The organism is Acidovorax sp. 99, assembly GCF_003096455.1.
Classification (GTDB): domain Bacteria; phylum Pseudomonadota; class Gammaproteobacteria; order Burkholderiales; family Burkholderiaceae_C; genus Acidovorax; species Acidovorax delafieldii.
The window spans coordinates 3,197,474-3,427,291 of the sequence record NZ_QEKU01000001.1 but is presented as its reverse complement, the minus strand read 5'-3'; the positions used below and the strand labels follow the sequence as shown (position 1 = coordinate 3,427,291).

At 66.1% G+C, this 229,818-nt stretch carries 199 protein-coding genes and 2 tRNA genes (2 of these 201 only partly in view); 106 read left to right on the top strand and 95 right to left on the bottom strand.

The window, feature by feature from the left end:
• From trxB to rpmG, 3 genes are all read left to right on the top strand, one after another.
• Nucleotides 1-194 carry the 3' end of a thioredoxin-disulfide reductase gene (trxB, locus tag C8C95_RS15960; protein ID WP_056061042.1) on the top strand. Its footprint begins 760 nt before the window's first position, so the window shows 194 of its 954 coding nt (coding positions 761-954); its start codon lies beyond the left edge, outside the window; its stop codon occupies nt 192-194.
• Between the two features lie 181 nt (nt 195-375).
• Nucleotides 376-609: a 50S ribosomal protein L28 gene (rpmB, locus tag C8C95_RS15955; RefSeq protein WP_010463481.1), complete on the top strand. Its 234-nt coding sequence runs from the start codon at nt 376-378 to the stop codon at nt 607-609.
• A gap of 11 nt (nt 610-620) precedes the next feature.
• Entirely contained in the window at nt 621-791 is a 171-nt protein-coding gene (gene rpmG / locus C8C95_RS15950; protein WP_008904999.1) for a 50S ribosomal protein L33, read from the top strand.
• Between the two features lie 251 nt (nt 792-1,042).
• Here rpmG and C8C95_RS15945 read toward each other — a convergent pair whose 3' ends face one another.
• The 3 genes from C8C95_RS15945 to C8C95_RS15935 form a co-directional block, all read right to left on the bottom strand.
• Entirely contained in the window at nt 1,043-2,257 is a 1,215-nt protein-coding gene (locus tag C8C95_RS15945) for a fatty acid desaturase (RefSeq protein ID WP_116749213.1), read from the bottom strand.
• Nucleotides 2,258-2,397: 140 nt separating this feature from the next.
• On the bottom strand, nt 2,398-3,672 hold the full coding sequence (locus C8C95_RS15940; RefSeq protein WP_116749212.1) for an RsmB/NOP family class I SAM-dependent RNA methyltransferase: 1,275 nt from the start codon (nt 3,670-3,672) through the stop codon (nt 2,398-2,400).
• A gap of 104 nt (nt 3,673-3,776) precedes the next feature.
• Nucleotides 3,777-5,630: a M48 family metallopeptidase gene (locus C8C95_RS15935; protein ID WP_116749211.1), complete on the bottom strand. Its 1,854-nt coding sequence runs from the start codon at nt 5,628-5,630 to the stop codon at nt 3,777-3,779.
• 66 nt (nt 5,631-5,696) lie between these two features.
• Between C8C95_RS15935 and C8C95_RS15930 the strand changes: the two genes are divergently transcribed.
• Entirely contained in the window at nt 5,697-5,951 is a 255-nt protein-coding gene (locus tag C8C95_RS15930; RefSeq protein WP_056747477.1) for a DUF1653 domain-containing protein, read from the top strand.
• Between the two features lie 3 nt (nt 5,952-5,954).
• Here the strand turns inward: C8C95_RS15930 and C8C95_RS15925 are convergent, their stop codons facing one another.
• Entirely contained in the window at nt 5,955-7,025 is a 1,071-nt protein-coding gene (locus tag C8C95_RS15925; RefSeq protein WP_116750312.1) for an ATP-binding protein, read from the bottom strand.
• Between the two features lie 41 nt (nt 7,026-7,066).
• Complete coding sequence (locus tag C8C95_RS15920) at nt 7,067-7,795, bottom strand: response regulator transcription factor (protein ID WP_056061026.1); 729 nt, start codon at nt 7,793-7,795, stop codon at nt 7,067-7,069.
• A 240-nt stretch (nt 7,796-8,035) separates the two neighbouring features.
• Between C8C95_RS15920 and xopAW the strand changes: the two genes are divergently transcribed.
• Nucleotides 8,036-9,043: a XopAW family type III secretion system calcium-binding effector gene (gene xopAW, locus C8C95_RS15915; RefSeq protein ID WP_116749210.1), complete on the top strand. Its 1,008-nt coding sequence runs from the start codon at nt 8,036-8,038 to the stop codon at nt 9,041-9,043.
• A 269-nt stretch (nt 9,044-9,312) separates the two neighbouring features.
• Here xopAW and purN read toward each other — a convergent pair whose 3' ends face one another.
• Nucleotides 9,313-9,894 carry a phosphoribosylglycinamide formyltransferase gene (gene purN / locus C8C95_RS15910; protein WP_116749209.1) on the bottom strand — a complete coding sequence of 194 codons (582 nt, stop codon included), beginning with the start codon at nt 9,892-9,894 and terminating at the stop codon, nt 9,313-9,315.
• A 283-nt stretch (nt 9,895-10,177) separates the two neighbouring features.
• Between purN and C8C95_RS15905 the strand changes: the two genes are divergently transcribed.
• The 5 genes from C8C95_RS15905 (at nt 10,178) to C8C95_RS15885 (ending at nt 16,169) form a co-directional block, all read left to right on the top strand.
• On the top strand, nt 10,178-10,879 hold the full coding sequence (locus C8C95_RS15905) for a YceH family protein (RefSeq protein ID WP_116749208.1): 702 nt from the start codon (nt 10,178-10,180) through the stop codon (nt 10,877-10,879).
• Between the two features lie 47 nt (nt 10,880-10,926).
• The gene (locus C8C95_RS15900) at nt 10,927-12,108 is read left to right on the top strand and encodes an acyl-CoA dehydrogenase family protein (RefSeq protein WP_015013079.1); all 1,182 of its coding nucleotides are present in this window, start codon (nt 10,927-10,929) and stop codon (nt 12,106-12,108) included.
• Nucleotides 12,109-12,132: 24 nt separating this feature from the next.
• A complete protein-coding gene (locus C8C95_RS15895; protein WP_116749207.1) occupies nt 12,133-13,248 on the top strand; it encodes an acyl-CoA dehydrogenase family protein in 1,116 nt (371 codons plus the stop codon).
• 88 nt (nt 13,249-13,336) lie between these two features.
• Entirely contained in the window at nt 13,337-14,731 is a 1,395-nt protein-coding gene (locus tag C8C95_RS15890; protein ID WP_207780608.1) for an alpha/beta fold hydrolase, read from the top strand.
• A gap of 127 nt (nt 14,732-14,858) precedes the next feature.
• Nucleotides 14,859-16,169 (top strand): tetratricopeptide repeat protein, encoded by a 1,311-nt coding sequence (locus C8C95_RS15885; RefSeq protein WP_116749206.1) that lies wholly within the window; start codon nt 14,859-14,861, stop codon nt 16,167-16,169.
• A gap of 106 nt (nt 16,170-16,275) precedes the next feature.
• On the opposite strand, the gene C8C95_RS15880 is transcribed toward C8C95_RS15885, so the two are convergent.
• Nucleotides 16,276-16,833 (bottom strand): HNH endonuclease, encoded by a 558-nt coding sequence (locus C8C95_RS15880; protein WP_116749205.1) that lies wholly within the window; start codon nt 16,831-16,833, stop codon nt 16,276-16,278.
• Nucleotides 16,834-17,000: 167 nt separating this feature from the next.
• Here C8C95_RS15880 and C8C95_RS15875 point away from each other — a divergent pair, with 167 nt between their 5' ends.
• The 4 genes from C8C95_RS15875 (at nt 17,001) to C8C95_RS15860 (ending at nt 23,440) form a co-directional block, all read left to right on the top strand.
• Nucleotides 17,001-18,053, top strand: a complete 1,053-nt coding sequence (locus C8C95_RS15875; RefSeq protein WP_116749204.1) for a bifunctional riboflavin kinase/FAD synthetase — start codon at nt 17,001-17,003, stop codon at nt 18,051-18,053.
• Nucleotides 18,054-18,166: 113 nt separating this feature from the next.
• Nucleotides 18,167-21,052, top strand: coding sequence for an isoleucine--tRNA ligase (gene ileS / locus C8C95_RS15870; protein ID WP_116749203.1), 2,886 nt, complete (start codon nt 18,167-18,169; stop codon nt 21,050-21,052).
• A complete protein-coding gene (gene lspA / locus C8C95_RS15865) occupies nt 21,052-21,555 on the top strand; it encodes a signal peptidase II (protein ID WP_056060982.1) in 504 nt (167 codons plus the stop codon). The genes ileS and lspA overlap by 1 nt, the downstream gene beginning before the upstream one ends.
• A 229-nt stretch (nt 21,556-21,784) precedes the next feature.
• Nucleotides 21,785-23,440 carry a Na/Pi cotransporter family protein gene (locus tag C8C95_RS15860; RefSeq protein WP_056747467.1) on the top strand — a complete coding sequence of 552 codons (1,656 nt, stop codon included), beginning with the start codon at nt 21,785-21,787 and terminating at the stop codon, nt 23,438-23,440.
• A 68-nt stretch (nt 23,441-23,508) separates the two neighbouring features.
• Here C8C95_RS15860 and C8C95_RS15855 read toward each other — a convergent pair whose 3' ends face one another.
• Nucleotides 23,509-24,489 carry a bile acid:sodium symporter family protein gene (locus C8C95_RS15855; RefSeq protein ID WP_056062101.1) on the bottom strand — a complete coding sequence of 327 codons (981 nt, stop codon included), beginning with the start codon at nt 24,487-24,489 and terminating at the stop codon, nt 23,509-23,511.
• A 131-nt stretch (nt 24,490-24,620) separates the two neighbouring features.
• On the opposite strand from C8C95_RS15855, the gene C8C95_RS15850 reads away from it, so the two are divergent.
• On the top strand, nt 24,621-25,544 hold the full coding sequence (locus C8C95_RS15850) for a LysR family transcriptional regulator (protein WP_116749202.1): 924 nt from the start codon (nt 24,621-24,623) through the stop codon (nt 25,542-25,544).
• Nucleotides 25,545-25,624: 80 nt separating this feature from the next.
• On the opposite strand, the gene C8C95_RS15845 is transcribed toward C8C95_RS15850, so the two are convergent.
• Nucleotides 25,625-26,557 carry a LysR family transcriptional regulator gene (locus C8C95_RS15845; protein ID WP_116749201.1) on the bottom strand — a complete coding sequence of 311 codons (933 nt, stop codon included), beginning with the start codon at nt 26,555-26,557 and terminating at the stop codon, nt 25,625-25,627.
• Nucleotides 26,558-26,654: 97 nt separating this feature from the next.
• Here C8C95_RS15845 and C8C95_RS15840 point away from each other — a divergent pair, with 97 nt between their 5' ends.
• On the top strand, nt 26,655-27,749 hold the full coding sequence (locus C8C95_RS15840; protein WP_116749200.1) for an SDR family oxidoreductase: 1,095 nt from the start codon (nt 26,655-26,657) through the stop codon (nt 27,747-27,749).
• Here the strand turns inward: C8C95_RS15840 and C8C95_RS15835 are convergent.
• Both C8C95_RS15835 and C8C95_RS15830 read right to left on the bottom strand, forming a co-directional pair.
• Nucleotides 27,703-28,536: a DUF4743 domain-containing protein gene (locus C8C95_RS15835; protein ID WP_116749199.1), complete on the bottom strand. Its 834-nt coding sequence runs from the start codon at nt 28,534-28,536 to the stop codon at nt 27,703-27,705. The two genes, C8C95_RS15840 and C8C95_RS15835, sit on opposite strands and share 47 nt — an antisense overlap.
• A complete protein-coding gene (locus C8C95_RS15830) occupies nt 28,533-29,516 on the bottom strand; it encodes a quinone oxidoreductase (RefSeq protein ID WP_116749198.1) in 984 nt (327 codons plus the stop codon). Before C8C95_RS15830 ends, C8C95_RS15835 begins: the two co-directional genes overlap by 4 nt.
• A gap of 162 nt (nt 29,517-29,678) precedes the next feature.
• Between C8C95_RS15830 and C8C95_RS15825 the strand changes: the two genes are divergently transcribed.
• Complete coding sequence (locus C8C95_RS15825; protein WP_116749197.1) at nt 29,679-30,578, top strand: DMT family transporter; 900 nt, start codon at nt 29,679-29,681, stop codon at nt 30,576-30,578.
• Between the two features lie 97 nt (nt 30,579-30,675).
• Here the strand turns inward: C8C95_RS15825 and C8C95_RS15820 are convergent, their stop codons facing one another.
• From C8C95_RS15820 to C8C95_RS15810, 3 genes are all read right to left on the bottom strand, one after another.
• Complete coding sequence (locus C8C95_RS15820; RefSeq protein WP_116750310.1) at nt 30,676-33,345, bottom strand: EAL domain-containing protein; 2,670 nt, start codon at nt 33,343-33,345, stop codon at nt 30,676-30,678.
• Entirely contained in the window at nt 33,342-34,457 is a 1,116-nt protein-coding gene (locus C8C95_RS15815) for a TRAP transporter substrate-binding protein (protein ID WP_116749196.1), read from the bottom strand. Before C8C95_RS15815 ends, C8C95_RS15820 begins: the two co-directional genes overlap by 4 nt.
• 153 nt (nt 34,458-34,610) lie before the next feature.
• Nucleotides 34,611-35,441 carry an SDR family oxidoreductase gene (locus C8C95_RS15810; RefSeq protein ID WP_116749195.1) on the bottom strand — a complete coding sequence of 277 codons (831 nt, stop codon included), beginning with the start codon at nt 35,439-35,441 and terminating at the stop codon, nt 34,611-34,613.
• 65 nt (nt 35,442-35,506) lie between these two features.
• Between C8C95_RS15810 and C8C95_RS15805 the strand changes: the two genes are divergently transcribed.
• Both C8C95_RS15805 and C8C95_RS15800 read left to right on the top strand, forming a co-directional pair.
• A complete protein-coding gene (locus C8C95_RS15805; protein ID WP_116750309.1) occupies nt 35,507-36,133 on the top strand; it encodes an SH3 domain-containing protein in 627 nt (208 codons plus the stop codon).
• 12 nt (nt 36,134-36,145) lie between these two features.
• A complete protein-coding gene (locus C8C95_RS15800; RefSeq protein ID WP_099729581.1) occupies nt 36,146-37,186 on the top strand; it encodes a M48 family metalloprotease in 1,041 nt (346 codons plus the stop codon).
• Nucleotides 37,187-37,242: 56 nt separating this feature from the next.
• Here C8C95_RS15800 and C8C95_RS15795 read toward each other — a convergent pair whose 3' ends face one another.
• From C8C95_RS15795 to C8C95_RS15760, 8 genes are all read right to left on the bottom strand, one after another.
• On the bottom strand, nt 37,243-38,142 hold the full coding sequence (locus C8C95_RS15795; RefSeq protein ID WP_056060951.1) for a DMT family transporter: 900 nt from the start codon (nt 38,140-38,142) through the stop codon (nt 37,243-37,245).
• Nucleotides 38,143-38,332: 190 nt separating this feature from the next.
• Complete coding sequence (locus C8C95_RS15790; RefSeq protein ID WP_056060948.1) at nt 38,333-39,631, bottom strand: DUF3422 domain-containing protein; 1,299 nt, start codon at nt 39,629-39,631, stop codon at nt 38,333-38,335.
• 118 nt (nt 39,632-39,749) lie between these two features.
• A complete protein-coding gene (locus C8C95_RS15785; RefSeq protein ID WP_056060945.1) occupies nt 39,750-41,261 on the bottom strand; it encodes a tripartite tricarboxylate transporter permease in 1,512 nt (503 codons plus the stop codon).
• A gap of 15 nt (nt 41,262-41,276) precedes the next feature.
• Nucleotides 41,277-41,765: a tripartite tricarboxylate transporter TctB family protein gene (locus C8C95_RS15780; protein ID WP_056060942.1), complete on the bottom strand. Its 489-nt coding sequence runs from the start codon at nt 41,763-41,765 to the stop codon at nt 41,277-41,279.
• Between the two features lie 196 nt (nt 41,766-41,961).
• A complete protein-coding gene (locus tag C8C95_RS15775) occupies nt 41,962-43,755 on the bottom strand; it encodes a GspE/PulE family protein (protein WP_056060938.1) in 1,794 nt (597 codons plus the stop codon).
• Nucleotides 43,756-43,768: 13 nt separating this feature from the next.
• Nucleotides 43,769-44,533, bottom strand: a complete 765-nt coding sequence (locus tag C8C95_RS15770) for a spermidine synthase (RefSeq protein WP_116749194.1) — start codon at nt 44,531-44,533, stop codon at nt 43,769-43,771.
• The gene (locus C8C95_RS15765; RefSeq protein WP_116749193.1) at nt 44,534-45,163 is read right to left on the bottom strand and encodes a DNA-deoxyinosine glycosylase; all 630 of its coding nucleotides are present in this window, start codon (nt 45,161-45,163) and stop codon (nt 44,534-44,536) included.
• Nucleotides 45,164-45,305: 142 nt separating this feature from the next.
• Nucleotides 45,306-46,136 carry a TatD family hydrolase gene (locus C8C95_RS15760; protein ID WP_116750308.1) on the bottom strand — a complete coding sequence of 277 codons (831 nt, stop codon included), beginning with the start codon at nt 46,134-46,136 and terminating at the stop codon, nt 45,306-45,308.
• Between the two features lie 147 nt (nt 46,137-46,283).
• Between C8C95_RS15760 and C8C95_RS15755 the strand changes: the two genes are divergently transcribed.
• The 4 genes from C8C95_RS15755 to C8C95_RS15740 all read left to right on the top strand — a co-directional run bounded on the left by C8C95_RS15755 (nt 46,284) and on the right by C8C95_RS15740 (nt 50,473).
• Complete coding sequence (locus C8C95_RS15755) at nt 46,284-47,231, top strand: trypsin-like peptidase domain-containing protein (RefSeq protein WP_116749192.1); 948 nt, start codon at nt 46,284-46,286, stop codon at nt 47,229-47,231.
• 53 nt (nt 47,232-47,284) lie between these two features.
• Complete coding sequence (locus C8C95_RS15750) at nt 47,285-48,301, top strand: MoxR family ATPase (protein WP_116749191.1); 1,017 nt, start codon at nt 47,285-47,287, stop codon at nt 48,299-48,301.
• 11 nt (nt 48,302-48,312) lie between these two features.
• Complete coding sequence (locus C8C95_RS15745; protein WP_116749190.1) at nt 48,313-49,359, top strand: DUF58 domain-containing protein; 1,047 nt, start codon at nt 48,313-48,315, stop codon at nt 49,357-49,359.
• 67 nt (nt 49,360-49,426) lie between these two features.
• On the top strand, nt 49,427-50,473 hold the full coding sequence (locus tag C8C95_RS15740; RefSeq protein ID WP_116749189.1) for a VWA domain-containing protein: 1,047 nt from the start codon (nt 49,427-49,429) through the stop codon (nt 50,471-50,473).
• Nucleotides 50,474-51,329: 856 nt separating this feature from the next.
• Here C8C95_RS15740 and lolD read toward each other — a convergent pair.
• Complete coding sequence (gene lolD / locus C8C95_RS15730) at nt 51,330-52,016, bottom strand: lipoprotein-releasing ABC transporter ATP-binding protein LolD (protein WP_116749188.1); 687 nt, start codon at nt 52,014-52,016, stop codon at nt 51,330-51,332.
• A 152-nt stretch (nt 52,017-52,168) separates the two neighbouring features.
• Nucleotides 52,169-53,422, bottom strand: a complete 1,254-nt coding sequence (locus C8C95_RS15720) for a lipoprotein-releasing ABC transporter permease subunit (RefSeq protein WP_056646585.1) — start codon at nt 53,420-53,422, stop codon at nt 52,169-52,171.
• Between the two features lie 346 nt (nt 53,423-53,768).
• Between C8C95_RS15720 and C8C95_RS15715 the strand changes: the two genes are divergently transcribed.
• On the top strand, nt 53,769-54,731 hold the full coding sequence (locus C8C95_RS15715; RefSeq protein WP_116749187.1) for a phosphoglycerate mutase: 963 nt from the start codon (nt 53,769-53,771) through the stop codon (nt 54,729-54,731).
• Nucleotides 54,728-56,452, top strand: coding sequence for a single-stranded-DNA-specific exonuclease RecJ (gene recJ / locus C8C95_RS15710; protein WP_116749186.1), 1,725 nt, complete (start codon nt 54,728-54,730; stop codon nt 56,450-56,452). Before C8C95_RS15715 ends, recJ begins: the two co-directional genes overlap by 4 nt.
• A gap of 78 nt (nt 56,453-56,530) precedes the next feature.
• On the opposite strand, the gene C8C95_RS24010 is transcribed toward recJ, so the two are convergent.
• From C8C95_RS24010 to C8C95_RS15685, 3 genes are all read right to left on the bottom strand, one after another.
• Nucleotides 56,531-56,959: a 4-oxalocrotonate tautomerase family protein gene (locus C8C95_RS24010; protein WP_279323236.1), complete on the bottom strand. Its 429-nt coding sequence runs from the start codon at nt 56,957-56,959 to the stop codon at nt 56,531-56,533.
• Nucleotides 56,960-57,087: 128 nt separating this feature from the next.
• Nucleotides 57,088-58,860: a methyl-accepting chemotaxis protein gene (locus C8C95_RS15690; protein ID WP_116749185.1), complete on the bottom strand. Its 1,773-nt coding sequence runs from the start codon at nt 58,858-58,860 to the stop codon at nt 57,088-57,090.
• A 323-nt stretch (nt 58,861-59,183) separates the two neighbouring features.
• Nucleotides 59,184-60,965 carry a methyl-accepting chemotaxis protein gene (locus tag C8C95_RS15685; RefSeq protein ID WP_116749184.1) on the bottom strand — a complete coding sequence of 594 codons (1,782 nt, stop codon included), beginning with the start codon at nt 60,963-60,965 and terminating at the stop codon, nt 59,184-59,186.
• Nucleotides 60,966-61,148: 183 nt separating this feature from the next.
• On the opposite strand from C8C95_RS15685, the gene C8C95_RS15680 reads away from it, so the two are divergent.
• Both C8C95_RS15680 and C8C95_RS15675 read left to right on the top strand, forming a co-directional pair.
• Nucleotides 61,149-62,006, top strand: a complete 858-nt coding sequence (locus C8C95_RS15680) for a 3',5'-nucleoside bisphosphate phosphatase (protein WP_060984573.1) — start codon at nt 61,149-61,151, stop codon at nt 62,004-62,006.
• A 97-nt stretch (nt 62,007-62,103) separates the two neighbouring features.
• The gene (locus C8C95_RS15675) at nt 62,104-62,739 is read left to right on the top strand and encodes an L-threonylcarbamoyladenylate synthase (RefSeq protein ID WP_056060901.1); all 636 of its coding nucleotides are present in this window, start codon (nt 62,104-62,106) and stop codon (nt 62,737-62,739) included.
• 128 nt (nt 62,740-62,867) lie between these two features.
• On the opposite strand, the gene C8C95_RS15670 is transcribed toward C8C95_RS15675, so the two are convergent.
• On the bottom strand, nt 62,868-64,016 hold the full coding sequence (locus C8C95_RS15670) for a methyl-accepting chemotaxis protein (RefSeq protein WP_116749183.1): 1,149 nt from the start codon (nt 64,014-64,016) through the stop codon (nt 62,868-62,870).
• 255 nt (nt 64,017-64,271) lie between these two features.
• Between C8C95_RS15670 and C8C95_RS15665 the strand changes: the two genes are divergently transcribed.
• Together C8C95_RS15665 and C8C95_RS15660 are read left to right on the top strand one after the other, a co-directional pair.
• Nucleotides 64,272-64,940, top strand: coding sequence for a site-2 protease family protein (locus C8C95_RS15665; RefSeq protein ID WP_099729566.1), 669 nt, complete (start codon nt 64,272-64,274; stop codon nt 64,938-64,940).
• Nucleotides 64,941-65,003: 63 nt separating this feature from the next.
• Nucleotides 65,004-66,305: a tryptophan--tRNA ligase gene (locus tag C8C95_RS15660; protein ID WP_116749182.1), complete on the top strand. Its 1,302-nt coding sequence runs from the start codon at nt 65,004-65,006 to the stop codon at nt 66,303-66,305.
• A gap of 202 nt (nt 66,306-66,507) precedes the next feature.
• On the opposite strand, the gene C8C95_RS15655 is transcribed toward C8C95_RS15660, so the two are convergent.
• Together C8C95_RS15655 and C8C95_RS15650 are read right to left on the bottom strand one after the other, a co-directional pair.
• Complete coding sequence (locus C8C95_RS15655) at nt 66,508-69,924, bottom strand: FecR domain-containing protein (protein ID WP_116749181.1); 3,417 nt, start codon at nt 69,922-69,924, stop codon at nt 66,508-66,510.
• A gap of 35 nt (nt 69,925-69,959) precedes the next feature.
• Entirely contained in the window at nt 69,960-71,954 is a 1,995-nt protein-coding gene (locus C8C95_RS15650; RefSeq protein ID WP_165836548.1) for a CHASE2 domain-containing protein, read from the bottom strand.
• 179 nt (nt 71,955-72,133) lie between these two features.
• On the opposite strand from C8C95_RS15650, the gene C8C95_RS15645 reads away from it, so the two are divergent.
• From C8C95_RS15645 to C8C95_RS15625, 5 genes are all read left to right on the top strand, one after another.
• Nucleotides 72,134-72,394 carry a hypothetical protein gene (locus tag C8C95_RS15645; protein WP_015013035.1) on the top strand — a complete coding sequence of 87 codons (261 nt, stop codon included), beginning with the start codon at nt 72,134-72,136 and terminating at the stop codon, nt 72,392-72,394.
• A gap of 140 nt (nt 72,395-72,534) precedes the next feature.
• Entirely contained in the window at nt 72,535-73,449 is a 915-nt protein-coding gene (locus C8C95_RS15640; RefSeq protein WP_243415779.1) for a formylglycine-generating enzyme family protein, read from the top strand.
• 118 nt (nt 73,450-73,567) lie between these two features.
• Entirely contained in the window at nt 73,568-74,266 is a 699-nt protein-coding gene (locus C8C95_RS15635; protein ID WP_116749178.1) for a response regulator transcription factor, read from the top strand.
• A gap of 74 nt (nt 74,267-74,340) precedes the next feature.
• Nucleotides 74,341-76,083 carry a FecR domain-containing protein gene (locus tag C8C95_RS15630; protein ID WP_116749177.1) on the top strand — a complete coding sequence of 581 codons (1,743 nt, stop codon included), beginning with the start codon at nt 74,341-74,343 and terminating at the stop codon, nt 76,081-76,083.
• A 103-nt stretch (nt 76,084-76,186) separates the two neighbouring features.
• Nucleotides 76,187-78,523, top strand: a complete 2,337-nt coding sequence (locus C8C95_RS15625; RefSeq protein ID WP_116749176.1) for a CHASE2 domain-containing protein — start codon at nt 76,187-76,189, stop codon at nt 78,521-78,523.
• Here the strand turns inward: C8C95_RS15625 and mnmH are convergent, their stop codons facing one another.
• The 5 genes from mnmH to C8C95_RS15600 form a co-directional block, all read right to left on the bottom strand.
• The gene (gene mnmH / locus C8C95_RS15620) at nt 78,524-79,630 is read right to left on the bottom strand and encodes a tRNA 2-selenouridine(34) synthase MnmH (RefSeq protein ID WP_116749175.1); all 1,107 of its coding nucleotides are present in this window, start codon (nt 79,628-79,630) and stop codon (nt 78,524-78,526) included. It abuts the gene before it with no gap.
• The gene (gene selD / locus C8C95_RS15615; protein ID WP_116749174.1) at nt 79,630-80,682 is read right to left on the bottom strand and encodes a selenide, water dikinase SelD; all 1,053 of its coding nucleotides are present in this window, start codon (nt 80,680-80,682) and stop codon (nt 79,630-79,632) included. The genes mnmH and selD overlap by 1 nt, the downstream gene beginning before the upstream one ends.
• A gap of 252 nt (nt 80,683-80,934) precedes the next feature.
• A tRNA-Ser gene (locus C8C95_RS15610) sits at nt 80,935-81,024 on the bottom strand.
• 33 nt (nt 81,025-81,057) lie between these two features.
• Nucleotides 81,058-82,374 (bottom strand): serine--tRNA ligase, encoded by a 1,317-nt coding sequence (serS, locus tag C8C95_RS15605; protein WP_116749173.1) that lies wholly within the window; start codon nt 82,372-82,374, stop codon nt 81,058-81,060.
• A 32-nt stretch (nt 82,375-82,406) separates the two neighbouring features.
• Complete coding sequence (locus C8C95_RS15600) at nt 82,407-83,348, bottom strand: threonine/serine dehydratase (protein ID WP_116749172.1); 942 nt, start codon at nt 83,346-83,348, stop codon at nt 82,407-82,409.
• 166 nt (nt 83,349-83,514) lie between these two features.
• On the opposite strand from C8C95_RS15600, the gene C8C95_RS15595 reads away from it, so the two are divergent.
• On the top strand, nt 83,515-84,243 hold the full coding sequence (locus C8C95_RS15595; RefSeq protein ID WP_116749171.1) for a CBS domain-containing protein: 729 nt from the start codon (nt 83,515-83,517) through the stop codon (nt 84,241-84,243).
• 129 nt (nt 84,244-84,372) lie between these two features.
• Here the strand turns inward: C8C95_RS15595 and ispH are convergent, their stop codons facing one another.
• Together ispH and C8C95_RS15585 are read right to left on the bottom strand one after the other, a co-directional pair.
• A complete protein-coding gene (gene ispH / locus C8C95_RS15590; RefSeq protein ID WP_056060858.1) occupies nt 84,373-85,368 on the bottom strand; it encodes a 4-hydroxy-3-methylbut-2-enyl diphosphate reductase in 996 nt (331 codons plus the stop codon).
• On the bottom strand, nt 85,368-85,832 hold the full coding sequence (locus C8C95_RS15585) for an FKBP-type peptidyl-prolyl cis-trans isomerase (RefSeq protein WP_116749170.1): 465 nt from the start codon (nt 85,830-85,832) through the stop codon (nt 85,368-85,370). The genes ispH and C8C95_RS15585 overlap by 1 nt, the downstream gene beginning before the upstream one ends.
• A 97-nt stretch (nt 85,833-85,929) precedes the next feature.
• Between C8C95_RS15585 and radC the strand changes: the two genes are divergently transcribed.
• Together radC and C8C95_RS15575 are read left to right on the top strand one after the other, a co-directional pair.
• Entirely contained in the window at nt 85,930-86,643 is a 714-nt protein-coding gene (radC, locus tag C8C95_RS15580; protein ID WP_056641656.1) for a DNA repair protein RadC, read from the top strand.
• Between the two features lie 152 nt (nt 86,644-86,795).
• The gene (locus C8C95_RS15575) at nt 86,796-87,575 is read left to right on the top strand and encodes a Smr/MutS family protein (protein WP_243415778.1); all 780 of its coding nucleotides are present in this window, start codon (nt 86,796-86,798) and stop codon (nt 87,573-87,575) included.
• Between the two features lie 138 nt (nt 87,576-87,713).
• Here C8C95_RS15575 and C8C95_RS15570 read toward each other — a convergent pair whose 3' ends face one another.
• From C8C95_RS15570 to C8C95_RS15535, 8 genes are all read right to left on the bottom strand, one after another.
• Nucleotides 87,714-89,780: a bifunctional 2',3'-cyclic-nucleotide 2'-phosphodiesterase/3'-nucleotidase gene (locus tag C8C95_RS15570; protein ID WP_116749168.1), complete on the bottom strand. Its 2,067-nt coding sequence runs from the start codon at nt 89,778-89,780 to the stop codon at nt 87,714-87,716.
• A gap of 120 nt (nt 89,781-89,900) precedes the next feature.
• Nucleotides 89,901-90,167 (bottom strand): hypothetical protein, encoded by a 267-nt coding sequence (locus C8C95_RS15565; protein ID WP_116749167.1) that lies wholly within the window; start codon nt 90,165-90,167, stop codon nt 89,901-89,903.
• Between the two features lie 29 nt (nt 90,168-90,196).
• Nucleotides 90,197-90,670, bottom strand: a complete 474-nt coding sequence (locus C8C95_RS15560; protein WP_116750307.1) for a RidA family protein — start codon at nt 90,668-90,670, stop codon at nt 90,197-90,199.
• A gap of 41 nt (nt 90,671-90,711) precedes the next feature.
• Nucleotides 90,712-91,803, bottom strand: a complete 1,092-nt coding sequence (locus C8C95_RS15555; RefSeq protein ID WP_116749166.1) for a M48 family metalloprotease — start codon at nt 91,801-91,803, stop codon at nt 90,712-90,714.
• Nucleotides 91,804-91,822: 19 nt separating this feature from the next.
• Entirely contained in the window at nt 91,823-92,416 is a 594-nt protein-coding gene (locus C8C95_RS15550) for a LemA family protein (RefSeq protein ID WP_015012900.1), read from the bottom strand.
• 113 nt (nt 92,417-92,529) lie between these two features.
• A complete protein-coding gene (locus C8C95_RS15545) occupies nt 92,530-92,952 on the bottom strand; it encodes a group II truncated hemoglobin (protein ID WP_110959517.1) in 423 nt (140 codons plus the stop codon).
• 125 nt (nt 92,953-93,077) lie between these two features.
• Nucleotides 93,078-95,267: a cyclic nucleotide-binding domain-containing protein gene (locus tag C8C95_RS15540; RefSeq protein WP_116749165.1), complete on the bottom strand. Its 2,190-nt coding sequence runs from the start codon at nt 95,265-95,267 to the stop codon at nt 93,078-93,080.
• Nucleotides 95,268-95,301: 34 nt separating this feature from the next.
• On the bottom strand, nt 95,302-96,186 hold the full coding sequence (locus C8C95_RS15535; RefSeq protein WP_116749164.1) for a neutral zinc metallopeptidase: 885 nt from the start codon (nt 96,184-96,186) through the stop codon (nt 95,302-95,304).
• Nucleotides 96,187-96,298: 112 nt separating this feature from the next.
• Between C8C95_RS15535 and pcp the strand changes: the two genes are divergently transcribed.
• The 3 genes from pcp to C8C95_RS15520 all read left to right on the top strand — a co-directional run bounded on the left by pcp (nt 96,299) and on the right by C8C95_RS15520 (nt 99,769).
• A complete protein-coding gene (pcp, locus tag C8C95_RS15530; protein ID WP_116749163.1) occupies nt 96,299-96,961 on the top strand; it encodes a pyroglutamyl-peptidase I in 663 nt (220 codons plus the stop codon).
• 121 nt (nt 96,962-97,082) lie between these two features.
• Nucleotides 97,083-98,072 carry a delta(1)-pyrroline-2-carboxylate reductase family protein gene (locus tag C8C95_RS15525; protein WP_116749162.1) on the top strand — a complete coding sequence of 330 codons (990 nt, stop codon included), beginning with the start codon at nt 97,083-97,085 and terminating at the stop codon, nt 98,070-98,072.
• The gene (locus C8C95_RS15520; protein ID WP_116750306.1) at nt 98,069-99,769 is read left to right on the top strand and encodes a sensor domain-containing diguanylate cyclase; all 1,701 of its coding nucleotides are present in this window, start codon (nt 98,069-98,071) and stop codon (nt 99,767-99,769) included. The genes C8C95_RS15525 and C8C95_RS15520 overlap by 4 nt, the downstream gene beginning before the upstream one ends.
• Here the strand turns inward: C8C95_RS15520 and C8C95_RS15515 are convergent.
• The 12 genes from C8C95_RS15515 to C8C95_RS15460 all read right to left on the bottom strand — a co-directional run bounded on the left by C8C95_RS15515 (nt 99,721) and on the right by C8C95_RS15460 (nt 113,481).
• Nucleotides 99,721-100,197 carry a hypothetical protein gene (locus C8C95_RS15515; RefSeq protein ID WP_207780607.1) on the bottom strand — a complete coding sequence of 159 codons (477 nt, stop codon included), beginning with the start codon at nt 100,195-100,197 and terminating at the stop codon, nt 99,721-99,723. The two genes, C8C95_RS15520 and C8C95_RS15515, sit on opposite strands and share 49 nt — an antisense overlap.
• 136 nt (nt 100,198-100,333) lie before the next feature.
• On the bottom strand, nt 100,334-100,906 hold the full coding sequence (gene dcd, locus C8C95_RS15510; protein WP_015012892.1) for a dCTP deaminase: 573 nt from the start codon (nt 100,904-100,906) through the stop codon (nt 100,334-100,336).
• Between the two features lie 80 nt (nt 100,907-100,986).
• Nucleotides 100,987-102,285 (bottom strand): guanine deaminase, encoded by a 1,299-nt coding sequence (gene guaD / locus C8C95_RS15505; RefSeq protein WP_116749161.1) that lies wholly within the window; start codon nt 102,283-102,285, stop codon nt 100,987-100,989.
• Nucleotides 102,286-102,397: 112 nt separating this feature from the next.
• Nucleotides 102,398-103,498 carry a BMP family ABC transporter substrate-binding protein gene (locus C8C95_RS15500; RefSeq protein WP_116749160.1) on the bottom strand — a complete coding sequence of 367 codons (1,101 nt, stop codon included), beginning with the start codon at nt 103,496-103,498 and terminating at the stop codon, nt 102,398-102,400.
• Nucleotides 103,499-103,675: 177 nt separating this feature from the next.
• Nucleotides 103,676-105,250, bottom strand: a complete 1,575-nt coding sequence (locus C8C95_RS15495) for a methyl-accepting chemotaxis protein (RefSeq protein WP_116749159.1) — start codon at nt 105,248-105,250, stop codon at nt 103,676-103,678.
• A 216-nt stretch (nt 105,251-105,466) separates the two neighbouring features.
• Nucleotides 105,467-106,519, bottom strand: a complete 1,053-nt coding sequence (locus C8C95_RS15490) for an adenosine deaminase (RefSeq protein WP_116749158.1) — start codon at nt 106,517-106,519, stop codon at nt 105,467-105,469.
• On the bottom strand, nt 106,519-107,502 hold the full coding sequence (locus tag C8C95_RS15485; protein ID WP_116749157.1) for an aromatic ring-hydroxylating dioxygenase subunit alpha: 984 nt from the start codon (nt 107,500-107,502) through the stop codon (nt 106,519-106,521). Before C8C95_RS15485 ends, C8C95_RS15490 begins: the two co-directional genes overlap by 1 nt.
• A gap of 118 nt (nt 107,503-107,620) precedes the next feature.
• On the bottom strand, nt 107,621-108,787 hold the full coding sequence (locus C8C95_RS15480) for a BMP family ABC transporter substrate-binding protein (protein WP_056060802.1): 1,167 nt from the start codon (nt 108,785-108,787) through the stop codon (nt 107,621-107,623).
• A 109-nt stretch (nt 108,788-108,896) separates the two neighbouring features.
• On the bottom strand, nt 108,897-109,817 hold the full coding sequence (locus C8C95_RS15475; protein ID WP_056060799.1) for an ABC transporter permease: 921 nt from the start codon (nt 109,815-109,817) through the stop codon (nt 108,897-108,899).
• On the bottom strand, nt 109,817-110,890 hold the full coding sequence (locus tag C8C95_RS15470) for an ABC transporter permease (protein ID WP_116749156.1): 1,074 nt from the start codon (nt 110,888-110,890) through the stop codon (nt 109,817-109,819). The genes C8C95_RS15475 and C8C95_RS15470 overlap by 1 nt, the downstream gene beginning before the upstream one ends.
• On the bottom strand, nt 110,883-112,469 hold the full coding sequence (locus C8C95_RS15465) for an ABC transporter ATP-binding protein (RefSeq protein ID WP_116749155.1): 1,587 nt from the start codon (nt 112,467-112,469) through the stop codon (nt 110,883-110,885). The genes C8C95_RS15470 and C8C95_RS15465 overlap by 8 nt, the downstream gene beginning before the upstream one ends.
• 79 nt (nt 112,470-112,548) lie before the next feature.
• Nucleotides 112,549-113,481, bottom strand: coding sequence for a LysR family transcriptional regulator (locus C8C95_RS15460; protein ID WP_116749154.1), 933 nt, complete (start codon nt 113,479-113,481; stop codon nt 112,549-112,551).
• A 104-nt stretch (nt 113,482-113,585) separates the two neighbouring features.
• Between C8C95_RS15460 and xdhA the strand changes: the two genes are divergently transcribed.
• Together xdhA and xdhB are read left to right on the top strand one after the other, a co-directional pair.
• Nucleotides 113,586-115,097: a xanthine dehydrogenase small subunit gene (gene xdhA, locus C8C95_RS15455; RefSeq protein ID WP_116749153.1), complete on the top strand. Its 1,512-nt coding sequence runs from the start codon at nt 113,586-113,588 to the stop codon at nt 115,095-115,097.
• Nucleotides 115,094-117,442 (top strand): xanthine dehydrogenase molybdopterin binding subunit, encoded by a 2,349-nt coding sequence (gene xdhB / locus C8C95_RS15450; protein ID WP_116749152.1) that lies wholly within the window; start codon nt 115,094-115,096, stop codon nt 117,440-117,442. Before xdhA ends, xdhB begins: the two co-directional genes overlap by 4 nt.
• Before the next feature lie 848 nt (nt 117,443-118,290).
• Here the strand turns inward: xdhB and C8C95_RS15445 are convergent.
• Together C8C95_RS15445 and C8C95_RS15440 are read right to left on the bottom strand one after the other, a co-directional pair.
• The gene (locus C8C95_RS15445) at nt 118,291-120,417 is read right to left on the bottom strand and encodes a diguanylate cyclase (RefSeq protein WP_116749151.1); all 2,127 of its coding nucleotides are present in this window, start codon (nt 120,415-120,417) and stop codon (nt 118,291-118,293) included.
• 390 nt (nt 120,418-120,807) lie between these two features.
• The gene (locus tag C8C95_RS15440) at nt 120,808-121,431 is read right to left on the bottom strand and encodes a Crp/Fnr family transcriptional regulator (protein WP_056060781.1); all 624 of its coding nucleotides are present in this window, start codon (nt 121,429-121,431) and stop codon (nt 120,808-120,810) included.
• A 292-nt stretch (nt 121,432-121,723) separates the two neighbouring features.
• Between C8C95_RS15440 and C8C95_RS15435 the strand changes: the two genes are divergently transcribed.
• Nucleotides 121,724-122,764 carry a porin gene (locus C8C95_RS15435; RefSeq protein WP_116749150.1) on the top strand — a complete coding sequence of 347 codons (1,041 nt, stop codon included), beginning with the start codon at nt 121,724-121,726 and terminating at the stop codon, nt 122,762-122,764.
• 73 nt (nt 122,765-122,837) lie between these two features.
• Here the strand turns inward: C8C95_RS15435 and C8C95_RS15430 are convergent, their stop codons facing one another.
• A complete protein-coding gene (locus C8C95_RS15430) occupies nt 122,838-124,193 on the bottom strand; it encodes a glycerate kinase (RefSeq protein WP_116750305.1) in 1,356 nt (451 codons plus the stop codon).
• A 101-nt stretch (nt 124,194-124,294) separates the two neighbouring features.
• Here C8C95_RS15430 and C8C95_RS15425 point away from each other — a divergent pair, with 101 nt between their 5' ends.
• Both C8C95_RS15425 and C8C95_RS15420 read left to right on the top strand, forming a co-directional pair.
• Nucleotides 124,295-126,172 (top strand): phosphodiesterase, encoded by a 1,878-nt coding sequence (locus C8C95_RS15425; RefSeq protein ID WP_243415704.1) that lies wholly within the window; start codon nt 124,295-124,297, stop codon nt 126,170-126,172.
• A 249-nt stretch (nt 126,173-126,421) separates the two neighbouring features.
• Entirely contained in the window at nt 126,422-127,378 is a 957-nt protein-coding gene (locus C8C95_RS15420) for a hypothetical protein (protein ID WP_133246240.1), read from the top strand.
• 74 nt (nt 127,379-127,452) lie between these two features.
• Here C8C95_RS15420 and C8C95_RS15415 read toward each other — a convergent pair whose 3' ends face one another.
• The gene (locus C8C95_RS15415) at nt 127,453-128,697 is read right to left on the bottom strand and encodes a urate hydroxylase PuuD (RefSeq protein WP_116749147.1); all 1,245 of its coding nucleotides are present in this window, start codon (nt 128,695-128,697) and stop codon (nt 127,453-127,455) included.
• A gap of 467 nt (nt 128,698-129,164) precedes the next feature.
• Nucleotides 129,165-129,992: a xanthine dehydrogenase accessory protein XdhC gene (xdhC, locus tag C8C95_RS15405; protein ID WP_116749146.1), complete on the bottom strand. Its 828-nt coding sequence runs from the start codon at nt 129,990-129,992 to the stop codon at nt 129,165-129,167.
• Between the two features lie 218 nt (nt 129,993-130,210).
• On the opposite strand from xdhC, the gene C8C95_RS15400 reads away from it, so the two are divergent.
• Nucleotides 130,211-130,696 carry a hypothetical protein gene (locus tag C8C95_RS15400; protein WP_116750304.1) on the top strand — a complete coding sequence of 162 codons (486 nt, stop codon included), beginning with the start codon at nt 130,211-130,213 and terminating at the stop codon, nt 130,694-130,696.
• Between the two features lie 49 nt (nt 130,697-130,745).
• Here the strand turns inward: C8C95_RS15400 and uraH are convergent, their stop codons facing one another.
• Entirely contained in the window at nt 130,746-131,096 is a 351-nt protein-coding gene (gene uraH, locus C8C95_RS15395) for a hydroxyisourate hydrolase (RefSeq protein ID WP_015012870.1), read from the bottom strand.
• A 108-nt stretch (nt 131,097-131,204) separates the two neighbouring features.
• Here uraH and C8C95_RS15390 point away from each other — a divergent pair, with 108 nt between their 5' ends.
• The 24 genes from C8C95_RS15390 to C8C95_RS15275 all read left to right on the top strand — a co-directional run bounded on the left by C8C95_RS15390 (nt 131,205) and on the right by C8C95_RS15275 (nt 159,240).
• Nucleotides 131,205-131,873: a GntR family transcriptional regulator gene (locus C8C95_RS15390; RefSeq protein ID WP_015012869.1), complete on the top strand. Its 669-nt coding sequence runs from the start codon at nt 131,205-131,207 to the stop codon at nt 131,871-131,873.
• 14 nt (nt 131,874-131,887) lie between these two features.
• A complete protein-coding gene (gene puuE, locus C8C95_RS15385; RefSeq protein ID WP_116749145.1) occupies nt 131,888-132,868 on the top strand; it encodes an allantoinase PuuE in 981 nt (326 codons plus the stop codon).
• Nucleotides 132,869-132,873: 5 nt separating this feature from the next.
• Nucleotides 132,874-134,652, top strand: a complete 1,779-nt coding sequence (gene uraD / locus C8C95_RS15380; protein ID WP_116750303.1) for a 2-oxo-4-hydroxy-4-carboxy-5-ureidoimidazoline decarboxylase — start codon at nt 132,874-132,876, stop codon at nt 134,650-134,652.
• Nucleotides 134,649-135,884, top strand: coding sequence for an ArgE/DapE family deacylase (locus C8C95_RS15375; protein ID WP_015012866.1), 1,236 nt, complete (start codon nt 134,649-134,651; stop codon nt 135,882-135,884). Before uraD ends, C8C95_RS15375 begins: the two co-directional genes overlap by 4 nt.
• Nucleotides 135,885-136,052: 168 nt before the next feature.
• A complete protein-coding gene (ggt, locus tag C8C95_RS15370) occupies nt 136,053-137,840 on the top strand; it encodes a gamma-glutamyltransferase (protein ID WP_116749144.1) in 1,788 nt (595 codons plus the stop codon).
• A gap of 192 nt (nt 137,841-138,032) precedes the next feature.
• Nucleotides 138,033-139,313 (top strand): C4-dicarboxylate transporter DctA, encoded by a 1,281-nt coding sequence (locus C8C95_RS15365; protein ID WP_116749143.1) that lies wholly within the window; start codon nt 138,033-138,035, stop codon nt 139,311-139,313.
• A gap of 38 nt (nt 139,314-139,351) precedes the next feature.
• Nucleotides 139,352-140,056 carry a GntR family transcriptional regulator gene (locus tag C8C95_RS15360; protein WP_015012863.1) on the top strand — a complete coding sequence of 235 codons (705 nt, stop codon included), beginning with the start codon at nt 139,352-139,354 and terminating at the stop codon, nt 140,054-140,056.
• Between the two features lie 196 nt (nt 140,057-140,252).
• On the top strand, nt 140,253-141,740 hold the full coding sequence (locus tag C8C95_RS15355) for a nucleobase:cation symporter-2 family protein (protein WP_015012862.1): 1,488 nt from the start codon (nt 140,253-140,255) through the stop codon (nt 141,738-141,740).
• A 178-nt stretch (nt 141,741-141,918) separates the two neighbouring features.
• Complete coding sequence (locus C8C95_RS15350; RefSeq protein ID WP_056747727.1) at nt 141,919-144,225, top strand: NADP-dependent malic enzyme; 2,307 nt, start codon at nt 141,919-141,921, stop codon at nt 144,223-144,225.
• 294 nt (nt 144,226-144,519) lie between these two features.
• Nucleotides 144,520-145,551 carry an ABC transporter substrate-binding protein gene (locus tag C8C95_RS15345; protein WP_116749142.1) on the top strand — a complete coding sequence of 344 codons (1,032 nt, stop codon included), beginning with the start codon at nt 144,520-144,522 and terminating at the stop codon, nt 145,549-145,551.
• Nucleotides 145,552-145,623: 72 nt separating this feature from the next.
• Nucleotides 145,624-146,448: an ABC transporter ATP-binding protein gene (locus tag C8C95_RS15340; RefSeq protein WP_116749141.1), complete on the top strand. Its 825-nt coding sequence runs from the start codon at nt 145,624-145,626 to the stop codon at nt 146,446-146,448.
• Between the two features lie 19 nt (nt 146,449-146,467).
• Nucleotides 146,468-147,235, top strand: a complete 768-nt coding sequence (locus C8C95_RS15335; protein ID WP_056060732.1) for an ABC transporter permease — start codon at nt 146,468-146,470, stop codon at nt 147,233-147,235.
• On the top strand, nt 147,228-147,716 hold the full coding sequence (locus C8C95_RS15330) for a nucleoside deaminase (RefSeq protein ID WP_243415703.1): 489 nt from the start codon (nt 147,228-147,230) through the stop codon (nt 147,714-147,716). Before C8C95_RS15335 ends, C8C95_RS15330 begins: the two co-directional genes overlap by 8 nt.
• Nucleotides 147,717-147,846: 130 nt before the next feature.
• Nucleotides 147,847-148,890, top strand: a complete 1,044-nt coding sequence (locus C8C95_RS15325; protein ID WP_116749139.1) for a patatin-like phospholipase family protein — start codon at nt 147,847-147,849, stop codon at nt 148,888-148,890.
• A gap of 117 nt (nt 148,891-149,007) precedes the next feature.
• Nucleotides 149,008-149,787 (top strand): FadR/GntR family transcriptional regulator, encoded by a 780-nt coding sequence (locus tag C8C95_RS15320; RefSeq protein WP_116749138.1) that lies wholly within the window; start codon nt 149,008-149,010, stop codon nt 149,785-149,787.
• Between the two features lie 374 nt (nt 149,788-150,161).
• Nucleotides 150,162-151,529 (top strand): GntP family transporter, encoded by a 1,368-nt coding sequence (locus C8C95_RS15315; RefSeq protein ID WP_116749137.1) that lies wholly within the window; start codon nt 150,162-150,164, stop codon nt 151,527-151,529.
• Nucleotides 151,530-151,566: 37 nt separating this feature from the next.
• On the top strand, nt 151,567-152,490 hold the full coding sequence (gene ltnD / locus C8C95_RS15310) for an L-threonate dehydrogenase (protein WP_116749136.1): 924 nt from the start codon (nt 151,567-151,569) through the stop codon (nt 152,488-152,490).
• Nucleotides 152,487-153,764, top strand: coding sequence for a 3-oxo-tetronate kinase (gene otnK, locus C8C95_RS15305; RefSeq protein WP_116749135.1), 1,278 nt, complete (start codon nt 152,487-152,489; stop codon nt 153,762-153,764). The genes ltnD and otnK overlap by 4 nt, the downstream gene beginning before the upstream one ends.
• A 17-nt stretch (nt 153,765-153,781) precedes the next feature.
• Complete coding sequence (locus C8C95_RS15300) at nt 153,782-154,477, top strand: aldolase (RefSeq protein WP_116750302.1); 696 nt, start codon at nt 153,782-153,784, stop codon at nt 154,475-154,477.
• A gap of 56 nt (nt 154,478-154,533) precedes the next feature.
• The gene (locus C8C95_RS15295) at nt 154,534-155,601 is read left to right on the top strand and encodes an alpha/beta fold hydrolase (RefSeq protein ID WP_116749134.1); all 1,068 of its coding nucleotides are present in this window, start codon (nt 154,534-154,536) and stop codon (nt 155,599-155,601) included.
• Between the two features lie 24 nt (nt 155,602-155,625).
• Nucleotides 155,626-156,423, top strand: a complete 798-nt coding sequence (gene otnI / locus C8C95_RS15290) for a 2-oxo-tetronate isomerase (protein WP_116749133.1) — start codon at nt 155,626-155,628, stop codon at nt 156,421-156,423.
• Nucleotides 156,424-156,786: 363 nt separating this feature from the next.
• Nucleotides 156,787-157,815, top strand: coding sequence for an ABC transporter substrate-binding protein (locus tag C8C95_RS15285; protein ID WP_116749132.1), 1,029 nt, complete (start codon nt 156,787-156,789; stop codon nt 157,813-157,815).
• A gap of 13 nt (nt 157,816-157,828) precedes the next feature.
• On the top strand, nt 157,829-158,827 hold the full coding sequence (locus C8C95_RS15280) for a 2-oxoglutarate and iron-dependent oxygenase domain-containing protein (protein WP_116749131.1): 999 nt from the start codon (nt 157,829-157,831) through the stop codon (nt 158,825-158,827).
• Nucleotides 158,824-159,240: a VOC family protein gene (locus tag C8C95_RS15275; RefSeq protein ID WP_116749130.1), complete on the top strand. Its 417-nt coding sequence runs from the start codon at nt 158,824-158,826 to the stop codon at nt 159,238-159,240. Before C8C95_RS15280 ends, C8C95_RS15275 begins: the two co-directional genes overlap by 4 nt.
• A gap of 95 nt (nt 159,241-159,335) precedes the next feature.
• On the opposite strand, the gene C8C95_RS15270 is transcribed toward C8C95_RS15275, so the two are convergent.
• Complete coding sequence (locus C8C95_RS15270; RefSeq protein WP_116749129.1) at nt 159,336-160,331, bottom strand: 2-oxoglutarate and iron-dependent oxygenase domain-containing protein; 996 nt, start codon at nt 160,329-160,331, stop codon at nt 159,336-159,338.
• Between the two features lie 438 nt (nt 160,332-160,769).
• Between C8C95_RS15270 and C8C95_RS15265 the strand changes: the two genes are divergently transcribed.
• The 12 genes from C8C95_RS15265 (at nt 160,770) to C8C95_RS15210 (ending at nt 171,180) form a co-directional block, all read left to right on the top strand.
• Complete coding sequence (locus C8C95_RS15265) at nt 160,770-161,297, top strand: nucleoside deaminase (protein WP_043566080.1); 528 nt, start codon at nt 160,770-160,772, stop codon at nt 161,295-161,297.
• A gap of 65 nt (nt 161,298-161,362) precedes the next feature.
• Nucleotides 161,363-162,019: a TetR/AcrR family transcriptional regulator gene (locus C8C95_RS15260; RefSeq protein WP_116750301.1), complete on the top strand. Its 657-nt coding sequence runs from the start codon at nt 161,363-161,365 to the stop codon at nt 162,017-162,019.
• Nucleotides 162,020-162,208: 189 nt separating this feature from the next.
• A complete protein-coding gene (locus C8C95_RS15255) occupies nt 162,209-162,511 on the top strand; it encodes a 2Fe-2S iron-sulfur cluster binding domain-containing protein (RefSeq protein WP_116749128.1) in 303 nt (100 codons plus the stop codon).
• Between the two features lie 32 nt (nt 162,512-162,543).
• A complete protein-coding gene (locus tag C8C95_RS15250) occupies nt 162,544-163,131 on the top strand; it encodes an NAD(P)H-dependent oxidoreductase (protein WP_056060691.1) in 588 nt (195 codons plus the stop codon).
• A gap of 23 nt (nt 163,132-163,154) precedes the next feature.
• Nucleotides 163,155-164,474 carry an amidohydrolase family protein gene (locus C8C95_RS15245; RefSeq protein ID WP_116749127.1) on the top strand — a complete coding sequence of 440 codons (1,320 nt, stop codon included), beginning with the start codon at nt 163,155-163,157 and terminating at the stop codon, nt 164,472-164,474.
• Nucleotides 164,471-164,947 (top strand): RidA family protein, encoded by a 477-nt coding sequence (locus C8C95_RS15240; RefSeq protein ID WP_116749126.1) that lies wholly within the window; start codon nt 164,471-164,473, stop codon nt 164,945-164,947. Before C8C95_RS15245 ends, C8C95_RS15240 begins: the two co-directional genes overlap by 4 nt.
• Nucleotides 164,948-164,976: 29 nt before the next feature.
• The gene (locus C8C95_RS15235) at nt 164,977-165,840 is read left to right on the top strand and encodes a creatininase family protein (RefSeq protein WP_116749125.1); all 864 of its coding nucleotides are present in this window, start codon (nt 164,977-164,979) and stop codon (nt 165,838-165,840) included.
• Nucleotides 165,841-165,926: 86 nt separating this feature from the next.
• Nucleotides 165,927-166,931, top strand: a complete 1,005-nt coding sequence (locus tag C8C95_RS15230) for an ABC transporter substrate-binding protein (protein ID WP_116749124.1) — start codon at nt 165,927-165,929, stop codon at nt 166,929-166,931.
• A 112-nt stretch (nt 166,932-167,043) separates the two neighbouring features.
• Nucleotides 167,044-167,844 (top strand): ABC transporter ATP-binding protein, encoded by an 801-nt coding sequence (locus C8C95_RS15225; protein ID WP_116749123.1) that lies wholly within the window; start codon nt 167,044-167,046, stop codon nt 167,842-167,844.
• 131 nt (nt 167,845-167,975) lie between these two features.
• On the top strand, nt 167,976-168,761 hold the full coding sequence (locus C8C95_RS15220) for an ABC transporter permease (RefSeq protein ID WP_116750300.1): 786 nt from the start codon (nt 167,976-167,978) through the stop codon (nt 168,759-168,761).
• A 101-nt stretch (nt 168,762-168,862) separates the two neighbouring features.
• A complete protein-coding gene (locus C8C95_RS15215) occupies nt 168,863-170,251 on the top strand; it encodes an FAD-binding oxidoreductase (RefSeq protein WP_116749122.1) in 1,389 nt (462 codons plus the stop codon).
• Nucleotides 170,252-170,343: 92 nt separating this feature from the next.
• Nucleotides 170,344-171,180 carry an urease accessory protein UreD gene (locus tag C8C95_RS15210; RefSeq protein WP_116749121.1) on the top strand — a complete coding sequence of 279 codons (837 nt, stop codon included), beginning with the start codon at nt 170,344-170,346 and terminating at the stop codon, nt 171,178-171,180.
• Nucleotides 171,181-171,209: 29 nt separating this feature from the next.
• Here the strand turns inward: C8C95_RS15210 and C8C95_RS15205 are convergent, their stop codons facing one another.
• Nucleotides 171,210-171,722 carry a GAF domain-containing protein gene (locus tag C8C95_RS15205; RefSeq protein ID WP_116749120.1) on the bottom strand — a complete coding sequence of 171 codons (513 nt, stop codon included), beginning with the start codon at nt 171,720-171,722 and terminating at the stop codon, nt 171,210-171,212.
• An 83-nt stretch (nt 171,723-171,805) separates the two neighbouring features.
• Nucleotides 171,806-173,032 carry an alanine transaminase gene (gene alaC / locus C8C95_RS15200; protein ID WP_116749119.1) on the bottom strand — a complete coding sequence of 409 codons (1,227 nt, stop codon included), beginning with the start codon at nt 173,030-173,032 and terminating at the stop codon, nt 171,806-171,808.
• A gap of 174 nt (nt 173,033-173,206) precedes the next feature.
• On the opposite strand from alaC, the gene C8C95_RS15195 reads away from it, so the two are divergent.
• A complete protein-coding gene (locus C8C95_RS15195; RefSeq protein ID WP_116749118.1) occupies nt 173,207-173,953 on the top strand; it encodes a haloacid dehalogenase type II in 747 nt (248 codons plus the stop codon).
• 38 nt (nt 173,954-173,991) lie between these two features.
• On the opposite strand, the gene C8C95_RS15190 is transcribed toward C8C95_RS15195, so the two are convergent.
• From C8C95_RS15190 to C8C95_RS15180, 3 genes are all read right to left on the bottom strand, one after another.
• A complete protein-coding gene (locus C8C95_RS15190; protein WP_060984123.1) occupies nt 173,992-175,074 on the bottom strand; it encodes an adenylate/guanylate cyclase domain-containing protein in 1,083 nt (360 codons plus the stop codon).
• 310 nt (nt 175,075-175,384) lie between these two features.
• Entirely contained in the window at nt 175,385-176,173 is a 789-nt protein-coding gene (locus C8C95_RS15185; protein WP_243415702.1) for a metallophosphoesterase, read from the bottom strand.
• A 43-nt stretch (nt 176,174-176,216) separates the two neighbouring features.
• A complete protein-coding gene (locus C8C95_RS15180) occupies nt 176,217-177,287 on the bottom strand; it encodes a diacylglycerol kinase family protein (RefSeq protein WP_116749117.1) in 1,071 nt (356 codons plus the stop codon).
• Between the two features lie 312 nt (nt 177,288-177,599).
• Between C8C95_RS15180 and C8C95_RS15175 the strand changes: the two genes are divergently transcribed.
• The gene (locus C8C95_RS15175; RefSeq protein ID WP_116749116.1) at nt 177,600-178,451 is read left to right on the top strand and encodes a phosphatase PAP2 family protein; all 852 of its coding nucleotides are present in this window, start codon (nt 177,600-177,602) and stop codon (nt 178,449-178,451) included.
• 22 nt (nt 178,452-178,473) lie between these two features.
• On the opposite strand, the gene C8C95_RS15170 is transcribed toward C8C95_RS15175, so the two are convergent.
• The 3 genes from C8C95_RS15170 to C8C95_RS15160 are packed head-to-tail and all read right to left on the bottom strand — an operon-like array spanning nt 178,474 to nt 182,393.
• Nucleotides 178,474-180,375 carry a CocE/NonD family hydrolase gene (locus tag C8C95_RS15170; protein ID WP_243415701.1) on the bottom strand — a complete coding sequence of 634 codons (1,902 nt, stop codon included), beginning with the start codon at nt 180,373-180,375 and terminating at the stop codon, nt 178,474-178,476.
• Between the two features lie 13 nt (nt 180,376-180,388).
• The gene (locus tag C8C95_RS15165) at nt 180,389-181,390 is read right to left on the bottom strand and encodes a tripartite tricarboxylate transporter substrate binding protein (RefSeq protein WP_243415700.1); all 1,002 of its coding nucleotides are present in this window, start codon (nt 181,388-181,390) and stop codon (nt 180,389-180,391) included.
• The gene (locus C8C95_RS15160; RefSeq protein WP_116749114.1) at nt 181,380-182,393 is read right to left on the bottom strand and encodes a porin; all 1,014 of its coding nucleotides are present in this window, start codon (nt 182,391-182,393) and stop codon (nt 181,380-181,382) included. The genes C8C95_RS15165 and C8C95_RS15160 overlap by 11 nt, the downstream gene beginning before the upstream one ends.
• Nucleotides 182,394-182,592: 199 nt before the next feature.
• On the opposite strand from C8C95_RS15160, the gene C8C95_RS15155 reads away from it, so the two are divergent.
• On the top strand, nt 182,593-183,498 hold the full coding sequence (locus C8C95_RS15155) for a LysR family transcriptional regulator (RefSeq protein WP_116749113.1): 906 nt from the start codon (nt 182,593-182,595) through the stop codon (nt 183,496-183,498).
• Between the two features lie 135 nt (nt 183,499-183,633).
• On the opposite strand, the gene urtE is transcribed toward C8C95_RS15155, so the two are convergent.
• The 5 genes from urtE to urtA all read right to left on the bottom strand — a co-directional run bounded on the left by urtE (nt 183,634) and on the right by urtA (nt 189,430).
• Nucleotides 183,634-184,326, bottom strand: a complete 693-nt coding sequence (gene urtE, locus C8C95_RS15150) for an urea ABC transporter ATP-binding subunit UrtE (RefSeq protein WP_116749112.1) — start codon at nt 184,324-184,326, stop codon at nt 183,634-183,636.
• 76 nt (nt 184,327-184,402) lie between these two features.
• Nucleotides 184,403-185,278 (bottom strand): urea ABC transporter ATP-binding protein UrtD, encoded by an 876-nt coding sequence (gene urtD, locus C8C95_RS15145; RefSeq protein WP_116749111.1) that lies wholly within the window; start codon nt 185,276-185,278, stop codon nt 184,403-184,405.
• Nucleotides 185,275-186,414, bottom strand: coding sequence for an urea ABC transporter permease subunit UrtC (gene urtC, locus C8C95_RS15140; protein WP_116749110.1), 1,140 nt, complete (start codon nt 186,412-186,414; stop codon nt 185,275-185,277). The genes urtD and urtC overlap by 4 nt, the downstream gene beginning before the upstream one ends.
• A gap of 20 nt (nt 186,415-186,434) precedes the next feature.
• A complete protein-coding gene (gene urtB / locus C8C95_RS15135; protein WP_116749109.1) occupies nt 186,435-188,015 on the bottom strand; it encodes an urea ABC transporter permease subunit UrtB in 1,581 nt (526 codons plus the stop codon).
• A 152-nt stretch (nt 188,016-188,167) separates the two neighbouring features.
• Nucleotides 188,168-189,430, bottom strand: coding sequence for an urea ABC transporter substrate-binding protein (gene urtA / locus C8C95_RS15130; RefSeq protein WP_056641426.1), 1,263 nt, complete (start codon nt 189,428-189,430; stop codon nt 188,168-188,170).
• Between the two features lie 415 nt (nt 189,431-189,845).
• Between urtA and C8C95_RS15125 the strand changes: the two genes are divergently transcribed.
• On the top strand, nt 189,846-191,030 hold the full coding sequence (locus C8C95_RS15125) for an MFS transporter (RefSeq protein WP_056060622.1): 1,185 nt from the start codon (nt 189,846-189,848) through the stop codon (nt 191,028-191,030).
• Here the strand turns inward: C8C95_RS15125 and C8C95_RS15120 are convergent.
• Nucleotides 191,027-191,365, bottom strand: coding sequence for a darcynin family protein (locus C8C95_RS15120; protein ID WP_056060620.1), 339 nt, complete (start codon nt 191,363-191,365; stop codon nt 191,027-191,029). The two genes, C8C95_RS15125 and C8C95_RS15120, sit on opposite strands and share 4 nt — an antisense overlap.
• A gap of 54 nt (nt 191,366-191,419) precedes the next feature.
• Nucleotides 191,420-192,196, bottom strand: a complete 777-nt coding sequence (locus C8C95_RS15115) for an SDR family NAD(P)-dependent oxidoreductase (RefSeq protein ID WP_165836547.1) — start codon at nt 192,194-192,196, stop codon at nt 191,420-191,422.
• A gap of 125 nt (nt 192,197-192,321) precedes the next feature.
• Here C8C95_RS15115 and C8C95_RS15110 point away from each other — a divergent pair, with 125 nt between their 5' ends.
• The 3 genes from C8C95_RS15110 to C8C95_RS15100 all read left to right on the top strand — a co-directional run bounded on the left by C8C95_RS15110 (nt 192,322) and on the right by C8C95_RS15100 (nt 195,794).
• Nucleotides 192,322-192,921 (top strand): Crp/Fnr family transcriptional regulator, encoded by a 600-nt coding sequence (locus C8C95_RS15110; protein WP_116749107.1) that lies wholly within the window; start codon nt 192,322-192,324, stop codon nt 192,919-192,921.
• Nucleotides 192,922-193,041: 120 nt separating this feature from the next.
• Nucleotides 193,042-195,312 (top strand): xanthine dehydrogenase family protein molybdopterin-binding subunit, encoded by a 2,271-nt coding sequence (locus C8C95_RS15105; RefSeq protein ID WP_116750297.1) that lies wholly within the window; start codon nt 193,042-193,044, stop codon nt 195,310-195,312.
• A gap of 20 nt (nt 195,313-195,332) precedes the next feature.
• On the top strand, nt 195,333-195,794 hold the full coding sequence (locus tag C8C95_RS15100) for a (2Fe-2S)-binding protein (RefSeq protein WP_099729404.1): 462 nt from the start codon (nt 195,333-195,335) through the stop codon (nt 195,792-195,794).
• Here the strand turns inward: C8C95_RS15100 and C8C95_RS15095 are convergent.
• Together C8C95_RS15095 and C8C95_RS15090 are read right to left on the bottom strand one after the other, a co-directional pair.
• Complete coding sequence (locus C8C95_RS15095; RefSeq protein ID WP_225580894.1) at nt 195,785-196,840, bottom strand: sensor domain-containing diguanylate cyclase; 1,056 nt, start codon at nt 196,838-196,840, stop codon at nt 195,785-195,787. The genes C8C95_RS15100 and C8C95_RS15095 overlap by 10 nt on opposite strands.
• Before the next feature lie 57 nt (nt 196,841-196,897).
• Nucleotides 196,898-198,082 carry a DUF917 family protein gene (locus C8C95_RS15090; RefSeq protein ID WP_116749106.1) on the bottom strand — a complete coding sequence of 395 codons (1,185 nt, stop codon included), beginning with the start codon at nt 198,080-198,082 and terminating at the stop codon, nt 196,898-196,900.
• Between the two features lie 167 nt (nt 198,083-198,249).
• Here C8C95_RS15090 and C8C95_RS15085 point away from each other — a divergent pair, with 167 nt between their 5' ends.
• Together C8C95_RS15085 and C8C95_RS15080 are read left to right on the top strand one after the other, a co-directional pair.
• Nucleotides 198,250-198,936 (top strand): DUF3334 family protein, encoded by a 687-nt coding sequence (locus C8C95_RS15085; protein WP_056062049.1) that lies wholly within the window; start codon nt 198,250-198,252, stop codon nt 198,934-198,936.
• A gap of 204 nt (nt 198,937-199,140) precedes the next feature.
• Nucleotides 199,141-199,467 carry a plasmid stabilization protein gene (locus C8C95_RS15080; protein ID WP_116749105.1) on the top strand — a complete coding sequence of 109 codons (327 nt, stop codon included), beginning with the start codon at nt 199,141-199,143 and terminating at the stop codon, nt 199,465-199,467.
• Nucleotides 199,468-199,491: 24 nt separating this feature from the next.
• Here the strand turns inward: C8C95_RS15080 and mgtA are convergent, their stop codons facing one another.
• The 4 genes from mgtA to C8C95_RS15060 all read right to left on the bottom strand — a co-directional run bounded on the left by mgtA (nt 199,492) and on the right by C8C95_RS15060 (nt 207,855).
• On the bottom strand, nt 199,492-202,218 hold the full coding sequence (mgtA, locus tag C8C95_RS15075) for a magnesium-translocating P-type ATPase (protein ID WP_116749104.1): 2,727 nt from the start codon (nt 202,216-202,218) through the stop codon (nt 199,492-199,494).
• 284 nt (nt 202,219-202,502) lie between these two features.
• On the bottom strand, nt 202,503-202,748 hold the full coding sequence (locus C8C95_RS15070) for a hypothetical protein (RefSeq protein WP_116749103.1): 246 nt from the start codon (nt 202,746-202,748) through the stop codon (nt 202,503-202,505).
• 398 nt (nt 202,749-203,146) lie between these two features.
• On the bottom strand, nt 203,147-204,217 hold the full coding sequence (locus C8C95_RS15065; RefSeq protein WP_116749102.1) for a response regulator: 1,071 nt from the start codon (nt 204,215-204,217) through the stop codon (nt 203,147-203,149).
• Nucleotides 204,217-207,855 (bottom strand): ATP-binding protein, encoded by a 3,639-nt coding sequence (locus C8C95_RS15060; RefSeq protein WP_116749101.1) that lies wholly within the window; start codon nt 207,853-207,855, stop codon nt 204,217-204,219. Before C8C95_RS15060 ends, C8C95_RS15065 begins: the two co-directional genes overlap by 1 nt.
• Before the next feature lie 225 nt (nt 207,856-208,080).
• Here C8C95_RS15060 and C8C95_RS15055 point away from each other — a divergent pair, with 225 nt between their 5' ends.
• From C8C95_RS15055 to C8C95_RS15015, 9 genes are all read left to right on the top strand, one after another.
• A complete protein-coding gene (locus C8C95_RS15055; protein ID WP_015012806.1) occupies nt 208,081-208,383 on the top strand; it encodes an urease subunit gamma in 303 nt (100 codons plus the stop codon).
• Nucleotides 208,384-208,425: 42 nt separating this feature from the next.
• A complete protein-coding gene (locus C8C95_RS15050; RefSeq protein WP_116749100.1) occupies nt 208,426-209,040 on the top strand; it encodes a HupE/UreJ family protein in 615 nt (204 codons plus the stop codon).
• Nucleotides 209,041-209,101: 61 nt separating this feature from the next.
• Entirely contained in the window at nt 209,102-209,407 is a 306-nt protein-coding gene (locus C8C95_RS15045; protein ID WP_116749099.1) for an urease subunit beta, read from the top strand.
• A gap of 93 nt (nt 209,408-209,500) precedes the next feature.
• Entirely contained in the window at nt 209,501-211,219 is a 1,719-nt protein-coding gene (ureC, locus tag C8C95_RS15040) for an urease subunit alpha (RefSeq protein ID WP_116749098.1), read from the top strand.
• Nucleotides 211,220-211,230: 11 nt separating this feature from the next.
• Nucleotides 211,231-211,710: a GNAT family N-acetyltransferase gene (locus C8C95_RS15035; RefSeq protein WP_116749097.1), complete on the top strand. Its 480-nt coding sequence runs from the start codon at nt 211,231-211,233 to the stop codon at nt 211,708-211,710.
• Between the two features lie 75 nt (nt 211,711-211,785).
• Nucleotides 211,786-212,451: an urease accessory protein UreE gene (gene ureE / locus C8C95_RS15030; RefSeq protein ID WP_116749096.1), complete on the top strand. Its 666-nt coding sequence runs from the start codon at nt 211,786-211,788 to the stop codon at nt 212,449-212,451.
• 10 nt (nt 212,452-212,461) lie between these two features.
• Nucleotides 212,462-213,172: an urease accessory UreF family protein gene (locus tag C8C95_RS15025; protein WP_116749095.1), complete on the top strand. Its 711-nt coding sequence runs from the start codon at nt 212,462-212,464 to the stop codon at nt 213,170-213,172.
• Nucleotides 213,169-213,849: an urease accessory protein UreG gene (gene ureG / locus C8C95_RS15020; protein WP_056060569.1), complete on the top strand. Its 681-nt coding sequence runs from the start codon at nt 213,169-213,171 to the stop codon at nt 213,847-213,849. Before C8C95_RS15025 ends, ureG begins: the two co-directional genes overlap by 4 nt.
• A gap of 19 nt (nt 213,850-213,868) precedes the next feature.
• Nucleotides 213,869-213,956, top strand: a tRNA-Ser gene (locus C8C95_RS15015).
• A gap of 229 nt (nt 213,957-214,185) precedes the next feature.
• On the opposite strand, the gene C8C95_RS15010 is transcribed toward C8C95_RS15015, so the two are convergent.
• Both C8C95_RS15010 and C8C95_RS15005 read right to left on the bottom strand, forming a co-directional pair.
• On the bottom strand, nt 214,186-215,292 hold the full coding sequence (locus C8C95_RS15010; protein ID WP_243415699.1) for a serine hydrolase domain-containing protein: 1,107 nt from the start codon (nt 215,290-215,292) through the stop codon (nt 214,186-214,188).
• Nucleotides 215,293-215,357: 65 nt separating this feature from the next.
• Nucleotides 215,358-216,395 (bottom strand): dienelactone hydrolase family protein, encoded by a 1,038-nt coding sequence (locus C8C95_RS15005; protein WP_116749093.1) that lies wholly within the window; start codon nt 216,393-216,395, stop codon nt 215,358-215,360.
• 499 nt (nt 216,396-216,894) lie between these two features.
• Between C8C95_RS15005 and C8C95_RS15000 the strand changes: the two genes are divergently transcribed.
• Entirely contained in the window at nt 216,895-217,494 is a 600-nt protein-coding gene (locus C8C95_RS15000; RefSeq protein WP_243415698.1) for a hypothetical protein, read from the top strand.
• Between the two features lie 52 nt (nt 217,495-217,546).
• Here the strand turns inward: C8C95_RS15000 and C8C95_RS23720 are convergent, their stop codons facing one another.
• Both C8C95_RS23720 and C8C95_RS14995 read right to left on the bottom strand, forming a co-directional pair.
• A complete protein-coding gene (locus tag C8C95_RS23720; RefSeq protein WP_165836546.1) occupies nt 217,547-217,720 on the bottom strand; it encodes a hypothetical protein in 174 nt (57 codons plus the stop codon).
• A 376-nt stretch (nt 217,721-218,096) separates the two neighbouring features.
• Nucleotides 218,097-219,848 (bottom strand): sensor domain-containing diguanylate cyclase, encoded by a 1,752-nt coding sequence (locus C8C95_RS14995; RefSeq protein ID WP_116749092.1) that lies wholly within the window; start codon nt 219,846-219,848, stop codon nt 218,097-218,099.
• A gap of 337 nt (nt 219,849-220,185) precedes the next feature.
• On the opposite strand from C8C95_RS14995, the gene C8C95_RS14990 reads away from it, so the two are divergent.
• The gene (locus tag C8C95_RS14990) at nt 220,186-220,521 is read left to right on the top strand and encodes an I78 family peptidase inhibitor (protein WP_108497684.1); all 336 of its coding nucleotides are present in this window, start codon (nt 220,186-220,188) and stop codon (nt 220,519-220,521) included.
• Between the two features lie 82 nt (nt 220,522-220,603).
• On the opposite strand, the gene hemW is transcribed toward C8C95_RS14990, so the two are convergent.
• The 5 genes from hemW to C8C95_RS14965 form a co-directional block, all read right to left on the bottom strand.
• The gene (hemW, locus tag C8C95_RS14985; protein WP_116749091.1) at nt 220,604-221,851 is read right to left on the bottom strand and encodes a radical SAM family heme chaperone HemW; all 1,248 of its coding nucleotides are present in this window, start codon (nt 221,849-221,851) and stop codon (nt 220,604-220,606) included.
• A 13-nt stretch (nt 221,852-221,864) separates the two neighbouring features.
• Nucleotides 221,865-222,464 carry an RdgB/HAM1 family non-canonical purine NTP pyrophosphatase gene (rdgB, locus tag C8C95_RS14980; RefSeq protein WP_116749090.1) on the bottom strand — a complete coding sequence of 200 codons (600 nt, stop codon included), beginning with the start codon at nt 222,462-222,464 and terminating at the stop codon, nt 221,865-221,867.
• A gap of 49 nt (nt 222,465-222,513) precedes the next feature.
• Nucleotides 222,514-223,248 (bottom strand): ribonuclease PH, encoded by a 735-nt coding sequence (rph, locus tag C8C95_RS14975; protein ID WP_108497687.1) that lies wholly within the window; start codon nt 223,246-223,248, stop codon nt 222,514-222,516.
• Between the two features lie 125 nt (nt 223,249-223,373).
• On the bottom strand, nt 223,374-224,276 hold the full coding sequence (locus tag C8C95_RS14970; protein ID WP_056747320.1) for a PP2C family serine/threonine-protein phosphatase: 903 nt from the start codon (nt 224,274-224,276) through the stop codon (nt 223,374-223,376).
• Between the two features lie 82 nt (nt 224,277-224,358).
• Nucleotides 224,359-225,375, bottom strand: coding sequence for a serine/threonine-protein kinase (locus C8C95_RS14965; RefSeq protein ID WP_015012787.1), 1,017 nt, complete (start codon nt 225,373-225,375; stop codon nt 224,359-224,361).
• Nucleotides 225,376-225,465: 90 nt separating this feature from the next.
• Here C8C95_RS14965 and C8C95_RS14960 point away from each other — a divergent pair, with 90 nt between their 5' ends.
• The 4 genes from C8C95_RS14960 to C8C95_RS14945 all read left to right on the top strand — a co-directional run bounded on the left by C8C95_RS14960 (nt 225,466) and on the right by C8C95_RS14945 (nt 229,622).
• On the top strand, nt 225,466-226,368 hold the full coding sequence (locus C8C95_RS14960; protein ID WP_116749089.1) for a YicC/YloC family endoribonuclease: 903 nt from the start codon (nt 225,466-225,468) through the stop codon (nt 226,366-226,368).
• A gap of 36 nt (nt 226,369-226,404) precedes the next feature.
• On the top strand, nt 226,405-227,025 hold the full coding sequence (gene gmk / locus C8C95_RS14955; protein ID WP_056060545.1) for a guanylate kinase: 621 nt from the start codon (nt 226,405-226,407) through the stop codon (nt 227,023-227,025).
• A gap of 16 nt (nt 227,026-227,041) precedes the next feature.
• Entirely contained in the window at nt 227,042-227,245 is a 204-nt protein-coding gene (gene rpoZ / locus C8C95_RS14950) for a DNA-directed RNA polymerase subunit omega (RefSeq protein WP_005794722.1), read from the top strand.
• A 97-nt stretch (nt 227,246-227,342) separates the two neighbouring features.
• Nucleotides 227,343-229,622 (top strand): bifunctional (p)ppGpp synthetase/guanosine-3',5'-bis(diphosphate) 3'-pyrophosphohydrolase, encoded by a 2,280-nt coding sequence (locus C8C95_RS14945; protein ID WP_116749088.1) that lies wholly within the window; start codon nt 227,343-227,345, stop codon nt 229,620-229,622.
• Between the two features lie 71 nt (nt 229,623-229,693).
• Here C8C95_RS14945 and greB read toward each other — a convergent pair whose 3' ends face one another.
• Nucleotides 229,694-229,818: the final stretch of a transcription elongation factor GreB gene (gene greB / locus C8C95_RS14940; protein ID WP_116749087.1), read on the bottom strand. Its footprint extends 442 nt past the window's final position; only the last 125 of its 567 coding nucleotides appear in the window; the start codon falls outside the window, past its right edge — the gene reads right to left on this strand; its stop codon occupies nt 229,694-229,696.

The following is a 229,818-nucleotide window of genomic DNA, read 5'->3' as shown; positions in this document are numbered from 1 at the left end:
GCCAGTTGGAGATGGAAAACGGATACATCATCACCCAGGGTGGGCTCAAGGGTTTTGCCACACAGACCAGCGTGCCCGGCGTGTTTGCCGCAGGCGACGTGCAGGACCATGTGTACCGTCAGGCCATCACCAGCGCGGGCACCGGCTGCATGGCTGCGCTGGACGCCCAGCGCTTCCTCGAACAAGAGTCTTGATGAAAAAATGAGCTGCAGGTTATAATCTGCGGCTTTGCTGAATTCGGCCCGTTTTTGCGGCACCTGAAACCAAGCAAATCGGGTTACCGCCACCCTTTCTGGCGAGGTGAGGCCGCAAGCCAACCTGGGCACACAGCCCAGGGCTCAGCGAACGGCCGTTAATCAGTATCGGAGTGTCCTCATGGCACGCGTCTGCGACGTAACGGGCAAGAAGCCCATGACGGGGAACAATGTTTCCCACGCCAACAACAAAACCAAGCGCCGGTTCCTGCCGAACCTGCAATACCGCCGTTTCTGGGTCGAGACCGAAAACCGTTGGGTGCGCCTGCGTGTTTCGAGCGCTGCCCTGCGTTTGATCGACAAGAACGGTATCGACTCGGTGCTCGCAGACCTGCGTGCCCGTGGCCAGGCTTAAGGAGTAGCACCATGGCAAGCAAAGGCGGACGCGACAAGATCAAGCTGGAATCCACTGCGGGTACCGGTCACTTCTACACCACGACCAAGAACAAGAAGACCATGCCCGAGAAGATGCTGATCATGAAATTTGATCCCAAGGCTCGCAAGCATGTGGAATACAAGGAAATGAAGCTGAAGTAATTCAGTCTCTTTCTTGTCATCCCAAAGGCCGCCCGGCATTCAGCCCGGCGGCTTTTTTCATGGCTGCAATCCATGCAGCCCGATGACTACAGCACCGCCTCCCGCCATCGACGACTTGTTCCCCACCAACTGCGAGAGCCAGCAGGCCCACAGCCAACAAAAAACCGCTGAGGGCACAAAGCCCTGCAGCGGTTTATGGGGAGGTGCGCCGGGGTCAGTGGTCCGACCGACAGCGCCACCAAGGCATTACATCAGGCCCGTGCAGCGCGCAGACTGATGGAGAACTCGCGCAGAGTGGCAATACCGCTCTCCTCGGCGCGGCGGCACCAGGCCTGCAAGTCGGCAGTGAGTTGCTCACGGGATTGCGACGTGTTGAGCCACAGCTGACGCAGTTCTTCGCGCATGGTCACCATCTTGTCCAGGGCCGGATGCGCAGCGCGGGCCTGAGCCAGCTGGGGCAAGGCCCCCGCCGGCACCTTCTCGGCATCGCGATGCAGCCAGCGCTTGGCAGCCTTGAGCACCGATACATCGGCCTGACGGGCCTGCAGCGCGGCAATCTCATCCTTGCACGCCTTGCGCACACCGCGCGCATAGCCCGCCATCACTTCATAGCGGTTGGCGATCAAGGCCTCCAGCGTCTTTTCATCAGCCACCGGCTTGACATCGCCCAGTTGCAACTTGGGTGGCACCTTCTTCACGGTAGCCCAGCCGATTTTCTTCATGAGGCTGATGTACACCCAGCCAATGTCAAATTCATACGGCTTGACCGAGAACTTGGCCGACGTGGGGTAGGTGTGGTGGTTGTTGTGCAGCTCTTCGCCGCCAATGATGATGCCCCAGGGCGACAGGTTGGTGCTGGCGTCCTGCGCCTCAAAGTTGCGGTAGCCCCAGTAGTGGCCCACACCATTGACCACCCCTGCTGCCCAGAACGGAATCCAGAGCATCTGCACCGCCCACACCGCGGCGCCCAGGGCGCCGAACAGGGCCAGGTTCAGAATGAGCATGAGGCCCACGCCTTGCCAGCCGTAGCGGGTGTACACATTGCGCTCCATCCAGTCATCGGGGGTGCCGTGGCCGAACTTCGTGATGGTTTCCATGTTCTTGGACTCGGCGCGGTACAGCTCGGCGCCGCGCCACATCACCGTGTCCAGCCCGCGGGTCTGGGGGCTGTGGGGGTCATCCACAGTTTCACACTTGGCGTGGTGCTTGCGGTGGATGGCCACCCATTCCTTGGTCACCATGCCGGTACCAATCCACAGCCAGAAGCGGAAGAAATGCGAGGGGATGGCATGCAGGTCCAGCGCGCGGTGTGCCTGCGCGCGGTGCAGGAAGATCGTGACCGCAGCGATGGTGATGTGGGTCGTGGCAAGGGTGTACAACACGATCTGCCACCAGGACAGGTTCCACAACCCATTTCCCAGCCAGTCAATGGCGGCGTTCAGTACAGCCCAGTCGGGTAACAGCATATTCACAAAAACCTTACTACAGAGAACCCGCTCACCAACGAAACAGGTCACTAATTTTAGATGGCCCGTTTCTGAACGGATCAGGGGAATCCACAGTATTTACGCTGGTTTAGGGTGTTTAGAGCCCTACCTCCAGCGTTTCAGTCCTTTTTGGCCCAGATGGCGGCAAAAAACCCGTCGGTCTGATGCAGATGGGGCCATAAGCGCAAATAATCACTGCCCGATGCACCCCCGCTGCACAAACCCTTAGCCCCCTCGACCTTGAGCTGCTCCAGCAGTTCACGAGCATCCAGCAGCTGGAAGTCGGGGTGTGTTGCGCTGAAGGCCTCGGCAATGGCCTCGTTTTCTTGCGGCAGGATGCTGCAGGTGGCGTACACCAGACGGCCGCCCGGCTTGAGCAGGCGGGCTGCACTGTCCAGGATGGCCGTCTGCTTGGCCACCAGCTCCTCGATGGCCTTGGGCGACTGGCGCCATTTGAGGTCGGGGTTGCGCCGCAGGGTGCCTAGACCCGAGCAAGGCGCGTCCACGAGGACGCGGTCGATCTTGCCCGCCAGGCGCTTGACGCGGTCATCACGCTCGTGGGCGATGGCGGCGGGGTGCACGTTCGACAGGCCGCTGCGGGCCAGGCGCGGTTTGAGCGCATCCAGGCGGTGAGCTGACACGTCAAAAGCGTACAGCCGCCCAGTGCTGCGCATGCTCGCGCCAATGGCCAGCGTCTTGCCCCCAGCGCCAGCGCAGAAGTCCACCACCATCTCGCCACGCTTGGCGTCGAGCAGCAGGGCAAGCAGCTGTGAGCCCTCGTCCTGCACCTCGATGGCGCCCCGCGTGAAGGCATCGAGCTTGGTCAGCGCGGGCTTGTCATCAATGCGCAAGCCCCAGGGTGAATACGGTGTGGGATGCGCCTTGATGCCAGCTTTGGCCAGCTCCTTTTGCACATCGGCGCGCTTGTCCTTGAGGGCATTGACGCGCAAATCCAGGGGGGCGCTCTGGGCCAGACTTTCCACCAGCGGCCAGAAGCCATCGCCCAGCTGGTCCTTCAGGGGCTTGACCATCCATTCGGGCAGGTTGTGACGATGGCGCTCCATCAGGTCATCGACCGTGACCGCATCACACTGGTCCAGCCAGTTTTTCTCCTGGTCGGTCAACGCACTCTTGAGGAAATCGCGCGGGCCATAGAAACCCAGGATGGCCAGGCGGCGCTCCTTGGGACCCGAGCCTGACGGGGCCATGTGGTCAAACAGGAGCTTCTTGCGCAGAACGGTGTAAACCGTTTCAGCCAGCGTGGCGCGCTCGCGCGGCCCCAGGCCCCGGTTGTCGCGGAAGAAACGCGACACCACCGCGTCGGCGGGGTGTTCAAACGTGAGGGTGAGCCTGACCAGTTCGGTGCAGGCGTCGAGAAGAACTTTGGGATGCATCCTGCGATTGTCCCATTCCCGGCCAACCTGGCGACCTCGCCCCCACCCGTCCAACGCGGGAGCCAAACCTCAACGGCCAAGCCACTCCATGCACGGCCAAGTCGTCAGCGGCTGTAGATCGGTTCGAACGCCGAGCGCTCGATCTGCTGCAGGGTCGGCGACTCACCCGCCCACAGCACCAGCGCGGGGCCTGGCAGGCTCAGGTTGCGCTCCAGCGCGCGGCACAGGTGGTAGCGGCTTTCATCGTCCATGCCCGGCAGCTCGACAAACACCAGGTAGGCCCGGCGCTGGGGGTACTCGCGCAGGTTCTTGCGCACCAGCCAGCAGCGGGCCAGAGGAGCGCAGCGGGCCAGCTCGGACTGCAGTTCGGCCAGCTCGAACGAGCTGAGGTCATGCCGCACGATCTGGCTGAAGAACGAGGTGCCCGACAGCTCTTCCCAGGCCCGCTCTTCGGATTCTTGCGCGCGCTCCAGCCGCTTGCGCCATTGCTTGAAAGCGGCCGCATCGTGGTCCAGCCCCAGGCGTGGAGTCTCCAGTTCGGCCAATGCCGTGCGCGCAGCCCAGTAACGGTCGCTGCTGCCGGTTTCCCACAGGCGGTGCAGCAGCTGCAGCTTGCCCTCCCGATCCTCCTCTGCCAGGCAGGGCACCAGCCCGCGCAACGCGGCAGGGTATTCGGGGCTGCGCTGCAGCGCCAGCTCGTACAGGGCGCGGACATCGGCATGCGGGTCCAGATGGCGCTTCAGGCGGGCCAGCTCCACAAGGTCCGCAGCGCTGCTCTGTGCCGTGGATGCACCCAGGGCCTCGGCGCGTGCGCGCACGCGCCCCAGCCAGGCGTGGTGCTGCTTCCATTCGCTGGCGTTGTCGCGGCACCATTGCTTGTCGAAATGGGCCACCCAGCGTTTGGCATCCGGGCCTAGCAGGGCCAGCGCGTTGCCGCGCGACCATTCCGGCAGGGTGGGCGTGGCGTCCAGTGCCTCGATGCGGTCGCGCAGGCTGGGGTGGGTGTCGTCCAGATTGCTCAGACGCTTGAGCGCCTGGCGCAGGGCATCGTTGGCAAAGGCGGCATCGGGGGCCTTGGCCAGGGCACGGCGCATGCTGCGATAAGGGCCTACCGGCAACGGGTTACCCGCCGCTGCACACCAGTGGTTGCCCCAGAACTCCGCCTGCAGCCAGGCGCCCCGGATCTCGATCTCGGCCAAGGCCGCAGCAGTCACGTCGCGGCCCAGTAGCTTGCCGGCGATGCGGTCGGCCTCGTATTCATCCTGGCGGGCCAGTGCAAAGGTCTTGGCCGAAAACCGTGGAAAGTACCAGCGCATGAACAGCTGCGTGGCGGCAGCCACCGGCCCTTCATCGTCGGCCAGGCTGTGGTTCAGGCGCATCCACGACAGGCGGGTGCGGTAGATCCAAGCCGCAAAGCGGCCATGGTCGCCCCGCAGGTGGCCATACTCGTGCGCCAGCACCGCCAGGAATCGCGGCCGGTCAAGTGCCATCAACAGGGGCAGGCCAATGCTCAGGTGATTGACGGCGCCGCCCAGCAGCCCAAAACGCGGCAGTTGCTGGATGCTGGCATTGAACTCGTCGGTCAGCGTGACCTTGTGGATGGGGGGGCCCTTGATCTTGCGGCGGATGCGCGCCAGCGCTTCAAACAGGTCGGGGGCATCCAGTGCTGTGATCTCCACGCCCTGGGGCTCATCAAACCGCACCCACAGCGCACGCAGGCTCACCCACAGCAGACCTCCGGCACCCAGCAGGGCCCACAGCATCGCGAAACGAAAGCGCCCCTGCAGCAACTGGGGCACCACCCACAGCAAAATACCCACGGCCAGTGCCATACACCCCAGCACCCATGCATAACCCAGGGCGGCAAACGCAGCCACACTGCGGCGGTATGCGCTACTGTTCTCGGCGCTGGCATGTTCGCTCATGCGCACCATGTGCACAAAATCTGCCTGATCCACGGGCGTCCCTCACTCTGGTTGATTTTTTTCAGCCGCCATCCTAACCATTCACGCCACCGCAACACCATGACCGACGACGACCTGCCAGAGCTCATCCGCACACCACCCGGCCTGTACCGCCACTACAAGGGCATGCTCTATGAAGTGATCGACACCGTGCGCCACAGCGAGACGCTGGAGCCCATGACGCTGTACCGCGCGCTGTATGGCCAGCGCGGCCTGTGGGTGCGGCCGGCCGCCATGTTTGAGGAGCAAGTGCTCATTGATGGCGTGCTGCGCCCCCGGTTTGAAAAATGGGAGGGCGAAGCTCCCGCCGCCTGAGCCCTACTGATATCCGGCGACAGCGCGCGGAAACACTGCGGCCACCACCAGCCCACCGCCCGGTGCATTGCGCAGCGCCAGTCGGCCACCGTGGCGCCGCACGATGTCGCTGGCGATGGTGAGCCCCAGCCCCACCCCGCCGCTCTGGCGATTGCGCGAGGCCTCCACACGGTAGAAGGGCTCCAAGACCCGGTCCAGCTCCTCGGGCGGCAAGCCCGGGCCGTGGTCACGCACCTCAATGGTCAGGGCGTCTGCCACATCGTGCAGCGTGACCTCGGCGCTGCCGCCGTAGCGCACGGCATTGCCCACCAGGTTGTCCAGACAACGCCGCATTGCCACGGCCTGCACACGCAAGGGGGCAGCCTGCCCCACCACGGTGACGGCGTGGCCCATCGCCACCTGGTCGTCCGCCATGCTGTCCACCAGGGCCTGCACATCCAGATGCACCCAAGCCTCCTCACCCGCCACGCCACGCAGGTAATCCAGCGTGGAGGCAATCATGGCGTCCATTTCGGCAATGTCGCGCCGAAACAGCTGCTGCGCCTGGGCGTCGCCCAGGCTTTCGGTGCGCAGCCGCAGCCGCGTCAGGGGCGTGCGCAAATCGTGCGACACGGCCGCCACAAAGCGGTCGCGCTCGGCCAGTTGCTGGCGGATGCGCGCCTGCATCTGGTTGAACACACGGCTGGCGTCGCGGCATTCCAGCGTGCCGTCCTCGGGCAACGGGGTGCGGTGGATGTCGCGCCCCAGCTCCTGTGCGGCCGTAGCCAGCCGGCGCATGGGGCGCGACAGCCAGCGCGCAGCCCACCAAGCTGCAGCCACCAATGCGGCCAGACGCACACTGATGTCCAGCAACAGGCCCAGCTGCAGCGACGGTGGTGCGTTCCACAAGCCCGGTGCGGGCCCTGGCGGCGGCAATGGGCGCCCATCGGCCGCCAATGCGTGCGGCGGCGGGCCGGGCGGGTGGCCTGGATGGGCAGGGCGCAGTTCGAACATCAGCGTCAGCGCCAGCACATGGCTCACGATGACGGCGGCGATGAGCAGCAGGGCGAGCCGACCGAACAGGGTGTCAGGCATGCAGCGCTGGACTGCAGCGCGCAGCTGCGATTGCGTGGGCGTCAGTGGGGCCACCCTACCTGCCCTTGCAGCGACTGCACGTTGAACAGATACCCGGCACCGCGCACGGTGCGGATCATGGAAGGCGACCGCGGATCGTCCGCAAGCTTGCTGCGCAGGCGTGACACCAGCAGGTCGATGCTTCGCTCGAATGCATCCATGGCCCGGCCGCGGGCCTGCTCCATGAGCTGGTCGCGGCTGAAAACGCGGCGCGGCATGCGCAAAAAGGTGCACAGCAAACGGAACTCGGCATTCGACAAGGGCACTACCATGCCCCCGGGCGATACCAGATGCCGCTCCAGGCTGTGCAGCGTCCAGCCATCAAACCGCACCACTTCATCAGGCCCTTGCCGCACAGGTGCCTCGGCGCCGCGCGTGCGGCGCAGCACGGTCTGGATGCGGGCTACCAGCTCACGCGGCTCGAAGGGTTTGCCCATGTAATCGTCCGCGCCCATCTCCAGCCCCAGCACGCAGTCATACGGGTTGGCGCGCGCAGTGAGCATGATGATGGGCACCCGCGAGCGCTCACGCAGCTCCCTTGCCAGCGTGATCCCGTCGGTGCCGGGCAGCATCACATCCAGCACCACCAGGCCGATGGGCTGGGCGGCCATCTGGGCGCGCATCGTCTGCGCGTCACAGGCCGCGTGGGCGGCATAGCCAAAGCGGGTCAGGTAGTCGGTGAGGAGTGTGGTGATCTCGACATCGTCGTCCACCACCAGGATGTGTTGCATGGGCAGGCACAGGCACAAAAGAACGCACCAAGTTTAGGGAGGCTGCGCACCCTGCTCGGGGCAATCTGGCGGGCCTTTGCCCCCCTGTTCATGCCTTGCATCTGCCCTTTGTATCGGCCTTGGTACAAAGCGGACAAACCCTGGAGACACGCGCACCCAAGAATGGGATCGGGCCATGGCTGAGGGCTTCCGCAGTGGAGGGCCCGGCACCGGTCCACCTTTGGAACGAAAGGAACAACGATGACGACCATCAGTAGCGTCAGCAGTGCCTGGTCCAGTGCGAGCGTGCAGCGGGCATCGCGCCCGGGGCCTTCGCCGGAGCGGCTGCTGTCCAAGATCGATACCGACGGTAGCGGCGGCGTGAGCGACACCGAATTGCAGGGCCTGCTGGACAACGTGGCGAAGAAGACCGGCGCCAGCAGCCAGACCAGCGCGGCCGACCTGGTGAAGCAATACGACGCCAACGGCGACGGCAGCCTGAACGCCGGCGAGCTGGGCAAGACTCTGCAAAGCGTGCTGCCACCGCCCCCCTCCACCATGGCATTTGCCCAGTCGCGCGGTGGCGAAAGCAGCAGTTCGGCCACCAGCGCCACCGGCCAGGCGGGCGACGACCTGTTTGGCAAAGTGGACAGCGACGGCGATGGCGCCGTGAGCAAGACCGAGCTGCAGGCCCTGCTGGAGGCCATGTCCGGCGGCACCGCCAGCCAGACCGGCGTGAGCAGCGACGACGTGTTCGGCCAGCTGGATACCGATGGTGATGGCAGCCTGACGCAGGCCGAGTTCGATGCGGGTCGCCCCTCAGGCCCCGGCGCGGGTGCCGATGGCATGCAGGCCATGGGCGGCATGCCAGCACCTCCGGGTGGTCCGGGTGGTCCGAGGGGTGCAGGTGGCGCTGGCGCCGCATCCGACAGCAGCTCGGCGACCAGCTACGACCCCCTGGACACCAACGAGGATGGCAAGGTCTCCGCCGCCGAGCGCTTGGCGGGCGGAACCAGCACAGCCGAGCAGGACGCCATCACCGCGCTGTTCAACGCCATCGACACCGACGGCGATGCCAGCATCAGCGCCAGCGAGTCAAAGGCGTTCATCGACCAACTGACCAGCCAGGTCCAGTCCAGCACCAGCACAGAGTCCACCGGCCGCAACGACCTGGCGCGGCTGGCCGACTTTGCCCGGCAGCAGTACGAACGCGCCGCCAGCGACTGGCGCACGGCATCGAACACCAGCAGTCTGAGCGCCGTGGCCTGACAAGGTGTGAAAGACCCGGTGGCGCACTCCGGGCACCCCTGGTTTCTGGCCGCACAGTGCGATTCGCCCGTCAGTTGACGAGCTGTGCGAGCCAGAAACCGGCCCCGGGGCTGGTGGGTGGGTCCTGGGACACGAAACCTGATCCAAATCGGCCAGATGCGCTAGTGCATCATGCCTTGATAGCTATAAATTTAGTAGCATTGACCCTGTCAACGTGGGAGCGGTGGGCACCCCACGCGCCCGGCCTACCTCGCCCCGACCTCACCCCCCTACAGGGAGCGCACCAGCGCCCGCACGGCGCGGGGGTAGATCACATGCTCCTGGGTCAGCACCCGGGCGGCCAGCGTCTCGGCGGTGTCGCCCGGCAGCACCGGCACCACGGCCTGGTCCAGGATGGGGCCCACGTCCAGCTCGGCCGTCACCCGGTGCACCGTCACGCCCGCAAACTTGCAGCCCGCGTCGATGGCGCGCTGGTGCGTGTGCAGCCCGGTAAAGGCCGGCAACAGCGAAGGGTGGATATTGATGAGCCGCCCGGCGTAGTGCGCCACAAACCCTGGCGTCAGGATGCGCATGAACCCCGCCAGCACCACCAGGGCAGGCTGGTGGCGGTCGATGGTGGCCGCCAGCTCGGCATCAAAAGCCTCGCGGCTGGCAAACGCCTTGTGGTCCAGCGCCTCGGCGGCGATGCCCTGCTCGCGCGCAAACACCAGCCCGGCGGCCTCCGGTTTGTTGCTGATGACGGCCGCCACGCGGGCGCCGTAGCGCTGCTCCCAGCGCTCCTGCTGTGCCGTGCGGACGATGGTGGCCATGTTGGAGCCGCTGCCAGAGATCAGAATGACGATGTTCTTCATAAATTGCCACGGATTATCTAGGAGGCTGTCGAGCATGGGGTTCGCTCTGCGCCACCGCCTGGGGGTGCCAGGCAAGGCGCGGGTGAGGCCGTGTGGCCCAGCCACACAACGAACCCGCAACGCAGCATGGCGGCCCCAGGTGGCGGCCCGAAGGGTTGTGCGACATAGCACGCAGGCGGCGTTGCCCATGCTCGCTGCACAGCCAGTGCTGCTTGCGCTGGGCGCCTAGCCTGCATACTCTGTCGCACAACGCAGCGCCAACCCCAAGCCCGACAGCCTCCTCATGCCCTTCGACCCCACCACCCGTCCCCTGACACCCAACGAAGCCCGCGTGCTCGCCACTCTGATGGAAAAGGCGCGCACCGTGCCCGACAGCTACCCCATGTCGCTCAACGGCCTGGTCACCGGCTGCAACCAGAAAACCAGCCGCGACCCGGTGATGAACCTGAGTGACGCCGAGGCGCAGGAGGCACTGGATTCACTCAAGCTGCTGACGCTGGCGTTTGAGAGCAGCGGCAACCGCACCACACGCTGGGAGCACAACTTTCAGCGTGGCGTGGGCGTGCCCGAGCAGTCGGCCGTGCTGCTGGGCTTACTGATGTTGCGCGGCCCGCAGACGGCGGGCGAGCTGCGCATCAACGCCGAGCGCTGGTACCGGTTTGCGGACATTTCGTCGGTCGAAGCCTTTCTGGACGAGTTGCAGGAGCGCAGTGCCGAAAAGGGTGGCCCGCTGGTCGTGCAGCTGCCCCGCGCTCCCGGCGCGCGCGAGCAACGCTGGGCGCATTTGATGTGCGGGCCGGTGGACACCACCGCCAGCCATGCGCCCGCAGGCAGTGCGGGCGTCAGCCCATCGCCCGCACTGCAGGCCCGTGTGGACGCCCTGGAGGCCGAAGTGGCAAGCCTGCGCAACACCGTGCAGCGCCTGTGCGCCGAGCTGGGCATTTCCCCTGAGTTCAGTCCAATGTCGCCACCCGGACAGGAATAAAACGAACGACCGTGCTACAAATGCAGTATCACTAGGAGACGCACCGCATGGATCTCGCATTTACCCCCGAAGAACAGGCGTTTCGCGAAGAGATTCGCGCCTGGGTTCACGCCAACCTGCCCAAGGAAATTTCGCACAAGGTGCACAACGCCCTGCGCCTGACCCGCGAAGACATGCAGGGCTGGGCCAAGATCCTGGGAAAAAAGGGCTGGCTGGGCTTTGGCTGGCCCAAGGAGTTCGGCGGCCCCGGCTGGACAGCCGTGCAAAAGCACCTGTTTGAAGAGGAATGCGCCCTGGCGGGCGCGCCACGCATCGTGCCGTTCGGCCCGGTGATGGTGGCCCCGGTGATCATGGCGTTTGGCAATGCCGAGCAGCAAAAGCGCTTCTTGCCCGGCATCGCCAGCGGCGAAGTCTGGTGGAGTCAGGGTTACAGCGAACCCGGTTCGGGCTCGGACCTGGCCAGCGTCAAGACCCGCGCCGAGCGCGTGGGCGACAAGTACATCGTCAACGGCCAAAAGACCTGGACCACGCTGGGCCAGCATGGCGACTGGATGTTCAACCTGGTGCGCACCAGCACCGAGGGCAAGCCCCAGACCGGCATCTCCTTCCTGCTGGTGGACATGAAGTCCAAGGGCGTCACCGTGCGCCCCATCAAGCTGCTGGACGGCGAGTGCGAAGTGAACGAAGTGTTCTTCGACAACGTCGAAGTGCCCGCCGAGAACCTGATCGGTGAAGAGAACAAGGGCTGGACCTACGCCAAGCACCTGCTGAGCCACGAGCGCACCAACATCGCCGACGTGAACCGCAGCAAGCGCGAGCTGGAGCGCCTCAAGCGCATCGCCAAGACCGAAGGCGTGTGGGACGACCTGCGCTTCCGCGACCAGATCGCCCTGCTCGAAGTCGACATCGTGGCACTCGAAATGCTGGTGCTGCGCGTACTGTCTGCCGAGAAGTCCGGCAAGAACTCGCTCGACATCGCGGGCCTGCTCAAGATCAAGGGCAGCGAGATCCAGCAGCGCTACGCCGAGCTAATGATGCTGGCCGCAGGCCCCTTTGCCATGCCCTTCATCGAAGAGGCCATGGAGGCCGGCTGGCAGGGCAACTTCCCCGGCGGCGTCACCGCCAACGCACCGCTGGCATCCACCTACTTCAACCTGCGCAAGACCACCATCTATGGTGGCTCCAACGAAGTGCAGCGCAACATCGTGGCTCAGACCGTCCTCGGCTGATCTCAAGTTCCAGGAGACAAGAACATGGATTTCGATTTTTCTGACGACCAGGAACAACTGCGCGACGCCGTGCGCAAGTGGGTGGACAAGGGCTACACCTTTGAGCGCCGCCGCGCGGCCGTGGCTGCGGGCGGCTTTGACCGCGCCGCCTGGGGCGAGCTGGCCGAGCTGGGCCTGACCGCCCTGACGGTGCCCGAAGCGCACGACGGCATGGGCCAGGGCGCCATCGACGCGATGGTGGTGGCCGAGGAACTGGGCCGTGGCATTGTGCTGGAGCCCATCGCCCAAGCCTTCATCGCCAGCAGCGTGCTGTCGCACTACGCACCCGCCGAAGTGCAAAGTGCCTGGCTGCCCCGCGTGGCCAGCGGCGAAGCCCTGGTGGTGCTGGCCCAGCAGGAGCGCAAGGCGCGCTACCGCCTGGATGTTTGCGAAGCAAAAGCAGCTAAAGCGCAATCAGGATATACGGTAACAGCTATCAAAAGCGTAGTACCTGCGGGTGACAAGGCGGACGCCTTCATCGTGCCCGCACAACTGGACGGCAAGATCGCCCTCTTCCTCGTCGAACGCACTGCGAGCGGCGTGACCACGCAAGGCTACGTCACGCAAGACGGCAGCCGCGCCGCCGAAGTGCACCTGGCCAACGCCCCCGCCACGCTCATCACCACCGACGGCCTGGCCGCGCTGGAGCTGGCCGTGGACACCGGCATCGCCGCCGCCTGCGCCGAAGCCGTGGGCGTGATGGACAAAACCGTGGCCATCACAGTCGAGTACATGAACCAGCGCAAGCAGTTCGGCGTGTTCATTTCCAGCTTCCAGGCGCTGCGCCACCGTGTGGCCGACATGAAGATGCAGCTGGAGCTGGCCCGCTCGATGAGCTACTACGCCAGCCTCAAGCTCGGCGCCCCTGCGGAAGAACGCCGCGCCGCCATGGCCCGCGCCAAGGTGCAGCTGGGCCAGTCGATGCGCTTTGTGGGTCAGCAGGCCGTGCAATTGCACGGTGGCATCGGCGTGACGGACGAATACATCGTGAGCCACTACTTCAAGAAGCTCACGCAGCTGGAAGTGACTTTTGGCGACACGCTGCACCATCTGGGCGAAGTGTCCGCCCGCATGCAAGACACGGCGGGCGTGTTTGCCTGATGTGACCTGACGCAGGCGCGTAACACCCGCAAACGATGCTCGTGGATTCCCCAGTCCACGGGCATTTTTTCTTTTTGGAGACTCCCCCATGAATCACGCATTCCTGTTGCCACGCCGATCCCTCTTGCTGGCAGCCGCTGCGGCCGCCGGCCTGGCGCTGGCAGGCTGCGCCACCCAGAGCCCCAGCCTGGCAGAAGCACCGCCCATCGTCTTTGTGCATGGCAACGGCGACACCGCCGCGCTGTGGCAGACCACCGTCTGGCGGTTCGAGTCCAACGGCTGGCCCCGCGAGCGACTGCACGCCATCGACGTGCCCTACCCCCTGTCGCGCGATGAGGACGCCAAGCCCCAGCCGGGCCGCACCTCGGCCGCAGAGCACATGGCCTACCTCAAGGCCGAAGTGGACAAGGTGCTCAAAGCCACAGGCGCCCGCCAGGTCGTGCTGGTCGGCAACTCGCGCGGCGGCAATGCCATCCGCAACTACATCTACAACGGGGGCGGCGACAAGACGGTGAGCCACGCGATCCTAGGCGGCACACCCAACCACGGCGTGTGGGCGATACCAGGGTTCCGAGAAGGCAACGAGTTCTCGGGCACAGGCCCCTTCCTCAAAGCGCTGAATGCCCCCAAGAACGCTGCGGGCGACGAAGTGAGCGGCCCGGTGAAATGGCTGACCATCCGCTCGGACAACAACGACAAGTTCGCCCAGCCCGACGGTCTGTGGATCGGCCAGAAAGGCACGCCCACCAACGTGACCGCCACCGGCCCCGAACTCAAGGGTGCCACCAACGTGGTGATTCCACGCATCGACCACCGCGAGACTTCGTACTCCCCCGTTGCGTTTGAAGCCACCTATCGCTTCATCACCGGCAAGGCCCCCGCACGCACCGAGATCGCCGCGGAGAAATCCGTAGTGATCAACGGCAAAGTCACGGGCCTGGGGGTGGACTCTGCCGACCCCAAGACCGGCAACTTCAGCAACAACCTGCCCCTTGCGGGGGCCCAGCTGGAGGTGTACGCCACCGACTCCGCCACTGGTGCACGCACGGGCAACCCGCTGCTGCGAAAGACAGTGGGTGCTGATGGCCAATGGGGTCCGTTGGTGGTTGCACCCGGCGCACCCATCGAGTTCGTAATCACCGCGCCTGGATATGCCACCACCCACATCTACCGCAGCGGCTTTCCGCGCAGTAGTGACCTCATCCATCTGCGCGCAGAACGCATGGCCGATGCCGACAAGGGCGCCGAGAGCGTTGTGACCTTGACCCGCCCGCGCGGCTACCTGGACCCGGCGCGCGACAAGATGCTGCTGGATGGTGCAGTGCCTGCGGGCGTGCCCGCTGGTGCCGGCGTCGCATCTGCCAAGGTCAAGCCCGCGGGGGGCGTGCGCAGTATTGCGGGTGAATTCAATGGGGAGCGGGTGGCAGGGCAGACTTGGCCTGCTGCGCAAGGGCACGTGGTAATGCTGGAGCTGAACCACTGAGCGCAAGCCACTAAGTTGGTGAAAAGAGCCGCCCCCAAATCCCGGATAATCCGCCATTCGCCTGCGGCCGCCACCGCAGTTCGGGCGACTCGCTCGACCCTCGCTTTTGCCTATTCTGTTTCTGCCCATGAGCGCTATTGCCAACGACCCCAACCTTAAGCACCTCACCAAAGCCCGTGAACAGATTGCCAAGGGCGACCTGAAGAACGCAGCCCTAACGCTCAACAAAGCCAACGCCCAGTGGCCCCAGGACCCACGTGTCTTCATGCTGGGAGGTCTGCTGGCGGAAAAAGCTGGCAACGTGAAGGGCGCTTTTGAGGCACTGCGCAAGTCCGTATCGCTGGCCCCTGAATGGGGACCGGGCCTGCTGGAACTGGCGCTTTTGCTGGCGCGGCAGAACCAGTTCAAGGAAGCTGTTGAAACCGCTGAAAAAGTAGCGCTACTCGAACCCAAGAACTTGCAGGTGCTGGCGGGCGTGGTGGATATCGCCCACCGCGCGGGCCATTCTGAAATGGCGATCCGCCATCTGCGCCGCGGGCTGGAGTTGGTCCCAGGAGATGTGATGCTGCGGCGCCTGCTGGCGCGCGACCTGAGCGAATTGGGCCAGCACGAAGAATCTTTGTCCCTGTGGGACGCACTGGTCGATGAGAGCCCCCAGGAGTCCCAATCACTGCTAGGTCGTGTCCAGGCGTACATTGCTGCAGGCAAGCCCACGGACGCAGAGAAGGACGCAGTAGCCCTGCTGCAGCTGGCTCCTGGCGACGCGGTCTATCAGTACTACGCACAGGTGGCCCGCGGCGAAACTCCTGCACAGCAACCTGTGGAGCTGATGCGCCCGCTGTTTGACGGCATGGCCGAGTTCTACGACATGCACATGGTGCGTAGCCTGAAGTACCAGCTGCCCAAACAGGTTGCAGACAAGATTCTTGCCCGACACCCCGACAAGAAAATCAATGTGCTGGATCTCGGTTGTGGAACCGGCCTGCTGGGCGTATGCCTGGGCCGCCTGGACGGCGCACTGATCGGCGTAGACCTGTCTATGAAGATGGTGGAGCAGGCGGCGCGCCACAATGTGTACGACCGCTTTCATACTGTCAACCTGCACGACGCCTTGCGTGAAACGCCAGATGGCCTGTATCAGGTGATCGCCGCGCTGGATGTGTTCAGTTACGCAGGCGATTTAACCAAGGCTATTCCCAATGCGTTCCGCGTCCTTACAACGAACGGAGTACTGATCTTCTCCTGCGAAACAGCTCCGGAGGCAGGACCGGATCTCGTGCTGTTACCAGTTGGACGTTACGCGCACAAGCTTAGCCACATTCAGTCCATCTGCAAGGCCGCCGGCTTCGATGCGGTGGAAGTGGAAGAAACAGTGCTGCACCACGAAAATCTTTTTCCCGTGCAAGGCTTTGTCGTCACGGCCCATAAGCCCGTTTGATCCGGGATCTGTGATCACCGTTGGAGGTAGACCAGCCTTCCAAAAACGCGCAACTGCTTAGCGGCCAGAGCGTTCGCACGATTTCCCGCACCCCATCATCGGTCCGTCACGCCAGCAGGCGTGACGACTTCGGCACGTGCGCCATCAAGAACTCCATCTGATCGGCCAGGATGCGCCGGTTGCGCAAGATGAAGTCCTCCCACAGGCTCGGCACATAGGGCGCATACAGCAGCGGCATGTGCGCCTGCTCTGGCGTGCGGGGGCCCTTGCGGTGGTTGCAGGGGCGGCAGGCCGTGACCACGTTCATCCAGTGGTCCTGGCCGTTGCGGGCGAAGGGCACGATGTGTTCGCGCGTCAGGCCCTCTTCGTGAAAGTGCCCGCCGCAGTAGGCACACACATTGCGGTCGCGGGCAAAGAGCTTGCTGTTGGTCAGGCTGGGCTTGAGCTCGAACGGATTGATGCTGGGCACGCCCTTGGTGCCGATGATGCTGTTGATGGCGATCACCGATTGCTCACCCGAGATGGCGTTGTGCCCGCCCCGGAACCGGGCAATCTGGGCACCAGACTCCCAGCGCACTTCCCCGGCGGCGTAATGAATGACCGCCTGCTCCAGCGAAATCCACGATTGGGGCAGCCCTTGGGCTGACAGCTTCAAGACCTTCAAAACACGCCTCCTGGAACACAAAGTACACAAGGATCGGAACGCAGATGTCTCGCGGGCAGCCCTGCGCGGGGCCAGCCGTGGGTCACAATATACTCCGTTTTCATGACAAATTGGCGTCCTGCGCTTATTGCGCTTGCACAGACCGCTATCAAAAAGATAACAAACCGATGAAGATCTTTCGCGGCTTCCACCACCCTGGCATTGCCAATGCCTGTGCGCTGACCATCGGCAATTTCGATGGTGTACACAGGGGCCACCAGGCCATGCTGGCCCTGCTGAACAGCGAGGCCGCTCACCGGGGGGTGGAAAGCTGCGTGCTGACTTTCGAGCCGCACCCGAGGGACTACTTTGCAGGGGTTCACAACAAGCCGGAACTCGCCCCCGCGCGTGTGGGCACGCTGCGCGACAAGCTGACCGAACTGGCACGCTGCGGTGTGCAGCAGACCGTGGTGCTGCCTTTTGACGCCCGGCTGGCCGCCCAGTCGCCCGAAGCTTTCATCGACGAGGTGTTGGTGCGCGGCGTGGGTGCCCGCTACGTGCTGGTGGGCGACGATTTCCGCTTTGGCCGCCAGCGAGCGGGCGACTACGCCATGCTGGACGCGGCCGGGCAAGCCAAGGGGTTCGACGTAGCGCGCATGAACAGCTACGAGGTGCACGGCCTGCGCGTGTCCAGTTCCGCCGTGCGCCAGGCACTGGCGGCGGGCGACATGGAGGCGGCCGCACGCCTGCTGGGGAGGCCCTACACCATCAGCGGCCATGTGGTGCATGGCCGCAAGCTGGGGCGCGAACTGGGCGCTACGGCGGAAGGCGCGGGCGACGGTTTTCGCACCCTCAACCTGCGGTTTGCGCACTGGAAACCCGCCGCCAGCGGCATCTTTGCCGTAGTGGTCCATGGTCTCGCTGGCGAGCCCTTGCCGGGTGTGGCCAACCTGGGCGTGCGCCCCTCCCTGGACCCCAATGACGTGAACGGCGGCCGCGTGCTGCTGGAAACCCATTGCCTGCACTGGCCTGCGGAACTGGGTGCCGAAGGGGCGTACGGTAAAATCGTGCGTGTGGAACTACTGCACAAACTGCACGACGAACTGAAGTACGACAGTCTGGACGCCCTGACGACGGGTATCGCGAAAGACTGTGCGGATGCGCGCGCCTACTTTGCATCGGCCCACGCCGCTCCCAACCACACCGAGACCCGGCGCCAGACCACGCGCGACCGAATTTAGGGGGCTGCCTGCGCAGCGCCTGCCCTGCAGGCACTACACCTCCCGCGTTTCGCTCCCTGTTTCCCCGCATTGCTCCGGGCCTGCCCCCGAATGCCCCGTTTTAAGGCTCCTTCATGTCCGACAACGCCAGTACCCCCGCATCCACCGCCACGGACTACCGCAGCACGCTGAACCTGCCCGACACCCCCTTCCCCATGCGCGGCGACCTGCCCAAGCGCGAGCCGGGCTGGGTGAAGGACTGGGAAGACCAAGGCATCTACAAGCGCCTGCGCGACGCCCGCCGGGGCGCCCCCAAGTTCATCCTGCACGACGGCCCGCCCTACGCCAACGGCCAGATCCACATGGGCCACGCGGTCAACAAGATCCTCAAGGACATGATCACCAAGGCGCGCCAGCTCGAAGGCTTTGACGCGCTGTACGTGCCCGGCTGGGACTGCCACGGCCTGCCGATCGAAAACGCCATCGAAAAAAAGCACGGCCGCAACCTGAGCCGCGACGACATGCAGGCCAAGAGCCGCGCGTTCGCCACCGAGCAGATCGCACAGCAGATGGTGGACTTCAAGCGCCTGGGCGTGCTGGGCGAATGGGACAACCCCTACAAGACCATGAACCCCGCCAACGAGGCAGGCGAAATCCGCGCCTTCAAGCGCGTGATGGAGCGTGGCTTCGTGTACCGAGGCCTCAAGCCCGTGTACTGGTGTTTTGACTGCGGCTCTTCGCTGGCCGAGTTCGAGATCGAATACCAGGACAAGAAGAGCACCACGCTGGACGTGGCCTTCAAGTCGCACGACCCCGCCAAGCTGGCAGCCGCCTTTGGCCTGCCCGCGCTGGCAAAGGACGCCTTCGTCGTCATCTGGACCACCACCGCCTGGACCATCCCCGCCAACCAGGCGCTGAATCTGAACCCCGAGATCACCTACGCGCTGGTGGACGCGGGTGAACGCATCCTGCTCGTGGCCGAGCCGCTGGTGGCCTCGTGCCTGGAGCGCTACGGCCTCACCGGCAGCGTGCTGGCCACCACCCTGGGCAAGAACCTGGGCGGCCTGGAATTTGAGCACCCGCTGTACGACGTGGCCAACGAAGACGGCAGCTTCGGCTACCGCCGCCTGTCGCCCGTGTACCTGGCCGACTACGCCACGGCCGACGACGGCACGGGTATCGTGCACTCCTCGCCCGCCTACGGTCTGGAAGACTTCAACTCCTGCCGCGCGCATGGCATGGCGCTCGACGACATCCTGAACCCCGTGCAGGGGAACGGCACCTACGCGGCCGACTTCCCGCTGTTCGGCGGCCAGCACATCTGGAAGGCCGTGCCTGTGATCATCGAAGCCTTGCGCAACGCAGGCCGCCTGATGACCACCAAGGACATCACACACAGCTACCCGCACTGCTGGCGCCACAAGACGCCGGTGATCTACCGCGCCGCCGCACAGTGGTTCGTGCGCATGGACGAGGGCGAAGGCGTGTTCACCCAGCCCGGCATGAAGCCCGCCAAGACGCTGCGCCAGATCGCCCTGGATGCCATCGAGCACACCAGTTTCTACCCCGAGAACGGCAAGGCCCGCCTGCACGACATGATCGCCGGGCGGCCGGACTGGTGCATTTCACGCCAGCGCAGCTGGGGCGTGCCCATCCCGTTCTTCCTGCACAAGGATTCGGGCGAGCTGCACCCGCGGACCATGGAAATCATGGACCAGGCCGCCGACATCGTGGAAAAGGGTGGTATCGAGGCCTGGAGCCGCGTGACGACCGAAGAGATTCTGGGCGCCGAAGACGCGCCGCATTACACCAAGAGCACCGACATCCTGGAAGTGTGGTTCGACTCCGGGTCCACCTTCAGCCATGTGCTGCGCGGCACGCACCCCGAGGTGCACCATGACACCGGCCCTGAGGCCGACCTGTACCTGGAAGGCCATGACCAGCACCGCGGCTGGTTCCATAGCTCGCTGCTGCTGGCATCCGCGCTGGAAGGCCGCGCGCCGTATCGCGGCCTGTTGACCCACGGCTTCACCGTGGACAGCCAGGGCCGCAAGATGAGCAAGTCGCTGGGCAATGGCATCGACCCGCAGGAGATCAACAAGAAGCTGGGCGCCGAGATCATCCGCCTGTGGGTGGCCGCCAGCGACTACTCGGGCGACATCGCGGGCGACGAGAAGATCCTCGCGCGTGTGGTGGACGCCTACCGCCGCATCCGCAACACGCTGCGCTTCCTGCTCGCCAACGTGAGCGACTTCGACCCGGCCAAGGATGCCGTGCCGTTTGACCAGATGCTCGAGATCGACCACTACGCACTCACGCGCGCGTCCGAGTTCCAGGCCGAGGTGCTGGCGCACTACAAGGTGTACGAGTTCCACCCCGTGGTCGCCAAGCTGCAGCTGTACTGCTCGGAAGACCTGGGCGGCTTTTACCTCGACGTACTCAAGGACCGCCTGTACACCACGGCGCCCAAGAGCCTGGCGCGCCGCAGTGCGCAGACGGCGCTCTACAACATCACGCACGCCATGCTGCGCTGGATGGCGCCGTTCCTGTCGTTCACGGCCGAAGAGGCGTGGAAGGTCTTTGGCAGCTCCGACTCCATCTTCCTGGAGACCTACGGCAACGTGGCGGGCGTGGGTGCGGGTGCCGACGAAGGCCTGTTGGCCAAGTGGGCGCGCATCCGCGAGATCCGCGATGCGGTGAACAAGGAGATCGAAGCGCTGCGCGCCGCCGGCCAGGTCGGCTCGTCGCTGCAGGCCACCGTCACCCTCACGGCTGCGCCGGAGGACCACGCACTGCTGGCCAGCCTGGGCGATGACCTGAAATTCGTGTTCATCACATCCGCTATCGATTTGGTAGCTGGTAGCGCTTTGCAGATCAGCGTCAAGCCCAGCTCCGACGCGAAGTGCGAGCGCTGCTGGCACTACCGCAGTGATGTGGGCAGCGATGCCGCCCATCCCACCATCTGCGGCCGCTGCACCAGCAACCTCCACGGCGACGGCGAAAGCCGGGCGCACGCGTGATGGCGCGCACAGCACAGGCCGGACGCACCGGCGCGGGCATGTGGCCGTGGCTGGCGTGGGCGGTGTTTCTTCTGGGCGCCGACCAGATCACCAAGACGCTGATCCTCAACCACTACCAGCTGGGCGACTCCACGTTCATCACCAGCTTCTTCAACATCGTGCGCGCGCACAACACTGGCGCAGCGTTCTCGTTCCTGTCGGACGCGGGCGGCTGGCAGCGCTGGCTGTTCACCGGCATCGGCGCGGCGGCCACGATCTTCATCGTGTGGCAGCTGCGCGCGCACCCGGGCCAGAAGCTGTTCAGCTTTGCGCTGTCCAGCATCCTCGGCGGAGCGGTGGGTAACGTGGTGGACCGGCTCATGCACGGCTATGTGGTGGACTTCTTGCAGTTCCACTACGCGGGCTGGTACTTCCCGTCCTTCAACCTGGCGGACTCGGCCATCACCGTGGGTGCGGCCTGCCTGATCCTGGACGAGCTGCTGCGGGTACGGCGGGAGCGCTGAGGCCACGCTGGCTTTACCCCCTGAACGGCCCGCTGCATGCGGGCCGTGCTGTTTGTGCACAGCAACGCACCCAGCGCCGACATGGGCATCTGCTCCAGCGCTATGGAATCAGGAGTATGCTTATGTGTCAGTTTTATGACAGCCCGGTGTGCGCGGTTCTTGCATTGGCCCCTGGGTCTGGTCATCGCAGGGCTTGCGCCCATCACAAGAAGAAGAAACAACGGTTTTCATGAAGCATCTCCTCAATCTCCTGGCAGCCGTGGCGCTGCTGATCTGGGGCACCCACCTGGTGCGCACCGGCATCCTGCGCGTGTTCGGCGCCAACCTGCGCCAGCTGATTGCGCACAGCGTCAGCAGCCGGTTTACTGCCGTGCTCTCCGGCATTGGCGTGACGGCGGTGGTGCAGTCCAGCACGGCCACCGCGCTCATCGTGTCGTCCTTTGTGGGCCAGGGCCTGGTGGGCCTGCCTGCGGCGCTGGCCGTGATGCTGGGCGCCGACGTGGGCACCAGCGTGATGGCCGTGGTGTTCTCCATGGACCTGTCGTGGCTGTCGCCCCTGTTCATCTTTGTGGGCGTGGTGCTGTTCATCTCGCGCAAGGACACCGCCGTGGGCCGCGTGGGTCGGGTGCTGATCGGCCTGGGGCTGATGCTGCTGGCGCTGCGCCTCATCACCGAATCGACCACGGTGCTCACCCAGTCGCCCACCGTGCGCACGCTGCTGGGAGCGCTCACCAGCGATTTGTTGCTGGAGATCTTTACCGGCGCCATCCTGGCCATCGTGGCGTATTCCAGCCTCGCCACCGTGCTGCTCACAGCAGCGCTGGCGGGCTCGGGCGGTATTCCGGCCGATGTGGCGCTGGGACTGGTGCTGGGCGCCAATCTGGGCAGCGGCGTGCTCGCCGTGTTGACCACCATGAAGTCCAACGTGCAGACACGCCAGGTGCCCCTGGGCAACCTGTTCTTCAAGATCATTGGCGTGCTCATCATGACGCCGCTTACCGGCCTGTGGCTGCAGCATGTGCGGCCCTACGTGCCTGAAACCGCCGCCCTGGTCGTGCTGTTCCACCTGGCCTTCAACATCGTGGTGGGCATCGTCTGCATTGGCCTGACAGGTACGGTGGCGCGGGCCGTGCAGCGCCTGCTGCCGGTGGAAAAGGCGCAGGCTGCCGCAGGCACCCGCCCCCAGCATCTGGACCCCTCCGCCCTGGCCACGCCATCGCTCGCCATCTCATGCGCGGCGCGCGAAGCCCTGCACCAGGCCGACGTGGTCGAATCGATGCTGCTGGGCCTGCACAAGGTGATCCGCACCGACGACCTGCAATTGGCGGAAGACCTGCGCAAGCTCGACGACGAGGTGGACGGCCTGTATTCGGCCATCAAGTACTACATGACCAAGATCTCGCGCGAGGCGCTGGACGAACGCGAGGGCCGCCGCTGGGCCGACATCATCAGCTTCACCATCAACATGGAGCAGATCGGCGACATCATCGAACGGGTGCTGATCGACATCGAGGACAAGAAGATCAAGAAGGGCCGCCAGTTCTCCGAGGCGGGCATGGAAGAGATCAACGAGCTGCACGCCCGCCTGATCGACAACCTGCGGCTGGCCATGAGCGTGTTCTTGAACGGCAGCGTGCGCGACGCACAAAAGCTGCTCGAAGAAAAAGCGCGCTTTCGCGACCTGGAACACGCCTATTCGGCCACCCACCTGGCACGCCTGTCAGACAACACCGTGCAGAGCATCGAGACCAGTTCACTGCACATCGACCTGATCAGCGAGCTCAAGCGCATCAACTCGCTGCTGTGCTCGGTGGCCTACCCCATCCTGGAATCGGCCGGTGCCCTGGCGCCCAGCCGCCTGCGCGCGCTCAACGAACAAAGTTGAAGCCTTTGGGGCTGCAGGCGCATATTTTCCATGCGCTTTCAGCTACACAAAAGATAGCAAGCTAGCGTCTACGCACTGCGCCGCGCATAGCGCTGCGCCAGCACCGCACACACCATCAGCTGCATCTGGTGGAACACCATGATGGGCAGCACGATGGCGCCCACCGCGTGCGACGCAAACAGCACCTTGGCCATGGGCACACCGCTGGCCAGGCTCTTCTTGGAGCCGCAGAACACCAGGGTGATTTCGTCCTCCTTGGAGAACCCCATGCGCCGCGCAACCCAGGTGGTGGTCACCAGCGCCAGGGTCAGCAGCACGGCGCACACAACTACCAGGCCCAGCAGCGCAGACGCTGGCAGCTGCCGCCACAGCCCCTCGACCACCGCAGCGCTGAAGGCGGTGAACACCACCAGCAGGATGGAGCCCTGGTCCACCAGCTTGAGCGCTGCCGCCCGGCGCTGCACAAAACCGCCAATCCACGGACGCAGCAGGTGGCCCGCCACAAAGGGCACCAGCAGCTGCAAGGTGATGCGGCCGATGTTGGCCAGCGTGTCATGCTGCGCAGTGCCTGCCTGCTGCTGCGCCTCGGGCAGCAACAGGCCCACCAGCAGCGGTGTGATCACAATGCCCAGCAGGGTCGATGCCGACGCGCTGCAGATGGCCGCCGGCATGTTGCCGCGCGCCATGGCCGTGAACGCAATGGCCGACTGCACCGTGGCTGGCAGCACGCACAGGTACAGGATGCCGGTGTAAAGCCCAGGCGTGACCAGCGGCAGCAGCACCGGCCGCAGCGCCCAGCCCAGCAGCGGGAACAGCACAAACGTGGTGCCCACGACCACCAGGTGCAGCCGCCAGTGCGAGAGCCCCGCCACGATGGCATCCCGCGAGAGCTTGGCCCCGTGCAAGAAGAACAGCAGCGCCACCGCGGCCACGGTGATCCCCTCCAGCGCCTGGGCCGCCACGCCCGATGCGGGCAACACGCTGGCGAGGGTGACGGTGCCCAGCAAGGCCAGGGTGAAGTTGTCAGGGAGAAAACGGGAACGGGCCATGGGTGACAGCGCAGCGGCAGCGCAAAAAATGCAAAGGGACATGGGGTACACAAACCCCAAAGACACGCATTGGACCGCAGCCTGATTCCAAAGAGAAATGGATTTCTCTGATGGATTTATGATTCGAGCGCATGAATATCACCCTGCGCCAGCTGCACGTGTTTCAGTCGGTGGCCGCCACCCGCAACTTCAGCCGCACCGGCGATGCGGTGGGACTGACCCAACCGGCCGTGAGCCGCTGCATCACCGAGCTGGAAGCCCAGCTGGGCCTGAAGCTGCTCAACCGCACCACGCGCGAAGTGACGCTGACCGATGCGGGCCAGCGCCTGTCGGCACGCCTGCCACGTGTGCTGGAGGAGCTGGAGAACACGCTGCTGGACGTGCGGGAACTGGCCACCGAGCGGCGCGGCCGCGTGCGTGTGGCCAGCAGCCCCACGCTGTCGGCCAACCTCATGCCCGACTGCATCGCCGACTGCCAGCGCACCCTGCCTGCGCTGGAGCTGGTGCTGCTGGACCGCATCCAGAGCGCAGTGCTGACCAGTGTGCTGTCGGGCGAGGTGGACTTTGGCGTGGTCATCGACCCCAGCGAGCGCGAGGCGCTGCACTGCGAGACCATCCTCACCGAACCCTTTTGCTTGGCCTGCCCGCCCGACCACCGGCTGGCGGGCAAACGCCAGGTGCGCTGGACCGACCTGCAGGGCGAAGCGCTGGTGCTGCTGGACCACGAATCCGGCAGCCGCCGACTGATCGACCGCGCCCTGGCCGAGCACGGCGTGACCTGCACGGTGGCTCAGGAGGTGGGCCACCCCACCACCATCTTCCGCATGCTGGACGCAGGCCTGGGCATCTCGGTGATCCCCACCCTGGCGCTCCCGCCAGAAGGCCTGACACGGCTGGCGGTGCGCCCCCTGGTGCCGCGCGTGGACCGCGAGATCATGCTGGTACACCGGAGGCACCGCGCGCTCTCGCCTGTGGCGCAGGCGGCGTGGGATCTGGTAAAGACGGTGGCGGTGCAGCGCAATGGCACGCAGGTTCTTAGTAACAAAGGCCGTTGAAAAAACTCCCAACGTATCTGCATGGGCGTCTCCAGCTGCTCAATAAATCGCAGCCTCCCACACCCATCCGATTCAGCGGACTAGCCGGCCGATGCGGAGCTGCCTAGTCCCTCAACAAGATACCGCTCCAACCCCACCACCAGCGCATCGAACGTGTGCCTGCAACGCGGGCTGGTGCGCAGGTCCTCGTGCATCACCACCCAGGTCTCCAGCCCGTATTGGAGCTGCTGCGACAGCACCCGCACCAGCGCGGGGGCGCTGCGGCGGGCCAGTGCGTCCTGGCAGATGCCTATGCCGGCGCCAGCGCGGATGAAGGCGAGTTGCGCCACATCGCTGTCGCTGCGCACGGCAAACCGGTCTCGCCGCCACGCGGGCAGGGCCTTTTGCGCCGCGCGCAGAAACGGGGTTTCGGCATCGAAGCCAATCAGGCGGTGGTGCGCCAGCTCCGCCAGGGTGGCGGGCGTGCCATGGGCGGCGATGTAGCTCGGATGGGCGTAAAGCCCCAGCGGGATGGTGCCCACGCGGCGGGCGATGAGCGCGTCCTGCCGGGGTTCGGTCATGCGGATGGCGATGTCGGCCTCGCGCTGCAGCAGGTCGTGCACGCGGTTGCTCAGCACCAGCTCCACCGTCAACGCAGGGTGCTCGGCCTGCAACTGTGCAAGAAGGGGCGGCAGCACCTCGACCCCCATCACCTCGCTGGCGCTCACGCGCACCGTGCCGCGCACGCCGTCGCCCTGGCTGTCAGCCGCGCGCACCAGGGCTGCCGCAGAGTGGCCCATGGCTTCGGCGTAGCTGCGCAGGGCCAACGCGGCCTCGGTGGGCAGCAGGCCCTGCTGAGAGCGCGTGAAGAGCACCAGCCCCAGGGCCTGCTCCAGCGCGGCAATGTGGCGGCCCACGGTGGGCTGCGTCACCCCCAGGGCCCGCGCGGCGCCGGACAAGGAGCCCTCTCGCAGCACGCCGAGGTACGAACGGTACAGCTCCCAGCCAATGTCATGGCGATCCGGTTGGTCCATACATAAATGTATAGCCACCCACTCATTTTCAGCAATTCCATTGAATCGCTGGGGCGCAGACACTGCCTCCATCCATAGTTTTTGAAGGAGCATCGCGATGAGCAACAACCCCAACAACCCCATCGGCAGCCGCCCCAAGGTACTGGTTCTGGGCGCCACCGGCGGCATTGGCGGCGAGGTGGCGCGCCAGCTGCGTGACCGGGGGTGGGAGGTGGTGGCACTGCACCGCAACGCTGCGCAGGCCAGAGAACAGCGCGACGGGTTCACCTGGGTTCGGGGCGACGCGATGACCCTCGCCGATGTGATGGCCGCCGCCACGGGCTGCCAGGTGATCGTGCATGCGGTCAACCCGCCCGGCTACCGGCGCTGGAGCGAGCTGGTGCTGCCGATGATCGACAACACGATTACAGCAGCCCGGGCGCACGGCGCCACGGTGGTGCTGCCAGGCACCGTCTACAACTACGGGCCGGATGCCTTCCCGGTGCTGCACGAAGACGCCCCCCAACACCCCCGCACGCGCAAGGGCGCCCTGCGGGTGGAGCTGGAGCGCCGCCTGCAGCAAGCCACCGAGCCACGCCCGCTGGAGGCAGCATGCCGTGTGATCATCGTGCGCGCGGGCGACTTCTTTGGCCCGCTGGCGGGCAACAGCTGGTTTGCGCAGGGCCTGGTCCAGCCAGGACGACCGGTGACCACGGTGAAGCAGCCAGGCGCACCCGGCATCGGGCACCAGTGGTCGTACCTGCCCGACGTGGCGCGCGCCATGGTGCTGCTGCTGGAGCGGCGCGCCGAGCTGCCCGCGTTTGCCCACTTTCACCTGGCCGGGCATTGGGATGCCGACGGCACGCAGATGGCGGCCGCCATTGGCCGTGCAGTGGTGGCGCAGGGCGGCCAAGCGCCGCGCGTGCAGGCGTTTCCCTGGTGGCTGGTCACGCTGGCCTCGCCGTTCGTGACCACCTTGCGGGAGATGCGCGAGATGCGCTACCTGTGGCAGCAGCCCGTGCGCATGGCCAACGACCGGCTGCGGGCGGTGCTGGGCGAGGAGCCTCACACCCCGCTGGACGAGGCAGTGCAGGCCACCTTGCAGGGTCTGGGCTGCCTGCCCTCCAGCGCCGGCCACAGCGGCAGCCCTCACGCTGCACGGGCAACTACACCCCCAGAAACCCCGCAATCACCAGCCCGGCTTCCAGCGTGAACGCCCCCTGGGCGACCCGCTCCCGGACCACCTCCAGTGGCAGCAGGTCAAAACGCTCGACCTCGCCGTCCTGGTTGTCGGGCTCCATGCCCTGAGGCACCTGGGCGCGGAACCAGTCGATGCGCTCGACCATGAAGCCCGCGCCACCGCCCTCGCGGCTGGGGCGGCTGAACAGCACCTGGCCCCCGTGAGCCACGTCGGCCAATGCCTCCACCCGCAAACCGGCCTCTTCCCAGGTTTCGCGGGCCAGGGCCTGCGGCAGAGAGTCGGCAGCGGAGACCATGCCACCCATCAGCGTGTCCCACAGCCCGGGGTTGTTGGGTTTGGTCAGGGAGCGCTTTTGCACCCACATGCGCCCGTCAGGCGCCAGGCCCACCAGGTGCACGGCGCGGGTGGCCACGCCCAGTACGCGCACCGCCCCGCGCTCCACGGTGCCGATGACCTCGCCCGCCGGGTTGGTGACCGCCAACTGCTCATCACGCCAGGGGCCACACAGGCCCGCATCGCGCAGCGCGGCGGCCAGGGTGTTGAGGGCATCCGTGGTGTCGGTGGGCGATGCCTGCAAATGCCAAGCAAGGCCCTGAGAATGCTCTGCTTCTGATAGCTGGTAGCGCTTATTTATCAAGCGCTTCGGGCTGATTTGGCTGAAAAACCCGGGCGCTACCGAGCCCACCACCTGCCCCGCCACCACCAGGGGCTGGCGCGGCTGGGCCGGTGGCTGCAGCGCCGCCTGGCGTGCCCCTGCCAGCCACTGGTCGAAGGTGGGCGCCTGTGCAGCCGTGTTCACAGCGTGAGAATGGTGCAGCCGGTGGTCTTGCGTGCTTCCAGGTCGCGGTGGGCCTGCTGCACATCGGCCAGCGGGTAGCGCTGGTCGATGTGGATCTTGACCTGTCCGCTGGCGACCACGGCAAACAGGTCGTCCGCCATGGCTTGCGTGGCCTCGCGCGTGGCGATGTGGGTGAACAGTGTCTGACGCGTGACGTACAGCGAGCCTTTGGCGCCCAGGCTGCCGGGCGCAAACGGCGCCACCGGGCCCGACGCGTTGCCGAAGCTGGCCATCAAACCGAAGGGGCGCAGGCATTCGAGCGACTTGTCCCAGGTGTCCTTGCCCACCGAGTCATACACCACCTTCACGCCCTTGCCGCCGGTGATCTCCTTCACGCGCGCCGCAAAGTCCTCGGTGCTGTAGTTGATGGCATGCGCCGCGCCGTTGGCCAGGGCCAGCTGGCACTTGGCATCGGACCCCGCCGTGCCGATGAGCTGCAGGCGGAGCGCCTTGGCCCATTGGCAGGCGATGAGGCCCACACCGCCCGCTGCGGCATGGAACAGCACATGGTCGCCAGGCTGCAGGCCTTCCACAGGCCGAGTTTTCTTGAGCAGGTATTGCGCCGTCAGGCCCTTGAGCATCATGGCCGCGCCAGTCTCAAAACTGATCGCATCGGGCAGCTTGCACACGCATTTGGCGGGCATCACGCGCACTTCGCAGTAGGCGCCGGGAGGATTGCTGGCATAGGCGGCGCGGTCGCCCACCTTCAGGTGCGTGACGCCCTCACCCACCGCCTCGATCACGCCCGCGCCTTCCATGCCGATGGTGGCGGGCATGCTCAAGGGGTACAGGCCGGTGCGGTGGTACACGTCGATGAAGTTCAGGCCGATGGCGTGGTGGCGGATGCGGACCTCACCGGGGCCAGGCTCGCCCACAGGGACGTCAACGATGTGGAGTTCTTCGGGACCACCGTGCTGGCGGATCTGGACGGCAAGGCTCATGGCTAACGTCTCCTCAAACAAAAAAGGGGGGGATGTCTCAACGGCGGCCATCCTGCCACGAATCGCACGCGGTTGCCGACGGCCCTTGCAGCACCGGTGCGTGCTGGGGCCTTGTGCCCCGGGCGCAGCAGGGCCCGGGCTGCACCGTTACAGTGCAGCCCCATGACTCAAAAAATCACACCCGGCACGGCCGTGCTGCTGGTGATCCCGCCCCTGCTGTGGGCCGGCAACGCTGTGGTGGGGCGGCTGGTCCATGACCTGATTCCCCCCATCACCCTGAACTTCATCCGCTGGGTGCTGGCCTTTGCCATCTTGCTGCCCCTGGCCCATGGCGTGCTGCGCACAAACAGCCCGCTGTGGCCGCACTGGCGCCGCTATGCGCTGCTGGGCCTGCTGGGCATCGGGGCCTACAACGCGCTGCAGTACATGGCGCTGCAGACCTCCACCCCCATCAATGTGACGCTGGTGGGCTCCAGCATGCCGGTCTGGATGCTGGCCGTGGGCGCGCTGTTCTTCGGCGCGGCCGTCACGCGGCGCCAGGTGCTGGGCGCGCTGCTGTCGGTGTGTGGTGTGCTGCTGGTGCTGAGCCGGGGCGAGTGGTCGCAGCTGCTGGCCTTCCGCCTGGTGCCGGGTGATTTGTTCATGCTGCTGGCCACCATCTCCTGGGCGTTCTACAGCTGGCTGCTGTCGCGCACCAGCGAGCCCACCAGCATCCGCGGCGACTGGGCTGCGTTTTTGATGGCACAGATGGTGTTTGGACTGGCCTGGTCGGGCAGCTTTGCGGGGGCCGAATGGGCCAGCGGGCGCACGCACATCGCATGGGGATGGCCGCTGATAGCCGCCCTGGCCTTCATTGCTGTGGGACCTGCGGTGCTGGCCTACCGCTGCTGGGGGGTGGGCGTGCAACGCGCCGGGCCCGCAGCCGCCGGGTTTTTCATCAACCTCACGCCGCTGTTTGCCGGGGTGCTCTCGGCGGCCTTTCTGGGCGACACGCCCAGGGCGTTCCATGCCGTGGCGTTCGCGCTGATCGTGGGTGGCATTGTGGTGTCGTCACGGCGTTGACGGATGCAATTTTGGGTCCAAACCGGCGGTAGCGCAGGTATTGATTGCCCCAATTGCTACACAAAGAGTAGCAAACGGCGCGGCCTTTCTGGGCCCATCAACCCGGGGCAGTGACCGTGGTGGCCGACTCCATCAACGCCTCCAGGTCCATCACCGGGGTGGGCCGCCCCAGCAGATAGCCCTGGAAGTACACACAGCCGTGCCGGGCCAGGAAGTCCTTCTGTGCCTCGGTTTCCACCCCTTCGGCAATCACATCCAGCTCCAGGTTGCGTGCCATGCCCAGAATGGTCTGGACGATCACATCGTCGGTGTGCCGCACCCCCAGGTTGCGCACAAAGGACTGGTCGATCTTGAGCTGGTCCAGCGGCAGCCGCGTGAGATACGCCAGCGATGAATAGCCGGTGCCAAAGTCGTCCACCGAAAAGCGCACGCCCTTGGTCTTGAGCATGCCGATCTTGGCGATGGTGTCGTCCACGTTGTCCAGCACCAGCGATTCGGTGAGTTCGAGCTTGAGCAGGTGCGGCTTGGCGCCCGTCTCGCGCAGCACCTCCACCACCCGGGCCACAAAGTCGCGCTGGCGGAACTGCCGCGCACTCACGTTGACCGACACCTGCAGGTGCCGGTACCGCTCGTCCCCCTGCCAGGCCGCCAGTTGCTCGCAGGCCGTGCGCAGCACCCAGTGGCCCATGGGCACGATGAGTTCGCTTTCTTCGGCCACGCCTATGAACTCGCCGGGCGCAACCAGCCCGCGCTCGGGGTGCTGCCACCGGATCAGGGCCTCAGCGCCCACCATGCGGCCATCCAGGTGGAACTGCGGCTGGTAGTGCAGCACAAACTGCCGCGCCGTGAGCGCCATCTGCAGGTCGGTCTCCAGCTGCGCGCGCATGCTGATGACGATCTGCATCTGGGGGTCAAAAAAGCACAGCGCGTTGCGCCCTTGCGATTTGACCTGGTACATGGCGATGTCCGCCTCTTTCAGCAGGTCCACCGACGACTGCAGGCTGCCGCCCATCAGCGTGGCGCCAATGCTGGGCGTGCTGTGGTGCGCGTTGCCCCCCAGCGTGTAGGGCACATTCAGTTTGCGCAGAATCTTCTCGCCCACCCGGCGCGCCTGGGCGGCGGCTTCATCACGGTGCACCGACAGGTCGCTGAGCATGACCACGAATTCGTCGCCCCCCAGGCGCGCCACCGTGTCCTCGCGCCGCACGCAGGTCTTCAGACGCTGGGCCACCTGGCGCAGCAGCATGTCGCCCACTTCGTGGCCCCGCGTGTCGTTCAGGGTCTTGAAGTGGTCCAGGTCCAGGAACAACAAGGCGCCGTACTGCCCGCTGCGCACGCTGGCGGCAATGGCTTGCTGCATGCGGTCCATCAACAGACGGCGGTTGGGCAGGTTGGTCAGCGGGTCGTAAAAGGCCAGGCTCTCAATCTCCGTGCTGGCCTTGCGCAGCGCAGTCACGTCGTGGTAGCTGATGACGAGGCCGCCATCGGGCGTGGCGCGTTCGGTGATCTGGATGGTGCTGCCGTTGGCGTACGACTGTTCACGCGGCTCCGGCTGGTGCTTTTGCCTCTCCAGGCGCTGGCTCACCCACCGCTTGCGCTCATCGTCGGACAGGCGGGGCACATGGTGCTCCACCGTGGCCTCCAGCACCGTTCGGAACGGAATGAGGGGTGTGATCACGCCCTGCAGCCACGGGAGAATCGTCTCCAGCTGGCGGTTCCACTGCACCACCCGATGCTGGCTGTCCAATAGCAAGAAGCCGCTCACCATGGACTCCAGCGCCTGGTCCAGCGTGGCCTTGGACTGCGCGATGGCCAGGCGGGCCTGGGACATCCGGTCCACATAGCGCAGCGCCAGCACCCCCGCCGCAAAGATCATGGCGATGAACAGCGCGGTGGTCAGTGCAATGGCATCGCGCTGGTCGCGCCAGCCGGCGAGCGCCGCATCCAGCGGAATGCTGGCCGCGATGCGCAAGTCCTGGTACAGGATGGGCCGGAACACCACCAGCGATGGCTCGCCGGTCAATCGCGCAGGGGCCTGCCAGGCCATTCCCCGGTCGACCAAATCTCCGATGGGCGGCGTGATGGTGGGCGCGGTCACGTCTTCGCGGTTGGGCACGCTCAGCAGCAGTTGCCCGGTGGCGCGCTCCAGCGTGACCTGCAGGCCGCTGATGTCCACGCCCTGTACCAGCACCGAGCTGAGGGCCGACACCGGCAGCTCGGCCACAGCCACCACCCGCGAGCTGTCCGCCATGCGCAGGTGGCGAGCGAAGTACAACACTTTCTCGGAACTGGCAAAGCTCACCACCGGCGCGCTGACCATCAGGGTGGATACAGGTTGCTCCAGCACGCTCTCCAGAAAACCGGCCGGCAGTTGCACCAACAGGCTGGCGCCTGCGGGGTCGGACGACGCCAACGCCTTGCCCGTGCTGTCGAGCACCGCCACGTAGCGCACCATGAGGTTCTGCCGCGCCGCCCCCCGCAGCCGCTGGCTGGCCGTATCGGCATCCAGCCACTTGGGCATGGCATTGGACAGTCCCAGCAGCTCGTCCATGCTGGCCAGCAGCACGTCCACGGCCAGCAGCGAGCGGTTGAGTGCCGCCTCTGCGCCCGCCACGAAGCGGGTGGCCTGGGCCTCGCTATCGGCCAGCGCGGCCTGGCGGGCATTCCACGCCAGGGTACCGGCCACCGCCACCACGGCCGCCACAAACACTGCAGCGCCCGCCCAGACATAGGCCTTGATGCGCGAAGGTGCGGCGGACTCTGTCATTTCGCAGGCGCTGCCTGCAGCCCACGCGCTGGCCCGATGGTCTGGTTCCAGACCTGCGCGCAGCGAGCGCCGCAACGCTGCACCCAGCGCGGCAACACGGTGGATTCAAGGATCTCCTGGCGGCTGCGCTCATCCTGGGGCGACACGGGCACCACCACCATGCTGCCCTTGGTGCCAGCGCTGCAGGTGGGGGCACCCCGGTTGCAAGCCAGCCCGTCGGCAGTTTCACGCTCGGACTCGGCCCAGATGGCGGCTTCCAGACGGGGCAGTTCGCGCTTGAGCAGCGTGCGCAGGTCGGCCGGCAGCGCCGCCCAGGCGGCCTGGTTGGCACCGAACACGGCAAGCCCCCAGGTCACCGGCAGGGTGTGCACGTGGGTGGTGAGCGACGGCAGGCCAAGCATGTTGCCCGACATGGTGCCGGTAATGGCGCATTCGGTATTGCCCGCGGTCAAGCTCGGCACGATCTGCGAAAAACTGGTCAGCACGGGCACCCCGCCCAAGGCGCCCACAAAGTCGGCCTGGCTGGCCGACGACACACGCACGCGGCGGCCAGTGAGTTCGGCCAGCGTGCGCAGTGGCTTCTTGCAGAACACCACCTGCGCCGGGTACACATAGATGGCAAGTGCCTCGACACCATGCTGCTCACGCAACGCCTTTTCGAGGTAGGGGCGAAACGCCGCCAGCGTGGTCTTGAGCGTGGCAAGGTCGGGGTTCAGTCCGGCCAGGTCAGGCGCTGTGTATTCGGGGTATTGCGCGGTGAACGAACTCATCAGGGTGGTGCCAAAAGGAACCACGCCCAGCTGCAACAAACGCAGCATCTCGGCCCCAGGCACGCCGGCCCGGTCAAAGGGCACGATCTCTGCCTGGAAGCGCCCGGCGCTCAGGCGAGAAAGCTCCTTGGTCCAGAAGGGCTCTTCCTGCCGGACGTACTGGCTGATGCCGGCCAGACCGCCCACGATGCGCAACCGGTACGGAGCTGCCGCTGTGGTGCCCGCACCCACCGCGCTGGCCGCATCGGCGGCCTGCACAGCAGCCCCAACGCACAGCGCCAGACACAGCAGGGTGCAGTGGCGTTTCAGGCGCGGCAGAAAGGGAGTGTGGACAGATTGCATGGCGGCGGACAGTGGCAGGCGCTGGCCCGCAGTATTCCACCAATTATTCAGCGCTCCGGTAAAGCTGTCGGCAAAACACCACGCCAGCTTCCGTTCTGCGGGAGCACTGCGCCACACAGCCCACCAGCCGGGCCTCGTCGGGCCCGGCCTGCGTCAGAACGTACCGGGGTAGGCACCACCGTCGGCCAGCACGTTCTGTCCCGTCATGTAGCCCGCGTGCACGCTGCACAGGAAGGCGCAAATGGCACCAAACTCTTCGGCAGTGCCATACCGCCCTGCCGGAATCTGCGCCTGCTGCGCGGAGCGCACATCCTGGACGCTCTTGCCCGCCTTGCTGGCGGCTGCCGTGACGGTGGCTGCGAGCCGGTCGGTGTCGAACTTGCCAGGCAGCAGGTTGTTGATGGTCACCCCGCTCGCTGCAATCTTGCTGCGCGACACACCCGCCACAAACCCCGTGAGACCGCTGCGCGCTCCGTTGGACAGGCCCAGGATGTCGATGGGCGCCTTCACGGCGCTGGAAGTGATGTTGACGATGCGGCCAAACCCGCGTGCAGCCATGCCATCCACCGTGGCCTGAATCAACTCGATAGGGGTCAGCATGTTGGCGTCCACAGCCTTGATCCAGGCGTCGCGGTTCCAGTCGCGGAAGTCGCCGGTGGGTGGGCCGCCTGCGTTGGTGACCACGATGTCGAAGTCACGGCCCGGTCCTCCGGCCACCGAGAACACCGCCGCACGCCCTTCGGATGTGGTGATGTCGGCCGCCACAGCCAGCACCTGGGGTGAGGCACCCTTTTGGCCGCTGGCGCTGGTCTTGTTTGCACTTTCAGCTATCAAACGAGTAGCAGCCTGTTCGAGTGCCTCGGCACTGCGGGCGTTGATGACCACATTGACACCCTCGCGCACCAAAGCCTGCGCGCAGCCATAGCCCAGCCCCTTGCTCGCGCCACACACCAGCGCCCATTTGCCTGCAATACCCAAATCCATAACAATCTCCTGGTTGCACACTGATACAAGTGTGCTTTGTTAAATCATAGTTGGAGAGCATCACCATGAACCGGCCGCACTGGAAAGCCCTGGCGCCTTGGCTGGCATCGGCCGCGATGGCCCTCTTGCCACTGCTCTGCACCACAGCGCATGCGCAGGAGGCTGCCGTGGTCAAACGCGCCACCCAGCTGCGCGACAGCCCCGCAGAAAGCGGCGCCAGCGTGGCACCCCTGGAGGCCAACTCAGTAGTCACGCGTAGCAGTGAGCGCAAGGGGCCCTGGGCCAAGGTCAGCACAGCACAAGGCGCTACGGGCTGGGTCCATATGTTTGACCTGGGCCCCCAGTCAGGCGCAGCACCGGCCACTGGTAATGCCGCAACGAGCGGAATGCGAGGCCTTGGCAGCTTGTTCGGCGGAAACAGCGGCGGCACCACGACCGCCACCTCCACCGTGGGAATCCGGGGTCTGGGAGCCGAAGACATCGCCAAGGCGCAACCCAACCCGGCAGCCGTGACCCAGGCCGAGGGGCTGCGGGTCAACGCCGACCAAGCCCGCCAGTTCGCCAGCAATGCGTCGCTGCAGCCACGCAACGTGGCACCCCTGGCGGAGCCGCCCCGGCCCTCCTCCAGCAGCGGATCGGGGGCGACAGGCTCGTCCAACAATCCGTCCGACCCCAATTTCAGCCCCAACTGAGCGAGAGCTGCCATGCGTCTGCCCCCATCCCTCTCCCGCACCCGATTGCTCGCGGCGGCGTGTACCGCCCTGGCCCTGACCCTGCTCCCCAGCCAGGGGCAGAGCCAGGGGGTCATGAATCTGCTCAACGCCCTGGGTGGTGGCAGCTCCACCAGCAACACCGGCGGAGGCCTGCTGGGCGCCATCACCGGTGGAGGCAGCCCCGCAGGCCAGGGGGATGACCTCATCAGCATGCTCACCCGTTCGGTCGAGAGCATCGACGAGCCCCGCGAGATCGAAATCGGCCGCCAACTCTCGGCCGTGCTGCTGGGCAGCAAACCCCTGCACCCGGACATGGCACTGCAGCGGTATGTGAATCAGCTGGGGCGCTGGATCAGCCTGCAATCGCCCCGCCCCAACCTGCCGTGGACCTTTGTGGTGCTGGACGACTCGGGGTACAACGCCTTTGCGGCCCCGGGGGGGTATGTGTTCGTGACCAAGGGCCTGATCGACCGCTGCGCTGACGAGGCCGAGCTGGCTGGCATCCTCGCCCACGAAATCACCCACGTCACCGCCAAACACCACCTGCTGGCCATTCGCAAGACGGCACAGTCGGGCATGCTGACCCAGTTGGTGGCTTCGCAGATCAAGACCAACGCCGTGGGCAACGTGGTGGCCTCGCAATTTTTGGCACTGGGGCGCAACCTGTACGCACGCGGCCTGGACCAGACCGATGAATACGATGCCGACCGCACGGGCGTAGCCCTGGCCACCCGCGCGGGGTTTGATCCTTATGGACTGGTGTCGGTGCTCCAGCACCTGCGCACCGCTACGCCTGACAACCCGGCCTTCACGCTGGCACTGGCCACGCACCCGCCGGCACAAGCGCGCCTGGAGCAACTGGAGCTGGCCATGGGCAAGAACCTCGATGGATTCACCGGCACGGCCCCCGTGACGGTGGCCCAGCGCATGAATCCCAAGACTGCGCCCGCAGCAGCTGCGGTGCCGTCGCCTGCAGCACCGGCCGAGGCACCAGCCCGCAGCAAGGCAGCTCCCAAAAAGAAGACCTCATAAAAGCAAGCAGGGCGGCCCTTGTCACGGCGCCCCAAAGGGCTGCGGGATGTGGGGGGTCAGGCCCTGCGCGCCATGCGGGTAAAAATGAAGATACCCGCGACCACGAGCACCGTCCCGGCAGCGACCCACACCGTGAACGGTTCGCCCAGAATCCACACGCCCATGAGGATGGTGGACAACGGGCCCACCATGCCCGTCTGCGCGGCCATGCCCGCGCCGATGCGCTCAATGGCCATCATCACCATCAGCACGGGCGCGGCCGTGCACAAGGTGGCGTTGAGCACCGACAGCCAGATCACCTCAGGCGCAACAACTGCCGCACTCAGCGGCCGCAGCACCACAAACTGCAACAGGCAGCACAGGCAAGCCACGGTCGTGGCAAGCCCCACCAACCGCAGCGCGCCCAGGCGCTGCACCATCTCGCCGCTGTAAACCAGATAGATGGCATAGCTGACTGCACTCAGGAACACGAGCAAGGTGCCCCAGGCAGCATTGGCACCCTGCAGGTTGGCCTCGTGGCCAAACACCAGAACCACGCCGCTGTAGCTCACCAGCATGCCTGCCGCCTGGGCCCAGCGGATACCACGCCCGTACAACACCCAGCCCAGCAACACGACCAGCGTGGGGTTGAGGTACAGGATGAGGCGCTCCAGGCTGGCACTGATGTAGGCAAGCCCTGCAAAGTCGAGAAAACTCGCCAGATAGTAGCCGGTGACACCCAGGCCCAGCACGCCCAGCCAGTCCTTGCGGGTCAGTGGCGGTTTGCCCCGGCTGGCCCACCAGGCCATCACGGCAAAGATGGGCAGCGCAAACAGCATGCGGTACATGATGAGCGTGACCGCATCCACCCCATGGCGGTAGGCCAGCTTGACGATGATGGCCTTGCCGCTGAAGGCGATGGAGCCCAGGAATGCCAGCACAAGGCCGGAGGCAATGCTCTTCTTTTCAGTGGTCACGGGTACGAAGGGACGCAAAGCGCCTGCTGAAGTATCTGCCGGACAGTGGTCGCCGGAGCGTTGCGCCCAGTGTGACACGGCAAGGCTGGTGCAGGCCATCGAACCTCTGCGCGGGCGCCCACTTCATCAACGATGGCTGACAAGCCAAAGTGCACCCCGTGCCGCTCGACAGATCGGTGGGCCTACCGCCTCAGCGGTGTTTGTGGAACACCCGCTGGTGCAGCCGCCGCAGTGACCACCACACCCCTGCCGCCACCACCGGAATCGCGAGGGCTGCCGTAGTCTCCGGCGACAACGGCCAGCCCAGTTTTTGCGCGCCCTTGGCCAGATAGCTGACGAGCCCGACGATGTAATAGGTAATGGCCGCCACAGACAACCCCTCCACGGTGGACTGCATCTGCAACTGCAGATCCTGCCGGTGGTTCATGGTGGTCAGCAGCGCCTGGCTGCTTTGCTGCTGTTCGATCTCTACCCGGGTGCGCAGCAGGTTGCTCATGCGCGATACGCGCTGCGACAGCGCATCCTGCCGACGGGTTGCCCACTCACAGGTACTCCGAGCGGGGGTCAGGCGCCGGTCCATGAACTCTCGGATGGTCTGCATGCCCGCCAGGCGGGACTCGGCAATGTCCTGGATACGGCGGTCCAGCAATTCAAAGTAGGCACTGCTGGCCGAGAAGCGCGAGTGCGTGGCTGCGTACTGACTTTCCACCTGCCCGGCCAGGCGCGTCAGCCGGTCGAGCAAGGCGGGCTCGTCATCACGGTTGGCCGTGCGGATGGCTTCAGCCAGCGCCGCCAGTTCGCGCTCAGCAAAGGCCAGCACGCTGGCAGCCTCGCGAGCGGCAGGCAGGCCGAGCAAGGCAGCCATGCGGTAGGTCTCGATTTCCAGCAGGCGCTGCACCAAACGTCCCAAGCGCCGTGGTGTCATACCCCCTGCGAGCAGCACCATGCGCGAAAAGCCGTCGGCGTGGATCGCAAAGTCGGTGTACACCTCACCATGCCCGTCGGCCACGGTAGAGGCTACCAATGTGTCTTCGTGCAGAACATGCTTGACCAGGGAGCCCGATCCAAAGGTGTGTGTGGGCAGCACCCACAGGTTCAGGCTGCACAGGCACTGGCCGGGCAAAGCTGCAAGCCAGTCGTGCGGAACGGAATCCACGGCACTGACCGGCTCCCGCTCTCCAAAAGCCTCCACCGGCGCCGGGACCATGAAGGTCCAGGTGACGAATTCGGTGTGCATCTCCCAGCGCATCCGAAAAGCGCCCAAGTCCATCCGCAAGTGGGTGGTCTGGGCGTCGGGCAGCGCCATGTGGTGGTCCCGCAGGAGCGCGGCCACATGGGCCCGGCTGGCCTCGCGCCCTGCAGCATCGGCCAGCATCACGATGTGCGCGATGGCCAGCGGAGCATTCATCGCCTCGGGCGGGCGGGCGTGGATTTCGTTGTGCAGCATCGCCCGGTGCGGGTGCTGCGTGGGATGAAACGGTGTAGACATGCGGACCTCTGCCCGCAATTGTGTACTGGCGACAGCCGTACCACGTGGACGCCACTGCCCAAAAAACAACGGCACCCGAAGGTGCCGTTGATCAGGGTGAGAAAAGAATCGTAACCGATCAGTCTTCCACAAACGCTTCTTCGCGCTTGTTCTTGACTGAAGGCAGCAGCACGATGATGAGCAGCAGTGCCGCAGCCGCCAACAGGCCAGCCGACAGCGGACGCGTCACAAACACGCTCCAGTCACCACGCGACAGCAGCAGCGCACGGCGCAGGTTCTCTTCCATCATGGGGCCCAGAATGAAGCCGAGCAGTAAAGGTGCAGGCTCGGTGCCCAGCTTGTGAAAGATGTAGCCAATCAGACCAAACGCACCCACCATCCAGATGTCGAAGGTGTTGTTGTTGGTGGAGTACACACCCACCGCGCAGAACAGCACGATGGACGGATACAGCCAGCGGTAAGGCACGGTCAGCAGCTTGATCCAGATGCCGATCAGCGGCAGGTTCAGGATCACCAGCATGGCGTTGCCGATCCACATCGACGCGATCAGGCCCCAGAACAGTTCGGGGTTGCTCGTCATCACCTGGGGACCAGGCTGGATGTTGTGGATGGTCATGGCACCCACCATCAGCGCCATCACGGCGTTGGGAGGAATGCCCAGTGTCAGCAGAGGGATGAACGAGGTTTGCGAACCTGCGTTGTTGGCCGACTCGGGGGCCGCTACACCGCGGATGTTGCCTTGGCCGAAGGGCACTTCGCCAGGACGCAGCTTGGTCTTCTTTTCCACCGTGTAGGCAGCAAAAGCGGCCAGCAAGGCTCCACCACCGGGCAAGATGCCCAGAGCAGAACCCAGCGCTGTGCCACGCAGCACAGCGGGGATCATGTTCTTGAAGTCTTCCTTGGTGGGGAACAGACCTTCCACCTTGGCAGTGAACACCTCACGCTCATCATCGGGGCGCGAGAGGTTGGCGATGATTTCACCGTAACCGAACACACCCATGGCGATGGTCACGAAACCGATGCCGTCGGTCAGCTCAGGGATATCGAAGCTGAAGCGCGCCACACCCGAGTTCACGTCGGTCCCCACCAGACCCATCAGCAGGCCCAGCACGATCATGGCCACCGCCTTGAGCAACGAACCCGAGGCCAACACCACGGCACCGATCAGGCCCAAGGTCATCAGCGAGAAGTATTCGGCAGGGCCGAACTTGAACGCGACTTCGGTCAGCGGAGGCGCAAAGGCCGCCAGGATCAGCGTACCCACGCAGCCCGCAAAGAACGAACCCAGGCCCGCAGCCGCCAGCGCCGGCCCCGCTCGACCCTTGCGCGCCATCTGGTAACCGTCAATCACGGTCACCACCGACGAGGACTCGCCTGGCAGGTTCACCAGAATGGCGGTGGTGGAACCACCGTACTGGGCACCGTAGTAAATACCAGCCAGCATGATCAGCGCCGCCACCGGGGGCAGCGCATAGGTGGCCGGCAGCAGCATGGCGATGGTCGCCACCGGGCCAATGCCTGGCAGCACGCCAATGAGCGTGCCGAGCAAACAGCCCACAAAACAGTAAATCAGGTTCTGGAAAGTGAAAGCAACACCAAAACCCAACGACAAGTTGTTAATAAGATCCATGGTCGGTGCTCCTGCTTAACCTGCGATGAAACTCGGCCACACAGGAAACTGCAGCTTGAGCGCCCACACAAAAGCCACATAGCTGCCAATGGCCAGCACGGTGGCGAGAACAAATACGGCCTTGGCATTGAACTCATTGCCAGCCAGGCTGGAGATGAAGGTCAGTGCATAGATGCCCACGATGAGCCCCATGGCCGGGATGCCCAGGCTGGGCAGGCCGCCCAGGAGAATGCCGAAGGCAAAGTTAGCGGCCAGGATGAAGAACAGCGGCTTCCAGGCCCATTTGCCGATCTTGTCGCCGTCGGCGGTTTCCACGGTCAGCGCCTTGAAGGTGATCACGCTGCCGATGAGGGCCAGCAATATCCCCAGCAATAACGGGAAGTAGCCAGGGCCCATGCGCGCGCCCGTGCCCACGTTGTAAGTGGTGGCACCCCACGCAAATGCGACCCCGACGCCCATGAACATGAGCCCGGACGCAAAGTCTTTATTACTCTTGATTTTCACGAATTGTCTCCTTGACGGAATTCTCGACTGCGCGATTGTGCTGGCAAGGAGGGGGCAGCGCGATGTGGATTCCACCTACATCCGGTAACGCCTGGCAAGCATGCACCACCGGGCGAGTCGCCCAGGAGACTGTCTCGAAAACCACTCTGGAAGACGGCTGGCCAACCGCAGAGGAATGACCGCCCCTCCCCTTCGCTCACTCCAGAGGCGGCGTGGCGGCAATCACCTCTTCCATCGTGGTCAGCCCCTCGGCCACGCGCAGCGCACCCGCCAGGCGCAGGGGACGCATGCCGTCTTGCACGGCCTGCCGACGCAGCACATCAATGGAAGGCGCCTGGGTGATCTTGTCCTTGAGCGCCTCGCTGACGGTGAGCAATTCATAGAGCCCCATGCGGCCCCTGAAACCGCCCATGCGGCAATCCACGCAGCCAACCGGCTTGTACGGGTGGTAGCTACCACTGATCTTCCAGGGCTTGACCACCTCGGTCAGGGCTTCACGGCTCGCGGCCTCATCCTTTTGTTTGCAGTGCTTGCACAGCGTGCGCACCAGCCGCTGGGCCAGCACGCCCAGCAAGGTGGCATTGATGAGGTACGACGGAACACCCAGCTCCATCATGCGGGTGATGGCGCTGGGGGCATCGTTGGTGTGCAGGGTAGAGAACACCAGGTGGCCCGTCAGCGCCGCCTGGATGGCCATCTCGGCGGTCTCCAGGTCGCGGATCTCACCCACCATGATGATGTCAGGATCCTGCCGCATCAGGGCGCGCAGGCCTTCGGCAAAGTTGAAGTCGAGCTGCGGCTGCACCTGGGTCTGGTTGAAGCTGGGCTCGATCATTTCGATGGGGTCTTCCACCGTGCTCACGTTGACCTCTTCGGTGGCCACGCGCTTCAGGGTGGAGTACAGCGTGGTGGTCTTGCCCGAACCCGTGGGGCCGGTCACCAGGATGATGCCGTGCGGCCGCTTGACCAACGCCTCCCAGCGCTGCGCGTCGTGCTGCGCAAAGCCCAGGGCATCAAGGTCCTTGACCGCGTTGTCCGGGTCAAAAATGCGCATGACCATCTTTTCGCCAAACGCAGTGGGCAAGGTGGACAGGCGCATTTCCACCTCTTCGCCCCGCTGGTTGCGGGTCTTGATGCGGCCGTCCTGTGGGCGGCGTTTTTCCACCACATCGATGCGACCCAGCAACTTGATGCGCGCCACCATCGCGTTGTGCACGCCCATGGGCATCTGGTAGACCGGGTGCAGCACACCGTCGATACGAAAACGGATCACGCCCTGGTCGCGGCGCGGCTCCAGGTGAATGTCGCTCGCACGCTGGTCAAACGCGTACTGCCAGAGCCAGTCCACCACCTTGACCACGCCCTGGTCGTTGGCATCGAGCTGCTTGTTGCTTTTGCCCAGCTCCACCAGCTGCTCAAAGCTGCTGCCACCCGAGTTGCCGCCAGCCTTCTGCGCGGCGCGCACCGACTTGGCCAGCGCAAAAAATTCGGCCGTGAAGCGGTGGATGTCTTGGGGGTTCGCCACCACCCGACGCACCGAGCGGCGCGACTGGCGCTCCACCTCGGCCACCCAGTCATCGATGAAAGGCTCGGCCGTGGCCACCACCACTTCTTTGCTGGTCACCTGCACGGGCAGCACCTTGTGGCGTTCCGCATAAGTGGCGCTCATGGTGTCTGCTACGCGCCCCACATCCACCTTGAGGGGGTCGATGCGCAGGTAGGCGAGGCCCGCACGTTGCGCCAGATACTCGGACAGCGCCTCGATGTCGAGCGGCTTGCTGTCGCTGGCGCGCTCCATGGCCACACTGGCAAGGCGTACCAGGGCATGCTGGGAGCTCTCAGCCTGCGAACAGCGGGCGATGGTGCGTTGCGCTTCCTCGCGCGAGATCACCTTGTCATCGCTGAGCCACTGCACCATGCGGCGCCAGTCCACCGGGCCAATGTGTGAAGCCGACTTCAGCCGGTCAGGGGTCACGACAGGAGCATTCATTGCAAGATTCCTCTCAGGGGTTCACAGGCTTGAACACCCGCAGCCATTTGGTGGTGGGCAGGTCCCACCGCGCCTGAATCGCCTCGGCCCGCTCGGCCAGTTCCGTGCGCTTGGGCCGCGTGGTGGTGCGCTGGGCCAGCACCACCGTGTTGCCTTCACGCGTGGGCTTGAACGCCCACAGCGCATCGCTGCCAAACGCCTGGGACATGCTCTGCAGGCTGCGGTCAAAGCTCGACGCGCGGCCGAACAGGTTCACGGTCATGCAGCCCGTCTCCGTGAGCAGTGCGCGGCAGTCGGCATAAAAATCGGGGCTATCGAGCACGGGGGCCGCAGCCTCGTGGTCATACAGGTCCACAGCCAGCGCATCCACCGTGCCCAGCCACATGGGGTTCTGGATCTCCTTGGACGCATCGGCCAGCACCACGCGCAGCTTGGGGCCGTCGGGCGGCAGCTTGAACCACTGGCGGCACACGGCCAGCACCTGCGGGTTCAGCTCGATGGCGGTGGTGCAGATGCGCAGCTTTTTGTGGCAGAACTTGGTGATGGCACCAGCCCCCAGGCCCAACTGCATGGCATGGCCCTTGGACACCTGCGCCAGGTCGGCAAACAGCAACCAGGCCATCATGCGCTGCACGTATTCCAGCTCCAGGGCAAAGGGCTCATCGATGCGCATGGAGCCCTGGATCCAGGGTGTGCCCAGGTGCAGGTGGCGCACTTCGCCGTCGTCAGACACGCTGACTTCGGGCAGTTCTTGCAAGGTTTCTTTTTTACGGGCCATTCACAGCAATCCGTGCCGGGCCATCACATCGGCCCAGGCGGTCAATTTACGTTCAAAACTCCAGGAGGCGTTGGCCGGGCTGGTCGATGGCAGCCGCACGGCCTCGATGGCACGTGCGCCTGACGTGCCCACATCATGCGGCAAGAGCGTCGGCGGCCCGGCAGCTCCCAGCGCGGCAAGCGCCGCCGGCGCGTGCCTAAAGCTCTCCGCACCGTTGTGCGCCAGCGCGGCCAGCCGGGGGCACACACTGCGCAGCGCCGCAAAGTCGTTGAGCCGGGCGTTACGGATACTGGTGTCCAGGCTGCCCTCGCGCTCGCAGCTCTGGTACACGTCCCACAGGCCCAGGCCGCGATCCAGCAGCCAGGCGCAGCGGTCCGCATAGCTATCCGGCCCCGCCGGGGGCAAGGGATGCTGGGGCCACAAGGCCTGCAGGATCTTCCAGAAGTGGTTCTGGGGGTGCGCGTAGTACTGGCGGGCTTGCAATGACGCAGCCCCCGGAAAACTGCCCAGCACCAGCACCACGGTGCGCACACCTGCCACCGGCGGAAGGCCCAGACAGCGCGCGGACAGGCCGGAGGCGTCAGGCGTGGAGGCCAGCGACGGGTCGGCTGCAACAGGGGCTGGAAGCATGGGGCAATTTTGGCCCCAAAGGGCCGTCAGCCACGTCTGGCAGCACAAAAAAGAAGCTGTCGGCCCTTTGCCACAGGGCGTCAAGCTCCCAAATTTCTCCCCATTCATCTTTTTTGCCGATCCCTCATCCACCCTGCGATGGCTACCCGTCTGTCAGCAGCCTCTCCAGCCGGGGCAAAGCGGCCAAGGCATTGGCCCAGGTGCTGCCGGCCAGCACCTGCACAGGCTGGCCGCGCAGCTGGGCCACCACCGCCGCAATGCCAGGCAGCTCTGCCGGGCTGTTGCGGCCCTGGGCTTGTCCTGCGGCGCGCTCTGCGGCGGTGGTGTACAGCCAGTGGGGCGGAATGTCAGGCGCGTCGGTTTCCAGCACCAGGGCATCGCCGGGCAGCTCGGTGGCCAGACGGCGCAGCTGCAGGGCGCGGTCATAGGTCACCGCACCGCCAAATCCCAGCTTGAAGCCAAGGCCGATGAACGCCTGCGCCTGCTGCAGGCTGCCGTTGAAGGCATGCGCAATGCCGCCGCGCACCGGCAAATCCCGCAGGCCCTTGAGCAGCTTGTCGGCAGAGCGGCGCACATGCAGGATCACCGGCAGGTCAAACCGCCGGGCCAGCTGCAGCTGTGCGCGGTAAAACCGCTCCTGGCGCGCCGGATCGAGGCCCGGCACAAAGTAATCGAGGCCGATCTCGCCAATCGCCACCAGGCGCGGGTCGGCGTGGTGCTGCTCCAGGTACGCGGCCAGATGCTGCAGGTCCTCCTCCTCGGCGCGCCCTGTGTAGAGGGGATGAATGCCCAGCGCATAGCTGTCCCCATGCTGGTGCGCCAGCGCCCGCACGGTGTCCCAGTTGCTGCGCTCCACGGCCGGAATCACGCAATGGCAAACGCCTTGCGCCGCCGCCAGTGTGCGGACTGCACTGCGGTCGGCATCGAACTCGGGGGCGTCGAGGTGGCAGTGGGTATCGATCCAGGCGGTCATGCGCCGATGATGCCCGATGCAGCCTGCAAAGGCTGCGGTCGCAGGGGACGGTGGGCCCATGTAGCCCTGCATGTGCATTTGCCCGCAAACCGTGCTACTGTCGTTTGCGTGCGCCAGGCCCTGGCGTGTACGAGCAAAGGTGACAGGATGCCCCGGCCCGCCCTCTACAGCAGCTCCCGCCCCGCCCGCAACCGCACGCCTGCGGCGGTGGATGCCACCGAAGCCGTGGCCTCCACAGCGCCGCCCGCAGATGATTCGCCAGCGACGAACGCCGCCACCGCAGCCGCCACGCCCCCGAATTCCCGGGCATTCAAACGCCAGCTGGTTGCCCTGTGGACCATCGTGGTGCTGTTGGCCGCCTTGCTGGTAGCCAGCGCCTGGCACAACACCCGCAGCCCCGCCCGCAAGATCACCCAGGACGACATCGACGCCGCGGTGCTGCGCACGCTGGAGACCACCACCCCGCCCTCTGCCGCCGCGCGGGCTGTGGAGAGCATCGGCCCCTCGGTGGTGCGCGTGGTGGGCTACGGGCGCAGCAAGAACGGCAAGGAAGAGGTCGAGCGCGGCATCGGCACGGGCGTGGTCATCGTGGACAAAGGCGTCATCCTGACCAACCTGCATGTGGTGGCGGGCTCAGACCGCATCGGCATCACCTTCCACGACGGACTGGAAACCACGGCCAGCATCACCGGCGTGCAACCCGAAAACGACCTGGCCGTGCTGCAGGCCCACAAGGTGCCCGACGACCTGGAGGCCGCCACCCTGCGGTCCACCCAGAACCTGCGCCCGGGCGACCATGTGGTGGCCGTCGGCTTTCCTTTTGGCATCGGCCCGTCGGCCTCGGCGGGCGTGGTATCGGGCCTGCAGCGCGAGTTCACTTCGCCCGAGGGCAAGCGCCAGCTCAGCAATCTGATCCAGTTCGACGCAGCGGCCAACCCGGGCAACTCTGGCGGCCCGCTGGTGACGATGGACGGCGAGGTGGTGGGCATCGTCACCGCCATCCTCAACCCCACGCAGGCGCGCACCTTCATCGGCATCGGTTTTGCGGTGCCCATCGAAAACGCGGCGTCTGCCGTGGGCATGCCACCGTTCTGACCGTACACCGCCCCGCCATCACCACCTTCCCACCCATCATCGCAAGGAGCCCCATGTCGTCCAGCACATCGCCCAATGCATCGAACGCCGCCACCGCCACGCTGATGGAACAGGTGCTCTACGAGGTCAAACGCGTGGTGGTCGGGCAAGACCGCTTTCTGGAGCGCGTCATGGTCGCCATGCTGGCCCAGGGCCACCTGCTGGTCGAGGGCGTGCCGGGCCTGGCCAAGACGCTGACGGTGAAAACACTCGCCAGCACCATCCAGGGCAGCTTCAAGCGCATCCAGTTCACGCCCGACCTGGTACCCGCCGACCTGGTGGGCACGCGCATGTACAACCAGAAAACCGGCGAGTTCAGCACCACGCTGGGTCCAGTCTTTACCCACCTGCTGCTCGCCGACGAAATCAACCGCGCGCCCGCCAAGGTGCAGAGCGCGCTGCTGGAGGTGATGCAGGAGCGCCAGGTGACCATTGCGGGCGAAACCCACAAGGTGCCCGAGCCCTTCCTGGTGATGGCCACCCAGAACCCCATCGAGACCGAAGGCACCTACGCGCTGCCCGAGGCGCAGGTGGACCGCTTCATGATGAAGGTGCTGCTGGGCTACCCTACCGAGGAAGAAGAATTCGTGATCGCCCAGCGCGCGCTCGATGTGCCCGTGCAGGTGCTGCCCGTGGCCACCACGGCGCAGCTGGCGGCATTGCAGGCCGAATGCCGCACGGTGTATGTAGATCCGTCGATGCTGCAGTACGCCGTGAAGCTGGTGGCGGCCACGCGCGAGCCCGCGCGGCATGGCCTGAAGGACCTGACCGGCTACATCAGCTGCGGCGCCAGCCCGCGCGCCACCATTGCCCTGGCCGAAGGCGCCCAGGCCCTGGCCATGCTGCGCGGGCGCAACTATGTGCTGCCCGAAGACATGGTGGACCTGGCCGCCGATGTGCTGCGCCACCGTGTGGCGCTGTCGTACGAGGCGCTGTCTGAAGGGCTGGATGCCGACGCGCTCATCCAGCGCATCATGGCCAAGATCCCGGCACCGGCGCGCCCCTTGCACCACGAACAAAAGGCCGCTTGAATCCACCCGCCATGACCAGCAAGCCGCCCGCCACATCCGTCCCATCCGCCACGGTCCACACCCTGCCCACGCTGCCCGGGCAGGCCGACCGGCTGCTGCGCGAGCTGGAGTGGAAGGTGATCCGCCGCCTGGACGGCCTGCTGCAGGGCGACTACCGCACGCTGATGCGCGGCACTGGTCTGGACCTGACCGACCTGCGCGAATACCAGCCGCATGACGACGTGCGCCACATCGACTGGAACGTGACCGCGCGGCTGAACACGCCCCATGTGCGCGTGTTCACCGAAGACCGCGAAATGTCGGCCTGGTTTCTGCTGGACCTGAGTCCGTCCATCAGCTTCGGCCCCACCGGCCATGCCAAGCGCGACATCCTGACCGGCTTTGTGGCTGTGCTTTCGCGCCTGCTGACTCGCCACGGCAACCGCGTGGGCGCCGTACTCTATGGCGGCGCCAGCCCGCAGGCTGCGCGCGCGGTCGACGCCGTGCTGCCCCCGCGCAGCAGCCGTGCCCATGTGCTGCACCTGGTGCACAAACTGCTGCCCTCCAAAACCCCTGTGCCGCTGCACAAGACAGGTGGCGGCGCCACCGAGCTGCACCGGCTGCTGCAGACCGGTCTGGCCACGCTCAAGCGCCGGTCCACCGTGTTTGTGGTGTCCGACTTCATCAGCGCGCCTGGCTGGGAAAAGCCACTGGCCCAACTGGCCCAGCGGCATGACGTGGTGGCCGTGCGCCTGCTCGACCCGCTGGAGCTGGAGCTTCCCGATGTGGGCCTGGTGACGCTGCGCGATGCCGAAAGCGGCGAGCAGCTACAGGTGGACACACACGACGCGGGCTTTCGCCGCCGCTTTGCCCAACTGGCCGCCGACCGCGAGGCCGCGCTGCGTGAAGGCCTGACGCGCGCGGGCGCCGACACGCTGGAGCTGTGCACCGACGACGACCTGGTCGACGCCCTACTGCGCTTCATGGACCTGCGCCAGCGCCGGGTGCGGGCGCACAGCCACCCCCTCGTCCCCGCATCGGCATCCGCAGGCCCTGCCACACAGGCGGCCGCCGCCTGACCGATCGATGGATTGATTACTTAGTCACCCGCCGCACACGCTGTACACGCCACCAAGGACACACACCATGGTTTTTCTCTGGCCCACCCTGCTCTGGCTGCTGCTGGCGGTGCCCTTGTTGGTACTGCTGTACTGGTGGCTGCTGCACCGGCGCAAGAAAACAGCGCTGACCTACTCCAGCCTCTCCCTGGTGCGCGAGGCCGTGGGCCCCGGCCAGCACCTGCGCCGCCACATCCCGCCCGCGCTGTTCCTGCTGGCCCTGGTGGCCCTGCTGCTGGCCGCCGCACGCCCGCTGGCCGTCATCACCCTGCCCTCGCAGGACCAGACCATCATGCTGGCCATGGACGTGTCGGGCAGCATGCGCGCCGCCGATGTGGAGCCCGACCGCATCACCGCCGCCCAGAACGCCGCCAAGGCCTTCATCGCCGACCTGCCGCGCCACGTGCGCGTGGGCATCGTGGCCTTTGCCGGCAGCGCCCAGCTGGCCCAGCTGCCCACCCAGAGCCGTGAAGACCTGGTCAAGGCCATCGACAGCTTCCAGCTGCAGCGCGGCACGGCCACGGGCAACGGCATCATGCTGTCGCTGGCCACGATCTTCCCCGACGCGGGCATCGACATCGCCGCGCTGGGCGGCCGCCAGGCCATGCGCCCCAGGCCCATCGAAGAGCTGGGCAAGCAACAAGACCCCGCCAAGACCTTCACGCCCGTGGCCCCGGGCTCCTACAACTCGGCCGCCATCATCATGCTGACCGACGGCCAGCGCACCACGGGCGTGGACCCGCTGGAAGCCGCCAAGTGGGCGGCCGACCGGGGGGTGCGTGTGTACACGGTGGGGGTGGGCACGGTGCAGGGCGAAACGATTGGCTTCGAGGGCTGGTCGATGCGCGTGCGGCTGGACGAGGAAACGCTGAAGGCGGTGGCTGCGCGGACCAATGCCGAGTACTTTCATGCGGCGACGGCGGCAGACCTGAAGAAGGTGTACGAGACGCTGAGCTCGCGGCTGACGGTGGAGAAGAAGGAGACGGAGATTTCTTCTTTGCTGGCGTTGTTGGGGGCGGTGCTGGCGCTAGTGGCGGCGGGTTTGTCAGTGTGGTGGTATGGGCGGGTGATGTGATTTTTTTCTGGTGACTTTGGCTGGATGCGCTAGTGGGATACGGGCTGGTAGCTATTGATTTTGTAGTGTTTGGTTGTGTGCGCTGACTGAGTCGCATGCCTTTGTTAAGGGCGGAGGCCGGGAGTCGCCCGGCAGGCGAGGCACTTTTCTTTGCTTCGCCAAAGAAAAGTACCCAAAAGAAAGGCGACCCCACTGTCTGCGTCCCCTGCGCTTCGCTACGGGGCAACCTGCGGTGCTCGGGTTTGGCGGGGTCTCGCTCAACTCGCGCCGCTGCGCGTCGCTCAGACACACGCGAGCCCTGATCCGCCAAACCCTGCGCTCCTCGGCGCATCCAGAGGGGCACCGGGGTACAGAACAGCCACACGGGCCTTTGCTGCGCTCGGCCCCATCTCGCGGGCGCAAGCGCCACGCGCTGCGCAGCCTGGGCCGAGCGCAGCAATGGCCCGAATGGTTGTTCGGCTGTTTGGCTGCTTGGCTGTTTGGCTCCCCACCCCTGCTGGCTGCGCCTGCGGCGGGGCGGTTGCGGGGTGGCACGCCCGCCGCAGCGCGCGTGCTTCGTCAACTGACTCGCCGTGGCTGTCTGAGCGGCGCGCGGCAGCGCAAAGCGAGTTCCACGGCGCACCCCGCAACCGCCCCACCGCAGGTTTGCCCCTTCGCAACGCGAAGGGGTCGCAGACTGGGGGTCGCCTTTTCTTTGGTGACTTTCTTTTGGCGAAGCAAAAGAAAGTTACTCGCACGCCGGGCGACTCCCGGCCTCCGCCCTCAACAAAGGCACGCCACCCAATCAGCGCACAAGAACCAACACTACAAAATCAATAGCTACCAGCCCATATACCACTAGCGCACCCAGCCAAAATCACCCCAAAACCCCAGACACCAGCCTCACCACCCGGTCACACCGGGCCGCCAGCGACTCATCGTGCGTCACCATCACAAACGCCGTGCCCTGGTCCCGCGCCAGTTGCAGCATCAAGTCAAACACCCCATCAGCCGTACTCCGGTCCAGATTACCCGTAGGCTCGTCCGCCAGCACGCAAGCAGGCCGCGTCACCAACGCCCGCGCAATAGCCACCCGCTGACGCTCACCGCCCGACAGCTCGGCCGGCCGGTGCATCAGCCGCTCCTTCAAACCGACTGACGCCAGCACCCGCTCCGCCTCCGCATGGCACTGGGCCAGCGGCAGACGGCGAATGCGCAGCGGCATCGCCACGTTGTCCAGCGCACTGAACTCCGGCAGCAGATGGTGGAACTGGTAGATAAAGCCCAGGTGCTGGTTGCGCAGCTGCCCCTGGCGCTCTGCCGACAGCGACGACATTTCCTCGCCCTTCAGGCGCACGGTGCCCGCCGTGGGTGCGTCCAGCCCGCCCAGCAGGTGCAGCAAGGTGCTCTTGCCCGAGCCCGAGGCGCCCACGATCGCCAGCGTTTCACCCGCATGGATCCGCAGGTCCACGCCCTTGAGCACGGTCACATCCAGACGGCCTTCGGTAAAACGTTTGGTCAGGCCCTTGGCTTCCAGCACCACGGTGTTGTTTACAGCATTCATCTCAGTGATCCATGGCATGAAACTGGCGCTCGCCAAGTCGGGGCAGCCGCGCAAGGGCCGCCCCGCCGCGCTGGCTGCGTCCCTCTGCCCGCATTGCGCAGCAATGCGAGAGCGGAGGGAAGACGCGGAGCGTCTCAGGGGGGTGTTTCTCATCATTCATAACGCAGCGCCTCGGCAGGGTTCACACGGCTGGCGCGCCAGCTGGGGTACAGGGTGGCCACAAAGGCCAGCACCAGCGAGATGACCGCAATGGGCACGATGTCGCTGCTCTGCGGCTCGCTGGGCATCTTGCTGATGAGGTAGATGTCCTTGGGCAAAAAGCTCGCGTTCAGCGCGCGCTCGATGGCCGGCACGATCACGTCGATGTTGAACGCGATGCCAAGGCCCAGCAGCAGGCCAACCAGCGTGCCAATCACGCCCACCATCGCGCCCTGCACCACAAAGATGCCCATGATGCTTTTGGGGCTGGCACCCAGCGTGCGCAGGATGGCGATGTCGGCGCGCTTGTCGGTCACCGTCATCACCAGCGTGGAGACCAGGTTGAACGCGGCCACCGCCACGATGAGCGTGAGGATGATGAACATCATGCGTTTTTCCAGCTGCACCGCAGCGAACCAGGTGCGGTTTTGCTGCGTCCAGTCGCGGATCAGCAGCTGGCCGCTCAGGGACTGCGCCAGCTGCTGCGCCACCTCGCGGGCCTGGTGCAGGTCCTTGAGCTTCAGGCGCACGCCCGTGGGGCCTTCCAGGCGGAAGATGCGCTGCGCGTCCTCATGGTGCAGCAGCACCAGGGCCGAGTCGTATTCGTAGTGGCCGGAGTCAAACGTGCCCGCCACCGTCATCTGCTTGAGGCGCGGCACCACGCCAGCCGGCGTCACCTGGCCGGCGGGCGCAATCAGCGTCACCGGGTCGCCCACCCGCACGCCCAGGGCACGGGCCAGCTCGCCCCCCAGCACCACGCGGAACTCGCCGGGCACCAGCAGGTTCAGCGTTTTCTCGTTGGTGGCAGCCAGGTCGGTCACCGCCCCTTCCAGGGCCGGGTCGATGCCGCGCACCAGCGCACCCTTCATGTCTTCGCCACGCGCCAGCAGGGCCTGTGCCGCCACAAAAGGCGCAGCCCCGATCACGTTCGGGTTCTTCTTGGCCTCGGCCAGGGTGAGCGCCGGGTCGGGCAATGCGGCCCCCAGGGGCGCAAAGATCTCGATGTGCGAGACCACGCTGAGCATGCGGTCGCGCACGTCCTTCTGAAAGCCGTTCATCACCGACAGCACGATGATCAGCGCCGCCACCCCCAGCGCAATGCCCAGCATGGACACGCCCGAGATGAACGAGATGAAGCCATTGCGCCGCGTGGCGCGGCCCGCGCGCGTGTAGCGCCAGCCCAGGGCCAGTTCGTAGGGAATTTGCATGGATTAGGAAAGAAGGACCTGTACGGTGCGGAATGCACGCTACGGGCCGGGCCGATTGTGGCATCCCGGACAATAGAGCGAGTGAAACACTTTTACATACCCACGTTGGGCCTCCAGGCCAGTGATCGCAAGGCGCGGGCCGCCGCCAAGGCTGGGCGCCTTGGCAAGGTCCGCAACGCCGCGAGCGCTGGCTTGGAGGCCCAACCCTTCGGGAAAGCCGGGGAAAGGCCCGGCCACTGCGTTGCAGCCCGCTTGCGGTATCCCAACCGCTGCGCGTCCTGCGCCTTGTTGCCGGGCCTTTCCCCGGTTTTCGTGGGCACGTAAAAGTGTTTCACTCGCTCTAGCCATGTCGGACACCACCCATTTGCTCATTCCCTACGCCGCCAGCGCCTCACCGGGATGCCAGCAAGCCCAACAGGGCCTGGCCCTGCCCCACCTGGACCGGCTGCTGGCCCGGCTCAGCCCCTGTCCCGCCCAGAGCGACAGCGGCGAAGAAACCAGCTTCTCTGCGCCCCATGAACGCGCCCTGGCCCGCGCCCTGGGCCTGCCCGCGCAGGACGGCCGCATCCCTTGGGCCGCCTGGCACCGCCAACAGCAAGGCCTGACGACCCACGGCGAGGCCTGGGCCTTCGTCACGCCCTGCCAGTGGCAGGTCAGCACCGACCACGTCACGCTGCGCGACCCAGCGCAACTGGGCCTGGATGAAGCCGCATCCCGCGCGCTGCTGGCCATCGTGGCGCCCTGGTTTGCCGAGGACGGCATCACCCTGCACTACGACCAGCCCACGCGCTGGCTGGCCAGCGGGCCGCTGTTTGCCGACCTGGCCACCGCGTCGCTGGAGCGTGTGCTGCTGCGCGACGTGCGCGCCTGGATGCCCGATGTCAAACAAGCCCGCACCCTGCACCGCCTGCACAGCGAGATGCAGATGCTGCTGTACACCCACGCCTTCAACGACGAGCGCTCAGCGCGCGGGCTGCCCGTCGTCAACTCGTTCTGGGTGCATGGCACGGGCGCACTGTCCAATCCACCGCCCGCCCCCCCATCCCCCCACATGCCCCACATGCCCACCACCCTGCGGGACGCCGCCTTGCACGACGACTGGCGCACCTGGGCCAGCGCCTGGGCCGCGCTGGACGCAGGCCCCGTGGCCGACCTGCTGCGCCGGGCCGAAAGCGGCACGCCCGTGCAGCTGACCCTGTGCGGCGAACGCAATGCGCTGGGCTTCCACACCGCTCCACGCAGCCTTGCACAGCGGATTCAAGGTCTTTTTCGCCCCATGCGCTGGTCGAATATGCTGGTGCAGCTATGAAAATAATAGCAAGAGACATTCCACCCCGTGCCGCCTGGGCGCTGGAGCAGGCCGGCGTGCACCCGCTGCTGGCGCGCCTGTACGCCGCGCGTGGCGTGCGGGCCAAGGACGAACTGGACGATGGCCTGGGCCGCCTGCTGCCGCCCAGTGGCGACCACGGCTTGAAGGGGATTGACGCTGCAGCCCGCCTGCTGGCCGATGCCATGGCGCAGAACCAACGGCTCATCATCGTGGCCGACTACGACTGCGACGGCGCCACCGCCTGCGCCGTGGGTGTGCGCGGCCTGCGGCTGCTGGGCGCCCAGAACGTGGACTACCTGGTGCCCGACCGCGTGACCGACGGCTACGGCCTCACCGCCTCGATCGCCCGCCGCGTGGCCGAGCGGGGTGCCGACATGCTCATCACCGTGGACAACGGCATCGCCAGCGTGGACGGCGTGGCCGAGGCCAAGGCGCTGGGCCTGCAGGTGCTGGTGACCGACCACCACCTGCCTGGCCCCGAGCTGCCTGCGGCGGACGCCATCGTCAACCCCAACCAGCCCGGCTGCCCGTTCGAAAGCAAGTCCATGGCCGGGGTGGGCGTGATGTTTTATGTGCTGCTGGCCTTGCGCGCCGAGCTGCGTGCGCGTGGCGTGTTTGACGCCGCCACGCAACCCAAGCTCGACCCCTTGCTCACCCTGGTGGCGCTGGGCACCGTGGCCGACGTGGTCAAGCTGGATGCCAACAACCGCCGCCTGGTCGCCCAGGGCTTGAAGCGCATCCGCGCGGGGCAGATGCCCGCAGGCATCGCCGCCCTGTTCCACGCCGCCGGCCGCAAGGCACCCGTGGCCACCACCTTCGACTTTGGCTTTGCTTTAGGCCCACGCATCAACGCCGCAGGCCGCCTGGCCGACATGACGCTGGGCATCGAATGCCTGCTGACCGACGACGCAGGCCGCGCTGCCGAGCTGGCCGCCACGCTGGACGGCATCAACCGCGAGCGCCGCGAGATCGAAGGAGGCATGCGCGAGCAGGCCATGCTGATGGCCGAGAGCCTGTTTGACGAGAGCGAAGAGCCGCCCCCCGCCATCAGCGTGTTCGACCCCGACTTCCACGAAGGCGTGGTCGGCATCGTGGCCAGCCGCATCAAGGACAAGCTGCACCGCCCGACCTTCGTGTTTGCGGCCAGCAGCGCGCCGGGCAAGGAGCATGAGCTCAAAGGCTCGGGCCGCTCCATCCCCGGCTTTCACCTGCGCGACGCGCTGGATCTGGTGGCCAAACGCCACCCGGGCGTGATCCTCAAGTTCGGCGGCCACGCCATGGCGGCGGGCTGCACCGTGGCGGAGGAATCGTTCGACGTGTTCGAGCAGGCGTTTGCCCAGGTCGCGCAGGAATGGCTGGACGCCGCCACCCTCACCCGCCGCATCGAAACCGACGGCCCGCTGGCCCCCGAATACTGCCGCGCCGACATCGTGGACACGCTGCACCGCGAGGTCTGGGGCCAGGGCTTTGCGCCCCCCACGTTCAGCGAAGAGGTGCAGATCGTGAGCCAGCGCCTGGTGGGCGAGGCCAAGAACCACCTGTCGCTCAAGCTCATCCACCAGGGCAACCCAGTGGATGCCATCTGGTTCGGCCACACCGAGCAGTTGCCTGCCCGGGTGCTGCTGGCCTTCCGCCTGGATGTGAACGAGTGGAAGGGCGAGCGCAAGGTGCAGTTTCTGGTCGAAGGCGCGCAGGTGTAGCGCGCCACCGCTCAAGCCTGCGTCGGCCCCTTGCTTCGCTGGCGGATCACGGTCACCGGCTCACCGCCCTGCCCCCAGTTACGAGAACCTGTTTGAGGTATTTTCGGGGTCGCACAAGTCCCTTGCCGGGATGGGATGCAAGGCGCGGTGCGCAGTGGATAGCTCGGCTATCCACAAGCGCCGCAACGCAGCAGACCGCCCGGCAAGGCACTTGCCCGAAGGGTTGGAGTGAAATCGGGTGATTGAACGCCCCGGCTGCTTGCGTGGGCGCGAGCCCATGCGGCGCATCCGAAGCATCCACTCATCCCGATTGCACTCCAATGCGATCCCCGAAAATGCCTCAAACAGGTTCTGCAGATCCACCTCGTCGATGATGACGGTGACACTTTCCGGCCGCTTGTCCAGCACCTGCTGCATGAGCTGGGTCACGCCCGCAATCAGGGCGGCTTTCTGGGCTGCGGTAGTCGGCAGGTCGCGGCGCGCAAGGCGGATGTTGACCAGGGGCATCGGAGAATCCTTTCAAGGTGCACCAAAACAAAAGGCAGCTCACGCTGCCTTCCTGTCAATTCGGCCGGAATACCGACCACAAAAAATAGCCGTCAGCGCTTGATGGTCATGCGCTGGCCGCTATCGATTTAGAAGCTCTCCCAATCGTCATCGCCACCCTGCGCCGCTGCCTTGGCAGCGGGTGCGGGGGCGGGTGCCTTGGCCGCAGGCAGGCGCGCCGGGGCGGGCGCAGGTGCCTTCGGGGTGGCGGAAGACGCCACGCGGGGCGCGCTGGCCGCTGCCTTGGCCACGGCGGGCCGTGGCGCAGACGCCGGTGCTGCAGCGCGGGGTGCCGCTGTCGGCGCCCGGGTGGCCACCGCGCCCACGTTGAACACCGACACCACCTGCGCCAGGTGCTGTGCCTGGTCACGCATCGAGGCGGCTGCGGCCGTGGACTCCTCCACCAGCGCCGCGTTCTGTTGCGTCATCTGATCGAGGTGTGTGACGGCCTGGTTGACCTGCGCGATGCCGTCGCGCTGTTCTGTCGAGGAGGCCGTGATCTCGCCGATGAGGTCGCTCACGCGCTGTACGCTGGCAACGATCTCTTGCATGCTTTGCCCTGCCTGCGCCACCTGGGCCGAGCCCGATTCCACGTTCTCCACGCTGGCGCTGATCAGGGTCTTGATCTCTTTGGCCGCCTCGGCGCTGCGCTGCGCCAGGCTGCGCACTTCGCTGGCCACCACAGCAAACCCACGGCCTTGCTCGCCGGCCCGGGCGGCTTCCACCGCTGCGTTCAGCGCCAGGATGTTGGTCTGGAAGGCGATGCCGTCGATGGTGCCGATGATGTCGCTGATCTTGCGGCTGCTGTCGGTGATCTGCTGCATGCTGGTGACCACCTGGCCCACCACTTCACCGCCCCGCGCTGCGGCCTGGGCTGCCGTGCCGGCGAGCTGGTTGGCCTGGCGGGCCGTGTCGGCCGACTGGCTCACGGTGGCCGTGAGCTGTTCCATGCTGGCTGCCGTCTCTTCCAGGTTGGAGGCCGTCTGCTCGGTGCGCGCCGACAGGTCGTGGTTGCCGTTGGCAATCTCCACCGACGCCGACGAGACCGAATCCACCCCCTGGCGTACTTCGCTCACCACACCGCGCAGCCGTGACGACATGGCCGACAGCGAACGCAGCATGTGGCCAAACTCGTCCTTGCGGGTGGATTGCAGCTCGCGCGTGAGGTCACCTCCCGCAATGGCATCGATGGTCTCTACCGCTTCGTTCAGCGGCAGGGTGATGGAGCGCACCAGCTTCCAGGCCAGGAACAGGCCCGCCGCCATCAGCACCATGGAGCTGATGATGCCGGTGATGGCGTATTCGATGCGGCGCTGGGTGGCTTCGGCACGGATCACGTCGCGGCGCTTTTCGAGCGTGGCCACAAACTCATCCTGCGCCTTGAGGTACTTGGTGACCAGGGGGGCAAACTCGTCGTCCGCATAGCGTTGGGTGGCGACGGCATCGCCTGCGCCCTTGAGCTCCCAGGTCTTGGCGGTGGCCGCCAGCACTGCCTTGCGCGCCTCCAGCACCTTGTCGAGCGAGGCTTTCTCTTCGGGCGCGGTGGCCGAGGCCACGATGCCTTCCTGCACCTTGTTGATGTTGCCAATGATCTCCTTGACCTTGGCGCCGTATTGCTCGGCCAGCACCGAGTCGGTGGTCACCGCGCCGCCCATGACCATGGTGACAGCCGTTTCGGTGGCGCCCCGCCAGCGCACAGCAGCCGAGATGCGGGCCTCGATCTCGACCACGGCGTCCATGGCCGCTGACATCGAAGAGTTGCCCCGGTTCTGCGCAAACGCAGACAGCAGCAACATGGCAATCATGAGCCCCAGAAAGGCGCCCCACAGCTTGCGGGAGACGCGGATATTGTCAAATTGCATGGTTGGTTTTTCCTCGTGGATCGGTGATGTCTCCATGGTCTGCGCATGGCGTGCAAGACACATTCGATTACATCAACAACAGGCCATAGCCTACGCCAGCCCAAGGCACCGGCGGACTCATGCCCCACCGGGAAAAACCCGCATCCAAAATCCGCCAGGAATGCGCGAACGAAGACAGATCGAACAGGCGCTAGAACCCACGGGCTGACGGGGCCAGACCGGTATGCGAGTCCCAGCCCGCCACACCCACACCTCTTGTCCCAGTATTGAGGGCCCTGACAGGCCCACGCCCCGGAGCCTTCAGGGCACGCAAGGGCCAGGAATCAGAAGCTTTCCCAGTCGTCGTCCCCGCCCTTGGCCGCCGCCTTGGGTGCAGGGGCTGCCGACTGTGTGACTGCGGGTGCAACTGGCGGCGCCAGCCGCGATGGGGCCTTGGGCGCGCTGGCGGCCGCCTTACTGGCGGTGGCAGGCTTGTTGCCCAGTGGGGCCTTGGCGGCCAGCGCAGGCCGTGGCGCCGGTGCTGCAGCACGGGGTGCCGCTGCCGGCGCCCGGGTGGCCACCGCGCCCACGTTGAACACCGACACCACCTGCGCCAGGTGCTGTGCCTGGTCACGCATCGAGGCGGCTGCGGCCGTGGACTCCTCCACCAGCGCCGCGTTCTGTTGCGTCATCTGATCGAGGTGTGTGACGGCCTGGTTGACCTGCGCGATGCCGTCGCGCTGTTCTGTCGAGGAGGCCGTGATCTCGCCGATGAGGTCGCTCACGCGCTGTACGCTGGCAACGATCTCTTGCATGCTTTGCCCTGCCTGCGCCACCTGGGCCGAGCCCGATTCCACGTTCTCCACGCTGGCGCTGATCAGGGTCTTGATCTCTTTGGCCGCCTCGGCGCTGCGCTGCGCCAGGCTGCGCACTTCGCTGGCCACCACAGCAAACCCACGGCCTTGCTCGCCGGCCCGGGCGGCTTCCACCGCTGCGTTCAGCGCCAGGATGTTGGTCTGGAAGGCGATGCCGTCGATGGTGCCGATGATGTCGCTGATCTTGCGGCTGCTGTCGGTGATCTGCTGCATGCTGGTGACCACCTGGCCCACCACTTCACCGCCCCGCGCTGCGGCCTGGGCTGCCGTGCCGGCGAGCTGGTTGGCCTGGCGGGCCGTGTCGGCCGACTGGCTCACGGTGGCCGTGAGCTGTTCCATGCTGGCTGCCGTCTCTTCCAGGTTGGAGGCCGTCTGCTCGGTGCGCGCCGACAGGTCGTGGTTGCCGTTGGCAATCTCCACCGACGCCGACGAGACCGAATCCACCCCCTGGCGTACTTCGCTCACCACACCGCGCAGCCGTGACGACATGGCCGACAGCGCCCGGGTGAGCACGCCCAACTCATCCTTGCGGTCATCTTGAATGTCTTGGGTGAGGTCCCCGGCCGAAATGGCTTCGGCCAGCACCACGGCCCGATCCAGCGGCCGCGTGATGGAGCGCACCAGCAGGGCCGCCAGCAGCATGCCCAGGGCCACCACCGCGATGGCTGCGGCAGCCCCGATCAGCACCAGGTTGCCGCGCGTGGCACGTGCGGCCTGCACCGCATCGTCACGCTGGCGCTCCTGCACGGCCACGAACTTGTCGATCGACTCCAGATAAGCCAACACCTTGGGCCGGTAAACCTTGTCCACATAGGCCTGCTTGGCGGCTGCATCGCCCGCATCGGTCAGCTCCTTGAGCTTGTCGGTCTGGCCCCGGACATCGGCACGCGCAGCGGCCACCGCGGCCAATGCCGCCTTGTCCTCGGGGGACACCGCCGCCTTGTTGATCTTTTCCTGCACCGGGGTGATGCGTGCGGTGAGCGCAGCCACCCGGGTATCAAAATCTGCCTTGAGCGCCTGGTCGGTGGTCACAAACCCGGCCATCGACATGGTGACCGCCACTTCCGCCAGGCCACGCCAGCTGACCGCCGTGGTGATGGCGGACTCGTATTTGTTGACGGACTCTTCGGTCGCAGCAGTGACCTGCCGCCCATACCACTGGGTCCAGACGGCGGCCACCAGCATCAGCGCCAGCAGGCCAAGAATCACGCTCCACATCTTGTGGGCGACGCGCAGGTCATTGAATTTCATGGTTGCTCCTGATGCTCTGCAAAAACCCCGAGGTTCCGCGTTGTTGTATCTTGCCCAAGGAAAACCACCACACTGCCGGCGTTCGACCCGGCTGAACACCCGCCAGCCAGGCGAAGTGTGCATGTAACAAGTGTTAATGGATTCCGTGGGGCGCGTTATCAGTACAAGCCCTAAAATGAATCGGTGACCTCCATACTCAACGCCGACCTGCACTGCCATTCCGTCGTTTCCGACGGAACCCTGACGCCCGAAGACCTGGCCGCGCGGGCCAAGGCCAACGGGGTGGAGCTGTGGGCGTTGACGGACCATGACGAGATCGGCGGCCAGCACCGTGCGGCCGCTGCCGCCCGCGCCCAAGGCATGGCCTACCTCACCGGGACCGAGATTTCGGTCACCTTTGCCGACACCACCGTCCACATCGTGGGTCTGGGCTTTGACCCTGACGACGCCCAGCTGGCCCAGGGCCTGGCCGCCACACGCGGCGGGCGCGGCGAACGGGCGCAGGAGATGGCGGCCCAGCTGGCCCAGGTCGGCATCAAGGGCGCCTACGAAGGGGCGCTGCAGTTTGTGGGCAACCCGGCACTCATCTCGCGCACCCATTTCGCGCGTTTTCTGGTGGAAACCGGCGTGTGCAAGGACACCTCCGAGGTGTTTCGCAAATTCCTGACCGAAGGCAAACCGGGCTATGTGCCCCACCGGTGGGCCAGCCTGGGGGATGCCGTGCGCTGGATCACACAGGCCGGGGGCATGGCGGTGATCGCTCACCCGGCGCGCTACAAGTTCAGCGCCAATGAAGAATTCGCGCTGTTCTCCGAATTCAAGCAACATGGTGGCCGGGCGGTCGAGGTCGTCACGGGCAGCCACAGCGCCGCCGAGTACGTGACCTACGCCGACATGGCGCAGGAGTTTGGCCTGGCCGCATCGCGTGGCAGCGACTTCCACAGCCCCGACGAATCGCACACCGACCTGGGCACGCTGCCCCTGCTGCCCGGCGCATTGACCCCCGTGTGGGAACTGCTGTCCGACCGGATTTTGCGATGACCCCGCGCTGCCGCAGCCGCGCCAGCCGCCCCCTGGACGACCTGCCACCCGGCAAGGCATCCACACGCAGCGCCACGCATCACTGAGACCCTGCCCCATGGCCCAGTACTTCGAAGCCCATCCCGACAACCCGCAACCCCGGCTGCTCAAGCAGGCCGCACTGCTGCTGCAAAAGGGTGGCATCGTGGCCGTGCCCACGGACTCCAGCTACGCGCTGGTCTGCCACCTGGACGACAAGGACGCGGTGGACCGCCTGCGCCGCATCCGCCAGGTGGACGAAAAACACCACCTCACCCTGCTGTGCCGCGACCTGTCGGAGCTGGCCAACTATGCGCGGGTGGACAACCGCCAGTACCGCCTGCTCAAGCTGGGGACGCCGGGCCCGTACACCTTCATCCTCGAAGCCACCAAGGAAGTGCCCCGCCGCGTGAGCCACCCCTCGCGCAAGACCATTGGCCTGCGGGTGCCCGACCGCAAGGGCCTGCAATTGCTGCTGGAGCTGCACGGCGCCCCGCTGCTCGCCACCACGCTGATCCCAGCGGGCGAGACCGAGCCCCTGAACGACCCTCAGGAAATCCGCGAGCGCTACGAAAAGCTGGTGGACGCCATCGTGGATGCCGGGGCCTGCCCGCTGGAGCCCACCACGGTGGTGGACCTGACCCCCATGGGCACCGGCGGCGACCCGGTGGTGGTGCGCGAGGGCCGGGGCAGCCTGCAAGCGCTGGGGCTGTAAGAGCCCCCTAAAAAGCCCGCCGCAAGAGCGGCACCCCGCTCGATACATTCGCCGCCGTGCAGCGCGCTTCGCCCTGCCACCGGTAACGCGCCTTGGAGGGGAGAGCCGCGCGGCGGCTCAGGGATTCATCACAGCTTGAACGCTCCGACCGCCTGCTCCAGGTCGCGGGCCTGCGCCGACAGGGCCGACGCCGTGCTCACCGCATGCTGCACCAGCGAGGCTGTCTCCTGCGTGCTGCCGTCCATGTGCGACACCGCCACATTGACATGGCTGATGGCTTCGCTCTGCTCGCGCAGGGCGGTGGAGATTTCGCCCAGCAGCGCGCTGACCTGGCCCACAGCGCCGACGATCTCTTCCATGGTCTTGCCCGCTTTGCCTACCTGACCAGCACCGCTTTCGACCTGTTCGACCGACGCGCTGATCAACGCCTTGATCTCGCGGGCAGCCACCGCGCTGCGCTGGGCCAGGTTACGCACCTCGCTGGCCACCACGGCAAAGCCACGGCCCTGCTCGCCAGCACGCGCGGCCTCCACCGCGGCGTTGAGTGCCAGGATGTTGGTCTGGAAGGCAATGCCTTCGATGACCTGAATGATGTCCACGATCTTGCGCGAACTGCCGCTGATGGCCTGCATGGTCTGCACCACCTCGCCCACCACCGACCCACCCTGCTCGGCAATGGCCGACGCCTGCACGGCGAGGCCGCTGGCCGAGTGGGCCCGTTCGGCGTTCTGGCGCACGGTGGCCGTCAGCTGCTCCATGCTGGCCGCCGTCTCGGTCAGGGACGACACCTGGTCTTCCGCGCGGCGCGACAGGTCGGTGTTGCCGTGGTCAATGTCTGCCGCAGAAGCGGTGATCGAATCGGTGCTTTGCTTGATGCGGGACACCAGGTCGGTCAGCGTGTCCTCCATGGTGCCCAGCGCGCCCAGCAGGCGGCCAAAGTCGCCCTCCAGGTCAGAGTTGAACTCCTGGCTCAGGTCGCCAGACGCCACGGTTTCGGCAATCAGGATGGCCTGGTTGAGCGGCGCCACGATGCTGGCGCGCAGGCTGAGCGTGGCCACCACAGCCAGTACAAACACCACCACGCTGCAACCGATGACCCAGTTGCGCGCGCTTTGCAGCTGCGCCAGCGCCGCCTGGGCCGGGGGCGTGGCGCCCTGCAGCGCCTGCTCGGCACCGCCGATGCCGGACAGCGCCATCACCATCAGCAGCAGCACGACCAGTGCGAGGCCGCCAAACGCCAGCAACAGGCGCGTTCCGATCTTCAAGTTGTTCCACATGGCTTCAATGTCTCCAGGCCTGTTGTATGTCGTTGTGGGAGGGGCCGCCGCGCAGCGCTGCGCGCCAAAGGGCAAGAGCTTGCACAAACTGGCACGGGCTGCGGGCAAGAGGTTGATGCTAGCAACGAACACCCCGCCTGGAGACCCGTCGGCATACGTACAACCCACAATACGCAGCTGCCGCCGGACGCCTGAACACCCGCCGGGTCACCCTGGCAACGCCGGGGGCAGCGGGGCGTCTGAGACAATCCCGGCGTGGACACCTCCAATCTCATCCAAACCGTTCTGATCTACGCCCTGCCGGTGCTGTTTGCCATCACTGTGCACGAGGCGGCCCATGGCTACGCGGCGCGCCACTTTGGCGACAACACCGCGTACATGATGGGGCGCATCACCCTCAACCCCTTCAAGCACATCGACCCGGTCGGCACCATCCTGATGCCGCTGCTGCTGTACTTTGCGACCTCGGGCGCCTTTTTGTTCGGCTACGCCAAGCCAGTGCCGGTCAACTTCGGCAATCTGCGCAACCCCAAGAAGCACATGGTGTGGGTGGCCCTGGCGGGGCCCGCGTCCAACTTCATCCAGGCCATCGCCTGGGCCGTGCTGCTGGTGGTGCTGGTGGGTACGGGGATCGAGGAGCGCTTCTTTCTGGAAATGGCACGCGCCGGGGTCATGGTCAACCTGGTGATGTGGGCCTTCAACCTGTTTCCGCTGCCACCGCTCGATGGCGGGCGCATTCTGGTGGGCCTGTTGCCCTGGCGGCAGGCGCACATGGTGTCGCGCATCGAGCCCTGGGGCTTTTTCATCGTGATGGGCCTAGTGATCGCCGGGGTGGTGGGCACGCTGTGGCTGCGCCCCCTGATGGCCGTGGGCTACACCGCCATCAACCTGTTGCTCACCCCGCTGACGGCCTTGCTGCGCTGAGCGCCGCACAGCTTGCGAGCCTGCCACTTCCTGTTCATTTGATCTGCTGAGTTTTTGTTTCCCATGAGCACCACCCGTTTTCTCACCGGCATCACCACCACCGGCACCCCCCACCTGGGCAACTTCGTCGGCTCCATCCGCCCGTCGGTGGCGGCCAGCCTCACGCCCGGCGTGCAGAGCTTTTACTTTCTGGCCGACTACCACGCGCTCATCAAGTGCGAAGACCCGGTGCGCATCCAGCGCTCCACGCTGGAGATCGCAGCCAGCTGGCTGGCCGCAGGGCTCAACCCCGAGAAGGTCACGTTCTACCGCCAGTCCGACATCCCCGAGATTCCCGAGCTGACCTGGCTGCTGACCTGCGTGACCGGCAAGGGCGTGCTGAACCGCGCCCACGCCTACAAGGCCAGCGTGGACAAGAACACCGCCGCCGGGCGCGAGCAGGACGACGGCGTGACCGCAGGGCTGTTCATGTACCCGGTGCTGATGGGCGCGGACATTCTGATGTTCAAGGCCCACAAGGTGCCGGTGGGCCGCGACCAGATCCAGCACATCGAGATGGCCCGCGACATGGCAGCCAGCTTCAACCACCTGTACGGCGAGCACTTCGTGCTGCCCGAGGCGGCCATCGACGACCATGTGGCCACTCTGCCCGGGCTGGACGGCCGCAAGATGAGCAAGAGCTACGACAACACCATCCCGCTGTTCAGCTCGCGCGCCCAGCTGCAAAAGCTCATCGGCGGCATCCTGACCGACTCGCGTGCGCCCGGTGAGGCCAAAGAAGTCGAAGGCTCGGCCCTGTTCCAGATCTACCAGGCCTTTGCCACGCCCGAAGAGACCGAGGCCCTGCGCAAGGCCTATGCCGACGGCATTGCCTGGGGCGACGCCAAGCACCTGCTGCTGGAGCGCGTGGACCAGGTGATCGCCCCCATGCGCGCGCAGTACGAGGAACTCATCCACAACCCCGCCCGCATCGAGCAGACCCTGCTGGCCGGCGCCGAGCGCGCCCGCGCGCTGGCCACGCCCTTCATCCGCGAACTGCGCAGCGCCGTGGGCCTGCGCAGCCTGGTGCAGGCCAGCACAGCCGCCAAACCGGCCAAGGCCGCCAAGGCCGCACTGCCCGCTTTCAAGCAGTACCGCGAGGCCGACGGCAAGTTCTACTTCAAGCTCGTGGCCGCCGACGGCCGCCTGCTGCTGCAGAGCACGGGCTTTGACGCACCCAAGGAGGCTGGCCAGGCGATTGCCCAGTTGCAGAAGGACAGCGCAGCCCTGCAGACCCTGGCCCCGCGTTTGGCGCCAGTGGACGGCGTGGAAGCTGCCGAAGTGACGGCCGCCCTGCAGGCGCTGGCCGAGGCCGCCGCTGCATAAGCCGGCGCGCCACCGAGCGCAGCGTGCAAGACACACAGCCCGAGCCGCAAGGCTGCGGGCTTTTTTTTGTACGCCTTTCAAAGCCTATTCGCTACATTTTTGATAGCTACTTGGGCATATCGCACTAGCGCTATCGGCCAAAAAGGCCTCACACACCCTTCCATCACCCGGTAAAGGCGCCCTCTGCACACTCGGCGCCCCTTCAGTCCCGGTACCGCACCAGGGCCCACAGCGTGGGCCGCTCCCCGGTGCGCAGCCCGGTCTGCACCGTGCCGGTAAAGCTCCAGCGCCGGTCCTGCGACTCCCAGCCATGGGCCAGGGCCAGGCTCCAGCCCGGGGCGCGTTGCACAGTGTTGGCCTCGTCGCTGTAGCGCATACCGCGCCAGGTCAGGCGCAGCAACGAAAAGCTGCGCGCCTCATGGCGCCATGTGGTCTGGCCCAGCACCACGTGGCGGGCAAAGCCGGGCAGCCAACGCCCCTCCAGACCCGCCCCGGTGTTGCGCGATGTGGCGTGGATGTAGCTGCCCAGCACGCTCCAGCGCGGACCTAGCAAATGGTTGACGGACACTGTGGCCTGCGCCAGCTGCCCCTGCCCGAAGACAGGCGTTTCCTCATAGGTGTTGAGCGTGGTCTGGGCATTGAGCACCACGGGGGCGATGGTGGCCACGTTGTCGAACAGCGCCCCCGTGTTCTGCGCAAACAGGCGACCGTTGGCGGCCACCAGGTTGCTGATGCGCTGCCCCGACAGGCTGGCGCCCCAGAAGGTGGTGGCGCTGGCCTCCCAGTCCAGTTGCACCGCGTGCTTGCGGGCGTAGCTGCCCGCCAGCAGGTACTGGTTGTCCACGGCAATAGCGCCCGTGGCGACGGGCGACAGGGTGTGCGTGCCGGGCGCTCGCACGCTCTCCTGCCAGGCCCAGTGCAGGGCGCGGCCCGGGCCCAGGCGCAGGCTGGCGCCCAGGCGCGGCAGCAGCCGGTGGCGGTGCGCCGCGCCGTCGTCCTGCACGGGCAGCAGGTCTTGTCCCGTCGCTGTGTCTGCATAGCGGTCGCGCTGCCGGGTGGTGAACCGGGGCCAGTACGCCTCGGCCATCCAGGTCCAGGCACCGCTGCGCCATTCGCCCGCCACCCAGGGCATGTGGTAGCGCTCGGTGTTGGCGCGCGGCGTGGTGATGCCGGGGTCAGAGATCGCGCTGACGGTATCCCTGTCCACGCCCTCCCAGCCCACGCTCAGGCGGTGCGCGCCCCACAACACGGTGTGGCGCAGGAACAGGCCCTGCTCGTCACTGGCATAGCGGTAGTCCTGGGGGCCCCAGCGCGCATCGTCCAGCACCAGGCCGGAGGTCTGGCGCCCGCTGTGCACCTTGAACCAGGTCTGGCTGTCGGCGGACCAGCGCCACGCAGCGCCCAGGTCGGTGCGGCGGGTGTGCGTCTCGGCGCCGCCGGTGAAGGTGATGCCGTTGCCAAAGTCCAGCCCCTGCGGAAAGCGGTAGCGCAAGGTGGTGTCACCGTGCAGCGCGAACAGCGACAGGCTCTCGTTGGGCCGCACACCCAGCGCCAGATCCACTCCGGGCGATGACAGGCGGTACTGCGTGGTGGCGGGGCCTTCGCGGGGCCACATCTGCACGTCGTTGGCCCGCACCAGCCAGGCCACAGGCACGTTGCTGGCGGCAAAACCACGGTAGCCCACATCTGCTGTGGCGTTGTGGCGCAGCTGGTTGCGTTCAGCGCTCGCGCCCATCGACCATTCAGTGCCTGCAGACAGCAGGAGCGGCGCGCGCTTGTCGCTGGCGCCAAACACGGTGGGGTCGGTGAGGTAGCCCTGGAACAGCTCGGAGCGGCGGCTGAAGTCGCTCTCGTACCGGTCGGCCAGAAAAAAGTGGCTGCCGGCCCACAGCGGGTAGTACGACGCACTGGCGTAGGCCCGTGCCCAGTGCTCCATGCCGAAGTCGCCCAGCGCCTTGCCCAGGTTGGCAGAGCCCTGGCTGTCCGAGGCCAGCGGGTTGAGCGACTTCAGGTAGGGCAGCCGGGTGAGTGCCTCGCGCGCTGCGGCCATGGCCGCCACGGGCTCGCCGCTGTCGTTGCGCAGCATGGCCTCCACCTGCCAGGGCAGCGGGTCGCGCGCGTCAGCCAGGCGTGCTCGGCCCAGCGCGTCCAGCGCTGCGGCGCGCTCGCCCAGCGTGTATTCGGCCACCGCCAGCCACACCTGTGCGCGGGCGTATCGCGGCTCAATCACCAAGGCCTTGAGCAGCGCGGTGCGGGCAGCCTCGGCATCGCCCTGCCGCAGGGCCAGCAACCCGGCGGCTGCCAGGGCCACATAGTCGTCGCCCGACTGCACCAGGGCGGCATCCAGGGCGGTGCGCGCCTCGGCAAGGCGCAGGGCTTCGATGGCCGCCGTGGCGGCTTCGCCCCAGTAGGCCGCTTGGTCTGGCGACAGGGCCACGGCCTGCGCCAGTGCACTGCGGGCCGCGCGCAGGTCTCCGCGCTCTTGCAATGCGCGGCCCAGCCCTGCCAGGGCGGCGGCCCGCTGCGCATCGCCCTCCGCGTGGGTCACCGCCTGCCGGTACAAGGCCAGGGCGGCGTCCCCCTGCCCTTGCAGCCGGTGCCAGTCGGCGTCGGCCTGCAGCAATGGCGCAAAGCCGGGCGACCCGGCCCGCGCGGTATCCAGCCACGTGCGCGCTTCTGGCAGGCGGTCCAGCGCCATCAGCAGGTCGGCCCGGCCCGCAGCGGTACGGGGATCTCGCGTGCGCTGCCAGGCCAGGGCCAGGCGCTGCTGCGCGGCGTCGGGCTGGCCGTCCAGCACCTCCAGGTCCGCCAGGGCCAGCTCGACCACCGCCCCACCATCGCCCTGCGCCGACAGGGCCCGCAACAGGGCACGCGCCTGGGCCCATTGCCCCGCCTGTAATGCGGCGCGAACCTCTGCCAGAGCGGGTGGTGCCGTCTGAACGGGCTGGAACTCGGTCCAACGCGTCAGGTCGCCCGGGTAGGCGGCCACCCACTGCACCCGCTCCCGGGGGTTGACCAGCAGGCGCTTGACAGGCGCCTGGCCGGGCTCGGCCACGCCCTGCTCGGCGGGCCCCAGTTGCACGCTGCCCAGGTCGTTGCGCAACTCCACAGCGCCGGACAGCACGGTGAGCGTGGTCCGCCCCGTTCCATCCACCTCCACGTCCCAGTCGGTACCCCGCACCACGGCCAGCGCTGCAGGCGTTTGCAGTTGCAGGTTGGCCGGGGCCTTCTTGGTGCGCGCCCACAGCCGGCCCGCAGCCAGTTCCAGCAGGGTGCGCGCTGGCTGGGCCTCGCACAGCCTCAATTGCGCGTTTGCCGACATGCGGATCTGCGTGCGGTCCGCCAGCAGCAATGCGGCGGATGACAACGCCAGTGTGCGCATGTCGGCGCCCGGGCCCAACGGCTGGGCGAGCGTGGCAGGCAGCCAGGGCTGGGTGCCGGGGGGGCGCGTTTCGCCTTGCCCGCTGAGCGCCACAATTTGCGCAGCCACTGCGTCAGGCGCCAGAGGTACACCGGCACATTGCGCGCTGGCACTGGCAGCACTCCAGGCCGACAGGGCGACACCCACCGGCGTAAGCCACACCAGGCGTGACGGGGATGACACAGGAGGGATGGGCATGGTGGGCCTCTCTGGGGGAGTCTTGCGCCGGGGACTCAGGTCTTGTCCAGCGCCAGCGCGGTGAATACGGGGGTGGCGCCAGTTGCAGAGCCGTCCGCCTGGGCCTGCACCCGGGCCTGCCAGCGCAGCGCCTGCCCGTGCCACTGCGGGGCATGCGCTGCCGCGTGTGCGCACGCATCGGCACAGCACTGCAGGGCCTGCGCCCAACGCGCAGCCTGCCAATGGCCCCGCAGCGTTTGGCTGATGGAGGCCAGCGTGGTGTCACCGCACGGGGTGTACACATCCACGCCGGTGCTGCGCCCGGCCAGCACCACGGTGTCCAGCCACATCAGCAAAGCCTCTGGGGCACCACCCGCCTGCTGCGCTTCCATCGCATCGCGCGTGGCGCCCGACAGCAGGATGCCTGTACCAAAGGCCTTGTTGGCCCCCTCCAGCCGCGCGGCAGTGTTCACCGCATCGCCCACGGCGGTGTACGTAAAGCGCTCATGCGACCCCAGGTGTCCCACCGCCGCCTCGCCCGTGTGCAAGCCAATGCGCAGTTGCACCTGGGCAAACGGTGTGCCCTGCCACTGGGCCCGCAGGTCCACCATGTCGGCCTGCATGGCCAGTGCGCAGGCCAGAGCCCGGTCCGCATGCCGGGTATCAGGCAACGGTGCGTTCCAGAACGCCATGACGGCGTCGCCGATGAACTTGTCCAGCGTGCCACCGTGCTGGTGCACCGTGTGGGTCATGCGCGAGAAGTAGGCATTCAGCGCCTGGGCCACGGCCTCGGGCGGCAAGTGCTCGCTGGCGGCGGTGAAGCCTGCCAAGTCAGAGAACAGCAACGTCAGCACACGGCGCTCGCCATGCAGTTGCGGCTGGGCTCCGTCGGCCACCAGGGCGTCGACCACAGCGGCAGGCACGTAGCGGGCAAAGTCCGCGCGCAGCTGTTCGCGGCGGCGGTGCTCGCGCCAGTAGCTGTCGGCTGCACCCACGTTCAAATGCAGTGCCACGCCCGCCAGCGTGGGCAGCGCCGTCCACCACACCCCTGCCAGGTAGGCCCACAGCCCACCCAGCAGGGCCAGCACTGCCAATGCTGCGCTGAACAGCACCGCCCGCCCACCGCGCCAGCGCCGGGTCAAAGCGGCCACACAGCCCACGGCCAGAATGGCCTGCAGCCAAGGGCCTGCCGGGTGGGCGGACACCACCCAGTCCCCCGCCAAGCCGTTGACCAGGGCCGTAGCGTGCACCAGCACGCCGGACTGCGTGCCCGCGCCCAGTGCACGCAGGGGCGTGGCGAACTGATCCACGCCATCCACCGGCGTGTTCTGCCCCAGCAGCACCAGGCGCCCCTGAACGGCTGCAGGCGGCAGCGCCCGGCCGGCCTCCAGCGCCTGGGTGTAGTGGGCATAGGGCAGCGGGACTTCTGGGGCGTAGTAGCGCAGCAGTGCACCCGGCGGTGGGGACTGAAAACTGCGCCCGCCGCTGCGCGCCAGCTCCTTCCACAGGGCATCGCCCTGGGTGGGCGCAAGGCGCAGCACACCGTCATCGTCTGGCTGCACGGCCACACTGCCCTGGCGTGCCATGGGGAAGACCGAGGGCACGGTCTGCCGGTATTGAGCTACCTGCGAGGTGTTCACCGCCACATCGGCTGCCGCCAGCACCACTGGCATGCGCCCTTGCAGGGCCGCCGCAAGCGCGGCATCATCCTCAGAGGACTGTGGCGCGGCAAACAGCATATCGATGCCCAGCGCCGAAGCGCCTGCCGCAGACAAGGCCTGGACCAGTTGCGCGTGCAGGCGGCGCGGCAGGGGCGGGGTCAGGTTCAGCGCCGCCAGACTGGGTTCGTCCAGCCCGACCACCAGGACGCCCACATCGGGCGGCGGCGCAGCGGTCCAACTGGCCAGCAGGTCATGCTCCAGCCGCTGCAGCGGCGTCCACACCGGCAGAGCGGGCAGCAGCGCCATGAAGCCCAGCGCGAGCAGTACCCGCAACGCCCAGGGCCGCCAGGCGTCTTGTGTAACCGGTGCTCGCGTACTTGCACTTGCCATCCCGCCCCTCCACCGCTGCATGCAGCAGTGCACGCAGCACCCACTGTAGTGGCTGTGCCTGCGCGTGCACAGTGGGGGCTTACACGCATGACTCGCGCCATGGCCGCCCCGCACAACACCTATGGGCAGCCACCGGGCATGTGCGTAAACTGGTCTTTTGATCGGTTTGGGAGACTTCCATGAAACTGCTATGTGCCTCCGTGTCCGTGCTGGCCCTGCTGGCGGGCTGCAATGCCACCAACCCCTACGGCCCATCGGGCCCCATGGCCTCGGGCCGCGACCGCACCTTCAGCGTGCCGGTCTATGGGCCCGACACTTCCCAGGCGTATGCGGCGGCCAGCCGCGAATGCCAGCGCATGGCCTTGCACGCCAAACTGTTGCGCAACGATGGCTCGCGTCTGGTGTTTGAATGCGTGAGCGAGTTGCAGGACAAGCCTTGAGGCCAGCGGCCCCACCAGCGTGCCGCCGCTGGGCGAGCGGTGCGGCCTTGCTGGCGCTGTCCGCGCTGCTGGCAGGCTGCCAGCACACACCGTCCACCCAGGCGGGTACGGTCACGTCGCCCTGGGTCAACAGCCTGGGCATGGCCTTTGTCCGTGTGCCTGCGGGCACCTTCTGGATGGGGGGCGTGCCCCCCGTCGAAACGCTGGAAAAGAACTTCCCGCTGCTGGAGCGCAAGCGCCTGACCGACCTGGCAGATGAATCGCCAGCCCACGAGGTGCTGATCACCCGTGATTTCTACCTCGGCCAGCACGAGGTCACGGTGGGGCAGTTCCAGCGCTTCCTGGAGGCGTCCGGCTACCGGCCAGAGTCTGAGGCCGACGGCACGGGGGGTTATGGCTACAACCCCGCCTACGACCCGGCCACCACGCGGCGCGGCGATGCGTTCGAGGGGCGCGACCCGCGCTACTCGTGGCGCAACCCCGGCTTTGCGCAAGGGCCGGTTCATCCGGTGGTGAACGTGACCTGGAACGACGCGCAGGCCATGGCCCAGTGGCTCAGCCGCACCGAGGGCCACCGCTACCGGCTGCCCACCGAGGCGGAGTGGGAATACGCCTGCCGCGCGGGCAGCCGCAGCCTGTACCCGCATGGTGACAACCCGCAAGAGCTGGTCTCAGCGGGCAATACCTTCGACCAGGCCGCAGCCCCTCAGTGGTCACGCTGGCGCCAGCATGCGCTGGCAGGCAATGACGGATACGCGTTTACCGCGCCGGTAGGCCGCTTTGCCCCCAATGCCTTCGGGCTTTACGACATGCTGGGCAACGCCTGGGAGTGGACGGGCGATTGGCATGGCGACACCTATTACGCAGAGTCTCCACGCAATGACCCCACCGGTCCGGCCGAGGGCAGTGTGCGTGTGCGCCGGGGCGGCTCGTGGCACACCTGGGCGCTCTATGCACGCTGCGGCTACCGCAACTGGAACAGCCCGGAGACGCGCTACACGCTGGTCGGCATGCGACTGGTGCGTGAGATTACGGCAGAGCCACCCGCGCGGTGACCACCACGGGCCGGGAGGGTTAACAAATGTCAAATCCCCTCTCGCTCCGCTCGGCGCGAGCCCGCGCCGTGGTAGTTATCGCCAATAATCCGCAGTTCGATTTTGGATGGGGAGAACCATGCGCATAGCCGCTTTGGACGACGATGCGCTTCAGCTGGATCTGATCAAGCAGGCCACGGAGGCGATGGGCCATGTGTGCCATACCCACCTGACCGGTGCGGAGCTGATGCGTACGCTGCGCCGCGAAACCTTTGATCTGCTGATCGTGGACTGGCACCTGCCCGACACCACAGGGCCCGAAGTGGTGCGCTGGGTGCGCCAGAACGTTGCGGCCCGCGTGCCCATCCTGTTCGTCACGCACCGCCAGGAGGAGCGCGATATTGTGGAAGGCCTGGGCAGTGGTGCGGATGATTTCATGGTCAAGCCCGTGCGCATCGGCGAACTCAATGCCCGCGTGGCCGCCCTGCTGCGCCGCGCCTACCCCGACAACACCGGCGGCGTGATGGAGTTTGGCCGCTACCGCTTCCTGCCCGAAACCCGGTCCATCGAAATGGACGGAGTGGCGGTGGAGCTGAAGAACCGCGAATACGACCTCGCATTGTTCCTGTTCCAGAACATGGGGCGACTGCTGTCGCGCGATCACCTCAAGGAAGTCGTCTGGGGCCAGGTGGCCGATGTGATGTCGCGCTCGCTGGATACCCACATGTCGCGCCTGCGCACCCTGCTTGACCTGCGCCCCGCCAACGGTTTCATCGTGACAGCGGTGTATGGCGTGGGCTATCGTTTTGAAGCCGTCGAAGCCCAGCACAAAGGCTGAAGGCCGCGATAGAGTCCGGCGGGCTCTGCCACCAGCAAGCCTGCCCGTACCGTGCCCCATGAAGGAGACATGACTTGATCACCCCCCTGCCGTTTCGCATGCACTCGCTTGCTGCAGCCCTGTTGTGCCTGGCGGCGAGCACGGCCTTCTCGGCCCAGCCGGTCGCTACCCCGGCAGCCCCCCAACAAGGCGATGAAATTGCCCACGCCGTGAAAGAGGGCGACACCCTGGAAGGACTGGCCCGCAGCTACCTCGCCAACCCGCGCCAGTGGCCGTTGCTGCAAGCACGCAACAAGGTGGCAGACCCCAAGCGTCTGCAGCCAGGCTCGTTGATCTTCATCCCCGTGCGGCTGCAGCCCAGCGAATCGGCCACCGTGCAGTTTGTGCAGGGCGAGGTCACGGCGCAGGCGCGGGGCAGCGGCACGACCGCCCCCATTGCGACCGGCAGCAAGCTGGAAGAAGGCACCGAGCTGAAGGTGGGCCCCGAGTCGTTCGTGGCAGTGCAGCTGGCCGATGGCACCGTGGTGCGGGTACAGGCGCAGTCCGAGCTACAGCTGCGCCAGCTGCGTCGGCGGGGGCGCGCAGGCAGCGTGCAGTCAGTGCTGGAGATGCACAAGGGCGGCGTGGAATCGACCGTGCCCCCCAGCGCCGAGCCCCTGCGCCGCATGGAGATCCGCACACCGCTGGCGGTGACCAGCGTGCGGGGCACGCAGTTCAGCGTGGCACTGGCCGATTCGGGCCAGACCACGGCGTCGGTAGAGCATGGCTCGGTCGCGGTGCAATCGCGGCGCGACACTGACAGCGAGCCCGGCGCTGCACTCAAGGCGCCGACCGCGCTGCTGGCTCCGGGCCAGGGTCTGGCAGTGGCCACGGATGGCACGGTGGGCGCCCCCCGCCCTTTGCTGCCCGCCCCCGATACCTCCGGCATGCCCACCACACTGGGCGATGCGGGACTGCTGGCCATCGACCTGCCCATGGCCTCCGGGGCCACCCGGTATGTGGCGCAGGTGGCACAGGACCCGGCGTTCACCCAGGTGCTGCGCCATGGCAGCTTCCCCGACGGCCGTCTGCGCTGGAAGGCGCTGGACGATGGGCGCTACTACCTGGCCGTTCGGGCACTGGACGATGCCGGCATCGCGGGCCTGCCCGCCGTGCAGCCGTTCACCGTCAAGACAAGCCCGGTCGCACCGCTGTACCAGCACCCTGCGCCCGGCGCCGTCGTACCCAGTGGCGCGGCCGAGCTGCGCTGCACGGAAGTCCCCGGCGTGCGCTGGTACCGCGTGCAGGTGGCCGCCGACGCCCAGTTCACCCAGCCCCTGCGCGACGAGCAGCGCCTGACCGAATGCCGCCTGCCCCTGGGGGCGCTGCCCGCAGGCAGCTACTTCTGGCGCATCGCCAGCCTGCTGGCGCTGCCCGACGGGCAAGCAGACCAGGGGCCGTTTGCACCGCCACAGCCTTTCACGGTGGCCGACCGGCCGACCGCCTTGTCCCTGCAAGCCCTGCAGGCGGAGGACGGAGACCCGACCGTGCGCCTGCACTGGCCTGCCCAGGCGGGCCAGCGCTTCCGGCTGCAGCGCACTGTGGCTGCCGATCTGGACTTCGCCAAGGTCGCAGAGGACACCGTGCTCGACGCCCCGACCTGGACGGCCAGCAACCTCGCTGCCGGCGAGTACCTGGTGCGCATCCAGGTACTGGATGCCAGCGGGCTGGAGAGCGATTTCTCCCCCCCGCGCAAGATCCGCGTGGGCACTGGCATCCGCACCGGTGCGGGTTTGCCGGTGTCCACCAGCAGCGGCACGCCCGTGGGGCGCCCTTGAGCGGGGCATGGAGCCCGTCCAGCCCAGCCGTGCGGGTCGTACCAGCGCGCGCAGCGGCCCTGGCATGCGCTGAGCAGACGCCCCGCATCCCACCACCCCTTTCATGCTGACCATCGCCCACCTGCGCCGCCGCCGACGCCGCTTGGAATGGGCGCTGCTGGCCTGCGCGCTGATGGCGCTGGTGGCCTGGCTCAGCACCGCGGATAGCCTGAGCCGCGTCAACCACCTGTTGCAGGATGCAGGCATGCGACTGGTCTCGCGGCCCGCACACCCCGACATCGTGATCGTGGCCATCGACGACGCCAGCATTGCCGCCATCGGCCGCTGGCCCTGGCGCCGGGCGCTGCATGCCGAGCTGATCTCGCGCCTGACCACCCAGAACCCCCGTGCCATCGGCATGGACGTGCTGTTCAACGAAGCCGACCTGGACTATCCCGAGGACGACGTGCTGCTCACCGACGCCATCCGGCGCAGCGCCCATGTGGTGCTGCCCGTGCTGCGACGCGGCTATGGCCCGGTCAGCAACCAGACCGACCTGCCCTGGCCCGCCTTTGCCGAGGCTGCCGCCGGCCTGGGCCATGTGCATGTGGCGCCCGACAGCGATGGCGTGGTGCGCAGCCTGTACCTGTTGGAAGGCCCGGCGGCCGCCCCCTGGCACCACTTCAGCACCGCGCTGCAGTGCGTGGCAGACCGGCAACCAGCGGCCACCTGCGGCCGCTCGCCCGCCAGCGCCACCGACACCAGTCCCTGGCAGCGCGCTGAGCCCACGCTCATCGCCTATGCCGCCGGGCCATCGCCCTTCACCACCTACTCGTACATCGATGTGCTGCGCGGCCAGGTGCCGGCCGGGGCACTGGACGGTAAGTACGTGCTGGTGGGCGCAGCAGCCTCGGGGCTGGGCGACATGTTTGCCACCCCCGTCAGCCAGCAGTCGCGCCTGATGCCGGGCGTGGAGGTGGTGGCCCATGTGCTGGATGCCCGCCTGGCCGGCGAACGCATCCTGCGTGCACCGCAGGCACTGAACATCGCCTTCAACCTGGTGCCAGTGGCCTGTGCGCTGGTGGCCTTGCTGCTCATTGGCCCCCTGGCCGCCTTGCTGACCAGCGCCGGGCTGGCCCTGGCCACCTTGCTGCTGAGCATGGCCCTGCCCTGGTGGGCAGGTCTGCAGTTCGCTCCGGCCGCCGCCTTGCTGGGCTTGGCGCTGGCTTACCCACTGTGGAGCTGGCGGCGCCTGAGCGCGGCTGCGCACTTTCTGCGGCTGGAGATGGAGAACCTGCAGCGCCAAGGCCTGGCCATGCGCTTGCGCAGACGGCCCGGAGACTCCGCCGACTTTCTGGAGCGCCGCATCAACGCCGTGGAGCGCGCATCCCGCCAGCTGCGCGACCTGCACCAGTTCGTGAGCGAAAGCCTGCAGCAGTTGCCCTCACCCACCATCGTCTGCGCCCCCGACGGTGAAATCCTGCTGGCCAACCAGGCGGCCCGCCAACACCTGGGTGGGCCCGCCCAGCCCTCCTTGCAGCGCCTGTCCGTGGTGGACCTGCTGGCCGACCTGGTGCAGACAGGGACTCAAGAGCCGATCGTTACCCAGGCAGCCTTGCAACATGCTGCCTTGCCAGAACAGACCGAGGGCACCGACGCCCGGGGCCGCAGCCTGTTGGTGCAGTGCAAGCCTTTCACCAATCTGGCCAATGCAGGCTGGCTGCTGACCCTGGTGGACCTGACCGAGATGCGCCGTGCGCTGCAGCAACGCGACCAGGCGATGCACTTCATCTCGCACGACATCCGCGCGCCCAACGCGTCCATCCTGACGCTGCTGGAGATGCAGCGTGCCTACCCCGGCCGCCTGTCGGACCAGGAGTTGCTGGAGCGCATCGAACGTTATGCACAGGCTTCGCTGGGCATGGCCGAAAGTTTTGTGCAACTGGCCAGCGCGCAGACGCAGGAATACCGCATGGCGCCGCTGGACCTGGCCGCCCTGCTCTCTGAAACCACCGACGACCTCTGGACCCTGGCCCGCGACCGCAACGTGGACGTGCGCACGGTGTCCACCCCAGACACTGCGCCCTGCCTGGGCGACCGCGCCCTGCTGTCCCGCGCGCTGACCAACGTGATCCACAACGCCATCAAGTTCAGCCCCGATGGCAGCACGGTGCAGTGCGCCATCGTGGCGCGGGGTACGCACTGGGTGGTGTCGGTACGGGACCAGGGCCCGGGCATTGCCCCCGAGCAGCAAGGCCGTCTGTTCACGCCCTACCAGCGGTTGCACGACCACAGCCACCCGGCCATCGCAGGGGTCGGCCTGGGCCTGGCACTGGTGCAGACCGTCGTGCTGCGCCACGGCGGTGCGCTGGAGGTGGACAGCGACGTAGGGCGGGGGGCCGAGTTCCGGCTGGTGCTGCCGCAGTGGCTGGATGCGCCGCCGGACGACGACGAGCAATAGCTAGCGGCGAGGGGCTGACTGCGACTGCAGAAAATCGAGCACCGCCCGGTGGTCGCCCTGGAAAACGATGCGATCAGCCCGGCTTTGCCGCTGGTAGGCATACATCGGGTCGTAATAGTCGCGCATGAGTGCAGCAATCCAGCCGCGGTGCAGAGACAGGTCACCCTGATTGCGTTGCTGTACCAGCGCTGCCTGCATCGACCCACGAAGCGCCTGGTAGCGGTCACCCCCAAGGCGCTTGGCGAGTTTGCCCAAGCTATCGAGCAACCGCGCTGCAAACAGGTCGAGACCCGCCACCTCGCCATGGACGGCCACAAAATCTGCGCACTGCTGCCACACATAGTCGCGCAAGATGCGCTCCACACGGGCATCGAAAGCGTCCTCCAGGCAGACGATGGGCACCTGCTCCAGCCGCTGCCGCAGCTCCAGGGGCACCGAGCAGCTGCCCACATGGCGCCCCTCGTCCTCCAGCACAAAAGTCGCATGGCCCCGTGCTCGTTTCTTCAGCACGTCGATGGCCAGCCGGTTCTCAAAATCGATCTGCGTCGGCTGGCCGCTCACGCGCTGACCAAAACTGGAGCCACGGTGGTTGGCATGGCCTTCCAGGTCCAAGCCGTTGGCCAGTTGCGCAATCACCTCGGTCTTGCCGGTGCCGGTCAGGCCACTGAGCACCACAAACCCACACTCCGCCGCCGCAGCCTGCGTGGTGCCGATGAGGAAACCCCGCATGGCCTTGTAGCCCCCCACCACCCGGGGGTAGTCCATGCCCGCTTCGTTCAGCAACCATTGCTGCACGATCTGCGAGCGCAGCCCGCCACGAAAGCAATACAGCACGCCTTGTGGATGCGCCTGCGCAAACTGCGCCCACGCCTCAATGCGCTGGCGCTTGATGCCGCCAGACACCAGCTGGTGCCCCAGCGCAATCGCTGCCTCCTGGCCCTTGTGCTTGTAGCAGGTGCCCACCTGCTGACGCTCGCCATCGTCCATCAGGGGAAGGTTGGCAATCCCAGGAAACGCGCCCTGCCCAAACTCCACCGGCGCGCGCACATCCATCATGGGCACATCGTTCAGGAAGATGTACCGGTAGTCCGTCAGGTTGTCGGGCATCAGCGCAACTCGACGGCAAAGGCCTGTCGCGGGGTGAGCTGGCCGATGGGCTGCAGCGCCAGGCCCAGTTCCGCGGCCACCTGCAGGAACTCGGCCTCGCCCTCCGGACTCACGGCCACCAGCAGCCCCCCGCTGGTCTGAGGGTCGCACAACAAGTGCTTTTGCACCTCGGTCAAGGGCGCAATCTTCGCGCCGTAGCTGTCAAAGTTGCGCAGCGTGCCGCCGGGCACACAGCCCTGGTCCATGTAGTAGTCCACTCCTTCCAGGCGGGGTACTGCCGCGTAGTCAATCACAGCGCTCAAGCCGCTGCCCTCCGCCATTTCGACCAGATGCCCCAACAGGCCGAAGCCGGTCACATCCGTCATGGCCTTCACGCCCGCCAGTCGGCCGAATCGACTCCCTGGCTGGTTGAGCGTGCACATCAGGTCGCGCGCCACGCCCACATCCTCGGGCCGCAGCTTGGCCTTTTTTTCGGCGGTGGTCAGGATGCCGATTCCGAGGGGCTTGGTGAGATAAAGACGGCAACCCGCCGTGGCCGTGTCGTTACGCTTGAGGTGGCGCTTTTCGACGATGCCCGTCACCGCCAGGCCGAAGATGGGCTCCGGCGCATCGATGGAGTGCCCGCCTGCCAGGGGAATGCCCGCCGCGTCGCACACCGCACGCCCTCCGCGCACCACCTCACGCGCCACCTCGGGCGGCAGCACATTCACCGGCCACCCCAGGATGGCAATGGCCATCAGCGGATCAGCCCCCATGGCATAGATGTCGCTGATCGCGTTGGTGGCAGCAATGCGCCCGAAGTCGTACGGGTCATCCACGATGGGCATGAAAAAATCGGTGGTGGACACCACGCCGCGCTCCGCATCCAGGGCATACACCGCCGCATCGTCGCGCGACGTGTTGCCCACCCAAAGCCGGGGGTCCAGGTGCTGCGCCCCGCTGCCCGCCAGGATCACGTCCAGCACCTTGGGGCTGATCTTGCAGCCACAGCCGGCGCCGTGGCTGTACTGGGTCAGGCGGATGGGGGGTGTTGTCAAGGTGTCTGGGAGCATGCAAGGTTCTTTCGTGGCATCAGGCGCGGGCCGCGCAACCCGTATTCTGGCGCTGCAGGGAAATGCGGCCATGCATCGCAATCAATACCCTGTCATTCCCGCATCTGCATGGTGATGTCCACACAATGGCGAATCTGCGAGTCTCTTCAACCGCAGCGCCCGAAGCGGGCTATCCAGCTGCCTGAAGTGTTCCTGCAGCCCCAAAGAAAAAGGCCCTGTGCTATCGATTAAATAGCTACAGGGCCCTGATGCTGGCGGAGAGGGTGGGATTCGAACCCACGGTAGTGTTGCCACTACGCCTGATTTCGAGTCAGGTACATTCGACCACTCTGCCACCTCTCCTGTGTGTCGAAGCCTTCGATTATAGCCAGATTTTCAGGGCTTGAGCACAGCGGTGCCGCCCAGGTAAGGGCGCAGCACCTCGGGCACCATCACGCTGCCGTCGGCCTGCTGGTAGTTTTCGAGCACTGCCACCAGCGTGCGGCCCACGGCCAGACCCGAGCCGTTCAGGGTGTGCAACAGCTCGTTCTTGCCTTGGGCATTCTTGAAGCGGGCTTGCAGGCGGCGGGCCTGGAAGGCTTCGCAGTTGCTCACCGAGCTGATCTCGCGGTAGGTGTTCTGCGCGGGCAGCCACACTTCCAGGTCGTAGGTCTTGGCGGCGCCAAAGCCCATGTCGCCGGTGCACAGGCTCATCACGCGGTAGGGCAGGCCCAGCTTTTGCAGCACGGCCTCGGCGTGGCGGGTCATTTCTTCCAGCGCTTCATAGCTCTTGTCGGGGTGCACGATCTGCACCATTTCGACCTTGTCGAACTGGTGCTGGCGGATCATGCCGCGCGTGTCGCGGCCGTAGCTGCCCGCTTCGGAGCGGAAGCATGGCGTGTGGGCCGTGAGCTTGATGGGCAGGTCGGCCTCGGCCACCACCACGTCGCGCACGAAGTTGGTCAGCGGCACTTCGCTGGTGGGGATGAGGTACAGCGCCGCGTTGTCGGGCACGGGTTCGCCGTCCTGACCGCCCTTTTTGGCGGCAAACAGGTCGCCCTCGAACTTGGGCAGCTGGCCCGTGCCCTTGAGCGAGTCGGCGTTCACTGCGTAAGGCACGTAGCACTCGGTGTAGCCGTGCTCTTGCGTCTGCACATCCAGCATGAACTGGCTGAGAGCGCGATGCAGGCGGGCGATAGAGCCCTTCATCACGGTAAAGCGCGAGCCGGAGAGCTTCACGCCCATGTCGAAATCGAGCCCCAGCGGGGTGCCCACATCGACATGGTCCTTGACTTCAAAATCGAACTTCGCAGGCGTGCCCCAGCGGCGCACTTCCACATTGCCTGCTTCGTCGCTGCCCACGGGCACGGATTCGTGCGGCAGGTTGGGCACGGCCACCAGCATGGCTAGCAGCTCGGACTGGATCTGTTCCAGGCGCGCGGCGGATTGCTCCAGCTCCGCCTTGCCTGCGGCCACCTGGGCCTTGACGGCTTCGGCGCCGTCCTTGTCACCCCGGCTCATCAGCATGCCGACCTGCTTGGACAGCTGGTTGCGCTGGGCCTGCAGCTCTTCGGTGCGGGTCTGCAGCGTCTTGCGTTCGGACTCCAGGGCCTGGAAAGCGGAGACGTCCAGGAAGGCCTGGGGCTTTTTGCGGGTTTCCAGCCGCGCGATGGCGGTGTCGAGGTCTTTGCGGAGGAGAAGAATGTCAAGCATTGCAGGATTTTAAGGGGGTGGTCGGCACAGGCTCAGGCAAGGCTGGCAGGGTCAAAGTTGGCGCCGCAGAGAATCAGGGCCACCGTCTCTTGCGGCTGGGGCTTGTAGGCGCCGGTTTGCAAAGCTGCCAAGCCCAGCGCGGCGGCGGGTTCCACGGCCAGTTTCAGCTCCTTCCACAGCCACAGCTGGGCCGCGCGGATGGCGTCGTCGGGCAGCAGCAACGCATCGTGTACGTGACGCTGGCTCACTGCCCAGCTGATCGCCCCCATCCGGCGGGCACCCAGCGAGTCAGCGGCCACGCCGCCCACCTCCACATCCACCGGCTGGCCCGCAGCCCGCGCAGCGTGCAGGGTGGGTGCGCGTTCGGGCTCCAGCGCCACCACATGGGCGCGGCTTTCCACCCATGCGGCCACACCGCCGATGAGGCCACCACCGCCCACGCTGACCAGCACCGTGTCGGGCAGGCGGCCGCCCTGCTCTTCCATCTCCAGCGCCAGCGTGCCCGCGCCGGCCACCACTTCGGGCTGGTCGTAGGCATGGGCCTGCAAGGCCCCAGTGGTCTTCTGGCGGGCCACGCAGGCTTCAAAGGCTTCGGAATACGCAGCGCCGGTGACGACCACCTCTGCCCCCAGGGCGCGCAGGCGGGCGCGCTTGGCCTCTGGCGAGACCTCGGGCACAAAGACCTCGCAGCGCACGCCCAGGGCCTGGGCGGCCGCCGCCACCGCAATGCCCGCGTTGCCGCCCGAGGCGATGATCACGCCGCTCTCAGGCACCGGGTTGGCCAGCAGCCGGTAGAGCATGCCGCGCGCCTTGAAGCTGCCGCCCACCTGCAGATGCTCCAGCTTGAGCCAGACCTCGGCACAGTCCACGCCCAGGGACTTGCCGGACAGGCGCATCAGCGGCGTGGTGCGCAAAAAGTCGGGCTGGGTGGCCAGTTGGCGGCGGGCTGCGGCAATGGCGGCGCGGTCGATCATGCAGGGGCTCCGGATGGCAGGTGGTGTCAAAAGAAGGGGCAGTGTAGGGGCTGCCCGCAACATGCAGACACAACGTGGACTGCACGAGCGCCCCACAACTGCCGATAACATGGCCAAAGCAGTTCCAACCCCACCCGTCCGGCGGTTCTGCACACAGGAGAAAAGCATGTTCTTTGTGTTCGGCCCGTCGGGCCAGATGTACCGGGGCGGCCCCGAAAACCTGGCACGTATCTCTGCGGTGCGCAGCGTGCAGCGCCCGCAGGCCCTGCGCACGCGGGCCATGGACGCACAAGATGGCCAGCCAGGGCCCGTCTTCACGGCCCCGCCCCGCCCCACTGCGGCCGACACCAACGCTGCTGCGCCTGCGGCTATCGTCAACCTGCGCATGCACGACGCGGTGAGCGCCTACGCACAGACCGAGCAAGGCCCCCAGGCCAGCACCCGCCAGCCGTTGACCAAGGTGAGCGATGTGATGACCACCGGCGGCGTGAGTGTGGCGCCCGACGTGCGTGTGAACGATGCCTGGCAGACCCTGGCCGAGCACAAAGTGGCGCAGGCGCCCGTCGTCGATGTGCTGGGCCGCGTGATCGGACTGCTGCTGAGGGCCGACATGGCGCCACTGGACTTGCTGCCCGAGCCCGGCGCCGTCAAACAGGCCATCGACCTGGCCCGCCGCCCGGTGGCCGAGGTGATGGTGAGCCCGGTGCCCACCGTGTCACCCGACACCGAACTGCGCCGCGTGGCCGCCGTGCTGCTGGACACCGGCCTGCCCGGCCTGCCGGTGACGGACGAGGCGGGCGTGCTGTCGGGCTTTATCTCGCGCACCGACATCCTGCGCGCCGTGGCAGCCGACCCGCCACTGGACCTGTGGAGCGGGCCCGCCGTGCACTTGTAAGGGGATATTTGAATGAAAATGGCCGCTGGCGCTAGAAGAATATGCGCCATCCGCTATCAATTCAGGAGTGAATAAAAAGGGCGCCTGTTGGCGCCCTTGCACGATCACCGGCGGCCCTTCACGCCACCGTCAGTGCGCCGATGGACCTGTCTCTGGCGTGCGCTCCCGAATCTCCAGCCCCGTGGCCGCGTCGATCTTGAGCCCCTTGGGCAGCGGGAACTTGATGGTTTCCTCGATGCCCGCCATGGTGCGGACCGACACAGCGCCCAGCGCCTTGATGCGGTCGATAACCTGCTGTACCAGAATCTCCGGCGCGGAGGCGCCCGCCGTGAGCCCCACGCGCGAACGGCCCTTGAACCATTCGCCCTGCAGCTCGTCAGCACTGTCCACCATGTAGGCGGTGGTGCCCAGCTTGGCCGCCAGCTCTCGCAGGCGGTTGCTGTTGGAGCTGGTGGGACTGCCCACCACGATCACCACATCCACCTGCGGGCTCAGCACCTTCACGGCGTCCTGCCGGTTTTGCGTGGCGTAGCAGATGTCCTGCTGCTTGGGTTCGCGCACATTCGGAAAGCGCGCCCGCACGGCGGCAGAGATTTCAGCCGCGTCGTCCACACTCAGCGTGGTCTGCGTGACCACGGCCAGTTTCTCGGTCTGCGCGGGCTGCACGCGGGCCACGTCCTCCACGTCTTCCACCAGGTGGATGCCGTGGTCGAGCTGGCCCATCGTGCCCTCCACCTCGGGGTGGCCCTTGTGGCCGATCATGATGAACTCGTAGCCTTCTTTGGCGAGCTTGGCCACTTCAACGTGCACCTTGGTCACCAGCGGGCAGGTCGCGTCAAAAATGCTGAAGCCACGCGCCTCGGCCTCTTGCTGCACCGCCTTGCTCACACCGTGGGCGCTGAAGACCAGCGTGGCGCCCGGCGGCACGTCCGACAGCTCCTCAATGAAGATCGCGCCCTTGGCCTTGAGGTCGTTCACCACGTAGGTGTTGTGCACGATTTCGTGGCGCACATAGATGGGGGCGCCAAACTTCTGGATGGCGCGCTCCACGATCTCGATGGCGCGGTCCACACCGGCGCAAAAGCCGCGCGGCTCGGCCAGCAGGATTTCTTTCGGCGCCAGCATCACAGGATCCCGATCAGCTGCACTTCAAAGGTCACGGGCTGGCCCGCCAGCGGGTGGTTGAAGTCGAACAGCACGGCGCCGTCTTCGCGCACCTGCATCACGGCGCCGGCGTAGCTGCCCTGGCCGTCGGGCGTGGGGAACTGCACCACATCGCCCACGCTGTACTTTTCGTCGGGGTCGCCCAGCTCGTTCATCAGCTTGCGCGCCACCCACTGCTGCATGTCGGGGTTGCGCTCGCCAAAGGCCTCGCCCGCAGGCAGCTCGAACGTGGTGCGCGTGCCCTCGGCCAGGCCCAGCAGGCGCTGCTCCATCGCGGGCGACAGCTCGCCCGTGCCCAGCGACAGGGTGGCCGGCTTGTCGGCAAAGGTGTTGATCACATCCCCCGCCGGGCCAGCCAGGCGGTAGTGCAGCGTGAGAAAGGAGCCCGGCTGCACGGTGGGAAGGGGGGTGGAAATAGAGGTCATGAGAGTCCCGATAAACTGCCCCGATTGTAGAAAACCGGGGAAACCCCTATCGGCTGGGTCCATCGGTGCCCTGCCCCGCACGTACTTTCCTCGCGCCATGCCCCTCAAAGACCTGCCCGCCGACGCCCAGCCCCGCGAAAAACTGCTGGCACGCGGCCCCGCTGCACTGGCCGATGCCGAGCTGCTGGCCATCCTGCTGCGCACCGGCATCGTGGGCAAAGGCGTGCTGCAGATGGCGCAGGAGCTGCTGGACCCGCCCGGTATCGACCCGGACACGGGCGCCGTCACTGGCGGCTTTGGCGGCATTGCCGGGCTGCTTCACACCAGCGCGGCCGACCTGGAGCGCATCAAGGGCCTGGGCCCGGCCAAACGCGCCGAGCTGGTGGCGGTGCTGGAGCTGGCCCGCCGCGCCCTGGCCCAGCAGTTGCGCGAGCGCGAAGTGTTCGACTCGCCCGACACCGTCAAGCATTACCTGCAGCTGCACCTGGCCGCCAAGGGGCACGAGGTGTTTGCGGTGCTGTTTCTCGATGCGCAAAACCGCCTGCTGGCACTGGAGGAGCTGTTTCGCGGCACGCTCACGCAGACCAGCGTGTACCCGCGCGAGGTGGTGCTGCGCGCCCTGCACCACCAGGCCGCCGCCGTGGTGCTGGCCCACAACCACCCGAGCGGCAGCGTACAACCCAGCCGTGCCGATGAGGCGCTGACCCAGACCCTGAAGACCACGCTGGCCCTCGTGGACGTGCGCGTGCTCGACCATGTGATCGTGGCACCGGGCCAGGCGCTGTCGATGGCTGAAAAGGGCCTGGTGTGACCGCCCCAGCCCCCACACCCGCCCAGCCGCCCACGGCCCTGCAAGCCGCGCTGGCGCGTGCTGCGCGCGCTGTTCCCGGCAAGGCGCCCCCGGTGGAAGCCACAGCCGCCGCCCCGGCCCCCAGCGCACCCCGGTCCGCCCGGCGCGCAGGCCTGGCTGACAAAAAGGCAGCCGCCAAGGCAGCGATGCGCCCGCTGCGCCAGGCCCCCGCCGGGCCCACAGCCGCAGCGAGCCCCTCACCACCCCGCCGCCGAGCCCCTCCGGCCCCGCGCCGTGCGGGCGAGCGCATCACCCAGCTGCAGGACCTGGCCACCGTGGCCCGCCGCCTGCGTGAAGAGCAGGAGCGCCGCGAGGCCGAAGACAAAGCCCGACGCGAAGCGGCAGCACGGGCCGAAGCCGAGCGCCACCTCTTCAGCCGCAGCGTGGGCCCCGTCACCCCACTGCGCAACCCGAATGTGGCGCGTCTGCGCCGCCACCAGCCGCCGCCGCTGCCGGTGCAGCACTGGCTGGACGAGGAACGGGTGCTGCTTGAATCCATCAGCGACGACTTCGACGTGAGCACCCTGCTCGACACCGACGACCAGTTGAGCTTTCGCCGCCCAGGCATTGGTGTGGAAGTGACGCGCCGCCTGCGCTCTGGCCACTGGAGCATCCAGCGCCAGCTGGACCTGCATGGCCTGCGCGTGGACGAGGCGCGCGAAGCGCTGGGCGACTTCATCCGTCATGCCCACAAGACGGGCCTGCGCTGCGTGCGCGTGGTGCATGGCAAGGGGTTGGGCTCGCCCGGCAAAAGCCCCGTGCTCAAGGGCCGCGTGCAGCGCTGGCTGGTGCAGAAGAACGAGGTGCTGGCCTTCGTACAGGCGCGACCCATGGATGGGGGCGCAGGGGCGCTCGTGGTGCTGTTGCAACCCGTTCTACGCAAAAATTCATGAAAAATAGCTGCAAGCGCTACATCCATATGCGCTTGCAGCTATCAAAAGCAGAGCATTTCAGAGCCCTACAGCAGGCTGCTCCATAGCGGTGCTACGAACGCATGCACCGCCGCGGCCTCCGTAACAGGAGGGGGACGACTACTTGGACAGGTCCACGCCGTACTTAGACGTGCCCTTGCCCGACCCGTCATCGGCCGCCAGCAGCGACACATTGCCCAGCCCGGCCGCCTGCGCCACGCTGAGGCCATTGGCGCCCGAGCTGAACACCACCGGACCCGCCACCGTGACCTTGGCAAAGCGCCAGCTCTTGGCAGCGCCGTTGGCCGCGCGGGTCACTGCCGGGTTCTTGCGGATGTAGTCGATGACCACATCGCGGTTCGCGTCGGGCGAGGCCCAGATGGTGCCCGAGCCGTCGAGCTTGTCGATGAAGCTCTTGCCGCTGGTGGCGCGGTAGTTGTTGGTGGCGATCACGAACTCCTGCGCCACATCGATGGGCTTGCCCAGGTACGTCAGGTTCTTGATGCGGCTGCCCACGGGCTGGGTCACGTCGATCTCATACTGCATGTCCGCCGTGGTGAACATGTCGAAGTTGTAGCCCGGGAAAGTGCTGATGAGCTGCTGCTCGGTGGTCTTGGCCGGGTCGATCTGGTTGAAGCGCTTGGCAGCGGCTTCGAGCCAGTTCTTGATGTCCGCGCCGTTCACCTTCACCGCGTACACCGTGTTCGGGTAGAGGTACAGGTCGGCCGCGTTGTTGATGGCCAGCGGGCCCGCGGCCACGTCGGTGTAGTCGGCTCCGCCCTGGAAGCCGCTCTTGAACGGTGCGCTCACCGACAGCACGGGCAACGCAGCGTACTGCGGCAGGCTAGCCTTGATGTAAGCCGCCACATAGGCCTGCTGTGCCTGGTTCACGATCTGGATCGCGCCGGGGTCACCCACATCAGCAAACAGCGTGCTCATGCGGAAGTCAGTCTGGCCGATCGGTGTCTTCACATACTGGATCGCAGCTTGGTGCTGGGTCTCTATCAGCGGGGCGATGGCGGGGTCTGCATCCACAGTCACCGTGGCGCCAGCGGCATTCTTGCTCTGGGTGTTGCGCAGCTCGCTCTTGCTGGCGGACTTGTTGACCACCCACTTGCTGCCGTCCCACTGCAACGCCAATTGCACCACGCCCAGGGCCTTGCCCCAGGAGCTGGCCATCACGGCAGGTACACCGTTCACCGTGCCCGCCTTGTGGTCCACACCGGGCAGGTTGAAGCTGGGCGTGGCTGCGGTGTCGGGGAACACGCCGTGCTGGTGGCCCATCACCATGGCATCAATGCCCGCCACCTTGGACAGGTACAAGCCCGGGTTCTCCATGGTGGCCGAGTAGGCGGCACTATCGAGCCCGCCGTGCAACAGCGCTACCACGATGTCGGCGCCCTTGGCGCGCAGCTCGGGCACGTACTTGTTAGCGGATTCCACGGCGCCTTCCGTGTAGACCTTACCTTCCAGGTAGCGCTTGTCCCAGTTCATGATGCCGGGGGTGGTGAAGCCAATCACGCCAATTTTGATCGGCAGCTTCACTTCCTTGCCATCGGTGCCCTTGGCCACCAGCGTGCGTTCCAGCAGTGTGTAGGGCTGCACCAGCGGTTTCTTGGTCTTGTTGCTGTACACGTTGGCCAGCACGGCGGGGTAGCCTGCGCCTGCGCATTTCTTGGTGGCATCGACCCCATCCACGTCCAGCCCGCCACCCAGCACCTGGTTCAGGAAGGGCAGGCCGTAGTTGAACTCGTGGTTGCCCAGCGTGCCCGCATCAAAGCCCAGCGCGCCCATGGCCTTGTACATGGACAGCTGCTGCGTGCAGGGGATAGGGCTGATGGTGGCCTCGTAGTCGGCCAGTGCGGTGCCCTGGATGGTGTCACCGTTGTCCACCAGCAGCGTGTTGGCAAACTCCTTGCGGGCCGCGCGCACCAGCGTGGCCGTGCGCTCAAAGCCGTAGCTTTTGTCTTCGGCCAGCTTGAAGTAGTCGTAGCTGCGCACGTTGAAGTGCAGGTCGGTGGTCTCCAGCACGGCCAGCGTGGCCGTGGCGCCCGCGTTGCTGCTGGCGTTGTCGCTGCTGCCGCCGCAGGCAGCCAGCGACGCGGCAAGTGCTACCACACCCAGTGCGGCGACACGGCGTGAAACCTGCGAAGGGGAAATCAGAAAACCCAGAATGCGTTCAGACATGAACAGTCCCTGTTGGAAACAAGGGACCGAGTGTCTGGGCCGGGTTTGACAGCGGTGTGACGTGGCAACGTCGATGCAACACCCTCGCCGCACGCGGCAGTCAGCGGGCCTCGTGGCAGCTCAATCGATGCGGTGCACGTCGCCGTTGTGGGGTGAAGCACTCTCGTGGAACAGGTCTTCCAGAAACTGCACAAGTTCATGCTCTTCGACAAAGTCGGGGATCACAAAGCCCGAGGGCGTGCGCTTGCCGTCAGCGCCCACGCGGTAGGCCTGCCACAGCGCGCCTTCGCGGCGCACCTCGACGATGCGGCCGAACACATTGAACCGCGGGTACCCATGGGCTTCCGGCTGTTGAGCAGGTGTGGGGAGTGGTTCAGCGGCGGTCATAGGATGTTGTCCAGACGCGGGGGGATCCGTCAGGCTCGCACCGAGGCGATCAAGTCCACCTCCACCGTCGCGTTCTTGGGCAGCTGCAGCACCCCGACCGACGTGCGGGTATGGGCGCCAGCATCTCCCAGCACGGCAAACAGCACCTCCGACGCGCCATCGGCCACCTCACTTTGCTGCGTGAAGGTGGGCGCCGACTGCACATACACGGTAATGCGCAGGATGGATTGCACGGCATCCAGCGAACCCACGGCGCGCTGCAGCAGCGCCAGCGCGCGCATCGCGCAGACCTTGGCGGCCTTTTGCGCATCGGCCAGCGAGGCCCCGGCCCCCGCCGCGCCCGTGACGACTACCGTGTCGCCCACGCGCGGGATCTGCCCACTCAGGTAGATGTGGTGGCCGTCACGCACCAGCGGGACGTAGTTACCACCAATCTTGATCTCGCCATCAAAGCGGTAGCCCAGTGCCTGGGCCTGTTCCTCAAATCTCGCATCGCGTGACATGAACATGGGTCTCCAAAAAAAACTGCAGTCTTCGCTGCGGGCTACATGAAGCGCGCAAAAGGGTCTACCAGCGAGGCGATCGACACGGTGCCGGCAGTCCCACCCTCGTCACGCCGCGCCGATTCATGCCCTGCCGGCACGGGCACGGCGGGCAAGGGCTGCATGCGGCGGCCATACAAGCGCTGCACGCGGTCGTCGAGCGTGGGGTGGGTGTCCAGCCAGCGCTCCATGCGGCTGCGGCCGGGTACGTCCACCAGCAGCATGTGCTGCACAGCCGGGTGGGCCAAGCCGGTGTGGACGGGGTTCTCGGCATACCCGGCCGGGGTGTCGCGGCGCTGGGCCATGACCTTGCGCAGCACACCACCCAGGCCATCGCGGCTGCGGGTCCATTGCACCGCGCGTGCGTCGGCCAGATATTCGCGCTGTCGCGATACGGCGGCCTTGAGCATGCGGCCGGTGAGCCAGCCCGCAAAGCCCGCCACCATGATGGCCGAACCGAACCACCAGGCCAGGCCCCGGCGCTCGCGCATCGTGTCGCCAAAGTTGTAGACCAGTTCCAGCCCGAACACCATGCCCGCCAGGCGCATCTTCAGGCGAGTGTCGCCCTCGTGCAGATGGCTCAGCTCATGCGCCACCATGCCCTGCATCTCTTCGCGGGTGAGGTAGTCCAGGGCGCCCTGCGTCACGGCAATGACGGCGTCGCTCTCGTCCCACCCGGCAGCGAACGCATTGATGGCATCGGTGCGCGGCATGACCATGACCTGCGGGCGCGGCATGTGCGCGGCAATGCACAGCTCGTCCACGATGTTGGACAGCCGCTGCTCGGCGTGCGACAGCGACGGGCGCAACTCGCGCGCGCCCACACGCTGTGCCAGCTTGACACCGCCTGCGCGCAAGTTGGACGTCTCCACCCACCAGCCGCCCAGCACCAGCATCAGCGAGACCCCCACATTGGCGGCCAGAAAACCTTGTGGGAAGGGCAAGTGCACGGGCAGCACCGCCACCATCAGCCACCAGGCCAGCGCCAGGGCCGCATGCACGGCCGCTACCAGAACGACCACAGCGAAGGCAAAACCCAGCAGCAGGCGACGCGTCTCGCTGCGCGCGTTGTGCTGGTGATCCCAGAACTTCATGGATGTGGCAGTGGAAGGGTCAGAACTTCACCCGGGGCGCGGCGCGCTCTTCGTCGGACTGCGTGGACGCCAGCATGGGCGCGGGCGCAAAACCCAGCAGGCGCGCGACGATGAGGTCCGGGAACTGCGCCGCCGCATCGTTGAACTCCAGCGCCTGGTCGTTGTAGGCCTGGCGCGCAAAGCCCAGGCGGTTTTCGGTGCTGGTGATTTCTTCGGACAGCGACTGCATGGTGGCGTCGGCCTTGAGTTCAGGGTAGCTCTCGGCCACCACCATCAGCCGGCCCAAGCTGCCGCCGAGTACGCCCTCTGCCGCTGCCAGCGCGCCCATGGCGCTGGCGCTTTGCGGTGCGGCACGCACCGCTGCAGCCGCGCCCTGCGCCTGGCTGCGGGCCTTGATGACGGCCTCCAGCGTGGCGGCCTCGTGCGCGAGATAACCACGTGCCACCTCCACCAGATTGGGAATCAGGTCATACCGGCGCTTGAGCTGCACATCGATCTGGCCAAACGCGTTGGCAATGCGGTTGCGCAACTGCACCAGCCGGTTGTAGACCGCCACAGCCCACAACCCCACAGCGACCAGCACAACGACCACGACCCATGCAGTTGCCGACATACCCCACCTCCTGAATTTGTTGGAGGGAGCATCTTAGAGCCTGCGGAAGAAGCCTCGGGAAACCCGTAAGGGCACCCTTCAAGGGCGCAAAAGAGGGCCGCCTTGCGGGCTGGCTACACCCCTTTGTTGCGCATCCAGTCGGCCGTGCCCATGAAGCTTTCCTTCAGCCGCACGCGCAGGTCGGTGGGCACGCCGGTCTCGCCCATGGCCTGGTCCATGCAGGCCACCCACTGGTCGCGCTCCTTGATGCCGATGGCAAACGGCATGTGGCGCGCACGCAGGCGGGGGTGGCCAAACTGGTCGGTGTAGTACGACGGCCCGCCCAGCCAGCCGCACAGAAACATGAACAGCTTTTGCCGGGCCTGGCCCAGGTCGCTGCCATGGGCGGCACGCAGCTCGGCGTAACCAGGTTCCAGGTCCATCAGGTCGTAGAAGCGCTCGGTCAGGGCGCGCACGCGTTCTTCGCCGCCGATCCATTCAAAAGGGGTGGTGGCCACAGGGGCCTCTGCGGCGGAGGACGAGGGGGTGGATTCCATGGGGTTGGCAAAAAGAGATTGCCAGGCGGTGTCGGGAAGCCTTGGATTATAGAAATCTGGGCCTTGTCAGCGCCTGCAGCGCGTGTGGGACAACCACACATCGACACCCGATGCCATGCGCCCCGTTACTCCAGCACTGCCCGCAGCTGCCGCGTGGTCACCGCCAGGCGCCGGGCGCCGATCTGGGCCAGGTTGTTCATCACCGTGAGGGCCGCCTCGGGGTACTGCCTTGCCCAGGCGTCAAAATGCGCGCGCGACAAACGCACCAGATGCGCCGGGCCACGTTCGGCGCCCGCGCAGGCACTGCGGGCCGCACCGTTGAGGAAGGCCATCTCGCCAAACGCCATGCCCGGACCGACGGTGGCCAGGCGCAAGCCTTTGTCGGGCGGCCACTGGGTGACCAGCGTGATGTGGCCAGACTTGACCACGAGGAGGTCATGGTCCGTATCCCCCGCATGGAACACCACGCCATGGGGCGGGACGGCCTGGGACACCAGCAGCGCCTGCAAGGCCTCGGCAGCGGCCTTGGGCACGCCTTCGCCCACCTCGCCCAGCACATCGCGCTCGGGGTGCGCGGGGCGTTGCTCGATGGGCCGCTGCGACAGGATGCCCACCTCGGCCCATTCCAGCGCCCGGTCCAGGTCGGCAAAGGCGCGCACATGCTCCCCTGCATGCTCGGCGGCCATGGGGTCCAGGGCTGCCACGGCCGCGGCGATGCCCTGCTGGTCCAGGTCACGCACCAGCGCCCGCAGTTGGGCCATTGCCGTGCTGTCCCACGCGGGCACGCGGCCCGCGTCCAGAATGACCCAGCGATGGCGCGGCAGCAGCAGCATGCGCACCTGCTCGGCCAGATGGGCGGCCACCCCAAAAGACATCACGCCTTGCAGTTCAAACACCGCCACCTGGTTCATGCGCGGCGTCAGCCAGCTGTCCGACCCGGCACGGCGCAAGCGCCGCGAGCGCAACTCGCCATCCAGACGCACATGGCGCAGCACCGTGGCGGCAGAGTCGTGCAGCAGCACAAACGTGGCCACCACCAGGCCAGCCACCAGCGCCCCCACGCCCCCCATCACGGCAAACACCAGCGCCACCAGCCAGCTCTGCGCCCAGGTCACCCGGGACCGGCGGGCATAGCCCAGCGACCACATGAGGCCCGGCACCTGCATCAGCCCCGCCAGCACCAGCCCTCCGGCAAGACAGGCCATGGGCACCCAGTGCAGCCACCACGCCCCCGTGACCGCCACCCCCAGCATGATGGCGGCGTGCCAGCGCGGGGCATCGCGCGAGGCCCCCGCCTGCGCCAGCACAATGCGCGAACGCGACGCGCTGGTGGATGCGGGAATCATGCCCATCAGCCCACACAGCGCACCCAGCAAACTCTCGCGGCGCAGCGCCAGGTTGGCATTGCCACGCAGGCCATGGTCCAGCTCCAGCTCCTGGTTGAATACCAGAATCTCCAGGCTGTTGACCAGCGCCATCAGCACCGCCAACACCACCAGGGCCGAGCCCTGCTGCCGGGCCAGGGCCATCCAGGGGATACCCGTCCAGTCGGGCAGCATGGGCCAGGCAAACACGCTGGGCGGCACGGCAGGCACAAACACACTGCCCAGCCCCACACCCCATACCCCCGCCAGCGCCACGGCCAGTGCCACCAGGGCCACGGCCGAAAGCAGCCCTGGCATGCGGGGCCAGCGCTGGCGCAGCCCCCAGGCCAGCGCCACCACGGCCAGCGCAGCCAGCAGGTGCCAGCCGGTGCGTGCGTCCCACAGCGCATCGGCACCCGCACCAAAGCCATTGCGCACCTGTCCCACCACCATCGACAAGCCCACACCGGCTGCAAACCCGTGGGTGACCGAGATGGGAAGAAACCGCGCCACCGACGCCAGCCGCAACACCCCCAGCAGCCACTGGAACACAAAGGCCAAAGCCACCGTGGCACCGCTGACCGCCAGCACCTGGCGCGCGCTCAGGCCCAGGCTGGGGGCCGCACCGTGGGCAGTCGCCAGCACGGCGGCAAACAGCAGGGCCACCACCGTGGTCGGTGCATACACCACCCCGGCACGGGGTGTCGCCAGGGTCAGCAGCAGGCCGGGCAATGCAGCCGACCACAAAGCCAGCGCGGCCAGCGAATGTTCGCCCGCCAGCGGCGCAAATGCCAGCAGCCCCAGCCCCACGGCGTGGGGCACGGTGACCGCTGCCGCAGACCACGCCGCCGCTGCGCCCGAGGGCTGCGGCGCCGACGGCCCGACCTCAGCCCCCGCCGAAGGCCCGGCACGGCGATGCAGCGAGGCAGTCACGGGTGCGGTCGGCGGCATGGAGAAGGTCTAATAATCCCTGGGCATTGCGCGCCTACAGGCTGCGCGCCGCAAAGGTGTCGCAGGTCTTGACACTGCCACTTTGCAGGCCGCTGTTGAACCAGCGCTGCCGCTGGGCGCTCGTGCCATGCGTGAAGCTCTCGGGCACCACCGCGCCGCCATTGGCCCGCTGCAGCGCATCGTCACCAATCTTGGCGGCGGCGTTCATGGCTTCTTCCACATCGCCCTGCTCCAGGATCTGGCGGGACTTCTGGGCGTGGTGGGCCCACACCCCCGCAAAGCAGTCGGCCTGCAGCTCCAGCCGCACCGACAGCGCGTTGTATTCCACCTTGCTCACACGGCCCCGCATCTGGTCCACCTTGGCGCTGATGCCCAGCTGGTTCTGCACGTGGTGGCCCACCTCATGGGCAATCACGTAGGCCTGGGCAAAGTCGCCCGGGGCACCCAGCCGGGTCTTGAGAGTCTCGTAGAAACCCAGGTCGATATAGACCTTCTGGTCAGCGGGGCAGTAAAACGGCCCCATGGCTGCCTGCCCCGTACCACATGCAGTGGGCGTAGCGCCCCGGAACAACACCAGCCGCGGGTCCTGGTAGCGCCCGCCGCCCTGGCGGAACACCTCGCCCCACACGTCTTCCGTGTCGGCAAGCACCGTGGACACAAAACGTGCCATGGTGTCATCGGCCGGTGGGCGGTGGGCCGGGGCATGGGGTTGCGTCTGCACCTGGGGCGCCGGGCCGCCGCCGCTGAGCAGCCCCAGGATGGTCAAGGGGTTGATGCCCAGCACCCAGCCCCCCACCAGCGCGATCACGATGGTGCCGATGCTGATGCTGCGCCCACCAAACACCGGCGATCCACCGCCGCCGCCCTCGTCACGGCGGTCTTCCACGTTGTCGGACTCGCGATTGCCTTCCCATTTCATTGCGTCTCTCCAGCGCCCGCCAGATGGGGCGGCCAAGCCTGCATGTTACGCGCGGGGCCGCCCTGGCGCGGACGATTTACGATGTGTTCCACCCCGCTTTTGCCTGCCTTTCATGACATCTGCCGCACACCATGGCGCGCCAACCATTCTTCTGACCGGTTTTGATCCGTTTGGTGGTGGCGCGCACAACCCCAGCTGGCTCATTGCGCAAGCGCTGCACGGGCAGCGCATCGCAGGACACCAGGTGGTGGCCGCGCAATTGCCCACGGTGTTCGGGCAGTCGTTGCAGCGGCTGCAGTCGCTGTTGCTAGAACACCGGCCCACCCTCACGCTGTGCCTGGGCCTGGCAGGCGGTCGGGCAGCGCTGTCCATCGAGCGCATCGGCATCAACATCAACGATGCGCGCATTCCAGACAACGGTGGCGCACAGCCCATAGACACCCCGGTGCAACCCGGCGGACCTGCCGCCTACTTTGCCAGCCTGCCCATCAAGGCCATGCTGCGCGCCGTGCAACGCGCAGGCGTGCCCTGCGAAGTGTCGCAAACCGCTGGCACCTTTGTCTGCAACCATGTGCTGTACGGCCTGATGCATCTGCTGGCACAAGGCACAGGCCCAGAGGGCGCACGGGGCGGTTTTGTGCATGTGCCCTGGCTCAGTGGCCAGGGGGACCCCCATCTGCCCCTGCGCGACATGGTGCGCGGCATCCATGCCGCCCTGTGGGCTGCGGTGCTGACGCCGCAGGACATCGTGCTGCAGGCGGGGGCCACGCATTGATGGGCATGGCCGCCATGGCGAACCTGAACCCGCGCCCAGCACACGCTGGGTGATCTTGGGCACTGCACAGGTGAGGGCTTCTCCGCTCCCACAAGAGCGGCATGCTGTGTACAGTCCGCCTATGCTTTTTGCCCCCTCTTCAGCTCCCTCGGGCGTGCTGGATGCAGCAGCCACCGCTGTGCGGTTGCCCTGGTCCGATCTGGCTGACGAAATAGCGGCCTTGCTCAAAGACCCCACAGTCGTGGTGCCGCAGCGTACCGTGCTGCCGCTGGCGCAAGGCGGCAGCTTGTTTGTGATGCCCGCCACGGATCAATCGGTGGCCATGACCAAGCTCATCACCTTTACCCCGGGCAACGCGGGCACACGACGCCCGTCGATCCAGGGCGATGTGGTGGTGTTTGACATCGCCACGGGCGAGCGTCGGCTGGTGCTGGACGGGCCCACTGTCACCGCACGGCGTACCGCCGCGGTCTCTCTGCTGGCCGCCCGGCATCTGGCGCAGGTGCCACAGGGCCCTTTGCTCATCGTCGGCGCAGGGGTGCAGGGCCTGGCACATGCCGAGGCATTCATCCACGGCCTGGGCGTGCGCGAGGTGTGGATTGCCTCGCGCAGCAGCGCCAGCGCCCAGGCCCTGGCAGCGCAGGTGCGCGGCCTGGGCGCCCACGTGCGGGTGGTGGCCGATGCCGATGCCGCCGTGCCCCACTGCCCGCTGATAGCGACCTGCACCACGGCCAGCGCGCTGGTGCTGAGCGCCCCGCCCCGGCCCGACGCATTTTTGGCGGCCGTGGGCGCTTTCACGCCCGCCATGGCAGAGCTGGCCCCAGCCCTTTGCCAGCATGTGGCGCGGCACGGACGCATCCTGGTGGACACCAGCGATGCACTCCATGAGGCGGGCGACCTGCTGCAGGCAGGCCTGGATGTGGCGGCGCTGCCGACGCTGGGTGAGATGGTCCGGAGCCTCGGTGCCACAGCCCCCGAGCGGCGTTCGGGTCCGGTGCTGTTCAAGAGTTGCGGCTGGGCAGGCTGGGACTTGGCAGCAGCCCGGCTGGCCCTGCGCCGCGCCAGCCCGGCACCGGCCGCGACGGCACACTGGGCAGACCCTTCCGCATGATGCTCATCACACGTTTTTCAGACCACAGCCTGCGCATGCAGATCGCGCTGGTGTTTGGCACGCTGGTCGTGACCCTGTCAGTGCTGCTGTCGCTGGGGTTTGGCGAGTTGCTCAAGCACCGCATTCAGCGCGATGCAGGCAGTTCCTTGCAGGTGGTCGCCGAAAACGCAGGCAAGCTCCTGGCCCTGGGCCTCATGCAGCGCAGCCTGGAGGCGGAGGTGATGGCTAGTGCCGAAGTGGTGTGGTCCAAGGGGCTCGACTCTGCCGAGGCCCAGCACATGCTGGCCCGCAGCCAGGCCATGCAGCCCACCAACCTCTGGATCGGTGTGGCCGATGCGCAAGGCGTGGTGCGCAATGCCACACGCGGCCTGCTGGTGGGCCAGAGCGTGGCCCAGCGGCCCTGGTTTCAACACGGACTCGAAGGGGTGCATGTGGGCGACGTCCACCCCGCCAAGCTGCTGGAGTCCCTGCTGCCCCCCACCGCCACTGGCGAACCACACCGGTTTGTGGACTTTGCAGCGCCCATTCGCGTCGGCCCCACCACGGTGGGCGTGCTGGGCATCCACGGCAGCTGGCAGTGGACACGCGAGGTACTGGAGAGTCTGACCCCTGCGTCATCCGATGAAAGCGCGCTGGAACTGTTCATCTTTGACCGCGAAGGCCAGTTGATTTTTGCGCCTGGCGGACAGACCGAGGTGATGCGGTCCGCCGGGCAGCGACTGCCCGAGGACATCAGTGTCAACAACAACCGTGATGGCGACCGGACGCAGACCACCGTGGTGCGGTGGAGGGATGGCAAGCGCTACCTGACCGCTGCCACGCAGCTGCAGCCGCGCAACGCGGCCAGCGATCTGGGCTGGCGCATCGTGGCGCGCCAGCCTGTCGAATTGGCTTTCGCGGAGGCAGACAACACCGTGCAACTGGCACTGGTGATTGGCCTGACGGCCGCGCTGCTGGCATCCGCCCTGGCCTGGCTGGCCGCCCGGCGCCTGAGCGTGGACCTGTATGCACTGGCCGACGCGGCCAGTGCGGTGGAGGCCGGGCTCCCCGGCAGCGACATTCCGACCATGCAAAGCAGCCGCGAAGTACAACAGCTGTCTCAGTCTCTGGGCCGCATGACGCACCGCCTGCTGGCCGCCCGCGAGGCGATGGAAGAAAAAGTGCGCCTGCGCACGCTGGAGCTTGAGGCCGCGAACCGCGCGCTGGACCTGCAGGCACGCACCGACGCCCTCACCGGGTTGCTGAACCGGCGCGGCTTCGAGACACAAATGGCCTTTGCGGTGGCGCTGGCGCGGCGCAGCAGCCGTCCGCTGAGTCTGATCACCGTGGACGTGGACCACTTCAAGCGGGTGAATGACACCTACGGGCATGAAGCCGGAGACGAGGTCCTGCGGCGCCTGGCACGCACGCTGGAGTCCCGCCTGCGTGGCTCTGATGTGGTGGCGCGACTGGGGGGAGAAGAGTTCGTGGCGTTGCTGCCCGACACCGACCTGGAGGGCGCCCAGTCCATTGCGCAGGCCCTTGTCACCGCCATGGCAGAGCAACAGAACCCGGTCGTGGGCACCATCACCGTCAGCGCAGGTGTCGCAACCATGCGCAGCGCAGACGACAACGGCGCCGCCATGCTGCGTCGTGGCGATGCCGCGCTCTACGAGGCCAAAGGCCAGGGACGCAACAGGGTCTGCGTGGAGGCGTGAGGGCTGCCCGAGCCCGCAGTGGCGCCGTCCCCCGGTGTTGCGGGCCGTGGCTCCGGGCTTTCGGCTTGCAGCACGGGCGCCTCAAAATACGGCTGCAGCTGGGCTGACAGCTCGTGCAGGCCAGCGTCCGGAGCGCCGGCCGCCAACGCCAATCGCTCCAGGGCATAGGGCCGGTGGCCCAGCATCATCGACATGTTCACGCAGTGGCCGTGTGCTGCCATGCGCAGCACAAAGGCATTGAGCAACTCACAGGGCCAGTAGGTGTGGTGTGCCTGGCAGTCGGCGTCGGCGGAATGCGGCGCAGCGTCTGGGCGCCGGGGCGGCGGGATGACAGAAGGCGCAGAGGCTGGAGCGGGATCGGCCAGCGCTGGCGCCAGAGCGCGGGTGGGCGCAAAGAACAAGGTTGAGGCGGCAGCGGACATCAGCATGGTGAAACTCCATCAGCCTCCATCTCCCGGGAGGCGTGTCACCGATGCTAGAAAACTTACCGATGCTTGCATTTCAGCCAAGGCGCATGGCGCGTGTAGGACACAACCCCTGCCACCGCCGGCCATGTGCGCCTGGTCAGGCCTTGGGCAGTGTCACGCCCACCTGGCCCTGGTACTTGCCGCCCCGGTCTCGGTAGCTGACCTCGCACACGTCGTCCTTGTCGCTCTCGAAGAACAGCACTTGTGCGCAGCCCTCGCCCGCGTAGATGCGCGCTGGCAGCGGCGTGGTGTTGCTGAACTCCAGCGTCACATAGCCTTCCCACTCGGGCTCGAACGGCGTCACGTTGACGATGATGCCGCAGCGCGCATAGGTGCTCTTGCCCAGGCAGATGGTGAGCACATTGCGCGGGATGCGGAAGTATTCGACCGTGCGGGCCAGCGCGAAGCTGTTGGGCGGGATGATGCAGCTGTCACCCTCGAAATCGACAAAGCTCTTTTCATCGAAATTCTTCGGGTCCACCACCGTGCTGTGGATGTTGGTGAACACCTTGAATTCGGGCGCACAGCGGATGTCGTAGCCGTAGCTGCTGGTGCCGTAGCTGATGATCTTGCGGCCTTCGACCTCGCGAACCTGGCCAGGCTCGAAGGGCTCGATCATTCCGTGCTCGGCCGCCATGCGGCGGATCCATTTGTCGCTCTTGATGCTCATAGCAGAACTCCCTGCGCTGTGGCCCGCTCAGTGGTGGACTGCCGGGCGCTATTAAATACGTAGCTGGTAGCGCATGAATATCAAGCGCTAGAGCCGTATTTTGCTTGAGAAATCACCGTTTGCTGCACCACACGGTCGTCGCCGAGCACGATCAGCGCAAACAAAAGCTCATCGAGGTTACGCGCCTGGCGGGTCTTGCGCGCCAAAAGCGGCGTGGCTTCGGGGTTCAGCACCACAAAATCGGCCTCGCAGCCCGGCTGCAGATTGCCGACCACACCCGCCAGGCCCAGCGCCCTGGCCGCGCCCGCCGTGTGTTGCCACCACAGTTGCTGGGGTGACAGACTCAGGCCCTGCTTGGTCTGGCCCTCACGCCCCACGTAGTACGCGGCCAGCATGGTGTGGAACGGGCTGAAGCTGGTGCCCCCGCCCACATCGCTGGCCAGGCCATAACCAAACCCCACGCGGTCGGCACCGGCGTAGTCGAAGAACCCGCTGCCCAGAAAAAGATTGCTGGTGGGGCTGACCGCCGCCACCGCACCGGTGTCGCGCATCAGCGCGCGGTCGTCGTCGTCGAAGTGGATGCAGTGGGCATACACTGCACGCTCGCGCATGAGGCCAAAGTCGTCGTACACACCGAGGTAGCTGCGCGCGGCGGGGAACAGCTCGCGCGCCCAGCGGATCTCGTCGCGGTTTTCGGCCACATGGGACTGGATCCACACATCGGGGTAGCGCGCAGCCAGCTCGCCCGCGCCACGCAATTGCTCGTGGGTGCTGGTGGGCGCAAAGCGGGGGGTGATCGCATAGCCGAGCCGGTCCACGCCGTGCCAGCGCCGGATGAGCGCCTCGGTGTCGATGAGGCTCTGCTCGGTGTCGTCGCGCACACCGTCGGGGGAGTGGCGGTCCTGCAGCACCTTGCCAGTGATGAGGCGCATCTGCTGGCGTTGCGCCTCGGCAAACAAGGCGTCCACGGACGCGGGATGAGACGTCGAGAACGCCAGGGCTGTGGTCACACCGTTGCGCAGCAACTCGGCCACAAAAAATTCGGCCACCTGGGCGCTGTAGCCAGGGTCTACAAACCGCGACTCGTGGGGAAAGGTGTAGTTCTCCAGCCAGGGCAGCAGGCCATCGGCGGGCGAGCCGATCACGTCCGTCTGCGGGAAGTGGATGTGCATGTCCACAAACCCCGGCGCCAGGATGCGCCCCGGCAGATGCACCACAGGCTCCCCGGCAAATTGTGGCGCGAGAGTCTGCCAAGCGCCTGCCGCCAGCACCCGCTGGCGGCCCTGGGCATCCGGGCCAATGGCCAGCAGGCCATCTTCGTCATAGAGGGCGCGGCCGTCATCGGCAAAACGCAAAAGGGCGGAACGGTAAACAGGCATGGCGGCAAGCTTAGCGGCAGGGGGCGCCGTTTGTATATGCAGCACCCCATAGAGGCTATGGGGTTCGGGGAGCACCGATCAGTGACAACGATGGGCGACACGCCCGACCGTATCAGCGGGACACCTTACCCACCACGCCTTCCACCAGCCAGTTCATCTGCAAGATTTGTGCATCCGACAGCGCCTGGCCTGCGGCGATCCGCTCCTGCCCTTCGTTGTCGCGCACTGGCGCCTTGCCCGCACGGAAGGGCTGCAGCTTGCCCGCACCCACGGCCTTTTGGGCATTGAGCACCTCTTGCTGGACGGCCACAGGCACACGGCTGCCAAAGTCGCCCACGCGGATCATGCCCTCGCGCACACCGCCCCACAGGTTGGCGCTTTTCCAGGTGCCGTTTTGCACAGCGCGCACGCGCTCGGTGTAGTAGGCGCCCCACTGGTGCGTCACGGCCACAATCTGGGCATCGGGCCCGGTCTTGCGCATGTCCGAGTGGTAGGCCACGGCCATCTTGCCGCGCTCTTGCGCAGCCGCCATCACGGCGGTGGAGCCAGTATGGAAAGCAATCACGTCCACGTCCTGATTGAACAGCGCCATGGCGGCGTCGCGCTCCTTGGGCGGGTCGAACCACACATTGAGCCACACCACCTTGACGGTGGCCTGGGGGTTGACCGAGCGCATGCCCAGCGTGAAGGCGTTGATGCCCTGCAGCACTTCGGGGATGGGAAACCCGGCCACGAACCCTGCCACGCCGGTCTTGCTCATGCGGCCCGCGGCGATGCCCGCCAGGTAACGCCCCTCGTAGTAGCGCGCATTGGCGGCGGCCACATTGGGTGTGGTCTTGTAGCCGGTGATGGACTCGAACTTCACCTGCGGGTAGTCCTGCGCCACCTTGAGCGTGGGCTCCATGTAGCCAAAGCTGGGGGTGAAGATGATCTGGTGGCCGGTGGCGGCCAGGTCGCGGATCACGCGTTCGGCATCGGCGCCTTCGGCCACGTTCTCGACAAAGGTGGTCTTCACCTGGTTGCCCAGCGCGGCCTCGACGGCCTTGCGGCCTTGGTCATGCTGGCGCGTCCAGCCTGCCTCGGTGATGGGCGAGACATAGACAAAACCGGCTTTGACGGGCTCGGCGACGCTGCCCTTGGCGGGTGTGGTCTGGGAAAAAACGGGGGAGAAAAAACAGGCGGCCACGAGCGTGGCAGCGAGGTTTTTGTACATGGTGTTCCTCTACATGGCCCTGATGAAATGGACCGGAAGCACCGCAGGACGACGGTGCCACCGGGCCGGTCAGACTGTGCGAAAACTACATGGAGCGGTGTTGCAAAGACTGCCGGAAAAAAGCGCTTTCAAGCACGGGAGGGCGTTGCGGCAGCGCGCAGAGCCCCGCCATTAATTTCAGTTCAGCCGCAGCGCCTGCGGGCCCGCGCCCAGTCGGAAGGCACCGACGACTTCGGCCAGGCGCGAAGCCTGGTCCTTCAGGCTTTCCGCGGCAGCGGTGGATTCTTCCACCAGGGCTGCATTTTGCTGGGTCATCTGGTCCAGCTGGGTCACCGCCACATTTACCTGACCAATGCCCTGGCTCTGCTCCGACGCGGCTGCGCTGATCTCTCCAATGATGTCGGTCACGCGGCGCACGGAACTCACGATCTCGCCCATGGTGGTGCCGGCGTTCTGCACCAGGGCAGCACCCGACTCGACCTTTTCCACGGACACGCCGATCAGCGTCTTGATTTCCTTGGCCGCCTGGGCCGAGCGCTGGGCCAGTGAGCGCACTTCGCTGGCCACCACGGCAAAGCCACGGCCCTGCTCGCCCGCACGGGCGGCTTCCACAGCAGCGTTCAGCGCCAGGATGTTGGTCTGGAAGGCAATGCCGTCGATGGTGCCGATGATGTCGGCGATCTTCTTGCTGCTGGTGTTGATCTCGTCCATGGTGGTCACCACCTGGGCCACCACATCGCCCCCGCGCTGTGCCACCTGCGCCGCCGACACGGCCAGCTGGTTGGCCTGCACGGCCGAATCCGCGCTCTGGCGCACGGTGCTGGTCAGCTCTTCCATGGAGCTGGCGGTCTCCTGCAGGCTGCTGGCCGTCTGCTCGGTACGTGCGCTCAGGTCCTGGTTGCCAATGGCAATCTGGGTGCTGGCAGTGGAGATGCTGTCCACCACACCCCGCACTTGCTGCAGCGACCGGTGCAGCGCGCTGCGCATGGCATCCAGCGCGCGCAGCAGGTGCCCGGTCTCATCGTTGGCATAGCTCGCCTGGGGAGCCCCCGTCAGGTCCATGTTGGCGATGGTTTCGGCAATGGCCTCGGCCTGGCGGAGCGGGCGCGTGATGCTGGTGGTCAGCAGCCAGGCCAGCAAGGCGCCCAGCAGCAACGATACGCCGGTGCAGATCTGAAGCAGCAGTGTGGTCTGCGCACGCAGCTCTTCGCTACGCTTGCCGGCTGCATCCAGCTCGGCGCGCTGGCCGTCCACCATCTGCTGCACGCCTGCCAGATAGCTGCGGGAGGTGGGCTCAAAACGCTCGGTGAACACCTTGTTGGCGTTCTCGGCATCGCCCGCCTGCTTGAACTTGCTCACCTCCTCGCGGGCCGCCAAATAGTCCTTGCGCAGGTCACCCACCTTGGCAAAAAGCTGCTTCTTCTCCGGCGTGTCCATCTTGGACTCGATGAACTTCTGCAGCTCATTGGTTTCGCGGATCGACGCCGCCGTGGCAGGCGCAAAATAGGGGATCAGGCTGGCGTCACTGCTCTTGGCGATGGCTGCAGCGCGCTGTACGCCGGAAGTGGTGTGGCGCAGCCAGTCCGAGCCAGCACGTTCGGTCTTGATGTTGTCGTTGACCATGGCGTCGATCTCTCGGCCCAGCTGGCTGAGCTTGACCACAGCCACCACGCTGCTGGCAAAAAACAACGCCAGGATCAGGCCGAGCACCAGCGTGAGGCGCTTGCCAATGGACATTTGACTGAGAAACATGGAAGGCTCCAAAAAAGGGGGGCAACACGGCACCCGTGCACTCCGCAAAGAAACTGTTCAAGGTCTCAAGGGGCGCAGGGTAAGGGCCATGGTGGTGGATCACCCCGTGGGCCTGGGCCGGACGCAATTCGAACGAATGCTTACTATTTTAAGGGTTTACCCAGATCAGCCCCCTGCCGCCCAGGCGACAGGCCCTCCGTGCGGGCTGCGCCCAGCTCAGTAATCGTGCTCCACGCACCGCTCAAACGCTTCCTTGAGCTTGTGCTCCCACACCCGCTTGTCAGCATTGCCTGCAAAGCTGGCTTCAAAACTGTTGAAAGCCAACTGGTAGGCATGTTTGGCCGTGAGCCCCGTGGCCGCAAACACCTGGGTGAAGTTCTCGTTGATGTAGCCGCCAAAGTAGGCAGGGTCGTCCGAATTCACGGTGGCAGCCAGCCCGGCATCGAGCAGCTTGCCGAGGTTGTGGTCTGCAAGGTTGGGGAAGACGCACAGCTTCTGGTTGGACAGCGGGCACACCGTGAGCGCAATGCGGTCTTGCGCCAGGCGCTGCATCAGGGCAGCGTCGTGTACCGCCTGCACGCCATGGTCGATGCGCTCGACCTTGAGCACATCCAGCGCACTCCAGATGTAGGCGGGAGGACCCTCCTCCCCCGCATGGGCCACCAGGTGCAGGCCCAGCTCGCGGCAGCGGGCGAACACGCGGGCAAACTTCTCGGGCGGGTGCCCCAGTTCGCTGGAGTCCAGACCGACACCCACCATCTTGTCGAGCAGCGGCATGGCCTGCTCCAGCGTTTCGAATGCCGACTCCTCGCTCAGGTGGCGCAGGAAGCACAGGATCAGCGTGGCGCTGATTCCCAGTTCGGCGCGGGCATCCTGGCAGGCACGGTGCAGGCCGTTGATGACGGTCTCCATCGCCACGCCGCGTGCGGTATGGGTTTGCGGGTCGAAGAAGAGTTCGGCGTGCAGCACGTTGTCGCGCGCCGCGCGGCCCAGGTAGGCGCGCGCCATGTCGTAGAAGTCCTGCTCATGCAGCAGCACGCTGGCGCCCGCGTAGTAGATGTCCAGAAAGCTCTGCAGGTTGGTGAACGCATAGGCGCTGCGCAAGGCGTCCACACTGGCATAGGGCAGCGTCAGCCCGTTGCGCTGCGCCAGCGCAAAGATCAGCTCGGGCTCCAGCGAGCCCTCGATGTGGATATGGAGCTCGGCCTTGGGCATGGCACGCAGCAGGCTGGGAAGGCGCTCGGCGGAGATAGGGGGGATCTTGAACATCAGCAGACTCCAAAGGTGATGCCACTCTGGCGCAGAAAGCGGCGATACGCAGATGATGCCTTGTCGGCAGCGGTATGCAACTCCGCGCGCAGGTCGAGCGGCAGGCACTGTGGCGTCTGCGACTCCAGCACGGGCTGGTCCTGCGTGAAGATGGTGTGCTGGAAGGCCTGCAGCTTCTCGTCCGGCGAATCGAAATCCGCCACGGCCAGGCGGAACCACACCCGGCTGCGCACCGGCGTCACCGGACAGATGAACAGCGCAATGGACTCGCGCCAGCCATCGACCGCCGTGGTGCCCGCCTCGGGCACCTTGGTCAGCACGGCTGCATAGGGGGCGGTGACTTCGTAGGTGTATTCGACCTGGGCGGCCGCCGTGGAATGCAGGTTGGATTGCGGTTGCCAGGCCTTGCAGCCCGTGGCCAGGAGGCCCGTGGGCATGGGCTCCACGCGGTAATCATCGATGGCCGTTGCCTCACGGCTGCCGAGCCAGCCTTCGTGCACAAAGCCGAAATGCGACATGTCCAGAAAGTTCTCGACGATGCGCGGCGCGCTGGCCGCCACGTCGTAGGGACCGCAGTTGAGCTTGCGCAGGCGAGCATCCCCCTCCGCCGCAAACACGGGCAGTCCCTGCTCGCCTGGTGCGATGCGCACCCACACAAGGCCATAGGCCTCCTGCACCTCGAAATGGCGGGCGCAGTGCGTGGCCGGGGGCACAAAGGTGGGTAGTGCAGGCACGTGCGTGCATTGCCCACCGGCCGCAAACTGCCAGCCATGGTAGGGGCACTCCAACTGGCCCTGGGGCGTCACGCGGCCCAGCGACAGGCGGGCGCCCCGGTGCGGGCACTGGTCGGCCAGCGCGAGCACGGCGCCTTCGCTGTCGCGCCACAACACCACGGGTTGCTCCAGCAATTGCACCGCCAGCGGTGCCTGCCCAGCCACGGCCCCTGACAGGGCCACCGGATGCCACAAAGTTGATTCCACCATCGTCCCTGCTCCTCAAAAGACTGCAGGTCACAAAATGTCCCTGCAAAACAAAAGGGCCACCCCAGGGCGGCCCTTTGTCACAGCAGCCCGCAAGAACTGCTGATGCGCGCGGCGCGAATTACTTCTTGTCGCCGCCAGGGATCTTGCCTTCCACGCCCTTGACGTAGAAATTGATGCCGCCCAGGAACTTGTCGTCGGCCACAGCGTCCTTTTCCAGCACGGGCTTGCCGTCCTGACCCACGATGGGGCCCTTCCAGATGCTGAAGCTGCCGTCGGCCAGGCCCTTCTTCACGGCTTCGACCTTGGCCTTGGTGTCAGCAGGCACGTCTTCAGCGATGGAGACGATGTCGATAGCGCCTTCCTTCACACCCCACCAGCTTTGGCCCGAGGCCCAGGTGCCGTCCAGCACGTCCTTGGTGGCCTTGACGTAGTAAGGACCCCAGTTGATCACCGCCGATGCCAGGTGGGCCTTGGGGCCGTAGGCGGTCATGTCGCTGTCCCAGCCGAAGGCGCGCTTGCCCTTTTCCTGGGCGGTCTTGAGCACGGCGGGAGAGTCGGTGTTCTGGAACAGGATGTCGGCGCCACCGTTGATCAGGCTGGTCGCGGCTTCGGTTTCCTTCGGTGGGCTGAACCATTCATTCACCCACACCACCTTGGTCTTGATCTTGGGATTGACCGACTGCGCACCCAGCGTGAAGCTGTTGATGTTGCGGATCACCTCAGGGATCGGCACCGAGCCCACCACGCCCAGCGTGTTGGACTTGGTCATGGCGCCAGCGATGATGCCGGCCATGTACGCGCCTTCGTAGGTGCGGCTGTCGTAGGTGCGCAGGTTTTCGGCGGTCTTGTAGCCGGTGGCGTGTTCGAACTTCACACCCTTGTTGTCTTCCGCGACCTTGAGCATGGACTCCATGTAGCCGAAGGTGGTGCCGAAGATCAACTTGTTGCCCTGGCCGGCCAGGTCGCGCAGCACGCGCTCTGCGTCAGCAGACTCGGGCACGCTTTCCACAAAGCTCGTCACGACCTTGTCGCCAAATTCCTTCTCGATGGCCTTGCGACCGTTGTCGTGCGCGAACGACCAGCCGCCGTCGCCCACCGGGCCGACATAGGCAAACGCGATCTTCAGTGGCTCGGGCTTGGGTGCCGGTGCTTCTGCGGCAGGGGCCGGTGCAGGCGCAGGGGCCGGTGCCGGTTCTTCCTTCTTGCCACAGCCCACCAGGGCAGCAGCAGCCACAGCGGAGAGCGCTGCCACCTTGAGCAGGGAGCGTTTCTGCAGATCAGTCATGTCGGTTTCCTTATCGAAGAAGTAAGACTTGCAAAGGTTGGGGGACGAAACTATCAATTATGGTGCGATCTACCGCAGGGTAACCAGATTTTCCAATGGGCTAGCCCTTTCAGGAGCCCGGATAAAACGGTTTGCCCAGCGATGCCGGCATGTTGATGCGGATCCACGCCGGATTGCGCGAGATCAGCGCCAGCACCACGATGGTGGCCACATACGGCAGCATGCTCAGCAACTGACTGGCCACCTGCACGCCGGTGGCCTGCAAATGGAACTGCAGCATGGTCACGCCGCCGAACAGATAAGCACCAAGCAACACCCGTGCCGGGCGCCAGGTGGCAAAGGTGGTGAGCGCCAGCGCAATCCAGCCGCGCCCGGCCACCATGCCCTCGACCCACAGCGGGGTGTAGACAGTGGAGATGTAAGCCCCGGCCAGACCGCACAGGGCACCGCCCACCACCACGGCCGCCAGCCGGATGCGCCGCACCGGGTAGCCCAACGCATGGGCTGACTCAGGCGATTCGCCCACCGACCGCAGCACCAGCCCGGCGCGCGAGCGGTACAGAAACCAGATCAACCCCGCCACCAGCAGCATGGTGAGATACACCAGCGGGTGCTGCTGGAATAGCGCTGGCCCGAGGAGCGGCACATCGCCCAGCACGGGAATAGCGTACTTGGGCAGCTCGGGCAGCTTGGCCTGCACGTAGCTGATGCCCGCAAACGCGGAGAAGCCCACGCCGAACAGACTGAGCGCCAGCCCCGTGGCGTACTGGTTGGTGTTGAGCCAGATCACCAGCACACCAAAGATGGCGGCCAGCACGGCACCTGCCGCCATGCCTGCCGCAAAGCCCAGCCAGGTGTTGCCCGTGTGCACCACGGTGGCAAAGCCTGCAATGGCGGCGCAGAGCATCATGCCCTCGGCCCCCAGGTTGACGATGCCCGCCTTTTCGTTGATGAGCAGGCCCAGGGCCGCAATGGCCAGCACGGTGCCCGCGCTGAGCGTGGCGCCGATGAGCAGTGCATAAGACTCCATCAGACACCTCCTTTCTTGCTGCCGACCCAGCGGATGCGGTAGGCAATCAGCGTGTCACAGGCCAGCAGCGTGAACAGGAGCAGGCCCTGGAACACGCCGGTGAGCGACTTGGGCAGGCCCAGGCGCGACTGCGCCAGTTCACCACCGATGTAGAACATGCTCATGAGGATGGCGGAGAGGATCATGCCCACCGGGTGCAGCCGCCCCACAAAGGCCACGATGATGGCCGCGAAGCCGTAGCCCGCAGGCACATAGGGCGTGAGTTGGCCGATGGGCCCTGCCACCTCCAGCGCACCGGCCAGGCCAGCGGCGCCGCCCGAGATCAGCAGCGCCGTCCACAGCGCGCGGCGCGACGAAAAGCCCGCGTAACGCGCTGCTGCCGGTGCCAGCCCGCCCACCTGCTGGGCAAAGCCCGCCCGCGTGCGGAACAGGAACACCCACAAGGCCCCAGCGCCTGCGAGCGCCAGCAGCAGCCCGATGGACACGCGCGAGCCCTGCATCAGGCGCGGGATCTGCGTGACCTTCTCGAACGTCTTGGTCTGCGGAAAGTTGTAGCCCATCGGGTCCTTCCACGGGCCATAGACCAGGTAGCCCAGCACCAGCGTAGCCACATAGACCAGCATCAGGCTGACCAGGATTTCGTTGGCATTGAACTTGTCTCGCAGCAGCGCCGTGAGCCCCGCCCAGGCCATGCCACCCAGCACCCCCGCGAGCAGGATGGCGGGCACGATCCAGGGGCCCGTGGTCTTGTCGGCCAGCAGCGCCACGCCACCCGCCACCACGGCGCCGATGACAAACTGGCCTTCGGCACCGATGTTCCACACGTTGGAGCGGAAACACACGGCCAGCCCCAGCGCAATCAGCAACAGTGGCGTGGCCTTGACCATGAGTTCGCCAATGGCGTACTGCGTCTTGATGGGCTCCCAGAAGAACACCTGCAGCCCGCGCACCGGGTCTTTGCCCAGCGCAATGAACAAGGCCACACCGATCAGCACGGTAAAGGCCAGCGCCAGCAGGGGCGAGCCGTAGGTCCAGAGCTTGGAAGCCTGGGGGCGTGGTTCCAGCTTAAGCATGCTGCACCTCCGCTGCCTTGGCCTGTTGTGCGAGGTGCGCTTGGACATCGGCATGCCACAGCCCGCTCATCCATTCACCGATGCGTTCCACCGTGGCCTCGGCGCGCGGCACCGAAGGCGACAGATGCCCCTTGGCCACCACATGCAGCCGGTCGCAGATTTCAAACAATTCGTCCAGCTCCTCACTCACCACCAGCACGGCGCAGCCTGCGTCACGCAGGGCCAGGATGGAGCCCCGGATCTGTGCGGCGGCGCCCACATCCACGCCCCAGGTGGGCTGCGAAACGATGAGCAGCTTGGGGTTGGCGTCAATCTCGCGCCCCACGATGAACTTCTGCAGGTTGCCACCCGACAGCGACTTGGCCGCTGCGTTGGGTCCACCCGCCTTCACATTGAAGCGCCGGATGATGTCCTCGGCATGTTTTTGCAGCGCACCCACCTTGATCCAGCCACTGCCGCCGACCGAATTGGTGCGGGTGAGCAGCAGGTTGTGCGCCAGCCCCATGGTGGGCACGGCGCCCCGGCCCAGGCGCTCTTCGGGCACAAAGTGCAGGCCTAAAGCACGCCGTTGGCCGGGACCCATGCGGCCCGCGTTCTGGCCGGACACCTGGATGCTGGCAGGCTCGGCGCGCTGGTCTTCGCCCGACAGCGCATAGAGCAATTCTTTTTGCCCGTTGCCCGACACCCCGGCAATGCCCACCACCTCGCCCGCCTTGACCTCGAACTGCAGGTCGATCAAATCCACCCCGAACTGGTCTGCGCGCGGCAGCGACAGGCCCTGCACGCGCAGCACGGTGGCGCCAGTCTGCACCGCGCGGTGCTCCAGCGCAGGCGGTTCGGCGCCAATCATCAGGCGCGACAGGGAGGCATTGGATTCCTCGGCCGGGTTGCACACGCCCGTGACCTTGCCGCCACGCAGCACAGTGCAGGCGGTGCACAGCGCACGGATCTCGTGCAGCTTGTGGCTGATGTAGAGAATGCTGCAGCCCTCGCTCGCCAGCTTGCGCAGCACCACGAAGAGCTTCTCGACCGCCTGGGGCGTGAGCACCGACGTGGGCTCGTCCAGGATCAGCACCTTGGGGTTGGTGAGCAGCGCGCGGATGATTTCCACCCGCTGCATCTCGCCCACGCTCAGCGTGTGCACGGGGCGCAGGGGGTCGATGTCGAGGCCGTATTCGGCGGCCTTGGCGGTGATGCGGCCAGTCACTTCGGCCAGCGTCAGGCTCTTGTCCAGGCCCAGCCACACGTTCTCGGCCACCGTGAGGGTGTCGAACAGGCTGAAGTGCTGGAACACCATGGCAATGCCCAGGGCCCGTGCTTCTTGCGGGTTGCGCACCTGCACGGCCTGGCCGTTGAAGAACACGCTGCCTTCGTCGGGCTTGACCGAGCCGTAGATGATTTTCATCAGCGTGGACTTGCCCGCGCCGTTTTCGCCCAGCACGGCGTGGATTTCACCCGGCAGCACCGTGAGCGACACGCCGCTGTTGGCCACCACGGCCGGGTAGCGCTTGGTGATGCCCACCAGCTGCAGCCGTGGCGGCGCCGCACCAGGCGCTGAAGGATTGGGGGGAGAACTCATGCGGGGATTGTCTCTCAGTTTTACAACTTGTTATAAGAATGAAAATACCTCATGGCGCTTGTTCAGCATGCCCTAGCAGCTATTCTTTTCGTAGCGAAGCAGCCACGGTTTTCACGCAGTCACGCAGCCAGGCGGCCGCCGCCGAGTGGTGCGTGCGGGCATGCCACAGCTGGTAGTACATGAGCCGGGGGAACGGCACCGGGCACGGCAGGATGGCCAGCGGCAGCTGGTCCACATACCGCTCGCAGTACTGGCGGCCGGTGGTCAGCACAAGCAAGCTCGATGCCACGATGCTAGGGATGAGGCTGAAATGCGCACAGCGCGCCGTGATGTGGCGCTGCATGCCCAGGCTGTCCAGGTGGGCGTCGATCACACCCCGCGCCCCAGGGTGCGTGGGCGTGGGCGCAATGTGCTCGGCGGCCAGCCAGCTCTCCACATCCCAGCCGCGCCGCACGGCGGGGTGGTCCCTGCCCACCAGGCACACCACCTCGTCACCAAACAGGCGGCCCATGTGCAGGTCGTCCGGCGGCTGGGGCCAATTGCCGATCACCACGTCCACGTCGCCCTGCGCCAGGTGCGCGTGGTAGTGCGTGTCGGCAGACAGGGGCAGGATTTCGATGGGGCAGAGAGGCGCCTCGACCTTGATGCGGGCCACGAGCTGGGGCAGAAAGAGCGGGTCGAGGTAATCGCTGGCCGCCACGCGGAAGGTGCGGGTGGCCGTGCGCGGGTCAAACCCGCGTGCATCCGAAAACAGTGCCTCGGCCGCACGCAGGATGGCCCCGGCGGGCTCCACCATGCGCAGTGCGGCGTCGGTGGGCATCATGCTGGCGCCGGAGCGCACCAGCAGAGGGTCGCCCGACAGGTCGCGCAGCCTTTTGAGCGCAGCCGACACCGCCGGCTGGTGCATGCCCAGTCGGACGGCGGCCCTCGATACGCTGCGTTCTGTGAGCACGGTGTGCAAGACCCTTATGAGATGGAGGTCTATCTTGTCGAAAAGGGCGTGGTCTCTCATAGCGGTGTGGGCATGGGTGCCATAAGCTTGCGCATATGCCGGTGGCGGTAGTGCGCTCTACCCTCTGCTGAACCTTTCCATCCAAGATCGAAGTGGCGTTTGTCATGACAACAAGACCCTTGCAATTCCTGCGCCGAGGCCAGCCCGTGGCGCTGGGCAATGTACCACCCGACCGCACCCTGCTGGAGGTGCTGCGCGAAGACCTGGGCAACACCGGCACCAAGGAGGGCTGTGGCGAAGGCGACTGCGGCGCCTGCACCGTGGTGCTGGGCGAAGAACGCGGCGGACAGCTGCACTACAGCGCTGTGAACAGCTGCATCCGCCTGGCCCATTCGGTGAACGGCATGGCGCTGTGGACGGTGGAAGACCTGGCGGAAGACCCGCTGATCCAGCCGGTGGGCGACGCCCCCGCTGCGGCCCGGCAAGCCATCACCTTGCACCCCGCCCAAGAAGCCATGGTCCAGTGCCACGGCTCGCAGTGCGGCTTCTGCACCCCAGGCTTTGTGATGAGCCTGTTCGGCATGTACCAGAACCACGTCTGCCACGGCCAACCCATCACCCGCGAACTGGCGCAGGAAGAACTCTCGGGCAACCTGTGCCGCTGCACCGGCTACCGCCCCATTCTCGACGCCGCCCAGCAGATGGCGTCACTGCCCGGCATGGCGGTCAATGAATCCGAAGTGCTACAAAAATTGAAGCTGCTGAGGCATGGTGCACTAGCGCATGCGGCCGATTCGGCCTATATCGCACCCTCCACGCTCCCGGATCTGCTCGCAGCCCGCGCCGCCCACCCCGGCGCCCAGGTGGTGGCGGGCTGTACCGACGTGGGGCTGTGGGTGACCAAGCAGCACAAGCAGTACACCCAGGTGCTGGACGTGACCCGCGCGGCCGAGTTGCGGCAGGTGGCACAGCACCCCGACGCCATCCACATCGGCGCTGCGGTCACGCTGACCGACGCGTTTGCTGCCCTCACCGCACAGTGGCCGCAACTGCACCGATTTGCCACGCGGTTTGCGGGGCTGCCCGTGCGCAACTCGGGCACGCTGGGCGGCAACGTGGCCAACGGCTCGCCGATTGGCGACTCCATGCCCCTGCTGATCGCCCTGCGCGCCCAGGTGGTGCTGGCCAGCCAGGCCCGGGGCGAGCGCCAGCTGCCGCTCGAAGACCTGTACACCGGCTACCGGCAAAACGTGATGGCGGCCGATGAGCTGCTGGTGCGCATCGTGGTACCCCGCCCTTCTGCCCAAGAACAGCTGCGGGCATACAAGATTTCGAAACGCTTTGACGACGACATCTCCGCCGTCTGCCTGGTGCTCAACCTCGACATCGCAGGCGGCACCGTGCAGCGCGCCAGCATCGGCGCGGGCGGCGTGGCTGCCACCCCGGCCCGCGCACGGCAGACCGAGGCAGCTTTGACCGGCCAGCCCTGGACCGAGGCCACCGCGCAGAGCGCCGCCGCCGTGCTGCAGGCCGAGTTCAGCCCCATCTCCGACATGCGTGCCAGCGGCGCCTACCGCCGCCAGGTGCTGGGCAGCCTGCTGCAGCGCTACTGGCTGGAGAACCAGGGCCAGCCCTCGGTCAACCTGGATACCTTGACACTGGAGGCCGCCGTATGAACGCCCCCCCCACCATCGCAGAAACCGCCCTGCCCGCGCCCACCCGCGCCGCCATGGGCCAGTCGCACATCCACGAGAGCGCCCGCGCCCAGGTGGCGGGTGCCGCGCACTACATCGACGACCTGCCGGAGGTGAAGGGCACGCTGTATGCCGCGCCCATCCTCTCGACCGTGGCCCACGGCACCCTGAACAGTGTGGATGCCACCGCCGCACTGACCCTGCCCGGCGTGCGTGGTGTGGTGCTGGCAGCCGACGTGCCGGGCGACAAGATCCTCGCCGCGTTCGGACACGACGAGCCCGTATTCGCACTGGACAGCGTGCAGTTTGTCGGCCAGGTGATCGGCCTGGTGGTGGCCGACTCGGTCATGCAGGCGCGCCGCGCGGTGCGGGCCGTGAAGCTTGACATCACCCCCCTGCCCGCCGTGCTGACGGTTCAGGACGCACTGAAGGCACAAAGCTATGTGCTGCCGCCGGTGTTTGTGCGCCGGGGCGATGCGACCACGGGCCTCGCGCAATCGGCGCACCGCATGCAGGGAGCGTTTGAAGTCGGCGGCCAGGAACATTTCTACCTGGAGGGCCAGATCGCCTACGCCATGCCACTGGAGCAAAAGCAGTGGTGGATCTACTCCAGCACGCAGCACCCCGGTGAGGTGCAGCACTGGGTGGCGCACGCGCTGGGCATCGACAACCACGCGGTCAAGGTGGAATGCCGCCGCATGGGCGGCGGCTTTGGCGGCAAGGAGACGCAGGCCGGGCACCTGGCCGTGTGGGCCGCCGTGGCCGCGAACAAGCTGGGCCGCCCCATCAAGCTGCGGCTGGACCGGGACGAGGATTTCATGGTCACCGGCAAGCGCCACCCGTTTGCGTACGAGTACGACGTGGGCTTTGACGACACCGGCCGCATCACGGGCCTGAAGCTGCAGATGGCCGCCAACTGCGGCTTCAGCGCCGACCTGTCGGGCCCCGTGGCCGACCGCGCGGTGTTCCACGCCGACAACGCGTATTACCTGAGCGATGTCGAGATCGCGTCGTACCGCTGCAAGACGAACACGCAAAGCCACACCGCCTTCCGCGGCTTTGGTGGCCCGCAGGGCGTGATCGTGATCGAGGCCATCCTGGGCGACATCGCGCGCGCGCTGGGCCTGGACGCACAGGACGTGCGCCTGGCCAACCTGTACGGCAAGGACGCGAGCACGGGCCGCCACGTCACCCACTACCAGATGGCGGTGGAAGACAACATCCTGCACGAGCTGCTGCCCACGCTGGAGCAGACCTCGCACTATCGCCAACGCCAGGCCGAGATTGCGGAATGGAATGCGCGCCACCCGGTCATCAAGCGCGGCATGGCCATCACGCCCGTCAAGTTCGGCATCAGCTTCACCGCCACGCTGTTCAACCAGGCGGGCGCGCTGGTGCATGTGTACACCGACGGCAGCGTGCAGGTGAACCACGGTGGCACCGAAATGGGCCAGGGCCTGCACACCAAGGTGGCGCAGATCGTGGCCGACGAGCTGGGCGTGCCCCTGCACCGCGTGCTGGTGACGGCCAGCGACACCAGCAAGGTGCCCAACGCCAGCGCCACCGCCGCCAGCAGCGGCACCGACCTGAACGGCCGCGCCGCCCAGTACGCTGCGCGCAACGTGCGCGACAACCTGGCCTCGTTTGTGTGCGGCCTGGACGGCTGCGGCGCAGGCGCGATCCGGTTTGCGGGCGGCCAGGTGATCTCGCCCAAGACGGTGCGCAGTTTTGAAGAGGTGGTGCAGGCCGCGTACGCCAACCGCATCCAACTGTGGAGCGACGGCTTTTACCGCACGCCCAAGATCCACTATGACAAGACGACCCTCACCGGGCGCCCGTTCTATTACTTTGCCTACGGCGCCGCCTGCACCGAGGTGGCCATCGACACCCTGACCGGCGAGAGCCGCGTGCTGAAGGTGGACATCCTGCACGACGTGGGCCACAGCATCAACCCGGCCATCGATGTGGGCCAGATCGAGGGCGGGTTTGTGCAGGGCATGGGCTGGCTGACGACCGAGCAGCTGGTGTGGAACGACAAGGGTTATCTTGCCACTCACGCGCCGAGCACCTACAAGATCCCGGCCACGGGCGATATTCCGGAGCACTTCAACGTCCACCTGTGGCCCGAGGCCAACCGGGAGGACAACGTGGGTGGCAGCAAGGCGGTGGGGGAGCCGCCGTTCATGCTGGCGATCAGTGTGTATGAGGCGCTGCGCAATGCGGTGGCGGCGGGGCGTACCGGGGTGGATGCGGCGGCGCCGGTGGTGCTGACGGCGCCGGCGACTGCGGAGAATGTGCTCCGGGCGTTGGGGCGGTTGGGAGAGTGATGTTTTTGGCTGCTGGCGCTGAAGGGATATGCGCTGGTAGCTATTGATTTTGTAGTGTTTGGTGGGGTGGCTGATTGGGTCGCATGCCTTTTTCAAGGGCGGAGGCCGGGAGTCGCCCGGCAGGCGAGTCCCTTTCTTTCGCGTCGCCGAAAGAAAGGAACCAAAGAAAGGGCGACCCCACTGTCTGCGTCCCCTGCGCTTCGCTCCGGGGCAACCTGCGGTGCTCGGGTTTGGCGGGGTCTCGCTCAACTCGCGCCGCTGCGCGTCGCTCAGACACACGCGAGCCCTGATCCGCCAAACCCTGCGCTCCTCGGCGCATCCAGAGGGGCACGGGGGGCAGAACATCCACACGGGCCATCGCTGCGCTCGGCCCCACATCGCGGGCGCAAGCGCCACGCGCCGCGCAGGCGCGGCCGAGCGCAGCAATGGCCCGAATGGATGTCCGGCTGTTCGGTTGTTTGGATGTTCGGCTGTCCCACCCCTGCTGGCTGCGCCTGCGGCGGGGCGGTTGTGGGGTGGCATGCGCGTCGAAGCGCGCGTGCTTCGTGCTCTGACTCGCCGTGGCTGTCTGAGCGGCGCGCGCAGCGCAAAGCGAGTTCCACGGCGCACCCCGCAACCGACACGACGCAGGTTTGCCCCGTAGCGAAGCGCAGGGGTCGCAGACTGGGGGTCGCCTTTTCTTTGGTGACTTTCTTTTGGCGAAGCAAAAGAAAGTTACTCGCACGCCGGGCGACTCCCGGCCTCCGCCCTCAACAAAGGCATGCGGCCCAATCAGCAACCACAAGAAAACGCTACAAAATCAATAGCTATCACCGCATATCCCACTAGCGCATCCAGCCCAAAATCCCTCAAACAGGCCCCAAAGCCATCCGCCCCGAAGAAGTCACCGACGCATCCCTCGCATGCCGCGTCTCCACCCGGTTGCGCCCCGCCCGCTTGGCGTCATAGCAAGCCATGTCCGCCGCATACAACACAGACGGCACATCCTGCAAGCTGGCGTCCAGCACCACCAGCCCGATACTCACCCCCAGCGTAAAACTGCGCCCCTGGTACGACGGCTCCCACGCACGCACCGCTGCACGCAACTGCTCGGCCACAGCCTGGCCGCGTGCCAGAGCGCAGCCGGGCAACACCACCGCAAACTCGTCGCCCCCCAGGCGCGCCGCCCAGCCGATCTGGCGCACATGGGACGCCAGCAGCCGGGCCACGTGGCGCAGCACATCGTCGCCCGCGTCGTGGCCCGCAATGTCGTTGACCACGGTGAAATGGTCCAGGTCGAGGAACAGCACCACGCCATCGCCCTGAGTCTCACCGCCCTCCTCATCGGCGGCGGGCACCACAGCGCGCTGGCGGGCAGAGCGCTCCGCCATCAGCTGACCCAGGCGCTCGTCAAACGCGGCGCGGTTGTACAGCTGCGTCAGCGCATCGTGCGCGCGGCCCCAGGACTGCTGCACCTGGGCCTCGCGCGCGGCGGTGATGTCTTCCAGAATCCACACGGTGCCACCGTGCACCTCCTCGGGGCGCACGCCCTGGCCCTGCACGCGGGCCCACACGGGGGTGCCGTCCTTGCGCAAAAAACAGACATCGCCGTCGAACGCGCCATGCGCCGCCACCTCGGCGCGCACACGGTCTCCCACCTGGGCATAGTCGGCGTCGCTGGCGTACAGGATGCGCGCGGGGCGGCCCTGCAGCTCCTGCGCGCTGTAGCCCAGCATCACACAGGCCTGGTGGCTCACCACCTCCAGCATGCCGTGGCGGGTGATGACGATGCCCACCGGGGCGCTGTCCAGCACGGCCTGGAACTGGCCGACCACCGTGTCCTTGCGCGACTGCTGCAGGCTGCCCTGCTGCACCAGGCCCTGGAACACCCGCACCAGTTCGCCCACCTCGCCGCCCGCGCGGGGCCAATGCACATCTTGCGCAGGCTGCTGGCGCGCGCTGGTCCTGAGCAACTGGCGCGCCTTGAAGGTCAGCTGCGCCAGTGGCTGGGCCATCCAGCCCATCAGCGCCACCGCCAGCAGCATGCACAACACCATGCTGGCCACCGCCAGCCACCAGGCTTCGCGCTGGGCGCCGCGCAGCGGTGCCAGCAGCGCCTGCGACTGGCTCACGCGCGCCACGATCCACTGCGGCAGCGGCATGCCCGCCATGCTCACGATGTGGTCGGACTGCACATGGGTCATGCCCCGCCCGACCACCGGCTGGGCCTGGCTTTGCCAGCGCGTGTACACCGGGGCCAGGCCCACTTCGTCACGCACCTGGCCCAGCACGCGGGTGGGGTCGGAGTGCGACAGGATGGTGCCGTCGCGGGTGAAGACGATGAGCTGCGAGTCATCGCGGGCGGGCAGCGTCATCGACGGTGGCAGCAGGCTTTGGGATTGCAGGCGCAACGCCCCTGCCACCACGCCCACCACCGTGCCGTCTTCGCGGTGCAACGGCATGGTGAACATGACCCGCGCCTCGCCCCGGCGGCCGGCGATCAGCTCGGACACCAGGGGCTTGCCATCGACCAGGGTGCGGCGCAGGGCATCGCGTTCGGTGGGGTCCAGGTCCGCGGCCTTTTCGATCTGACCGGCGCGCAAATTCAGGCGCAGTTCGCCGTTGTCGCGGGCGACCTGCATGGTGTCGAAGAACTGCACCGCAGGCAGGCCCTGCTGCAGCAGCCATTCCAGCGACGAGGGTGACTCCAGCATCGCCGGTGTGATGCCTGCGGCCACGGTGCGCAGCACCTTCTGGCTTTGTTCGATCTTGCTGGCCAGCAACCGGGCCACCACCTCGACCTCGTCGGTCTGCTGGCTCACCACCCGGCGCATGGCCTCTTGTCCGGAGGCCCGAGTCACCAGCCAGGCGGCCACCGCCCCCGACAGCGCCACCGCCAGCGCCGCTACCAGCATCAGCCGCAGCACCAGGGCGCCGGGCACCAGCCAGCCCGGATCAAGGTCCGGGGCTGCCTTGGGGCCGGGCGGCGGCGTCATGGACGCTTCCCCCCTGCAGGCTGATGGGCACACTCAAAGTTCGGCATGGGGACGGGTCATGGCAGACATGTCCCAACAAATATACGCAGGGCTTGTGCCCGGGGGCTTGGGTGGAACCCTTGGGTAAAGCCAAGGAAAAACCCTGAGCCCGTCGGGGTGCGGGAAGGGAACGGGAAGGGTGTGTGGAGGGATGAAAGCGGACTGCGGCAAGGGTCCTGCAGCGCGGTGCCAGCTCTCACAGCCAGGCAGAACGTGTCACCACCCAAGGCGCATTACCCCGGGGTGCGGGGCTTGTCAGCAAATGCAACGCAAGGGCAGTCCGTGGCTGGCGGCAGGCGCAACGCGACAGTCGCTGCAGGGCGTCAAGAGCGCGATGTCAAGAACGCTGTGTCAGCAGCCCGCCATCGACTGCAAGGCCCGGGGCTGGGGCAGTGCCAGCACATTGCCGGTGCCGTGGATCAGGCCCAGCTCGCGCAGGTGGCGCAGCACACGCGAGAAGGTTTCGGGCGCAATGCCCAGCTGCGCCGCAATCAGGCGTTTGCGCTGGTGCAGGGTGACCTGCATGGCACCGCTGTGGTCGGGCTGGGCGTGGTTCAGCAGCCACTGCGCGCAGCGCGATTCGGCGTCCTGCGCCAGGCGGCTCACGGCCAGCTCGGACTGCTGCCGGTAGCCCTGCGCCATGTCTAGCAGCAACCCCCGCGCGCCCGCAGGCATGGCAGCCAGGCTGCGACGAAACTCCTCGATGGGGATGCGCCGCACATGCACACGCGTGTCGGCCACCATGTCCACCGGTAGCGGCAGGCCCATCAGGGCCGACGCGGCGTCGAGCCAGAACGGCCCCTCGACGGCACCGAGCTGGTGGCGCAGGAAACCGTCGTCCAGCACACCGCGCAGCACACGGCCGTTTTCGAGGTGCAGCACCGTCGTCAGCACCTCATTGCGCCTGCGCAGCACTTCGCCGGGGGCGATCACCTCGGTGTCAGCGGGCAGAGAAAAAAGGGTAGATGGCAGCATGGAAGCCACTGTGCCGTGCGGCTGCGCCCGTGGCATTGAGCCACATCAAAGCCGCACCATGTCGCCTGCCCGGCACGCCCCAGGTTTGCGCCAAAACACACGAAAACTGCGCCAGCAACGTGCATGGGTGCGCCCTGAACCGGCCAAAAAGTATGTAAACAGGTGTTGCACCAGGGCATGGAACTTGCGATGCCCCAACGGCGGGCCCCGCCCTGCACCACGGTGCAACAGGGGCCGCGTCTCCCCTTGCACCCGCCGGACCTCCGGCGCTTTCATCCCCAGGAATCACTCCATGAAAAAAAACCTGATTGCACTGTCTCTATCGCTCGGTGGCGCCCTGCTGTGCTCCACCGGCGCCCAGGCCCAGAGCTCCGTCCAGCTGATGGGCTTGACCGATGTGTTTGTGGGCTCCATGAAAAACGCCGGTGACGCCGGCAGCAGCAAGGTGGTCAACAGCGGCGGCATGACCACGTCGTGGTTCGGATTCAAGGGCACCGAAGACCTGGGCGGCGGGCTCAAGGCCAACTTTGCGCTCACCTCGTTCATCAAGGTGGACAGCGGCATCCAGGGCCGATTTGCCAACGACACGTTCTTCTCGCGCGATGCCAACGTGGGCCTGAGCGACAGCTGGGGCACCGTGACCGTGGGGCGCGGCCTGGCCCCCAACTTCCTGCCGTCCATCCTGTCGAACCCGCTGGGCGACTCGTTCACCTTTGCACCGCTGATCCTGCACATGAACGTGCCTCTGTTCAACGGCACGGGCTGGGGTTCGACCACGCCGTCCGACACGGGCTGGTCCAACGAAATCATCTACAGCACGCCCAACCTGGGCGGCCTGACCGCCAACCTGCACTACCAGTTTGGCGAGGTCGCGGGCGACAGCAGCAAGAAGAACGTGGGCATCAACGCGCTGTACTTCAACGGCCCCGTCACCCTCACCGGCTTTTACGAGCGCGACCAGATGAGCAACCCCGCCGTGCCCAGCACCTACCTGGGCACCACCAAGACCGACTGGATGCTGGGCGGTGCATATGACTTCGCGATCGTGAAGGCCTTTGCGAGCTACGGCCAGGCCAAGGCCGACAACACCACCAACAAGGCCAAGACGACGCAGCTGGGCGTGTCGGTGCCCGCAGGCGCCACTGGCAAGGTGCTGGCATCGTGGGCGCAGACCAAGATGACGGCCACCGACATCTCGCGCAAGACCTTCACCGTGGGGTATGACTACTTCCTGTCCAAGCGCACCGATGTGTACGTGATGGCCATGAACGACCGCATCACCAACCAGACCAAGGGCAACAGCTTCGGCGTGGGCATCCGCCACCGGTTCTGAGGCCTGCACGCAGCACCTGGGGCCTTTTTCAAGCCCCAGCGGCCCCAGGCGCCAGTGCAATATGCCTGAGGCGCTACAAAATCAGTAGCACTCGGAAATCATTCACGTTGGTGTGCGTAGGGCCGGTGACCAGCAGGTCGTCCAGCCCCGCAAAAAATCCCCAGCCGTCGTTGCGCGCCAGGTGGTCGTCGATGCGCAGGCCTGCAGCGCCTGCGCGCGCCAGCGTGTCGGGGCACACAAAGGCCCCCGCGTTGTCTTCACTGCCGTCAATGCCGTCGGTGTCGGCCGCCAGCGCCCACACGGCGGGCTCGCCCTGCAGCGCCTGCGCCAGGCCCAGGCAAAACTCGCCCGCCCGCCCGCCCCGCCCCCGAGGCACACCGGGTGCACGCGGACGCACGGTGACGGTGGTCTCCCCCCCCGACAGGATCACACACGGCGCCGCAAACGGCTGGCCGCGCCGCGCCACTGCACGGGCCAGCGCCGCATGCACCTTGCCCACTTCGCGCGACTCGCCCTCCATCTCGTCTGACAGCACATGCGCAGGCAGCCCCGCCGAACGGGCCAGCGCGGCCGCGGCCTCCAGAGCCTGCTGCGGCGTGGCGATCAGATGCACGGCATGCCCGGCAAAACGGTCGTCGCCAGGTTTGGGCGTCTCCAGGCGGCCTTCCTCCAGCGCAGTGCGGATGGCCGGGGGTACATCGATGCCATAGCGCGCCAGAATGGCCAGCGCATCGGCGCAGGTGGTGGCATCCGGCACGGTGGGGCCGCTGGCGATCACCGACGGGTCGTCGCCGGGCACGTCGCTGATGGTGAGCGTGACCACGCGCGCTGGCGCACAGGCCGCCGCCAGGCGCCCACCCTTGATGCGCGAGAGGTGCTTGCGCACGCAGTTCATCTCGCCAATGTGCGCGCCGCTATCGAGCAGGGCGCGGTTGATGCGCTGCTTGTCTTCCAGCGTCACCCCGTCGCAGGGCAAGGTCAGCAGGGACGAGCCCCCGCCCGAGATCAGGCACAGCACCAGGTCGTGCTCCGTCAGCCCCTGGGTCAGATCGAGAATGCGCTGCGCCGCGGCCAGCCCCGCCGCATCGGGCACGGGGTGCGCGGCCTCCACCACCTCGATGCGCTGCGGCACGCCCGCAGGCCGGGGCGGCACATGCCCGTAGCGGGTGACCACCAGGCCCGACAGGGGGGCGTCCTGCGGCCACATGGCCTCCAGTGCGTGGGCCATGGCGCCCCCCGCCTTGCCCGCGCCCAGCACCAGGGTGCGCCCCCCGCTCTCGCGGCTGGGCGGCTGGGGCAGCCACTGGCGCATGCCGTGCAGGGGTTGTGCGCTGTGCACGGCGGCGTCAAACAGCGCCTTCAGAAAGGCGCGGGGATGGGTGCAGTAGTCCGGCAGGGAGGGACTGGCTGGCTGGGTTTCTGGGTGCATGCCGCGCATTGTGCAGCGGTAGTACCAGTCACGTTGCTGTAACAAGCCTGTCACACGCCGCCGGTATCGTCGGCACCCTTGCTCAGGGACCCACAACAGCCATGCACAACACCCCATGGAGCCGACTGGAGGCGATGATGGCACTGCTGTCGCCCGCCGCCCGCCAGGGCACCGGCCCCCTGGCGCGGCTGATGCGCGAGGGCGGTCTGTACTGCGTGTTCCAGCCCCTGGCCGACTTGCGCGAGGGCCAGGTCTACGCGCACGAAGCGCTGATACGTGGCCCCCAGAACACCCCCTTGCACACCCCCGACAAACTGCTGGAGCTGGCCCGGCACGAGGGCATCCTGCAGGACTTTGAGCTGCTCTGCGTTTACACCGCCATGGAGCAATGGGGGCGGCACGATGCCCCGGGTCGGCTGTTTGTGAACATCAGCGCCGATGCGCTGGTGCATGGCGTCCAGCTGATCGGTGCCACAGCGCTGGGCGACACCGTGCGCAGCCTGGGCCTGAGCGCCCGCATGCTGGTGCTGGAAATCACCGAACACGAACGCGTAACCGACATGCCCCAGCTGCGCCAGGCCATCAAGGCCGTGCACGCCTGCGGCGCGCGGCTGGCGCTGGACGACTTTGGCGACGGCCGCTCCAGCCTGCGGCTGTGGTCCGAGGTCAAACCCGACTTCGTGAAGATCGACAAATACTTCATCCGCGACATCAGCGACCACCCCGAAAACCTGCAGATGCTGCAGGCCATCAAGGGCATCGCCGACGTGTTCGGCACCCAGCTCATTGCCGAAGGCATCGAAACCCGCGACGACTTGCGCGCGCTGCGCGACCTGGACATCCCCCTGGGCCAGGGCTGGCTGCTGGGCCGCCCCGCCATGGCTCCGCGCGAGGCCGTGGACGACGCAGCGCTGGAGGTCATGCACGACCGCCGCGTGGCCGTGCTGCCGCACCTGGGCCAGACTGCGCGCCCGGGCATCCTGCGCAGCCTGCTGGTGGTGCAGGCGCCCACCGCAGCGCCCGCCACCAACAACGACGCCGTGGCCGCCCTGTTCCGCCAGCACACTGACCTGCATGCGCTAGCGGTGGTGGACGGGTCGCGCCCCGTGGCCCTCATCAACCGCCAGCAGTTCATGAACCACTACGCCACGCCGTACTTCCGTGAGGTGCATGGCCGCAAGTCCTGCCTGGCGTTTGCCAACCTGGCGCCGCGCGTGGTGGAGCTGGACTGCGATGTGGACCAGCTCGTGGGCATCCTCACCTCGCAGGACCAGCGCTACCTGAGCGACGGCTACATCGTCACCGACAACGGCCGCTACCTGGGCCTGGGCACCGGCGACCAACTGGTGCGCGCCGTGACAGAGACCCGCATCGAAGCCGCACGCCACGCCAACCCACTGACCTTTTTGCCAGGCAACATCCCCATCAGCCTGCACATCCAGCGCTTGCTGGAAAGCGGCACCGAGTTTGTGGCCTGCTACGCGGACCTGAACAACTTCAAGCCCTTCAACGACCACTACGGCTACTGGCGCGGCGACCAGATGATCCGCCTGGTGGCGCGCCTGGCCACGGCCCACTGCGACGCGCGCAGCGACTTCGTGGGCCATGTGGGCGGAGACGACTTCATGCTGATCTTCCAGAGCAGCAACTGGCTGCAGCGCTGCAAGAACATCGTGGACGAGTTCGCACGCGAGGCCGTCACGCTGTTCGACGACAGCGCACGGCTGGCAGGCGGCATCCATGCCGAGGACCGGCATGGCGTGCAGCGCTTCTTTCCGTGCACCACGCTGGCCATCGGTGCCGTACGCATCACGCCCGGGCGCTTTCGGCATGCCGAAGAAGTGGCCAACCTGGCCGCCGTGGCCAAGCATGAGGCGAAGCAGGCATCAACCGGGGTGGTGCTGCATGGCGGGTTTACCGAGTCGAGCCTGGGGGCGGTGGCTGCCACGCGGGCGCTGCAGGATGTTTTAGCAGCGTAGGACCAATCGTTGGCTCATTTGCAGCTCACATCTGAGTCTTGGTCACACTGCATTTCAAACTTCGCAGGCTATAGTTTGCTCAACTGAGGCGCGCGGAATCTCGCGGAATTTTTACAGTACATCTACCGTAATCCCAGGCTGCAAGCCAAATTCAGGAGGATTCTGTTTTCAGAATATCCTGCACAGTGATTTTTACTTCGTAAGCTGTACGAGATACATCACGTTATGCACCACTCGGAGACTTCTAGCATGCAAGAACGAATGGAAGAGGCCCGAATGATGGAAGAGGCCCGAATGAAGGATCTGGCCCTTCAAGAAGAGAAGCGCCTGACAGCACGCGAACGCGAATTGCTGCGCTACCGGGAGGTCATCCAGAAACAAGAGCACGAGCTAGATGCTTATCGAGCCAAGCTAAAAGAAGAGCAGCTTGCGCGGGAGAAGGAACTGCAAAGGGAAATGGAAGCTCGTGAGAGGTTCTTTGCAGAACGAGAGAAGAAGTTGATTGAGCGCCAGCGTGATTTTGAAAATCACCTAATGCATCGCCAAGCCGAAACAGAAGCCTTGCGGGAGCATCTTCAGAATGAAATCGGCAATCGCGAAGCGAAACTACAGCAGGCTCTAATCGAGTTGCAACAGGAGAAGGAGCGCTACAACGAAGAGAGTCGGCGAAAGATCGAAAAGACTTCTAAGGACTACGTTTCGGATGCACTTGACACGTTGGATCGCAAGGAGACGCAGTTCCACAGAATTTCAAAAATCTGGAGTTGCGTCGGCGCTGGTGCGCTGCTTGGGGGTGTATTCCTTTTTGCATACGTCACGTTTACGTCTGTTGTAAGCCTGCCGTCTCAAATAACTTGGGAATTCCTCGCGTTTTCAGTTTTTAAAGGTCTCATTGCCGTCGCATTGCTCGCGGGCCTGGCCAAATATTCCTTCTTGTTCAGCAGCTCGTACATGCAAGAGGCCTTGAAGAACGCAGATCGCCGGCATGCCATCAATTTCGGGAAGTTTTACCTTGAATCCTACGGTGCAGCAGCTGACTGGTCGCAAGTGAAGGAGGCCTTCGAGCACTGGAATATTGCGGGGGCAAACGCATTCTCTCGTTCAGACGAAGGCCCCCCGGATGTCTCGGCGCTAGAGAAAGCTGTGGTGCTTATTGAGCGTGCAGGCAAGGCGTTACCAAAACTTAAGGGCGACAGTGGTGCATAGCTGAGACGTTGAGCTTCCGTAACCGTTTGCCCTCATCGCAGCGTTTGCCTCCCTGCCGTCCAATGCCGCAAACCTCAAGGCCCCGTTGCAGCCCCTGCCTCAAACCACTTCCCAATCAGCGCCCGCTCCGCATCGGTGATGCCCGTCGCGTTGTTCATGGGCATGAGCTTTTGCACCACGGCCTGCTGGTAGATGGCCTGGGCATGTTGCTTGACGCTGTCGGGCGAATCAAGTCGCAGGTTCTTCATCTGCACCGCAGCGCCGTGGCACATGTAGCAGCGCTGTTCCAGCACCGCCTGCACGGCCTTGAAGTCATTTTGGCCGCTAGCGCCGGTTTTATCTGCGCTGGCAGCTCCTGAAACAGGAGCATTCACCACGGGGGTGGCCACCGGTGCGGGGCGCATCCACACAATGGCGCCCACGATCACGGCCACACCCACCAGCGCATACGGCAGCGGGTTGCCGTTGCGGCCCAGCTTGTAGCCGTGGCGCATCACGAAGAACTGGCGGATGGCCGCGCCCGCGAACATCATCAGGATCAGCACCAGCCAGTTTTGCGGGTGGCTCCAGGTGAAGCTGTAGTGGTTGCTCAGCATGGCAAACAGCACCGGCAGCGTGAAATAGGTGTTGTGCACGCTGCGCTGCTTGCCGCGCTTGCCGTGGATCGGGTCCACGGGCTGGCCAGCCTTGATCTGGCTGATGACAGTGCGCTGGCCAGGGATGATCCAGAAGAACACGTTGGCGCTCATGGATGTGGCGATCATCGCCCCCACCAGCAGGAAGGCCGCGCGGCCCGCAAACCAGTGGCAGGCCAGCCACGAGGCCACGCACACCAGCACCAGCACCAGCGCGCCCACAATGGCGTCGCCGTTCTTGCGCTGGCCGAAGATGCGGCAGATGGCGTCGTACAGCAGCCAGAACACCACAAAGAAGCCCAGCGCCACCATGATGGCCGTGGCGGGCGCCCAGTCCATGCGCGACTTGTCGATGAGGTAGGTACTGGCGCTGTAGAGGTAGGAAACGGTGAACAGCGCAAACCCGCTGATCCAGGTGCTGTAGCTCTCCCAGAAGAACCAGTGCAGGTGTTTGGGCAATTGCGGCGGCGACACCGCGAACTTGACGGGGTGGTAGAACCCGCCGCCGTGCACGGCCCAGAGCTCGCCGCTCACGCCTTGTTTCTTGAGGTCTTCGTCCTCAGGCGGCGTGAGGCTGCTGTCCAGAAAAACGAAATAGAACGACGAGCCGATCCAGGCGATGGCCGTAATGACATGGACCCAGCGCAAAAGCAGGTTGGCCCAGTCGAGAAAGTAGCTTTCCATATCTCAACCTTGATGGCGCGTTAGCGCCACATTGAACGTGTTTGCGATCTCGCAGGGGACCGCGTTGGAGCGCAATCGGGATGAGTGGATGCCTCGGATGCGCCGCATGGGCTCATGCCCATGCAAGCAGCCGAGGCATTCAATCGCACGATTTCGCTCCAACCCTTCGGGCAGTGGTCTTTGCGGGCGGTCTGCGGCGTTGCGGCACTTGCCAATAGCCGAGCTATTGGCTGCGCACCGCGCCTGGCACCCCATCCCGCAAAGACAGCTGCGCGCCCCCTGGGAGATCACAAACACGTTCTTGCAACCTGCTCACCACTGCGGGCGCTCTGAGCAGACATTGAGGTCGCGCACCTTGGCCAGTGGGTTGCTGGCCGGGGCACCGCTGCGACCGGTACGTCAAAGTGTATGCAGGAATTGTTCCCGATTCCAGCCCCAACCTGGGGCATTCGGGGCCGGAATTACCCTCATTCCCCAGCCTTTGGCGCTGGCTGCAGCGTCTGCAGCAACTGCGCTGCCACGGCCACGGCAATCACCTCGGGCTCCTTGCCGCCAATGCCGGGAATGCCGATGGGGCAGGTCACCTGCGCCAGCTCCTCGGGCGCGAACCCGCGCCCATGCAGGCGGTTGCTGAAGGTGGCCCATTTGGTTTGGCTGCCAATCAGCCCGATGAAGGGCAGGTCGCCCTGCTCGCGCTGGCGGCGCAGGCAGGCGGCCACCACGTCCAGGTCCTCGGCGTGGCTGAAGCTCATGATCAGCACGCGGCTGCCGGGTGCCAGGCGGGGCACGGCGAGTTGCACCGGCTCGGAGTGTTCGCAGACCACGCCCTCCGGCGGGTCGGGCGGGAAGATGCCGTCCCGGCTGTCGATCCAGGTCAGGGCAAAGGGCAGTGGCGCCAGCACGCGGGCCAGCGCGTGGCCCACGTGCCCGCCGCCAAACAAGGCCACTGGATGCAGGCGGGGCGCCAATCGCTGGGCCAGGCTTGGTGCGTCTTGCGCTGTGAGCAACTCAAACCCGAGGTGCACGACCCCGCCGCAGCACTGGCCCAGCGCCGGGCCCAGCGCAAACCGCATCGGCCCAAGCGCCGTCACCGGCCCACCCGCCAGGCGGCGGCGCGCCTCGGCAATCGCCTGCAGCTCCAGATGCCCGCCGCCGATGGTGCCCACCAGCTGGTCGGCAAATACCGCCATCCAGGCGCCGCGCTCCCGGGGCACGGACCCTTGGGTAGACTCCACGGTCACCAGACAGGCTGGCGCGGCCCCCAGGCCGTCCAGCAGCATTTGCAAATTTGTCACCGCGATCCTTTTCGTGACGGACGAAAAACGGGGCCAGGCAAGCGGCTCACCCTCCGGTGAGTCTGCTGCATCCCCTTTGCAGCCGTCGTCATTTTGTAACGTACCACCTTCGCCGCTGGGTTATCGTGCCCGCAGCCTCAGGAACCTTTCACACCATGCACGACACGCCCTCTCCCCGCTCCACCGGAAAGCGCAGCCACTGGTTGCTGGCAGGCATCATGGCCGTGGGTGCGGCGCTGGTCTCGGCCTGCAAGTCCCCGCCAGAGCCCACGCCGCCCCCCGCGCCCGACAGCGTCCCCTCCACCGGCCCCGATGCCAGCGGCGTCAAGGGCCCCGTGCCCGCCACGGCCGGGTCTGCGCGCCCCTCGGCCGCTGCCACACCGCTGGCCTACCGCCAGGACGCCGCCACGCACCTGTATGGCCTGAACCGCGAACGCATCTTCAAGGGCAAACTCCCGCCGCAGCTGTATGCCATTGGCGTGCTGCAGCTCGACATCGACCGCGCGGGCAAGATCACCCGCCTGCACTGGATGCGCGCCCCGCGCCACGCCCCCGAGGTGGTCACCGAGATCGAGCGCACGGTGCGCGCTGCGGCCCCCTTCCCTGTCCCGGCCCGCATGGGCAAGGTCACGTACACCGAAACCTGGCTGTGGGACAAGAGCGGGCACTTTCAGCTCGATACGCTGACCGAAGGGCAGCTGTAGCGACACCCCCCTGAGCGGCTAGGCCGCTTCCGCCTTCTGGCAGCGCTTGCTACGAGCCTCTGTAGGTCGAATAGCTCCAGGGGCTGACCAGCAGCGGCACGTGGTAGTGCTGGTCGGCATGCGCAATGCCGAAGTCCAGGCTCACCTGGTTCAGAAAATTCGGCTCGGGCAGCTGCACGCCCCGGGCCTTGAAGTAACCCGCCACATCAAAGCGCAGCCGGTAGGTACCGGTGCGCAGGCTGGCGTTGTCGAACAGCGGCGCATCGGTGCGGCCGTCGTGGTTCAGCACCAGGCGCTTGATGAGGGTGGCGTTGTCGCCGTCGGTGGAATACAGGGCCACTTCCATGCCGGCCGCAGGGCAGCCGTTCATGGTGTCCAGAACGTGGGTGCTCAATCCCATGGGGAAATCTCCTGAAGTAAGAGTCTGTCCAATCGGCGACGATTGCCAGATCGCAGTGTGTAGACCAAAAGTGTATACACTTTTCACCATCCACCGTATCATGCAGCCATGGAATCTTCCTCGACCAGCGCCATTGTTGAAGCGCTGACCCGCGCCATCGTAGAGCACCGCCTGCAACCCGGCACCAAGCTGGCCGAGCAAAAGCTGGCCGACCACTTTGGCGTGTCGCGCACGCTGGTGCGCCAGGCGCTGTTCCAGCTGGCACAGAACCGGCTGGTCACGCTGGAGCCCGCACGGGGCGCATTTGTGGCGACACCCTCGGTCGAGGAGGCGCGCCAGGTGTTTGCCGTGCGCCGCATGCTGGAGACCGAGATGACCCGCGCCTTTGTGCGCAGCGTGACGCCCGCCAAGCTCAAGGCCCTGCGCGCCCACGTGGCCAGCGAGAAGGCCGCCATGGGCACCCACGACGCCAGCACCCGTACCGAGTTGCTCGGCGACTTCCATGTGCGCATGGCCGAACTGATGGGCAACGAGGTGCTGGCGCAAATGCTGGGCGACCTGATCTCGCGCTGCGCCCTCATCACGCTGATGTACCAGTCGGCCAGCGCGGCCGAGCACTCGCACGAGGAGCATGCCGACATCGTGGCGGCCCTGGCCGCGCGCGACGAAGAACGTGCCGTCGCCCTGATGCAAAGCCACCTCGAACATGTCGAAGCCAGCCTGACCTTTGACCGCAAGCGCCCGGCCAGTGACCTGGCCGCCGCACTGGCCTCTTGAAAACCACCCCCACCATGATCTACGACACCACCCAGGCCTACCCCCGCGACCTTATTGGCTACGGCAAGACACCGCCCCACGCCCAGTGGCCCGGTGGCGCGCGCATTGCCGTGCAATTCGTCCTGAACTACGAAGAGGGCGGCGAAAACGCGGTGCTGCATGGCGATGCGGGTAGCGAGCAGTTCCTGTCCGAAATGTTCAACCCGGCCAGCTACCCCGAGCGGCACATGAGCATGGAGGGCATTTATGAATACGGATCGCGCGCTGGCGTGTGGCGCATCCTGCGCGAGTTTGAAAAGCGCCAGCTGCCCCTCACGGTGTTCGGCGTGTCCACGGCCCTGCAGCGCCACCCCGACCTCACGGCGGCTTTTGTGGAGCTGGGCCACGAGATTGCGTGCCATGGGCTCAAGTGGATCCATTACCAGCACATCCCCGAAGAGGTGGAGCGCGCCCACATGCAAGAGGCGATGGAAATCATTCAACGCATGACGGGCGCAAGAGGAAGTTCGAAAGACCATGTACATGGTCTGGGCTGGTACACCGGCCGCGACAGCCCCAACACCCACCGCCTGGTGGCTGACTACGGCGGCTTTGAATACGACAGCGACTACTACGGCGACGACCTGCCCTTCTGGATGAAGGTGCAAAAAACCGACGGCAGCGTGGTGCCACAGCTCATCGTGCCCTACACGCTCGACTGCAACGACATGCGCTTTGCGCTGCCGCAGGGCTACTCGCACGCCGACCCGTTCTTCCAGTACATGAAGGACACCTTCGATGCGCTGTATGCCGAGGGCGACCCCGCCGGCGACAACGCGCCCAAGATGATGAGCATTGGCATGCACTGCCGCCTGCTGGGCCGCCCGGGCCGCATCACGGCGCTGCAGCGCTTTCTGGACCACATCGCACAGCACGACAAGGTGTGGGTGGCTCGCCGCATCGACATCGCGCGCCACTGGAAGGCCGTGCACCCCTATCCCACCACAAAGGCCTGATGACCATGGCATGGACCCTTGACCAACTGAACGCCGCCACGCCCGCGCAGGCCCTGGAGGCGCTGGACGGCGTGTACGAGCATTCCCCCTGGATTGCCGAACAGGCGCTTGCTCAGCGGCCATTCCGCTCGCTGGCACACCTCAAGCACGCCCTGGCCCACGCGGTGCGCACCGCCAGCACCGAGGCGCAGCTGGGCCTGATCCGCGCCCACCCCGAGCTGGCGGGCAAGGCCATGGTAGCCAAAAGCCTCACCGCCGAATCGACCAACGAGCAGTCCAAGGCGGGCCTGACCCAGTGCACGCCCGAAGAATTTGCGCGCATCCAGCAGCTCAATGCGGACTACAACGCCCGCTTTGGTTTCCCCTTCATTCTGGCCGTGCGCGGACCGCGCGGCGCGGGGCTGAACAAGCAGCAGATCATCGACACCTTTGCGCGACGGCTCGACAACCACCCGGAGTTCGAGGTGGCTGAGGCCTTGCGCAACATCCACCGCATCGCCGAGATCCGCCTGAACGACAAGTTCGCCGCCGAACCCGTACTGGGCAATGACGTCTGGGACTGGCATGAAAAGCTGGCCGAACACTCCGACCCCGGCTTTGCCGAAAAGGGCCAGCTCACCGTCACCTACCTCACCGACGCCCACCGCGCCTGCGCCCAGCGCATCAGCCACTGGATGCGCGACTGCGGCTTTGACGAGGTCGAGGTGGACGCCGTGGGCAACGTGGTGGGACGGTATCGCGCCGCCACACCCGGTGCAAAGTACCTTATGACGGGCTCGCACTACGACACCGTGCGCAACGGCGGCAAGTACGACGGGCGCCTGGGCATCTTTGTGCCGATGGCTTGCGTGCGCGAACTGCACCGCGCGGGCCGGCGCCTGCCGTTTGGTATCGAGGTGATTGCCTTTGCCGAAGAGGAAGGCCAGCGCTACAAGGCCACCTTCCTGGGTTCGGGCGCGCTCATCGGGCACTTCAACCCCGCCTGGCTGGACCAGAAGGATGCCGACGGCGTGACCATGCGCGCTGCCATGCAGCAGGCGGGGCTGTGCATTGACGACATTGCCAAGCTGCAACGCGACCCGGCCCAGTACCTGGGCTTTATTGAAGTCCACATCGAACAGGGCCCGGTGCTCAACGAGCTGGACCTGCCGCTGGGCGTGGTCACCTCTATCAACGGTGGCGTGCGCTTTGTGGGCGAAATGATCGGCACCGCCAGCCACGCAGGCACCACCCCCATGGACCGCCGCCGCGATGCGGCCGTGGCCGTGGCAGAACTGGCGCTGTACATCGAGCAGCGCGCCGCCCAGGACGGGGACTCGGTGGGCACGATAGGCCTGCTCAACGTGCCCGGCGGCTCCATCAATGTGGTGCCGGGCCGCTGCCAGTTCAGCCTGGACCTGCGTGCGCCCACCGACCCGCAACGCGACGCGCTGGTGCGCGATGTGCTGGACCACCTGGGCCAGATCGCCGCTCGGCGCGGCCTGCGCTACACGCTCGAAGAATCCATGCGCGCTGCCGCCGCCCCCAGCGCCCCGGCGCTGCAGCACCACTGGGAGCGCGCGGTGGACCACCTGGGCGTACCCGTGTTCCGCATGCCCAGTGGCGCAGGCCACGACGCGATGAAGCTCCACGAAATCATGCCGCAGGCCATGCTGTTCGTGCGCGGAGAAAACTCCGGCATCAGCCACAACCCGCTCGAATCCACCACCAACAACGACATGCAACTGGCCGTGGACGCCTTCACCCAGGTGCTGCACCAGCTTGCCGAGGAACAACAACCATGACCACCCCGAACCACCACGCCGCGCTGGACGCCTGGATCGACCAGCACTTTGACGAAGAAGTGCGCTTTCTGCAGGCCCTCGTGCGCGTGCCCACCGACACGCCCCCCGGCAACAACGCGCCCCACGCCGAACGCACGGCAGAGCTGCTGAAGGACTTTGGCTACGAGGCCGAAAAGCATGCCGTGCCCACCGCCGATGTGCAGGCCTACGGCATGGAGTCCATCACCAACCTCATCGTGCGCAGACCATACGGCAGCGGCGGCAAGACCATCGCCCTGAACGCCCACGGCGACGTGGTGCCGCCCGGCGAAGGCTGGACGCACGACCCCTACGGCGCCGAGATCGTCGATGGCGCCATGTACGGCCGCGCCACCGCCGTGAGCAAGAGCGACTTTGCAAGTTTCACCTTTGCGGTGCGTGCTCTCGAAGCCGTGGCCAGGCCCGCCCAGGGCGCGGTAGAGCTGCACTTCACCTACGACGAAGAGTTTGGCGGTGAACTGGGCCCCGGCTGGCTGCTGCAAAAGGGGCTGACCAAGCCGGACCTGATGATTGCCGCGGGCTTCAGCTATGAAGTGGTCACCGCCCACAACGGCTGCCTGCAGATGGAAGTGACGGTGCACGGCAAGATGGCCCACGCCGCCGTGCCCCACACCGGCGTGGACGCTCTGCAGGGCGCCGTGCACATCCTGAACGCGCTGTACGCGCAGAACGATGAGTACAAGAAGGTCACGTCCAAGGTCGAGGGGATCAAGCACCCCTACCTGAACGTGGGCCGCATCGAGGGCGGGACCAACACCAACGTCGTGCCCGGCAAGGTGATGTTCAAGCTCGACCGCCGCATGATCCCCGAGGAAAACCCGGTGGAGGTCGAAGCCACCATCCGCCGCGTGATCGAACAGGCCGCAGGCGAGCGCGCCGGTATCAGCGTGGAGATCAAGCGCCTGCTGCTGGCCAACGCGATGACGCCGCTGGCGGGCAACAAGCCACTGGTCGACGCGATCCAGCAACATGCCCAAGCCGTGATCGGTGAACCGGTTCCTGCCGTGGGCACGCCGCTCTACACCGACGTGCGCCTGTATGTGGAGCGCGGCATTCCCGGCGTGATTTACGGTGCAGGCCCCCGCACGGTCCTCGAATCGCACGCCAAGCGCGCCGACGAGCGCCTGCAGCTCGAAGACCTGCGCCGCGCCACCAAGGTGATTGCACGGACATTAAGCGACTTGCTCGCCTGAGGTCCCACAGGGCAGTAAGTAATGCACGCAGCACATCAGTGCTGCGCTTCAATGTCATGGCGAGATTGCCTCTGGCAGCCCTTTGACCGACCTACACTGGCGCGGGCGCATCCTTCGGCTGGGTGCGCCCGTTGTCATTTCCAGATTCCACACACCAGGAGATATCCCATGAACATTCGTCATACGCTGCTGGCTGGCAGCGTTGTGCTGGCCCTGGCCAGCCTCACGGCCTGCGGCAGCACGCCGCCGGTAGCCACGGCTGCACCCGCGCCCGCAGTGCAGCAGACCGCCTCGGCCCAGGCCGCCAGTGCAGCCTACGACTTCGACATGGACGTGTTCCACCCCGTGGTGGCACGCAATGGCATGGTCGCCTCCGAGCAGGAGCTGGCCTCGCAGATTGGCCTGGACATCCTCAAGGCCGGTGGCAACGCTGTGGATGCGGCCGTGGGCATTGGCTTTGCGCTGGCCGTGGCCCTGCCCAATGCGGGCAACCTGGGTGGTGGCGGCTTCATGATGGTGCACGACGCCAAGACCGGCAAGAGCGTGGCCCTCGACTTCCGCGAAGTGGCGCCATCGAAGGCCACGCGCGACATGTACCTGGACGCCAAGGGCAATGTGGTGGACGGCAAGTCGCTGTACACCCACTATGCCGTGGGCGTTCCCGGCACCGTGGCGGGCATGGAACACGCACTCAAGAGCTGGGGCACCCTGCCCCTGTCGCGTGTGATCGCCCCGGCCATCGAACTGGCGGACAAGGGCTTCCCGGTGAGCGAAACGCTCGCCAAGATCCTGCAGCAAGAGAAGAAGAACATGGGCAAGTGGCCCGCCACCCAGGCCATCTTCTGGAAGAACGGCGAGCCGCTCAAGGTGGGCGACCCGCTGGTGCAAAAAGACCTGGCGCAGTCCATGCGCCTGATTGCCCAGCAGGGCGCCAAGGCGTTCTACGAAGGCGAGATCGCCCAGAAGATCGCGGCCGAAATGGCACCCCACGCGGGCGCCATCACGCTGCAGGATTTGCGCGAGTACAAGGTGGTGGAGCGCGCACCCACGCGTGGTACCTACCGTGGGTATGAGATCGTAACCATGCCCCCACCCTCCTCGGGCGGCCCGCACTTGGTGCAGATCCTGAACATGCTGGAGCCGCTGCCCCTGGCCCAGTGGGGTCCCAACAGCGCGCAGACCATCCACCACATGGCCGAGAGCAGCAAGCTGGCGTATGCCGACCGCTCCGAATATCTGGGCGACCCGGATTTCGTGAAGATCCCGCTCAAGGGCCTGACCTCCAAGCGCTATGCCGAATCGCTGACCAAGGGCATCGACCCCAACCGCGCCCGCCCGGCCAAGGAGATCAAGCCCGGCCAGCCCCAGCCGTATGAGAGCGACCAGACCACCCACTACAGCGTGGTGGACAAGGCGGGCAACGCCGTGGCCGTGACCTACACGCTGAACACCAACTTCGGCAGCGGCATCGTGGCCAAGGGCACAGGCATCCTGCTCAACAACGAGATGGACGACTTCTCGGCCAAGCCCGGCGTGGCCAATGCCTACGGGCTGGTCGGCGGTGACGCCAACGCCGTGGCCGCCAAAAAGCGCCCCCTGTCGTCCATGACGCCCACCCTGGTTCTGAAGGACGGCAAGCCCACGCTGGTGACCGGCAGCCCCGGCGGCGCACGCATCATCACCACGGTGCTGCAAACGGTGGTCAACACCATCGACTTTGGCATGAACCCCGCCGAGGCCGCTGCCGCTCCCCGTGTGCACCACCAGTGGACGCCCGACGAGCTGCGCGTGGAAAAGGGCCTGTCGCCCGACACCATCGCCCTGCTCAAGCAGCGCGGCCACAACATCGCGGTGAAGCCCTCAATGGGCCGCACGCAGACCATCCAGATCCGCGGTGGCGCGCTGTACGGCTACTCGGACCCCCGCAACCCCGACGGCAAGACCCTCGGCTACTGATTGCCAGGGCCCGCCTAGTGCGGGCTAACTGCGCCTGTCAGCCTTTGCAAGGCCACGCCCTCTAAAGGTGTGGCCTTTTTCATTGAGCCCTTCGCGACAGCATGCGGGCATACCCTCATACGCCGCCCTTCAGACTTGCCTACAGTTCTTGTATGCAAGATTTGCGTTCAAAAAGCTACTGAAGGAGTTGGCATGCCCCGGTTTTTCAAATCCCTTTTTGGCCAGGTGGTGCTGGCCTTGATAGCCGGTGTGGTGGTGGGCCTTGCGTGGCCCGACACCGCCATCGCGCTCAAGCCCCTGGGTGACGGCTTCATCAAACTCATCAAGATGCTGATCCCGCTCATCGTGTTCTGCGTGGTGGTGCATGGCATCGCAGGCACGGGCGACCTGAAGCGGGTGGGCCGGGTGGGCGTCAAATCGCTGATCTACTTCGAGGTCGTCACTTCCATCGCCCTGGTGCTGGGCCTGGCGCTGGCGTTCTGGTTCGAGCCCGGCGTGGGCATGAACGTGGACCCCAAGGCGCTCGACCCTAAAGCCATGGGTGCCTATGCCGAAAACGCCAGCAAGCTCACCGGGGGCGGCTTTACCGACTTCTTGCTCAAGCTCATCCCCACCACCGCCGTGAGCGCGTTTGCCAACGGCGATGTGCTGCAGGTCCTGCTGTTCTCCATCGTTTTTGGCTGCGCCCTGGCATTGATCGGGGAGCGCGGCGCGCGCGTTACCAGCCTGATCGACGACCTGTCGCATGTGCTGTTCAAGACCATGGGTCTGATCATCAAGCTGGCTCCGCTGGGTGTGCTGGGGGCCATCGCCTTCACCGTGGGCAAATACGGCCTGGGCTCCCTCAAGCAGCTGGGCATGCTGGTGGCGCTGTTCTACGCTGCGGTAGTCATTTTCGTCGTGGTGGTGCTGGGCCTCATCATGCGGGTGTCGGGCTTCAGCCTGTTCAAGCTGCTGCGCTATCTGCGCGAGGAGCTGGCCGTGGTGTTTGCCACCACGTCGTCCGACAGCGTGTTGCCGCAGATCATGGCCAAGCTCAAGCACATGGGCATCCGCGACTCCACCGTGGGCCTGGTGATCCCCACCGGCTACTCGTTCAACCTGGACGCGTTCTCGATCTACATCACGCTGGCGGCCGTGTTCATCGCCCAGGCCACCAACACGCCGATTTCCATGGCCGACCTGCTGACCATCCTGGCGATCTCGCTGGTCACCTCCAAGGGCGCACACGGCGTACCCGGCTCGGCCATCGTCGTGCTGGCCGCCACCTTGCAGGCCATCCCTGCCATTCCGGCGATTGGCCTGGTGCTGGTGCTGTCGGTGGACTGGTTCATGGGCATCGCCCGCGCGCTGGGCAACCTCATTGGCAACTGCGTCGCCACCGTGGCCGTGGCGGCGTGGGAGGGCGACATCGACCGCGAACGCGCCCATGCCGTGCTCGACGGCCGCGAGCCACCCATGCCACGCGCCTGATCGGGCACAGCACTTTTGCAGCACGCGACAATCCGGCCATGAGCATCAACCAGACCCAGATCGCCCAGCAGGTGGTGGAATCCATCCTCGCGCAAAAACTCTCGCCCGGCGAGCGCCTGGGCGAGCAGGAGCTGGCCGATCTGTTCGGCGTAAGCCGCACGCTGGTGCGCGAGGCCCTGATGCAGCTGCAGGCACGGGGCTTTGTGGAAGTGCGCTCGCGCCGGGGCTGGTACGTGGTGGAGCCTTCGGTGGAGGATGCGCGCGACGCGTTCTCCGCCCGGCGCATCATCGAATCGGGCATCCTGGCCGATGCGGGCCGACCGCTGCAAAGCGTGACCCGCCGCCTGCGCGCGCACATCGCCGACGAGCAGCAGGCCATCGAAGGGGCGGACGCTGCCACCCGCGCCTTTCTGCTCGCAGACTTCCACGTCTGCCTGGCCGAGGCGATGGGCCACCGCAGCCTGAGCGACATCCTGCGCGACCTCACGGCGCGCACCACGCTGGCCGCATCACTCTACCAATCGCAGCACGCGGCCAGCCAGTCCTGCGCCGAGCATGCTGCCATCGTCGAGGCGCTGGAGGCCGGCAACACCACCCTGGCCCGCGAGCGCATGCTGGCCCACATCGGCCAGGTGGAAGGCGCTCTCAACCCCGGCCAGCCGCTGGTGCGCGACCGGCTGCGGGAATCCCTGGCACCGCTGACCAGCCCACGCACCAAGGCGGCAGCTACGGACCCGGGCTAGCCACACCGAAGGCACCCAGGCCACCCACCGTCCAACCGCCTCCACCACGGCAGGCGGGAAATTGCTGCGTCCCTAAGGGTTAACCGGGATAAGCGCGTCCGGTCATTTTGTATACGATTTTTGTATGGACATTTGTGCACCATCCGGTGCCCGTGTTCCTTTCGTATTCACACCCCCAACCCGCCGAAGGACACCCATGAACCCGCCCGTACACCCCGTGGACGAACACCTGCCCCTGGGGCGACTGACGGCGCTGGGCCTGCAGCATGTGCTGGTGATGTATGCGGGCGCCGTGGCGGTGCCGCTCATCGTGGGCCGCGCGCTCAACCTCACGCCCGACCAAGTGGCCAAACTGATCTCGGCCGACCTGTTTGTGTGCGGGCTGGTCACGCTGATCCAGGCGCTGGGCGCCTCGCGCTGGTTTGGCATTCAGCTGCCGGTGATGATGGGGGTGACCTTTGCCTCGGTGGCGCCCATGATTTCGATGGCGCAGAGCACGGGTGGCACGGCCGGGGCCGGGCTGATCTTTGGCTCGGTGATCGGCGCGGGTGTGATCTCCATCCTGATCGCACCGCTGGTCAGCCGCATGCTCCGCTTCTTCCCGCCCGTGGTCACCGGCACCATCATCGCAGTCATCGGCATCAGCCTGATGCGCGTGGGCATCAACTGGATCTTTGGCAACCCCGTGGGCCCCACAGCGCCCAGCGTGCCCAACCCCGAGCACCTCAAATGGCTGGCAGAGGCGCAGGCAGCGGCGGGTGCACCCGGTTCATCGCTGCCGCCGGTCCCCAAGGGCTTTGCCGTGGTGCCCACGGTGCCCAACCCCAAGTACGCAGACCTGACCGGTGTGGGTATCTCGGGCCTGGTGCTGCTGTCCATCTTGCTGATTGCCAAGTTTGCCAAGGGCTTCATTGCCAACATCTCGGTGCTGCTGGGCATCGTGATCGGCGCGGTGGTTGCCGTGGGCATGGGGCTGATGAACTTCGACAAGGTGGCCAAGGCGCAGTGGTTTGACCTGGTGCTGCCGTTCGAGATTGCCGGCCCCGTGTTCGACCCCATCCTGATCCTGACCATGACCCTGGTGATGATCGTGGTCATGATCGAATCCACCGGCATGTTCCTCGCCCTGGGCGAGATGACCGACCGCAAGGTGGACCAGGCCGCCCTCACGCGCGGCCTGCGCACCGACGGCCTGGGCACGCTGCTGGGCGGCATCTTCAACACCTTTCCGTACACCAGCTTCTCGCAGAACGTGGGCCTGGTGGCCGTCACCGGCGTCAAGAGCCGCTTTGTGTGTGTGGCCGGCGGTGTGATCCTGATCGTGCTGGGTGTGCTGCCCAAGATGGCCGCGCTGGTCGAGTCGCTGCCCACCATGGTGCTGGGCGGCGCGGGGCTGGTGATGTTCGGCATGGTGGCGGCCACGGGCATCCGCATCCTGGGCGGGGTGGACTTCAAGACCAACCGCTTCAACGCCATGATCGTGGCCGTCTCCATCGGCGTGGGCATGGTGCCGCTGATCGCGCCCAACTTCCGCCAGTGGATGCCGCATGCCATCCACCCCTTGATCGAATCCGGTATCCTCCTGGCCTCGATCACGGCGGTGGCCCTGAACGTTTTCTTCAATGGCGCCAGCCGCGACACCTCCGCCGCTGTCAACGCCGCACGCCAGGCCGACGCCCACTAGCATCCCGCCTGCCCGCTGCCGAAAACCTGCCACTGCCCGCGTGGCCCCGCCCCCTGTCCGCCACGGCTGCCAGGGGGTTTTGGCTTCATGCTGCATACGCATAAACCTGCATGTCCGCCGCCCACGCCATCGGGTACCCTTGTTTTTGCTTTCCGCCCAGGACTTCCAGGATTTCCGCATGACACAGAACATTTCCGCCGCCGAACAGGCCCTGCGCGACGCTGCGCGCGAATACCACCGCAACCCCACCCGGGGCAAGATTTCGGTCACCCCCACCAAGCCTTTGTCCAACCAGCGCGACCTGTCGCTGGCCTACTCGCCGGGCGTGGCTTACCCATGCCTGGACATTGCTGCCGACCCTTCCAAGGCGTTTGACTTCACATCGCGCGGCAACCTGGTCGCGGTGATCACCAACGGCACGGCGGTGCTGGGCCTGGGTGACATCGGCCCGCTGGCCAGCAAGCCGGTGATGGAAGGCAAGGGCTGCCTGTTCAAGAAGTTCGCGGGCGTCGACGTGTTCGACATCGAACTGGCCGAACGCGACCCCGACAAGCTCATCGAGATCATCGCGGCGCTGGAGCCCACGCTGGGCGGCATCAACCTCGAAGACATCAAGGCACCCGAGTGCTTCTACATCGAGCGCGAACTCAGCAAGCGCATGAACATCCCGGTGTTCCATGACGACCAGCACGGCACGGCCATCATCAGCAGCGCGGCGCTGCTCAACGGCCTGGAGCTGGTGGGCAAGCAGATCGACCAGGTCAAGATCGCCGTGTCGGGCGCAGGTGCGGCCGCCATTGCCTGCCTGAACGTGATGGTGGGCCTGGGCGTGAAGATCGAGAACGTCTTCGTGTGCGACTCCAAGGGCGTGATCTACGAAGGCCGCCCCGGTGGCTACGACGAATCCAAGGCGGCCTACGCGCAAAAGACCGACGCCCGCACGCTGGCCGATGCGGTCAACGGCGCCGACGTGTTCCTGGGCTGCTCGGCCCCCGGCGTGCTCACGGCCGAGATGGTCAAGACCATGGGTCCCAAGCCCATCATCCTGGCGCTGGCCAACCCCGAGCCTGAAATCCGCCCCGAACTCGCCAAGGCCATTCGCCCCGACTGCATCATCGCCACGGGCCGCTCGGACTACCCGAACCAGGTCAACAACGTCCTGTGCTTCCCCTACATCTTCCGGGGTGCACTCGACTGCGGCGCCACCAAGATCACCGAAGCGATGAAGCTGGCCTGCGTGCGCCAGATTGCCGACCTGGCCAAGGCCGACATCAGCGAAGAAGTGGCCAGCGCCTACGCGGGCAAGGAACTCACCTTTGGCCCTGACTACCTCATTCCCACACCATTCGACTCGCGCCTGATCCTCAAGATCGCGCCCGCCGTGGCCAAGGCCGCTGCCGAATCCGGCGTGGCCACGCGCCCCATCGAAGACATGGAGGCCTACAAGGAAACGCTGTCGCGCTTTGTCTACCAGACCGGCATGCTGATGCGCCCCGTGATCAACGCGGCTAAGGCCCTGCCCGATGCGCAAAAGCGCGTGGCCTACGCCGACGGTGAAGACGAACGCGCCCTGCGCGCAGCGCAGATGGCCATCGACGACAAGATCGCCACGCCCATCCTCATCGGCCGCCCCGCCGTGATTGCCGCGCGCATCGCCAAGGCCGGCCTGCGCATGCAGCTGGGCAAGGACGTCGAGGTGTGCAACCCCGAGGACGATCCGCGCTTTCGCCAGTACTGGGAGCACTACCACCAGCTCATGAAGCGCAACGGCGCCTCGCCCGAGGTGGCCAAGGCCGCCGTGCGCCGCTCCAACACCATCATCGCCTCGCTGATGGTCAAGCTGGGCGATGCCGACGCCATGATCTGCGGCCTGGTGGGCACGTATGAAACGCACCTGGAGCGCATCCACAGCATCATCGGCCGCCAGGAAGGCGCCAACAACTACGCGGCGCTGAACGCGCTGATGACCAACCGGGGCACGCTGTTCATTGCCGACACCTACGTGAACGAAGACCCCACGGCCCAGCAGCTGGCGGACATCGCCTGGATGTCGGTGCAAGAGGTACAACGCTTTGGCATCCCGCCCAAGGTCGCCTTCCTGTCGCACTCCAGCTATGGCTCGTCCAAGCGCGCATCGGCCCGCAAGATGCGCGAGGCGCGCGACCTGTTCGTGGCCGCCCACCCTGAGATCGAGTGTGATGGCGAGCTGCACGGCGATGCCGCGCTGGAGCCGAACATCCGCAACGCCTACATGGCGGATTCGACCCTGACGGACTCGGCCAACCTGCTGATCTGCCCCAACCTGGATGCTGCCAACATCCTCTACAACGTGCTCAAGACGACCACCAGTGGTGGCGTCACGGTGGGCCCCATCCTGATGGGCGCCGCTGCCACGGCCTACATCCTGACCCCGGCCGCCACCGTACGCCGGGTGCTCAACATGACGGCCCTGGCCGTGGCCAGCGCTGCCGCCCGGCCACGCTGAGCGCGCGGTGCCATGCTGACCTGAGCGCAGGCCGTGAGCAGGCCTGCCCACACACCGTTGCAACGGGGCCCTCGGGCCCCGTTTTTCATGGGCAAGCCAACCCCTGGCACTGCGCATGCACCATTTCGGGAAACCCAGCATGCTGACGCGCACCACTTCGGTGAACAATGGGGCGCAGCAAAGCACCCGCGTACACAAACCGGGCATCGTTTTTGCTGACTGCAGGACCATGGCCCATCAATGGGGCCAGTGCCTTCCCTCACCGAATTTCCCCTCGCCCGACAGGAGCCCCGAATGAAAAAAAGACTGTTCATGCAAACCGCCGCCGCCCTGGCCCTGATCGGCAGCACCTCGCTGGCCCAGGCGCAGGCCACCACGCCCATCAAGTTCCAGCTCGACTGGCGTTTTGAAGGACCTGCCGCGCTGTTCCTGCAACCCGTGGCCAAGGGCTACTTCAAGGCCGCAGGCCTGGATGTGACGGTGGATGCGGGCAACGGCTCCGGCGGTGCGGTGCAGCGCGTGGCCTCGGGCACCTACGACATGGGTTTTGCCGACCTGGCCGCCGTGATGGAGTTCCACGCCAACAACCCCGACGCGCAGAACAAGCCCGTGGCGGTGATGGTGGTCTACAACAACACGCCCGCCTCGGTCATGGCGCTGAAAAAGAGCGGCATCGCCAAGCCCGCCGACCTGGCTGGCAAGAAGCTGGGCGCCCCCGTGTTCGACGCAGGCCGCCGCGCGTTTCCCATCTTCCAGAAGGCCAACGGCATCGGCGCCGTGACCTGGACCGCCATGGACCCCCCGCTGCGCGAAACCATGCTGGTGCGCGGCGATGTGGACGCCATCACCGGCTTCACCTTCACCTCGCTGCTCAACCTGGAAGCCCGGGGCGCCAAGGCCGCCGATGTGGTGGTGCTGCCCTATGCCGACTTCGGCGTGAAGCTGTATGGCAATGTGATCATCGCATCGCCCAAGCTCATCAAGGAGAACCCGGCCGCCATCAAGGCGTTCCTGTCGGCCTTCACCAAGGGCGCCAAGGAAGTCATTGCCAACCCCGCAGCCTCCATCGAATACGTGAAGGCACGCGACGGCATCGTGAACGTGCCGCTCGAAACCCGTCGCCTGCAGCTGGCCATCGACACCGTGATCAACAGCCCCGACGCCCGCACCGAAGGCTTCGGCCAGCTCAAGCCCGGACGCCTCTCGCTGATGGCGTCGCAGGTATCGGATGCGTTCAACACCAAGACCCGCGTGAACGCCGACGATGTGTGGAACGCCAGCTTTCTGCCCAGCGCTGCCGAGCTGAACATCCTGCCGAAGAAGTAAACACTATTAATTTGATAGCTGCAGGCGCATGATTGACTAGCGCTTGCAGCCGTTATGAGCACAAAGACTTCCATGCAGGCTGCTGACAACTATTTTGTGGACTTCCGGGGCGTCTGGCTTGCCTACAACGACGAGCTGCGCGCCAAGAACCAGTTTGCGGTCGAAGCCATCGACCTGCAGGTACGCCAGGGTGAATTCATCGCCATCGTGGGCCCCTCGGGCTGCGGCAAGTCCACCTTCATGAAGCTGGCCACCGGTTTGAAGATGCCCTCCATGGGCAAGATCCTCATCGACGGGCAGCCGGTGACGGGGCCGCTCAAGGTCTCGGGCATGGCCTTTCAGGCGCCTTCGCTGCTGCCCTGGCGCACCACGGTGGATAACGTGCTGCTGCCGCTCGAAATCGTTGAGCCCTACCGCAGCAACTTCAAGCAAAAGCGCAAGGAATACGAAGAGCGCGCCCGCAAGCTGCTGCAAAAGGTGGGGCTGGCGGGCTACGAAGACAAGTTCCCCTGGCAGCTGTCGGGCGGCATGCAGCAGCGCGCCAGCATCTGCCGCGCACTGATCCACGAACCCAAGATGCTGCTGCTGGACGAGCCCTTCGGCGCGCTGGATGCCTTCACCCGCGAGGAGCTGTGGTGCATCCTGCGCGACCTGTGGACCGAGCAGCAGTTCAACGTGATCCTGGTCACGCACGACCTGCGCGAGTCGGTCTTCCTGGCCGACACGGTGTACGTGATGAGCAAGAGCCCCGGCCGGTTTGTGGTGCGCAAGGAGATCGAGCTGCCCCGCCCGCGCGACCTGGAGGTGACCTACACCAAGGAGTTCACCGACATCGTCCACGAACTGCGCGGCCACATCGGCGCACTGCGCAAGGCCGGCGCGCCCATCCAGCAATAACAAGAAAGCGCCTCATCCCATGCACAAGAAAACCGTCGAGCGCTGGTCTCCCTGGCTGCTGCTGACCGCCACCATCCTGCTGTGGCAGATCATCTGTTCGGCCTTCAATGTCTCCGAGTTCATCTTCCCCAGCCCCTGGGCCATTGCCACCCAGCTGGTGGAGTTTGGCGGCGTCATCGCGGGCCACGCCTGGCGCACCTTCTGGGTCACCATGGCCGGCTTTGGCATCGCCATCGTCGTGGGGGTGCTGCTGGGCTTTGTGATCGGCTCTTCGCGCCTGGCCTACGCCGCCGTGTACCCGCTGATGACGGCCTTCAACGCACTGCCCAAGGCCGCCTTTGTGCCCATCCTGGTGGTGTGGTTCGGCATTGGCGTGGGCCCGGCCATCCTCACGGCGTTCCTCATCAGCTTCTTCCCCATCATGGTCAACATCGCCACCGGCCTCGCCACGCTGGAGCCCGAGCTGGAAGACGTGCTGCGCGTGCTGGGCGCCAAGCGCTGGGACGTGCTGACCAAGGTGGGCCTGCCGCGCTCCATGCCGTACTTCTACGGCTCACTCAAGGTGGCCATCACGCTGGCCTTTGTGGGCACCACGGTGTCGGAGATGACCGCTGCGAACGAAGGCATCGGCTACCTGCTCATCAGCGCGGGCTCGTCCATGCAGATGGGCTTGGCCTTTGCGGGCCTGATGGTGGTGGGCGCCATGGCCATGGTGATGTACGAGCTGTTCAGCTGGATCGAAAAACGCACCACGGGTTGGGCGCACCGGGGTTCTCAAGGTGAATAACCCGACGGCGTTGAGCGAAGCCCAGGCAGCCACGCTGCTGCGCCGCGCCAACGCCGTGGCCCAACGCGCCAAGGACGTGGGCCGCCACCCGTTTGGCGCCCTACTCGTTGCGCCCGATGGCGAGACCGTGCTGGCCGAGCAGGGCAACATCGACACCGTGAACCATGCCGAGAGCACGCTGGCCCGCACGGCGGCGGCCAACTATCCCGGCGCTTATCTCGCCCAGTGCACCCTGGTCACTACCTTCGAGCCCTGCGCTATGTGTGCAGGCACCATCTACTGGGCGGGCATCGGCCGCGTGCTGTATGGCGCCGAAGAAACCGCCCTGCTCGCCCTGACGGGCGACCACCCCGAGAACCCCACGCTGGCCCTGCCTTGCCGCACGGTGTTTGCGAGCGGCCAACACCCCACCGAGGTGCTGGGCCCGGTGCCCGCACTGCAGGACGAGATCACGGCCCTGCACCGCGACTTCTGGCAGTAATGGAAGCTGGCGCTTGTATTTGAAGCGCAAGCAGCTCCTCTTTCAGGAGCAAAAGACACCACCAACTGGTGACTCGGCACCCTGCCGCTATACTGCCCGCCCCGTTTGGACGACAGCAGGATCACCCGGCATGCGCTTGACCATTCTTTTGCGCCTTCTGGCCCTTGGGGCCGCAGCAGGTCTGGCCGCATGCGGCGGCACGGCCCCGACCCAGCCCTCGGCGGGCGACGCGCCACCTGCCGCTGCGACCACATCCACCACTCCACCCATCCGCATTGGCATCGCCCTGGGCGGTGGCGCGGCCAAAGGCTTTGCGCACATCGGCGTGATCAAGATGCTGGAGGCCAATGGCCTGGCGCCCGCCGTGGTCTCGGGCACCAGCGCAGGCAGCGTGGTCGGCGCGCTGTATGCCAGCGGCATGAACGCCTTCGAGATGCAGGAAAAGGCCGTGGCACTGGACGAGGCCAAGATCCGCGACCTGCAGCTGTCGTCCGGCGGGCTGGTACTGGGACAGAAGCTTGAAGACTATGTGAACGAGCAGGTGCGCCGCAAGCCGCTGGAACAGATGGCCAAGCCCTTTGTCGTCGTCGCCACCCGACTGGAGGACGGTGAGCGCACTGTGTTTGCACGCGGCAACACCGGTCAGGCCGTGCGCGCATCGAGCAGCGTGCCGGGCGTGTTCCAGCCCGTCACCATCGGCAAGTACCACTTTGTGGATGGCGGCATCGTGAGCCCCGTGCCGGTGGATGCCGCACGCCAACTGGGTGCCGACATCGTGATTGCGGTAGACATCTCCAACAAGGCCCGGGGCCAGACGCCCGGCAACATGCTGGGCGCGCTGAACCAGTCGATTGCCATCATGGGCCAGAAGCTGGGCCAGGCAGAGCTGGCGCGGGCCGATGTGATCGTCCGCCCGCAGGTGCTGGACATCGGCGCCGCCGACTTCAGCCAGCGCGCCAATGCCATCGTGGAAGGCGAAAAGGCCGCGCTGGCCGTGATGCCGCAAATCCGCGAGCGTGTGGCCCAGCTGCAGGCCGAACGCGCCAAGGCGGCGGCGCAGGCCCAGCAGAAAGCGGCCGAGGCGCAGTACCAGGCCTGCCTGGACAACCGCAGCCGGCTGCAGAAGCTTGCGGGCCTGGCCAAGCTGGACGACTCCTGCCCGGCGCCTAAGTAGAGCAGCCAACAAACCCTTCCGGCACAGCGCCCTTCGGGTAAAGTCCATTGCGCCCAACGCCTGCCCGCACCACCCGGCAACGCGTTCACGCTCCACACTGCCCGCCCCACCCATTCCATGTCTTCGCCTTTCTCCGCCGTCAAACCCAGCGCCAAGCTCTCCGACCAGGTGGCCAGTGCGCTGGAGGCCGAGATTCGCGCGGGCCGCATCCAGGCTGCGCAGAAGCTGCCTACCGAGGCCGTGCTGGCGCAGCAGTTCCAGGTCAGCCGCACGGTGGTGCGTGAGGCTATCTCGCGCCTCAAGTCGTTGGGGCTGGTGGACTCACGGCAGGGCAGCGGGGTGTATGTGCTGGCGCCCGGCATCGAGCCGCTGCAGTTTGATGTGCCCCTTGCCGCATCGCGCGAGGCGGTGATGCAGATCGTGGAGGTGCGCCGTGCGCTGGAGGCCGAGGTGGCCGAGCTGGCAGCCCTGCGCCGCAGCGAGGAAGACATTGCCGCCATCCGCGCCGCCATGCAGCACATCGCCGACGCCGTGCGTGCCGGCCGTGACGGGGTGGAGGAAGACGTGCTGTTCCACCGCGCCATTGCCCAGGCGGCGGGCAACCCGTTCATGATCAGCACGCTGGACTACCTGGCCCAGTTTCTCAAAGGCGCCACGCGTGTGACCCGCGCCAACGAGGCGCGGCGCACCGACTTTGCCGATGCGGTGACCCACGAGCACACCCACATCGTGCGCGCCATCGAGGCGGGCGACCCCGTGGCCGCACGGGCCGCTGCGGCGCAGCACATGAAGAACGCACTGGCCCGCATCGAGCAGGCCGACCTTTCGTTCTGGGCCCAGGACGGCGCGCGGCTGGCCCAGCCGCTGGTGGCGGCATCCGCGCCGCTGGTGTTCTGAGCTGCATCGCTGAGATGCCTGCGCGACGGGCTTGAGCGCGTCTGCGTTAGCGGCACAGCACGCATCCGTGTGAGGCCTGTGGCACGGCGGCGGCGGGGCTTGCGCCCCGGCCACATTGTTGATTTGCTACATATCTGGTAGCTACTCAAGCATATTGCACTAGCGCTTGAGCACCAAAACGCCTCAAAAGCGCGTCACCTGCCCTCTCCACGCACTGGCACACGCGGGTTAACCCGTAGGAGTACCAATCGCAATAATTTGTATGATAACCATATAAACACATCAAACCGGGTGCGCCCAGCCTTCCTCAACAGGCCGTTTTCAGCGGCCTCCATCTGGGCCTGCCCCCCTTCCATCCCGGAGATACCCCGTTCATGTCCACCCTCGCACTTCTCGGCATCGGCGCCGGCAGCATTGGCCTGCTCCTGTTGCTCATCATCCGCTGGCAGGTCCACGCTTTCGTGGCGATGATGCTGGTGAGCTTTCTGGTGGCGTTTGCCACGGGCATGCCCATCGGCGACATCATCAGCACGCTGATTGCGGGCATGGGCGGCACGCTGGGGTCGGTGGCCATCCTGGTGGCCCTGGGCTCCATGCTGGGGCGCATGATCGAGGTCTCGGGCGGCGCGGCCAGCCTGGCCAACCGCTTCACGCAGCTGCTGGGCCCCACACGGGTGCCCATGGCGCTCACCGCCGCCGCGCTGGTGCTGGCGATCCCCGTGTTTTTTGATGTGGGCTTCATCATCCTGGTGCCCATCGTCTACGGCTTTTGCAAGGCGGCGGGCGTCAACCCCATCAAGTTCGGCCTGCCCGTGGCGGGCATCATGCTGGCCGCGCACGTGGTGGTGCCACCGCACCCCGGCATCGTGGGCGGCGCAGCCATCGTCAAGGGCGACATTGGCTGGATCACCATCATTGGCCTGGCCATCTGCATCCCGCTGGCGGCGCTGTCGCAGGTCGTTTCGGGCTGGCTCAATCGCAAGGGCTACCCCATGCTGCCCACCACGGCTGAGCAGTTTGCCGCCTTTGGCAACAGCGAAGACAGCAAGACCAGCAAAGCAAGCGCCGCGCCTAGCGTCGGCACCATCATGGCGCTGATCATCATCCCCCTGGCCCTCATCATGGCGGGCACCACCGGCGCCACACTGCTGCCCAAGGGCGACAGCCTGCGCAATGTGCTGGGCTTCATCGGCTCGCCCATCTTTGCACTGATGGTGGCCGTGGGTCTGGCCATGTTCCTGCTGGGCCGCAACCAGGGCTGGAACCGTGAGCGCACCAACGCCATCATGGAATCTGCCCTGCCCCCTGCCGCCACCGTGATTTTGGTGACCGGCGCTGGCGGCGTGTTTGCCAAAGTGCTCACCGCCAGCGGCATCGGCACGGCGCTGTCGCAAAGCCTCACCGCTACTCATCTGCCGCTCATCCTGCTGGCGTTCATCATTTCTCTGGCGCTGCGCGCCGCGCAGGGCTCGGCCACCGTGGCCATCATCACCACCTGCGGCCTGCTGGCCGATGCGATGGCGGGTGGCGGGTATTCCCCCTTGCAAGTGGCGCTGCTCACGGTTGCCATCGGCTTTGGCAGCCTCGGGCTGTCGCACGTCAACGATTCGGGCTTCTGGATCGTGACCCGCTACCTGGGCCTGAGCGTGGGCGATGGCCTGCGCACCTGGACCGTGCTGACCACCGTGCTGGGCCTTGCAGGTTTTGCAATGACCGCTTTGCTCTGGGTGCTGGTGGCCTAAGCGCCCTCTTATTGAAATTCTTTGAAGGACTGACAACATGACACAACCCACCGTCGGCATCATCGGCCTGGGCGCCATGGGCGCTGGCATTGCCAAGACTCTGCGCAACAACGGTTTCACCATCCACGTGTGCGACGTGCGCCCCGGCGTGGCCGATGCCTTTGTGGCAGACGGTGGCACGGCCCACGCCACCACGGCAGCACTGGCAGCGGTAAGTGATGTGGTGGTGTCAGTGGTGGTCAACGCCGCGCAGACCGAGAGCGTGCTGTTCGGCGACGATGGCAAAGGCGGCGCAGCAGCGGCCATGCGCCCCGGCAGCACCTTTGTGATGTGCTCCACCGTGGACCCCAACTGGTCCGTGGCGATGGAAGCGCGCCTGAACGCCCTGGGCCTGCACTATGTGGACGCGCCCATCTCCGGCGGCGCAGCCAAGGCAGCATCAGGCCAGATGACCATGATGACCTCGGCCAAGCCCGAGGCCTATGCCGCGGCCAACGCCGTGCTCGACGGCATGGCCGGCAAGGTGTACCGCCTGGGCGACAAGGCGGGCGCAGGCAGCAAGGTCAAGATCATCAACCAGCTGCTGGCCGGTGTGCACATTGCCGTGGCCGCCGAAGCCATGGCCCTGGGCCTGCGCGAAGGCGTGGAAGCAGGCGCCTTGTATGAAGTGATCACGAACAGCGCGGGCAACAGCTGGATGTTTGAAAACCGCATGGCCCATGTGCTGGCGGGCGACTACACACCGCTGTCGGCTGTAGACATCTTCGTGAAGGACCTGGGCTTGGTGCTGGACACCGCACGCGCCAGCAAATTCCCCCTGCCGCTGGCCGCCACCGCGCACCAGATGTTCATGCAGGCATCGACCGCAGGCTTTGCCAAGGAAGATGACAGTGCCGTGATCAAGATCTTCCCTGGCATCACGTTGCCAAATAGCGAAGGTCCAGGGAAGGACAAGGCATGACACGCGCACGTGCACTGCTCGGCTGCATTGCCGACGACTTCACCGGCGCGACCGACCTGGCCAACAACCTGGTGCGCGCAGGCATGCGTGTGGTGCAGGCCATGGGCGTGCCCACGGCACCGTTGGATGCTGAGGCCGATGCGATCGTGGTCGCACTCAAGTCGCGCACCATCCCGAAGGACGAGGCCATCGCCCAGTCGCTGGCCGCGCTGCAGTGGCTGCAGGCACAGGGCGCTGAGCAGATCTACTTCAAATACTGCTCCACCTTTGACAGCACGGCAGAGGGCAACATCGGCCCCGTGACCGATGCGCTGATGCAGGCGCTGGGCACCGACTTCACCATCGCCACGCCCGCCTTCCCCGACAACAAGCGCACCGTGTTCAAGGGTTACCTTTTTGTGGGTGATGTGCTGCTGAACGAGAGTGGCATGCAGAACCACCCGCTCACGCCCATGACCGACCCCAACTTGGTGCGCGTGCTGCAGGCGCAAACACCCAGCCGCGTGGGCCTGATCGACCACAGCGTGGTCGCGCAGGGCGAGGCCGCCATCCGCGCACGCATCGACCAACTCAAGGCCGAGGGCGTGCGCATGGCCGTGGTCGATGCGGTGTCCAACGCCGACCTGCTGCGCCTGGGCCCTGCCCTCAAGGGCATGCCGCTGGTCACAGCGGGCTCGGGCGTGGCCATTGGCCTGCCGGGCAACTTTGGCGTATCCCCCAGCAACGAGGCAGCCCGCCTGCCTGCCGCGCAAGGGCTGCAGGCCATTGTGTCGGGCAGCTGCTCGGTAGCCACCAACCAGCAGGTGATGGATTTCATCAAGGCAGGCAAGCCCGCCCTCGCCATCGACCCGCTGCGCATCGCCGCAGGCGTGGACGTGGCCGCCGAAGCGCTGGCCTGGGCCGAAGGCCACATGGGCCAGGGCCCGGTGCTGGTGTATTCCACCGCCGAGCCCTCGGCCGTGCGCGCCATTCAGGGCAAGCTGGGCTCTGAGAAAGCCGGTGCCATGGTGGAAGACACCATTGCCGCCATTGCACGCGGCCTGGTGCAGCGCGGTGTGCGCCAGCTCATCGTGGCGGGTGGTGAAACCTCGGGTGCCTGCGTGCAGGCCCTCGGCATTACGCAGATGCGCATTGGCGCCCAGATTGACCCCGGCGTGCCATGGTGCCATGCCGTGGCCCCCGACGCCAAGGACGGGCTGCACATCACGCTGAAGTCGGGCAATTTCGGCAGCACCGACTTTTTCACCAAGGCTTTTGCACAATTGCTGGCATGACCTCTACCCCCGCCTTCATGGATGAAGCCCAAGCCCGCGACGAAATCTGCCGCGTGGGCCGCAGCCTGTTTGAGCGGGGCTATGTGCATGCCACCGCCGGCAACATCAGCGTGCGCCTGGCCGATAGTTACCTCATCACCCCCACCGATGCCTGCCTGGGCACCCTGCAGCCCGACCGGCTGGCGCGCCTGGACGCCCAGGGCCAGCAGGTGGCGGGCGACCGGGCCAGCAAGACCATTGCGCTGCACCGGCAGATTTACGAGGCATCGGCATCGACAGCAGCCCCAGCGCGCTGCGTGATCCACACGCACAGCACGCACCTGGTGGGTTGCTCGCTGCAGGCCGACACCGCTGCAGGTGGCCAGCTGGCGCCCGATGCGCAATTGCTGCCCCCCATCACGCCCTACTTTGTGATGAAGGTGGGCCGGGTGCCGCACATCCCCTACCACCGCCCGGGTGATGCCGCAGCGGCAGCCCTGGTGGCGCAGACCATCACCCGCTATGCCGCACAGGGCAGCCCTGTGCGCGCCGTGATGCTGGCGCGCCTGGGCCCCAACGTGTGGCATGACACGCCCGCCGCCGCCATGGCCGTGCTGGAAGAACTGGAAGAAACCGCCCGCCTGTGGATGCTGTGCCAGCCTCGCCCCACGCCGCTGACCGAGCCCCAGATCGAGGAGCTGCGCCAGAGCTTTGGTGCCCACTGGAACTGGTAACGGGCTGGCTGCGCCCATGGCGCGGGGATGAAAGAACACACACAAGGAGACAAACCATGACCCTTTCTTTCTGGCGCAAAGCCTTTGCTCCCATGCTGCTGGGCGTGCTGGCCACGGGCGGTGCATCGGCTGCGGACTACCCCGCCCCCCAACACGGCGAGTGGGTCGTCAAGGATTTCCGCTTTCACACCGGCCAGACCCTGCCCGAACTCAAGCTGGCCTACTCCACCGTGGGTGATCCCACCGGAGAGCCCGTGCTGGTGCTGCATGGCACCAATGGCTCGGCAGAGAGCATGCTCTCCCCCGGCTTTGCAGGCACGCTGTTTGGCCCCGGCCAACCGCTGGATGCGCGCAAGTACTTCATCATCCTGCCGGATGCCATCGGCACCGGCCGCTCCAGCAAGCCGTCGGACGGCCTGCGCGCGGCCTTTCCGGCATACAACTATGACGACATGGTGCAGGCCCAGTACCGCCTGCTGACCGAACACCTGGGCGTGCGCCATGTGCGCGCCATCATCGGCAACTCCATGGGCGGCATGCACACCTGGGTGTGGGCCCAGCGCCACCCCGATTTCGTGGACATTGCCGTGCCCATGGCCTCGCTGCCCGCCGCCATGTCGGGCCGCAACTGGATGATGCGCCGCCTGCTGGTGGATGCCATCCGCAACGACCCCGAATGGCAGGGCGGCAACTACATCCGCCAGCCCCGCAGCCTGCAGTTCGCGTCGGTGTTCTTTGGCACGGGCACCAACGGGGGTCACCAGGGCCTGCAAAAGCTGGCCCCCACCCGCGTTGCGGCCGACGCCCTGGTGGAACAACGCCTCAAAGCGCCTTTCCGTGGCGATGCCAACGACCACATCTACCAGTGGGAGGCATCGCGCGACTACGACCCCGAGCCCGGGCTGGAACGCATCACCGCGCGCGTGCTGGCCATCAACTCGGCAGACGATGAGCGCAACCCACCCGAGCTGGGCGTGCTGGACAAAGCCATCGCCCGCATCCCGCACGCACAGGCCTACGTGATCCCTGCCAGCGCCGACACCCTCGGCCACAGCACGGTGGGCCTGGCGCGCTTTTACCAAGACCGGCTGGCACAGGTGCTCACCCACGCACCGCGCCGCTGACCGCTTTTTTCTCAGGAATATTTCATGCCCCGCTTTGCCGCCAACCTGTCCATGCTCTACAACGACGTGGACTTTCTCGACCGTTTTGCTGCCGCCGCCCGCGATGGTTTCAAGGCGGTGGAGTACCTGTTTCCCTACGCCTACCCGGCGCAAGAACTGGCCGCGCGCCTGCAAGCCAACAGCCTGCAGCAGGTGCTGTTCAACGCCCCGCCCGGCAACTGGGACGCGGGCGAACGTGGGCTGGCCTGCCTGCCGGGGCGTGAGGCCGAGTTCCGCGAAGGCATTGCCAAGGCCATCGACTACGCCAAGGCCCTGCAGTGCCCCCGCATCCACGTGATGGCAGGTCTGGTGCCCCAGGGGGCAGACGCCGCCACCGTGCGCTCCACTTACATCGCCAACGTGCGCTACGCCGCCGCGCAGGCTGCGCCCCACGGCATCCAGATCCTGCTGGAGCCCATCAATGGCCGCGACATGCCTGGCTTCTTCCTGAGCCGCCAGGACCAGGCCCACGCGCTGATCGCCGAGATCGGCGCCGCCAACGTCAAGGTGCAGATGGACCTGTACCACTGCCAGATCGTGGAAGGCGACCTGGCGATGAAGGTGCGCCAGTACCTGCCCACCGGCAACGTCGGCCACTTCCAGATTGCCGGTGTGCCCGAGCGCCACGAGCCCGATGTGGGCGAGATCAACTACACCTACCTGTTCAAGCTGCTGGACAGCCTGGGCTACGACGGCTGGATTGGCTGCGAATACCGGCCAGCGCGCGGTGCGGCAACCCACGCCACCAGCGACGGGCTGGGCTGGCTCAAGCCCTGGCTGTAAAAACCTACCCCGCACCACAGTTGCCGCTGCACGCCTGACGCTGGTGCAGCGCGCACCATGGCGCGGCACACGGGGGCGTCCAGACATAGTTTCTCGCTGGGTTGGCATGGCACAGATCCTGCAAATACATCGACGCCAAGAGTAGAAGCGTTCAGCGGCCACCGCCCGGAAATTGCTCTTGAAGCATGCAATGAACTGACGCCACCACGGGCGCGCAGGACTGTGCGTCTTCAGGAGGCCGCTGCCCCCGCCTTGCAGCCTCAGCGCCCTGTCGGTTGATTGCATGCACCCCGTCCGGAGGGGTGTGAAGCCTGGCTTTTCACTCCCCCGTGGTTATCCGCCAACGACCAGGAGTGCTCCACCATGCAACGCCGTTCCCTCATCCGCGCCACTGGCGCCGCCGCCCTGCTGTCTGCCGCACCGTTTGTGCGCGCCCAGGGCAATCTGCAAAAGTTCAAGTTCAACCTGGGCTGGAAGGTTGAGGCCTCGGGCGCGGGCTTTTTGCTGGCGCAGCAGCGGGGCTACTACAAGGATGCGGGCCTGGACGTCACCATCGACACCGGCAACGGGTCCGCCTCGGCCATCAGCCTGGTGGCGGGCGGTGCGTATGACGTGGCGTCGGCCGACCTCTCAACCATGATCGAGTTCAACACCGCCAACCCGCAGTCCAAACTGGCGGCGGTCGCCATCCAATACGACCTGAACCCCAACTCGGTCATGGTGCGCAAGGACGGCGCCATCAAGAAGCCCGCCGATCTGGCGGGCAAGACCATCCTGGGTCAACCCTTCAACGCCTCGCGCAAGCTCTTTCCTGCCTTTGCCAAGGCGCAGGGCTTTGACGGCAGCGGCGTGAAATGGGATAACGTGGCGCCCGACATTGGCGACACGCGCTTTGTGAAAGGTGACTTTGACGCAGCGGCGTACTTCTTCTTCACCGGTCTGCTCAACCTGAAGGCGCGGGGCCTGACGCCGGATCAGATCACGGTGTTCCGTTTCTCGGACTACGGCCTCAAGTCCTACGGCAACGGGCTCATCGCCAACGCCAAGAGCATGCAGGACAACCCGGATGCCATGAAGGCCTTCGTCAAAGCCACCACACGCGGCTGGGTCGATGCGATTGCCGACCCGCGCGCCGGCGCTGCCGCCATCAAGGCCCGCGAGCCCCTGGCCCATGAGGAGATCGAGTTCGAACGCCTGCAGCTCATCGTGGACGGCACCATGAAGACCGCCGAGACACGCGCCAACGGCTGGGGCGCTGCCACGCCTACGCGCCTGCAGGCCACCATCGATGAGACCGTGGCAGCCTTTGGCCTCAAGAGCAGCCTGGCGGTGGCCGACATCTGGACCGACCGCTTCCTGCCCCCGGCCGCCGACCGCAAGCTCAAAGCCTGACCCGGGGAAAGCCATGGGCATCCCCCTCATCGACCTCAGCGGCGCCCTGCAGCCGGGCGCACCGCGCAGCCCTGCCGTAATGGCCGTGGCCGCCCAACTACGCCAGGCCTGCATGGGCGCAGGGTTCTTCTACGTGCGCCACCACGGCGTGCCGCAGGACGTCATTGCGCGCCAGTTTGCCTTTGCGCAGCAGTTCTTCGACCTGCCGCTGGGATCTAAGGAAGCGATTTCGCTGCACCACTCACCCGCCATGAGGGGCTACGAAAGCCTGGGCGGGCAGACCCTGGACGCAAATGCGCGCCCGGACCTGAAGGAAAGCTTTTACTGCGGGCTGGATTACGCGGCAGACCACCCGTACGTGCAGCGCGGCTACCACTCCTACGGCAGCAACCAGTGGCCGGAGGGGTTGCCCGAGCTGGCCGCCCAGAGCCGCACCTACATCGCCGCCATGCGGCAACTGGCCCAGCGGCTGATGCAGCTGCTGGCACTCTCGCTCGACCTGCCCGAGGACTACTTCGACCACACCCACCAGAGCCCCATGCTCACGCTGCGGCTGCTGCGCTACCCGCCGCATCCTGAAAGCGCCGATGCACTCACCTTTGGCGCGGGCGAGCACACCGACTGGGGAGCCATCACCCTGCTGGCCCAGGACCACCATGGAGGGCTGGAGGTGAAACTTCCCACCGGCGAATGGGTGGCTGCCACACCCATCGAGGGGGCGCTGGTGGTGAACCTGGGCGACATGATTCCGCGCTGGACGAATGGGCTGTACCGATCCAACCCCCACCGCGTGCGCAACGTGCACAGCGGGGGCGCACCGCGCCACTCCATTCCGTTCTTCTACACGCCCGACTACGAGGCCCAGGTGGTCCCCGTCCCCACCTGCGTGCCTGCGGGCGAGTCGCCGCGCTTTGCACCCTGCACCGTGGGCGAGCACCTGCAGGCCATGTACCGCAAGACGTACGGCCTGGGTCAGACCACCGCCCCAGCCAGCGCGGCGGTGATGGCATGAGGCTCTGGTTCAACCTGCTGTGCCAGGACATCGAGGCACAAATGCAGTTCTATCAAGCCCTGCTGCAGTTGCCCGAGGCGCCGGGGACGCGCTCCGCCATCTACCGGGCGGTGGAGACCGAGCACTTCCAGCTCGGCTTCAATGCCCCCGAGGCCTATGCCCTGCTGGGCCTGGCCGACCGGCAGCCTGGCGCAGCCTTGCCGTCACCACGCGGCGTGACAGGCTATGCCACCTTCATGCTGGACACACCGGACACCGTGGAGGCTGCCACCGAAAAGGCCAAAGCTCTGGGCGGACAGGTCATCAAGCCACCTTACGCCACGTACTACGGCCAATGGCAGGCGGTGCTGGCGGACCCGGAAGACAACGTGTTCCGGATAAGCGCTGTGGGTGTACCGCGCCACGTCGCTTGAGCCTGCCCCTAGCCCGGCCGCGCCATCGACGGCAGCCACCCACCCAGGCATCGGCGGGGCGGACAAGCGCCCACCCCTGCCTCCCAAGTCACGCGTCAATAAGCCTTGAAGTTGGCCGCCACCCGCTGGTTCAGGTAGTCGCCCGCGGCAATCGCCGGGTACTTCTTGTCGGGCCCTTCGATGATGGCGTCGCGGTTGGCCTGGGCAAAGAAGGCGATGCTATAGCGCGGCCCCATGTACTCGCCGGGCAGAGGGTTCTTCACACGGTGGAAGTTGCTGGGCAGCTGGTCGTCGCTCCAGCGCATCAGCATGTCCCCGATGTTGCAGGTGATGGCCTGCTCGTCGGGCTCCACCGAGGTCCAGGCCTGGGTGTCCATCTCCTTGCCCGGGCACACCTGCAGGCCGCCCTGGCCCTGGCGCTGAAAGAGCAGGGTCAGGCAATCAAAGTCGGTATGCGCCCCGGCGCGCCACAGGCCCAGGCTGGCTTGTTGCTCGGGCGGGGTCGCAAAGTAGTGCAGCAGGCGCAAGGTGCTTTGGTAGCTGGCCTGCGCAGGGTCGTGCGCGCGGGCAAAGAAGGCCTCGTCAAACCCCAGCTTCCACGCAAAGCACGACAGCACCTGCATGGCCACCTGCCAGCACTGGCCCTCAAACGCGAGCATGGTGGCTAGGAAGCCCGCCAGCTCCTCGTCGGTGGGCCACAGGCCTGCCATGTGCGGGCGGGTGATCTGGTACGACTCCTTCTGGTCCGGTGTGCCGGTGGAGGGGCGCACCTGCGCGCGGCTCTCCCAGCCCACGTTGAGCGCCTTCTTGAGCGGGTACTGCGCCTTCACGGCATCCGGCAGCGCAAAGAAACGCTCGGTCATCGCAAAGGCTTTATGCACCTCGGCCAGGTCAATGCCGTGGTTCACGATCTGGAAAAAGCCGACATCGACGGCGGCGTCCCATAGCTGGTCGGCAATCTCGGTCTTGCGCTGAGCAAAGTGGCTGAGGTCGATGCGGCGGATCTCGCGGCTCGCGGTTTCCGAGCCCATCGCGCCCATGCGCTTTTCTTTTTGCAACTCGGCGAGGTCGTAGGTGGCAGTGGTGGTCATGCAGTTCTCCTGAAGACAAGTGGAAGGAAGAAAGGCCCTCCCGCTGGGTGCTTCAAGAGCGTTTGGCACCGCCTGCTGCGGCCGGCCGTTCAACCCTTGAAGCCACGGTGTGCCAACGCACACCGCTGTGCGCACAGCGGGCTTCAAGAGCAATTTCCGACTGGCATCGCCCCGTGCAGGATGGCACAGGGGCAACGCAGTGAACGCTTCTACTCTTGCCAAAAGCGATGCAAGAAGAATGCCCACGGCTCCTTGCTTGTGTGTCCACGCAGGGTGAGAGCACTTGTGCACAGCGCATCACAAGCCATGCATACATGTCACTGATTGTGATTGGCATGCCAAATGCATAGTGCCCTGCACCACAACGGCGGGCGTGCAGACAGTCCGGCGTTGCACAACGACAGCCACCTACCCACCATCGACGGAGACACCCACACCATGCACGCGCTCATGTCTGCACCCCCAGCCAGCTTTGACGACCCCACCCCCATCAACGACACCGACGGGACCTACCTGCGCCAGGCCATCGCGTGGTCGTGCACGGCCCGCGCGCGCGGCAACCGCCCGTTTGGTGCGGTGGTCATCAGTGCCGAAGGGCGCCTGCTGGCCGAGGCCTACTGCAACACCACCGAGACCGGCGACTGCACCGGCCACGCCGAGACCAATGCGGTGCGCCAACTCAGCCCGCGCGTGGGGCGCGATGCCCTGGCCAAGGCCACGCTGTATTCGTCGGCCGAGCCCTGTGTGATGTGTGCGGGCGCTATCTTCTGGTCGGGCATTGGGCGCGTGGTGTTTGGCATTGATGCCGAGCGCCTGCGCGTGTTCCGGGGCGAGCGGGCCGAACAGCGCGATGCCGAGCTATCGTGCCGTGACGTGTTTGCCGCCTCGCCCCATGCCATCGAATGCATCGGCCCGGCGCTGGTCGAAGAAGCCAGCGCGCCGCATATCGGGTTCTGGAAAGTCTGACCCATTCCCGCGCGGGCAGAATCTGCAGCGTACACATTGCACTCCCCATGCCTCGCACCAAAGCCATGACCGAATCCGAAGCCGAAGCCGCCTCTGGCGCGCTACTCAGCCGCGCCAAACAGGGCCGTGAACGCATCCTGGGCGCCATCCGCGAAGCGGCCATTGCCGAGTTCAGCCGCCATGGGTTCAAAGGGGCATCCACCAAGGCCATTGCCGAGCGCGCGGGCCTCACCAAGCCCCAGCTGCACTACTACATCAGCAGCAAGGAAGAGCTGTATGAAGAGCTGCTGTACTCGGTGCTCAACGGCTGGTCGGGGGCCTTCATTTTTGACAGCAACAGCGACGATCCCAAAAAGGTGTTGAGCAGCTACGTGCGCAAGAAGCTCGACTACGCGCTGGACAACCCGGGCCTGTCGCGCATCTTCACCACCGAGGTGCTGGGCGGTGGGCGCAACCTGGGCAAGTACTGGCCGGTGGCCGTCAAGTCCACCCAGCAGAAGGTGGACCTCATCAACCGCTGGATTGCCGAAGGCCGCATGCGCGCCGTCAACCCCACACTGCTGCTCATGCAGATCTGGGGCATGACGCAGCACTATGCCGACTACGGCGTGCAGGTGCACATCATGCTGGGCCTGGCGCCCGACGAGCCCATCGACCGCGAGCCCATCGTGCGTGAACTCACCACCTTTGTGCTGCTGGGCTGCGGCCTCGCACCAGACTAAGGCCCCCGCCCCATTCTGGGCATGCATCGGGTGCCCGAGGGACGAGTCCCGGGAAATTTGCACCAGCACGCGGCGTCAAAAGCCGCTTTCAGGCCGCGTTGATCCACCACAAAGACGTTTGACCGCTTTTTGTGGCTGGCACAGCCTTTGCAATAGTTTGACCAATCGATCAAATCACATGGTCAAACAATGCAGACAGCCCCTGACACCGCCGACGCCGCCCGCACAGAACACGCATTCGAGCTGATCCTGCAGCGCAGCCAGATGCGCTTGCCCGTCGCCTCCGGCGAGAGCATGGCTGATGTGCTGCAGCTCGCAGGCGTACCGCTGGAAACCCTGTGCGAGCAGGGTATGTGCGGCACTTGCGTCACCCGCTGGCTGGACGGCGAGCCCGACCACCGCGACAGCTGCCTGAGCGCTGCAGAGCAAGCCACCCACGTCGCCGTGTGCTGCGCGCGCAGCCACAGCGCCACGCTCACGCTGGACCTGTAGGCCCATCCCCCACAACCCGAAGGCCCCCCGCCATGCGCATCCTCGTGATCTATTGCCACCCGGTAGAGACCAGCTACAACGCAGCCCTGCACACCGAGGTGGTGCAGCAGCTGCGCGGCGCGGGCCATGAGGTGGACGACTGCGACCTGTACGCCGAGGGCTTCAACCCCGTGATGACACGCGAAGAGCGCCTGGGCTACCACGAGGTGCCCAGCAACCAGTTGCCCGTGCAGGGCTATGTGGACCGCCTGCTCTGGGCCGAAGCCGTGGTGTTCTGCTTTCCCACCTGGTGCTTTGGCATGCCGGCGATGCTCAAGGGATTTTTCGACCGCGTGCTCATGCCCGGCGTGGCCTTTGACATCAGCGATCCGCACAACGTCAAGCCCTCACTCACCCACATCAGGCGCATCTCGGCCGTGGTCACTTACGGGCGCCCCCGCTGGACGGCCCTGTTCATGGGCGACCCGCCGCGCAAGTCCATCACTCGCTACATGCGCCTGCTCACGGGCGGCAAGGCGCGGGTGGACTACCACGCCTACTACCACATGAACGTGGCCACACCGCCCCGACTCGCGGCCTTCAAGGCCCGCGTGGGCCAGGCGATGGCGCGCTTTGCATAAGACAACGTTCTAAGGGCCACGGCATGCACGCATCCAACACCCCCGACCACATCCTGCGCGCCCGGCTGCCGCGCTGGCTGCTGCCCTCCGCGTGGCCGCAGCAGGGCCACCAGCCCGCACTGGCCGATCTGCGCCTGGCCCAGGGCCGCATCGTGCAAGTGCTGCCCCACGGCACCCAGCCAGCGCTACACGGCGCTGCGTGGGACGTGGCAGGCGCGCTGGTGCTGCCCGGCCTGGTCGATGCGCACACCCACCTGGACAAGGCCTTCACCCTGCCGCACATGGGAGAAGTCAAACCCGGCCTGCTGGGCGCCATCGAGGCCATGATGGTGGATCGCCAAAGCTGGACCGAAGCAGACATCCACGCCCGCGCCAGCCGCGCGCTGCAATGGGCCTACGACGCAGGCACCGTGCACCTGCGCACCCACTGCGACTGGTGGGAGCCCGACGCGCAGCCACTGGCCTGGAACGTGTTGCGCGCACTGGCCCACGACTGGGCCGACCGCATCACGCTGGAGCACGTGAGCCTGATCCCCTTGCACCTGTACGCAGACCGCAGCGCCGCCCTGCGGCTGGCCGCCACTGTGGCCACCAGCGGCCCTGGCGCATTGCTGGGCGGCTTTGTGCATTCCACCAACTGGGACCCGCAGGCGCTGCGCCACCTGTTGGAAGCCGCACAACACCACGGGCTGAACGTGGACCTGCATGTGGACGAAGAACTGCACCCCGGCGCACAGGGCTTGGCGACCACGGCCGCACTGCTCAAGGAGCTGGGTTTCGAAGGCCATGTGGTCTGCGGCCACACCTGCGCCCTGGCCGCACAGGACGAGGCCACGGCCCTCGCCACGCTCGACGCGGTGGCACAAAGCCCGATCACGCTGGTCACGCTGCCCATCACCAACCTGCTGCTGCAGGACGCCACCACCGGCCGCACGCCACGCCAGCGTGGCCTGACGCTGGTGAAGGAAGCCCGTGCACGCGGCATCCCGGTGCTGGTCGCCAGTGACAACGTGCAAGACCCGTTCTGCCCCGTGGGCAGCTTCGACCCGCTGGAAGCCCTGGCCACGGGCGTTCTGGCTGCGCAGCTGGATGCACCTTTCGACCAATGGAGCGAATCGCTGTGCCGCACCGACTGGCTGCGCACCGGCCGCACTGGCACCACGGCGCTGCCGCTGCAGCCTGGCACGGTGGCTGACCTGCTGGTCTTCACGCAGGCCGACCACTGGGGCTTTCCATCGCGCGCACAAAACCGTGTGGTGCTGCGCCAGGGCCGCGTCGCCAGCGGGCATGCACCGGCTGCCTGGCATGTGCCAACCACCCAATCCGCAAGGAGCCTCGCATGAGCCCCACATCTGCGCCCGTACCTGCGCCAGGTATCGCCCAGCCCCTGGCCCGCTACGCCGCGTGGCGCCGCGCAGGCGACTTCATCTACCTGAGCGGGATCATTGCCGTGGACCCTGCCGCCAGCCGCATCGTGCGTGGCTACGACGACATCCCGCGTGAGGCCGCCACGCTGATTGGCCGCACGGGCGAGTTCAGCAGCGACATCAAGGAGGGCCCCATCCTCGCGCAGAGCTGGTATGTGCTCGACCGCATCCGCCAGACCATCGAGGCCGCAGGCGGCCAGATGTCCGACGTGTTCAAGCTGGTGCAGTACTTCAAGAACCTGGACCACTTCCCACAGTACAGCCGCGTGCGCAAGCTGTTCTTCCCCGGCGAGCCACCCGCATCCACCGTAGTGGAAGTGAGCGGCATGTTGCCCACGCCCGACATCCTCATCGAGGTGGAGGCCACGGCCTACCTCCCCTTGCGCTGACAACGCCTTCCTTCACGAAAGAACCACCCATGCTGCACGGCTACAACCCGCCCCACCGCTACCTGCCTTACCTGAGCTGGACCGAGATCGCAGACCTGCCGGACAAGGAGAACACCGTCATCGTGCTGCCCACGGGCGCCACCGAGCAGCATGGCCCGCACCTGCCCTGTGCGGTGGACACGGTGATCAGCGCGGGTGTGGTGGGCCACGCACTGGCAAGGCTGCCGGCCGAGGTGCCCGCGTTTGCGATGGCACCCATCACCTACGGCAAGTCTGAGGAGCACCTGCACTTCCCCGGCACCGTCACGCTCAGCGGCGAGACCCTGCTGGCCACCATGAACGAAGTGGGCGAGTCGGTGTACCGCGCAGGTTTTCGCAAGCTGCTGTTCGTCAACGGCCACGGCGGTCAGCCGCAGGTGATGGAGATGTGCGCGCGCGAGCTGCGTCTGCGCCATGGCGACTTCATCGTGGTGCCCAGCTTCACCTGGCGTGTGCCACATGTGGCGGGCAAGTACCTGTCCGACACCGAAAAGAAACTGGCGATGCACGCAGGCCACGCCGAGACGGCGTTGATGCTGGCGTTGGCTCCGGACACCGTGCACATGGAGCGTGCGGTGGTCAACTACCCGCCCGTTTTTGATTCGCCCCTGCTCTCGCCCGACGGCCGCCCTGCCTGCGCATGGAGTGCGCGCGACTTCGGCCCCAGCGGAATCATTGGCGACCCGCTGCCCGCCACGGCCGAACAGGGCCACGCCATCCTCGACTCGCTGGCCGTGAGCTGGGCCGCCGCCATCACCGAGCTGCACAAGCTGCAGTGGGCACCGCGCGCGGAGCCCACCTGGGGCCGCGCCCATCACACCGGCCACGTGGAGCACTCCAGCGCACTGGCCTGAAACCTGCGAACGCCACCGCAAAACCTTTTCGCCTTCCCCTTCGTTGTCCCTTCGTTTCACCTCCACCACCCTACCGGAGTACCACCATGATGAAGACCGCCTCCCGCCTTTCCAAACTTGGTGCAGCCGCGCTGCTCGCTGTTGGTGCCGTCGGCACCATGTCGAGCACAGCCCACGCGCAGGAAAAGTTCACCTACATGACCAACTGGTATGCGCAGGCCGAGCATGGCGGCTTCTACCAGGCGGTGGCCACGGGCCTGTACAAAAAGTACGGGCTGGATGTGACCATCAAGATGGGCGGCCCGCAGGTCAACATCGTGCAGATGATGGCCGCCGGCCAGGCCGAATGCGTGATGGGGTCGAGCGACCTGCAGATGATCCAGATGCGTGAAGGCGGCGTGCCCGTGGTCAATGTGGCGGCCGTATTCCAGAAGGACCCGCAGGTGCTCATCGCGCACGAGGACGTGAAGAAATTCGAAGACCTCAAGGGCAAAACCATCCTGATCGCCTCGTCGGCCCAGCGCGGCTACTGGCCCTGGCTCAAGGCCAAATACGGCTTCACCGACTCGCAGACGCGCCCCTACACCTTCAACATCCAGCCCTTCGTGGCCGACAAGAACACCGCGCAGCAGGGCTACCTGACATCCGAGCCGTTTGCGATTGCCAAGGCGGGCGTCAAGGCCAATACGCTGATGTTCAGCGACCAGGGCTACCCAGCGTACGCCACCACCATCTCGTGCATGGAAAAGACGGTGAAGGACCGCGGCGCAGCCGTGGCCTCGTTCGTAAAGGCATCGATGGAAGGCTGGAAGAGCTACCTGGCCGACCCCGCACCCGCCAACGCGCTCATCAAGAAGGACAACCCCAACATGACCGACGAGCAGCTCGCCTACAGCGTGGCCAAACTCAAGGAAATGGGCATGGCCACCGGGGGTGACGCGGCCACCATGGGCATCGGCATCATGACCGACGCACGCGCCAAGGCCAGCTACGACTTCCTGGTGGACGCCAAGCTCATCGACCCTGCCAAGGTGAAGCTGGCCGAGACCTACACAACTTCGTTCGTCAAAGACCTCAAGGTTCTGCCCTGAGCCTGACAGCCCTGAAACAGCGGCCGGTGCGACCCTTTGCCCGCCCGGCCGCATCCATCGAAAGGCGACCATGACATCCCCCGCTGACTCTCCGCCGCTGGTGCACACCCCGATGCCAGCCACCTATTCCACACCCGCCGTGGAGGTGCTCTCCGCCGAAAAAACCTACCCCAATGGCACCCAGGCCCTGCTGCCGGTGGACCTGACCATTGAGGAAGGCGAGTTCGTCACCCTGCTGGGCCCCTCGGGCTGCGGCAAGAGCACGCTGCTGAAAATGGTGGCAGGCCTGCTGGAGCCCACCGACGGCCGCCTGCACCTGTGGCGCAAGCCCGTGGCGCAGCTAGACGAAAGCGGCAAGAAGATGGCGTTTGTCTTTCAGTCACCCACGCTCATGCCCTGGGCCAGTGTGCAGACCAACGTGCGCCTGCCGCTGGACCTGGCGGGCGTGCCGCGTGCCGAGGCCGATGCGCGCGTGTCCGAAGCGCTGGCGCTGGTGGGTTTGGCCAAGTTTGCCAACGCACTGCCCCGTGCGCTGTCGGGCGGCATGCAGATGCGCGTATCGATTGCGCGCGGCCTGGTCACCCAGCCCGACCTGCTGCTGATGGACGAACCCTTTGGCGCACTCGACGAAATCACGCGCCACAAGCTCGACGCCGACCTGCTGGACCTGTGGCGCAAGAAGAAGCTCACCGTGATTTTTGTGACGCACTCGATCCACGAGGCGGTGTTCCTCTCCAGCCGCGTGGTCATGATGGCCGCACGCCCCGGCCGCGTGGTCGAAGAGTTCCGCATCGACGCGCCCTACCCCCGCACGTCCGACTTCATGGTGTCGCCCGAATTCAGCCGCTACGCCAAGCTGCTGCAGGACAGCCTGCTGCGCGCCAGCGTGCACACCGAGGAGACCGTAGCATGAGCACCCCCTTCCCTTCCGCACCCATGGCGTCGCCCGTGGTCACCGCCCACCCCGCAGCCGCACCGCGCTCAGCGCCTGCACCAGTCGCTGCCAAACCTGCCACCAAGACCACACCCAAACGCCCGCCGCTCATGGCCCAGCCCCGCGTGCAGCGCGTGGTCTACCCCGTGCTGGTCGGCCTGGTGCTGATCGCGCTGTGGCAGGGCCTGGTCACGGCCATGGAGCTGCCGCCCTACCTGGTGCCCTCGCCCATCCTGATGATGAAGACGCTGTTCACCGACTGGGCCGCACTGGGCGGATCGCTGTGGGTCACCGTCAAGATCACGGTGCTGGCCTTTGTGGTAGCCACGGTGGCGGGCGTGCTGATCTCGTTCCTGTTTGTGCAAAGCAAACGCATCGAGACCGCGCTCTTCCCCTACGCCGTGCTGCTGCAGGTCACCCCCATCGTGGCCGTGGCACCGCTCATCATCATCTGGGTGAAGGACCCGACGGCGTCGATGGTGATCTGCGCCGCACTGGTCGCCCTGTTCCCCATCATCAGCAACACCACACTGGGCCTGCGCAGTGTGGAGCCGGATCTGCAAAGCTACTTCCAGCTCAACCGCGCCACGCGGCTGCAGACCCTGCTGCGCCTGCGCATCCCCAGCGCGCTGCCCTACTTCTTTGGCGGGCTGCGCATCTCCAGCGGCCTGGCGCTCATCGGCGCTGTGGTGGCTGAGTTTGTGGCGGGCACCGGGGGCCAGGGTGCGGGGCTGGCGTACCAGATCCTGCAGGCCGGCTTTCAGCTCAACATCCCGCGCATGTTTGCTGCACTGCTGCTGATTTCGCTCACTGGCGTCGCCTTGTTCGTGCTGATGGCCTGGCTCACCCGCGCCGCCCTGGGCGGCTGGCACGCCAGCGAAACGTCGCACGACTAGCCCTTTCAACCCCATCGCCAACACACCGCGCGCAGCCACTGGCGCGCGGCACGGGCTTCCTTTTGCCCAAAACGGCCACCAGCGGCCAAGGAGATACCGAAATGACCACCACCACCGCCCAACAACTCCCCGACCTGCTGCCCGACCTCGACTGGATCGCCGACCCGCTGCGCGTGGGCCGCCTCTCACAGGACTTTGCCTGGTTCAGCCCCGTGCTCAAACGCGACCTGGCGGGCAAGCGCGGCGACATCGCCGTGCGCCCGCGCACCGAAGCAGAAATCCGCCAGGTGGTAGCCGCCTGCGCCAGTGCGGGCATCCCCCTCACCGTGCGCGGCAGCGGCACCGGCAACTATGGCCAGAGCACACCGCTGCACGGCGGCGTGATCCTGGACCTGTCGGGCTACAACGCCTTTGGCTGGGTGCGCGGCGGCGTGGGCCGCGCGCAGTCGGGCATCCGGCTGGCGGATTTTGATGCGCAGGCCAAGCCCCACGGGCAAGAGCTGCGCTGGCTGCCCAGCACCTACCGCAGCGCCACGCTGGGCGGGCTGTTTGGCGGCGGCTTTGGTGGTGCGGGCTCCATCAACCACGGCCCGCTGGCCGCGCCTGGCAACGTGCTGGCCGTGCGTGCGATGACAGTGGAGCCCGAGCCGCAGGTCATCGAGTTGCGCGGCCCCGAGGGCATGCTGCTGCACCACACCTACGGCACTAACGGCATCGTGCTGGAGCTGGAAGTGGCCCTGACACCTGCCGTGGAGTGGACCGAATGCATCGCCACCTTCGAGCAATTCGACGCCGCGCTGGAGTTTGCCGACCGCTTTGGCAGCGCGCCCGGGCTGGAGAAAAAGGAGGTGTGTTTTGTGGCCGCGCCCATCCCGCAGTACTTCACCAGTCTGGCCGAACACCTGCCTGCCGACCAGCACGCCGTGCTGCTGCTGGTGGCCCCGCACTCAGAAGCCGGCATGCGCGACATGGTGGCCCAGCACGGCGGTCAGGTTACCTACCGCAAGACGGCCGACGAAGTGGCCAGCAGCCACAAGACGCTGCTCGAATACACCTGGAACCACACCACCCTGCACGCCCTCAAGGTGGACAAGGGCCTGACCTATATCCAGAGCGGCTTCAACCCCATGCACCGCCTCAAGCAGGTGAAGGCGCTGGAGGCCGCGCTGAAGGGCGAGGTGATGATGCACCTGGAGTTCTTGCGCACCAAGGAGGGCGCCTTCAACTGCAGCGGCCTGCAGATCATCCGCTACACCACCGAAGAACGCCTGAACCAGATCATGCAGATCTACCGCGACCACGGCGTGCAGATCAACAACCCACATGTGTACATCGTGGAAGACGGCAAGCAGAACAACCTGGACCCGGCCGTGGTGGGCATGAAGCGCCGCTTTGACCCCCAGGGCCTGCTCAACCCGGGCAAGCTGCGCAGCTGGTACACGGCCGAACCCACAGCCCCCGTGCAGACACCTGTACGCCAAACAGCGTAGAGAAAACGGGTGGCGCGTGTCGCACCCACAGGCCTCTACCGCTTGCCTGCAGGGCATAATCAGCTACTCATTTAGTAGCAAACCATCGAAACATGCCCTGGCACGCCCGCCTTCAGCTCGACTACACGGCAGAACATAGCGCCCGCACGGTAGCCCGCTACGAGCACAACGGGCCGCTGCGCATCCTGCAAAGCCTGTACCCCGAGGGCGATGGCATCTGCCACAACGTGCTGGTGCACCCGCCCGGCGGCCTGGTGGGCGGCGACACGCTGGACATCACCACCACCGTGGGCCTTGGCGCCCATGGCCTGGTCACCACGCCCGGTGCCACGCGCTTTTACCGCTCCACCGGCCCGCTGGCGCTGCAACGCAGCCACCTCACCCTGGCCGAAGGCGCGCGCCTGGAGTGGCTGCCGCTGGAAGCCCTGTGCTACAGCGCCTGCCACGCTGAAAACCACCTCACGCTGAACCTCGCCCCCGGCGCCGAGTGCATCGCCTGGGACGTGACGGCGCTGGGCCTGCCGCACGCGGGCCAGCCGTTTGAACAAGGCCGCTTCACCCAGCACTTGGAAGTGCCCGGCCTGTGGCTGGAGCGCGGCGTCATCGACGCCGCCGATGACCGGCTGCTGAGCAGCCCCTTGGGCTTGGCGGGCCACCGCTGCATGGCCAGCATGTTCTTTGCCGCAGGCACGCCCCTCGACCGCACGCGCCGCGACGCGGCCTTGGACGCGGCCCGTGCAGTGATGGATCAGCACCCCCTGGTCAAGGCCACCGCAGGCGCCACCAGCCCCAACGACCGCATGGTGGTGGTGCGTGTGCTGGCGCCGCAGGTGGAGCCTGCGATGAAACTGCTCAAGGCCGTGCGGGTGGCGTGGCGTCGGGCGATGTGGTCGCTGGAAGGGGAAGCACCCCGGATCTGGGCGATGTAAGGGGCCGATCAACACTGCCCTGCAGGAGGTCAGCGCTTCCAGGGATCCAGTGTGAGCCGCGAGGCCAGCAGGTCAGCCGTGTACCGCAGGCGGCCGATGTCCACGTCGGCCTGCACGCCACGGCTGAAGCAGCACAACGTGCCATATATCTCCCCGCCCGAAAGCCGCACCGGCGTGCTCAGATGCGTGCCGATGGGAAAGCCGGGGTTGGGTGCCCGGCCCGCCGCCACCAGGGGCCCGGCGTCCTTGATCGCTTCGGGCAAGCGCCCCTCAATCACCCACTGACACCAGCTTTCCTCCACGGGGTCCGATCTGCCCGGCTGCACTGCGGAAAAGTCTGCGGCGCTGTCCACCGCCTTAATGGTTCTGCGCCCCTCGGTGATCTGGGACACGAAGGCCACGTCCATGTTGAGGCGGGTGCGCAGCAGCTTCAGCACCTGCGGTACAGCCGCTGGCAGGTCGGGATCGGCAGCGTCGCTGGTGGCCACCAGCAGTTCGAAAATGGTGACATCGAGGTCGTCGGGGTTGTAGTCCAGAAACATGCGCCGCAGTCTACGCGGCGGCGCATGCCAATGCCGTAAGCAGTCGTTGCAACGGGTTTCAGCGCCGCCTTGCGGCGCCTTTCTCAGGCTGGTATCACCGGGGGCAGCTTCAACAACCCATCCGCCTTGAACATGGCGCGAATCCCCCGCACCGCCTGCCGAATCCGTGCCTCGTTCTCGATGAGCGCAAAGCGCACATATTCATCCCCCTGGTCGCCAAAACCAATACCCGGGGACACACACACCTTGGCCTTGTCCAGCAGCTGCCGCGCAAACTCCAGCGAGCCCAGCGCACGGTAGGGCTCGGGAATGCGCGCCCAGATGTACATGCTGGCCTTGGGGCAATCTACCGCCCAGCCGGACTCAGTGAGGCCCTTGTAAAGCACGTCGCGGCGGCGCTGGTACTGGGCGGCGATGTCTTTCACGCACTGCTGGTCGCCCTCCAGCGCAGCAATCGCGGCCACCTGCAGGGGCGTGAAGGTGCCGTAGTCGTGGTAGCTCTTGATGCGGGCCAGGGCCGCCACAAGGTCGGGGTTGCCCACCATGAAGCCCACGCGCCAGCCGGCCATGTTGTAGCTTTTGCTCAGGGTGAAAAACTCCACCGCCACGTCCTTGGCGCCGGGCACTTCCATGATGCTGGGGGCGCGGTAGCCGTCGTACACGATATCGGCGTAGGCCAGGTCGTGCACCACCAGGATGTCGTGCTTCTTGGCCAGGGCGATGACGCGCTCGAAGAAACCCAGGTCCACACACTGCGCGGTGGGGTTGCTGGGAAAGCCGAAGATCATCATCTTGGGCTTGGGGTAGCTGCCGCGGATGGCTTTTTCCAGCTCGGCAAAAAAGTCCACATCGGGCGCCACGGGCACGCTGCGGATGTCGGCGCCGGCAATCACCGCGCCGTAGATGTGGATGGGGTAGCTGGGGTCGGGCACCAGCACGGTGTCGCCCCGGTCCAGCGTGGCCAGCATCAGGTGGGCCAGGCCCTCCTTGGAGCCGATGGTGACGATGGCCTCGGTGTCGGGGTTGATGTCCACCGCGTAGCGGTCTTTGTACCAGTGGCTGATGGCGCGGCGCAGGCGCGGGATGCCTTTGCTGGCGCTGTAGCCGTGGGTGTCGGGCCGCTGGGCCACTTCAGTGAGCTTGGCGACGATGTGCGGTGGTGTGGCCCCGTCGGGGTTGCCCATGCTCATGTCGATGATGTCTTCGCCCCGGCGGCGGGCGGCGAGTTTAAGCTCGGCCGTGATGTTGAAGACGTAGGGAGGGAGGCGATCGATGCGCGCAAAACGGCGCTTGCCCTGCGATGCAGACATGCGGTGTGACTTTCACGTAAGCGCCCGGAACCGTCCGAGCGACGTGGCCAGCAGAAAGGCCGGCCCGCAGCCAATGTAGCGCAAGCTGCGGGCAGCGCTCCAGTCCTTTGTGCGCAGTGTGGCGGCAATGCCGCAGTGGGGACGAGGGCTTGCCGCCGCCTCTACGATGGGCGCATGAACACCACCCCACCCACCAACCCCACTGCCCTGCCTGCCGACCACCCTTTTGCCCAGGTGCAGGTGCTGGCCTTCGATATCTTTGGCACCGTGGTGGACTGGCACGGCAGCATTGCGCGCGAGGTGCGTGCGCTCTACCCCCAGGTGGATGCCGATGCGTTCGCGCTGGCCTGGCGCGCGGGCTACCAGCCTGCCATGGCGCGGGTGATGCGCGGCGAACAGGGCTGGACGCTGATCGATGCCTTGCACCGGCAGATCCTGGACGAGATCCTGCCGCGCTTTGGCCTGAGCCACCTGGGCGAGGCCGAGCGCCAGCACCTCAACCGCGTGTGGCACCGGCTCCATGCCTGGCCCGACAGCGTGCAGGGCCTGACGCGGCTCAAGCAGCGCTACACGATCACCACGCTGTCGAACGGCAATATCGGCCTGCTGACCGACATGGCCAAGCGCGCCGGGCTACCCTGGGACTGTGTGCTGAGCGCCGAGGTGTTCAATGCCTACAAGCCCCACCCCGACACCTACCTGGGCGTGGCGCGGGTGTTTGACCTGCCACCGCAGCAAGTGGCGCTGGTGGCGGCCCACCACGACGACCTGGCCGCTGCGCGGGGCTGCGGCCTGCGCACGGCTTACATAGAACGGCCGCACGAGTTTGGCGTGGCTCAGCCCAAGGATGTGTCGCCGCAGCCGGGCAATGACCTGCACGCCCAGGACCTGAACGATCTCGCCAGCATGCTGGGGTGCTGAACGGCCTGCGGTGCGGTGTGCGCCGGTGTGCGCGCGCTTCAGTGCGCCACCAGCAGCTGCACAAACATCTGCACCTTGGCACGGCACTCGGCGCTGATGGACGTGAACTCCAGCCCCGCCACCCATTCGTCGCCCTCCTGCTTGAGCGTGACGACGCGGGCGTAGACATCGGCCACACGGTAGTCCACCAGCGGCAGTTCAAACTCCAGCTTGATCTCGCTGTGGGGTTCCAGCGGCTCGATCAACTCCACGAGCAGGCCGTGGTAGCCAATGTCGCGGATGGCGCCGTGCACGATGTGGGGCACCACGATCTTGTCCTGCATGCGCTGGCACAGGCAGGGCAGGCGCGCGTCCACGCGGTGGCTGCGGCGGAACTCCTGGCGGGGCACCTTGAGCTTGTGCGACGGGATGGCGATCAGCTCGCGCAGGCTGACGGGCTGCGTGCGGCCCTTGACGAACACCTGCATGGGTGCAGACGCCGACACCAGCCCCCAGCAGCGCTGGTAGGTGGAGTCGCTGATCAGCACCTGGCCGCGCAGGCTCAGCGCCTCGATGCGGGAAGCCAGGTTCACCGCCTCGCCGATCACGGTGTATTCGGAATACACGTCCGACCCAAAGCGCCCGGCCATCACGGTGCCTGTGTTCACGCCGATGCCCAGAAACACCTCGGGCAGGCGCTCGGTCAGGTGGGCAAGGTTCAGCTCGCGCATGGCGATCTGCATCTCCACCGCGCACAGCAGCGCGCGGTCCACATCGTCGTCGCGGGCCACCGGCGCGCCAAACAGCACCATGATCGAGTCGCCCATGAACTTGTCGATGGTGCCCTGGTACTTGAACACAACCTCCGACAGCCGTGCCAGGCAGCGGTTGAGCGCCGCAATGACCACCGACGCAGGCTGTGACCCCGACAGCGCCGTGAACCCGCGCAGGTCGGCCAGCAGGATGGTCACCTCGCGCGGTGCCACCTCCAGGCCGTTGGCAGCTGCGCCCTCGGGGTTCTCCATGCCGTGCAGGATGTCTGCCATCTCGGCCTGGGCCGCCTCGCCCAGCGGCTTGCCGGTTTCGCGTTCGATCAGCGCCTGCAGGCGGCGCACGGCGTCGTGGTGGAATTCTTTGTGCATGGAGGTCTGGGGCGTGGAGCGGCCGGGCTTTTGTGGGTGGGGGTAAGAACCTGTTCAAGAGGCAATGCCTGCCCTTCGCCACCCAGAATAGGCGCCGCCCCACGGCTGGTCAACCGGTGAAAACACTCCGGGCAAAGCAGCAACAGCGAGCGCCACGGCAACTACTCACCATCAAAAAACCGATGTGCGGAGGACGCGAGCAGCGTCCCAGCACTGTCAGAGGGTGATTTGGAGTGTTTTTGACTTCAAGCGCTAGAAACACATGCGCTGATAGCTATTACTTGTGTAGCAATCGGCGGATTGCCCACCTTCACCCGGCGCTCACCCGGTCCACGCACACAAACTCGCCCACGGCACCGTCATAGTCCCAGCGGGCCGCCACCCTTGCCTGACCGTCCAGTGCGGCGCCCGATGCCTCGGTGCTAAGCACCACCAGGCTGTTGGGGCTGCCGTGCCGCAGGCGGTGCGACACCGCCGTGCCTGCGCTGCTGGCCCACAGCCCGGGCAAGGGCTGCAGCAGGCGCGGCTGATGCACGTGGCCGGACAGCAGCATTTGCGCACCGGCAATACGCCAGCGCTCAACGGCTTCGTCCGCGCGGTGGGGGCGGTGGTCGCGGTCCTCGGCATCGCGGGCCACCAGGGGATGGTGGCTGGCCACGATACGCCATGCACCAGGGGGCGCCCGCGCCAGCAGCAGCGCCACATGCTCGATCTGGGCGGACGACAGGCTGCCGCGCTCGTGCCGCCAAGCACGTGTGGTGTTCACGCCCACCACGTAGAACGCCCCCATCTGCCGCACGGGCTCCTGGTCTAGGCCAAACTGTTCCGAGAACCGCTCGTACGACCGGCCCCAGCGCATCCACCACGCGAACAGGGGCAGGTCGTGGTTGCCCGCCAGCACCAGATTGCTGCGCGCATGCAGGCCCTGCACAAACCGCGCGGCCTGCTCAAACTGGTCGGCCGTGGCGCGCTGCGTGAGGTCGCCCGACACCACCACCATCGCCACGCCCAGCCGTTGCGCCAGCCGCTGCACAGCGGCGCACACCACCGGGTCGTGCGCACCGAAGTGCAGGTCGGACAGGTGCATCAGAACCGTCATGGCAAGGGGTGTCGAGGGGTAGGCAGACGCAAGGGTCACTCCATCAAGCGGGCAGCAAGCCGGGCGCGGGCGTGTCGGCAGGGACGAAAGCCGTGTTTTCTTCTGGCGGGGGGGTCTGCGATGCACCGTCACGCGCAAGTTGACTCGGTGCCACCAGCCACAGTGGCCGCGCACTGATGCGGAAATGCAGGGGTGGCGCCATCCATTCCCGCTCGCCGTCAAACGCCACCTTGACCTGGGGCGGCCGCCAGCTGGCGGGTGCTACGGACAGCTCGGAACAAGCTATGCTGACCACCGCGTTGTCCTTGTCGAGCTGGCCGGTGGCGGCATTCCACACCGTGCGGGCGATGGCCCAGCGCCCCTGCGGCTTGAGCATGACCACAGCCAGGTGCCCACCATCGGCCACCTTCTGCGCCTGCGGCAGGCCCATGCGGTCCAGCTGCAAGGGGTTGTTGCCCACAAACAGGGTGGTGACCAGGTGCTCTTCCTGCTGCGCCTCGGCGCCCTGGTGCGTCTTCATCACCACGCGCCAGCGGCGGCCCGACGCGGGGCGGAACAGGCTCCACACCGCCGCCGCCACGGCCACCCAGCGCTTGCGGCCAAACCGGCGCGATGCCATTTCGCGGTCGGCCAGCATCTTGGGGTACAGGCCCACGCTGGCGTTGACCACAAACATGCGCCGGTTCACAAACCCCACCTGCACCGGCCGCAGGTCGCCTGCATGCAGGGCCTGCAGCAGTTCCTGCACGGCGGTTTCCGGGTCCAGCGCCAGCCCGTGCTCGCGGCTGAAATAGTTGAAGGTGCCCATGGGCACCACCCCCAGCGGTACCCCGGCGCGCAGGGCAGCCGACGCCACGGCGTTGATGGTGCCGTCGCCCCCGGCGGCCACCAACAGCCCGCCGTCATCCTGCGCGGCCTGGGCAGCACGCTCGGCCAGCTGCACGATGTCTGCACGGTGGTCGGGCACATGCCAGACCACATCGTGCGTCTGCAAGGCGGGCACGCCCTCCAGCTTGGCGCGCAGCAGGTCCAGGTCGGCACCGGGCCGCCGAGGCACCACCAGGTGGATGGGGCCACGGGGCTGGGGAGGAAGGGTGTGTTCCGAAGGTGTCATGCAAAAACTCTGCAACAAACAAGAGCAACCCCACAGCGCGCTGAGCCAATCGCAGCGACCGGGCGAGCCCGCAGGCCCACACCACACCATGAGCGCCAACACGGATTGCAGGGCACTCGATGGTGACAAACGGCTGTCCCCCGCGCAGCCGGTAGCCACGCCTACCCTTTGTCAGCCGGCGCCGACAGCGGCAGTGATGATGCGATACACCCACCGCGCAACGGGATGCTGGGAACTTCGGTACAACCCGCGGCTTCTCTCCAGGGGCCGCCCGCCCTGCGGGTGCATCCGAAGAAAGGACCCACTATCTCCATGACCACAACCTCCAGCGCTTTGGCCGCCACCGACATCGGCGCCCTGCTGGCGCAACACCCCCTGGGCTGGTGGATGGCTGGCGTGCTGTCGTTTGCCCTGCTGGGTAGCGTCGCCTTGACCGGCTTGCGCCGCCTGCGACAACACGCGGGCGCCCCGCTGGGCCGCATGTTTCCGGCGCAAGCGCGCTGGGTGTTGGTGGCCGCCATGGCCACCTCGGCCTGCACGCTGGCTCTGGCAGGTGCCGCGCTCGCAGAGCTGGCCGAAAGCGGGCGCGCCCCGGGCACCTGGGGCGCACTGGACGACGCACTGGCCGCAGGCCTGCAAGCACAGACATCCGCCGCCGTGCTGCAATGGTTTGCCACCCTCACCCACCTGGGCGACACCTGGGTGCTGACCGCGCTGGCACTGGGCGTGGCCGCCCTGATGTGGCTGCGCCGGCACCGCCTGCTGGCCACCGGCTGGCTGGTGGCCATGGCGGGCAACGGCGCGTTGACCAAGGTGCTGAAGCGTCTGTTCGAGCGGGTGCGGCCCGAGCACACGCACGGCATCGCCGAGGCCAGCGGCTACAGCTTTCCCAGTGGGCACAGCAGCGCATCGATGGTGGCCTATGCCATGCTGGCCTACCTGGCCACGCGGCTATTGCCCCGCGCCTGGCACCTGCCTGCGGTGGTGCTGGCCGGCGCGCTGATCTTCACCACCGGCTGGAGCCGTGTGGTGCTGCACGTGCATTACGCCAGTGATGTGCTGGCAGGCTGGCTGCTGGGCGGCACGTGGATGGTGTGCACGGTGCTGATCATGGAGAGTGTGTCGCGCTGGCGCGGCGCTGCGCCCCCGACGACGCGCCGCTGAGCCGCCGCCCGGGCGCCCTGGTTCACCGCGCGGGGGAGTCCTCGGCAGACGCCATGGGCTGCATCGGCAAGACCACACAGGACGCACGCCCCGGCCCCATGTGCACGGTGTTGAACGCCACCACCCGTGGCCCCGCACTGCCCTCCGGAGCGCCGGTGTTGGGGTTGACGTCGAACCGCGGGAAGTTGCTGCTCGAGATGTCGAGCCGTATCCGATGGCCCCGGCGGAAGAGGTTGGACGTGGGCATGGGCTCGATGGTGATCTCCACCACTTCGCCAGGCGCCATCAGCCCCGGCTGCTCCCACGAGTCGCGGTAGCGGCAGCGAAGGATGCCGTCGGTCAGGTTCATCGCATACCCCTCGGGGTAGTCCTCGCTGGGCGGATACTGGTCGATCAGCTTGGCCGTGAAGTCGGTGTCGGGTGCGGTGGACGACACCCACAGCGCGATGGTCACCGGCCCGGTGATCTCCACATCGCCGTCGAGCGGCGGCGTCTGGAACACCAGCACGTCGTCCCGGCCGGCCAGCGGCCCGAACGGCGCCTGCGCACCAAACAGCCCGTCGTGCGTGCGCTGGTCGTAGGCACCGGCCACCATCAGCGGTTCGCCCGAGGTGACGGAGCCCCCGATGGTGGGCACCGGCCTTGCGGGGTCGAAGCAAAAACCGGCCTGGGCCTCGGCCTGCGGTACGGACTGCGACAGCAGCCCGCCCGGCGCGAGGTACCAGGGCACCAGCGTGGTCGCCGGTACAGGCCAGCGGGCCGCGCTGCGCCAGACGCCGCCATGGTCGAGCCGGCCTTGCGGCGTGCGCCGCCCCGTGCCCCCGCCCATGCGGAAGTAGCGCACGGCATCGCCCTGCCCCGCGGGCAGCGGCTGCCCGCGCAGCCAGTGGTTGAACCACGCGAGCCGCATGTGCACGTAGTCGGGTGCAAGCGTGCCATCCAGCACCGCATCGCGGCCGAAGTCCACATCGCCCGCGTACGGCACGCTGCGCTCGCCATGCGTCCAGGGGCCCAGCACCATGCGCACGTCGCCCTGCCCGCGCTGCGAGAGCCCGAGGTAGTTGTCGGTGGTGGTCTGCGCATAGGGGTCCCACCAGCCGCACATCAGCATCACGGCCACGCCTTCGAAGGCGCCGTAGTGGCCTGCCGCATACAGCTCGGGCTGGCGCCAATGGTCATCGAAGCTGCCGCGCTCCCACTGGCCGAAGAGATAGTCCTCGTACTCGGGCGCCCACTGCAGCGGTGAGTCGCCGCGCGTCCAGGGCAGGCGCAAGAACCATTCGCCGATGTCGGCCTGGTCGAGCGCCTGGCGCGCGGCGTCGCTCAGGCTGTTGCTGCCGCTGCGCGCATTGCGCAGGGCCCACACGGCCTGCTTGAGCTCGAAAGCGCCCCCATGGCGGATGCCGCCCCGGTAGGCATTGGCAAAGCCGCCGCATTCGAGAAACATGGCCTTGAGCCCGGCGGGCCGCTGGCTGGCCAGCGCCGTCTGGGTATGGGCCGCATACGACAGCCCGTAGGTGCCCACGGCGCCGTTGCACCAGGGCTGCGCCACGATCCACGCCATGGTGTCGGCGCCGTCGTGGGCCTCGCCCAGGTACTTGGTGAACTGCCCTTCGGAGTCGAAGCGGCCCCGGCAGTCCTGCACCACCACCGCGTAGCCCTCGCGGGCAAACCGCTCGGCCACCTCGCCGCGCCGCAGGGGTGCGGGGTCGGCGGCGGTGCGCTCGCGCCGGGTGGGTTCGTCTTTGCCGTAGGGTGTGCGCTCCAGCAGCACCGGCAGGGGGCCGGTGTGACCGGCCGGCAGATACACATCGGTGGCCAGGTGCACACCGTCGCGCATGGGCACCCGGCAGGTGTGCCGCACCACCCCGCCCACACCGGCCGGGGCGGCAGACGGCGCCATTGGATTCATCATCGTGGTCATGGAAGGTCCTGCCTCAGTCGAGCTTGAGGTTGCGGTCCTTGACCAGCTTGGCCCAGCGCGCTGTGTCTTCCTGGATGAAGCGGCCGAGCTCCTGCGGCGTGGTGGGCGCGGGCTCCGCACCCTGCGCCACCAGCGAGGCGGTCACCTCCGCGTCGGCCAGCGAGGCGCGCAGCACCTTGCTGATTTTTTGCACCGCATCCGCCGGCGTGCCGGTGGGCGCGAACAGGGCGTACCAGATGTCGTACTCGAAGTCCTTGAGCCCCGCCTCGGCCATGGTCGGCACCTGCGGGAAGGCGCGCGAGCGCTTAGCGCTCGCCACCGCCAGCGGCACCAGCTTGCCCGCCTTGATATGAGCCGCCACGCTGGGCACTGCATTGATGCCCAGCTGCACATGCCCGCCCGCCAGCTCGTTCACCGCCGGGCCGCCGCCCTTGTACGGGATCTGCACCATGCGCGTGCCGGTGGCCGCCTGGAACATCTCCATCGACAAATGCCCCGGGCTGCCGTTGCCGCTGGTGCTGTAGTTCAGGCCGCCGGGGTTCTTGCGTGCCAGCTCGATGAGTTCCTGCACCGTGCGGACCTGCAGGCTCGGGTGCGTGGTGAGGATGGGCACGTTGACCACCACCCGCCCCACCGGCACGAAGTCGCGCGAGGGGTTGTACGTGAGCTTGCTGGACAGCAGCGGCGCCGTCACCATGCCGGAACCTGCGCCCATCAGCAGCGTGTACCCGTCGGCCGGCGCCGAGGAGACCGCCTGGAAGCCGTGCGCACCGGGCCGGTTGTCGATGACGACAGGCTGCCGCCACTGGTCCGACATCTTGCGTGCCACCACACGCATGGCCGTGTCCGCAGCTGCCCCTGCCGGAAACGGAATCACGATGCGCACGGGCTTCTCGGGGAACTCGGCCGCGCCGGCGATCAGGGGGTGGCACAGCATGAATGAACACAACAGCGCGAGCGTTTGCGGCATGCGGGACATCCAGGGAATCATGCGGTGCTTGTTATCAGAAATCATGGCGAACTCCCGCGCCAATGGCGCGCACGGAAACATTGCTGCGGCTCGAATCGATGCCGTCGCGGTCGATGAAGGCCTGCAGTTCGGTGCGTTTGGACAGGGCATAGGTATAGGCTACCTGCTGGCGCTTGCGCAGGCCGCGCAGCGACGCCTGCACATCGCGCTGCATCACGTTGACGACGATGGCGTGCTGGCCAGCTGAAAAGCGGGTGCCCACCAGCCAGTAGTCCACATCGGCGCGGGTGGTGGCCGACGTCCTGGCGTACGTATCGCGGCCCAGCAGCACATAGGGCTCGATCGCGCCGAAGTCGTAGCGCACGCCGGCCTGCCATTTGCTGGAGAACTCGTTGGCCAGCAGTCCACCGGGGCGCGTGTCCTTGCCGTAGCCGATGCCTGCCGACCAGGGCCCGTCGGCATAGTTGAGGCCCAGGTCCAGAGACTTGGCGCCGTTTTCCTGCTCGGGCGTCTTGGCATCGCCGCGCAGGTAGTAGCGCGCCCGCAGGTTGACGCCGCCCCAGGTGGGGCTTTGGTAGCCGATGGCGTTGGACGTGCGGTTGCGCGCGTTCAGGATGGAGGTGCCGATGGCCGTGGCCCCGGCATCGTTGGCGGCGAACGAGGTGATGCGCGTGACTTGCGAGTACAGCGGCGAGCCGGTCGGGTTGGCGGAGTCGAGCCGCCCCAGCGCCACCGTGCCCAGGCTGCCGCGCAAGGCGGCATAGCTGTTGCGAAACGCTGGCGTGGTGGCGGCGCCGGAGTCGGCTTCGAGCCCCATCTCCAGGCCGAACAAGGCGGCCAGGCCATCGCCCAGGTCTTCCTTGCCGCGAAAGCCCAGGCGGGATGCGTTGTCGCGCTCTTCCGTGACGGAACCGGCGTTGCCGGTCTTCACGTTGTTGACGGTGAGCCGCACCTGGCCATAGACCTGCAGGTCCTGTGCGGCAGCGGGCCCCGCAGCCGAAACGGAAAGGCCGCAGGCGGCCAGCGCGAAGGGAAATGAGCGCCTCATGAAATCTTGCTCCTTGAAGGGGTGGTGCCAGGTTGGCTGATGACGCCGCCGATTCTGTGGAGCGAGGTGCTCGGCCACAACGCTATGACGAACGCTGATGACCCTATGCAATAGACCGCAGGTTTGCGCTGGCGTGGCAGCAATGCAAAGATGCAGGCTGGCTGCCTGCATACCCGAACGTCTGCCCCTTTTCCACCCCATGAACTTCAAGCAACTCGAGGCCTTCCAGGCCATCATGCTCAGCGGCTCCACCACCGGCGCGGCCGAGCGCATGGGGCTGTCGCAGCCCGCCATCAGCCGCTTGCTGGCGCAGCTGGAGGAGGACCTGGCCCTGCGTTTGTTCGTGCGCGAAAAAGGCCGCCTGAGCCCCACGGCCGAAGCCCATGCGCTGCTGCACGACGCCCAGGTGCTGATGGACTCGGCGCAGTGCTTTCGCCGCCATGCCGAACAGTTGCGCCTGGGCGGCTTCAAGCGGCGCCTGCTGAAGGTGGCGGTGCCCAGCACGCTGGCCACCACACTCATGCCGGTGCTGGCCAAGCGCTTCATGCAGGCGCACCCGGACGTGGTGCTGGAGGTGCTGTCAGGCTCGTACAACGACACCGAGCGCGCGCTGCTGAGCCGCGATGCGGACATCGGCCTCGTGCGCCTGCCCATGGAAATGCAGGGACTGAACACCCGCGTCAGCCTGGACTCCGAAGCCGTGTGCATCATGCCCCGGGGCCATGCGCTCGAAGGCCTGGCAGAGGTCAGCCCCACCGACCTGATCGACGTCAGCCTGATCCTGCTGGGGCGACAGCGGCAGATCCGCCACGACATCGACATGGCCTTTCGCCAGCGGCGCGTGCAGCCGCGCGTGGCGCTGGAGGTGCACTCCATCAGCGAGGCCTGCGCCCACGTGGCCCAAGGGCTCGGGGTCTCGATCGTGAACGCCTTGCTGGCGCGGCACTGCCCGTACGAGGCGATCACGTCGCGCCCGTTCAGGCCCCGTATCGCCTACCAGCTGGGCATCGCCACGGTGAACAACGCACCGGCTTCGCCGTTGCATGACACTTTCACGCGACTGCTGGTGGAGGCGATGGAAGCACCGTCCCCCGCCGTGGCATAGCCTTCAGCTCTCTGAAACTGGCGCGCCCCTCGCCAGTGCCCCCGTGGAACTGGCCTCGCCGGGCCACCGGGTGCATCCCCCTCCCACGCAGCAAGAGAGGGGGAAGGCGCCGCAGGCGACTCAGGGGGTGCGCTCTTAAATCGCCACGAGGTTGCGAATGCCCTTGGCTTCCATCTCGCTACCCGGCCCGCGTGCGATGACCTCACCGCGCTCCATCACCAGGTACTCGTCGGCCAGCTCCTGCGCAAAGTCGTAGTACTGCTCGCACAGCAGGATGGCCATCTCACCCTGGTCGGCCAGCATGCGGATCACACGGCCGATGTCCTTGATGATGCTGGGCTGGATGCCCTCGGTGGGCTCGTCCAGGATCAGCAATCGCGGGCCGGGCGCCAGTGCACGCGCAATGGCCAGCTGCTGCTGTTGTCCGCCCGACAGGTCACCGCCCCGGCGCTTGAGCATCCGCTTGAGTACGGGAAACAACTCGTACAGGTGCGGCGGCACGGGGGTGGAGCCGCTTTTATAGGCCAGGCCCATGCGCAGGTTTTCTTCCACGGTGAGGCGGCCGAAGATTTCGCGGCCTTGCGGCACAAAGCCGATGCCGGCACGCGCCCGGTCGTAGGGCGTGGCCTTGTCGATGGGCTTGCCGTCAAACTGGATGGAGCCGCTTTTGATGGGCACCAGGCCCATGAGGCTTTTGAGCAGCGTGGTCTTGCCCACGCCGTTGCGGCCGAGCAGCACGGTGACCTTGCCCGGGGTGGCGGTGAGGCTCACGTCACGCAGGATGTGGGAGCCGCCGTAGTACTGGTTGATGTTCTGGACGGTGAGCATGGTGACTTGGGGTGTTTTGGGCCGCTAGCGCTAGTTCAATATGCGCCGGCAGCTATATTTTTGATAGTGAATACTTTCACCGGCCGAGGTACACCTCGATCACGCGCTCGTCGGCCTGTACCTGGTCGAGCGTGCCTTCGGCCAGCACCGAGCCATCGCACAGCACCGTCACCTTCTCTGAGATGGTGCGGATGAAGCCCATGTCGTGCTCCACCACCATGAGCGAGTGTTTTCCCTTGAGCGTGAGGAACAGCTCCGCAGTGCGGGCGGTTTCTTCATCCGTCATGCCCGCCACCGGCTCATCCAGCAGCAGCAGCTTGGGGTCCTGCATGAGCAGCATGCCAATCTCCAGCCACTGCTTTTGCCCGTGGCTGAGGTTGCCCGACTGGCGCGTGACGCTGTCGGCCAGGTGAATGGTGTGCAGGACCTCGGCCAGGCGGTCCGACTGTGCGGAGTCGAGCTTGAAGAACATGCTGGACTTCACGCCCTTGTGGGTCTTGAGCGCCAGCTCCAGGTTCTCGAACACGGTGAGCTGCTCGAACACCGTGGGCTTCTGGAACTTGCGGCCGATACCCAGGCTCGCAATCTCGGGCTCGTTGTGGCGCAACAGGTCGATGGTGGAGCCAAAGAACACCGTGCCTTTGTCGGGCCGGGTCTTGCCGGTGATGATGTCCATCATCGTCGTCTTGCCCGCACCATTGGGGCCGATGATGCAGCGCAGCTCGCCGGGTGCGATGTCCAGGCTCAGGCCGTTGATGGCCTTGAAGCCGTCAAAGCTGACATGCACGTCTTCCAGGTACAGGATGCGGCCGTGGGTCACGTCCACTTCGCCCGGCGTGGCAATGCGCGAGAAGCCTGCAGCGCGGCCACCCGACTCGGTCTGGCCCAGTGCGACGGGCGCCAGCGTCTTCTGCAGCCGCCGCGCGCCTTCTTCCATCAGATCGGGCGTCATTGCGCGGCTCCCTTCGTTGTTGTCATTTTTGCCTTGAGCTTCTTGACCAGCCCCACCACACCGTCGGGCAGGAACAGCGTGACCGCAATGAACAGCGCGCCCAGAAAGTACAACCAGAACTCCGGCGCCGTCACCGTGAGCCAGCTCTTGGCACCGTTGACGATGAACGCCCCCACGATGGGTCCGATGAGTGTGGCGCGCCCGCCCACGGCCGCCCATACGGCGATCTCGATGGAGTTGGCGGCGCTCATCTCGCCGGGGTTGATGATGCCGACCTGGGGCACATACAACGCCCCCGCCACGCCGCACATCATGGCGCTGATGGTCCAGATGGTGAGCTTGTAGGGAAGCGGCGAATAGCCCGAGAACATGACGCGGCTCTCGGCATCGCGCACGGCCTGCAGCACGCGGCCAAACTTGCTGCGCACCAGCCAGCGCGCCAGCAGGAAGAAGCCCAGCAGCGACAACCCCGTCAGCACGAATAGCGTCATGCGCATGTTCTGCGTGGCAATGGGCGTGCCCAGGATGCGCTTGAAGTCGGTAAAGCCGTTGTTGCCGCCAAAGCCGGTTTCGTTGCGGAAGAACAGCAGCATGGCCGCATACGTCATGGCCTGGGTGATGATGGAGAAGTACACACCCTTGATGCGCGAGCGGAAGGCGAAGTAGCCGAACACAAACGCGATCACGCCCGGCACGGCCACGATGAGGATCAGCGTGGCGATGAAGCTGTCGGACAGCGCCCAGTGCCAGGGCAGCTCCTTCCAGTCCAGGAACACCATGAAGTCCGGCAGGTCGCTCTTGTAGTTGCCGTCGCGGCCGATCTGGCGCATGAGGTACATGCCCATCACGTAGCCACCCAGGGCAAAGAACAGGCCGTGACCCAGGCTCAGGATGCCGGTGTAGCCCCAGATCAGGTCCATGGCCAGCGCGCAGATGGCGTAGCACATGATCTTGCCGAGCAGCGCTACGGCGTAGTCCGACAGGTGGAACATGCTGCCCGCAGGCACCCACAGGTTGAGCACGGGGGCGACGGCGCACACCACGATGAGCGCCACGATGAAGGCCGACCAGCCGCCGCGCGTGAGCAGCGGCGCGGGTGCGGGCAGTTGGATGGGAGTAGGAGATGGAGTCGTCATGATGGTTGTCGCGTGGCTACTCAATCTGCCGTGCGGCCCTTGACCGCGAAGATGCCTTGGGGCCGCTTCTGGATGAAGATGATGATGAACACCAGCACCGCAATCTTGGCCAGCACGGCGCCCGCCCAGCCTTCAAGGAATTTGTTGAGGATGCCCAGGCCCAGCGCGGCATACACAGTGCCCGCCAGCTGGCCCACGCCGCCCAGCACCACCACCATGAAGGCATCGACGATGTAGCTCTGGCCCAAGTCGGGCCCCACGTTGCCCACCTGGCTCAGCGCGCAGCCAGCGAGGCCGGCAATGCCCGAGCCCAGCGCAAACGCCATGGTGTCAATGCGCGCGGTGTTCACACCCATGCACGATGCAATGGGGCGGTTTTGTGTGACGCCGCGCACGAACAGGCCGAGGCGCGTGCGGCCAATCAGGTAGCCCATGCCCAGCAGCACGGCGATGGCAAAGCCGATGATGACGAGGCGGTTGTAGGGCAGCGTGAGGTTGGAGAGCACCTGCACGCCACCGCTCATCCACGCGGGGTTTTCCACACCCACGTTCTGCGCGCCAAAAATCGTGCGCACCAGTTGCATCAGCACCAGGCTGATGCCCCAGGTGGCCAGCAGCGTCTCCAGGGGGCGGCCGTACAGAAAGCGCAGCACGCCGCGCTCCAGCACCGCGCCCACGGCGGCCGAGGCGCCAAAGGCCAGGGGCAGCGCAGCGACCAGGTACCAGTCGAACGCACCCGGAAAATACTTCTGGAAGATGCCCTGCACCACATAGGTGGCGTAGGCGCCGATCATCATCAGCTCGCCGTGGGCCATGTTGATCACGCCCATCAGGCCGTAGGTAATGGCCAGGCCCAAGGCGACGAGCAGCAGGATGGAGCCCAGGCTGATGCCCGAGAACGCAGCGCCCAGGCGTTCGCCCCAGGCGAGCTGGCCTTCCATGGCGCGCAGTGCGGCCTGCAGTGCGGCCTTGACCTTGGCGTCTTCTTCGACGGTGACGCGTTCGTTGAGCAGCAGCCGCGTATCAGGTGTGGCGCTGAGCGACAGTGCCTGGGCGGCCGCGATGCGTTGTGCGGGGTCGTCGCTGCCCAGCAGCGTGGCGGCACGCGCAAGCTCCAGCTGGGTCTTGATCTTGTCGTTGGTCTCCTGCGCCAATGCCTTGTCGAGCAGGGGCAGACGGCCTGCATCCGGTTCCTTGCTCAGTGCCTTGGCGGCGGCCATGCGCTGGGTTTCGTCCTTGCCAAACAGCGCCAGGCCCGCCAGGGCCGTGTCGATCTCGCCGCGCATGCGGTTGTTGTTGATGATGTCTTCGGCATCGGCGGGCACAGGGACCTCGCCGCCAGTGACAGGGTCGATGCCCTTGTCATCGCGCACGATCAGCGCCTTGCCATCGGCCACCTTCACCGCGTCGTCGGCCAGCGCCTGCAAGAAGGCAGCGGTGCGTTCGCTGGGCTCCACCACGGCCTGCTGCACGGCGGCCACACGGTCGTCGGTGTCACCAGCGGCCATGGCCAGGGCCTGCTCGGCGGTGAGTGCTTGTGCCTGCGCAGTTGCGTAGAGCAAGAGGCAGACAATGAGGCGAGATAAGAAAGAGAAATTCATGGGGGGCCAGTCGGTCAATATGCAAAGGCCCATGCAGAGGGCAGGGCCTAGACCAGGGCCCCCGCGCAAGGGCCGCCCCGCCGCGCTGGGGGCGTCCCCCTCCCACGCGCAGCGTGAGAGAGGGGGAAGCGGCGTAGCCGCTCAGGGGGAGATCACTTCTTCTCAGGTTCGTCTTTTTTCTTGTCGTTGCCTTCGATGTAAGGAGACCATGGCTTGGCCTTGACGGGGCCGGGCGTCTTCCACACCACGTTGAACTGGCCGTCGGCCTTGATCTCGCCGATGAACACGCTCTTGTGCAGGTGGTGGTTCTTCTCGTCCATCTTGGAGACGATGCCCGACGGTGCCTTGAAGGTCTGGCCGGCCATGGCGGCAATCACCTTGTCCACATCGGTGCTCTTGGCCTTTTCAACCGCCTGCTTCCACATGTTGATGCCGATGTAGGTGGCTTCCATCGGGTCGTTGGTGAGCGGCTTGTCCTTGTGGCCGGCAATGCCCTTGGCCTTGGCGTAGTCGCTCCACTTCTTGATGAACTCGGTGTTGGCCGGGCTCTTGATGGACTGGAAGTAGTTCCAGGCGGCCAGGTGCCCCACCAGCGGCTTGGTGTCCACACCACGCAGCTCTTCCTCGCCCACCGAGAAGGCGACCACGGGCACGTCCTTGGCCTTCAGGCCCGCGTTGCCCAGTTCCTTGTAGAAGGGCACGTTGGAGTCACCGTTGATGGTGGAGACCACGGCCGTCTTGCCGCCCTGGCTGAACTTCTTGATGTCGGCCACGATGGTCTGGTAGTCAGAGTGGCCGAAGGGGGTGTACTTCTCGTCGATGTCGCTGTCCTTCACGCCCTTGCTCTTGAGGTAGGCGCGCAGGATCTTGTTGGTGGTGCGGGGGTAGACGTAGTCGGTGCCCAGCAGTACCCAGCGCTTGGCGCTGCCGCCGTCCTTGCTCATCAGGTAGTCCACCGCAGGGATGGCCTGCTGGTTGGGCGCGGCGCCGGTGTAGAACACGTTCTTGGACAGCTCTTCACCTTCGTATTGCACGGGGTAGAACAGCAGGCCGTTCATTTCTTCCACGACCGGCAACACCGACTTGCGCGACACCGAGGTCCAGCAGCCGAAGATGACCGAGACCTTGTCCTGGCCCAGCAGCTGCTTGGTCTTTTCGGCGAACAGGGGCCAGTTGGAGGCTGGGTCCACCACCACGGGTTCGAGCTTCTTGCCCAGCACGCCGCCCTTGGCGTTGATCTCGTCGATCGCCATGAGCACGGTGTCTTTCAGCACGGTCTCAGAGATGGCCATGGTGCCCGACAGGCTGTGCAGGATGCCGACCTTGATCGTGTCCTGGGCGTGGGCTGGCAGCGCAGACAGGCCAGCGAGCGTAGCGACGGCCGCGAGGGCCTTGAGGGAATAACGACGTTGCATGTGTGCTTCTCCGGTGGTGGTTTCAATCAGGAAATCAATCAAACCGCTTCGCCCGGTGGGCCCCGATGTGGAGCCCCTGTGGATCGGGCGATGGAATGGATTCTGGAGAGCGGGGCCGGTTGGCGAAATACGCCGGGTGGCGTACACGCCCCGCTGCGAGCCCGCATCACACGGGGGCCGTTGCGAGGCGACTCACCACCCCTGATGCACGCCTCAGGCGCACAAGGGCAAGGATGGCATTCACTATGAAAACAATAGCTGTTACGGCATATATCACTAGCGCTACCAGCCCATTTCATGCAAAAACCTTGGCCTGCAAAGGTTGTGGGGCCTCCGTAGAATCCAAGGGTTTTCCCTAGTCTTGCGCGCCTGACCCCATCGGCCCCGGTGCTGCCCTTTAGTCCCTCTGCGCTCCATGAACCTCCCCCTGCTGGCCCTGGCCATTGCCGCTTTTGGCATTGGCACCACCGAATTCGTGATCCTGGGGCTGCTGCCCGAAGTGGCAGGTGACCTGTCCGTCTCCATCCCCGCCGCCGGCATGCTGGTGTCGGCCTACGCACTGGGCGTGGCTGTGGGTGGACCGCTGCTGGCGGTGGCCACCGCGCGCTGGCCGCGCAAGACCACGCTGACCTGGCTGATGGTGCTGTTCATCGTGGGCAATGTGGGTTGCGCGCTGGCCCCCAGCTATGCGTGGCTGATGGTGGCGCGCGTGGTCACCTCGTTCTGCCACGCCGCGTTTTTTGGCATTGGCGCCGTGGTGGCCGCCAGCGTGGTGGAGCCCCACAAGCGCGCCCAGGCCATGGCGCTGATGTTCACCGGGCTCACGCTCGCCAACGTGCTGGGCGTGCCGCTGGGCACGCTGCTGGGCCAGCACCTGGGCTGGCGCTCCACCTTCTGGGCGGTGGTGGTGATCGGGGTGCTGGCCGTGGCCGCCGTGGTGCGCTGGGTGCCGCACCTGCGCCACCAGATCAGCGGCAGCGCGCTGGGCGAGTTCCGCGTGCTGCGCATTCGCCAGGTGTGGCTGGCGCTGGCGGTGAGCGTGCTCGCATCCACCAGCATGTTCACGCTGTTCACCTACATCACGCCCATCCTGCGCGACGTGACCGGTGTGTCGCCCCAGAACGTGAGCGGCGTGCTGCTGCTGTGCGGCGTGGGCCTGACCATTGGCAACCTGCTGGGCGGCCGCCTGGCAGACTGGAAGCTGCTGCCCTCGCTGATGGGCATCTTTGCCGTGCTGGCGGGGGTGCTGGCAGCGTTTTCGTTCACCAGCGTGTGGCTGTGGCCTGCCGTCATCACCGTGGTGGTGTGGGGCATGGTGTCGTTCGCGGCGGGCACGCCGCTGCAGGCGCGGGTGGTGTCGCAGGCGGGCGATGCGCCCAGTCTGGCGTCCACGCTCAACATCGGCGCATTCAACCTCGGCAATGCCATTGGTGCCTGGCTGGGGGGCGCAGTCATCACGGCCGGGTGGTCGCTGCAGGCCATTCCGCTGGTGGCGGCCGCCGTCACGCTGAGTGCGCTGGCGCTCACAGCCTACATTGCCTGGCTGGACCGGCAGCCCACACACAAGGCTCCGGCGCTGGCCGACTGCAAGGCGGCCTAAGCCGTTTCGGCGCGCTCGAACGCCACATAACCGTCTTCGATGGCAGGCAGGATCTGCAGCACCTCGAAATACGGCACGGTGAGCAGGGGGGAATCGCGCAGCCGCTCCATGAAGTCGTAGTGCTTGAGCGGGTCATCGGTTTCCACCAGCATCAGGTCGCTGCAGGGCGCTGCGAAGGCCTCGGCATCGAAGTGGCGCAGGCGCAGGGCTCCCTGGTAGCGGGGCAGCAGGGCATGCAGGTGCGCCTCACCCAACTCACGCCTTTGCTCACGGGGCAAACGCAGCCACGCGGGCAGTGCACGCAGGTGGATGAAGAAGGCATAACGGGTGGCCATGGGGTGATCTCCTGGGGTCGACGAGAAGACAGGTGTTGAGCCAGCAGGCTTGGATCAAGCAGTGCGCAGCAGGCGGGCCAGCAGCCCGGGTGCCCAGCGCTGCAAGTGCCAGGCCGCGCGTGCCTTGCCGATGCGGATGTCGGTGTGCCCCGCCATCAGGCCGCGGACCAGTGCCTGTGCAGCGACATCGGAAGGGATCTTGCCGCGCCCTCGGCCCCAGGTCATGGGCGTGTCCACCAGCGGCATCACAGCGTGAACCACCCGCACTGGGCTGCCTTGCATCTGCACCCGCAGCGCCTGGGTGAACAGGTCCAGCCCGGCCTTGGTGGCGCTGTAAACCGCCGCCGTGGGCTTGGGGCAAGAGCCCAGCACCGACCCGACATTGACCACCCATGCGCGCTGCTGGGCCTGCAAATGGGGCAGCAACGCACGCGTCAGCGCCATCGGCGCCAGCAGGTTGATCTCGACCTCCGCGCGCATGTCCTGTGCCCTGTAGCCGGCATCGTCTACCCGCAGGTCGTGCTGGATGCCTGCGTTGTTCACCAGCGCGCCAATATCGGGATAGCGCAGCAGCCACTGCGCCGCCAGGCCGTCCATCTCTTCGATGCGGGACAGGTCGGCCACCCAGGGCTCGATCAGTCCATGGGCATCTGCCAGCGCCTGCAGCGGCTCGGGCTGCCGTGCCACGGCCAGCACCGGTACGCCGCACCGTGCCAGCTCCAGGGCCAGCGCCCGGCCAATGCCCGAGCTCGCGCCAGTGACGATGGTGCGTGGCAAGGGGCCTGCGGGCGCGGCCCGGCGTGCGGTGGTGGGGGTGCGAGCGTGTGACATGGGCCGCACTCTAGGCATGGCGCCGTCCGTCGTCATCAACCCAGGTTAATTGGCGAACGAAGGAGGCTCTCACCCCCAGGCGCGGCGGACACTTCGCCACGCTGCCACGCGGCATACTGCACGCCATGGCCCCCATCCAGCACCCCGCCTTCTGGTCGCTCCTCACACAGGCGGCGGGCACGCAGGCCCTGCCCGACTGGGCCACGGCAGAGCGCGCCATCACCACGCACGCGGTACAGGCAGGCGGCACGGTCTTTCTGCAGGGGGTACAGCACCCGTATGTTTACGCGGTTCAAGCAGGCTTGTTCAAGCTGAGCTACCTGCAGGATGACGGCACGGAATGGATCAAGTCGTTTGCCGAAGAAGGACGCTTTTTTGCCAGCGTGTCCGCCCTGCAGCCGGGCGGCCGCACGGCCTTCATGGTGACGGCCATCGAGCCCGCCACCCTGGAGCGCATCGACCACGGCGTGCTGCTCGCGCTGGCCGAACGCCACCTGCCCTGGGCAAAGGCGCTGTACCAGCTGACCCTGGTGTACGCCGCGCGCAAGGAGGCGCGTGAGCGCGAACTGCTCACCCTCACCCCCGAGGGCCGCTACCGTGCCTTCCTGGCATCACACCCCAACCTGGCGCTGCGCATCCCGCAAAAAGACCTGGCCCGCCACCTGGGATTGACGCCCGTCGGGCTCAACCGCATTGCCATGCGCGTGCGGCGCAGCGTCACATAGCCGACATTCGCCAGCAGCGCAGCGCTGCGCAGTGGCGCTAGGATGGCCCCCTGCCCTTGCCACGCGGTGATTGCCATCGAAGGCGCCGGCGTGCACTTTCTCAACCGCTCAGGACAACCCATGGTGAAACGACGCACAGTGCTTCTCGGTGGCGCCGCAACAGCCGGCGCGCTGGTCATCGGCTGGGGCGTGGTGCCCCCGCGCCAGCGGCTGCACACCGCGCAGCCCCTGCCCCAGGGCACAGGCCAGGTGGCGCTGAATGGCTGGCTCAAGGTAGCAGCCGACAACACGGTGACGGTGATGATGGCCAAGTCCGAAATGGGCCAGGGCGCGCACACCGGGCTGGCCGCCATCCTGGCGGAAGAGCTGGACGCCGACTGGGCCCAGGTGCGGCTGGAGATGGCGCCCATCGACGACATCTACAACAACCTGGCCACGGTGGTGGACGGCCTGCCGTTCCACCCCGACAACGACGGCTCCATCAAGGCCGTGGCGGGCTGGCTGACCGCCAAGACCATGCGCGAAGTGGGCGTGATGATGACGGGCGGCTCCAGCAGCATCAAGGACCTGTGGCGCCCGATGCGCGAGGCCGGTGCCCACGCCCGCGCCATGCTCATCAACGCAGCGGCCGTGCAATGGAAGGTGCAGGCCGCCGAATGCAAGGCCAACGCCGGCGTGGTGGAACATGCGGCAGGCCAGCGCGCCACGTTTGGCGAGCTGGCCGCACTGGCGGCGCAGCAGCCGCCTCCAGGCAAGGTGCCCCTCAAGGCGCCTGCTGAATTCAAGCTGATCGGCAAGCCGCTCACCCGCATCGAGGCGCCCTCCAAGCTCGATGGCAGTGCGGTGTTTGGCATCGATGCCCACCCGCCCGGCCTGCTGTACGCCAGCGTGGTGATGTGCCCCACGCGGGGCGGCAAAGTGGCCCGGTTCGATGGCGCAGCCGCGCAAAAAATGCCCGGGGTGAAGCAGGTGCTGGCCGTCGCGCCGTACCACGGCGGCACTGGCGGCGTGGCCGTGATTGCCGACACGCCCTGGCACGCCAAAAAGGCCGCCGCCGCAGTCACCGTGCAGTGGGACCACGGCCCCGCCGCCACGCTGTCGAGCGCCGCTGTCATGACGCAGCTGACCCAGGCGCTGGACCAGGCCCAGGGCTTTGGCTACCACAGCGTGGGCGATGTGGACCAGGCCCTGCAAGGCGCTGCAACCACCCTCACTGCCGACTACCGCGCGCCTTACCTGGCCCACGCCACCCTGGAGCCCATCAACTGCACCGTGCAGTTCAAGGATGGCGCGGCCAGCGTGTGGACATCCACCCAGGTACCGGGCCTGGCGCGCATGGCCACCGCCAAGGCCCTGGGCATCGACGACACCAAGGTGACCGTGCACCAGCTGCTGCTGGGCGGTGGCTTTGGCCGGCGGCTGGAAGTGGACTATGTGGCCCAGGCCGCCGCCATTGCCAAGGCCGCAGGCGGCGCGCCGGTGCAGACACTGTGGTCCCGCGAGCAGGACCTGCAGCACGACTTCTACCGCCCCGCCTGCGTGGCTCGGTTCAAGGCCGGGCTGGACGCACAGGGCCAGCTGGCGGCCTGGCACAACGTGTCGGCCGGTCAGGCCATCGTGCCGCAGGTGCTGGCCCGCACCTTTGGCCTGCCGGGCGCCGGGCCGGACAAGACTGCGTCCGAAGGCGCGTTCGACCAGCCCTACGAGTGGCCCCACGCACGCATTGCCCACGAGATCATCGACCTGCCGCTGCCCGTGGGCTTCTGGCGCTCGGTGGGGCATTCGCACCAGGCGTTCTTCAAAGAGAGTTTTGTGGACGAAGCAGCCCACGCCGCCAAGAAGGACCCGGTGGCGTTCCGCGCCGCGCTGCTGCAAAAACACCCGCGCCACATGAAGGTGCTGCAAAAGGCGGCCGAGTTGGCGGGCTGGGGCCAGCCCTTGCCGCCCGATGCGTCGGGCGTGCAACGGGCGCGCGGCGTGGCGCTGCACCAGTCGTTCGGCTCCATCGTCGCGCAGGTGGCCGAGGTGTCGGTGGGTGCCGACAAGGCCATCCGCGTGCACCGCGTGGTGTGCGTGATCGACTGCGGTGCGGCCATCAACCCCAACCTCATTGCCCAGCAGATGGAAAGCGCCGTGGTCTATGGCCTCACCGCTGCGCTGTGGGGCGAAGTGACGATCAAGGATGGCCAGGTGCAGCAGAGCAACCTGCACGACTACCCCCTGCTGCGCATGGCCGACTGCCCCTGCGTGGAGACCCACATCATCGCCAGCGCCGAGCCCCCCGAGGGCGTGGGCGAGCCCGGCGTGCCGCCCATTGCACCCGCCGTGGCCAATGCCTTGTTTGCCCTCACCGGCCAGCGCCTGCGCGCGCTGCCACTCAAGCTCAGCTGACCCGACGCACCGGAGCCCCCATGACCACGACCCTGAACATCAACGGCCAACCCGTCGCTGTCAATGCCGAACCCGACACGCCCCTGCTGTGGGTGCTGCGCGGCGAGCTGCAGATGAACGGCACCAAGTTTGGCTGCGGCATGGCGCTTTGTGGCGCCTGCACGGTGCACCTGAACGGCGAGCCGGTGCGCGCCTGCATCACGCCCCTGTCGGCCGTGGGCAGCGCCCAGGTCACCACCATCGAGGGCCTGCAGGGCCCCGAAGCCTCTGCACTGCGCACCGCATGGACCGCAGTGGATGTGGCGCAGTGCGGCTACTGCCAGAGCGGGCAGCTGATGTCGGCCTGTGCCCTGCTGAAGAAAACGCCGCAGCCTACCGATGCCGACATCGACTCCGCCATGTCGGGCAATGCCTGTCGCTGCGGCACCTACCCGCGCATCCGGGCGGCGATCCACCAGGCTGCGCGCGGGCCTCAGGGCTGAGAGATCCCCCCTCCCAGGTCGAGCGAAACCTGCTCGACCACGCCCCCTTTTTCGGGTGGCATGTCGGCGCAGTACACGGCATTGCGCCCTGTGCCCTTGGCTTGGTAGAGGGCCTGGTCGGCACGGTTCACCAGCTCTTCAAAATTCATCCCCGAGCCCTTGTACAGGGTGGCTACGCCAATGCTCACGGTGACGGCCACCTCCTGCCCTTCGTCGCCCACGCACACCAGCAAGGACTCGACCTCGCGGCGCAGCGACTCTGCCACTTGCAACGCGCTCGCGCTGTCGGTCTCGGGCAGCACGATGACAAACTCCTCGCCCCCAAACCGCGCGACGATGTCCACACCGCTGCGCTTGTGCCCAGCACACACCTGGGCCACGGCACAGATCACGCGGTCGCCCGCCAGGTGGCCGTACAGGTCGTTGACGGTCTTGAACAGGTCGATGTCTGCCACCAGCACGGACATCGGGTGCCCAAAACGCTCCGTGCGCTTGTATTCCTTGGCACCCAGCTCCATCAGCGTGCGGCGGTTGGACAGGCCCGTGAGCGAGTCGTTGGCGGCCAGCCGCTCCAGCGTGGCGTTGAGCTGCTGCAGCAGGCGGTTCTGCTCGGTGAGCTGCTGGTTGATCTGGGCGATCTCGGTCTCGCGGCACTTGCGGTCGTGGATGTTGAACGTGACGCCGATCAAGCGCTTGCCGGGCGTCTCGCTGTGGCCGTCCATGATGCGGCCATAGTTGGCAAACCAGATCCACTCGCCACTCTTGGAGCGCAGCCGGAACTCACACCGGTACTGCGGCGTGACGCCCGTCAGGTGGTCGGCCACGGCCTTGCGCACGGTGTCGATGTCGTCGGGGTGGAACAGGCCGTAGATGTCCTGCACGCCCGAGACGATTTCATCCTCGGAGAACCCCAGCTCTTCAAACGTCTTGGTCGCCTTGCGCGTGACGTTGCCGGTGATGAGGTCGTTCTCCCACAGGTCGAGCCCGGCGGCCTCCAGGGCCAGCTCCAGCCGCTCCTTGTTCAGGTCCGCCTCACCCATGGCCATGACCACCTTTTTTCACAGCGTTCCGTTTCTCTCGTGCGTCGGTGCGGGCTGCAGGGTTCAGCCGGGCGGCATGCCACCCGCGTAACCGATATTGCGCAGCAGCGCGGCAAACGATGCCACGACGCCGGGGGTGTTGTAGAGCTGGGGTGCTGTCTGCACCGCAATCACGCTCACCTGGTTGCCGGTGCTGCGGCCCGTTGTGGCATCGAAATACTGGGCCAGGTCGTCGCTGGCGTTGGAGAACCCACGAACCGTGCTCTCGGAGTAGTAGCAGATCGAGTCGGGTGCAATGATGTCGGGGGTGGTGCTGGCCGCCGAATACATGATCAGGTTCTCGTTGAGGTTGTAGAGGTAATGTGTCTCGGTGCTCTGGGCCGGGTCGGGTGCATTGTCCAGCCGGATGATGCCCGAGTCCAGCGACGCGCTGGACGTGGACTGGCTGACCGAGGTGATGAAAAAGTTGGTGACCACGGCGCGCGCGGCACGGCCGGTGAGGTTCTGGATGCCCGCCGCCACGGCCTGGGTGCTGAGCGGCGTGACCGCCTGCAAGAGCTGCAGGCCCAGCTGGCGTGCCTGCTCCAGCGTGCCCGGAATGTAGCTGCCCGACAACGCGAACTGGTTGCCTGCGTTGGAGGGCCACATCGCAATGCCCGAGTACCCGCCAAAACCGCCCACCACCCCGCCCGCCAGCGACTCGATGCCCGACGCTGTGCCGGAGCCCAGCACCGCGTACTCCGCCGCAACCAACGTGGACGCATCGCTGGCCAGCACGGCGGGACTGGGCGCTGGCCCGGAAGGGGCGGTGAAGGTGGTCTGGGGCAGTTCAGGCACGGCACGGCCCGCGCCATCGCCGTTCACCACCCAGATGCTGCCGCCCGACATGGCCGCGCCAATCAACGGCACCAGCGAATTGATGGGCCCGATCTCCACCGGGATGAAGGCGCCTGGCTGCATGCCGGTGTACGCCTGCATCACGGCCACGGTGTTGCTGATGGAGTTCTGCACCGCCGTGAGGGTGAGGTTGTCGGCCGCGTCGGGCGAACCCATGATGGCCAGCACACAGGCATTGGTGGCGCCGTCGTAGACCTGCACCTGCACCGTGCCCGTGTAGCCTTGGTCTGCCAGCTGCTGCACGATGGCGCAGGCGTCTTGGTAACTGCCACCACCGCCGCTGGCCAGCACGGCCGCCCCGGTGGCGATCGCCTGGAAATCGGTCAGGCCATAGAAATAGACATTGCCCATCGGGCCCCCCTCTCTTATTTGGATGAAAAGCACGATATCCGAGCCCCGTCGAAAGTCAATGACCGGGATACCACGGGGGGATCGGCACCACGGCAGGGCCTGCACTCTGGTTTACGGCGGCATCATCGCCTATGCTGTGCACCAAGTTGTTTTCCGCTACCCCCACCATGAGCACCCCCGAAAAATCCCCCGTTTACGGCACCGAAGACCTTTTGATCAGCCTTTGCAACTCCGTCACCCGCGTACTGGGCGTGGCTACACACAGCCAGATCCACTACTCCGGCATGGTGCAGCGCATCAGCAAGACCTGCCTGAAACCCGACATTGGCTGCTTTGTGCTGTTTGACGGCGGCTTCTCGGGGCTGGTGATCATCAATTTCTCAGGCCAGGCGGCGATGGAGCTGTACGCCAACTACCTGCTGAACATGGGCATGTCCAAGGATGACCTGGTCAGTTCGTACACCTCCGACGAGGTCAGCAACGTGATGGGCGAGCTGATGAACCAGGTGGTGGGCGACTTCACCGGCAAGGTGCGCCGCGAGCTGCAGACCCACATCACACAAAACCAGCCCAAGATGCTGGTGCTGAACAAGCAGGTGCAGCTGTCGGTGGACGCCAACCTCGACAAGCCCGAGGCCCGGCGCGTGACCTTCTACACCAGCAACAACAACATCTTCTACCTGGAACTCGCCATCGACCGCACCGAGTTCATCAAGCTCTACGACTTTGAAGCCCAGGAAGCTCCCGACCCGGACGCGCTGATGGCCCAGTCGCAAGAAGCGCCGCCCGTGCCCGCCCCACCGCCCGCCGGCCAGGACGACACGGATGCGCTGCTCAAGTCCCTGGGCATGTAGCAACACTACAAAAAAGATAGCTAGCAGCGCATGAAACACTAGCGCTTGCAGCCACTTTTTCTCAAATATGCGCCCGAAGTGCCTGCGGCGCTCCTCCGGCCAGCCCAGCGGGCCCGTCCTACACCCGCCGTCACGATGCACTGACCGCTCTGCCGGGTCACGGGTCTAAGCTGAAAAGCACCTGTTGATCGGAAAGGAGCCCTCATGCCACGTGCCGCCTGGAGCGCCAAACGCGAGCGCCAGTACGAACACATCAAGGACAGCCTGCTGGAACGCGGTGAGAGCGAAAGCACCGCCGAAGAGATTGCCGCGCGCACAGTGAACAAGGAGCGCGCGCAACATGGCGAAGCCCGCACGGCCAACCCCAAGACCCTGAAAGCCACGCCCGCGCCGGTGCGCGGCGGGAAAAACTCGCATCGCGGCCCCCAGGGCCGTACCCGCGAGCAGCTGTATGAAGACGCCAAACGCGCGAACATCCGGGGCCGGTCCCGGATGAACAAGCAGCAGCTGGAGCAGGCCCTGGCGCGCTGACCCGGGCGCGCACCTGGCGCCCCCTCACTGCCAGCCGTAGCGCCGCACGTACCAGCGCTTCATCACGGTCGTCAGCAGCACGTAGCCCGCCAGAATGCCCACCAGCCACGGAAAGTAAGCCAGCGGCAGCGCCTGCAGCTTGAAGTGACCGGCCAGCGGCCCCATGGGGATGAAGATGCCCACCGCCATGATGAGCACCGTGGCCGTGAGCAGCGGCACCGAGGCCACGCTCTGCACGAACGGCAGCTTGGGGGTGCGGATCATGTGCACGATCAGCGTCTGCGTGAGCAGCCCCACCACAAACCAGCCCGACTGGAACAGGGTCTGTGCGCCCTCGTTGTTGGCACCAAACACGTGCCACATGACGGCGAAGGTGGTGATGTCGAACACCGAGCTGATGGGCCCGAAGAACACCATGAAGCGGCCGATGTCGCCAGGGTTCCACTTCAGCGGGTTGCGGATGAGCTCCTCGTCCACGTTGTCGAACGGGATGGCGATCTGCGACAGGTCATACAGCAGGTTCTGCACCAAGAGGTGCAGCGGCAGCATGGGCAAAAAAGGCAGGAACGCACTGGCAACCAGCACCGAGAACACGTTGCCGAAGTTGGAGCTGGCCGTCATGCGGATGTACTTGAGCATGTTGCTGAAGGTCTTGCGGCCCTCCATCACGCCCTCTTCCAGCACCATCAGGCTTTTCTCCAGCAGGATGATGTCGGCCGCCTCCTTGGCAATGTCCACCGCGCTGTCCACGCTGATGCCGATGTCGGCCGCACGCAGCGCCGGGGCGTCGTTGATGCCGTCGCCCATGAAGCCCACCACATGGCCGCCCGCGCGCAGCGCGCGCACCAGCCGCTCCTTGTGCAGTGGCGAGAGCTTGGCAAACACGTTGTGGGTGTCGGCTGCGCGCGCCAAGGTGGCGTCGTCCATGGCGTCCACGTCCTTGCCCAGCAACACGCCCTGCACCGCCAGGCCCACCTCGCGGCAGACCTTGAGCGTCACCAGCTCGTTGTCGCCGGTCAGCACCTTCACGGCCACACCGTGCGCGGCCAGCGCCTTGAGCGCAGGGGCGGTGGATTCCTTCGGTGGGTCCAGAAACGCCACGTAGCCGATCAGCGTGAGGCCCGATTCATCGGCCACGCTGTACACCGTCTGGTGGGGCGGCGTCTCCTTCATGGCCACGGCGACCACGCGCAGGCCCTCGTTGTTCAGACCGCGCGTCACCTCCAGCACCCGCGCGCGCAGGGTGGCGTCCAGCGGCAGGTCTTGCGCGCCGGAGTCTTCCACCACACGCACCTGGGTGCACACGTCCAGCATCTCCTCCACCGCGCCCTTGCAGATCAGCTCGTGGTGGTCGTTGCGCTCGCTGACGATGACCGACATGCGCCGGCGCACGAAGTCGAACGGCACCTCATCGACCTTGCGGTAGTCCTGCGCCAGGCGCAGGTCGGTCTGCAGCTCCACATGCTCCAGCACGGCGTGATCCAGCAGGTTCTTCAGGCCGCTCTGGTAGTGGCTGTTGAGGTAGGCAAAGGCCAGCACCTCGTCACTGTTGTGGCCGAACACGTCGGTGTGGCGCTCCAGAAAGATCTTGTCCTGCGTGAGCGTGCCGGTCTTGTCGGTGCACAGCACGTCCATGGCACCAAAGTTCTGGATCGCGTCCAGCCGCTTGACCACCACCTTCTTGCGCGACAGCAGCACGGCGCCCTTGGCCAGCGTGCTGGTCACGATCATAGGCAGCATCTCGGGCGTGAGGCCCACAGCCACCGACAGCGCGAACAGAAACGCCTCCAGCCAGTCGCCCTTGGTAAAACCGTTGACCACCAGGACGATGGGCACCATGACCAGCGCAAAGCGGATCAGCAGCCAGCTCACGCTGTTGACGCCTGCCTGGAACGCGGTGGGCGTGCGGTCGGTAGCCGTGACGCGCGTGGCCAGCGTGCCAAAGTAGGTGTGGTTGCCTGTGGCCACCACCAGCGCCGTGGCCGAGCCCGAGACCACGTTGGTGCCCATGAACAGCAGGTTGGTGGCGTCCAGCGCACTGGTGCCGGGCTGGCTGCGCTCGGCAAATTTTTCGACCGGCAGCGATTCGCCCGTCATGGCCGACTGGCTCACGAACAGGTCCTTGGCCGTGAGCACGCGGCAGTCCGACGGGATCATGTCGCCCGCCGACAGCACGATGTGGTCGCCCGGCACCAGCTGGTGGATGGGCAGTTCGCGCGGCGTGGCTGCGGCCTCCGCGCCGCTGCGGCGCAGCACCGTGGCGGTGTTGCTGACCAGCGACTTGAGGCGCTCGGCCGCGCGGTTGGAGCGGCCCTCCTGCACAAACCGCAGCAGCGTGGAGAGCACCACCATGGCCAGAATCACGACGGTGGCCTCGTGGTCTTCGGTGAGGTACGAGATCAGTGCCAGCACCGTGAGCAGCACGTTGAACGGGTTCTTGTAGCAGTGCCAAAGGTGCAGCCAGGCGGGCAGCGGTTTTTCGTGCTCCACCTCGTTGGGGCCGTGCTGGGCCAGGGCGGTGACGGCCTGGGCGTCACTCAGGCCTGCAGGGTCAGACTGCAGGCGCTCGATCAGTGCGGGCAGTTCATCGCTGGCGGCGCGCTGCAGCTCGCGGCTGAGCAGGTCGGGCGACGTGGCGGGGGTGGGCGCGCGGCCCAGGGTCAGCGTGTCCAGGATCAGCCGCCGCGCAAAGTGGCGCGTCACATGGCGGGTGTGCAGAAAGCGGTCGAACAGGTGGTGCAGGAAGCTCATGGCGGTCTCCCTAGCAGCAAGCGCTGACGGCGTTGCGCGTCACGGGCAGTGGTGCCGTGTGCGCAGAAATGTTGATGAAACGGAACATGGTGAGTCACTCCTTCTGGCCGGCAACGGCCAGAGGCGTGAGGCTCACGCCGTCACGCGAGCCATCGCCCCGGGCCCTGGGCCTGGTATGCAAAGTTCAATGGGGATGTGGTGTGGGGCGGCGCTTCGGAGCGCCTGCGCGGGTCTGGGTCCATGGGGCCTCCTGGGTAGTGGTTGCAATACAGGCGTGGGCCGGCTTAAAGCGGCCGCGCCCGGCGTCGCAATGCCCGCGCAGGCGGCTGGCCATGCAGGTAGCAGCGAATGCGGTGCGTGGGCCACAACGTGGTGCCGTCAAGTTCGGCCACGGCTTGCAGGCTGCCAGCGGCCCCATGGGCAGGGCCCTGTGCGCCTGAAGGCAGCGATGCAGCATGCTCGGCGCGTTCAGCGCCAGGCGCCACCGCACGCTGGAAAAGGCGGGGCAGATCCACAACAAAAAAACGCATGGCCGTTGTCCTTGGCAGGCAGGGCGGAGCACGCAGACGCAGATGGGTGCCAGGGGGCACCGTCACAGCAGGCGGGCCATGCCCCAGCCAAAGGGGCGCGGCCCGTGCAGACGGCACAGATGCAGCAAAGCGGCAAGACGGTAAAGCCACCCACACCGCCATGGCCGAAGGGGGCGCACGGGGTACAACAGGGGCTGTGAGAGACGGGGCCGGAGCTTGCACAAGGCAATCCACGGCCCGGGAGCGGGCGTCAGGAGGCCTGGCAGGCAGCAGCCGTCACGGCTTGCTGGGGTTCACTGCAACAACTGGCACTTTCCACGCTGGGGCTCCGGAAATGAAGGTGCGCGATTATTGCGCTGCAACATGACGAGGTCAATGCGTTTTTTTGGCCCCGACGGTCACCCTTCAAACTGGGGATGCAACTGCCGGATGCGGTTCATGGCCATGGCCGCTGCTGCGGTGCGTGTTTCCACCCCCAGCTTGGCAAACACACGCTCCAGGTGCTTCTTGACGGTGGCTGGGCTGGCGCCCAGGATGTCGCCGATGTCGCGGTTGATCTTTCCCTTGACCACCCAGTACAGCACCTCGGCCTCGCGCGCGGTGAGCTTGAAGGACAGGCTCATGGATTCGATGATCTTGGCATCCGACACCTCGCGCATCACGATGAGCCAGTCGCCGCCGCCGGCGCTGTCGCCAGCCTGCTGGTGCAGACGGAAGGTCAGCCTGCGGGCGCCCTGCTCCACCGCAAGGCGCGGGGGCTCGGCCAGCGAAGCGGCCAGCAGCTCGGCCGCGTTGTCGGCCAGCACATGGCGACGCAGCCAGGCCTGCACCGGCTCGGGCGCCCATTGGCCGAAGGCGGTGGGCGCGCCGTCCGGGCCCACTTCACCAAAGTAACTTTGCAGCAGCTCGCGCGCCAGCGGGGTCTGCCACACGATGCGTCCGTCCACCGCACGCACGGTGATGCTGGCGTAGCCAAACGCATCGAGCGCGTTGCGCGCCTCGCGGGCCTGGCGCGCGTCCTGCCGGGCCTTGCGGGCAGAGCCCAGGTGCACCCCCATGCGCGCCATCACCTCGCGCGGCTTGATGGGCTTGGTGACGTAGTCCACGCCGCCCGCCTCCAGCGCGGCCACCAGGTGTTCGGTCTCGGTGAGGCCGGTCATGAAGATGATGGGAATGTGTGCCGTGGCGGGCGATGCCTTCAAGCGCCGCGCCACTTCAAAGCCGTCCATGCCGGGCATCATCGCGTCCAGCAACACGATGTCGGGCAGGGCCTGCGCGGCGCGCTGCAAGGCGGCCTCGCCATGGGTGGCCACCAGCACGGTGTAGCCCGACTCATCCAGCGCGTCGTGCAGCACGGCCAGGTTGTCCGGCACGTCGTCCACGATCAGGACCACGTCGCTGTCGGTGCGGTCCAGCGCGGCACCCGGCGCGCCCGGGGCCTGGAAGGAAGGTGGGTTGGCGGTGGTCATCACGAGGGTGCCTGTTCCAGGATCTGGCCCATGGCATCGAACTGGAACTGCTTGGCCAGCTGCCGCATGGTGCCCACAAAAGCGCTGTGCGCGGGCTGGCTGCGTTCAATGTCGTCCAGGGTGTTGAGAATGCCCCGGTAGTAGCCCAAAGACACTGCCTGCGCCAAAGCCGCCAGCGCAGTGGCATCGGGGTACGTGAGGGGTGCGGGCGCCGCAGAGGCCGCCGTGGGCGCTGGCCCCGTGGAGGCCTCGGCAGCCTCGTCGAATTGCCATTGCAGGCCCAGGCGGCGCTCCAGCCAGTCCAGCAGCTCGCTGTGGCGCACGGGCTTGACGATGAAGTCTTCGGGGCTGATCTCCACGTCATTGTCCAGCGCTTTGTCGAAGGCATTGGCGGAGACGATGGCACATTGCACGTCCGGCAACCGCATCTGCCGCACACGTCGCAGCGTCTCCCAGCCGTCGATGCCCGGCATGGCCAGGTCCATGAAGATGGCGTGCGGCCGGTAGCCGGTGGCCAGCAGGTCCAGCGCATCGTGGCCGCTGGCCGCCTGGCGCAGCTCAAAGCCCAGGGGTTCCAGCAGTTGCAGCAGCAGTTCGCGGTCGGGCTCCTCGTTGTCCACCACCAGGATGCGGCGGCGCTCGCCTGCATACCCCCTGCGGGCGCGCTGGGCTTGCACCGCTACGGGCGCCGCCGCCTTGCCCAGCACATCCCCATGCACCTCGGGCAGGAACAGCTTGACGTGGAACACCGAGCCTACGCCCGGCGTGCTGCTCACCGTCAGTTCACCTCCCATGAGTGCGGTGAGCATCTTGGCAATGGTCAGGCCCAGGCCTGCGCCCGGCGCGGCCGTGGTGCTGCCGCCGCCCGAGCCGCCGCGTGCAAAGGGCTCGAAGATGCGCTCGATCTCCTCGGCCGTGAGGCCCGGCCCCGTGTCCTGCACCTCGATGCGTGCCATCTCGCGCGCATGGCGCACGCGCAGCGTGACAGTGCCGTGCGCCGTGAACTTGACGGCGTTGCCCAGCAGGTTGATGAGGATCTGGCGCAGCCGCTTGTCATCGGCACGCACCACTTCCGGAATCACGCCTTGCACATCGAAAGTGAACGCCAGGCCCTTGGCGGCAGCTTGCAGTTCGAACAGGCTGGCCATCTCGTGCAGCCCGTCCGCAAAGCGCATGGGCGCCACGTCGAGCGTGAGCTTGCCCGACTCGATGCGCGCGATGTCGAGCGTGCCTTCGATGAGCGACAACAAATGCTCGCCGCCGCGCCGGATCACATGCACCGCCTGCTTGCGGTGCGGGGGCACACCCGCGTCTTCGCCCATGAGCTGGGCATAGCCCAGGATGGAGTTGAGCGGCGTGCGGATCTCGTGGCTGATGGCGCTGATATAGCGGCTCTTGGCCTGGTTGGCCTGGTCGGCCGCGCGCTGGGCCGCTTCGGCCACCTGGCGCGCCTGCTCGGCGACGCTGCGCGCTGTCTGCAGCGCCTCGTCGGTCTGGCGGTGCAGCTCGATCTCGCGCACCAAGAGGCCGGTCTGGCGGTTGGACTCCTCCTGCGCCACCTGGCGGCTCTTGTGCGCCAGCACCAGCCACCAGGCCACGATGCCCGAAATGACGAGAAGCGCCAAGTAAGCCTTGAGCAGGCCCGAGCGCAGCGCCACTTCGGGTGCCGCCATCACCTCGGTGTCCGTGGCCGCCTGGGCGATGGTGTTGAGCTCCTGGTGGTACAGCAGGCCCATCACCGAGGCCAGCAGCGGCGCAATCACCAGCATCAGCAGCAAAAAGTGCCCCAGGCCCGTGTCCAGGTAGCGCCACATGGCGCGCGGCAGCACCCAGCGCAGGGCGGCAGACCACTGCACCGCCATGCTCGCGTGGGGCTTGCACAGGTCGCCGCAACGCGCATCCAGCGTGCAGCACAGCGAGCAGATGGCGCCCCGGTACGCGGGGCACTGCGCCATGTCGGGCGCTTCGTACTCGCGCTCGCAGATCACGCAGCGCTGCACGGTGGTGCGCCGGTAACTGCCCACCTCTGTGCCCAGCCCCCCTTCGGCATTGCGGCGCAGCGGGTCATGCAGGGGCACAGCCACCACGTCGGCCAGCGCAACGGGCTCGGACTGGCGCGCAATGTAGTAGCGCCCCCCGGTGGCCCAGGCAATGAGCGGCGCAGTGACAAAGGCCACCGCCATCGCAATGACGGCCGAGAACGCCTGCGGCAGCGGGCCGAACAGCCCCAGGTGCGCGCTGATGGACAGGATGGACGCCAGCGCCATCGAACCCACGCCCACCGGGTTGATGTCGTACAGATGCGCGCGCTTGAACTCGATGCCCTTGGGCGACAGGCCCAGCGGCTTGTTGACGACGAGGTCGGCCACCACGGACATGATCCAGGCGATGGCGATGTTGGAGTACAGCCCCAGCACCTCGCCCATGGCGCGGAACACGTTCATCTCCATCAGCATGAAGGCAATCAGCGTGTTGAACACCACCCACACCACCCGCCCCGGGTGGCTGTGCGTGAGGCGCGAGAAGAAGTTGGACCACGCCAGCGAGCCTGCGTAGGCGTTGGTCACGTTGATCTTGAGCTGCGAGACCACCACAAACAAGGCCGTGGCCGCCACCGCCCAGCCGTAGTTGGGGAACACATATTCATAGGCGGCCAGGTACATCTGGTTCGGGTCCACCGCCCGGTCGGCGGGGACCATGTGGGTGAGCGCCAGATAGGCGAGCAGCGCGCCGCCCAGCATCTTGAGCACCCCCAGCACCACCCAGCCCGGCCCGCCCACCAGCACGCCCAACCACCAGCGCCCGCGCGTGGCAGGCGTGCGGGCGGGCATGAAGCGCAGGTAGTCAGCCTGCTCCCCCATCTGGGTGATGAGTGCAATGCCCACCGTGAGCGCTGCACCAAACAAGGGCAGTTGGAACGTGGCGCCGCGCATTGATTCACCGCCGTAGTGCACAACCCCGGAAAACGCACCAGGATCGCGCACCAGCACATAGGCAAACGGCACCACCAGCATCACCAGCCACAGCGGCTGCGTCCACACCTGCAGGCGGCTGATGGCCGACACACCGTGGGTGACCAGCGGAATCACCACAATGGCGCAGATCAAGTAGCCCCAGGTGGGAGGAATGTCGAGCGCCAGCTCCAGCGCATAGGCCATGACGGCGGCTTCGAGCGCGAAGAAGATGAAGGTGAAGCTCGCGTAGATCAGCGAGGTGAGCGTGGAGCCGATGTAGCCAAAGCCCGCGCCGCGCGTGAGCAGGTCCATGTCCACCCCATAGCGCGCCGCATACACGCTGATGGGCAGCCCCGCCAGGAAGATGATGAGCCCCGTGGCCACGATAGCCCAGAAGGCATTGATGAAGCCGTACTGCACCAGCAGCGTGGCGCCCACGGCCTCCAGGATCAGGAACGACGCCGCACCAAACGCGGTGTTGGCCACCCGCCATTCGGACCATTTGCGAAAGCGCTGGGGCGTGTAGCGCAGCGCGTAGTCCTCCATGGTCTCGGTGGCCACCCAGCTGTTGTAGTCGCGCCGGACCTTCACGACCTGCTGCGGCGCCTGCGCGTCGGCATCCCGCCCCAAGGCTGCTGCCGAGGCCGCGTCGGGCGGTGCAAGGGGGGCGGTGGAAAGGGGCATGGGCAAAGGACGGCGGCAGCCCTTGCAAGTGCAGTTTCCATGCCACGATTCGCCGTCACGTCCAGCGCACCTTCGCCCTCTGGCGTATGGCGGGCACGGGGCTTGCTGCCTATGATGAATCCGCTGCCCTTCGGACCGCATGGCCATCGATGACGATTGCCCCGTGTGTCCGGCCTGGACAACCCGCCACACGAGCCCACCCCTCCTTACATTGAGCAGAACGACATGGAACTGACCCCTCGTGAGAAAGACAAGCTGCTGATCTTCACTGCTGCCCTGCTGGCCGAGCGCCGCAAGGCCCGGGGGCTGAAGCTCAACTACCCCGAGGCCGTCGCCCTGATCAGTGCCGCCGTGATGGAAGGCGCGCGCGACGGCAAGACCGTGGCGCAGCTCATGAGCGAAGGCCGCACCGTGCTGACCCGCGCGGACGTGATGGAAGGCATCCCCGAGATGATTCCGGACATCCAGGTGGAGGCCACCTTCCCCGACGGCACCAAGCTCGTCACCGTCCATCAGCCGATCGTCTGACCCCTCCCCAACACCTCCCACCTTCTCTCTGTGGAGCCCCCCATGCGCATCACACTCTCACACCGTCACACAGCCGCTCTTCTTTTCATAGCAGCCAGTGCAATCAGTTCTAGCGCCATCGCCCATACCGGCGCTGAATCCCACATCCACAACAGTTTTCTGAGCGGCTTGGCCCACCCCCTGTTCGGCCTGGACCACCTGGCCGCCATGGTGGCCGTAGGCCTGTGGAGCGCCCTGTCCGCGCGCCATGCTGGACGCGAACTGCTGTGGGGCCCCATGGGCTTTGCGGCCATGTTGCTGGCAGGCGCCGTGCTGGGCCTGCAGGGCCTGGCACTGCCTGCGGTGGAGCCGATGATTGCCGTGTCGCTGCTGGCCACGGGCCTGCTCGTCGTGTCGCGCCTGCGCGTGCCCGGCCTCATGGCCGCGCTGGGCGTGGGCGTGTTTGCCGTCTTTCATGGCGTGGCCCACGGCGTCGAGCTGGCGGGCAGCCACAGCGCCTGGCAAACCCTGGCGGGCATGCTGACGGCCACCGTGCTGCTGCATGGCGCGGGGCTGGCGGCAGGCTGGGCACTGCGCCATCGCACCGTGTGGCTCAGCCGCGCTGCAGGCGCTGGCGTGGCGCTGATGGGTGGCGCCCTGCTGGCCCAGATGGCCTGACAGGTCTGACTGGCGTCATGCATACCGACACAGCAGCAGCTCCCCCCTCAAGGACCCGACCATGATCCCAGGCGAACTCTTTACCGAACCCGGCGAGCACGCGCTCAACACGGGCCGCCGTACGCAGACCGTGGTGGTGCGCAACACCGGCGACCGGCCCATCCAGGTGGGCTCGCACTACCACTTTGCCGAGACCAACAACGCCCTGGGCTTTGACCGTGCGGCTGCACGCGGCATGCGGCTCAACATCGCATCCGGCACCGCCGTGCGCTTTGAACCCGGCCAGGAGCGCACCGTGGAGCTGGTGGACTACGCAGGCGAGCGCCGCGTGTTCGGCTTTCAGGGCCTGACCCAGGGCTCGCTGTAGCAACTTCAAGCCCAATTGGCCGATAGCGCTGGTATCAATTGCCACAGCAGCTATCAAAAACATATTAAACCGTTCTTGCGGAGCACCCCTCACATGGCAACCATTGGACGACGCGCCTACGCCGAGATGTTCGGCCCCACGGTGGGCGACCGCGTGCGCCTGGCCGACACCGAACTCATTCTCGAAGTCGAGGCCGACCACACCCTGCGCGCCGGCAGCTATGGCGAAGAGGTGAAGTTTGGCGGCGGCAAGACGATTCGTGACGGTATGGCACAGAGCCAGCGCAGCAACGCACAAGGCGCGGTGGACACAGTGCTGACCAACGCCCTGGTGGTAGACCACACCGGCATCTTCAAGGCCGACATCGGCCTGCGCGCAGGCCGCATCGCCGCCATCGGCAAAGCCGGCAACCCCGACACCCAGCCCGGCGTGGACATCGTCATCGGCCCCGGCACGGAGGTCATCAGCTGCGAGGGCAACATCGTCACCGCAGGCGGCATCGACAGCCACATCCACTTCATCTGCCCGCAGCAGATCGAAGAGGCCCTGGCCAGCGGCGTGACCACCATGCTGGGCGGCGGCACCGGCCCCGCCACGGGCACGCTGGCCACCACCTGCACGTCGGGGCCCTTCAATATGGAGCGCATGCTGCAGGCGGCCGACGCCTTCCCCATGAACCTCGGCTTCCTCGGCAAGGGCAACGCCAGCCTGCCCGATGCGCTGCACGAGCAGATCGCCGCGGGCGCCATTGGTCTGAAGCTGCACGAAGACTGGGGCACCACGCCCTCGGCCATCAGCAACTGCCTGGATGTGGCCGAAGCCACCGACACGCAGGTGGCCATCCACAGCGACACGCTCAACGAATCGGGCTTTGTGGAGAACACCATTGCCGCCGTGGGCGGGCGCGGCATCTGCGCCTTCCACACCGAGGGCGCGGGCGGCGGCCATGCACCGGACATCCTGCGCGTGGTGGGCGAAGACAACTTTCTACCCAGCTCCACCAACCCCACCATGCCCTACACGCACAACACGCTGGACGAGCATGTGGACATGCTCATGGTGTGCCACCACCTCGATGCCAGCATTGCCGAGGACCTGGCCTTTGCCGAAAGCCGCATCCGCAAGGAGACCATCGCTGCCGAAGACATCCTGCACGACCTGGGCGCCATCAGCATGATGAGCAGCGACAGCCAGGCCATGGGCCGCGTGGGCGAGGTCATCCTGCGCACCTGGCAGACGGCGCACAAGATGAAGGTGCAGCGCGGCAGCTTGCAGGGCGACACGGCCCGCAACGACAACCAGCGCATCAAGCGCTACGTGGCCAAATACACCATCAACCCCGCGATTGCGCACGGCATCAGCCACGAGGTGGGGTCGCTCGAAGTCGGCAAGTGGGCCGACATCGTGATCTGGAAGCCCGCGTTCTTTGGCGTCAAGCCCGCGCTGATCCTGAAGGGCGGACTGATTGCCATGGCTGCGATGGGCGACCCCAACGCGTCCATCCCCACGCCGCAGCCCGTGCACTATCGGCCCATGTTTGGCGCGTTTGGCGGGGCCATCGCCAAAACGTCGCTCACCTTTGTCTCGCAGGCAGGATTGGCTGCTGGCATTGGCGAGCGCTTTGGCCTGCGCAAGACGCTTTCCGCCGTGCGCAGCATCCGCGGCATCCGCAAGCGCGACATGGTGCACAACAGCTACACGCCCAAGATGGAGGTGGACGCGCAGACCTACACCGTGCGCGCCGACGGCCAGCTGCTCACCTGTGAAGCGGCCACCGTGCTGCCCATGGCACAGCGCTACTTCCTGTTCTGAGGTCGCTTCCCATGAACGCCTTGCTGCAAGACCTGCGGATCCGCCTGGACGACCTGACCGATCCCCGCATCGAAGCCTTCATGCAGGAGCATTTGAAGGACATGCGTGCCACCTCACCACCGGAGAGCGTGCACGCGCTCGACATGGTGCAACTGCGCCAGTCTGAGATCCGCTTCTGGACGGCCTGGCGCGGCGATGACGAGCTGGTGGGTACCGGCGCACTCAAGCACCTGGATGCCGACCATGCCGAGCTCAAGTCCATGCGCACAGCAGCCAGCGTGCGTGGTCAGGGAGTGGGCCGGGCCGTGCTGGAACACATCCTGGGCCAGGCGGTGGACCTGGGCTACCAGCGCATCAGCCTGGAAACGGGCACCCAGCCCTTCTTTGAACCCGCGCACCAGCTCTACCTGCGCTATGGCTTTACCGACTGTGCACCATTCGGCAGCTACCGGCCCGATCCCCACAGCCGCTACATGAGCCGCGCCCTGTAGCGCATCCGCGCATCGCCTTTCGGCCAGGGCCACAATGTTGACCTCGCCTTTCCGGCTCCGCCCTTCCCTCTTGCCATGATCCAGGTCTCCAAACTTCTCCCCCAAGGCCAAGGCCTCGCTCCCGTACTGCTCAAGCGCGCCACCACCATCGAGCTGGACTGGGACGTGCGCCAGAAAAGCCGCTTTGCGGCCACCGACTCGGCCGGACGCGCACTGGGCATCTTCCTGCCCCGTGGCACCCTGGTGCGCGGCGGCGATGTGCTGGTGGCCGAAGACGGTTCCATGGTGCGCGTGATCGCAGCGCCGCAGCCGGTGCTGGTCATCACCCACTGCCAACACCACGGCACACCGTTTGACCTGACCCGCGCCGCCTACCACCTGGGCAACCGCCACGTGCCCATCGAGCTGCAGCCCGACCACCTCAAGATCGAGCCTGACCACGTGCTGGCCGACATGCTGCGCGCCATGCACCTCATCGTGAACGAGCAAAACCTGCCGTTTGAACCCGAAGGCGGTGCCTATGCTGCGGGGCATGGAGGCGGGCACCACCATGGGGGTCACGGCCATAGCCACGATCCCGACCACGAGCATGGTCACGCGCACGATCATGGCCATGACCACGGGCACACGCACACAGAGGTACCGGCTGCGGCCACGCCCCCAGCCCGAGGCCGCACGGCGTCCATCCCCGTGGTGGCCCAAGGGCACGTGCACGGCCCGAACTGCAACCACGACCACTGAGCCACCGCCCATGCGCCTGGACCGCCCCACGCCGCTGCCGGCCGCCAGCTTTTTGCAGCTGATGTGGCTGGCCTCCCCTGCACTGCCGGTGGGCGGGTTTTCGTATTCCGAGGGGCTGGAGAGCGCCATTGAAAGCGTGGGCCTCGCCAGCGAAACCGCCGTGGGTGACTGGCTGCAGGACCAGCTCCACATCACCCAGGCCCGGGGCGACATGGCCCTCATCGCCAAGGCCGTGGGTGCGTGGCGGCGCGCCGACTGGGCGCATGTGCGCGAACTCAACGACTGGGTGCTGCACACCCGAGAAACAAGCGAACTGCGCCTGCAGACCGAGCAAATGGGCCGATCGATGGCCGACTGGCTGCGCAATCAGAACCAGGGCGACGAGACCCTGATGCCCGCCGTGCGCCACCTGGCCGCATTACCCCCCACCTACCCTGTGGCATTCGCACTGGCCGCCTCCACCACCCAGGCGCCCGTGCGCGACGTCCTGCTGGCCTACGCTTTTGGCTGGGCGGAGAACATGGTGCAGGCCGCCCTCAAATCCATGCAGCTGGGCCAAAGCGCCGGCCAGCGCATCCTGGCCCGGCTGGCCGATGCCATCCCAGCCGCAGCCGACCATGCCATCGGGCTGATGGACAGCGAGCGCCAGGCCTTTTCGCCCATGCTCGCCATCCTGTCAGCGCTGCACGAAACCCAATACTCCCGCCTCTTCCGATCATGACCACCAGCAACCTGCACCACGTCCCGAACCGCACCAAGAATCTGCCGCCCCTGCGCGTGGGCATCGGTGGCCCCGTCGGCTCCGGCAAGACCACGCTGCTGGAAATGCTGTGCAAGACCATGCGCGATGACTACGACCTCATCGCCATCACCAACGACATCTACACCAAGGAGGACCAGCGCCTGCTCACCGTGAGCGGCGCGCTGCCCGCCGAGCGCATCCTGGGCGTGGAAACCGGCGGCTGCCCCCACACCGCCATCCGCGAGGACTGCTCCATCAACCTCGAAGCCATCGACCGCATGCTGGGTGAGTTCCCCAACGCCGACATCGTGTTTGTGGAAAGCGGCGGCGACAACCTGGCCGCCACCTTCAGCCCCGAGCTGAGCGACCTCACCATCTACGTCATCGACGTGGCCGCTGGCGAAAAAATCCCCCGCAAGGGCGGCCCTGGCATCACCAAAAGCGACCTGTTCATCATCAACAAGACCGACCTGGCCCCCCACGTGGGCGCCAACCTGGATGTGATGCACGCCGACACCACCCGCATGCGCACCAACGCCCAGGGCCTCAAGCCCTTTGTGATGACCAATCTCAAAACCCTGGCTGGCGTAGCCGATGTGGTCAAGTTCATCGAGACCCGGGGCATGCTGAAAAAATCAGCACCCGCAGTCGGCTAGAATTCGCGCCTTCCCTCCCGGAGACTTGGGTGAGTGGTTTAAACCAGCAGTCTTGAAAACTGCCGACGGGCAACCGTCCGTGAGTTCGAATCTCACAGTCTCCGCCAGTTAGTAAGCAAATAAGCGCCTCTCGGGGCGCTTATTTGTTTTTTCCCGGCCATCATTTCTGCCGGTTGGTTGGTGGTTGAACTAGCTACGCCACAGCCGTTCTGGCGCGGGGTATTTGAACTATTCCAACGCCAAAACAGCGACTCTGGAACTCATCAGTCCTGCCAATCTAAAGTCTGCCTTCGTACGATGAATTCTTCGGCATCGAACGGATTTTCGACCAACAGATCAGCGCTGCGCTTCTCCCCAATCGCGCGCAAGCTCATACACCTCCGGCATCCATGCCTCTCTGCTGGAGAACACCACCAACATCCGGTCGTTGCGGTAGTTCCAGCCAATGCGCTGACCACCCCATCCAGTGGCCCATGCCGTGCCCGGTGCCGTCGTGTTTTCCGTCCAGATCAGGTAGCCATAGCCACCGAACATCCGGCCATGTTTGCGGGCCGCAGGATTGCGGTCGTTGCTGATCTGCTTGGTCATCGCCGCCTTCACAAAGTCACCGAAGCAGTCTGATTTCTTGGACGACTCCTTCACCCATACGGCGAACCGCATCCAGTCTTCCATGCGCAGCCGCATGCCGGAGTCCCCCAGCCCATTCTTGGCACGGTCTTGCGAGTACAGCCCCGGATGCGCTGCGCCCATGGGGTTGAGCACCTGTTCTTGAATCCACTGGCTCAGCGGCATGCCGGTTGCGCGGCTGACCATGAGGCCGAGCGTCATGGGGTCCGTGGACTTGTACGCGAACACTTCTCCGGGCTTGTATTCAGAGAACGCACCACGCGCAGCCTTGGCAATGCGATCCGTCGCAATCAATTCTGCGAGGTTCAGTAGGCCCTGGTTCCAGTCCTTGGTCTGCTCTGGCGTCCAGATCGTGCTGTCGCCGTTTTGCTCTGCCGCCCCCGATGCCATGCGCAGCAGATCATGCACCGTGGCATTGCCCAGTGCCTTGCCCTGAAGTTCCGGCAGCACGTCTCCGGCCTTGGACTGCAGCGTGAGTTTGCCTGCGCAGATGGCTTGCCCGGTTGCGATGGCCGTGACCGTCTTGCCCATGGACATACCGAAGAACAAGGATTCGGAATCGGCCGGGGCGTTGAATGCAGAGTACACAACGGTGTTGCCATCCATCAGCGCAAAGGCTTTGGCGGGCCTTTGGCCGACGAGGGCACGCGCACGATCCACGAGGGCCTTTTCTCCGGCCGATGGTGCGCGGGTATTGAGCGTGCTCGGGTTGGGGCTGGGCTGCGTGATCTGGAACCAGCGCGGGCCAGTCTTGGCCAGCAGCCATTCATCCGGCGCGGCTGCACCGCCATCGGCCACTGGAGTGACCTGAGCCATTACGCTTGCGCAGAAGGCCAACGCAGCACCAGTCAACAGACACAGGGAAAGCTGGGCGGCGCGCTTCATTGGATGCCTTTCAGAAACGCCAGAACGTCTTTTACGGCCCGCTCTCGGGCCTTCTCGTTACTTTCCACCGTGACCCAGGACGTCTGCCTGCACTTTGGTACGTAGGCGTTCCATTCGGCGTTGTCCGTAAAGGTCTTTCCTGAATACTTGTCTTGAGCTGGCCCCCAGCTGCGGTCATTCGTGCCATAGGGCATTCGCACGTCCATGGAACAGAGATTGAAGTTGCCCTCGTTGTACTTCCTCCATGGCTGGTTGAGCCGGTCAAAGACGTGCGTGGCACCCGGATAAATCTTGTAGCTCACCGGATTACCTGCTGCGGCGTACTCATCTGCCAATTCCATGCACGGCTTGGGCAAGGTCATGTCATCCTTCTCACCCAGCACCATAAATATTGGTGCGGGTAACTTGCTGTGGTGATCCACCCGGTAACGCATGTTGCAGCCGGGGTAGATCGCCACGCTGCCGGCCCATTTCAAGTTGGCGGGAAGCACATGCTGCTGGTAGGTCGGCCATGCCGCATCCAGCAAAGCCTGCCCGCCACGTGACCAACCCATGTGGAAGATACGGCTGCTGTCGATATGGGGATGGGTTGCCAGCAGCTTGAGCGCATATAGAGCATCAGTGGTGTTGGCCACCGTGTTCCAAGTCAATTGCTTTGTGGGGCCGGTCACTCGGTCCTCGCCACGAGGTTTGAAGCTGTCCACCACGAACACGGCATACCCTGCGTTGTTCAACGCTTTGGCCCACACATCGAAGTACAGGCTACTCACGCCCTCACTGCCATGCGAGAACACCACTGCTGGTACCTTTCCGCTGCTCGCTTGAGTTGGCATCAACAGATCGCCGTAGACCGTGACTTCAGTACCCAACCGGCCACGGATCAGTGCCCAGCGGTGGTCCGGGGTGGAGGATGTGAACTCAATGCGGCCGGTTTGACCAGCACTGAGGTCTGATAGCGGCGCGGCGATTGCGCTTGTGAAACCTGCTGCTAAGGCCGCCGCGATGGACGATCTAAACCAAACACTTGTTGTCATTTTTGACTTCGTTCTTTCGTAGACGTTTGTCGGCACAGGGCCGCGAGATCCCCCGGATGTCTGGGCTCAGGTGCATCTTGTTAACATGCACCGGGTCAAGGTGAGACATGGCCTCACGATGACAGCGCAGCTCGTCAATGCGCTCGCCGCTCTACTCGATCGACGCTCCCTTGCTTCTATTCTCGCTGTCACAGGGCCAAAAAACGTAGCGGTAGTTGCACTTGTTGAGCAATAGGAAGTTTGCTGCAGTGTCGTCTGTACCGACTTGAAAGCCGCGCTTGTATGCAGAGGCGGCTGCAAAGCCCTCTATCGGGGAATCCCTCTGTACAGCTCCAAGCGGTGACGCCAGAGCAGATGTAAGTGGAGTGACTGTGGGGTGCAATCGGCGATCTTTGCACTCTCGGTCTTGCGAATGCGAGTACCCGGACCATCGTAGATGGGTATACAACCTCACGTATGCCATGTACCGCGTGAGCTTGACCATTAGGTCTTTGATGTCTTGGGCGCACTGCATGATGAGGCCAGCTACCTCTCGCCCGATTTACGAGAAAACGTCTGCCCCCTAGACTGTGTTTGGCTGAACCTTGCCGCATCCATCGGCAGGATGGAGAAATTGGGTGTGGGCCTGCGGCCTGAAGTGACTAGCCATGTCGAGGAGAGAAAGATGTTGTCGTCGGCCCTCTACGCATCGTTCTTTTTCACGGTGGCCCTGCTGGTCACCACCGCCTACTTCTTGATGGGCGGTCTGCCGCTTCTTACGCTGAAACACGACACCCCACTGGACGCGCGGTTCGTTCGGGGGTTTTTCAACGTGTACTACCGCGCCGCGTTCTGGGCGTCACTGGGGGCGTTTGTCAGTTATGCGCTTTGGGGCAGGTACCCCTTTGCAATCGGCGTGGCGGTCAATGCCTGCATCGTCTCGCTGCTGCGCAAGCACTTGTTGCAAGCCATGCAGCAGCTCGGTGCACAGATCGAGGCGAGTAGCGACGGAGCGATTCACCACTTTCGCCGCGTGCATTCGGCGGCGCTCTTCGTCAACCTGGTTCAGCTGGTGGCGATCGTTTGGGGGCTGTTGTGGTTGTCCCAGCAGCTCAAGTAGACCTCTCGGTGGGGTGCCACGCCGGGCCTGTGCCCTGCGTGTGACCTTTCTTTCACCTCGCCAGTCCCGCTCCCTGCGGTGCGATGGGGGTCAAATCTTCAGGGCGGCATACCTCTTCGCTGTGCGCCAACCGAATCCACAGACCGGTGCGTTTGATGATGACGTAGTCCACGCTCACCGTTCTGCCTTTGTAGAGAAATTGCGTGCCGGGTTTGTACAGAATCATTCTTGTGATGTAGCGCGCTGGGATGGCCGGAGGATGACGACATCACCCATTCCGTGATGGTGCCAACAGATGGGCGCCGGGGCTTTGCCGCTCGACAAAAGACCTACGACGCAGTCGCTTTTTCACCCCCATGTTGATGCCGAAGGGCGGACAAAAAAAAGCCCGCAGGTTGCGGGCTTAACACTTGCACGATGCAAGCGGGAGGGATGTCGAGGGGTATCGACGTGGCAATGTTAGGACGGTGACCCGTGAGGGCATGTAGGACAGAGCCGATTCCTCCAGAGGCGCGCGCAAGGGCTGAAATGTGTGTCCCCGGGTCCCGTACCGCTTGGCAGCGTGCGGCCGTCATAGGGTCAATGTACCGCTCACCCAGCGCTCAAGTGCCATAGATCCGTGCGCAGCCCCGCCCCGTGGCCTTGGCCAGGTACATCGCGGAATCGGCCTTGCGCAGGAGTTCTTCGGCCTCGGTTCCGTCGCCGGGCGACAGGACGATACCGACGGACGCGCCGATTTGCAGGGCGTGTGCCTCGATCTCGGTGGGCTGCCCCAGCGCCTGCACCAGGCGATCGGCCAGGCGGTAGGCGCTTTCGCGGTCGGACACCCCACGTTGCAACAACGCAAACTCATCACCGCCCAGCCGCGCCACCACGTCGTCCTCGCGCGCAGCCTGCGTCAGTTGCCGGGCCACCCATACCAGCAACTGGTCGCCCACCGCGTGGCCGTAGCGGTCGTTGATGGGTTTGAAACCGTCCAGGTCCACATACAACACGGCAAAGCCACGGCCCAGGCGGTGCACATCGGTGGCGGCGGACTGCAACGCTTGCAAAAAGGCCGTGCGGTTCACCAAGCCCGTCAGGCCGTCGTGCTCTGCGACGTGGCGGATCTGCTGCTCGGCCTGCTTGCGCTGGGTGACGTCGGTAAAGGTGCGCAGCGCTCCCCCGCCTTTGATGGGTACGGTCTGGACCTCCAGGATGCGTCCGTCGGGCCGGGGGCGGTCGTACACCTGCAGCTGATCGACTCCACCGTTGCTGTGCAGCAGCATGTCCTGGATGTCTTGGGAGGCACCCTTGAACTCACCGCGAGCACGCAGGTAGGCCAGCACATTCATCAGCGTGGGTTTGGACGCCATCAGCTCGGCGGGCAGCTCCAGCAGCTCCAGTGCACGGCGGTTGCACAGCTCGACGACCCCGGCGGCACTGATCTTGGCCACGCCCTGGTCCATGTTTTCCAGCGTGGCTTCGAGCAAGATGGATTTCTCGCGTAATTGCGCCTCGCTGTCGCGGGCGCTGCGTTCCGCCTGGGCCAGCAAGCGCTGCTGGCGCTTGAGTTCGGTGATGTCCACATGGGCATAGAACACCGTGCCGTCGCTGCCCTGTTTGGCGATGACGCGGCTCCAGCGGCTGCGGGGCAAGGGCACCTCAAACGGCGCCCCCGCAAAACGCATGTGCTCCTGCAAGATCGACAGGCCGTCGTAAAAAGGCGCCATATCTCCCTGGCCTTCGACGGACCAGACGTGGCGGTACACCTCGTCGAACGCTTTACCCGCGGCAGCCGTACGGTCCGACAGGCTATACATCTGCATAAAGGGCTGGTTGACCCACTGGATGCGCTGATCCTCGGCGCAGATCATCAGCCCATCGGGAATGCGGTCAAACAGTTCGGAGCTTTCAAACAGCGGACTGCGCAGGTAGCCGGGCTCATGGATGTCGGCCTCGGCCGGCGTGGCAAGCGTGGCTTGCGCGCTCTGCGCCGGCAGCGCCTCGGCACGCCACACGCGCACCCGCCCCACGCCTTCAATGGGCAACGACGACACATGCACGCGCAGCCCCCGGTGATCGAAGCTGTAGGGGCGGGTCTGCGCCCGGTGGCGCTCGACCCCGGCGGTGATGTAGCGCTCGATGTTGGGCAGCTCCTGGGCATCGAGCCGCTGGTTATAGAAGCGGCGCAGGTTGGCTTCGTAGGGCTCGCCCTCGTACACATGCCCCTCGTGCTCCGGGAAGAACTTGAAGAAGGTCCTGTTCCAGGCCACCGTGCGGTCGCTGTCGTCAAACGCGCACAGCGCCACGTCCAAACCATCCAGGGTGTCACCCAGGGCACGGATGAGGCGGAGGCGAGAAGCGTCAGGCATGGTCAGGAGGTTGGATACGGCACTGTCAGCACAAGCCCGTGCAACACACTGGCCCAGGTGGCAAGGGGTCTGCCAACGCCGACGCACAGCGCCGGTCGTTTCATTGTGCGGAACCGTACTTACAGCAAACCGTCTGAGGGCCACGGACAAGTTGAAGGCAGCGGTTTATGTTGTGCCAGCACCACAAAACCTTGATGCAAGTCAAGAATCAACCGAGACCAGCGCGGATGCCAGGCCCCGTCGTCGTTACGGCTGGAAACTGATCCATAGCGTGACCGGAACCCTGTCGCGCCTGCGTTCCGCTATGGTGGGTGTTTTGTACCCTGGAGCGAGCCGCATGATGAAAAAAACCACCCCTTTTGCCGTCGCCTGTTGCCTGGCCCTGGGAGCAGCTGTGACGGGGTGTGCGGGTTACGGACAAACACCCGCACCACCCGCCAGCACGGCACCGACAGGCGCGGCGCCCGGAGGCATGTGCAATGCCCAGCCCGCGCAGTTTGCAGTGGGACAAAACAGCACGGCATCGATCGTGGAGTCTGCACGGCAGCGCTCGGGCGCGCAGACGGCGCGCATCCTGCGCCCAGGGCAAATCATCACCAAGGAATACGACACCCAGCGGCTGAACCTGGAGGTAGACGGCAATGGCCGCATCCTTGCGGCAAAGTGTGGCTGAGCTTGCCCCCGGCTGCTGACTGGCCTGAGGGCCTGCCAACAATCTCCCGGGAGATCACAAACCGGCTTTGACGGAGCCTCCGTCAGTCCGCCAGGAACAGCTCCTGAAGATCGCTCAGAAAGTCAAAGCCCCGCTCGGTGGGCCGCACACGCGCCATGTCGCGCTCGATCAGGCCCTTGCGCTCGGCGGCCTCCAGGCCCTTGGCGATGGCGGTCAACGGCAGGCCTGTGCGGGCCATGAAGTCCTGCAGCGCAAAGCCTTCGCGCAGGCGCAGGGCGTTGAGCATGTACTCAAACGGCAGATCGGCGCGGCGCACCTCGTCGTCCTGCGCCACGGCATGGCCTGCCAGGGCGTTGTCCATGTAGCGCGCGGGGTCCCGAAAGCGCACCTGCCGCACCACGCGGTGCGCAAAGCTCAGCTTGCTGTGCGCACCCGCGCCGATGCCCAGGTAGTCGCCAAACTGCCAGTAGTTGGTGTTGTGAAAACACTGGTGGCCCGGCTGCGCATACGCAGAAATCTCGTACCGCGCCATGCCCGCCTGCCCCGTCATCTCGGTGATGCGGTCAAGCATCGCGTAGGCCTGGTCGTCCTCGGGGATGGCCGGGGGGAACTTGGCGAAGTAGGTATTGGGCTCGATGGTGAGGTGGTAGATGGAGATGTGCGGCGGCTTGAAGGCCAGCGCCGTTCGCAGGTCCTGCCCCAGCTCTGGCAGCGTCTGGCCCGGCAAGGCGTACATGATGTCGAGGTTGAAGGTGTCGAAGGACGCAGCGGCCTCCTCCACCGCCGCCATCGCCTGGGAACGGTCGTGCACGCGGCCCAGGGCCTTCAGGTGCTGGTCGTTAAAGCTCTGCACCCCCACCGACAGGCGCGTGACGCCCGCCGCGCGGAAGGCGCGAAAACGGTCTTTCTCGAACGTACCGGGGTTGGCCTCCATCGTGATCTCGCAATCTGGCTCCAGCCGCAGGCGGGCGCGGATGTCGCCGATCAGCCGGTCGATGGCTGCCGGCGAAAACAGGCTGGGCGTGCCGCCGCCGATGAAGATGCTGTGCACGGACCGCCCCCAGACCAGGGGCAGCGCGGCCTCCAGGTCGGCCATCAGGGCATCGATGTAGCGCTGCTCGGGCACCTCGCCACCAGTGGCATCCGCGCGAAATTCGTGCGAGTTGAAGTCGCAGTACGGACATTTCTTGAGGCACCAGGGCAGGTGTACGTACAGCGACAGGGGCGGCAGGCTGGGCAGCTGCAACAGGCCCGGACGCATGTAGTGCTGGATGTCGCGCACCACGGCAGATTCGGCCTCGGCCTGTGGCGTGATCGGAATATGAACCACGGTCAGCGCCCTTCTACAACCAGCGTTCGCGCATCAGCGCCAGCATCTGTGCGGCCGATCGGCCCCGGTGGCTGTGGGCGTTTTTCACCTCCACAGGCAGCTCGGCAAAGGTCTTGCCGAACTCGGGGATAAACATCACGGGGTCGAAGCCAAAGCCGTTGCTGCCCCGGGGTTCGGTGGTGATCTCGCCCACCACGCGGCCCACGGCGATCAGCGGCTCCGGGTCTTGCGGGCTGCGCACGGCGACCAGGGTGCTGACCATGGCGGCGCGGCGGTTGGTCACGCCTTGCAGTTGCTCCAGCAGCGCGCGCACGTTGTTGTCGTCGCTTTTCTCGTAGTCGAACTGGGTGCAGTAATACGCGGTGTCCACGCCCGGCAGGCCGCCAAAAGCGTCCACACACATGCCGGCATCGTCGGCCAGCGCCGGCAGGCCCGTGTGTTCGGATGCAAACCGTGCCTTGGCCAGGGCGTTTTCGACAAAGGTGCGGAAAGGCTCCTCGGCCTCACCCACGCCCAGCTCGGCCTGCCGCACCAGCTCCACGCCCAGGGGCGCAAACATGGCCTGTAACTCGGCCAGTTTGCCGCGATTATTGGATGCCAGAACAATTTTCATGGTCAAAATGGCCGCAAGCGCTAGTGAAATATGCGCAAGCAGCTATCAATTAAGGAGTATTTTGCAGGGCCTGCTGCTGCAGCTGCACCAGCTGGGCGATGCCCTGTTCAGCCAGCCCCAGCAGTTGGTCCATCTCGGCGCGGGTAAAGGCCACGCCTTCGGCTGTGCCCTGCACCTCCACATAGTGGCCTGCGCCCGTCATCACGACGTTCATGTCGGTGTCGCAATCCACGTCTTCCACATATTCCAGGTCCAGCAGCGGCGTGCCCTGCACGATGCCCACCGAGATCGCCGCCACGGGCTGCAGCAGCGGCGACTGGGCGATCTTGCCGCTGGCCAGCAGCTGGTTGACCGCATCCTGGGCCGCGACCCAGGCGCCCGTGATGGCGGCGGTGCGCGTGCCGCCATCGGCCTGGATCACGTCGCAGTCGAGCTGGATGGTGCGCTCGCCCAGCAGTTGGAGGTCAAACACGGCGCGCAGGCTGCGGCCGATGAGGCGCTGGATCTCCTGCGTGCGGCCGGTCTGCTTGCCCCGTGCGGCCTCGCGGTCGCTGCGGGTATGGGTGGCACGCGGCAGCATGCCGTACTCCGCCGTGACCCAGCCCTCGCCGCTACCGCGCTTGTGCGGGGGCACACGCTCTTCCACAGAGGCGGTGCAGAGCACCTTGGTGTTGCCAAACTCGATCAGCACCGAGCCTTCGGCGTGCATGGTGTAGTGGCGCGTGATGCGCACAGGGCGCAGTTGGTTGGCGGCGCGGTTGCCGGTGCGGATGAAGGTGGTCATGTGATTCTCTGTATGGAGCGGGTCGCCCACCTGCGTCATGAGGTGGGCGATGGAAGGCGAAAAAACCTGGTTCCATGCATTCGCATGGAGGGAGCCTGGATGCAACCCACAGCGCCGATGGCAGTTCAGGCCTTGCGGGCAGCAGAGCGACGGATGGCTTCGTTGATTTCGGCGATCGACCGCTCGATGGCCGCATCGTCCAGGTCATCCACCAGCCCATCGAGCGGGCCCGCCTGGATGGTGGACGCAAACACGTCGTCGCTGATGCTGTCCGTGGACACCCCCTGGGTGGACTCGAACGCATCTGGCGTCTCCCACTCCAGAGCCACCACGGTCACGTTGTCACTGCTGTCCCCGGCTTTGCGAAGGGCATCTTCCACCAGCTCGGGCACAGCGTGCGACACGGTGTTGCGGCCCAGCTGCTTGGCGATGTCTTCGTCGCTGAGCGTGCCCCACAGGCCGTCTGAGCACAACAGAATGCGGTCGCCCTGCTCCAGGTACACAGGGCCGGTAATGTCGTAAATGGGCTTGGTGGGGGAACCCAGGCAGGTGAACAGCACGTTGCGGTTGATCTTGTCCAGACCAGGGGGCGGCGTGTTGCGCAACTCCATGTACGAGTGGTCCCGCGTACGGGTCAGCAGATCGCCATCGCGCACCATGTACAGGCGCGAGTCTCCGCAATGGATCCAGGTGGCGGTACCGGCCTGCAACACCGCCGCGACCAAGGTGGTGCGCGGTGTGTCGAGCATGCCTTTCTCTGTGGCGTAGCGCAGGATCTGGTGGTGTGCCGCGAGCAACGCGCCGGACAGGAACTCCTGCACATCCTTGAGCTGGGGCTTGGCCTGGCGCTGGAACAGCGCCGAGATGGTCTGCAGCGCGATCTGCGCAGCCACTTCACCTTCAGGGTGGCCACCCATGCCGTCGGCCAATACAAACAGGCCCGATTCGCGCGTGTAGCAATAGCCCATGCGGTCTTCGTTCTTCTCGCGGCCGCCACGGCGGCTGATCTGGAATACCGAGAACTTCATAAGGACTCACGCAAACAAGGATGCACCCGGGCGCCATCCGTGGACATGTACCTCGCCCGAACCCGCATTGCGTGCGTCTGGTTCATTTGGGCTTGGCTCCGATACCGGTGGCTTCACCCACCTTCTGCACATTTTTCTTGGTGTCAGACACCAGGGTGTCCAATTGCAGCCGCATCTTCTCGGCCACCGTGAGCTTGGTGTAGCGGCGCTCACCTTCGCGGCTGAGCTCTTTTTGCAAGGCAAACACCGACTGGGGGCGGGACAGCGGGTCAAGCGCCATGCACCACTCCACCACCTCGATCAGGTTGTCGGAATACACGCCACGCAACTTGGTCAGGGCGAGCGACAGGCGGTCCTTGTCCACGCGCTGCGGCGCCTCGTTGGGCGGAAAGCCCTGCATGCAGGCGTAAATGCAGGCGCCGATGGCGTAGATGTCGGTCCACGGCCCCATCTGCGAATCGCGCCGGTACATCTCGGGCGCAGCAAAGCCGGGGGTGTACATGGGGCGGATGAAGTTGCCTTCCTTGCTCAGCACCTCGCGCGCCGCGCCGAAGTCGATCATCACGGCCTTGTTGTCGTCGGTGATGAAGATGTTGGCGGGCTTGATGTCCAAGTGCAGCATCTTGTGCTGGTGCACGATGCGCAGGCCGCGCAGCACTTCGTCGAACAACGAGCGGATGGTGGACTCGCGGAACACCTTCTGTGTCTTGAGGTCGCGGGCGGTGATGATGAAGTCCTGCAGGGTCGCACCCTCCAGGTAGTTCATCACCATGTAAACGGTTTCGTTCTCGCGGAAGAAATTGAGCACGCTCACCACGGAGGCGTGCGAGATCTGGGCCAGCGAGCGGCCCTCTTCAAAAAAGCTCTTGAGCCCCAGGCGGTACAGCGAGAGCTTTTCGGGCGGCACCTTCGGAAGCAACTCACCAGGAGCGCGAGTCGCCAGGGAGGAAGGAAGGTACTCCTTGATGGCCACCTGCTGGCCTTCGGCGTCGAGGGCCAGATAGACCACACCAAAACCACCGGAGGACAACCGGCGCACCACACGGTAACCGCCAATTGCGGTATCGGGCGGCAAGGGGGCCGGTTTGATTTTTGACATATTTTGCGAAGATGATTCGGGGGTAAGGCGGAACCCGGATAATCGCCGGATCGCAAGCAACCATCAAAAAGTCCAATGCCAGTTTACAGCATGACCGGATACGCCAGCGCACAGCATGGCGCATCTGCCACTGGCGCTGAAACCGACGCCCGCGCCCCCCAGACGCGCCGGCTGGGACTGGAAATCCGATCCGTCAACAGCCGCTTTCTGGACCTGTCGTTTCGCCTGCCTGACGAGCTGCGCGCCATGGAGCCCACGCTGCGCAGCCTGCTCACAGCGCGCCTGAAACGCGGCAAGGTCGAAGTGCGAGCCGCCCTCGACACCGACGACAGCAACAGCCTGCAAGACCCGCCTGCACGACTGCTGCAGCGGCTCAACTCTTTGCAGGACTCCGTCAGGGCCTGGCTGCCCAGCGCAGCCCCCCTCACCGTGGCCGACGCCTTGCGCCTGTGTGCCAATGCACATTCGGGCACCGAGGACTGGAGCGAAGCCGTTCCGGCCCTCGCCGAAGAAGCCCTGACCACCTTACTGGCCGCCCGCGAACGTGAGGGCAAGCGCCTCGCGACCATGCTGCTGGATCGCGTCAAGCAGCTGCGGGCCTTGGCCGAACAGGCGGTCCCCATGGTTCCGCTGCTGGTGGAGCAGCAACGCCTGCGCTTCATGGAGCGCTGGAAAGAGGCGATGGCCCTCACCGACGGCTCTACCCTCCCCGAGGCTGCCCGTGACCGCGCATTGACCGAGGCCACGGCGTTTGCCATCCGCATCGACGTGGCAGAAGAGATCACGCGGCTGGATTCGCACCTGGATGAAATCGAGCGCCTGCTGAAAAAAGGCGGCGAAGTGGGCAAACGCCTGGACTTCCTGATCCAGGAACTCCACCGCGAAGCCAACACGCTGGGCTCCAAATCTGCCGCGCTCGACCTCACCCGCATCAGCGTGGACATGAAGGTGCTGATCGAGCAGATGCGCGAGCAAGTGCAAAATATCGAATAACACTCATTTTTTGATAGCGCCTGGCGCACATCAACCATGGACTATCCAGGAAATCTCATCGTCGTGGCAGCACCCAGTGGTGCCGGCAAGTCCAGCTTGGTCAAGGCCTTGCTGGAGCTGGACTCGCATGTCCACCCCTCCATCTCGCACACCACCCGTGCGCCCCGCGGCCAGGAAAAGCATGGCCGCGAATACTTCTTCGCGTCGGAGTCCGAGTTCGATGCCATGGTGCAAGGCAACGCGTTTGTCGAATGGGCCCATGTGCACGGCAACCGCTATGGCACCTCCAAGAAAGCCATCGAAGAGCGCATTGCCCAGGGCTCAGATGTGATTCTGGAAATCGATTTCCAGGGCGCACTGCAGATCAAGCAGGCATTTGCCAATGCGGTGCTGGTTTTCATCCTCCCGCCCAGCTGGGAAGAACTGCGATCGCGGCTGGAGCGGCGGGGCGAAGACTCTGCGGATGTCATCGAGGTACGCCTCAAAAATGCTGCCATCGAGATGGCTCAGGTCAGCAAATTCGACTTCGTTATAATCAATGAGTTGTTTGAGCGCGCGCTTTTCGACCTGAAAGCCGTAGTTCACGCCCAGCGACTCAAGTACGCCGCCCAGCGCCGCGCCCGTGCTGACACCTTCCAGTCGCTCAATATCACCTGAATCCCCGGAGTAAACGATGGCACGCATCACCGTAGAAGACTGTCTGGAAAAGATCCCCAACCGCTTCCAGCTCGTGCTGGCCGCCACGTACCGCGCCCGCATGCTGAGCCAGGGCCACGCTCCCCGCATCGAAAGCCGCAACAAGCCAGCGGTGACCGCCCTGCGTGAGATCGCCGAAGGCAAAGTGGGCCTGGAGATGCTCAAGAAGGTTCCCGGTTGAACGTTTTTCTGGGCAAAGCCCATCCAAAAGCACCGCGCCAGCGGTGCTTTTTTTTGCCCAAAAGTCCTCTGGCGCTGTCCCGCGCTACATTTAAGGCATGAACGCGGTGCTCAACTCACCTTCTGCAACGCAGCCCCGGCCCGGTGAACCGGCCCCGACAGGCAATCTTTCGGCAGCCGCTGCGGCCGCCAATGCGGCTGCGGCCAGCTTCGCCGCACTGACCGACAGCCTGGACTACCTGGACGCCACCAGCATCGAACAGGTGCGCCAGGCGTACCGCTTTGCCGACGAAGCCCACCTGGGGCAATTGCGCAACAGTGGCGAGCCCTACATCACCCACCCCATTGCGGTCGCCGCACAGTGCGCGGCGTGGAAGCTCGATGCCCAGGCGCTGATGGCGGCGCTGCTGCACGACGCCATGGAAGACTGCGGTGTGACCAAGGCCGACCTGATCGACCGGTTTGGCGCCCCCGTGGCCGAGCTGGTGGACGGCCTCACCAAGCTGGACAAGCTCCAGTTCAACACCCGCGAAGAAAACCAGGCCGAGTCGTTTCGCAAAATGCTGCTGGCCATGGCGCGGGATGTGCGCGTCATTCTCATCAAGCTGGCCGACCGCACCCACAACATGCGTACGCTGTCGGACATGCCGCGCAGCAAATGGGGCCGCATCTCGTCCGAGACGCTGGAAATCTATGCCCCTATCGCCCACCGCCTCGGCCTGAACCAGACCTATCGCGAACTGCAGGACTTGGCCTTCCGGCACCTGCACCCCTGGCGCTACGCCACGCTGGCCAAAGCGGTCAACAAATCCCGCAACCGCCGGCGCGATCTGGTTCAAAAAGTGCAGGCGGAAGTGGATGCCGCCTTTTCCAAGATCGGTATGAAGGTGCGCCTGGCCGGGCGCGAGAAAACGCTGTACGCCATCTATCAAAAGATGGACCTCAAGCACCTGAGTTTTGCCCAGGTGACGGACATCTACGGCTTCAGGGTCATCGTGCCCACCGTGACTGATTGCTACACCGCCCTGGGTGTTTTGCACCAGATGTACAAGCCGGTGCCCGGCAAGTTTAAAGACCACATTGCTATTGCCAAACTCAACGGCTACCAGTCGCTGCACACCACGCTGGTTGGCCCTTCGGGCGTGAACATTGAGTTCCAGATGCGCACCGACGAGATGCATGTGATTGCCGAAGCCGGCGTGGCAGCACACTGGCTGTACAAGGCCCAGGACGGAGAAGGCACGGCCGCTGAGCGACTGGGAACCAAGTGGCTGCAGTCCCTGCTGGACATCCAGAACGAAACGCGGGATGCGGCGGAGTTTTGGGACCACGTCAAGGTAGACCTGTTTCCCGATGCGGTGTATGTCTTCACGCCCAAGAGCCAGATCATGGCCTTACCGCGTGGTGCTACCGTCGTGGATTTTGCCTACGCCATTCACAGCAATGTGGGCGACCGCACCACCGCCGCGAAAATCAACAACGAGCAGGTCCCGCTGCGCACGGAACTGAAAAACGGTGACGTGGTCGAGATCATCACTGCCCCGGTCTCCACACCCAATCCTGCGTGGCTGGGTTTTGTGCGTACGGGTCGCGCGCGGTCCAAGATCCGTCATTACCTCAAAACCTTGGCCCAAACCGAGTCCGAAGGGCTGGGCGAAAAACTGCTGACCCAGGCGATTCGCGCGGAAGGCCTCGAGCAACTGCCCCCCGTCAACGCCGAGACCCAACCGCTCTGGGACAAACTGCTGCGCTTTACCGGCAATCGCACGCGCAGCGAGCTGATGACCGATCTGGGTCTGGGCAAACGCATTGCCAGCATCGTCGCCAAACGGCTCATGGTGTTGATGTCAGAGCATGGCCACCGTCCGGACGCCCTGCTCATGACCCGTGAGCGCTACACATCCCACGAAAACCTGTCGCAAGGGGCCGTTACGCTGGACGGTAGCGAGAATGCTTCCGTGCAATACGCCACCTGCTGCCGCCCCGTGCCAGGCGACAGCATCGTCGGTTATCTGGGCCGTGGTGAGGGGCTGGTGGTGCACAACGCACATTGCAGTGTTGCCAAACGGCTTCAGCATAAAGACAGCGAACGGTTCATTGCCGTGGACTGGTCGGACGAGCCCACACGCATGTTCGAAACGGGCGTGGTCGTCACCGTGAACAACGGCAAGGGAGTGCTGGCGCGCGTGGCAGCGGAGCTTGCCAATTCAGAGGCCGACATCACCCACGTGGACATGGACGATGAGGTAGCCTTGGACACCACGGATCTGCGATTCATCGTGGCGGTTCGCGATCAGGCCCATCTCGAGCTGGCATTGCGCAACCTGCGCCGCACACAGGCTGTGCTGCGTGCAGCCAGGATTACTCCACAACCCTGAAACCTCGGCAAAGCACCAAGCCCCGAGGTCGATACAACAGACGCGCAGCTCGGCGTCTGTGTGCGAACGGGTTACGTAGCGACACTACGAGGCGGGTACTGCACCTCCACCACCTCCAAATGGCGCACTCCGCCCGGCGTGGGTAAATGCACCTCGTCCCCAACGCGCGCCTTCAGCAGCGCCCGAGCCACAGGTG

Coding starts and splice junctions, on each gene's coding strand:
- C8C95_RS14945 (WP_116749088.1), top strand. CDS start 227,343: ATGAACGCGGTGCTCAACTCACCTTCTGCAACGCAGCCCCGGCCCGGT.
- mgtA (WP_116749104.1), bottom strand. CDS start 202,218: ATGAGCTTCCTGCACCACCTGTTCGACCGCTTTCTGCACACCCGCCAT.
- C8C95_RS15360 (WP_015012863.1), top strand. CDS start 139,352: ATGAGCATCAACCAGACCCAGATCGCCCAGCAGGTGGTGGAATCCATC.
- uraD (WP_116750303.1), top strand. CDS start 132,874: ATGGCATGGACCCTTGACCAACTGAACGCCGCCACGCCCGCGCAGGCC.
- C8C95_RS15065 (WP_116749102.1), bottom strand. CDS start 204,217: ATGACCACCGCCAACCCACCTTCCTTCCAGGCCCCGGGCGCGCCGGGT.
- C8C95_RS15285 (WP_116749132.1), top strand. CDS start 156,787: ATGCAACGCCGTTCCCTCATCCGCGCCACTGGCGCCGCCGCCCTGCTG.
- xdhB (WP_116749152.1), top strand. CDS start 115,094: ATGAACGCCCCCCCCACCATCGCAGAAACCGCCCTGCCCGCGCCCACC.
- C8C95_RS15050 (WP_116749100.1), top strand. CDS start 208,426: ATGCGCATCACACTCTCACACCGTCACACAGCCGCTCTTCTTTTCATA.
- C8C95_RS15060 (WP_116749101.1), bottom strand. CDS start 207,855: ATGCCCCTTTCCACCGCCCCCCTTGCACCGCCCGACGCGGCCTCGGCA.
- C8C95_RS15100 (WP_099729404.1), top strand. CDS start 195,333: ATGACCACGACCCTGAACATCAACGGCCAACCCGTCGCTGTCAATGCC.
- xopAW (WP_116749210.1), top strand. CDS start 8,036: ATGACGACCATCAGTAGCGTCAGCAGTGCCTGGTCCAGTGCGAGCGTG.
- C8C95_RS15460 (WP_116749154.1), bottom strand. CDS start 113,481: ATGAGAGACCACGCCCTTTTCGACAAGATAGACCTCCATCTCATAAGG.
- C8C95_RS15845 (WP_116749201.1), bottom strand. CDS start 26,557: ATGGACCAACCGGATCGCCATGACATTGGCTGGGAGCTGTACCGTTCG.
- C8C95_RS15480 (WP_056060802.1), bottom strand. CDS start 108,787: ATGACTGATCTGCAGAAACGCTCCCTGCTCAAGGTGGCAGCGCTCTCC.
- C8C95_RS15350 (WP_056747727.1), top strand. CDS start 141,919: ATGACACAGAACATTTCCGCCGCCGAACAGGCCCTGCGCGACGCTGCG.
- ileS (WP_116749203.1), top strand. CDS start 18,167: ATGTCCGACAACGCCAGTACCCCCGCATCCACCGCCACGGACTACCGC.
- C8C95_RS15640 (WP_243415779.1), top strand. CDS start 72,535: ATGGCCTTTGTCCGTGTGCCTGCGGGCACCTTCTGGATGGGGGGCGTG.
- C8C95_RS15265 (WP_043566080.1), top strand. CDS start 160,770: ATGCACGCGCTCATGTCTGCACCCCCAGCCAGCTTTGACGACCCCACC.
- C8C95_RS15840 (WP_116749200.1), top strand. CDS start 26,655: ATGAGCAACAACCCCAACAACCCCATCGGCAGCCGCCCCAAGGTACTG.
- C8C95_RS15440 (WP_056060781.1), bottom strand. CDS start 121,431: ATGCTGCCATCTACCCTTTTTTCTCTGCCCGCTGACACCGAGGTGATC.
- C8C95_RS15550 (WP_015012900.1), bottom strand. CDS start 92,416: ATGTCGGCAACTGCATGGGTCGTGGTCGTTGTGCTGGTCGCTGTGGGG.
- C8C95_RS15300 (WP_116750302.1), top strand. CDS start 153,782: ATGGATGAAGCCCAAGCCCGCGACGAAATCTGCCGCGTGGGCCGCAGC.
- C8C95_RS15415 (WP_116749147.1), bottom strand. CDS start 128,697: ATGGAAAGCTACTTTCTCGACTGGGCCAACCTGCTTTTGCGCTGGGTC.
- urtD (WP_116749111.1), bottom strand. CDS start 185,278: ATGACGCCCGATCTGATGGAAGAAGGCGCGCGGCGGCTGCAGAAGACG.
- C8C95_RS15635 (WP_116749178.1), top strand. CDS start 73,568: ATGCGCATAGCCGCTTTGGACGACGATGCGCTTCAGCTGGATCTGATC.
- C8C95_RS15875 (WP_116749204.1), top strand. CDS start 17,001: ATGAAGATCTTTCGCGGCTTCCACCACCCTGGCATTGCCAATGCCTGT.
- C8C95_RS15515 (WP_207780607.1), bottom strand. CDS start 100,197: ATGCTGATGTCCGCTGCCGCCTCAACCTTGTTCTTTGCGCCCACCCGC.
- C8C95_RS15495 (WP_116749159.1), bottom strand. CDS start 105,250: ATGTTTCTCAGTCAAATGTCCATTGGCAAGCGCCTCACGCTGGTGCTC.
- C8C95_RS15945 (WP_116749213.1), bottom strand. CDS start 2,257: ATGCTGTTACCCGACTGGGCTGTACTGAACGCCGCCATTGACTGGCTG.
- urtC (WP_116749110.1), bottom strand. CDS start 186,414: ATGACGACTCCATCTCCTACTCCCATCCAACTGCCCGCACCCGCGCCG.
- C8C95_RS15160 (WP_116749114.1), bottom strand. CDS start 182,393: ATGAGGCGCTCATTTCCCTTCGCGCTGGCCGCCTGCGGCCTTTCCGTT.
- C8C95_RS14970 (WP_056747320.1), bottom strand. CDS start 224,276: ATGAAGTTCTCGGTATTCCAGATCAGCCGCCGTGGCGGCCGCGAGAAG.
- C8C95_RS15750 (WP_116749191.1), top strand. CDS start 47,285: ATGTCGTCCAGCACATCGCCCAATGCATCGAACGCCGCCACCGCCACG.
- C8C95_RS15830 (WP_116749198.1), bottom strand. CDS start 29,516: ATGAGCCTTGCCGTCCAGATCCGCCAGCACGGTGGTCCCGAAGAACTC.
- C8C95_RS15810 (WP_116749195.1), bottom strand. CDS start 35,441: ATGGATTTGGGTATTGCAGGCAAATGGGCGCTGGTGTGTGGCGCGAGC.
- C8C95_RS15720 (WP_056646585.1), bottom strand. CDS start 53,422: ATGCAAATTCCCTACGAACTGGCCCTGGGCTGGCGCTACACGCGCGCG.
- C8C95_RS15105 (WP_116750297.1), top strand. CDS start 193,042: ATGGTGAAACGACGCACAGTGCTTCTCGGTGGCGCCGCAACAGCCGGC.
- C8C95_RS14960 (WP_116749089.1), top strand. CDS start 225,466: ATGACCGGATACGCCAGCGCACAGCATGGCGCATCTGCCACTGGCGCT.
- C8C95_RS15340 (WP_116749141.1), top strand. CDS start 145,624: ATGCAGGCTGCTGACAACTATTTTGTGGACTTCCGGGGCGTCTGGCTT.
- C8C95_RS15005 (WP_116749093.1), bottom strand. CDS start 216,395: ATGACAACAAGTGTTTGGTTTAGATCGTCCATCGCGGCGGCCTTAGCA.
- C8C95_RS15770 (WP_116749194.1), bottom strand. CDS start 44,533: ATGGCCCGTAAAAAAGAAACCTTGCAAGAACTGCCCGAAGTCAGCGTG.
- C8C95_RS15675 (WP_056060901.1), top strand. CDS start 62,104: ATGGCCCAGTACTTCGAAGCCCATCCCGACAACCCGCAACCCCGGCTG.
- C8C95_RS15220 (WP_116750300.1), top strand. CDS start 167,976: ATGGCCCAGCCCCGCGTGCAGCGCGTGGTCTACCCCGTGCTGGTCGGC.
- C8C95_RS15090 (WP_116749106.1), bottom strand. CDS start 198,082: ATGGGCAATGTCTATTTCTATGGCCTGACCGATTTCCAGGCGATCGCC.
- xdhA (WP_116749153.1), top strand. CDS start 113,586: ATGACAACAAGACCCTTGCAATTCCTGCGCCGAGGCCAGCCCGTGGCG.
- C8C95_RS15805 (WP_116750309.1), top strand. CDS start 35,507: ATGAACCGGCCGCACTGGAAAGCCCTGGCGCCTTGGCTGGCATCGGCC.
- C8C95_RS15525 (WP_116749162.1), top strand. CDS start 97,083: ATGCTTTTTGCCCCCTCTTCAGCTCCCTCGGGCGTGCTGGATGCAGCA.
- otnI (WP_116749133.1), top strand. CDS start 155,626: ATGCCCCGCTTTGCCGCCAACCTGTCCATGCTCTACAACGACGTGGAC.
- C8C95_RS15280 (WP_116749131.1), top strand. CDS start 157,829: ATGGGCATCCCCCTCATCGACCTCAGCGGCGCCCTGCAGCCGGGCGCA.
- C8C95_RS14995 (WP_116749092.1), bottom strand. CDS start 219,848: ATGCCTGACGCTTCTCGCCTCCGCCTCATCCGTGCCCTGGGTGACACC.
- C8C95_RS15555 (WP_116749166.1), bottom strand. CDS start 91,803: ATGAAGTTCTGGGATCACCAGCACAACGCGCGCAGCGAGACGCGTCGC.
- C8C95_RS15195 (WP_116749118.1), top strand. CDS start 173,207: ATGAACACCACCCCACCCACCAACCCCACTGCCCTGCCTGCCGACCAC.
- C8C95_RS15025 (WP_116749095.1), top strand. CDS start 212,462: ATGCGCCTGGACCGCCCCACGCCGCTGCCGGCCGCCAGCTTTTTGCAG.
- C8C95_RS15535 (WP_116749164.1), bottom strand. CDS start 96,186: ATGAAATGGGAAGGCAATCGCGAGTCCGACAACGTGGAAGACCGCCGT.
- gmk (WP_056060545.1), top strand. CDS start 226,405: ATGGACTATCCAGGAAATCTCATCGTCGTGGCAGCACCCAGTGGTGCC.
- C8C95_RS15175 (WP_116749116.1), top strand. CDS start 177,600: ATGACCACAACCTCCAGCGCTTTGGCCGCCACCGACATCGGCGCCCTG.
- urtE (WP_116749112.1), bottom strand. CDS start 184,326: ATGCTCACCGTCCAGAACATCAACCAGTACTACGGCGGCTCCCACATC.
- C8C95_RS15315 (WP_116749137.1), top strand. CDS start 150,162: ATGTCCACCCTCGCACTTCTCGGCATCGGCGCCGGCAGCATTGGCCTG.
- ureG (WP_056060569.1), top strand. CDS start 213,169: ATGACCACCAGCAACCTGCACCACGTCCCGAACCGCACCAAGAATCTG.
- C8C95_RS15245 (WP_116749127.1), top strand. CDS start 163,155: ATGCACGCATCCAACACCCCCGACCACATCCTGCGCGCCCGGCTGCCG.
- C8C95_RS15095 (WP_225580894.1), bottom strand. CDS start 196,840: ATGGCCATGGGTGAGGCGGACCTGAACAAGGAGCGGCTGGAGCTGGCC.
- C8C95_RS15660 (WP_116749182.1), top strand. CDS start 65,004: ATGAGCACCACCCGTTTTCTCACCGGCATCACCACCACCGGCACCCCC.
- C8C95_RS15860 (WP_056747467.1), top strand. CDS start 21,785: ATGAAGCATCTCCTCAATCTCCTGGCAGCCGTGGCGCTGCTGATCTGG.
- C8C95_RS15565 (WP_116749167.1), bottom strand. CDS start 90,167: ATGACCGCCGCTGAACCACTCCCCACACCTGCTCAACAGCCGGAAGCC.
- puuE (WP_116749145.1), top strand. CDS start 131,888: ATGATCTACGACACCACCCAGGCCTACCCCCGCGACCTTATTGGCTAC.
- C8C95_RS15485 (WP_116749157.1), bottom strand. CDS start 107,502: ATGGTGGAATCAACTTTGTGGCATCCGGTGGCCCTGTCAGGGGCCGTG.
- serS (WP_116749173.1), bottom strand. CDS start 82,374: ATGCTTGACATTCTTCTCCTCCGCAAAGACCTCGACACCGCCATCGCG.
- C8C95_RS15715 (WP_116749187.1), top strand. CDS start 53,769: ATGTCGGACACCACCCATTTGCTCATTCCCTACGCCGCCAGCGCCTCA.
- C8C95_RS15600 (WP_116749172.1), bottom strand. CDS start 83,348: ATGATCGACCGCGCCGCCATTGCCGCAGCCCGCCGCCAACTGGCCACC.
- C8C95_RS23720 (WP_165836546.1), bottom strand. CDS start 217,720: ATGATTCTGTACAAACCCGGCACGCAATTTCTCTACAAAGGCAGAACG.
- C8C95_RS15435 (WP_116749150.1), top strand. CDS start 121,724: ATGAAAAAAAACCTGATTGCACTGTCTCTATCGCTCGGTGGCGCCCTG.
- C8C95_RS15390 (WP_015012869.1), top strand. CDS start 131,205: ATGGAATCTTCCTCGACCAGCGCCATTGTTGAAGCGCTGACCCGCGCC.
- C8C95_RS15270 (WP_116749129.1), bottom strand. CDS start 160,331: ATGACCACCACTGCCACCTACGACCTCGCCGAGTTGCAAAAAGAAAAG.
- C8C95_RS15365 (WP_116749143.1), top strand. CDS start 138,033: ATGCCCCGGTTTTTCAAATCCCTTTTTGGCCAGGTGGTGCTGGCCTTG.
- C8C95_RS15650 (WP_165836548.1), bottom strand. CDS start 71,954: ATGGCAAGTGCAAGTACGCGAGCACCGGTTACACAAGACGCCTGGCGG.
- C8C95_RS15185 (WP_243415702.1), bottom strand. CDS start 176,173: ATGACGGTTCTGATGCACCTGTCCGACCTGCACTTCGGTGCGCACGAC.
- C8C95_RS15120 (WP_056060620.1), bottom strand. CDS start 191,365: ATGGCCACCCGTTATGCCTTCTTCATCCACCTGCGTGCACTGCCCGCG.
- C8C95_RS15690 (WP_116749185.1), bottom strand. CDS start 58,860: ATGCAATTTGACAATATCCGCGTCTCCCGCAAGCTGTGGGGCGCCTTT.
- C8C95_RS14990 (WP_108497684.1), top strand. CDS start 220,186: ATGATGAAAAAAACCACCCCTTTTGCCGTCGCCTGTTGCCTGGCCCTG.
- C8C95_RS15400 (WP_116750304.1), top strand. CDS start 130,211: ATGGCCGTGGGTGCGGCGCTGGTCTCGGCCTGCAAGTCCCCGCCAGAG.
- C8C95_RS15520 (WP_116750306.1), top strand. CDS start 98,069: ATGATGCTCATCACACGTTTTTCAGACCACAGCCTGCGCATGCAGATC.
- alaC (WP_116749119.1), bottom strand. CDS start 173,032: ATGTCTGCATCGCAGGGCAAGCGCCGTTTTGCGCGCATCGATCGCCTC.
- C8C95_RS15855 (WP_056062101.1), bottom strand. CDS start 24,489: ATGGCCCGTTCCCGTTTTCTCCCTGACAACTTCACCCTGGCCTTGCTG.
- C8C95_RS15740 (WP_116749189.1), top strand. CDS start 49,427: ATGGTTTTTCTCTGGCCCACCCTGCTCTGGCTGCTGCTGGCGGTGCCC.
- C8C95_RS15210 (WP_116749121.1), top strand. CDS start 170,344: ATGCCCTGGCACGCCCGCCTTCAGCTCGACTACACGGCAGAACATAGC.
- C8C95_RS14965 (WP_015012787.1), bottom strand. CDS start 225,375: ATGTCAAAAATCAAACCGGCCCCCTTGCCGCCCGATACCGCAATTGGC.
- lspA (WP_056060982.1), top strand. CDS start 21,052: ATGGCGCGCACAGCACAGGCCGGACGCACCGGCGCGGGCATGTGGCCG.
- C8C95_RS15500 (WP_116749160.1), bottom strand. CDS start 103,498: ATGTACAAAAACCTCGCTGCCACGCTCGTGGCCGCCTGTTTTTTCTCC.
- C8C95_RS15055 (WP_015012806.1), top strand. CDS start 208,081: ATGGAACTGACCCCTCGTGAGAAAGACAAGCTGCTGATCTTCACTGCT.
- C8C95_RS15545 (WP_110959517.1), bottom strand. CDS start 92,952: ATGGAATCCACCCCCTCGTCCTCCGCCGCAGAGGCCCCTGTGGCCACC.
- C8C95_RS15235 (WP_116749125.1), top strand. CDS start 164,977: ATGCTGCACGGCTACAACCCGCCCCACCGCTACCTGCCTTACCTGAGC.
- C8C95_RS15045 (WP_116749099.1), top strand. CDS start 209,102: ATGATCCCAGGCGAACTCTTTACCGAACCCGGCGAGCACGCGCTCAAC.
- C8C95_RS15345 (WP_116749142.1), top strand. CDS start 144,520: ATGAAAAAAAGACTGTTCATGCAAACCGCCGCCGCCCTGGCCCTGATC.
- C8C95_RS15760 (WP_116750308.1), bottom strand. CDS start 46,136: ATGACCGCCTGGATCGATACCCACTGCCACCTCGACGCCCCCGAGTTC.
- pcp (WP_116749163.1), top strand. CDS start 96,299: ATGACATCTGCCGCACACCATGGCGCGCCAACCATTCTTCTGACCGGT.
- rph (WP_108497687.1), bottom strand. CDS start 223,248: ATGACCACCTTCATCCGCACCGGCAACCGCGCCGCCAACCAACTGCGC.
- rpmG (WP_008904999.1), top strand. CDS start 621: ATGGCAAGCAAAGGCGGACGCGACAAGATCAAGCTGGAATCCACTGCG.
- rpoZ (WP_005794722.1), top strand. CDS start 227,042: ATGGCACGCATCACCGTAGAAGACTGTCTGGAAAAGATCCCCAACCGC.
- C8C95_RS15900 (WP_015013079.1), top strand. CDS start 10,927: ATGGATCTCGCATTTACCCCCGAAGAACAGGCGTTTCGCGAAGAGATT.
- C8C95_RS15885 (WP_116749206.1), top strand. CDS start 14,859: ATGAGCGCTATTGCCAACGACCCCAACCTTAAGCACCTCACCAAAGCC.
- C8C95_RS15560 (WP_116750307.1), bottom strand. CDS start 90,670: ATGTCACGCGATGCGAGATTTGAGGAACAGGCCCAGGCACTGGGCTAC.
- ltnD (WP_116749136.1), top strand. CDS start 151,567: ATGACACAACCCACCGTCGGCATCATCGGCCTGGGCGCCATGGGCGCT.
- C8C95_RS15920 (WP_056061026.1), bottom strand. CDS start 7,795: ATGCAACACATCCTGGTGGTGGACGACGATGTCGAGATCACCACACTC.
- C8C95_RS15670 (WP_116749183.1), bottom strand. CDS start 64,016: ATGTGGAACAACTTGAAGATCGGAACGCGCCTGTTGCTGGCGTTTGGC.
- C8C95_RS15190 (WP_060984123.1), bottom strand. CDS start 175,074: ATGCACAAAGAATTCCACCACGACGCCGTGCGCCGCCTGCAGGCGCTG.
- C8C95_RS15775 (WP_056060938.1), bottom strand. CDS start 43,755: ATGAATGCTCCTGTCGTGACCCCTGACCGGCTGAAGTCGGCTTCACAC.
- C8C95_RS15585 (WP_116749170.1), bottom strand. CDS start 85,832: ATGACCTCTATTTCCACCCCCCTTCCCACCGTGCAGCCGGGCTCCTTT.
- rdgB (WP_116749090.1), bottom strand. CDS start 222,464: ATGAAAATTGTTCTGGCATCCAATAATCGCGGCAAACTGGCCGAGTTA.
- C8C95_RS15890 (WP_207780608.1), top strand. CDS start 13,337: ATGAATCACGCATTCCTGTTGCCACGCCGATCCCTCTTGCTGGCAGCC.
- C8C95_RS15815 (WP_116749196.1), bottom strand. CDS start 34,457: ATGCAATCTGTCCACACTCCCTTTCTGCCGCGCCTGAAACGCCACTGC.
- lolD (WP_116749188.1), bottom strand. CDS start 52,016: ATGAATGCTGTAAACAACACCGTGGTGCTGGAAGCCAAGGGCCTGACC.
- C8C95_RS24010 (WP_279323236.1), bottom strand. CDS start 56,959: ATGCCCCTGGTCAACATCCGCCTTGCGCGCCGCGACCTGCCGACTACC.
- ureE (WP_116749096.1), top strand. CDS start 211,786: ATGATCCAGGTCTCCAAACTTCTCCCCCAAGGCCAAGGCCTCGCTCCC.
- C8C95_RS15925 (WP_116750312.1), bottom strand. CDS start 7,025: ATGCCTGACACCCTGTTCGGTCGGCTCGCCCTGCTGCTCATCGCCGCC.
- C8C95_RS15825 (WP_116749197.1), top strand. CDS start 29,679: ATGACTCAAAAAATCACACCCGGCACGGCCGTGCTGCTGGTGATCCCG.
- C8C95_RS15905 (WP_116749208.1), top strand. CDS start 10,178: ATGCCCTTCGACCCCACCACCCGTCCCCTGACACCCAACGAAGCCCGC.
- C8C95_RS15070 (WP_116749103.1), bottom strand. CDS start 202,748: ATGCGTTTTTTTGTTGTGGATCTGCCCCGCCTTTTCCAGCGTGCGGTG.
- C8C95_RS15785 (WP_056060945.1), bottom strand. CDS start 41,261: ATGGATCTTATTAACAACTTGTCGTTGGGTTTTGGTGTTGCTTTCACT.
- otnK (WP_116749135.1), top strand. CDS start 152,487: ATGACACGCGCACGTGCACTGCTCGGCTGCATTGCCGACGACTTCACC.
- C8C95_RS15570 (WP_116749168.1), bottom strand. CDS start 89,780: ATGTCTGAACGCATTCTGGGTTTTCTGATTTCCCCTTCGCAGGTTTCA.
- C8C95_RS15745 (WP_116749190.1), top strand. CDS start 48,313: ATGACCAGCAAGCCGCCCGCCACATCCGTCCCATCCGCCACGGTCCAC.
- C8C95_RS15225 (WP_116749123.1), top strand. CDS start 167,044: ATGCCAGCCACCTATTCCACACCCGCCGTGGAGGTGCTCTCCGCCGAA.
- C8C95_RS15930 (WP_056747477.1), top strand. CDS start 5,697: ATGACCGACGACGACCTGCCAGAGCTCATCCGCACACCACCCGGCCTG.
- C8C95_RS15430 (WP_116750305.1), bottom strand. CDS start 124,193: ATGCACCCAGAAACCCAGCCAGCCAGTCCCTCCCTGCCGGACTACTGC.
- C8C95_RS15080 (WP_116749105.1), top strand. CDS start 199,141: ATGCCACGTGCCGCCTGGAGCGCCAAACGCGAGCGCCAGTACGAACAC.
- C8C95_RS15125 (WP_056060622.1), top strand. CDS start 189,846: ATGAACCTCCCCCTGCTGGCCCTGGCCATTGCCGCTTTTGGCATTGGC.
- purN (WP_116749209.1), bottom strand. CDS start 9,894: ATGAAGAACATCGTCATTCTGATCTCTGGCAGCGGCTCCAACATGGCC.
- C8C95_RS15445 (WP_116749151.1), bottom strand. CDS start 120,417: ATGACGCCGCCGCCCGGCCCCAAGGCAGCCCCGGACCTTGATCCGGGC.
- C8C95_RS15655 (WP_116749181.1), bottom strand. CDS start 69,924: ATGCCCATCCCTCCTGTGTCATCCCCGTCACGCCTGGTGTGGCTTACG.
- C8C95_RS15490 (WP_116749158.1), bottom strand. CDS start 106,519: ATGTTCAAGATCCCCCCTATCTCCGCCGAGCGCCTTCCCAGCCTGCTG.
- C8C95_RS15155 (WP_116749113.1), top strand. CDS start 182,593: ATGAACTTCAAGCAACTCGAGGCCTTCCAGGCCATCATGCTCAGCGGC.
- C8C95_RS15085 (WP_056062049.1), top strand. CDS start 198,250: ATGAGCACCCCCGAAAAATCCCCCGTTTACGGCACCGAAGACCTTTTG.
- C8C95_RS15940 (WP_116749212.1), bottom strand. CDS start 3,672: ATGCATCCCAAAGTTCTTCTCGACGCCTGCACCGAACTGGTCAGGCTC.
- C8C95_RS15820 (WP_116750310.1), bottom strand. CDS start 33,345: ATGACAGAGTCCGCCGCACCTTCGCGCATCAAGGCCTATGTCTGGGCG.
- C8C95_RS15765 (WP_116749193.1), bottom strand. CDS start 45,163: ATGCTTCCAGCCCCTGTTGCAGCCGACCCGTCGCTGGCCTCCACGCCT.
- C8C95_RS15260 (WP_116750301.1), top strand. CDS start 161,363: ATGACCGAATCCGAAGCCGAAGCCGCCTCTGGCGCGCTACTCAGCCGC.
- C8C95_RS15850 (WP_116749202.1), top strand. CDS start 24,621: ATGAATATCACCCTGCGCCAGCTGCACGTGTTTCAGTCGGTGGCCGCC.
- C8C95_RS15420 (WP_133246240.1), top strand. CDS start 126,422: ATGCAAGAACGAATGGAAGAGGCCCGAATGATGGAAGAGGCCCGAATG.
- C8C95_RS15165 (WP_243415700.1), bottom strand. CDS start 181,390: ATGATTTCTGATAACAAGCACCGCATGATTCCCTGGATGTCCCGCATG.
- C8C95_RS15110 (WP_116749107.1), top strand. CDS start 192,322: ATGGCCCCCATCCAGCACCCCGCCTTCTGGTCGCTCCTCACACAGGCG.
- C8C95_RS15685 (WP_116749184.1), bottom strand. CDS start 60,965: ATGAAATTCAATGACCTGCGCGTCGCCCACAAGATGTGGAGCGTGATT.
- urtB (WP_116749109.1), bottom strand. CDS start 188,015: ATGAATTTCTCTTTCTTATCTCGCCTCATTGTCTGCCTCTTGCTCTAC.
- C8C95_RS15215 (WP_116749122.1), top strand. CDS start 168,863: ATGACCACCACCACCGCCCAACAACTCCCCGACCTGCTGCCCGACCTC.
- C8C95_RS15425 (WP_243415704.1), top strand. CDS start 124,295: ATGCACAACACCCCATGGAGCCGACTGGAGGCGATGATGGCACTGCTG.
- guaD (WP_116749161.1), bottom strand. CDS start 102,285: ATGCCTGTTTACCGTTCCGCCCTTTTGCGTTTTGCCGATGACGGCCGC.
- C8C95_RS15895 (WP_116749207.1), top strand. CDS start 12,133: ATGGATTTCGATTTTTCTGACGACCAGGAACAACTGCGCGACGCCGTG.
- C8C95_RS15475 (WP_056060799.1), bottom strand. CDS start 109,817: ATGGAGTCTTATGCACTGCTCATCGGCGCCACGCTCAGCGCGGGCACC.
- C8C95_RS15355 (WP_015012862.1), top strand. CDS start 140,253: ATGAACCCGCCCGTACACCCCGTGGACGAACACCTGCCCCTGGGGCGA.
- C8C95_RS15295 (WP_116749134.1), top strand. CDS start 154,534: ATGACCCTTTCTTTCTGGCGCAAAGCCTTTGCTCCCATGCTGCTGGGC.
- C8C95_RS15625 (WP_116749176.1), top strand. CDS start 76,187: ATGCTGACCATCGCCCACCTGCGCCGCCGCCGACGCCGCTTGGAATGG.
- C8C95_RS15250 (WP_056060691.1), top strand. CDS start 162,544: ATGCGCATCCTCGTGATCTATTGCCACCCGGTAGAGACCAGCTACAAC.
- C8C95_RS15240 (WP_116749126.1), top strand. CDS start 164,471: ATGAGCCCCACATCTGCGCCCGTACCTGCGCCAGGTATCGCCCAGCCC.
- C8C95_RS15755 (WP_116749192.1), top strand. CDS start 46,284: ATGCCCCGGCCCGCCCTCTACAGCAGCTCCCGCCCCGCCCGCAACCGC.
- C8C95_RS15320 (WP_116749138.1), top strand. CDS start 149,008: ATGTCTTCGCCTTTCTCCGCCGTCAAACCCAGCGCCAAGCTCTCCGAC.
- C8C95_RS15180 (WP_116749117.1), bottom strand. CDS start 177,287: ATGACACCTTCGGAACACACCCTTCCTCCCCAGCCCCGTGGCCCCATC.
- C8C95_RS15170 (WP_243415701.1), bottom strand. CDS start 180,375: ATGACCACGATGATGAATCCAATGGCGCCGTCTGCCGCCCCGGCCGGT.
- C8C95_RS15010 (WP_243415699.1), bottom strand. CDS start 215,292: ATGGCTCAGGTCACTCCAGTGGCCGATGGCGGTGCAGCCGCGCCGGAT.
- radC (WP_056641656.1), top strand. CDS start 85,930: ATGCCCCTCAAAGACCTGCCCGCCGACGCCCAGCCCCGCGAAAAACTG.
- C8C95_RS15275 (WP_116749130.1), top strand. CDS start 158,824: ATGAGGCTCTGGTTCAACCTGCTGTGCCAGGACATCGAGGCACAAATG.
- C8C95_RS15335 (WP_056060732.1), top strand. CDS start 146,468: ATGCACAAGAAAACCGTCGAGCGCTGGTCTCCCTGGCTGCTGCTGACC.
- C8C95_RS15035 (WP_116749097.1), top strand. CDS start 211,231: ATGAACGCCTTGCTGCAAGACCTGCGGATCCGCCTGGACGACCTGACC.
- C8C95_RS15375 (WP_015012866.1), top strand. CDS start 134,649: ATGACCACCCCGAACCACCACGCCGCGCTGGACGCCTGGATCGACCAG.
- C8C95_RS15465 (WP_116749155.1), bottom strand. CDS start 112,469: ATGAGTTCTCCCCCCAATCCTTCAGCGCCTGGTGCGGCGCCGCCACGG.
- C8C95_RS15645 (WP_015013035.1), top strand. CDS start 72,134: ATGAAACTGCTATGTGCCTCCGTGTCCGTGCTGGCCCTGCTGGCGGGC.
- ispH (WP_056060858.1), bottom strand. CDS start 85,368: ATGCTGGCGCCGAAAGAAATCCTGCTGGCCGAGCCGCGCGGCTTTTGC.
- urtA (WP_056641426.1), bottom strand. CDS start 189,430: ATGCAACGTCGTTATTCCCTCAAGGCCCTCGCGGCCGTCGCTACGCTC.
- C8C95_RS15790 (WP_056060948.1), bottom strand. CDS start 39,631: ATGTCTACACCGTTTCATCCCACGCAGCACCCGCACCGGGCGATGCTG.
- C8C95_RS15540 (WP_116749165.1), bottom strand. CDS start 95,267: ATGCCGCCGACCGCACCCGTGACTGCCTCGCTGCATCGCCGTGCCGGG.
- ureC (WP_116749098.1), top strand. CDS start 209,501: ATGGCAACCATTGGACGACGCGCCTACGCCGAGATGTTCGGCCCCACG.
- C8C95_RS15115 (WP_165836547.1), bottom strand. CDS start 192,196: ATGTCACACGCTCGCACCCCCACCACCGCACGCCGGGCCGCGCCCGCA.
- rpmB (WP_010463481.1), top strand. CDS start 376: ATGGCACGCGTCTGCGACGTAACGGGCAAGAAGCCCATGACGGGGAAC.
- C8C95_RS15595 (WP_116749171.1), top strand. CDS start 83,515: ATGTTCTTTGTGTTCGGCCCGTCGGGCCAGATGTACCGGGGCGGCCCC.
- C8C95_RS15205 (WP_116749120.1), bottom strand. CDS start 171,722: ATGTTTCTGGACTACAACCCCGACGACCTCGATGTCACCATTTTCGAA.
- dcd (WP_015012892.1), bottom strand. CDS start 100,906: ATGAGCATCAAGAGCGACAAATGGATCCGCCGCATGGCGGCCGAGCAC.
- C8C95_RS15325 (WP_116749139.1), top strand. CDS start 147,847: ATGCGCTTGACCATTCTTTTGCGCCTTCTGGCCCTTGGGGCCGCAGCA.
- recJ (WP_116749186.1), top strand. CDS start 54,728: ATGAAAATAATAGCAAGAGACATTCCACCCCGTGCCGCCTGGGCGCTG.
- uraH (WP_015012870.1), bottom strand. CDS start 131,096: ATGGGATTGAGCACCCACGTTCTGGACACCATGAACGGCTGCCCTGCG.
- C8C95_RS15255 (WP_116749128.1), top strand. CDS start 162,209: ATGCAGACAGCCCCTGACACCGCCGACGCCGCCCGCACAGAACACGCA.
- selD (WP_116749174.1), bottom strand. CDS start 80,682: ATGCTCCCAGACACCTTGACAACACCCCCCATCCGCCTGACCCAGTAC.
- C8C95_RS15230 (WP_116749124.1), top strand. CDS start 165,927: ATGATGAAGACCGCCTCCCGCCTTTCCAAACTTGGTGCAGCCGCGCTG.
- ggt (WP_116749144.1), top strand. CDS start 136,053: ATGAACATTCGTCATACGCTGCTGGCTGGCAGCGTTGTGCTGGCCCTG.
- C8C95_RS15800 (WP_099729581.1), top strand. CDS start 36,146: ATGCGTCTGCCCCCATCCCTCTCCCGCACCCGATTGCTCGCGGCGGCG.
- mnmH (WP_116749175.1), bottom strand. CDS start 79,630: ATGCCCGACAACCTGACGGACTACCGGTACATCTTCCTGAACGATGTG.
- C8C95_RS15470 (WP_116749156.1), bottom strand. CDS start 110,890: ATGCTTAAGCTGGAACCACGCCCCCAGGCTTCCAAGCTCTGGACCTAC.